This window comes from Methylobacterium sp. Leaf106 (genome assembly GCF_001422895.1).
Classification (GTDB): Bacteria; Pseudomonadota; Alphaproteobacteria; order Rhizobiales; family Beijerinckiaceae; genus Methylobacterium; species Methylobacterium bullatum.
In genome coordinates this window covers 1-204640 of record NZ_LMNB01000003.1, presented here as the reverse complement: position 1 = coordinate 204640, position 204640 = coordinate 1, and the positions used below count along the sequence as shown (strand labels likewise).

The window sequence follows — 204640 nt, the reverse complement described above, 5'->3', positions numbered from 1 at the left end:
CCCCTGTGGTTCGTCCTGCTCTCAGGGTTCGTGTTCTTCGCCTGGGGCGAGATCTACTCCCTCTTCCCCTCCACCTGCACCGACACCTTCGGCACCAAATTCGCCGCCACCAATGCCGGCCTGCTCTACACCGCCAAGGGCACCGCCGCGCTCCTGGTCCCGGTCGCCAACTACCTCCAGCAGGCCACAAACAGCTGGGACGGCGTCTTCCTCGTCGCCGCAGGCGCCAACATCCTGGCCTCGCTGCTGGCCATCGGCGTGCTCAAGCCCTGGCGCAAGCGCGTGGTGGCCCAGGCACTTGCCGTCTCCGACGAGGCGAAGCCCGCCCCCCGCGTGGTCGCCGCCTGATCCCAGGCTGAGCCACCGACCATGACAGAGTGCGGGGGCCGGACGCCAAGTCCTGGCCCCCGCACCCGTTTCAGCCCCCCGTGATCGCCTCCGCAGGAGATGTCCGATGCCGCCGACCTGGCACCCGATGCACACGGCTCCGCAGATCGTCGAGCGGATCTGGCTCAACCATCTGACACTCGGCCCGATCCTGGCCGAGGGCCGCCCCGGCCGCTGGTACGCCCCGAGCGCGGCCCGGCAAGTCTGGCGTTGGTACCGTCCGGTCGGACCGGACACTCTTAAACCCTTCGCCGGCTGGCTCCCCTACGCGGCGCTCGCGGCTGAGGAGGAAGACGCAGCCGCCCTGGATGCCACGCCTCACGGCCTCCCAGATTCACTTGCCATCGCAGGGTAGCGGAGCCGCACCGCCTACCTTGGGGGATAGACCGCACGGCTGCCGGACCCGGAATGACGGAGGTCGCCCTCGTTCCGCCCATCGAACGAGCCGACTCCCAACGCCGGTCATGCTAAGGCTGTCCCACCGATGAGCTGGGAGAGAGAGCTTGGCTGCCGACCCGCCGGTTCGCATTCTGCGGCCACGCGATCAGCTCGATTTTTACGACACGCGATCGGTCGTCCTCTCGTCGGCGGTGACACCGCTCCACGCCTGGAACGTCATCTCCTCAGAACCGCGACCGCTCATGGCGTTCGCCTTTCGCGTGAGGAATGCGATCGCGGCGCGCTTCGGCGTGAAGGCCATCGGCGGCTTTTCAGGAGCACGACGGCTGCCTGTCCGCGAGGGTGACACGCTGGATTTCTTCCTCGTGGAACACAGCGCGCCGGATATGCTGGTCCTCACCGAGCGGGACCGGCACCTGGACGTCATAATCTGTCTCGCGACGTCCGGTCATCGCCTCACGATCACGTCGTCGGTCGTCGTCCACAATGCCTTCGGTCGAGCCTACATGGTGCCGGTCGCGCCGATCCATCGCCTGATCCTCGCCGCCGACCTGCGGCGCTTGAGGACGTCGTCGTGGCAGGAAGCCTCGCGTTCCGGCCCGTAGATCCTTCACAGGGACGAGGCCAGTCGATCGCCGAGCGCCCTTACGGGCGGCCATGAGGATGGGCCGGCCCGGTCCCCTCCCAAACGAAAACGGCGCGCCTTGCGGTGCGCCGTTTTCCTCGATTTTGCGGCCCGTCCTGGGACGGGCCGCCGCGTATCCGCCTCAGACAGCGTTCGCCTGATGCAGCCGCTCGATCTGCTGCTGGGTGTAGCCGAGGTCGAGCAGGACCTCGTCGGTATGCTCGCCGAGAAGCGGCGAGGACTTGATCTCCACCGGCATGTCCGAGAACTTGATCGGGCTGCCGACGGTCAGGTAGGTGCCGAGCTTCGGGTGCTGGACCTCGACGATGGTGCCGCTGGCGCGGAGCGAGGGATCGACCGAGAGTTCCTTCATCGACAGCACCGGCGAGCACGGGATGTCGAACTTGCGCAGGATGTCGACGGCCTCGAACTTGGTCTTGTCGGCGAGCCATTCCTCGATCGTGCCGAAGATGTCCATGATCTTGTCCTGGCGGGCGCGCGCCGTATTGTAGGCCGGATCGTCGATCCACTCTTCCTTGCCGATCGCCTTGCAGATCGGGGCCCAGGCATGGCCCTGGATGGTGAAGTAGATGTAGGCGTTGGGGTCGGTCTCCCAGCCCTTGCACTTCAGCACCCAGCCCGGCTGGCCGCCGCCGCCCGCATTGCCGCCGCGCGGCACCACGTCGGTGAACTCGCCATGTGGGTACTGGGGGTACTCTTCGAGATAGCCGAGGGCGTCGAGGCGCTGCTGGTCGCGCAGCTTCACGCGGCAGAGGTTCAGCACCGAATCCTGCATCGACACGGCGACCTTCTGGCCCTTGCCGGTCTTATTCTTCTGGTGAAGCGCAGTGAGGATGCCGATGGCGAGATGCATGCCGGTGTTGGAATCACCGAGTGCCGCGGCGCTCACGGTCGGGGGGCCGTCCCAGAAGCCGGTGGTGGACGCCGCACCGCCGGCGCACTGAGCCACGTTCTCGTAGACCTTCAGGTCCTCGTAATGGTGGCCGTCCGAGAAGCCCTTCACCGAGGCGAGGATCATGCCCGGGTTGAGTTCCTGGATGCGCGCCCAGGAGAAGCCCATCCGGTCGAGGGCGCCGGGTCCGAAGTTTTCGACCATGACGTCGGATTGCTTGATGAGGTTCTCGAGGACTTCCTTGCCCTCGGGGGTCTTGGTGTCCAGCGTCAGCGAACGCTTGTTGGAGTTGAGCATGGTGAAGTAGAGCGCGTCGGCATCCTCCACGTGGCGAAGCTGGTTGCGCGTCACGTCGCCGGAACCGGGACGCTCGACCTTGATCACGTCGGCGCCGAACCAGGCGAGGAGCTGCGTGCAGGCGGGGCCAGCCTGGACGTGCGTGAAATCGATGATCTTGGTGCCTTCAAGCGGCTTGCTCATCTGGACGTTCTCCCTTTCGATCGTCTTGCAACGATAATGGATCGGATATTTCGAATGTCCGGTTCTGATCCGGAACTCATGTTGGCCTGTAGTCCGGCGAAATCTTGAGATCTGCGCGCCTCCACTCAAGCGGCGGCGCTTTCGAGCTCGCTCAGACGCTTGCGCATCTGGCGTTCGTCGTTCCAGCGCCGGGTCTCATCGCGGATGATGGCGAGGATACCGGTCACCGTGCCGTCGGGACCGTGAAGAAGACCGACCGTGAAGGCGATCGAGAGCGATCGGCCGTCCTTGTGAAGCGCCGGCACCCGCAGCACCTCGGTGCCGTAGCGGGTGATGCCGGTCCGCATCGTCTTGGCGTAACCATCCCAGTGACGCTGGCGCTGGCGTTCGGGGGTGATCAGGTCGAGGGATTGGCCGAGCGCCTCGGAGGACGAGAACCCGAAGATCCGCTCCGCCGCCGCGTTCCAGACCACGATGGCTCCCTCGGGATCGGAGACGACGATGGCATCTCCGGCGGCCTCCACCAGTTGCGAACAATCGATACCGGCGGGATTAGCTTGGTCCGACATAGCTTGGTCCGACTTGGCTTGCTTCGCGTCTTCGATCGAAACGGTGTTCATCGACTTCGCCGGCCGGCCTGGCCGTCAGGCGCGATGGAACGTTTCGCCGCGGCGACGCGGCGCGAAGACCGAAGACGTCGCAAGACCGGATTTAGCCAAAGACATGTTGCGGGTGCGAATGCTGCAATGCATCATTGTAATCGCTTCCTCCATGTCGCGGAAAGGTCAAACCCCGTCCGAGAGATGTTCCGCGCACTTGCTTTTTCTGTGCGTCTACTGTTGGTATTTGGTATGCCAATGATCGTTGGCTGTCAACACGGATGCAGGAGCGGCGGATGACATGGAACTTGTCCTCGCTCTCGGGGCGTTGCCTTCCCGCCATGCCTCGCATGCGCTGGCCAAACGAGCCTCGAGGAGACGTCCCGGATGGGCAGTGACGGCAGCATCACCATCAGGCAGATCGAGGGGTATCGGTTCGAGATCGATTTCGGGGAGGCCTTCCCGAACCTCGCCGTCGACGAGGCTCCGCCCTATGGCGGCGGGGAGGGGCCTTTTCCCGAGCAGATCCTGGTCGCGGGCGTCACCAACTGCCTCTGCGCCAGCCTGGTCTTCGCTCTGGGCAAGTTCAAACAGGATGCCCCGGGGCTCGCCGCACGATCCAGCTTTCGGGTGGAGCGCAACGCAGAGGGCCGCCTGAGGATCAGCGGGATCGAAGTCGGAATCTCGCTTGCCGCTCCTGCAGGTTCGATGCCCCGCCTCGGTCAGGTTCTCGAACAGTTCGAGCGCTTCTGCACCGTGTCCGAGAGCGTCAAAGCGGGGATTCCCGTCACCATTGCGGTGCGCGACTCGGACGGAACGCTGTTGAAATAACCGCTCACCAGGAAGGAAAAGCCATGGCACACGCGCGCGCGCAATCACCCGAAGACCTTGCCCGTCTCTTCAATGAGCGGGCCAATGCCGGCGACGTGGAGGGATTGGTCGCCCTCTACGAACAGGATGCCGTGCTCGCCGCCGGCAAGGTCGTGGCGACGGGGCAGCGGGAAATCCGCGCTTTCTATACGGACCTTCTTGCCCGTCGCTCCGAATTCCCGGCCGCGGCAGCGCTGCCCAGCATCCGCAACGGAGCGATCGCGATGACCTTCGCGCGCCTGCCGAACGGCACGATCTCGGTCGAGACGGCGCGGCTGCAAGACGATGGTGGCTGGCTGTGGATCATCGACCAGCTGAAGATCAAGCCGGTGGCCGAGGCCAAGGCGGAATAGTGCTCTGGAAACCGGCCGCCGGGAGATTCACCCCATGATCGATCCGCAACTCGCCGGGCGGCTCACCTTCGCGCATCGCTTTCCGAGCGTGGAACCGCTTCCCCCCGGTCGGCATCGGCTCGGCCTCTTCGACGAGCGCGATGCCATGCTGATCGTGCCGCCGGGGATCGATCCGCGCCGTCCGACGCCGCTGGTCGTGCTCTTCCATGGCGGAGGCGGGAGCGCCGAGAAAACCCTGCCCATGGTGGAAGAGCACGCGGCGGTGCGCGGCTTCCTGCTTCTCGCCCCGCAATCCCTGTTCCCGACCTGGGATCTCGTCATCGGCGGTCATGGGCCGGACCGCGAACGGCTCGACCTCGCTTTGACCGATGTGGCGTCTCGCTTCATGCTCGATCCGTTGCACATCGTCTTCGCCGGCCATTCGGACGGGGGCAGTTACGCCCTCTCCGCCGGCCTCGCCAATGGCCATGTGGTGACCCATCTCATCGTGTCGTCGGCGGGGTTCCTGTCGGTGCACCTGCAATCCGGGTCGCCGCGCATCTTCCTCTCGCATGGGACACGGGACGAGCAGATCCCCATCGATCGCAGCGCGAGGGTGCATACCGCCCGACTGAGGGAGGCCGGCTACGACGTGACGTCGGTGGAGTATGACGGCCCGCATGCCTACCAGCCGGCCATCGTGGCACAGGCCATGGATTTTGTGTTCCTGCCCCAGGATGGCGGTCCGTAGCAGGCGGACACTGGCAGGTGTCGATCAGAGCAGCGTCCGGTCCAGACGGATGATCCGGCACGGGTCGCCGCGCTTTGCCGCCGGAGCGCCGGGCGGGCGCACGAGGAGCGCCTCGGACTGGCCAAGCACCGAGAGCATCGAGGAATCCTGGCGCGTCTCGGCATGGACCGTGGGAAAGCCACCCGCATTGGCCTCCACCCTCGCGCGCATGTAATCCTGACGGATATCGTTGGCCGGCATGTCGGCGCCGAGGATCGCCGGCTCGCTGCGGTCGGCCCCGGCCTTGGGGTCGCCGAGAAGGGCGCGGATCGCCGGCACGACGAAGAGTAGGCCGCAGACCACGGCGGAGACTGGATTGCCCGGCAATCCGATGACCATCATCGGCCCGAGGCGCCCATGCATCAGCGGCTTGCCGGGGCGCAGGGCGACGCGCCAGAACCCGAGTTCGAGGCCCTCGCGATGCAGGGCCGCCTGGACGAGGTCGTGATCGCCCACGGAGGCGCCGCCGAGAGTCACGAGGAGATCGGCTTTCGCGTCCCGCGCCCGTCCGAGGGCCGCTTCGAGGGATGCGAGGCTGTCGCCGGCAATGCCGAGATCGATCGGTTCGGCACCCGCCTCGCGGGCGAGGCTCGCCACCGCCAACCCATTCGAGGCCACGATCTGGTCCCAGCGGGCCGGTTCGCCCGGTGCCACGAGTTCGTCGCCGGTGGCGAGGATCGCCACCCGCGGCCTGCGGCGAACCGACAGGGTCGCGTGGCCGCCGGCCGCCGCGAGGGCGAGGCGGCGGGCATCCAGGCTCTCACCCGCGCGCAGGAGGGGATCGCCGGCCCGGAAATCGAGGCCCGGAACGCGGATGTGGCGCTTGGCGGCCACCGTCTCCATCGCCGTGACCACGTCGTCGGAAACGTCGGCATTCTCTTGGATGAGGATGGTGTCGGCCCCCGCCGGCACCGGAGCCCCCGTGAGGATCCGCACCGTCTCGCCGGGGCCGATCGTGCCGGAAAAGCCATGGCCCGCCGCGCTCATGCCGATGAGCCTCAGCGTCGCCGGAACCGTGGCGACATCCTCGGCGCGCACGGCATAGCCATCCATCGCGGAAGCCGGGAAGGGAGGCTGCGTGCGCAGGGCGGCCACATTCTCGGCCAGCGTCCGGCCAAAAGCCTCGGCCACCGTGACCGTCTCGGCCGCCACCGGCTCGGCGGCACTCGCGAGGATGCGCGAGAGCGCCTCCTCCACCGGAATGAGCGTGCTCACGAGGCGTCCTCGGCCCGGTACGAGCCGGACTTTCCGCCATCCTTGGCGAGCAGGTGAATGCCTTCGATCCGCATGCCGCGATCGGCGGCCTTCACCATGTCGTAGATCGTCAGGCAGGCGACCGAGACGGCCGTGAGGGCCTCCATCTCGACCCCTGTCGGGCCGATCACCTTGACCTCAGCGGTGACGCGCAGGCCGGGCAGGGAATCGTCGGGCTCGCATTCCACCCGGACCTTGGAGATCAGCAGAGGGTGGCAGAGCGGGATGAGCTCATGCGTACGCTTCGACGCCATGATGCCGGCGAGCCGCGCCGTGCCGATCACGTCGCCCTTCTTGGCATCGCCTTCGCGGATCAGGCGCAGGGTCTCGGGTAGCATCACCACGACGCCCTGGGCGCGGGCCGTGCGGGTGGTGGCGGCCTTGCCGGAGACATCGACCATATTGGCGGCGCCCGCCGCATCGAGATGCGTGAGGGTGCTCATTTGCCGGCCTTACCGAACAGGAGGCGCTTCGTCGCCTTGGTCACGTCCGCCTCCCGCATCAGGCTCTCGCCGACAAGGATGGTGCGGAGACCGCCCTTCTCCAGGCGGATCACGTCGGCATGGCCGGTGATGCCGCTCTCGGCGACGGCGATACGGTCGGACGGCACGCCTCTGGCCACGCGGATCGCCGTATCGAACGAGACCTCGAAGGTCTTCAGGTCGCGGTTGTTGATGCCGAGAAGCCGGGTGCCCAGCGGAATGGCGCGGGTGAGTTCCTCCTCGTCATGGACCTCGACCAGCACATCCATGCCGAGATCGTGCGCGGTTTCGACGATGGCCAGCGCCTCGTCGTCGTCGAGGCACGCCATGATGGCCAGAACGCAATCGGCGCCCCAGGCGCGCGCCTCGAACACCTGGTACGGCTCGAACAGGAAGTCCTTGCGCAGCACCGGCAGCGAACAGGCGTCCCGTGCCTCGGTGAGGTATTCCGGCTTGCCCTGGAAGGAGGGCGTGTCGGTGAGCACCGACAGGCAGGTGGCGCCACCCGCCTCGTAGGCGGCGGCGAGGGTGGCGGGGTCGAAATCCTCGCGGATCAGGCCCTTGGACGGAGAGGCCTTCTTCACCTCGGCGATGAGGGCGGGACGCCCTTCCGCGATATGGGCGGCGATGGCATCGGCGAAGGGGCGGACGGGCGCAGCCTTCTCGATGCGCTTCTCGAGCTTGGCGAGGGGTACGCGCAGCTTGGCTTCGGCGATCTCTCGGCGCTTGTAGGACTCGATCCGCGAGAGCACGTCTCGCCGGTCGGTGGTGGCCGGTGCCGCAACCACGTCCGCCACGGGTTTCGCCTCGCTCATCGGGGCCTCTTTCATGTGTTGGAGACCGCGACGAGGCGCGCGAGGGTCGCCCTGGCCGCGCCATCGTCGATGGCGGATGCCGCACGCGCCACGCCTTCCGCCAGATTCTGAGCGGAACCGGCGACGACGAGGCCGGCCCCCGCATTGAGAACGGCGATGTCGCGATAGGCGTTGCGCTCGCCCGCGAGGACGGCGTTCAGCGCATGCGCGTTATGGTCGGGATCGCCCCCGCGCAGATCCTCGAGGGTCCAGAGCGGCAGGCCGACGTCGCGCGGATCGATGGTGAAACGGCCGATCCGCCCGTCCTCCAGGGTGACCACCGGCGTCGGGCCGGTGACGGTGATCTCGTCGAGCCCGTCCGACCCGTGCACCGTCCAGACCCGCGTGCTGCCCAGTTCGCCCAGCACACGCGTTAGGGGTTCGGCCCAGGCCTCAGTGGAAACGCCGAGGAGTTGGCGCTCGACACCGGCCGGATTGGAGAGCGGCCCCAATAGGTTAAAGATCGTCCGCGTCGGCAGTTCGGAGCGCACCGGCGCCACGTGGCGCATTGCGCCGTGATGGGTCTGGGCGAACATGAAGCAGAGGCCGGCCTGGGCGAGGCAGCGGGCCAGCCCGTCCGGGTCGAGGCCGATCCTGACCCCGAGGGAAACGAGGACATCGGCCGCACCCGAGCGCGAGGTGGCCGCGCGGTTGCCGTGCTTGGCCACGGGCACGCCGCAGGCCGCCGTGAGGATCGCGGCGAGAGTCGAGACGTTGTAGCTGCCCGAATGATCGCCACCGGTGCCGACGATATCGATGGCGCCGGGCACCGGGGCCACGCGCACCATCCGCGCCCGCATGGCCTCCACCGCGCCGACGATCTCATCCTCGGCTTCGCCGCGGACCTTCAGGGCGATGAGGAAGGCGCTGGCCTGGACCGGCGTCACCTCGCCCGAGAGCAGGTCGTCGAAGGCGGCGCGCGCCTCCGCCCGGTCGAGACTCGACCCGGCCGCGACTTTCGCGAGGAGCGGCTTGAAGGTGTCCATGGCTGTTCGACGCGTAAGTCAGTACTGACTGACGCGTCAATGCACGCCGGACCCTCGCTTGTCACGCCCCGCGTTCCAAGCGGCGGCGATGTCGAGGAAGTTGCGCATAATCTGCGAGCCGTGATGTGAGAGGACGCTCTCCGGGTGGAACTGCACGCCGTGGACCGGCAGTGTGGCGTGTTCGAGCGCCATGATGAGCCCGTCCGCTTCCGCCGTGACGATGAGGTCCTGCGGGCACCCGCCTCGCTCCACTACGAGGGAATGGTAGCGCGTGGCATCGAAGGGGCCGTTCAGCCCGCGAAAGACCCCCGTCGCCCTGTGGGTGATGCTCGAGACCTTGCCGTGCATGGGCTTTGGCGCCCGCACGACGTCGCCGCCGAAGGCCTGCCCGATCGCCTGGAGGCCGAGGCAGACTCCGAAGATCGGCACCTCGCCGGAGAGGTCGCGCACCACGTCGAGGCAGATGCCGGCCTCATTGGGCGTGCACGGCCCCGGAGACAGCACCAGCGCATCGGGGGCGCGCTCGCGGATCTCGTCGATGGTGATCCGGTCGTTGCGCACGACATCGATCGATCCGCAAAGCGGCCCGATGAGATGGACGAGATTCCAAGTGAAGGAATCGTAATTGTCGATGACGAGGACGTTGGCCATGATCGCGCTTCTCATGATCCCCCTCGTGTGACGAGGTGAGCCGAGAGGGTCAAGCGTTCTCGCGCCGCGCCCGCTCTCAGGTCCCCATCGTCGGATGCCGGACGGCGGTGCCGTCCCCCAGATGCGCGCGGATAAAGGCACCGGCGCTCGCAAGCGATCGCCGCCCCTCGGCGAGTTGCGGATAGAACATGTGCCAGGCATGGATCATGTGCGGCCAGACTTGGAGCGTCACGGCGACGTCCGCCGAGGCGGCCACCCCGGCGAGGCGAAGGGAATCGTCCAGCAGGGTCTCCGCGCTGCCGACCTGGATCAGCATCGGCGGCAGGCCGCCGAGGTCGGCGTGAAGCGGCGAGATCAGCGGGGTCGCAGCATTCTTTCCTGCGCAATAGGCCTCCGCGAGTTCCGTCAGGTATTCCCGCTGGATCAGGGGATCGATCGCCGCCTTGGTGTCCATGCTGGCACCGGTCATCTCCAGATCGACCCAGGGCGACGTGAGCCAAAGACAGCGCGGAAGCGGCAGGCCGGCATCACGCAGCGAGAGGGCCGTCGCGAGGGCAAGCCCGCCGCCAGCGCTCTCCCCGGACAGGACGATGTTTCCTGGGCTGACGCCCGAATCCAAGAGGAAGCGGTAGCCCGCCAGGGCGTCATCGAGGGCCGCGGGAAACGGATGTTCCGGCGCGAGCCGGTAATCCAGCGCCAACGTCCGTGATCCGGCAGCGCGGCCCGTCTCGGCCATCATGTGCCGGTGACTGTTGAGCGAGCCGGACACGTATCCGCCGCCATGCAGGAACAGGACGACGCGGGTCGGGTCCGCCCCTGGGCTCACGGTCCATTCGGCCGCCACCCCGCCGGCATCGACGGGCAAGACCCTCACATAGTCTGGGACAGGATAATGCGCGCCGAATCCATCGAGCCGCTCACGGCGCTCGGCGAGATTGGAAGACCGTGGACTGGCGGCGAGAAGATCCCTGACGGCATCGATCTCGGTCCCAGCCATCACGTTCCTCCGCCATCGCAACCCGTCGATATACGACCGATTCTATGTCTATCGGCAATCGCGGGCTAAGCGGAAGGACTGCCTCGTTGCGCGGAAGGACTATTGCCCCCGACGCGCCCGGCTGGCGAACATCACCGCATCCTCGGCCGCGCGGAACAAGGCTTTGGCCTTGTTCACGCATTCCTGTTGCTCGGAGGCCGGATCGGAATCGTAGACGATGCCGGCGCCAGCCTGAACATGCATCCGCCCGTCTTTCACGATAGCGGTGCGCAGCACGATGCAGGTATCCATCTCACCGCGCGCGCCGAAATAGCCGATGCAGCCGCCATAGGGGCCGCGCTTCTCGCGTTCGAGCTCATCGATGATCTCCATCGCCCGGACCTTGGGCGCACCGGAGACGGTGCCCGCGGGAAACCCGGCCGAGAGGGCATCGAGTGCGTCGTGGCTCGGATCGAGATCGCCCTCGACATTCGAGACGATGTGCATGACCTGGCTGTAATATTCGAGGAAGAACGACCCCGTCACGGTCACGCTGCCGATGCGCGAGACCCGGCCGACATCGTTGCGGCCGAGATCGAGCAACATCAGGTGTTCGGAGCGCTCCTTCGGATCGGCCAGCAGTTCCTCGGCCAGGGTCTTGTCCTCGGCCGGCGTGGCGCCGCGCCGGCGGGTGCCGGCGATGGGGCGGATCGTGACTCGGCCCTCGCGCACCCGAACCAGGATCTCGGGCGAGGAGCACACGACCTGGAAATCCTCGAAGTCGAGGTAGCACAGGAAGGGAGCCGGGTTGGTCCGCCGCAGGGAACGGTAGAGGGCGAAGGCCGGAAGCGTGAACGGCGCCTCGAAGCGCTGGGACAGCACGACCTGGAAGACATCACCGGCGACGATGTACTCTTTCGCCCGTGCGACCATGTCCAGATAAGCATCGGGCGTCGTGTTCGAGACCGGCTCGGGATGGGCGATGGAGCGGGGGTCGATCCGCGATTCCATCGGAAGCGGACCTTCCAGGACATCGGCCACGCGCTCCAGACGGGCGAGGGCGACCTCATAGGCCGCGCGCGCCGAAACCCCTGCGCTCGGGCGCACCGGGCCGACCACGGTGATGATGTCGCGCACGGCATCGAACACCACCATGACGCGCGGCCGGACGAGGATCGCGTCGGGAACGCCGAGGGGATCCGGGTTCAACTCCCCGAGCCGTTCCATGGCCCGGACCATGTCGTAGCCGAGATAGCCGAAGAGTCCCGCCGCCATGGGGGGAAGCTCGGTGCCGTCATCGGCTCCGATGGCGCTCTCGGCGATGAGGGACCGGAGGCTTGCCAGCGGCGAGGCGTCGTCGGGCTCGAACACCGACAGGTCGTTGCCCCGCGCGGTCTCCGGCCGGCCGTCGCGGCAGCGCCAGGCGAGGTCGGGGTCGAGGCCGATCATCGAATAGCGGCCGCGCACCGCACCGCCTTCGACGGATTCGAGCAGGAAGGCCGGCCCGGCATGAACCGCGCGCAGCTTGAGGAAAGCCGCGACCGGAGTCTCCAGATCGGCCACCAGGGTCAGGTTGAGGAGGGTCGGCCGCCCTGCCTCGTAGGCCTCCGCGAAGGCGGCGTAATCCGGCTCCTGAAACATGATCGGTTCAGTACTCGCCGCCGATCGCGCGCCGGAACGCCGTCTGGTTGACGGTGATCCCCACGCTCTTCTGAACGTCGGCGATGTACTCGCCGAGGATATCGTCGATGAGGGTCGCCTGGAACCGCTTCGAGATCGCCGCGTCGGAGGGGCTGTCGGACACGAAGGCGGGCATCGTCGCCGCAGTGACCTTGGCGACCACGCGCGACTCGCCGGATTCCACCGAGACGGCCTTGTCCACCGGGACGGCGAAGAGGCGGTTGACCACGTCGGCCGAGAGGCCGTCCTTCGCCTGGCTACGGGCGATGTCCGTGGAGGTCTGCACCTGCACGCCGACGTCCGTCGCCAGCGTGTCGATGGCCTCGCCCTTGTCCAAGCGCTCGGTGAGGCTGCGGGCCTTCTCCGACAGGCGCTTGGCCACCTCTGCGGCGCGCCATTGCGCAACGGCCTGGTCGCGCACCTGGTCGAGGGGCTTGTCGTGGGCGTGGTCGATGCCGGTGACGTCGACCCAGACGTAGCCGCCCGACTTCAGGCGAAGCGCCTCGGTGTCGCTCCCGATCTCGGAGCGGAACACGATCGGAAGCGTCGTGTCGCGATCCGGGATGGAATCGACGATCTTGCCCGACGGGTCGAGCCCCTGGGCGCTCACCGCCGGCACCGTGACGAGGGTGAGGCCCCGCTCCTTGGCGATCTCGGCCAGCGGCTTGCTGTTGGCGCGCTCGTCCTCGATCGCGTCGTGGTCCTTCTCGACGGCGGTCCTCGCGCGCTCGAGAGCGATCGTCTTGCGGATCTCCGGCGCCACGTCGGCGAGGGGCTTGCGTGTCTCGGGTTCGATGGCGGTGACGCGGAGAAGCACGGTGCCGAAGCGACCCTTGACCGGGGCGCTCACGGTGTTCTGAGCAAGCGAGAACGCGGCATCGGCGACGGCCGGGTCGAACAGGTCGGCCTTCGTCAGGTTGCCGAGGGATAGTTCCTTCGCATCGACGCCGCGCGCGACCGCGACGGCCTCGAACGGCTTCTCGCCGGATTCGATCTCCTTGCGCGCCGCCTCGGCGGAGGCCTCGTCGGGGAACACGATCTGCTGGATCGTGCGCCGCTCCGGCGTGCCGTATTGTGCCTTGGCGAGATCGTAGCGCTTCTGCACGTCCTCCTCAGTGACCGCGTCGGGCTTGGCCATCGCCTGTGGATCGAGAGCGAGGAGGGTCACGGCCCGGTAGTCCGGTGCGCGGAATGCGCTCTTGTTCTCGTCGTAGAAGGTCTTCACCTCCTCGTCGGTCGGTGCGGGAATGTCACCCGCCACGGACGGGGGCAGCATCAGGAAAGACGCCGCGCGGCGCTCGGTGGTGTAGCGATGCACGGCCTCGCGCAGGGCGGCGGGGACGTGGATGTCCGCGGCCACGGCCTCGGCGATCTGGAGCCGTCCGGCGGCGGCGCGCTGGTCACGCACGAACATCGCCTCGTTGATCCCGGCGCGCTGCAGCGTCTGGAAGAAGAGGGTCTGGTCGAAGGAGCCGTTGGCACCCTTGAAGGTCGGCTCTTCCTGAATCGCGCGCAGCACCGCCGAATCGGGGATCACGAGCCCGAGATCCTTGGCCTGCTGGTCGAGGGAGGCCTCGCTGATCAGCTGAGAGAGGACCTGCCGATCGAGACCGAGGCCTCTGGCCTGATCGGGTGTCAGGCTGCGCTGGAGCTGGCTCTGGTAGCGCTGCAGCTGCAGCTGGTAGGCCGACCGTACCGCCTCCGAGGTGATCTGCGTCTTGCCCACCGTGGCCACGGTCGTGGCGGAGTTCGAGCGGAAGAAATCTTCCACGCCGAAGATCGCGACGCCGGCGATGAGGAAGGTGAAGACCACCGTAAGAATGATCTTGCCGAGCCAATGCTGGCTCGCACTACGCATGTTCTGCAGCATCGGAAGGTTCGAAAATCCGTCGTGATGGCGCGCCGGGGCACGGCTCCAAGCCGCCCGCGATAGACCATCCGCTCGCCTCCGCAAAGGCCGGGGCGATCCGCGAGCGCATGTTTGCGCCGGCAAGTCGGCTCTGTTACGGCCCCGCTCACGATCCGGTGAAGCCGGACCAGGATGATCTGAACGCGAGGGATACGATGTCGAAGTCGGGACGGCGGCCGCTGATCGCCGGCAACTGGAAGATGAACGGCCTGCGCAGTTCGGTTCCGGTGGTCGAGGCCATCCGCGACGGGCTCTCGCCCGAACTCACATCCCGGATCGACGTCCTTGTCTGCCCCCCCTCGACGCTGATTTCCTCCTGTGTGGCGGCTGTCTACGGATCTGCCATCGCTATCGGTGGCCAGAACCTGCATGCCAAGGCCAGCGGCGCCTTCACCGGCAGCATTTCCGCCGAGATGCTGGCCGATCTCGGGGCGACCTACGTCATCGTCGGGCATTCGGAGCGCCGCGCCTATCACCACGAGACCGATGACGGCGTTCATGCCAAGGCTCTGGGCGCCCGTCGGGCCGGCCTCTGCGGCATCATCTGCGTCGGCGAGACGCAGGAAGAGCGCGAAGAGGGCCGCACCCTCGATATCGTCCGGGCGCAGCTCGCCATCGGTGTGCCGAAAGGTGCCAAGGCCTCCGATACGGTCATCGCCTACGAGCCGGTCTGGGCGATCGGCACCGGCCTGACCCCGACACCCGCCGACATCGCCGAGGTCCATGCCTCGCTTCGCGAAATGCTCGGCCAGCTCATCGGGGCGGAAGCGGCAAAGGTGCGCATCCTCTACGGAGGCTCGGTGAAGCCCGGCAACGCCCGCGAGTTGATGGCGGTGGAGAATGTGGACGGCGCGTTGGTGGGCGGTGCGAGTCTCGTCGCCTCCGACTTCCTGGGGATAGCCGCCGCTTATGCCTGAGGCGATTCTCCTCTTCTAAACTCCATGCAGGATTTGGCGCGGGACACCATCTCGTGTAGGAGCCTGCCCTTCGCAGACGTTCCTCGACGGGCCTCATCGGGCGCCGTATGCGGCCTTACGTGGTTCACGGACCAGGAACATCGGACTGAAACGACATGAATGCCGTCCTGATCTCCATTCACCTCATCGTGGTTCTCGCCCTCATCGCCGTGGTCCTGCTGCAGCGCTCTGAGGGTGGACTCGGGCTCGGCAGTGGCAGCAGCGGCGGCGGTGTTTCGGGCTTCATGACCGGACGCGGACAGGCCAACGCGCTAACGCGGGCCACGGCGATCCTGGCGGCCCTGTTCTTCACCACCAGCATGACGCTGGCGGTCATTTCCCATCGCAGCGCCGCGCCGAAGTCCATCCTCGACGGAGCCGCAACGACGCAGCCGGTGGCGCCCAACGGCAACCTGCTCGAGACCCTTCGTCCGGGGCAGGGCGCAGCCCAACCCGCCACACCCGAGGCGCCCCAGTCGCGCTGATCACAGACCGGCGAGGCGGGGCGGACCGCTCCTACCTCGCTTCGAACCGTCGCCGGACGGGCTTTTCCACAGTTCGCGTCGATTTCGCCCTGCCGCCATTGGCGGCGGGGTCGTTTGAAGTTTGGCGAATCACCCACCCTTGTTTATGAGCCGAAGCCCATGACGCGGTACGTATTCATCACCGGCGGCGTGGTCTCCTCGCTCGGCAAGGGCCTCGCTTCCGCGGCCCTCGCGGCCCTCCTGCAGGCGCGCGGCCATACGGTCCGTCTGCGCAAGCTCGACCCCTACCTGAACGTCGATCCGGGCACGATGAGCCCGACCCAGCACGGCGAAGTGTTCGTCACCGACGACGGTGCGGAGACGGACCTCGACCTCGGCCATTACGAGCGCTTCACGGGCCTCGCCGCCACCAAGGCCGACAACATCACCACCGGCCGGATCTATCTCGACATCATCACCAAGGAGCGGCGCGGCGACTATCTCGGCGCGACGATCCAGGTGATCCCGCACGTCACGAACGCCATCAAGGCGTTCGTGCTCGAGGGCAACGAGGCGTTCGATTTCGTCCTCGTGGAGATCGGCGGCACGGTGGGCGACATCGAGGGCCTGCCGTTCTTCGAGGCGATCCGCCAGCTCGGCCAGGAACTGCCGCGCGGCACCGTCGCCTTCGTCCACCTGACGCTATTGCCCTACATCCCCTCGGCCGGCGAGTTGAAGACCAAGCCGACGCAGCATTCCGTCAAGGAACTGCGCTCCATCGGCATCCAGCCCGACATCCTGCTCTGCCGCTGCGACCGACCGATTCCGGTGGAGGAGCGCCGCAAGCTCGGCCTGTTCTGCAACGTGCGCGAGACCGCCGTCATCGAAGCGCGCGACGTCGCCTCGATCTACGACGTGCCGCTCTCCTACCGCGAAGCCGGGCTGGACCGGGAAGTCCTGGCGCATTTCGGCATCGAGCCCAAGGGCGAGCCCGATCTCGTGCGCTGGACGACGATTTCCGAGCGTGTGCGCAATCCGGAAGGCGAGGTCTCCATCGCCATCGTGGGCAAGTATACGGGCCTCAAGGACGCCTACAAATCCCTGTCGGAGGCCCTCACCCATGGCGGTATCGCCAACCGGGTGAAGGTGAACCTCGAGTGGATCGAGGCCGAGGTGTTCGAGGGCGAGGATCCGGCGCCGTTCCTCGAGGGAATCAACGGCATCCTCGTGCCGGGCGGATTCGGCCAGCGCGGTGCCGAGGGCAAGATCCGCGCGGCCCGCTTCGCCCGCGAGCGCAAGATCCCGTATTTCGGCATCTGCTTCGGCATGCAGATGGCCGTGATCGAGGCGGCCCGCTCGCTGGCCGGCGTGGAGGATGCCAATTCCACTGAGTTCGGGGAAACCGAAGAACCGGTGGTCGGCCTGTTGACCGAATGGCTCAAGGGCAACGAACTGGAGCGGCGCGCCGCCCAGGGCGATCTCGGCGGCACCATGCGGCTCGGCGCCTACAAGGCGACCCTCGGCGCGGATACGAAGATCGCCGAGATCTACGGCGGCACCGAGATTTCCGAGCGTCACCGGCACCGCTACGAGGTCAACATGGCCTATCGCGAGCGGCTGGAAGCCAAGGGCCTGCGGTTCTCGGGGCTGTCACCGGACGGTCTGCTTCCCGAGACGGTGGAACATGCAGGCCACCCCTGGTTCATCGGCGTCCAGTTCCACCCGGAGCTGAAGTCGCGTCCGTTCGAGCCACATCCGCTGTTCAAGAGCTTCATCTCGGCCGCCATCGTGCAGAGCCGGCTGGTCTGAGGGAGGGGCGGGCGCCATGGTCTCGATCTCGGGTCTGCCCGCCTTCATCGCCTATGTGGCGGCGGCCTTCGGCCTCGTGGCGGTCTATCTCGCGGTCTACCTGTCGGCGACGTCCCATCGCGAGATCGCGCTGATCCGCGCCAACAACGCCTCGGCCGCCATCGCGCTGGGAGGAAGCCTCATCGGCTATACGCTGCCGCTCTCGGTGGCGATCTACAACGCGCAATCGATCCTCGACTGCATCGTCTGGGGCCTCGTCGCCCTCATCGTGCAGATCCTTGTCTACTTTGTCGTGCGGCTGATTTTACCGGACCTGTCACGTCGCATCGAAGCTGGTGAGATCGCCGCGTCCATCCTGCTCGCCGCGTCGTCCCTCGCAGGCGGCATCGTCAATGCGGCGTCCATGACCTACTGAGCGGGCGATCGGCGAATTTTTCCATTCCCGGTTTCAAACGGTCAAGCTCGATCCTACATTCGGGTCAGTGCGGCATCGTGCCGTGAGGGAGCAGGTCGTCGGAAGGCGGCCCACATTGGGATGCCATCCGAAACCAGATCACCGACACCCGTAAAGCCACCGCGCCTCATGCGCTCGCAGACGGTCACCCTCGTCATGCTGGCGGGAGCGGGCGCAGCCGCCTTCGGGCTGGCGCGTATCGATCCGTCGCAGAACGAGGAAGATGTACTCGTCTACGCGAATGCGGAAGCTTGTATTGCCGGACGCATTCGAACGGACGCGGATTGCCGCGACGAGTATCTGACCGCCCGCGCGAGCTATCCCGGAGCCGCACCGCTCTACGCGACGATGGTCGATTGCGAGGCGCATCACGGCGCGTCCCACTGCCTGCCAGGAGACGGCATCGTCCTGAGTGCGACCGGGCGCTTCGTCCCGAGGATGGCCGGCTACGTCATCGGCAAGCGGGCGGATCAGGGACTCACGCCCCAGCCGATCTTCGACCATGCTCCGAAGTCGGAGGCGTCCCATAGCGGAAGCGCCGGCCACTCGGGGGGCACCGGCTATTGCACGGGTTGGGGCGGACGGATCACCACGTCGTCGGGCGGTGCGTCCTCCAGCGCACGGGTCGCCTCCTCGGCGGTGCGCCGGGTCGCGTACGGTGGCTTTGGAAGCACGGGCCGTTCGTTCTCGTCGCACGGCTGGTCTAGCCATGGAAGCGGCGGCTGATGCGGCGCGTGCCCATCGGCGAGCGACCGGATTGGCGGGAGACCGCGCGCCGGCATGGTTTCACCTTCCACACCCTCGATGGCGCAGCGTATTGGTCCGAGAGCCACGCCTACGCTTTCACACTGGCCGAGATCGAAGACGATCTCGAAGCGCCGAGCACCGAGATCCACGCCCTGTGCCTCGCCTTCGTCGCCGATGCGGTGGAGGACGAGCGGATCCTGACCTCGCTCGACATTCCTCGCCACGCCTGGGACGCGATCCGCACGAGCTGGAAGCGGGGAGACCCCTCCCTCTACGGCCGCCTGGATTTCTCCTATGGCGGGGCATCCGCCGGGCCGGCAAAGCTCCTCGAATACAATGCCGATACGCCCACCGCCCTCTACGAGTCCGGCGTGTTTCAATGGCTCTGGCTGGAGGAAGGGCTGCGAACCGGCTCGCTGCCCGAGACGGCCGACCAGTTCAATTCCCTCCACGAGAAGCTGGTCGCCCGGTTCCGCGCGCTTCGCGGTGAAGGCTCAATGGCCTTCACCGCCTATGCCGATGCGCCCGAGGACAGGGGCACGGTGGCCTATCTCGAAGATTGCGCGCGCCAAGCGGGGCTCGCGACACGCTTCCTCGGCATTTCCGACATCGGACGGGACGAGGACGGACGCTTCGTCGACCGGGTCCATGCGCCGATCCCGAGGTTGTTCAAGCTCTACCCCTGGGAATGGGCGTTCACGGATACCTTCGGCGAGGGGCTCGATGCCACGACGACCCTCTTTCTCGAGCCACCCTGGAAGGCCGTCGTGTCGAACAAGGGCTTGCTGGCGCATCTCCATGCCCGCGAACCCGGTCACCCGAACCTGCTGCCGGCTTTCTTCGAGGACGACCCGCGAAAGGCTTCGCTCGGAACGTCCTTCGTCAAGAAACCGCTGGTCTCGCGGGAAGGTGCCAACATCCTCATGGTACGCGACGGTGCCGTCCTGGCGCAGGATCACGGCCCGTATGGCGGCGGCCGGCATATCCGACAGGCGCTGGCCGAGCTGCCGGATTTCGATGGCCGCCGCCCCGTGATCGGCTCGTGGATGGTGGGGGACGAAGCCGCGGGCCTCTGCATCCGAGAGAGCGCAGGGCCGATCACCGGCAATGCCGCCCTGTTCGTCCCCCATTTCATCGGGCCGGCCTGAAGAGCGGCATCCCGCCGCTTTCAAAACGGCGGCATTGGCCTATCCTGACCGGTGTGACCGAAATCCTGTTCTATCATCTCCAGCAGCAACCCCTCGAGAAGGTTCTGCCGACCCTCGTCGAGCGATCGTTGGCGCGCCAATGGCGCGCGGCGATCCAGGTGTCGGGGGAAGAGCGGCTCCAGGCGCTGGACGATCACCTCTGGACCTATAGCGACGACAGCTTCCTGCCGCACGGGACGGACCGTGACCCGCAGGCGGCGAGCCAGCCCGTCGTGCTGACCCTGCAGGACGGCAATCCCAACTCCGCCGCCATCCGCTTTCTCGTGGACGGTGCGCCGCTGCCGCCGGATGCCTCGGAGTACCAGCGCATCTGTATCCTGTTCGACGGCAACGATCAGGACGCCCTGCTCGGTGCGCGGGCGCAGTGGAAGCAGGCCAAGGAGGCGGGCCATACCATCGCCTACTGGCAGCAGGACGAATCCGGGCGCTGGCAGAAGAAGGCGTGACCGCTCTGGCCCATGACCTCAAAGGAAGCCGCATGATACGAGGTTCGATCGTCTCGACCCTGAGCCGTGGCGAGGGCGGCGCCAGGCTGCTCGCCCTCGCTCTGTCCGCAATCCTCCTCGTCACCACCCAGCCCGGCATGGCGCAATCGCCTCAGGGGGGCGACAGGCCGCAGGAAAGGCGTGCCGCCGAGCAGAAGGGCCCGGAAGGGCGCAAACTTCCATCCGACGTCACCACCGAACACAGCGTCACCCTGCCGGGTGGCCGTATCCTGCGCTTCACCGCCACGGCCGGCAGCCTGCCCCTCGTGGACGAGGGCGGAAAGCTCCAGGCGGAGATCGCCTTCATCGCCTATCGTCTCGCCGACAGGAGCGAGGCGGCCCGGCCCGTGACCTTCGCGATCAACGGCGGCCCCGGCGCGGCCTCGGCCTATCTCAATATCGGCGCGATCGGACCCTGGCGCCTGCCCCTCGACGGCACGAGTATAAGCCCGTCCACGCCCGTGAGCCTCGTCCCCAATGACGGCACATGGCTGGATTTCACCGACCTCGTCTTCCTCGATCCCGTGGGCACGGGATACAGCCGCGCGACGGATGGCGATGCCAAACGCTATTGGAGCGTCGATGCGGATGCGTCGGTCCTGTCCTCGGCCATTGCCCGCTGGCTGCGCACGAACGACCGGATCGCGGCGCCCAAATTCTTCGTCGGTGAGAGCTATGGCGGCTTTCGCGGGCCGCTCATCGCGGCAAAGCTGCAGGAGGAGATCGGTATCGGCCTCTCCGGCATGGTCCTCCTGTCGCCTGTGCTCGATTTCGCCTGGCTGCAATCGCCGCGCTCGACCCCCTGGGGCCACGTGACGAAGCTGCCCTCCTATGCCGCCGCCGCCATCGAGCGCGCGGGCGGCACGCCGAGCCGGAAGGCTCTGGCAGAGACTGAATCCTATGCCACCGGCGACTATCTCGCCGACCTGCTCAAGGGGCCGTCCGACCAGGCCGCCATCGCCCGGCTCGGCGACAGGGTGGGGGCCATCACGGGTCTCGATCCGGCCTTCGTCCGCCGTCAGGCCGGTCGCCTGAGCTCCAACAGCGTCCAGCGCGAGATCGGCGCGGATGAGGGCCGTGTCGCCAGCGCCTACGATACCGGCATCACCGGATGGGACCCCGACCCGGCCGCGACCTTCTCAGGCTTCGAGGACCCGCTGCTCACGGCCATGCAGGCCCCGCTGACCAGCGCCATGATCGAACTCTACGGCGCGAAGCTGAACTACCGCGTGCCCGATCTGCGCTACGAACTCCTCAATGGCGCTGTGAGCCGGAGCTGGGGCTGGGGCTCTGGACGCATGGCGCCGGAATCCCTCGGTGCGCTGCGCGGCGTCATGGCCCTCGACGGCAACCTGCGCGTCCTCGTGGCCCACGGTTACACCGATCTCGTGACCCCGTACTTCACCTCGAAGCTCCTGATCGACCAGCTACCGGCCTTCGGCGGCGAGAGGCGGATCGACCTCGCGGTCTATCCGGGCGGCCATATGTTCTATTCGCGGCCCGATTCTCGCGCGGCCTTCCACAAGGATGCCTCCGATCTCTACGCGGCTGCGCTGAAGGCGCGGTCCGGCACTTCGAAGGACGTGAAGTGACGAACGCCTCTCCACGATGGGGCACGGCCGCCGCATATCTCGCGAGCCTCGTCCTCCTCGGCGCCTGCACCACCGGCGAGCGCGAAGCGCCGGTTAGCGTGCCGGTCCCCGTCGCCGTGACGCCGGCCCCGTCGCCCGGCGTCACGGGGCCGGTGCTCAATGCCGATGGCACCTGCAGCCAGGCCGCGCCGGGTACCGCGACCGTGATCGAGCCCGGGATCGGCGAGTGCGATCTCGTCCGGCTGAAGGCGAAGCCCGCAACGGACGTGCTGGTCGGGGAGGGGCGTTCCGGCCGCGAGGTCCAGGTGCTCTACAGCGAGCCGGGAGCCAAGGAGCTGTACTTCTTCGTCAATGGCCGCCTCAACCGGATCGTGAAATCCTGATCCCAACGAGTCAGTATGCGGGCACCAGCCGATCCTCGGGCAGGGGGGCGACCATGTGGAACCGCAGCCCCTCGGCCTCGTAGGCGATGACGACTTCGGCATTGCATTGCTGCGCGAGCACGCGCTGCAGCAGCGTCGAGCCGAATCCCTTGCGCTCCGGCGGCTTCACGGGGGGACCACCCGTTTCCGTCCAGCTCAGGTCGAGCACACGCCCGGCCTCTCGCCGATCGACGCTCCAACGCACCACGATCCGCCCGGATGGCAGCGACAGCGCACCGTGCTTGGTGGCATTCGTGGTCAACTCGTGGATCGCCATGCCGGTGGGGACGGCGAGGTCCGCGGCCAGTTCGATCGCCGGTCCGTCGAGGATGATCCGGCTGGTCGTCGCATCGTTGTAATGACCGAGTTCGTTCTGCAGCAGCTCGCGCAGCGGGGCCGTCTGCCAGTAATCCTCGGTGAGCAGGTTGTGCGTCTTGCCCAGCGAGACGATCCGGTCCGAGAACGAATGATAGAACGTGTTCACATCCTTGGTGGAGCGCGCCGTCGCTCCGAGCAGTCCCTGGACGGTGGCGAGCGTGTTCTTGACGCGGTGGTGAAGCTCGCGGATCAGCAGGGCCTGCCGCTCGTGCGTCCGTTGGCGTTCCTCAAGATAGGCTTGCACTTCGCGCTGCCGCCGCCGGGCGCGGAGGGCGGAGCGCACCGCATTGGCCAACACCGCCGGGTGGAAGGGACGTTCCAGCACCGTCACGTTGCCCAGGAGATCGGTGAGCCGCACATCCGGCGAGCCGCCGCGAGAGCTGAGCAGCACGAAGGGAAAATCCGACCAGGGCGGCTGCCGTTCGACCCAGCGGGCGATGGCGTTGCGGTCCCAGCGCAGTAGCGCTTCCTCGGTCATCACCGCGCAGGCGGCGCCATCGAGGCCGGCCACCAGGGCGTCGAGGGTCGAGATCGACTCAGAGGCGATACCGACTTCCGCCAGGATCGCCGAGGCCACTGACGCATCACGTCCCAGGGGCGCGAGGATCAGGACGACCGGTTCAGGATGCGGCATCGCGTCCGGGCTCGTCCAGGGACTCTCCATCGGCCCCGACCCGTTCAACGAGGAGATTGTCGCCGTTCCCGTCATAGGTGGGCACGCCCGTCAGGACGCCGCGAAATTTCCGCAGGGGTTCGCCGACGCGCAATCCGCTGGCGTCGATCTTGAACTCGCGGATCGTGTCCTCGTGCGGACCGGTCCGCTTCTTGAGAACGGACAAGGCCCGGCGAACCCGGCCAGCGGCCTCGAAGAACCGCAGCATCACGACGGTGTCGCTGACATAGGTCAGGTCCACCGGCGATTCCATCTTCCCCACCATGCCGTGCTGGGCGAGGATCAGGATCGTCACCACGCCCTGCTGGTTCAGGTAGGTGACGAGCTCGTGCATCTGCATGACGAGGAAAGGCTGGCCCGCCATGGCGGTCATGTAGCCGGTCAGGCTGTCGATGATGACGATCCTGGCCGCATCGTGCTCCACGGCATCGCGGATACGTCCCGCGAAATCGCCGGGCGAGACGTCGGCGGGGTCGATCTGCTCGATCTGCAGCGATCCGGCCTCGATGAAATCCGCCAGGGGCATGCCCACGCTCCGGGCACGTCGCAACAGGATGCCGCGCGTCTCGTCGAAGCTGATGATCAGGCCGCGTTCGCCGCGCCGGAGGGCGGCCACCAGGTAGCTCATGGCGAGCGTGGATTTGCCGGCACCCGACGGACCGACAATGAGGCTCGTCGTTCCCCGGTCGAGGCCGCCGCCCAGAACCCGATCGAGCTCGGCGACGCCGCTTTCCACCGAGCCCGCCTCGAAGCTGCTGGGATGGTCACTCGCGATCAGGCGCGGATGCACCAGGATGCCGCCCTTGCGGATAGCGAAGTCGTGGTAGCCGCCCTGGTACTCCGTGCCCCGCATCTTGATGACGTGGACGCGCCGCCGCGGGGCACCATAGGCCGGCGTCAGCTGTTCGAGCCGGATCACCGCGTGGCTGATGGAATGCAGGTTGAGGTCGTCATGCTCGGCGCTGAGATCGTCGAGCATCAGCGCGGTGATGTCGTTGAGGAGGAAGTAGCTCTTCAGTGCGAGCACCTGGCGCCGGTAGCGCAGCGACCCTTGTGACAGCAACCTGATCTCCGACAGGCTGTCGAACACGACACGGCTCGGCTTCACGCGCTCCATCTCGCTCAGGGCCATGCGCACGGTTTCACCGAGCTCGAGGTCGGACGAATGGACGAGGCTCTGCTGCAGCTTCGAATCCAGGCTGAGTTCCGGCGGAACGAGTTCGTAGATCTCGATCCCCTCCAGCGACCAGCCATGCCGCTCAGAGACGGACATCAGCTCGCGGCGGCTCTCCGACAGGGTGATGTAGAGGCATGTCTCGCCCCGCGCGGCGCCGTCGAGAAGAAACTGGAGGCCGAGTGTCGTCTTGCCGCCACCGGGCCGTCCCTCGATGAGATGGGCACGCTGGGCCGCGTATCCCCCCGCCAGAATCACATCGAGCCCCGGAACTCCCGTGGGAATCGGTTGGGCATCGGGGGCGGGACTGGCTGACATCGTCGTGTCCGGTGGGTACGGCATGATCGCAGCATAAGTTTCCGCGCCGGCCCTGTCCCCGATAAATCGGCCACAGTGCGGATCCATCCCGTACGGGACGGATCGGATACCGCCTTTGCAGATTGCCGCGTACCGCATTATCAGACCGTGCCGTTGCGCTGCGAGGCGGCCTCCGATTCCGCTTCGCGCTCCTCCAACCCGCCCGACATTCCGGAGTTCGGATCCCTTATGCGCGAACCGAACGCGATCGATTTCTGGCGCGGCCTCGCCCTCGTGACGATCTACGTCAACCACATCCCGGGCAACACGTTCGAGCGCTACACCTACTCGCAATACGGCATTTCGGATGCGGCGGAGCTGTTCGTCTTCCTCGCCGGATGGTCGATCGGGATCGCCACGCGCGGGCGCGACGGACGACCCGAACCGCGCCTGAAAAGCGTCCTGAGACTGCTGTCACGCACGATCGAAGTCTATCGTGCCCAGATCACGACGATGGCCATCGCATTGGCCATGATTGCCGGGACGGCGTTGCTTCTGGACAATCCGCTTCTGCTTGAGTGGCACAACGCCGGCGGCTTCTTCGCCGATCCTATACAGACCACCGTCGGTTTCGTGCTGCTCACGCATCAGCTCGGCTTCTTCAACATCCTGCCGCTCTACGTGGTGCTTCTCGGCATCGCCCCCGTCTTCATCCTGGTGGCCCGGGTGAGCCGCGTCGCGGCGCTGGGGCTGTCCTTCTCGCTCTATGCCGCAAGCCTCGTCTTCGAATGGAACCTGCCATCCTGGCCGGGGGAGGGGGATTGGTTCTTCGATCCTCTGTGCTGGCAGCTCCTGCTCGTACTCGGATTCGTCGGCCAGGATCTGAACCGCGAATCCGACACGCTCCGGCGCTGGTCAAAGCGACTGATGCCCGTGGGCGTCGTCATCGTCGTGCTCGGCATCGTGCTATCGGTGTTCGATCTCAGGCCCGACCCGTTGCTCGTTCCCGATCCACGCCTCGTCTTCTCCTTCGACAAGACCTACCTGTCGCCCGCCCGGCTGATCCACTTCATCGGAGTGCTGCTGGCCTTCCAAGGGGTCTACGCGCTCATCGTCCCGCATGTCGGCGCGGTCGGTCGATATTTGACGGGACTCGGTCGTAATTCACTGGCAGTCTTCTCCATCGGCTCGCTCCTGAGCCTCGCCGCACAACTCGTGCGGTTCTGGACGGGGGGCGGCATCCTGATTGATGTCGGCGTCATGGGATTCGGCTTGTTCGCTCTGGGCTTCACTGCATGGTTCGTCGAATGGCGCTCGCGCAAACCTCGGCACTCCTGATCTCCCTCGGCCTCGCCTCGCTGGGAATGATCGTCGGATCATCGCAGGCCGGGGCGGAGGGCGGTGCGACGATCGTCTCACCGCCGACCGCAGCGGCGCCCGCTCCGGGCGGCGAGGCGTCGGAGGCCGTCGATGTGAGCCTGTCGCCCGAATGCCGGGTTCCCGGTTCCAAGCTCTACACCCTCGCCCGGTTGAACTCGGTCAAAGCGGCGCTCAAGGAGAAGCGTCCGGTCCGCGTTCTGGCCATCGGTTCGTCCTCGGCCGGTGCCGGGGCCTCGGCGACCTATCCGGTCAAGCTGGAGACGGCACTGGAACGCTCGCTTCCCAATGTGGATGTGGAAGTCGAGAGCCGGGGCATGCAGGGTGAGATAGCCTCCGGCGCGGCGGAGCGCCTGCGCAGTATGGTGGCAGAGGTGGAGCCCGATCTCGTGGTCTGGCAAGTCGGCACCCACGATGCACTCGCCCGCGTCGATCTCGATGCCTTCGCGAGCGCCCTCGACGAAACGGTTCAGTGGATCAAGTCGCACGATATCGACGTGGTGCTGGTCAATCCCGTCTACACGGCATCGCTGGCCCAGGACGAGTATTACAGCAGCATCGTCCGCAAGGTGCAGGAAGTGGCCCTGCGCGAAGGCGTTCCGCTGGTGCAGCGCTACGAGGCGATGCGCTACCTGTCCGGCAGTAGCGACAAGGGCGAAGCGCACATGCTGGGGCGCCAGTTCCGCCTCAACGACCTCGGCCTGCGCTGCATGGCCGAACACGTGACGCGGGCCATCACTCTCTCCCTGCTACAGCCCGACCCTGCGGCGACGGGGACGGCCAGCGCGCCGGCCCTGATCGTCGCGCCGCCGAAGGATGCGTCGGTCAAGCCGTCGCCCCCACGGAGCGGCGGTGCATCGGTGGAGGACAAGCCCTGACGCTCACGGCGATTCGCGCACTCTGTTTCCTTTGACGCCGCTGCAACGGGTGTCGCTTTGAACACCGATGCCGGAACGATGCGAAAAAAGCTCCGGTATTGCGTGACCTCGTCCGAAGACAGGCGTCCTGTTGCCGGAACGAGGCCAGGGCCTGACTTGAGATCTCGAAGGGGCGACGTGAGCTTAGCAACTGATGGGACGGAGGGTCGCACCTTCGGAGCGGTGATCGTCCGCTTCAAGACGTTCCGCGCAGGTGCCGCGGGAGCGGCACTCGACGTCTTCACCATCCGTATCGCTGCCGCCTTCTTCGCCTACGGGGCGCAAGTGCTGATGGCGCGCCTAATGGGGCGGACGGAATATGGGATATTCGCCTCGATCTGGGTCTGGATCGCCATCCTCGGGCATTCCTCGACACTGGGTTTCGCCCAGGGCGCCTGCCGTTTCCTGCCCGCCGACCAAGCACGGGCCGACCTTGCCCATGTCCGGGGGTTCCTCATCGGGGGCGCATGGGTGAGTGCCGCGTGCGCCTGCACCGTCGCATGCATCGGCCTCGCGCTAGTCTGGATGCAGGGTACCCTCCTCGGAGGACCGTATGCCGGACCACTGCTCGTCGCCGCGCTTGTCCTGCCGCTCTTCACCCTGCAAGACTATCTCGAGGGCGTCGCCCGCAGCCAGAACTGGGCGGTGGTCGCCATCGCGCCACCCTATCTCCTCCGCCAGTGCCTGATCATGGCCGCCATGGCGGGAGCCGTCGCCGCGGGAGCGCCGGCGCAGGCTTGGGTTGCCGTCGCCTGCACCTTGGTCGCCACCGGGATCGCCCTGGCGATCCAAGCGTGGCTCCTGATCCTGCGCCTTCGCGCCGTTCTGCCCTCGGAGACACCGCGATACCGTTGGCGGATCTGGCTCCGGGTATGCCTGCCAATCGCGGCGGGTGATCTTGCCCATTCCGCCTTCACCATGATCGACGTGGTCATCCTGAGTATGATGATGCCGCCGACGGCTGTGGCCCTCTACTTCGTCGCGACCCGGATCCAGCAATTCGTCCCCTTCGTGCATTATGCCGCATCCGCGGCCACCGCTCAGCGTTTCGCCGCCATCCATGCGTCCCGGGATGCTCCGGGCCTGAAACGCTTCGTCCGCATCCAGGCCCGGCTCACCTTCGCCGCCACCGTGACGGTCGGTCTCGTCATCGTGGCGGCGGGACAGTTCCTGCTCGCGATGTTCGGACCGGAATTCGGCGCGAGCTTCCCGCTCCTCGCCGTGCTTGTTGTGGGCAATGTCGGCGCAAGCCTGTTCGGGCCGGGGGAGGACCTGCTGACCATGATCGACGGCGAACGTCTGTGCGCCGCCATCACACTGGCAACGCTGGCCGTGGCAGCCCTTCTGTGTGTGGTCCTCGTCCCGTCGATGGGCGTGATGGGGGCCGCCATCGCAATGGCGCTGGCCAGCATCCTTCGCGGAGCCGGCATGGCGCTGGCGGCTTTTCTCGTACACGGCATCGTGACACCGGTTCTGTGGTTCCCAGGCCGCGTGGCTTCATGAAGACCGAGCATGGAGGGACGAACGGCCGACGCTCCGTCTCGATCGTCACCTATTCGGACTTGGCCGCCGATCCCGGTGCCTGGGACGCGCTGATGGGCCGGGCCCTCACGACGCATCCGCATTACAGCCGCCACGTCATCGCCGCCCACCACGCCGCGGGACTCGCCGATGCGGACCTCGCTTTCGTTGCCGTGCGGGGTCCGAGCGGCCTCGATGCGCTACTGCCGTTCGCATTCAAGCGCGATGTCTGCCGGCTCGGAGCGAGGGTGGCGCGCCCTTTCCTCTCACCCTTCATCACGCAGACGAGCCCGCTGGTCGCCGACGACCCGGACCTGCCGGAAATTCTCGACCTGCTGGTGGCGGGTCTGCGATCCGCCTCCGGCGGCCGCCTCTGGCGCTGGCCGCTGCTTCCCACCTCGACGAGGCTCGGTGCCGAACTGCTCGCGGCGATGGATCGGGCGGGCTGGCAGCACGGCATCGCACACAATTTCGAGCGACCGATCGTAGAGCGCCGCACCTCATATGACGCCTTCCTCGCAGGTCATCCGAACCGGTCGCGCATGAAGGATCTGAACCGTCGCGATCGGCGTCTATCGAAGCGTGGTACGCTCATCCTCGATGTCGCCACCGATGGCGCACACCTGCGCGATGCCGTCACCAGCTTCCTGAGTCTGGAACGGGCCGGATGGAAGGGCAGAGCCGGAACGGCGCTGACTTGTCAGCCCCAGCACGAGGCTTTCGCGCGAGCCCTCTTCGCCGACGGGAGCGGCCCGATCGGCCTACGCGCCGATATCCTTCGGCTCGACGGTCGCCCCCTCTCGATCAGCCTCGCCCTGCTGACAGGTGGCACGGTCACGCTTCTGAAGACGACCTATGACGAGACCGAGCGCTCCAGCGCTCCGGGGCTCCTGCTCGAGGCACGGATCATCGAAACGCTGCACGAGACGAGGTTCGCCCGGCGGCTCGATTCGGCAACGCTGGCCGGTTCCGTCCTGGAAGATGTCTTTCCGGACCGGGAGACGATCTGCGAGATCGTCGCCGCCCCGCGCAGGGCGTCCCGCTTGCTCCCCGTAGATCGACGGATTCGCCTCGCCATGATCGAACGCGATGCCAAGGCGCTGATCAAGCGGGTATTGGGCAGGCGCTGACGCGCGGGCGCAGCCGTGCTACTCGGCCCGTTCGGCACGCCAGACAGGAACCATCCGCATGCGTCGTCCGCTTCTTGCCCTCACCGGAGCCTTGTTGATCGCCATGACCGCTTCCGCATCCGCCGAGACCGTGACCACGCCTTCGGGCCTTCAATATCGCGACGAAGTCGTCGGCACCGGCACCTCGCCACAGACCGGCAAGAAGGTCAGCGTCCATTACACCGGCTGGCTCGACGATGGTGGCAAGCCCGGCAAGAAGTTCGACTCCTCCCGCGACCGGGGCCAGCCCTTCAGCTTCACCCTCGGTATCGGACAGGTCATCGGCGGCTGGGACCAGGGGGTCGCCACGATGAAGGTCGGCGGCAAGCGCACGCTCATCATCCCATCCGACCTCGGCTATGGCGCACGCGGCGCCGGTGGCCTGATCCCCCCGAACGCCACGCTCATCTTCGACGTCGAACTGCTCGGCGTGAACTGAAGGCCGGCTGGAGAACGGCGCGGCCCCGGTCCTAACCTTGAGGTACCGGGAGCCCTGAAAGACACTTCCGGTGCGGCTGCAGGCGTTGAAGAGCGTCGCCTGCAGCCCTCTTGGAACATAAGGAACAGGTCGCGAGACCGAGAAGCTCCCGAGCCGCGTAGGGTTCGGCGACGTCCCGGCCGCGGCGAAACCCCGTTCGATGGCTAGCCCGACGAGTTCAGCGCTGCTGGCTGCCAATTGGTGCTCCGGGACGCGGATCTTTTTTCCAGTCCGCACCGCATCGTCCTCGCGCGCATGCGCCCGATCCAATACCTCGGCCAGATGCCGGCCGGTGCCGGCGGCGGTCCAGGTCGCCCGGGGGTAGGATCCGTTTCAGCTCCCCGAGGAGCAGGTCGAGGGGGCGCTCATTGGCAGGAAGAGCGTTCTTCAGGCGGGTGACGAAGGGACGCGGGGACGGGCATTCTTCAACCCCTCATCGAGAAGGCGCCGGGCGCCGTACAGGTGCGAGAGGTCGAAGATCTCGATTTCGGCGCACCGCGGATAAGACAATCAAGAGATGCCGAGGGCGCGGATGAGAAGAAGGCTGATGGCGAGGAGGACGGCCAGAGAGCCGGTGACGGCAAGCGTCACCCGCCCGCCCATGCGGGCCAGGACCCGGACATCGACGCCCAGGCCCAGGGCGGCCATGGACATGATCGTCAAGAATCCAGCCAGTTGCCTCACCGGCCCGGAGGCCGCCTCAGGGATCAGGCCGAGGGAACGCAGGCTGGCCAGCCCGAGAAAACCCAGGATGAACCAGGGAACGAGCTTCGTGAAGCCGAGCCGCCCCGTCGATGCTTTCCGAACTCCGTCTTCCAAGGCAAGCCGATGGGCGATGAGCGAGAATGCGATGACGACGGGGCCGAGCATCAATACACGCACCAGCTTGACCAGCGTGCCGACCTGGGTGCTGAGCAGCCCCACCGGCACCGTGGCGGCGAGCACCTGCGGCACGGCATAGACGGTTAGGCCGGCCAGCACCCCGTACTGGTGATCCGATAGGCCAACGAGGGGGATGAAGAGGGGCAGGCCGAGCACCATCAACACGCCGAGCACGGCGGTGAAGGCGATGGAGCCGGCGACGTCCTTGCTATCGGCTCCGATCACCGGCGCCACGGCGGCGATGGCCGAATTTCCGCAGATGGCGTTGCCGCAGGCAACCAGGATCGCCATCCGGGCCGGCAGGCCGAGACCACGGCAGATCGCGTAACTCGAGACGATCGCCAGCAACACCGTGCCGACGATGCCGGTGAGAAGCGCGGGTCCTGAGGCGACGATGGCGCCGAGGCTGACCGACGCTCCCATCAACGTCACGGCCAGTTCGAGCAGTTGCTTCGCGCTGAAGGCAATCCCTGCCCGGAAGCGCTTTCCCGGCATCCAGACGGTGCGGATCGCAATGCCGAACAGGATCGCGATCACGAGCGCTTCGATATAGGGGTGCCCGGTGGCCCGCTCCTCCCAGGCTTGGATGGCTATGGCGATCCCGGTGACACCGAGGCAGAGGACGATGCCCGGCAGAAGCGACGATCGCCGATGCGACGTGGCCGCTCCCGTCGGGATTGTCAGATTCGAGGATGCCTTCACGCCCATTCCACCCGCTCGGAGTTGCCTCCAGGCTCCCCGAAAAAACTTCCACATGGCTCGACAAAAATAGAAAGTCACACTCCATACCGTGGGAATTTCAAAAGTCTTATCCATTGATCGCTGGCACGCAAAGCCCGATCTTACCGATCATGACTACGTGCTCCGACGTCACCGCCACCAGCTTCGATCCGTATGGCGAGCCGGTGGGAGAAGAGCGCACCACGCACATGGTGCAGGGCGATCGTCGGGCGCGCAATGCCGCTATCGCGATCTTCTGGACACTCGCCCTGACTTTGACTGCGGGGCGGGTTTATTTGAACGATCAGCCACTTGGCCATGCCTTGATACTTGCGAAAACGCAGATCGGGGCGTTCGTCACGGCCATACGTTGACGTGATGTCGATGGCTGTCGACCAATACGTGTCGGCGAGATAACGCGGCGATCGCTTTCTTGATCGGGGCATAAGATACAGCCACCGTTTTCATCATTTGGCCGGTATGGACGCAGGGCAACCGGGCAGAGCACAGCGCAAATTTACCGACCCGGACATCCGGATCCTGCCAGGCGCGAGGGCCTCGTGCAGGGCGACAACGGGCAGATTGCCGTCGATGACGCGAATGAGATCATCGTAGCGCATCGCCCTATTACGACGTCCGCCGACTCCCGCGCCCTGGTGCCGATCATCGACGACGTCCGCAGTCATTTCGGGCATCAGTCGTTCGAGGTCTCCGGCGATGCAGGCTTTACCAACCGAGGTAAACTTGGCTGCTCTGAGGGAGCGGCCGATTACCGCCTAGCTGGCTCCGGGTTGGGCGCGTCATAGAAAGGCGGATGCGGCCGGCCTTCTCACGCTGACGAAATACACCCCCGATGCGAGCGATGGCCGCGTGGATGAAACGGGCTGGCCGCCGGAGCCGCTACCGCCTGAGGAAGCATATCGTCGAGCCGGTGTTTGTGCAGATCAAGCAGGCCAGAGGCTTCCCGAAGCTCTTGCTCCTGGGCCTCCATGAGGTTCGGAACTTATAATACATTGTAAATAGAGGACGGAGCGCGGATTTCTCCGCGCGCCGTCCTTTCAAACGCAGCTTCATATCATTCGAATAGAGAGAAGTACTACCAAAACCGCAATGTTCTATTGCCCGTCGTAATAGCGGTTTTTCTCTAACACCATCACGAGCAGCCTGTCGTTCCGCCACACGTGTCGCATTTCAAGCAAGTTCCGTTACGCACGAGCGTGAAGTTCGCGCATTCGGGGCAGGATTCTCCGACATAGCCCTTCATCTTGGCCTCCGCCCGCCGATCCGAGACAGTCCGCTCGGCCTTGGCGAAGGGGAGGGCGGTTACGAGGCTTTCGGCTTGGCCCGCCAGCTCCGGTTCGGCCTTCAATGCCGTCGCTCCCCGCAGGGCATGAACGACGCCGCCGGCTGGGGAACTCGTTCCGGCGTTACCGGAGCCGATGCCCATCGTGCCGCCGCCGGGGCCGCCCTGGATGAGGGTAAGCCGGTCGGCCGATCCGCGCAGCAGGCCGCGCGAGACGACGCTGGACGCCACGGGATCCGGCTTGTCGCCGCCGCTGCGGCTCCCTTCGCCCTCACCCTTGCCCATCACCGTGTTGCCGATTTCCGAGGGGTCGACATGGGCGAGATCCATCCTGCCGAGATACGAGATCGCCAACTCGCGGAACACGTAGTCGAGGATCGAGGTAGCGTTCTTGATCGCGTCGTTGCCTTGGACAAATCCGGCCGGCTCGAACCGGGTGAAGGTGAAGGCGTCGACATACTCTTCCATCGGCACGCCGTATTGAAGGCCGATCGAAATCGCGATGGCGAAGTTGTTCATCAGCGAACGGAAGGCGGCGCCTTCCTTGTGCATGTCGATGAAGATCTCGCCGATGCGGCCATCCTCATATTCGCCGGTCCGCAGATAGACCTTGTGGCCGCCGACAACAGCCTTCTGAGTATAGCCCTTGCGCCGATCGGGTAGCTTCTCGCGCGAGCGGATACGCTCGACGCGCTCAATCACCCGTTCGACAATTTTTTCCGCGAGCTGCGCTGCCTTGGCGGTGGCCGGTTGCGCCACCAGAGCTTCGATGGCCTCCTCGGTATCCTCCTCCTCGTCGGCGATGAGCGCCGAGTTCAGGGGCTGAGAGAGCTTCGAGCCGTCGCGGTAGAGGGCGTTGGCCTTGAGGGCCAGCGTCCAAGACAGCTTGTAGGCGTTCTTGCAATCCTCGACCGTGGCGTCGTTGGGCATGTTGATGGTCTTAGAGATAGCCCCAGAGATGAAGGGCTGCGCCGCCGCCATCATGCGGATGTGGCTCTCCACCGAGAGGTAGCGCTTGCCGATGCGCCCGCACGGGTTGGCGCAATCGAAGACCGCGTAATGCTCCTGCTTGAGGAAGGGGGCTCCCTCGAGAGTCATCGCGCCGCAGATATGCGTGTTGGCTGCCTCGATGTCCTTCTTCGAATAGCCGAGGAAGGGCAGGATCTCGAAAGTCGGGTCGGCGAGCTTATCGGCAGGAACCTGAAGCACGTCCTTGAGGAAGTCGTCGCCGAGGGTCCAGCGGTTGAACACGAACTTGATGTCGAAGGCCGACTTCAGTCCCGCCTCGATGGCCGCGATCTTGTCGTCGGTGAAGCCTTTGGCGCGCAGGGAACCCGGGTTGATGGCGGGAGCCTGCCCCATCGAACCGTGGCCGACGGCATAGGCCTCGATCTCGGCAATCTCCGATTCGCGGTAGCCGAGGGAACGCAAGGCGTTCGGTACAGCACGGTTGATGATCTTGAAGTAACCGCCACCCGCGAGCTTCTTGAACTTCACCAGGGCGAAGTCCGGTTCGATACCGGTGGTGTCACAATCCATCACGAGGCCAATCGTGCCGGTGGGCGCGATGACGGTGGCCTGGGCGTTGCGGTAGCCGTGCTCCTCGCCCAGCGAGAGGGCGCGGTCCCACGCCACCTTGGCGCGTTCCGCCAGGTTCGTTTGAGGAATGTTGGCGATGTCGAGGGGGACGGGGGCGATCGAGAGGAACTCGTAGCCCGCAGCCTCGCCATGCGCCGCGCGGCGATGGTTACGGATGACCTTCAGCATGGCATCCGCGTTCTCGTCGTAGCCCGGGAATGGCCCGAGTTCGGCAGCCATTTCCGCCGAGGTTGCGTAGGCGACACCAGTCATGATGGCGGTCAGGGCACCGGCCAGAGCCCGACCCTTATGCGAATCGTAAGGCAGGCCCATGCTCATCAACAGGCCGCCGATATTGGCGTAGCCGAGACCGAGGGTGCGGTAGCGGTAGGAAAGCTCCGCGATCTCCTTCGACGGGAACTGCGCCATCATCACCGAAATCTCGAGGACCACGGTCCAGAGCCGGTTGAGGTGCTCGAAGGCGGCTACGTCGAACTCGCCGCTGGCCTGATCGTACATCGTCAGCAGGTTGGCGGAGGCGAGATTGCAGGCCGTGTCGTCGAGGAACATGTACTCGGAGCACGGGTTCGACGCACGGATCCGGCCAGCGGACGGGCAGGTGTGCCAATCGTTCATGGTCGTATTAAAATGCAGGCCCGGATCGGCGGATGCCCAAGCGGCTTCGCCGATCTTATCCCAGAGCTCGCGGGCCTGGACCGTCTTCACGGACTTGCCGGTGGTCCGAGCCGTCAGATGCCATTCCTCGTCACGCTCCACCGCGCGCAAAAAGTCGTCGGTAAGCGAGACGGAGTTGTTCGAGTTCTGGCCGGCAACCGTCAGATAGGCCTCGGAATCCCAATCGGTGTCGTAGACCGGGAAATCGATCTTGGTGAAACCCTGGCGGGCGAACTGGATGACGCGCTTGGTGTAGCCGTCCGGCACCATCTCCTTGCGGGCGGCCTTCACGGCCTTCTTGAGGACGGGATTGCGCTCGATGTCGAAACAGGCATCACCCTCGGCTTCGCACTGGGTGCAGGCCTTCATCACTGCCTGGAGGTGCTTGGAAACGATCTTGGAGCCTGTGACGAGGGCGGCGACCTTCTGCTCCTCCTTCACCTTCCAATCGATGTACTGCTCGATATCCGGGTGGTCGATGTCGACGATGACCATCTTGGCGGCGCGCCGGGTGGTGCCACCGGACTTGATCGCGCCGGCCGCCCGGTCGCCGATCTTCAGGAACGACATCAGGCCCGACGACTTGCCGCCCCCGCCGAGCTTTTCGTTCTCGCCGCGCAGCATGGAGAAGTTGGAGCCGGTGCCCGAGCCATACTTGAACAGGCGCGCCTCACGGACCCACAGGTCCATGATGCCGCCCTCGTTGACGAGGTCGTCCTGCACACCCTGGATGAAGCAGGCATGCGGCTGCGGGTGCTCGTAGGACGAGGCCGACTTCACCAGTTCGCCGGTGCGGTAATCGACATAGTGATGGCCCTGCGCCGGACCGTCGATGCCGTAGGCCCAGTGGAGACCGGTGTTGAACCATTGCGGCGAGTTCGGCGCGACCATCTGCTTGGCCAGCATGAAGCGAAGCTCGTCGAGGAACGCGGATGCGTCCTCCTCCGAGGTGAAGTAGCCGCCCTTCCAGCCCCAATAGGTCCAGCAGCCGGCGAGCCGGTCGAACACTTGGGTGGATGAGATCTCGGAGCCGGAGCGCTCCGCCTCCGGCAGTTCCGCCAGGGCGGCCTCGTCGGCCACAGAACGCCACAGGAAGGAGGGAACGTCGTTCTCCTCAACCTTCTTCAGGCGCGCCGGCACGCCGGCCTTACGGAAGTACTTCTGCGCCAGCACGTCGCTGGCGACCTGGCTCCAACTGTCAGGCACCGAGATGCCGTCGAGGCGGAAGACAATGGATCCGTCCGGGTTGCGGATCTCGCTCAACGCCTTGCGGAAGGCGATGGTCGCGTAGGGGGATTGCCCGGCCGTGGTGTAACGCCGCTCGAACCGCATGAACCCTGTATCCCTTGTCGAAGAGTCGACGATGCCGCCGCGCCCTGCGCAGCCGCCGATTCACTGAAGTCTGACGAAGGCAAGCGCTCGCGAACGCTCGCGATGCGCTGTCAGATGGCCGAAAATGCTTAGGGCTACCGGACCGAACCCGTCGTCCCGGCGACCCTCGAAAGCTATCTCGGACACGCCGTCCACGTCAACAACTTGTGTGTGCCGGCTACGTTCCGCGCTATATGTTGTGGTGCTACCGTAAAACCTGTGGATATCGCGGCGGCGGCGATAAGTGCTGTTTTCCATTGCGGGAATCCGGCTGGAAAATTTCTGCGTTCACAGGGCGGACGCCGCCTCGGCCATGTAAGCTTTTGGTTAAGGCGCGTTGGCTGTGTGATTCCCGCCGCACCGCCCCAGGAGCCTGATCGCTGATCGCGCGCCGATGGCTGTCCCCGGTCCGACTCGCGCTGGACTTCGTGCCGGCCCCTGACCATAGTCCGGCCATCGAAGGACGGGCGGTCGCGCCGGTCCGGTTCAGGCAAGTGCGATGGCTCTCAAGGACACGCTTCTGCGGATCTTCACATGGTGGAACGGGCAGACCATGTCGCTCGCCGTCATGACGGCCCGTCACGGCCAGCTGGTCGGCAAAGACGATTTCGGGAACACCTATTACAAGGCCATCGGACCGCTGATCGACCGCTCGGTCGGGCCGGAGCGCCGGTGGGTCGTCTATAACGGCTATGCCGATGCATCGAAGGTCCCGCCCGGCTGGCGCGGCTGGCTATGCCATAACGGTGACGTTCCCCCGAGTGAGGAGAGCTACACCCCGCGCGAGTGGCAGAAGCCGCATGTGGAGAATCTCACCGGAACCAGCGCGGCGTACCGTCCGAAGGGATCCCAACTCAATCCGGGCAACAAGGTCGTGACGGGTGGTGACTACGCGGCCTGGAGCCCGGAATAGCGCTTCGCCGAATGAGAGCGGCCGCCGACGCCGGATCCAGCACCCATGATCGGGCTGCCCTTTTTACACCATGCTTGGCCTGTCTATCGGTGCATGACATCGCGACCGCCCTGGCTTAGGGCAGACGCCTCTTAGTCCCGCGCCGGGTAAGCCGCATGCTCGTTCACCGCAATCTGCATCTCGCCATCAGAGCCGGCCTTCTGTTCGCGGGCACCGCGGCGCTCGGCCTGCCGATGACGGGCCATGCCCTCGCCGACAAGATCAAGAACCCGACCGCGGTGTTCTCCGGCCTCGACAAGATCACGGGGCGGATCGTGTCGTTCGAAGTCGCGGTGGACGAGACCGTTCAGTTCGGCGCCCTGCAGATGACCCCGCGCGTCTGCTACAGCCGGCCGCCCACCGAGAGCCCAAAGACCACGGCCTTCCTCGAAGTCGATGAGGTAACCCTCGACAACAAGTACCGCCGCATCTTCACCGGCTGGATGTTCGCGGCGAGCCCCGGGCTGCATGCGATCGAGCATCCGATCTACGACGTGTGGCTCGTGGATTGCAAAGGTGGCAACGACATCATCGCCGAGGCCCGCGAGCAGGAAGACGTGCCCGCCATGGCGTCGAAGCCGGAGAAGACCAAGCGCCAGCGGAACTCGGACCCGACGCGTACGGCCCAACAGGTTAACCCGAACGGGCAGGTCGATGTGGAGGCGCCGCGCGGAGTTCCGGTGCAGCCGAAGCAGAAGCCATCGCGGAAATTCTTCCCGACCAACGAAGGCCCGGCCCCCGCGCCGCCGCCTCAGCAGCCGCAATCGATCTTCGACGCCATCTTCCGGTAGGATCGGCCGGGCAACCGAGTTTTGCTTCATGCCCGATGCCGTCACCCTTCTGGCTTTCGCGGGCGTTTCCCTCGGGATGGTGCTGACGCCAGGGCCGAACATGGCCTATTTGGTCTCCCGCGCGATCTGCCAGGGCCGCGGGGCGGCGCTGGTCTCCCTCGGCGGGGTCGCGCTGGGCTTCGTCGTCTACATGCTCTGTGCCGCCTTCGGCATCACCGCTCTGATCCTGGCGATCCCCTACGCATACGACGCGCTAAGACTGACTGGCGCCCTCTATCTCGGTTACCTTGCCTGGCAGGCGCTGAAGCCTGGTGGCCGCTCACCGTTCGAGGTGAGACGGCTCGCCCCCGATAGCCGGAAGCGGCTCTTCGCCATGGGCTTCCTCACCAACCTCCTCAATCCGAAGATCGCGATGCTCTATCTCGCGCTCATGCCGCAATTCGTGACACCCACGGGCGGCTCGGTGCTGGGACAGACACTGATGCTGGGCTCCGTCCAGATCGCGATCAGCGTCGCGGTGAATGCGCTGATCGCGTTGGCGGCAGGATCGATCGCCGTCTTTCTGTCGCGCAATCCCGGATGGCTGAAAGCCCAGCGCTGGATCATGGGCGGCGTTCTCGGAAGTCTCGCCCTGCGCATGGCGCTCGACAGAACCCGCTGACGCGCACCGAGATTCATGTCTGCCGAGCGATCGAGGTGAGCACCTCCTCGCCACTCACGGCCCGCTCCTTCGGCCAGACATCCCAAACCGCTTCCTCAGCGATCGCCTCCGCGAGCCGTCGTTTGTAGACATGGCGCGGCACTTCCTCCGCTCCGAACTGGATCAGATGGTCCGTGACGAACTGCGTATCGGCGAGGCGATATCCACCCATCCGCAACCTCGCCATCAGATGGACAAGGGCAACCTTCGATGCATCGCGGGAGACGTGGAACATGCTCTCGCCGAAGAATGCCGCTCCGAGCGATACGCCGTAGAGTCCGCCGACGATCCGTCCCTCCGCATAGACTTCGATCGTATGGGCATGGCCGGCATCATAGAGGGCACGGTAGAGTTCTCGGATACGTGCGTTGATCCAGGTCTTCTCCCCGTCGCCTCGAGGAGCAGCGCAGCCGGCGATCACGCCATCGAAATCGAAATCTGTCCGAACCTCAAAACGGTTGGACCTTATTGTACGGGCGAGCCGACGGGAGACGTGGAAACGGTCGATCGGCAGAACTCCGCGTGCTTTCGGCTCGACCCAATAGATGGTCGGGTCATCGGCATCTTCCGCCATGGGAAAGATTCCGGCGGCATAGGCCTTCAGCAAGATCTGCGGAGTGATGTCCACGCGGTCGCCGTCGTGGTCGTGCTGCATGATGACCAATGTGACGCTTCGGACGTGCGAAAGCCAGAGGGCGGACGCATCACCCAGCGTCGCGCCCAACGAAAAACGGCGGAGCTTTCGCTCCGCCGTCTCGTCTTGTGACAAGGATCGATTTCAGAATTCGGGACCGCCCGAAGTCGTACCGAGATTGGGGTTGGAACGCTGGTTCTGCTCGGCATTGCCGCCCTTCGCGGAATCCTCGAACACCGCCTCGCGGTTCGAAATGAAGGGGCGGCTACGAACGCTGCCGGTATCCTCGACATCGACGCGACCTTCGGCATCACGATAAGTGCCGTCGGCTTGCGTGCCGGTCATCGGGACGATGCGGTCGGGCGCACCGATATATGCGGATGGTGACTGGGCGAAGGCGGCGGTGGCGCTCAGGGAGGCGGCCAACACGGCGATGGTCAGGGTGCGCATGAATATCTCGATTGTCATAAGGGTGATCGGCCTCTCGGTAGCTGCCTGCTGATGTCGGAAAAGGCGCTTGCCGGGCCGGGGTGGTCGGATAAGCTCTGTCGTCGCTAGGCGTTCCCCTTGTAGTGAGCCGGCAATGTGTCGCATCTCAATGGGGGTAAAAACAAACATCAAAAGCTCTGTGCTTTTAAATGGGCATTAAAAGCAGCAGATTCTTCTCTCATAGGGCACTTCGAATTATTCTTTTGGATGAGAATACCAATAAGTGTCGAGTACGGAGAGAAACGAAACATCCGCTCGTTGTAACAATTCGCACGGTTAAAAAGCTGTCTTTTCTGCTGGTCAAAACAAAGCAGCCTGCCTCTTGGGGCAGGCTGCTCTAAATCAAGCAACGGGAAAGCGCTGCGATTAGCGCGCCGGACCGCCGGAAGTGGAACCGGTATTGGCTCCCATGCCCTTGTTGGTCTGATCGGCATTGCCGCCTTTTGCCGAATCGACTGCGCCGGCTCCTGGGGACATCCCATTCTCGCCAACTGGACGGCTCGTGCTGCCGGTGGCCGGCGGCATATCCCGGGTGGACGGATTGTCGAGCGGACCACCCGTCGTCGTGCCGGCCTGTGGCACAGTCCGCTCCGGCTGCGAGACGTTGCCTGAGGGTGACTGCGCCAAGGCTGGGGAGGCTGCGAGGAGCAGGGCAGCGACGGTAAGCTTTGCAATGCGCATGACGTTCGTCCTTCCGGGTTCGTGCTCCCACTGCGCCGGGCGGTCACCCTCGATTGCGCGCAATGAGAAACTTCTTATCCAGAGAACGAGCTTTAAGCGGAGCAGTTCCTCTCAGCCGTTTGTCGGCGTCATTCAGGTCGTCGTCTCCGAGAGGCCACCGCCTTCGAGGAAGCTCTCCAGCCAATGAATATCGTAGGCCCCCGCGAGGACCTCCGGATTTCGCACCAGCGTTCGGAACAGCGGAAGCGTCGTGTCGACGCCGGCGACCACGAATTCGTCGAGGGCGCGACGCAGGCGCATGAGGCATTCATGTCGGGTACGCCCGTGAACGATGAGTTTCCCGATCAGCGAATCGTAGTTCGGCGGGATGCGATACCCTTGATAGGCGGCAGAATCGACGCGTACACCGAGCCCGCCGGGCGGATGGAAGTAGGTAATGAGCCCAGGCGATGGACGGAAGGTAGCCGGATGCTCGGCATTGATCCGGCACTCGATGGCATGACCCGTGACCTTGATGTCCTCCTGCGTTACCGAGAGGGGCAGGCCAGCGGCCACACGGATTTGCTCGGACACGAGATCGACCCCGGTGATCATCTCCGTTACCGGATGCTCCACCTGGATCCGGGTATTCATCTCGATGAAGTAGAACCGCCCGTCCTCGTAGAGAAACTCGACCGTTCCGGCGCCGATATATTGCAGCTCCTGCATCGCCCGAGCGCAGATACCGCCGATTTCAGCACGGGTCGCCTCGTCGATCACCGGCGATCCGCCTTCCTCCCAGACTTTCTGGTGACGTCGCTGGAGCGAGCAATCGCGCTCGGCTAGGTGGACTGCCTTGCCGCGACCATCGCCCAGAACCTGAACTTCGATGTGGCGCGGCTTCTCGAGATATTTTTCGAGATAGACGGCATCGTCACCGAACGCCGCTTTCGCTTCGGTGCGCGCCATGTCGAGGGCCTGTTCGAGATCGGCCTCCGTACGCGCCACCTTCATGCCGCGGCCACCGCCACCGGAGGCGGCCTTCACCAGAACAGGATATCCGATCTCCGCCGCGATTCGCTTGGCCTCGACCGGGTCGTCGACACCGCCCTCAGAGCCGGGCACACAAGGAATACCGAGCCGCTTGGCTGTCCGCTTGGCCTCGATCTTGTCGCCCATGATGCGGATATGCTCGGCCTTGGGACCGATGAAGCCGATATTGTGATGGGCCAGCACTTCGGCGAAGCGCGCATTCTCCGACAGAAATCCGTAGCCCGGATGCACCGCATCCGCGCCGGTGATCTCACAGGCGGCGATGATCGAGGGAATGTTGAGGTAGCTGTCCCTGGCCGAGGGCGGACCGATACAGACACTCTCGTCGGCGAGCCGCACATGCATGGCATCGGCATCCGCAGTCGAATGCACCGCCACGGTGGCGATCCCGAGTTCCTTGGCCGCGCGCAGGACGCGCAGGGCGATCTCGCCACGATTGGCGATCAGGATCTTTTCGAACATGGGGGGCGCTATCACTCGATGACGAGGAGAGGTTCGCCGAACTCGACCGGCTGACCATCCTCGAAGAAGATCGCGGTCACCGTTCCGGCGCGGGGCGCGACGATCTCGTTGAAGGTCTTCATCGCCTCGATCAGAAGCAGTTTCTCGCCTGCCGCCACCTGGGAGCCGATATCGACGAAGGCCTTTGCATCTGGCGAGGGCCGGCGATAGGCGGTGCCGACCATGGGGGAGGGCACGGCACCCGGATGACCGGCACCGGCCTTGGCGCGCTCGCCAGCGGCGCCGGAGCCCGGCACGGGCAGTGCCGCCGCAGCGGGTGCGGCCACCGCCACGGCAGGTGTAGGTGCCGCAACTTGGACATGCACGGGCTCAATCCGGCGGACCACGCGGATACGCAGGTCACCCTTCTCCACTTCGATTTCGGTCAGATCCGTCTCGGTCACGAGTTTGGCGAGTTCGCGAACGAGCTCGGGATCGAAAGGTTCGTTCTTAGGCATCGGCACCTTGGCCATTCCGGTCAGTCTTGAGAGTTGGCGTCCGACGAAGCGTCGGACAAGAGCGAGGGGAGAGAGGGCAGACGGGACTGGAGCAGCCGCACCAGGGCTTCCAGGCCCAGACCGTAACTGTGCGGACCGAAACCGCAGATAACTCCGGCACAGACCGGGGCAATGAGCGAGACATGCCGGAAGGCTTCCCGCGCATGCACGTTCGAGAGATGCACTTCGACCGCAATTGCGCCGCTACCGGCAATAGCATCGCGCAAGGCGACGGATGTATGGGTATAGGCAGCGGCGTTGATGAGCACGCCGGCGCCGGCAAGGCCCGCATCCTGCACGAAACCGACCAGTTCGCCCTCGTGATTGGTCTGACGCACGGTCAGCGCTACGCCGAGAGTGTCCGCGCGCGCACGAAGGTCACGCTCAATGTCATCGAGCGTCGCGGTCCCGTAGATGCCGGGCTCACGGCGACCGAGAAGGTTCAGGTTTGGTCCATGAAGGACGTGGATCGGGATCATGATATCGCGTTCGAAGCGCCGGCTGAGCCAAGCGGTCGGGGCAGTGGTCGTAGACGATCGTTCCGGATAACGACAGGCGCAGGCCGGAACAATCGCCGAGGAGCATAAGCCTTCAGCAACTCGCGTGGCCGCACTGGCGGATGTCACCGATGGTCTTGCGGATCGGGTCGACACCGACAGCGCCGGGGATGATCTCATCGCCGATGATAAAAGCGGGCGTACCGGAAAGGCCGAGCTTGTCACCGAGGCCGACATTCTCCGCCAGCGCTGCCTTCACCTCCGCTCCCTGTGCATCCTTCTGCAGCTTGGCGATATCGAGACCCATATCCTTGGCCAAGGCGATCGCACGCTCGCCGTTGACCCGGCCCTTGCTCTCCAGCAGCTTGACGTGGAACTCGAACAGTTTGTCACCCTTGAGCTGCTGCTTCGCCGCCAGCGAAATCTTGCTGGCTTCGAGAGATTCCGCGCCGAGGACGGGGAAATCCTTCAGAACCACGCGCAGCTTGGGATCGCCTTTCACGAGCGTCTGGATGTCGGCGAGTGCCTTGCGGCAATAACCACAATTGTAGTCGAAGAACTCCACAAGAGTGACGTCGCCGGTCGGGTTGCCGACCACGACGCCGTGAGGTGAGTTGACCAGAGCCTCACGGGATTCCTTCAGCGCGGCGGATTGTGCCAGCTTCTGTGTTTCCTGCTGGCGCCGCTCACCCTCGGCGATGGCCTCCTGCAGGACATCGGGATTCTTGACGAGGTAATCCTTGATGATCGCCTCAATCGCCTGGCGCTGCACATCAGTGAAGGCCGCAGCCGCGGTCGGGGCCGTTTGCGCGGGAGCCGCGGCCTGCGCGACAGCGCTCGAAACGCCGGAGGCGAGCGCGCCGACGAGGGCAACGGACGAAAGAAGGTGGCGAAGCAGGCGCATTGATCCTCGCGGGGTCGCGTCCCGTCGGCCGTGGTCAGGCGCGGGACAACCGGTCGTTAGCCACCGGGTTAGGCGTTTTCGCGGCGGCGGGTCAATTGTTCGCCCGCCCCGCCAGATCCCGCACGGTAGGCGCGGAAGGGATCGGTGGCCTGGAAGGGGAGGGCGCATAAGAGTAAATCAGCGCCATGACACCAGCCGACGATCGCCCTGACATCAGCATTTCCGCCAAGACCTCTCTCCGCGCGAGTCGCGTGGCGCCCTTCCTTGCCATGGACATCATGGCGGCCGCCGCGATCCGCGACAGGCAGGGCGACGGCGTGATCCATATGGAAATTGGGCAACCCTCTGCTCCTGCGCCGCGCCGCGTGATCGAGGCCGCGCAACGCGCTCTGGAAAGCGGCAGGCTGCCATATACCGATGCCTGCGGAATCCCGGCCCTCCGCGAGCGCATCGCCCGGTCTTATCGCGACACCTACGGCGTCGCTGTGGCCCCCGACCGGATCGTCGTCACCACCGGCTCCTCGGCCGGCTTCGTGCTGGCTTTTCTCAGCCTGTTCGATGCCGGAGCGCGCATAGCGGTGCCACAGCCAGGCTATCCCGCCTATCGCAGCATACTCCACGCATTGGACCTCGTTCCCGCACCCATGATCCTGCGGGAGGAGGACCGCTTCGCTCCGACCAGCGAGGCTTTGCGCGCCCTCCATCGCCGCGAGGCCCTCTCCGGGATACTGGTGATGAGCCCGGCCAATCCGTCAGGCACGGTCATCGAGCCTGCCCGTCTCGCGGAGCTCTGTGCCACGGCTCGAGATCTTGGGCTGCCCTTCATCTCCGACGAAATCTATCACGGACTCAGCTACGGAATTCCCGCCGAGACCGCGCTGAAATTCGATCCCAACGCCATCGTCATCAATTCGTTCTCGAAGACCTTTTGCATGACCGGCTGGCGCATCGGCTGGATGGTTGTCCCGCCCTGGCTGGTCAGGCCCGTCGAGCGTTTGGCGCAGAACCTCTACATCTCGGCCCCCTACCTCTCGCAGGTCGCCGCACTGGCGGCTTTCGACGCGACGGAGGAGGCAGAGACGATCCGTCTCGGCTACGCCGCGAACCGGGCGTTGCTACTCGACGCGTTTCCCTCCCTCGGCCTGGGGCGGACACATCCGGCCGATGGTGCCTTCTATCTCTACGCTGATGTCGCAGGCCTCACCGACAACGCATCATCCTTCTGCCGCCGGATGCTTGAGCAGGCGGGGGTAGCCGCGACCCCTGGGCTCGATTTCGACGCTGCCGAGGGAGGCCACCATGTGCGGTTCTCCTTCGCGGGATCCAAAGGGGATTGCGTGGAAGCCGTGCGGCGCCTGAAGTCGTGGCTTGGGTGATGTCTCGCCCATCGACAGAAAAATGGCCCCGGATCGCTCCGGGGTCCTCCGTTCTAGTCGCTCGGCTCCGCGCTCAGCGGAACAGGTTCAGGAACCCGCCCGGCTCGGCATAGATGCCCTGTGCCGCCGTGGATGTCTGGAAGGTGATCGAACCGATCACCGCATCGCCGCACCATTTCGAAATTTCGCCATTGGTCACCTGGCGGAAGTCACCACTGAAGGCGGCGCACTCGGCCTTGGTCAGATCGGTATCATGGTAGCGTACGTCGAGAACGATGTTCTTGTAGGTGTAGGACAGGCCGACGTTCCCATAGAAGTAGCTCGGCAGGTTGAATGAAGTGAACCGCCCGATATCCGCGTTGAATCCGGTAGCCGAGTTCTTTGCGGCGCCAAGAAAGAAGTAGCCGAGCTCGGACGACAGCGAGAACCCGCCCGCATAAGACTCCGGCAGGAACGGGAACAGCGATGCCGGCAATGTGTAAGCGGCCGTTCCGGACGCATAGGTACTGATCGCGTGCGTACCGAAGAAATTCGGTGAAAAGAACACGTTCGTGCCCAGCGTCAGCGGATCTGTCGCGGTGTAGAGCATCTTACCGGCGGCTTCGTAGAAGTCCGAGTTCTTCGTCGAAAACGCCGTGCCGCCCGGCAGGATGACCTGCTGCTCGTTGGGATAAAAATAGTACAGGATGCCGAGATCGAAGGCGAACTTTCCGAAGGTCGGGCGAATACCGGCGATCAGATCGAACTCCATGTCCGGCCGGGTCGGAAGGCGGGTCTGATAGGTGGCGAACCCCGCATAGGCGAAGTTGTCCAGGAACTGGGCTTCAAAAAACGTCTGATAGCTACCCTGCAGGTTCGATTGCGACACGCCGCGGAAGTTATAGTCCGTCTGATAGCGCGAGCCGAAAGAGAAGCCGATGAGTGGGTCGGCGGCCTTCGCCTCGACCGGTATGGCTTTGGGAACGGACAGATCGGCAGCAATCGCCGGTGAAAGAGGAGCGCCCGCAAGCGTACCGAACGCGAGCAATGATGTGTATAAACGGCGCATGGCCCGATCCTTTTATTGATGGCCAGAAAGGTTGTGACAACATAAACCCTCTTGCAAAGAGATTCCCCGGGCTTCCAGGCCGACTTGAAAACACTCCGGCCGTCTCGCGACGGTGAAGACAGCAGGATAACAACCGTCCTTTCCGACGTCGTATACTTTGTCTTCAAATTCTGCTCGACCGTAAGCGATCACGGCTTCTGAAAAAAAATTGCTTTGCTGAAAAAGCCCCAATCAATCACATATTATTATTTCAAAAATTGGTTTTTGTAATCACTGAAAGCATTCAGAACAATATTTATACTAACAATGCACAACAGTTATCATTCGGCCATGGAAATCTGCCCGCGGATGCGGTCTCTCGATCCGTCAAAGGTCGTTGCCTCGCCCACTGACCTCGAAGCGACAAACGAAACGGGCCGCATCCTGTCTGGATGCGGCCCGATCGAACGTTGGGATAGGCGTTATCGGGAGTTGGACTAATCGCCCGTGAGCGCGGCCTTTGTCCGCGACCACCATCCGGCGCGCTTCGGACGATCCGGATCGATTGGCGTTAGCACGACTGCTACCGGCTCGGGGGCCGGAGTTGCAGCCGGAACCGGCTCCGTCGCGGCAATGTCTGAATCCACCGTATCGCTGACCAACACCTCCGGAGCTGCCGCCTCAGCGGCAGGTATCGAAGGCTCTTCAGCGACCGGGAGGTCTACCGAAACGGGTGCGGGTGCCGTTTCCGACGCCTCCTGAGGCAGGCCGGTCGAAACCTGAGCAACCTCTTCGAAGGAGGCCGACACGGCCTGCTGCTCTTCGCCATTCTCGCGCGGGCGACCTTCTGTGCGGTCACGACCGCGTCCGCCTCGGCGTCCACGACGACGACGGCGACCGGCCCCCTCGTCGTCGGACGAGTCGGACCGAGGTGTTGCCTCGCCGTCCCGGACATCCGCTACGACGAGCTCATCGCCGTCATTCTCTCCAACCCGTCCATCCGAATCTTCGCCAGTTTGATCGTCGTTGTCCCGGCTCTCGCTGTCGGTCTCGTCGTCGCCGGACTGCTCGTCTTCGCCGGTCGCGTGATCCCCCGACGATTCGCCGGTCTCGTGACGCCCCCCACGCCGCCGACGGCGACGACGGCGACCTCCCGATCGGCCTTCACTATTGCTTTCGCCCGACTTCTCGCGCGATGCCTCCGGCTCGACCGGTTCGGCCTCAGCCTTGAGGATGGCCTCTTCCTCATCGTCGCCGTCGATATCGTCGTCGGCATCGAGCTGAGGCGAGATCGCCACGGCGCGGACCCCGGTCACGGGACCCTCGCTCCGGATCGCCAATTCACCCCGATCGAGCTGGAACGCCGATGTCGCGGCCAGCCGCTCGTCCGCGGCAATGGTCACGGTGACGCCAAAGCGGATTTCCAGTTCGCGCAGATGCGCACGCTTCTGGTTCAGGATGTAGAGCGCCGCCTCCGTGCGGGTGCGAAGGATGAGATTGTGGGTCGTGCTCTTGAGAAGCGACTCCTCGATGGCGCGCAGGATCTGAAGGGCCACCGAGGCAGTGGCGCGGACATATCCCGAGCCGCCGCAATGGACGCAGGGGAGCGACGAGCTCTCCAGCATGCCAGTGCGGATGCGCTGGCGGCTCATTTCGAGCAGACCGAAGGGCGAGATGCGGCCGACCTGAATGCGCGCGCGATCGTTTTTCAGGCAATCGTTGAGCTTCTTCTCGACCGCCCGGTTGTTACGCTTCTCTTCCATGTCGATGAAGTCGATCACGACGAGACCGGCGAGATCGCGCAGGCGAAGCTGGCGGGCGACCTCTTCGGCAGCCTCCAGATTGGTGCGGAGTGCCGTGTCCTCAATGTCGTGCTCGCGGGTCGAGCGGCCCGAATTGACATCGATGGAAACCAGGGCTTCGGTCGGGTTGATGACGAGGTAGCCGCCTGACTTCAGCGTCACATGCGTCGAGAACATCGCATCGAGCTGTTGCTCGACTCCGTGGCGCGCGAAAATCGGCGTCGGGTCGCGATAGGGCTGCACCACTTTGGACTGGCCCGGCATCAGCATGCGCATGAAGTCGCGGGCCTCGCGGTACGCCTCGTCGCCCGCCACGAGGATGTCGTCGATATCCTTGTTGTAGAGGTCGCGGATGGCGCGCTTGATGAGCGAACCTTCCTCGTAGACCAGGGCAGGCGCAGAAGAGGACAGCGTCAACTCACGCACGCTTTCCCAGAGGCGCATGAGATATTCGAAGTCGCGCTTGATCTCCGGCTTGGTCCGGGACGCACCGGCAGTGCGCAAGATCACGCCCATGCCTTCCGGAACCTCAAGATCCTGGGCGACTTCCTTGAGGCGCTTGCGGTCGGCCGCCGAGGTGATCTTACGCGAGATGCCGCCGCCACGGCCGGTATTGGGCATCAGCACCGAGTAGCGGCCGGCCAGCGACAGATACGTGGTCAGTGCCGCGCCCTTAGTACCACGCTCTTCCTTGACGACTTGTACCAGGATGATCTGGCGGCGCTTGATCACCTCCTGGATCTTGTAGTGGCGGCGATAGGTGCGGGGGCGCTCGGGGATCTCGGCCAAAGCGTCGCCGTTACCGCCGACCTGGGCGATTTTTTGCTCGCCATCCTCGCCATCATGCTCGTCGTCCGAATCCTCGTCGTCGGATTCGTCCTCCTCATCGTCCGAATCGTCGTCCTCGTCCGATTCATCTTCGTCGGTCTCTTCGTCCTCGTCGGTTTCGTCTTCGAGGACGGGGGCATCGGGATGCCCCTCGGCGACTGGTTCCGCCACGTCGACTTGGGCGGGCGCCGCTTCTTCGAGCACAGATGAGGTCGCCTCTACCGGTGCGGAGACTTCGCCTTCGAGGGAAGCGGGCGGCAGATCGGACGATTCATCCGAACCGGGCTCGATGACGACGGCCTCGGACGTGACGACATCCGCAGGGGCGGCCTCGTCATTCACGCTCACGTCGCCGCCGAGCTCGCCGGCGCTGTCTGATACGTTGGGATGCTCGCCGGATTCATTGTTCGGCGGTGCCGAGGCCTGAGGCAACTGCTCCTCGGCAAGACCTACCTCGGCGCTCTCCAAAACGTCTTCGGCACTCACTGTCTCGCTGGTCTTGGCGGACGCAGCCTCTGCACGGCGCCCACGCGAACGGCGGCGCGGCTTGCGCTCCTCGCGTTCGCGGTGCTCCTCGGCGTCCCGCGCCTCGTCTTCCAGCAACGCCTGACGATCGGCGAGGGGGATCTGATAATAGTCGGGATGTATCTCGCTGAAGGCGAGGAAACCGTGGCGGTTGCCGCCATACTCGATGAAGGCCGCTTGGAGCGAAGGCTCCACGCGCGTCACTTTGGCAAGGTAGATGTTGCCACGAAGCTGACGCCGATTGGCCGCCTCGAAGTCGAACTCCTCGACCCTAGACCCGTGGACCGTGACGACCCGGGTTTCCTCCGGGTGCATCGCATCGATGAGCATCTTGTTGTTGTTGGCCATGACGGACTTTCATGGCGATCGACGTCGTCCTTCTGCAGCCGAACTGTCCCGGCGAAGCGCTGCCCGATTCCGGCCCATCGGGCGTCGGGGGGAGCGCACGCCCAGGCCCGACGATGCGGGCCAGGGGGGCTTTGGGGAAGGGATTGCCGTCAACCGCCGCTAGGCGCCGGTGATCGGCGCGCGTGGGGTTGAACATGGCCAGGGCCGACGGCGAACCGGCGCCACGCGAAACGCGTACGCTTTGAACACGAGCAACGGCAACCGATGCTGTGCGTCCGTCCATCCGCTCCCTGACCTCACGAAGACTTTGAGACCGTGCAAATGCCGGCCGCTGATTTCCAGAACGGCGACTTGGCGAAACGATCGCCGCATGCACCGGTACCCACCCGAATTCAAAAACGCCGACGAACTTGACGCGGAGAGCCGACTGCGAGGCGACACGGCGACTGGCCAGGACGCTCTCGCGGGCCGCGAATGAGACCGCACGACACCCGGGGAGGGACAGTACCATTACAGATCGTCGCGGGCGCTTGGCAAGCAGCAAGAGCATAGCCGTCACAACTTTGACGCCTTGGCGCCCAGGCGGGCATCCGCTTCGGTCCTGTCGCCCCACAGCAACATCCAGGCCGCTTACGCCATGAGGCCGGAGAGGAACGGTTAACCATCCCGGCCGTATCCCTTATCGAACACTCGCGCTTCCCAAGGCCCCTTGGTTCCGGAAGTCTGTTGGTTCCAACGGCCCCCTGGTTTCAGGACAACGACTGCCGGATCGATGCCGCCTCTCGCTCGCCTGCTGCGCCACGTAATTGTCCTATCCGCCCTCGTGATGGCCGTTCCGGTCGTGGCCCAGGACGACATCCGGACGAATCCGACAGTATCCGGGCAACAATCGGCCGTCGCCATCGCGGCGGACCTCTCCACCGGTGCGGGCGGATCGACCAAGCTGACCCTCACATTGTCGAAATCCATCGAGGCGCGCACCTTTGTCATGGAGCGGCCCGACCGGGTCGTTATCGATCTTACGGAAGTGAACTTTCAACTCGCACCTGACACCGGACGACGCCGCGAAGGGTTGGTTTCTTCCTTCCGATACGGCCTGTTCGCTCCGGGTCGCTCGCGCATCGTCGTCGACCTTGCTCAGCCGGCCACCGTCGGGCGCATCGAAACGACGACGCGCATGCGAGACGGCGCCATCCTCCTCTCGATAGAGTTCCAGCGGGCCGACCGCGACACCTTCCGTCGCGCCGCTGTGGCAAACGACCCGTCGCCTCCGGCCCGCAAGGAAGCCATGGCAGAACCGAGTGATTCCCGGCCGTTGATCATGATCGATGCCGGGCATGGCGGCATCGATCCAGGCGCCATCGCTGCCTCGGGCATCTTCGAAAAGGACATCGTGTTTGGGTTCGCCCAGGCCCTCGTCGGCAAGCTCGAAGCGTCCGGCCGCTACAGGGTGCGGATGACCCGTGATCGCGACGTGTTCGTTCCTCTGGCCGAGCGCGTGCGAATCGCCCGCGAGGCCAGCGCCGATCTCTTCGTCTCGATCCATGCTGATTCCATCTCGTCGGCCCCGCAAGTGCGCGGCGCGACGATCTATACCGGCTCCGAAAAGGCCACGGACGCCGAATCGGCCAAGCTCGCAGAGCGTGAGAACAAGGCGGATTCGACCGCCGGCACAGATTCCGGCCAAGGTCCCGGCCACATCGCCGACATCCTCCAGGAACTCACTCTGCGCGAGACGCGTACCTTCTCGTCGGGCTTCGCCAAGGGTCTTATGTCCTATCTCAGCCCCGTCATGGAGCTGAGCAACAAACCGCATCGTGAAGCGGGTTTCGTGGTCCTGCGTTCGCCGGACGTGCCGTCAGTGCTGGTGGAGCTCGGCTACCTGTCGAGCAAGCGCGACCTCGACCTGCTGCAATCCGAAGCCTGGCGCGCCGACGTGACAGGCGGGATGGCGAAAGCCATCGACGCGTTTTTCGCCAACCGTACTTCCCTGACACGGCCGGTGCCGCCGCGCCGCTCTGCGGCAATCGCCCCAGTTTCACCATAGATACGGTGTGAAACCGGGGCTCACGGCGCCCCGGCTCGGAATAGGCCTCTCACGCCTTCCGAACGATCGCGGGTCGTCGCGTCATTCTTGCCTTTCCGGGACGATCGAGGTCTCGGTCATCCTCGCCTCTCGGCCGGACCGGCAGCGGCAGATCATCGACGGACGGGACCCGGATGCGCTTCATCCTTCGTTTCTTCGGCTTCCTGTTCAGCATCGGGGCGATGTTGTTCGTGCTGCTGTCGGCAGCCGGCGCGTATTTCTATTACACCTACAGTCAGGATCTGCCCGATCACGCCGCCCTCGCCAATTATGAGCCGCCGGTGATGAGCCGCGTCCACGCAGCGGATGGCAGCCTGCTCGCAGAATATGCCAACGAGCGCCGGCTCTACCTGCCGATCCAGGCGATGCCGAAGATCGTCGTGGCCGCCTTCCTCTCGGCCGAGGACAAGAACTTCTACAAGCATGGCGGCATCGACCCCGAGGGGGTCGTGCGGGCGATCTTGACCAACGCCAAGAGTGGCAAGAAGCAGGGCGCCTCGACCATCACCCAGCAGGTGGCGAAAAACTTCTTGCTCACCAACGAGCAGACCTTCGACCGCAAGATCAAGGAGGCGTTGATCGCCCTGCGGATCGAGTCGGCCTACTCCAAGGACAAGATCCTTGAGCTCTACCTCAACGAGATCTTCCTCGGCACCATCGTGCCTGGCCGCAACCTGCACGGGGTCGCCGCCGCCGCACTCGATTATTTCGGCAAGTCCGTCCACGAGTTGACGATCAACGAGGCTGCCTATCTGGCCGCGCTGCCGAAGGGCCCCAATAACTATCACCCCTATCGTCAGACCCAGAAGGCCCTCGACCGACGCAACGAGATCATCGGCCTTATGGCCGTGAACGGCTACATCACGAAGGAAGAAGGAGAAGCCGCGCGTAAGATGCCGCTCGGCGTCAACCCGCGCGTCGCCTTCGCCAACGCCGCCAATGCCAACTACTTCACGGAAGAGGTTCGCCGCGAGATCACGGAACGCTACGGCGAAAAGAAGCTCTATGAGGGTGGGCTCTCCGTGCGCGCCACCCTCGATCCGAAGATGCAGGCCTGGGCGCGCAAGGCGCTCGTGGATGGCCTTATCCGTTACGATCAATCTCACGGATGGCGGGGAGCTCAGGCGAAGGTCGATCTCGTCGGCCGCGATTGGGGTCTCGCCGTGGCCGAAGTGCCGGGCCTCGGCGACGTCCAGCCTTGGCGCCTCGCCGTCGTCCTGAGCACGACGGGAGGCGTGGCTCAGATCGGCTTGCAGCCCCGCCGCGAGGCATCCGGTCAAGTCTCGAAGGAGCGTGAGACCGGCACTATCGCCGCCGACGGCACCCGCTGGACCGGACGCTCGCCATCGGCAGCGCTCAATGCCGGCGATGTCATCTATGTCGAGGCCATCGACGGGGGACGCGGACAGTACCGGCTGCGCCAGCGTCCGGAGGTCTCCGGCGCCATCGTCGCCATGGATCCCTATACCGGACGCGTCCACGCCATGGTCGGGGGATTCTCCTATGACGAGAGCCAGTTCAATCGTGCGACGCAGGCCCAGCGTCAGCCGGGCTCGTCGTTCAAGCCGATCGTCTACTCGGCCGCCCTCGACAACGGTTACACGCCGTCTTCGATCGTACAGGACTCGCCGATCACCATTGAGGCCGGTCCCGGCCAGGAAGCGTGGTCTCCGTCGAACTACGACGGCAAGGCGGGCGGCCCGCATACGCTCCGCTACGGGATCGAGCATTCGAAGAACCTGATGACCGTGCGGCTGGCCAAGGATGTCGGCATGCCGCTCATCGCCGAATACGCCCGCCGCTTCGGTGTCTACGACGATATGCTCCCCGTCCTGCCGATGTCGCTCGGGGCGGGCGAAACGACCGTCATGCGCATGGTCACCGCCTATTCCATGCTGGCCAATGGCGGCCGCCGTATTCGTCCGACCCTCATCGACCGCATCCAGGATCGTGTCGGCGAAACCATCTACAAGCACGACAACCGAAAGTGTCTCGGCTGCGACGCTGAAAAGTGGTCCGGCCAGGACGAGCCGAAGCTGGTGGATGATTCGGAGCAGGTCCTCGATCCACTCACTGCCTACCAGATGGTCTCGATCATAGAGGGCGTCGTCCAGCGCGGCACCGCGACCTTGCTGAAGCAGATCGGCAAGCCGCTCGCCGGCAAGACCGGCACGACGAACGATGCCAAGGACGCGTGGTTCGTCGGCTTCTCGCCGGACCTCGCGGTCGGAGTCTATATCGGCTTCGACAAGCCGCGCTCGCTCGGCGACCGCGCCACCGGTGGCGGTCTCGCGGCGCCTGTGGCCCTCGACTTCCTGAAACAGGCCCTCAAGGACAAGCCGCCGACACCGTTCCGTGTGCCGCCCGGCATCAAGCTGATCCGCGTCAACGTCGCCTCCGGCATGCGCGCCGGCTCCGGCGAAGGCTCCGGTACGATTCTCGAGGCGTTCAAGCCGGGCACCGCCCCGCCCGACGCCTATGTCGCGGCGCCGGCCGCTCCCGCCGCCGTTCCGGCGGACGCCGACCGTGCGGCACAGGCTGGTGGATTGTACTGAGAGCGAGCTCCGCGGGGATCCCATCCCGGGTCATCGGGCGCTGCCTGCGCGCGATGACTCAAAAGCCGCAGGAAGCCGAAGCGATCATGGAGCCGGCAACGAGGAATTGAGAACCCGTCTCGGTCCGGCCTTGCGCCCCATCCGATCCGGCGGTTTTGCCGGGTGATGGGAACGCCTTACTCAAAAGGAAGCCCGCACGCCCCCGAAGAAGCTGCGACCGACGCCGGGGTAGAAGGCGGTCGGATTGCCGCCCATCGTCACTGCGTTGTTCACCACCGCCACGTCAGAGACGTAACGTGTATCGGCGAGATTGCGGGCGTCGAGGAACAGCGACACCCCATTCGAGAAGTCGATGCCGGTTTGGACGTTGATCAGCGTGTAGCCGGGCACCTGCAGGGTGTTGGCATGATCCGAGAAGGCGCCTTGCGGCACCCAATCCACCGAAGGGCTGAGGTGGAAGCCGCTCGGGTGGGTATAGGTGACGACGCTGCGCAGCACGTCCCGAGGGATGCCGGCGATTTGATTGTCGCCAAAGACCGGATCGCCGACGAACCGTAAATCGTTATGCGTCCAGATCTGCGACGCCGAGATTCGGTCGCCGACCCCGGTGAGGTCACGGATGATGTCGAGGGAAACGGCCGCCTCGACGCCCTGGTGGATCGTGCGCGGCGAATTGAAAGTCGCCGCAGGGATGTTGCGACCCGGATCGACAGAAAAGTTGATGAGCTCGTCCCGGACTTCCGAGCGATAGAGCGTCACGTCCCATGCGAGGCGGTCAAGGCGGCCACGTGTGCCAGCCTCGTAGGTCCAGGCCCGCTGGGCCTGAAGCGGCACGAATTGCGTCGTCGTCCCAATCGTCTGGGTCAGATCGGTGAAGTCCGGCACGTCGCGGGAGCGGGTGATGTCCGCGAAAACTTGGATGTCGGGCAGCGGCTGCCAGATCAGTCCGAGCTTCGGGTTGATCCCCTGATAGGTCCGGTTGTCGAATTTCACCGCCGGGTTTGGGCCGAAGCCGCCCTTGTCGCTATAGGTCCGGTTCGAGGAGAACGCCTTCGCCCCGGTCATCAGAGCGACATCCGGCAGGAACCAGAACCGGTTCTCGCCATAGGCCTCGTAGTTCGAGGAGCTCTGAAGCGCGTTCAGGGTCTGCGCGCCGCGCTGTCCGGCGACGTTTCGGAACTGCAGCGCCGAGTTCTGCCCGGCGAAGGCACGAAGGCCGAGGATCGTGTCGTTGCGGTATCCGCCGATGTCGAAGGTGCCGGTCCAATGCGGGGAGATGCCGTAGGTCCACCCGTCCTGGTCAATGACCTCAAAGATCGGGTGATAGAGCGATTTGTGGATCGCCCAGGTGTCGATATCGAGCTTGCCCACATCGAGGGCGAACGACGTGCGATTGGCCACCCGCTCCGTCTCGACTTTGCGCGACTGGTTGCCCGAAATGGCGCTCGGATTGGCCATGGTCGGGTTGTCGAGCGCGTCCCAGAGTCTGAGCGTTCCGGGCAGCTTCTGATCGGTGAGGTAGATGCCGACGTAGAACCGCGTCTCGACACCGGGTGCGAGCCGGTAGCCGACATTGGCGTTAAAATTCTGGGTCCGCTGGGTTTCGTGGTCGCGAAAACCATCGGAATTGGTCAGCGTGCCACTGATGAGGAAATCGGCTGGGCCGGAGATCCGCGAGAATTGGAAGTGCTCTCGGATAGTGCCGAAGCTGCCGCCATCGACGCGCAGGATGTTTGGCGCGAAGGCCGTCTGGGCAGTGGGCGTGACAAAGTTGATTGCGCCGCCCAGGGTCGTCGCACCGAAGGTGAGCGCGTTGCCACCCTTATAGACTTCGACAGAGCGCAGAGCGAGCGGATCAATCTGGTAGAAGTCACCGCTGCCGTCCGCCGAGTTCACCGGGATGCCATCCTGCAGCAGTTCCAATCCACGCAGATGGAAGCCGCGCGAAATGCCCGAGCCGCGCACCGACAGGCGCATTTCCTGACCGTAGCGCTGCTGCACGAACACGCCGGGCGTGTCCTTCAGGACGTCGCGTAGGGTATTGGCGTAGCGATTCTGGAAGTCCTTGGCATCGACGAAAGCCACGGAACCGACAGTAGCGTTCACCGCAGCCCGCTGTGCGGCAACGCTCGGCACGGTGAGTGAACCGGGCGTTGTCCCTTGAACGCTAAGCTCGGGCAGTTCTGCATTCGCCACGCCCTGAGCGAAGGCGGATGTGGAGGAGAAGAGGATGAGCGCGAACGCCCCCGGAAGACGTGACGACGGCATGGCAGGAAGCTCCGGATCCCACGCCATGAAACACTCCGCCCTATCGAGGCAGAGGAGCGGCGGGTCCTGAAAGAGAAAGGGAGTGCGCGCGATTGGCGAAACCGCCAAAGCGCGAAGCCGGTCCGGAATCGGACGCTCAGTGCTGGTGTTGTCCGGCCGCCGGTTCGCTTGCTGCAGGCGCGTTCGGTGCCCTGGCACCAATGGGCGCGACGGCGAAGGTGACCGGTACGGTGCCCGCGCGCTCGAACACCAAGTTCCCCAAGATCGTTTCGCCGACTTTTGGCGATGCCTTCAGCCCCTCGAACATCAGGTGATAGCTGCCGGGCTTTAACTCCACGGTCTCGCCGGGCTTCAGGAGAAGTCCGCCTTCCACCACGGCCATCTTCATCACCCCGCCATCCATCGTCATGGAATGGATCGACCCGGATGCAGCGATGGAGACGGAAGCGGAGATCAACTTATCCGCCAGTTTGCCGGTATTGCTGATTCGGACATATCCACCAGCGACGGTGGCGCCGCCGGGCGTGGCGCGCATCCACGGCGTATCGATGGTGAGGTCGCCGGCCTTGATCTGGCCCGAGGAGGATGACGCCGCGCGCGACGGTGCCAGGGCCTGAGCCGCGACGATGGTGACGCCCGGTGCGGGGGATTTCAGCGCATGGGCGTCCTGCCCCGGCGCGGGGATGTCTCTCCAGCGATAATTGCCATTCGTGCAATCCTGCTCGACCGGGAAGTACACGGTCTCGCCGGGTGCGAACGCATCGGAGATGCGGGCAAGGAAGGTGAACTCGTCGACCTGATCGTCCGGCAATTGGCCACCACTCCAGGTGATGGTCTTCACCCCTTTGGAAATGTCGCCGTGATAATAGGGATAGGCCTTGGCGTAGGGTCCTCTTTCCGTTGTCACACTCCAGCCCGGCTTCGGCATCGGCTTAGCGCCGATGACACCCTCAGGAATCGTGACGCTCACCCGATTGGTCGGTTCGCCGTTGCAGCCATGGGTGACTTGGACCACGCCGCGATAGCTCGCGTTCGGGCTTGCCTCCGTCCGCTCCATCGTGGCGTGAGAGAAGGCAGCGCCGGTAGGGAGGGTGACGAGGAGCCCCGCGGCAAGCTCCGACCACAAGATCCGTTTCATGATGAATGTCCGTGTCTGAAGGAATCGAAGTATCGAATCGCTTCAGGCCGCGGGTGGACCTCGCGGATGGGGGATAGAACCCGGTGGCCCGCGTGCACCGAGGTCGGCTACGTCGCGCCAGATCAGATGGATGACGGACGGGGCCGGCCAGACGATCGCGCTCGACGCGAGCACCGGTTGATCAGCTGACACCATCGCGACTGCCGACGTGCAGCAAAGCTTGTGGCCGATGTGGGACGAACCGTCCGGCTGCTGCGCGGCGAGTTCGCCATCCATCAGGCCAGAACAGATCGGATCGGCATGACCAGCCGCGGGGAGTGGCATCAGAGTCGCAAGGAAAACCTGCAGCACGAACGCATAGAGCGCGATCACCGCCGTGATCACGCGTCCGCCGCCCGCCGCTGAATCTCCCGACATCATACCTCCAGCGCTTACCCCAACGGACATGATCCCGCCATACCGTCGACGAGGCGTGGCGCCGTGATGTTGCATGTGCGCTGCAGTACAGGACAAGCGGAGATTTAATCTGACGGCGCCACATTCTAGCCCGGACCGCATGACTTCTTAACCGTGCCCCGACACGTTCGCGGCACAGGACTTTCGGTGGCCGTTCTCAATCACGGCCATGCCCCGACGGCCTCGTGCCGCTTCACAGGTCAGATCAGAGTTTCCGTCCGATGCTGAAACAGGCTTACCCCATCCGCTCATTGGGTCTCGTACTCCTTGCCGGCGTCGCCGCCTTCGCCCAAACCGCCTCGGCACGGGAGCAGGCCGGTTTCGCCCAGGCCGAGTGGGCGCAGGATTACGCTGCACCCTCGGCTATGCAGGTGCAGCGTTCCTCGACGCCGATCCTGTCGCCGCAGACGATTGCGGCCACGGAACAGATGGTCGAGCGCTACAAGGACATCGTGGCGCGCGGCGGCTGGAGACCGGTCTCAGGCGCCGATCGGCTACGCATCGGCAGCAAGGGACCGGCAGTGGCGGCTCTGCGCCAGCGCCTCACGGTGACGGGAGACCTCGACTCCGCCTCCGGCGGATCGAACGTGTACGATTCCTATGTGGCCGCCGGCGTGAAGCGGTTCCAGGCCCGACATGGCTTGAGCCAGACCGGCTCCATGAGCCCGGCCACCCAGCAGGCCATGAACGTGTCGGCCGACATTCGCCTGAAGCAACTCGAGGTGAATGCCGTCCGCCTGCGCTCGTATTCGGGCAACCTCGGCAACCGCTTCGTCATCACGAACATTCCCGCCGCCCTGGTCCAGACGGTGGAGAACGGCCAGGTCGTGACCCTGCACGCCGCCGGTGTCGGCAAGATCGATCGCCAGTCGCCGATCATGAACACCAAGGCGACGCAGATTAATTTCAACCCCTTCTGGACGGTGCCGGCTTCCATCGTGAAGAAGGACCTCATCCCCAAGATGCAGAAGGACCCGAACTACCTCACCGAGAACAAGATCCGCATCTTCACCGGTGAGACCGAGATCTCGCCGGCCTCGGTGAACTGGAATTCGGACGAGGGCACGCGCTACCGCTATCGTCAGGATTCGGGCGCCGACTTCAACTCGATGGGGATCGTGCGCATCAACATCCCGAACCCCCACGGCGTGTTCATGCACGATACGAACTCCAAGGGCGTGTACGGCGACGACTTTCGCTTCATTTCCTCGGGCTGCGTCCGCGTTCAGAACGTGCGCGAGTACATCACCTGGCTGCTCAAGGACACGCCCGGCTGGGGCCGCGACCAGGTCGAGCAGGCCATCGAGAGCGGCAAGCGCGTCGACGCAACCCTCAGCACCCCCGTGCCGGTTTACTGGACCTACATCACCGCTTGGGCGACGCCGGACGGCTCGGTGCAGTTCCGCGACGATATCTATAAGCGCGACGGTGTGAATGTTCCTTCGACCCTCTCGGCCCCGACCCCTGTGGCCAGCGCCGAGCAGGTGCCGAGCTTCGAGCCGGGCGACGAGGAAAACTGATTTCTCGGCGCGACAATCGCAGCCTGAATATGGGCGAGATCCGGCACCGGGTCTCGCCCGAATCGTTGTGGATGGAGCAAACCGATCATCCGAGCGTTGCGAGGCGTTCTTCGGCTCCTGCCGCGTACAGCGTGATTTCGGCCGCCACAAGGATGGCGCGGATGCCGTCGAAACGAGATCCCTTCAGCTACAGAACCGACCCGGCCGTCCCATCATTCGCGGATGACCGTCCGATCATTATTTTCGACGGGCATTGTGCGCTCTGCGTCGGCTGGATCCGGTTCGTCATGCAGCGTGATCACGCCAAACGATTCCGGTTCCTTTCGGCTCAGTCGGCACTAGGACGGGCGCTCTACGCACATTACGGCCTCGATACGGATCGATTGGAGACGAACATCCTGCTGTGCGAAGGGCGGGCTTGGTTCAAGCTGGAGGGATCGATACGGATTGCCAGCAGTCTCGGCTTCCCCTGGTCCTTGGCTGCGACGCTGCGGCTCATTCCGACGCGCGGGCAGACGGCATTGTACGATCTCATAGCCAACAGCCGCTTCGTGCTATTCGGGCGGAAAGACGTCTGTCATAGGCCCGCCCCTACCGACGCGGATCGCTTCCTGGCCTGAATGACCGGCACTGGCTTGGCCAGCGCCCAATCCGCCCTTGCTAGGAGCCGGCGCGGTTGCTTCCACACTCGACACATAATCTGCGACCCAAAGCTGCAGGCCGCGACGTGGCAGACCCTGCAACGCCTTGTGCTCCCTGTCATTCACCACCGTGAATACCGAATGCACCGAAATTTTTTTGGCCGAGACTACAAATTAGCTGTGCTTGGCCTCTCTCGCTGGCCCGTGTAGTAAATTGCACATCGAGCGTCCGCCTGCTTAACGCCAGCGGATAACGGACGCCTTCGCCCGTTCAACAATCGAGGCCTTCCATGAGCGCCGGTACCGCTGCCGACAAGCACTTCTCGAATTCCTTTTTCAATGCGTCCCTGGCCGACGCCGATCCGGAAGTGGCCAAGGCCGTCAGCCAGGAACTCGGCCGGCAGCAGCATGAGATCGAGCTGATCGCCTCCGAGAACATCGTCTCGAGGGCGGTGCTGGAGGCCCAGGGGTCGGTCCTCACCAACAAGTACGCGGAAGGCTATCCCGGCCGTCGCTACTACGGTGGCTGTCAGTTCGTCGACATCGCCGAGAACCTCGCCATCGAGCGCGCCAAGCGCCTGTTCGATTGTGGCTTCGCCAATGTGCAGCCGAATTCGGGCAGCCAGGCGAACCAGGGCGTGTTCATGGCTCTCATGCAGCCGGGCGATACCTTCCTTGGCCTCGATCTCGCCGCCGGCGGCCACCTCACCCACGGCGCGCCCCCGAACGTCTCGGGCAAGTGGTTCAAGCCGGTCTCCTACACCGTGCGCCGCGACGACCAGCGCATCGACATGGAGCAGGTCGAGGCCCTCGCACACGAGCACAAGCCCAAGGTGATCATCGCCGGCGGCTCGGGCTATCCGCGCCACTGGGACTTCGCCAAGTTCCGTGAGATCGCCGATGCCGTCGGCGCATATTTCTTCGTCGACATGGCCCATTTCGCAGGCCTCGTGGCAGCCGGCGTCCACCCGTCGCCGTTCCCGCACGCGCATGTGGCCACCACCACCACCCACAAGACTCTGCGTGGCCCGCGCGGTGGTATGATCCTGACGAACGACGAGGCGCTCGCCAAGAAGTTCAACTCGGCGATCTTCCCCGGCCTCCAGGGCGGTCCGCTCATGCACGTCATCGCCGGCAAGGCAGTTGCCTTCGGCGAGGCGCTCAAGCCCGAGTTCAAGATCTACGCCAAGCAGGTCATCGAGAACGCCAAGGCCCTCGCCGACACCCTGATCACGGGTGGCTACGACATCACCTCGGGCGGAACCGACAACCACCTGATGCTCGTCGACCTCCAGAAGAAGGGTCTGACGGGCAAGGCGGCGGAGGCGGCCCTCAGCCGCGCCGACATCACCTGCAACAAGAACGGCGTTCCGTTCGATCCGCAGAAGCCCACCATCACCTCGGGCATCCGCCTCGGCACCCCGGCCGGCACCTCGCGCGGCTTCGGCGTCGCCGAATTCAAGCAGATCGGCGGCTTCATCGTCGAAGTACTCGACGGTCTGGTGGCCAAGGGCGATGCCGGCGATCCGGCCATCGAGGCCGCGGTCAAGGACAAGGTCCACGCCCTGACCCACCGTTTCCCAATCTACGGCTGAGACGTTCGACGGCGGGTGCACCCGCCGTCACCGACATGATAGAGACGGCCGCGGATTCCCATATCCGCGGCCGTTCTCGTTTTCTCACCAACCATGCAGGTATCCGCCCGATGCGGTGTCCCTATTGCGGCGGGCCCGACACCCAGGTGAAGGATTCGCGACCCAGCGACGATTCTGCTGCGATCCGACGCCGTCGGGTCTGCCCGGATTGCGGAGGCCGCTTCACGACCTTCGAGCGCGTGCAGTTGCGCGAACTCACCGTGCTCAAGCGCTCGGGCAAGCGCGTCCCGTTCGATCGTGACAAGCTGCAGCGCTCCATCGGTGTGGCCCTGCGGAAGCGCCCTGTGGACCCGGAGCGGATCGAGCGGCTGGTCAGCGGCATCACCCGGCAGTTGGAAAGCGGCGGCGAGGCCGAAATCGCCAGCGAGGCGATCGGCGAACTGGTGATGGAGGGGCTCAAGGGTCTCGACGACGTGGCCTATGTCCGGTTCGCCTCGGTCTACAAAAATTTCCGCGAGGCCAGTGACTTCAAGGCGTTGCTCGGCACCCTGGGGGAGACCTCCGGCATTGCGCCGCTTCAAGACGAAGAGGCGAGCGATGAATCGCCTCTCAGTGAGGTTCTGCCGCCCAGCGCGAGTCCGCCGGCCAAACATCCGTTGAAGCGCGCAACGCGGGTGCGGTTATGAATTCCCCTGAGACGAACACTCACCAAGATCGTCGCTTCATGCGCCTCGCCCTGGCGATCGGCAGGCGAAATCTCGGGCGGACCTGGCCCAATCCGTCAGTCGGTGCGGTTGTGGTCGCAGGAGAGACGGGCAGAGAGCGCGTGATCGCACAGGGCGTAACGGCTCCAGGGGGGCGCCCGCATGCCGAGCCTCTCGTTCTCGCCATGGCCGGCGAGGGCGCGCGCGGGGCAACGCTTTACGTCACGCTCGAACCCTGCTCACATCATGGAGCCACCCCTCCTTGCGTCGACGCCATCATCGCGTCGGGGATCAGCCGCGTCGTCACGGCGATAGAAGATCCGGATTCCCGAGTGGCGGGCAGGGGCCATGCGCGCCTCGCCCAGGCGGGTATCGCCGTGACGCAGAATGTGCTCCGGGACGAGGCCGCGAGAGATCATCGCGGCCATTTCACCCGCGTCACGAAAGGGCGCCCTAGCCTGCATCTCAAGCTCGCCCGCACGCAGGACGGCTTCGCGTCTGGCGCGCCGGATGAGCGCCTGCGCATCACCGGTCCCATCGCCGATGGCGCGGTCCATCTGTGGCGCGCGCATGCCGACGCGATCCTGGTCGGGATTGGTACGGCACGGGCTGACGATCCGTCACTGACGGTGCGGCTGCCCGGCCTGTCGCAACGATCGCCGCTGCGCATTGTCCTCGATTCGACGCTGCGTCTGTCGCCGGCCTCGCACCTCGTGCGTAGTGCGCGCGACATCCCGACTCTGGTGATGACGACACGGTCGGCCCCGATTCATGCCAAGCGGATGCTTGCATCCTTCGGCGTCGAGACGATCCAGGTGACAGCGTGCTCGAGTGGCCGGATCGACCTGTCTGCAGCTCTCGCACGTCTGGCAGAGCACGGGCTGACTCGAATCTGTTGCGAAGGCGGTCCGCATCTTGCCGATTCCCTGGCAGCTGCCGATCTGGTCGACGTCTGCACCCTCGTTACCGGCCCGCGCGCTATCGGTGGAGGGGGCCTGCCGGCCGTTGGTGAGGCGTTGAAGGCCCGCCTGCTCGAGCCCAGCTTCAACGTCACCGAAACTCGCGCGTTCGGACCGGACCAGTCTGTCACCTACGAACGGAGCGTCTAGATGTTCACCGGCCTCGTCAGCGATGTAGGAACGGTCCTCAGCGTCGAGGGGGATGAGCGTCTGCGCCACATTCGCATCCGATCCTCGTACGATCCGGCGACCCTCGCTCTCGGTGCGTCGATCGCATGTTCCGGCCCCTGCCTCACCGTGGTGGCGATCGAGCCAGACCCCCAGGGTTGTATCTTTTCTGTCGATGCAGCTGCCGAAACTCTCGCGCGGACCACCGTCGTCGGCTGGGCTGAGGGCACGCGGCTCAACCTCGAACGTTCGCTGAAGATTGGCGATGAGCTCGGCGGCCATCTTGTCACCGGGCATGTGGACGGAGTGGCAGAGGTCGTCGCCCGCGAGAGCGTGACCGGTGGCACCGGCGATCCGCAATGGTCGCCGAGCGACCGTTTTCTTCTGCGCGGACCGTCGTCCGTGTCGCGCTTCATCGCGGAGAAGGGGTCGGTCTGCCTCGACGGCACGTCGCTGACCGTCAATTCCATCGATGGCGACCATTTCTCGGTCCTTCTCATCCCCCACACCCTGGAGGTGACGACCTGGGGTGAGCGCCAAATCGGCGACCGGCTGAATCTCGAGGTCGACCTCATCGCCCGCTACGCGGCCCGGCTGTTCGAGAAGCGTGCCTCATGATGCGCTATCTTGTGATACCGCACCCTTCGGTCTATCGCTCGCCGAGCGGCCGCCAAGTCGCCGACCCAAGCTCCTGATGCAGTCGGTCGCAAGATTTCGAACCGGGCCAACCCGGTCGTACTGGGTGGTGACGCCAACGATCCGCGCTCGAGGCTCACTCGTCACGTCGGTGCCGATGTCGCCCTCCGCCACTACAGACAAGGCCCACGATGGTTTCGCCTTCACCAGCCGCTCGCCCGGCCCCCCCCACCAACGTAAAGGGCGCGCGTGTCCTCGTGGTGGAAGCGCGCTACTACGACGACATATCCGATGAACTCCTCGCTGGCGCGCAGGGTGCGCTCGACGCGGCGGAAGCGGAGGGTGTCGTCGTGACAGTGCCGGGTGCTCTCGAGATTCCCGCAGCCATAGCGATCCTAGTGGAGGAGGCAGCTCGCGCGGGGCAGCCCTACGACGCCGCCGTCGCCCTTGGCTGCGTCATTCGTGGTGAAACCGGCCATTACGACATCGTGGCAACCGAGAGCGCGCGAGCACTCATGGATTTGTCGGTGATCGGGCGACTGCCCCTCGGCAACGGCATTCTGACGGTGGAAACGATGGAGCAGGCGCTCGCCCGTGCTCGCGTTTCCGACCTGAACAAGGGTGCGGGCGCCGCGGATGCGGCCTTGGCCGTGCTGGCGCTGAAACGCGCTGCAGCCGCCGCACCCGTGGGAGAGGATTGAGAAGCCCATGGCCAAGACGATCGAGCGCAGCGGCGCACGCCTCACCGTTGTGCAGGCGCTCTACGAGATGGAAATTTCCGATAAGGGCGTCATCGAAGCGCTCGCCGAGTTCGAAGCCTATTGGATCGGCCGTGACATCGATGGCATCGAGCAGCCGCCCGCGGAGATCGCTTTCTTCCGCGACCTCCTGCGTGGCGTCGTCGAGGAGCAGCGCGCCATCGATCCTCAGCTGGACAAAGCCCTGTCCAGCGGCTGGCCTCTGAAGCGCATCGAGGCGGTCTTGCGCGCCATCCTCCGTGCTGGAGCCTACGAAATCATGTTCCGCAAGGACGTGCCGGCACGTGCCGCGATCTCGGAATATATCGATGTGGCTCACAGCTTCTATGCCGGCGACGAGCCCGGCATGGTCAACGCCGTCCTCGACAAGGTCGCCCGCGAGGTTCGTGGATCGGAATTCGCCGGGCTTCCCGGTTCCGGGCGCGCTTGAAGACAAATCCCCCCGCCTCCCGCCCCACGGAAGATGGGCTGATCGCGCGCTACTTCGCGCCGTTGGCGGGGCATGGTGCCGATGGGTTGCGCGACGACGCCGCCACCCTGGCGCCGAGTCCCGGCTGCGATCTCGTCCTGACCGCCGACGCGATCGTCGAGGGCGTCCACTATCTGCCCGATGATCCCCCTGCCTCGATCGCACGCAAGGTGCTCGGGGTGAACCTGTCCGACATCGCGGCGAAGGGCGCGACGCCGCGCGGGTTCCTCCTGACCCTCGCCTTGCCCGACGATTGGACCGAAGACTGGCTTGCCGGCTTCGCCACTGGCCTGAGCGAGGCGGCAATGGCGTTCGGCTGCCCACTCCTCGGAGGCGATACCGTCCGCTCGGCCGGTCCCGCCCTCATCGGGGTCACCGCCATCGGCGAGGTATCGCACGGCGGTATGGTCCGGCGGATGACGGCCGAGATCGGCGACATCCTCTGCGTCAGTGGCACGATCGGTGATGCGGCGCTTGGCTTGCGGCTTCTCGACGGCTCCATGCCGAAATGGGGCGAGCACCTCGGATCGGCAGCGCGCGGCGTTCTCATCGACCGCTACCGCCATCCCAGGCCGCGTATTTCCCTCGCGCGGAGCTTACGCCGCCATGTGCGTGCTGCGATGGACGTGTCGGACGGACTCGCCGGCGATCTGACGAAGATGCTGGCGGGAGGTGGCCGCAGCGCCGAGATCATCCTCTCGGACGTACCGCTGTCCGATTCCGCACGGGAAGCGCTCGCTCTCGACCCTGGGCTCATCCACACCATCGTCACCGGTGGCGATGATTACGAGATCCTCTGCGCCGTGGCACCGAACCAAGTCGACGCCTTCATCGACGAGAGCCTTGCCGTCGGCATCCCGCTCGCACGGATAGGGACTGTCGTAGCCGGAGATCGGGCGCCCGTTTTCCGTCGGCCGGACGGCAGCGAACACGCCTTCACCACGCGGTCGTTCAGCCACTTCTGATCGCTCGGAGCCTGGCGGAAAGAGCGCCAATATCTGGCAAAACACCTGCGTCGTCGCGTCGACCTTGCCAGCATCCGGAAAAGAACGCCACACTCCGTCCCAAAGTGGCCGTCAGGCTACAAGTCCGCGCTGCTTTGATCCGGTCTGCCGGCGGAGTGGCAAACCGGGATCGAACGCATGACTTCAGGCTCCACACCGGCCCCGGCCACCTCCCTCGACGACGGCATCGTTGCCACCGCGGAGGCGTGTCTCGGCCAGGTGGGACAGGCGCGAGACGCCATTCACAAGGTCATCTTCGGCCAGGAGAAGGTCGTCGACCTTGCCCTCATCACCATCCTGGCCGGCGGCCACGGTCTCCTCGTCGGCCTTCCGGGCCTCGCCAAGACCAAGCTGGTGGAGACGCTCGGCACCGTGCTCGGGCTCGACGCCCGCCGGGTGCAGTTCACCCCCGACCTGATGCCCTCCGACATTCTCGGCACCGAGATCCTCGACGAGGACCAGGACCGCCGCCGCTCGTTCCGCTTCGTGCGCGGCCCGGTCTTCACGCAATTGCTGATGGCGGACGAGATCAACCGGGCCAGCCCGCGCACCCAATCCGCTCTGCTGCAGGCGATGCAGGAGAATTTCGTCTCGGTGGCGGGCGAGCGTCACGACCTGCCGCGCCCGTTCCACGTGCTGGCGACGCAGAACCCGATCGAGCAGGAGGGCACTTACCCGCTCCCGGAGGCGCAGCTCGACCGTTTCCTGCTCGAGATCGACGTCGGCTATCCCGATCGCACCGCCGAGCGCCGGATTCTCATCGAGACCACGGGCGTCGGCGACCACACCCCACAGGCGGTGATGTCCACGGAGGCGCTTCTCACGGCGCAGCGCCTCGTGCGCCGTCTGCCGGTGGGCGATGCGGTGGTGGATGCGATCCTCGATCTCGTCCGCTCCGCGCGGCCGGAAGGAGGGGACCCTTCCCTGAAGGGCAAGCTCCTGTGGGGGCCTGGCCCCCGCGCCAGTCAGGCGCTGACGCTGGCGGTGCGGGCCCGGGCCTTGATCGAAGGCCGCGTCGCCCCCTCAGTGGCCGATGTGAAGGTGCTGGCCGAGCCCGTGCTCAAGCACCGCATGGCCTTGAGCTTCGCTGCGCGCGCCGACGGTGAGACCGTGCCGGGGATCATCGCCCAGCTGGCCGCGAAGCTTTAACAGTATGATCGCCACCCGGATTCTCGACGCGGCCCAGCGCGCTCCTGGGCGACACGAGACCGAAGGCGCACTCTCTCTCGCCGAGCGGATGCCGCGTCTGATCCTCGAATCGCGCCGTGTCTCCTCGACGCTGGCGCATGGCCTGCACGGCAGACGGCGGGCGGGGCAGGGGGAGAGTTTCTGGCAGTTCCGGCCCTTCGTAGCGGGCGAAGCGGCGGCGCGGGTGGATTGGCGCCGCTCCGCCCGCGACGACCGGTTGTACGTGCGCGAGCGCGAATGGGAGGCGACCCACAACATCTGGTTCTGGATCGACCGGTCCGCCTCCATGGGATTCGCGTCGAGCCTCGGTCAGGGCCCGAAGGTCGAGCGCGCCCTCGTGCTCGGCCTCGCCGTTGCCGACGCCCTGGTCGAGGGGGGCGAGCGGGCGGGGCTTCTGGGTCTCACCAGGGCCACGGCCTCACGCCGCATCGTCGAGACCATGGCGCAGGCTCTGGTGGCCGACAAAGCCGGTCTTGAGCAGGACATGCCGCCGCGCGCCACGCCGGGCCGCTTCGACGAGGCGATCCTTGTCAGCGATTTTCTCTCGCCGCTGGAACAGCTTAGAGAGGCGGTGGGCTCCCTGGCGGGCTCCGGCACGAGAGGCCATCTCGTCATGGTGGTCGACCCGGTGGAGGAGACCTTTCCCTTCGCGGGCCAGGCCGTGCTGCACGACCCCGAGACCAAGATGAGCCTCGATATCGGCGACGCGGCGTCGTGGGGGGTGGCCTATCGCACCCGAATCGCCGCGCATTGGGACGGACTCGCCGAGATCGCCCGTGCCCAGGGCTGGACCCGGACGATCCATCGCACCGACCGGCCGGCGAGCGAGGCGGCCCTGCGTCTCCTCACGCTGGTCGCCGCCGCGCGCGGGACGGGGTGAGGAGCAGCACATGTTCGGATTGCCCCTGACCTTCGCCGCGCCGCTGGCGCTCGCGGCGCTTATCGCATTGCCGGCATTGTGGTATTTGCTGCGGGTGACGCCGCCTCGGCCGCAGCGGATCGAGTTTCCACCCCTGCGGATCATGGCCGACCTGCTGGCCAAGCGCGAGACGCCGGCGCGGACCCCTCCCTGGCTGCTGATCCTCCGGATGATCGCCGCGGCCTGCCTGATCCTTGCGGTCTCCGGGCCGGTCTGGAACCCGTCTGGCACCGGCGCGACCTCCGGGCGGACGCCGCTCATCGTCATGATCGATAACGGGTTTTCCGCCGCGCATGACTGGCGCGAGCGCATGCGCGCCGCCACCGACGAGATCGAAGCGGCCTCGCGGGACGGTCGCCCCGTGGCCGTGGTCGCCCTCGCCGACGCCGACGCCCCGGCGGCGTTGGAAGCGAAGACGCCCGCCGCCGCCCTGGACCGGCTCCGGGCCGTCGCGCCGCGCTCCCATCTACCGCAACGCGACGTCCATTTGACCGCCATCGGAGCCTTCCTCGACCGCCATCCGGCGGTCGCTGTGGTCTGGATCACCGATGGCGTTGCGGGTGCCGCATCCGATGCGTTCGGCAAGGGTTTGTCCGATGCGTTGAACAAAGCCGGCGCCCGTCTCACCATCCTGCGCGCCGACCGGCCACCGGCTCTGGCCCTCACCGCGGCCGAGAGCGGCGGCAAGCTCAGCGCCCATGTGCTGCGCGCTTCGGCCAATGGCCGCGATGCCGGCTTGGTCCGCGCCCTCGACCAGAAGGGCCTGCCCCTGGCCGAGCACGATTTCCGCTTCGCCGACGGGGCCACCGAAACCGAGGTCACGTTCGAGCTCCCCGTAGAGCTCCGCAACGGCATCAGCCGGCTGGAGATCGCCGCCGAGGGCTCGGCCGGCGCGGTGACGCTGATGGACGAGCGCGGCAAGCGCCGACGGGTCGGCCTAGTCTTCGGCGGCACCAACGATCAGGCCCAGCCGCTCCTGGCCCCGACCTACTATCTCTCCCGCGCGCTCACCCCCTTCGCCGACGTCCAGGAGGCACGCGGGGCCAAGGGGGTGGCCGAATCCGTCGGGCAGCTCCTCGACAATCAGGTCTCGGTGCTGGTCCTCGCCGATGTGGGCGCCCTCGACGAGGCGACCATGCGCCGGGTGGCGAGTTTCGTGAACGAGGGCGGCCTGCTGCTGCGCTTCGCCGGGCCGCGCTTGGCGGCCGGCAACGACACCCTGGTACCGGTGCGCCTGCGCCGGGGCGGCCGGACCCTGGGCGGCACCCTGTCCTGGGACAGCCCCAGGACGCTCGCGACCTTTGCCCCGGAGAGTCCGTTTGCCGGGCTGGTGCCACCGGCGGATATCGGCGTGCGCCGCCAGATCCTTGCGGAGCCGGATGGCGACCTGCCGGGGCGGACCTGGGCCTCGCTGCAGGACGGCACGCCCATCGTCACCGCCGAGAAGCGTGGCAAGGGGCAGATCGTGCTGTTCCACGTCACCGCAGACACGACCTGGTCGAACCTGCCGCTCTCCGGCCTGTTCATCGACATGCTGCGCCGCGTGGTCGCCCTGTCGGGCAGCGCGTCTCCGAATGGAGGGGAGGGGTCGGCGCGGCCCGCCGCCGCCGTTCTGGCGCCCCGCCTCACCCTCGATGGGTTCGGGGCGCTGGGCAGCCCGCCCGCCGGCGCCACGGCGGTGCCGGACGATTACGGCGAGCGCGCCAGCCTCGAACACCCGGCCGGGTTCTATGGCCCGGCCGATGGCGGAGTCGCCGTGAACGCGCTCCGGCCCGACGACCGGCTGAAACCCCTCGACCTGTCGGCCTTCACCGACGCCCGCACCGGTTCGCTCACCGGGGGAGACACCCTCGACTTGCGCGCCACGCTGTTTACCGTGGCGCTGATGCTGCTGATCCTCGACACCCTCGCCGGCCTCTGGCTCGGCGGTCTCTTCAACCGCTCGCGCGGGGGGCTGCTCGGACGCTTCGCCGGACGGGCGGCGGCACTGCTCATCGTGGCCGGCATCGGCATCATGGGTGCGCCGCGCGGCGCGCATGCTCAGGAGGGCGCGCGGCCGAACACGTTCGACTCCGCCCTCGCCACCCGTCTGGCCTACGTCGTCACCGGCGACGAGGCGACGGATACGGCCAGCCGCGCCGGGCTCAACGGCCTGACCCAGATGCTGGCCAGCCGGACCGCCCTGGAGCCTGGCGACCCGATCGGCATCGATCCGGGCAAGGACGAGCTCGCCTTCTATCCGATCATCTATTGGCCCATCGTCGCGAGCCGCCCCCAGCCGAGCGAGGCCGCGATCCGCCGGATCGACGCCTTCATGCGCAACGGCGGGACGGTCCTGTTCGACACCCGCGACGCGCTGACCGCCCGGCCGGGCGGCCCGCCGACACCGGAGGGGGCCTATCTGCGCAAGATGCTCTCCACCCTGGAAGTGCCCGAACTGGAGCCGGTTCCGGCGGACCACGTGCTCACCAAGGCCTTCTACCTCGTGGACAATTTCCCCGGCCGCTACGCCACCGGCCAGACCTGGGTCGAGACCCTGCCGCCCGCCGGAGACGGGGCCGAACGCCGCCCCGCGCGGGCCGGGGACGGCGTCTCCCCCATCGTCATCACGGGCAACGACCTCGCCGCCGCCTGGGCGGTGGGCAAGCGCGGCGAGGCGCTCTACCCCATCGTCGGCGGCGACCAGCGCCAGCGCGAGATGTCGTTCCGCGGCGGCATCAACCTCGTGATCTACACGCTGACAGGCAACTACAAGGCGGATCAGGTCCACGTCCCGGCCCTGCTGGAGCGGTTGGGACAGTGATGGCCTTTCAGACTGCGTATCGGGTCGGGCTCGTCCCTCCCCCCTTTGCGGGGGAGGGTGGTCGCGGAGCGATCGGGAGAAGGGGCGACCTCTCCGGAGATGGACCACACCTCACCCCAGCCCTCTCCTGTCAAATAACCATGAGCGATATCCGTCCCTCCGACCTCATCCTGAGGCCCGGGAGCGCAGCGGAGGCCTCGAAGGAGGCCTCCAGTCCACTCGGAGGGTACTGGAAGGCTCCTTCGAGGCCCGCCATGCGGGCACCTCAGGATGAGGTGGTTGGGTTGGAGACCGTGGGAAGCCGAAACTCGGAGGCCGCTAGCCCATGCTGAGCCTCAGTTTCACCCCGCTCATCCCGTGGCCGGTCATCGCGGGCTTGGGCGTTCTGGTGGCGATCTTCGTCGTTCTCGCCTTCGTGGCGCGGGGGCGCACGGCGGTCCTGCGGGCGCTGGCCCTCGGGCTCGTGCTGCTGGCCATCGCCAACCCGTCCCTGGTGCGCGAGGATCGCGAGCCGGTGAAGGACATCGCGGCCATCGTCGTCGACCGGTCCGGGTCGCAAAGTCTCGGTGACCGCCCGGCCATGACCGATACGGTCCGGGCCGAATTGCAGCGGCGCTTCGGCTCGCTCACCAACATCGAGCCGCGCTTCATCGACGTGCCCGACGCCAAGGACGGCGACGACGGCACCAAGCTGTTCACGGCCCTGTCCCAGGGCCTCGCCGACGTCCCGCCGGATCGGCTCGCCGGGGTGGTGATGCTGACGGACGGCGTGGTCCATGACATCCCGGCCAACGTCGCGGCGCTCGGCATCAAGGCGCCGCTCCATGTCCTCGTCACCGGACATCCCGACGAGCGCGACCGGCAGATCAAGCTGATCGAGGCGCCGCGCTTCGGCATCGTCGGGCGCGATCTCACCATCCGCGCCGAGGTGATGGAGCGGGGCGGCACCGGCAGCGCCACCGTCACCGTGCGACGCGACGGCGAGGAGATCGGACGCCGCACCTTCCCCACCGGTCAGCCCTTCTCACTGACCACCAAGATCGAGCATGGTGGCCCCAACGTCGTGGAAATCGAGGTCGAGCCGCTGCCGGGCGAGTTGACCACGATCAACAATCGCGCCGTCCTGCCCATCGAGGGCATCCGCGAGAAGCTGCGCGTGCTCCTCGTCTCGGGCGAGCCGCACCAGGGTGAGCGGACCTGGCGCAACCTGCTGAAATCGGACGCCAACGTCGATCTCGTCCATTTCACCATCCTGCGCCCACCGGAGAAGCAGGACGGCACGCCGATCTCCGAACTCTCGCTCATCGCCTTCCCGACGCGCGAATTGTTCGTCCAGAAGATCAAGGATTTCGATCTCATCATCTTCGACCGCTACGCCAACCAGAGCGTGCTGCCCTCGGCCTATTTCGACAACATCGTCCGCTATGTCCGCGATGGCGGCGCGCTGCTCATCGCGGCGGGGCCGGAATTCGCCTCCTCGGCGAGCCTCGCCCGTACCCGCCTCTCCCAGATCCTACCGGGCGAACCCAATGGCCGCGTGGTGGAGCAGCCCTACAAGGCGGCGCTGACGGGCACCGGCACCCGCCACCCCGTCACCCGCGCCCTGCCGGGCTCGGAGGCCTCTCCCCCGGCCTGGGGCGACTGGTTGCGCATCGTCTCCGCCCAGACCAAGCCCGGCATCCAGCCGATCCTGCAGGGCCCGAACGCCCTGCCGCTCCTCGCTCTCTCGCGGGAGGACAAGGGCCGTGTCGCCCTTCTGCTTTCCGACCACGCCTGGCTCTGGGCGCGCGGCTATCAGGAAGGCGGCCCCTATCTCGACCTGCTGCGCCGCCTCGGCCATTGGCTGATGAAGGAGCCGGCCCTCGAAGAGGAGGCCCTGCGGGCGCAGACGACGGGGCATGGCCGCGAAGTCCGCGTCGAGCGCCAGACCATGGCCGAGACCACCGAGCCCGTCACCGTAAAGGGGCCGACCGGACCCGAGCGGACGCTGACCCTCACGGCCGGGGAGCCCGGCCTGTTCAGCACGACCTTCGAGGCCACGGAACTCGGGCTCCACACCCTGCGCTCCGGCTCGCTCATCGCCTTCGTCAGCGTCGGACCGCCGAACCCGCGCGAGCTCACCGACGTGTTCAGCGATACCGAGCGTCTGAAGGCCCTGGCCGAAGGGACCGGCGGCTCGATCCGCCGCCTCGCCGATGCGGGCGGGAGCACCGTCGTGCCGCGCCTTCAGGCCGTGCGCAGCGGGCGTCTGGCCGGCGCCGACTGGATCGGCTTCCGCCCGAGCGACAGTGCCGTCATCCGCGGCGTCGAGGTCTACCCCCTGGCGCTCGGCCTATGGGCGCTGGTGGCTTTGGCCGGTGCGGTGCTGGCGATGTGGCTGGTTGAGGGCCGGCGCGGGCGGGTGGCGTAGGTCTCCGACCCTCCCCCCTCTGCGGGGGAGGGTGCCTGCGGAGCAGGCGGGAGAGGGGGCGACCTCTCCGAAGATGGCGTTCCCCTCATCCGACGCGCTTCGCGGGCCACCTTCTCCCGCAGAGGGGAGAAGGAGTGGCGTGCGTCTCACCCTCTGGGGAGGGTCAGCCTCGCGTCTCACCGCCGAGGGTTGCGGGCGGACGAACGGGCCTGACGGTCCCCGATACCGTCTCCAAGGCACCCGGACGGAGCTCGAGCCAGAGGAATCGCGCGGGATCCACCGGTCCAGGCGGCAGCAGGCGGCCCGGCGGCACGGGCGTGAAGCCGAAGCGGCGGTAATAGGGCGCGTCACCCACCAGAACCACGACGCCGTGGCCGCCTTCCCGCGCGGCGTCGAGGCTCGCCCGCATCAGCGATCCGCCGATGCCGCGTTGTCCGAAGCTCGGATCGACGGTGAGCGGTCCGAGCACGAGGAGCGGGCCGCCCGCCTCAGCCGGAGCGACTCGGACCGAGCCGACGAGATAGGTGCCGACCAGCGCGGTGAAGCAGAGATCGCCCAGGGGCACTGTGCCTTCGCGCAGGCGATAGGCGGTGCGGGCGAAACGTCCCGGCCCGAAGGCGCGGGCATGGAGGCGTTCGATGGAATCGGCATCGCCCGGCCGCTCGGGCCGGATGACGAGGGGCAGGCTCGTCATGTGGCGCGAGCGGAAAAGTCGATGCGCGGGTCGATCCAGGTGTAGATCAGGTCGGAGAGCAGGTTCACCGCGAGCCCCATCAGCGAGAAGATGTAGAGCGTGGCGAAGACGATGGGGTAATCGCGCCCCACGATGGCGGTGAAGGACAGGAGCCCGAGCCCGTCGAGGGAGAAGATCGTCTCGATGAGCAGGGAGCCGGCGAAGAAGGCCGAGATGAAGGCGCCGGGAAAGCCCGCCACGACGATCAGCATGGCGTTGCGGAAGACGTGCCCATAGAGCACCCGCCGCTCGGTGAGGCCCTTCATCCGCGCCGTCATCACGTATTGCTTGCGGATCTCGTCGAGGAACGAGTTCTTGGTGAGCAGGGTCGAGGTGGCGAAGGCGCCGAGCACCAGGGCGGTGAGCGGCAGCGTCATGTGCCAGGCGTAATCGACGATCTTGCCCCACAGGGTGAAGGTCTCCCAGCCCTCGCTGGTGAGGCCACGAATCGGGAAGACCTGCAGGAACGAGCCGCCGGCGAACAGGATGATGAGGGCGATGCCGAACAGGAAGCTCGGGATGGCATAGCCGACGATGACGATGCTGGAGGTCCACAGGTCGAAGCGCGAGCCGTCCTTCACCGCCTTGCGGATGCCGAGCGGGATCGAGATCGCGTAGGACAGCAGCGTCATCCACAGGCCGAGGGAGATCGAGACCGGCAGGCGCTCGCGGATCAGCTGCAGCACCGACACATCGCGAAAATAGCTCTTGCCGAAATCGAAGGTGGCGTAGTCCCACAGCATCTTGGCGAAGCGCTCGGGAGCCGGCTTGTCGAAGCCGAATTGCTGTTCGAGCTTCTTGATGAAGGCCGGGTCGAGCCCCTGCGCGCCGCGATAGCGCGAACTCGCCTCCGAGCCGCCGCCGGCCGAGCGCCCGCCGCCGCCGAGATCGCCGGCCCCGCCGGTGACGCGGGACAGGCTACCCTCGTTCTGGCCCTGCAGCTGCGCCAGCACGCGCTCCACCGGCCCGCCGGGGGCGAACTGCACGATGACGAAGGTGATAAGCATGATCCCGAAGATCGTCGGGACCATGAGGGCGATGCGGCGCAGGATGTAGGCGAGCACGTCTGGTCCTCAATTCCTGCCGATTCGCCGGGCCTTGTCGGCATCGTGCCACCAGATCGCCGGGGCGCCGAGATCGTAGGCCGGTCCGGGCGATGGGTGGCCGTAGACGTCCCAGAGGGCAAGGCGGTGATCGGCCTTGTACCACATCGGAATCCAGTAGCGGCCCGAGCGCAGCACCCGGTCGAGGGCGCGGGCGGCCACTGTGAGATCGGCGCGGGTGGACGCATCGAGCACCCGGCCGATCAGGGCGTCCACCGTGGCGTCGGAGATTCCGGCGAGGTTGTCCGAGCCCGGCGTTGCGGCGCTGGCCGAGCCGTAGACCTGCCTCAGTTCCGGCCCCGGCGTCGGCCCGCTGCCATAGCGGCGCGAGGTGATGTCGAAGTCGAAATCCTTCAGGCGGGACTGATACTGGGAGGTGTCCACCCGCCGGATGGTGGCCTTGATCCCGATCAGGCCGAGATTGCGGATGAAGGATTGGGTGTGCGGCTCGAGGGCCGGATCGGCGTCGAGGAACTCGATCTCCAGGGGCTTGCCCCCCGGCAGCGCGATGGCGCCGCCTTCCCGCGTGCAGCCCGCCTCGCGCAGGAGCGCCACGGCACGGCTGAGGAGCGCCCGGTCCTGGCCCGAGCCGTCCGACTGGGCCGGCTGCCACGCCTCGCCGAAGACCTCGTCGGGCAGGCCGGCCCGCATGGGGTCGAGCAGCGCGAGCTCCTCGGGCGAGGGTTTCCCGGTGGCCTTGAGATCGGAATTCTCGAAGAACGAGGCCGTGCGGATATAGGCGCCGAACATCAGGTTCTTGTTCGCCCAGGGGAAGTCGAAGCACAGGCCGATCGCCTCGCGGACCCGGCGGTCCTTGAAGGCCTCGCGGCGGGTGTTGATCCACCAGCCCTGCGTGCCGGAGGGGCGCGCATCGGGCACGACCTCCTTGCGCACGCGGCCCTCGCGGAAGGCGGGGAAATCGTAGCCCGTCGCCCAGACGCGGGCGGTGAATTCCTCGCGGAAGGTGAAGATGCCGCTCTTGAACGCCTCGAACGCCACCTGGCGATCGCGGAAATACTCGTAGCGGATCTGCTCGAAATTGTTCTGCCCAACCATCACCGGCAGGTCGGCGGCCCAGTAATCGGCCACCCGCTCCAGCTCGATGAAGCGGCCGGCTTCCAGGCGCCCGACCTTGTAGGGGCCGGACCCCATCGGCGGCTCCAGGGTGGAGGCTTCGAAATCCCGGCCTGCATAATAGGCCTTCGAGAAGATCGGTAGCGTCGCGACGAAGAGCGGTAGATCGCGGCTGCGGCCCTTCTCGAAGCGCACCACCAACGTCTCGTCACCCTCCGCCACGGCGTCGGCCATGTCGCGGATCACCTGGGAGATTTCGGGATGCCCCTTCTCCTTCAGCAGAGTCAGAGAGAAGGCGACATCGGCGGCGGTGAGGCGCGAGCCGTCATGGAACCGCGCCTGCGGGCGCAGGGCGAAACGGTAGGTCAGGCCGTCCTCGCTCGCCTCCACGCTGCGGGCGACGAGGCCGTAGAGCGAATCGGGCTCGTCCAGCGCCCGCACCATCAGCGAATCGAAGGTGAGGTTCATGCCGGCGGCGCCGTCGCCGCGCAGGACGTAGACGTTGAGGGTGTTGAACGTGTCGCCGGCCTGGTTGCCGAGGGTGGAGGAGAGCTGCGCCGAGAACCGGCCGCCGCGTGGGGCGGCCGGGTTCACATAGGCGAAATGCGGGAAGTCGGCCGGGTATTTCAGTTCCCCGAAACTCGACATGCCGTGGCTCGCCCCGGTGGGGGCGGCCCCCGCCCGCTTCGTCAGGGCGGTGGCGATGCCGAGGGCGCCGGCCCCGGCGACGAAGTCCCGGCGGCTCGGCGCGACCCTCACCGGGGCGCCCCGGTCTTGGCGGCCAGCGCCTCGTCGTACCACCACGTGGTCGGGAAGCCGGACGAGCCGTAGAGCGGGAGGGTGGCCGGGTGCCCGAATCGGTTCCAGCGCAGGGTCCGCGACACGTTCGAGGCCCATTGCGGCACAACGAAGTTGTGGGCGAGGAGCACCCGGTCGAGGGCATGGGTGGCGGCGAGCACGCCGGGCCGGTCCTTGGCGAAGATCACCGCCTCGATCAGCGTGTCGATGGCCGGGTCCTTGATCCCGATCAGGTTGCGCGAGCCCTGCTTGTCGGCCGCAGTCGAGCCCCAATATTCGCGCTGCTCGTTGCCGGGGGAGAGGGACTGCCCCCAGGAACTCGTGGTCACGTCGAAGTCGAAGGCGCGCAGCCGGTTCTGGTACTGCGCCTGGTCGATGACGCGGAGCGAGGTCTGGATGCCGATGAGCTTCAGCTGGGCCGAGAACGGCAGGACCACCCGCTCGAACACGCTCTGGAACTCCAGAAACTCGACGGTGAGCGGTTCGCCGGTCTTTACGTTGGTCATGCGCCCGTCGCGAAGCTCGTAGCCGGCCTCCTTGAGGAGGCGCACCGCCTCGCGCAGGTTGGCGCGCACGGCATCGGGCGTGCCGTTGACCGGGTTGGTGTAGGGGGTCGTGAAGACGGACGGCGGGACCTTGTCCTTCACGCCGTCGAGGATCGCCAGTTCCGCGCCCTGCGGCAGGCCGGAGGAGGCGAGTTCCGAGCCGAAGTAATAGGAATCGATCCGCTTGTAGAGGCCGAAGAACAGCGCCCGGTTCATCTCCTCGAAGTTCATGGCGAGGTTGAAGGCGCGGCGGACCCGCTCGTCGGCGAACTTGGCCTTGCGGGTGTTGAAGACGAACGCCTGCATGATGCCGTTGCCGCGGTCGGGGAATTCCTCCTTGATCAGGCGGCCCTCCTTCACGGCGGGGAAGTCGTCATAGGCGGTGGCCCAGTTGCGGGCGATATTCTCGGCGCGGAAGTCGAACAGGTCGCCCTTCAGCGCCTCGATCAGCACGGTGGCGTCACGAAAATACTCGTTGCGCATCGTGCCGAAATTGTTGCGGCCGACATTCACCGGCAGGTCGGCGCCCCAGTAATCGGGCACGCGCTCGTAGGTGACGCTGCGGCCGGCCTCGAACTTGGCGAGGCGATAGGGGCCGGAGCCGAGGGGGATCTCGAGGGTGGTCTGGGTGGCGTCGCGCTGGCGCCCTTCCGCGTCCTTGCCCGTCCACCAGTGCTTGGGCAGCACGCGGAGCTGGCCGAGCACCTGCGGCAGTTCGCGGTTGCCCTTCTCGGTGAAGGTGAAGGTGACCTCGCGCGGGCCGGTGACCTCGCCCTTCGCCACCGTCTGGTAATAGGCCGCGTAGAACGGGCTGTTGGCCTTCAACGTCTCGTAGGACCAGACCACATCCTCGGGCGTGATCGGCTTGCCGTCGTGCCAGCGGGCGTTCTCGCGCAGGCGGTAGGTCACGGAGGAGAGGTCGTCGGCGATGCGGACCCCTTCGGCGAGGAGCCCGTAGGAGGTGAACGGCTCGTCCAGCGACTCCGTCATCAGCGTATCGTAGATCTGCGCGACCCCACCTTCGAGATCGCCCTTCAGACCCGCCACGACGAGGTTGAAATTGTCGAAGCCGCCCTGGGCGCCGAGGCGCACGAGGCCGCCCTTCGGGGCCTTCGGGTCGGCATAGTCGAACTGCTTGAAATCGGCCGGGTATTTCGGCTCGCCCATGAGCGTGAAGGCATGGGCCCATGGGGCGCCGTCGGGGGCGGCCCTGGCACCACCGACGAAGGCGGCGACCGCGAGGGAGGCGGCGAGAAGGCGTCCGATCAGGGCTGTTCGCATCACGAGGCGGCTGTCTCCCGAATTCCGTTGCCCGTGCCGTCGAGGGCGCAGGCGCGATGTCCTTCTAGGACGTCGGGACGGGCCACGCCAAGCGGTCAAGTCCCCGGCGCGTCGGTTGAACGCGTGGGAGGATCGCCTCGTGAGGAACGGCGGAGTGCCTCGCGGTACTCCCGATCACGGTCGATCCCCCCCCCGGTGTACGACGCAGCAGCGGGAGTTTTTCGAGGGACACGAAGATCCCGTTCGAGTTGTTAGTCCGAGGCTTAACCTCATCCCGAGGTGCCGCGCAGCGGCCTCGAAGGAGGCCTCCAGCACCCACTGAGCAGACTGGAGAGCTCCTTCGAGGCCCTTCGCCGAGGCGAAGGGCTCCTGAGGATGAGGTGATCTGATTGGATGATGGACTTCAGCGGATGATCTGCTCCCGCATGAACATCCTCCGGACAAATCCGATCAACCGGATGTCAGACGATCTGGACGCTCTTCGGCGTGATTTCGGAGAGCTTGGTGGCGCCGACCTGGCGCATGATCGTCTCGAACTCGCGCTGCATCAGGGTGAGCACCATCTCGACGCCGGGCTGGCCGAAGGCGGCGAGGCCCCAGACATAGGGGCGGCCGACGCAGACGGCGGTGGCGCCGAGCGCCAGTGCCTTCAGCACGTCGGTGCCGCGACGGAAGCCGCCGTCGATGAGGACCGGGACCTTGCCGTTCACGGCGGCGACCACTTCCGGCAGGGCGCCGATGGTCGATTGCAGGCTCTCCTCGGCGCGGCCGCCGTGGTTGGAGACGATGATCGCGTCGACGCCGTGGGTCAGGGCGATCTTGGCGTCTTCCTGGGTCACGATGCCCTTGAGGACGAGCTTGCCCTTCACGATGCCGCGCAGGCGCTTCACGTAGTCCCAGGTCATGCCGGTGCCGTAGAGGTTGGTGACCTTCGACACGTCGATCTCGTCGAACATCGGCTTGCGGCTGACTTCGTTCTTGAAGCCGGGCGTGTGGCAATCGGTACAGGTGCGGGTGTCGGCGCGGCGCTCGCGGAACAGCGTCTCGGTGTTGCGGCCGCCCTGGCGATCGACGGTGAGCACGATGGCCGGGGCGCCGGCCGCCTCGGCCCGCTTCACGAGCTTCTCGGTCACGGACCAATCGTCGGTCGGGTACAGCATGTACCAGACGGGGGCGCCACGCTCCTTGATGACGGTCTCGATGGAGGTGCTGCCCACCGTGGACAGGATCATCTGGTGACCCTTCACCTTGCAGGCGCGGGCGGCGGCGGCCTCGGCCTCGGGGTGGAAGGCACCCACGCTGCTGACGGGAGCGAGCGCGATCGGGCTCGCCCAGGTCTCGCCGAAGATCTTCACGGTCGTATCGATCTTTCGCACGTCGATCAGGCGGCGGACGCGGATATGGATCTTGTCGAAATCGTCCCGGTTGGCCTTCAGCGTCTTGTCGGCATCGACGCCGCTGGCGAGGTAGCCGTAATGCGCCGGGGGCAATTCCTTCTTCGCCACGGGCTCGAAATCGAACACGTTGAGGGCCTGCGCCGGGGAGGCGATGAGGTCGCCGTTCATCACGGGGGCGGCGCGCAGGACGTCGTAGCTCTGGGCCACCGCTTCCGTGGTTCCGAGGGCGGCGATTCCCGCCAGGGCGCGTGCGGCGCTCGGCGCGAACAGGGGGCTGGACGAGAAGTAGGCCAACAGTTTCCGGCGGTGGATCGATGCGTGTTCACCCATGGCAGACTCTCCCTCGACACCGTTCGACATACGTCTCGCTCTCGCTTGCTTCGATTTGCCGAACCTTCCTGCACCAATTCTATTGTGCGATGCAATAACTGTTATAATTCTAAATCGTAGCGTGCATGCCTTCCGCCGCCAACGCGATGAGGTCGGCCGATGCGGTACTTCAACGGGATTCGGGCTCAAAATCGCAGATCGGCGGCGATATATGTCGATTTGCGTCCTGCGCCGCGCTTTCACGATGGCGCGATCCGCTGGATCTCAGAGCTGAGCAGGCGACGTGATTCGCGCGGCACTACCGCACCGCAATATGAAAAGGGCCGGTCGACGGGTCGTTCGGAACAGGAAAGGCGCGGACATGCCGCGCCTTTCCGTCGAGCCGATGAAAACGTGTCGGCAAAGCCGAATTTTACTGCGCCGGCTTGTCCTCGGCGGCGGCCTTCTCGACGGCGGGAAGCGGCGCCGGGGTGTCGGCGAGCGAGCGCAGATAGGCGATCACGTCGGCGCGCTCCTGCGGGGCCTGGATGCCGGCAAAGGCCATCTTGGTGCCCGGCACGTAGGTCTTCGGGTTGGCGAGGAAGTGATCGAGCTCGTCGTAGGTCCAGGTGCCGCCCTTCTCCTTCAGCGCGGCGGAATACTCGAACCCGCTCTCATGGGCGCGCTGGCGGTCGACCACACCCCAGAGATGCGGACCGACCTTGTTGGGGCCGCCCTTCTCGAAACTGTGGCAGGCGGCGCACTTCTTGGCGGCGCCGGTGCCCTTCTCGACGCTGGCGCTGGCGAGGCGGACCGGAAGCGGCTCGACCTTGGCCGCGGCGGCGGCGCCGCCGCCGGCCGCCTCGGGCTGAGGCTCGGGCAGGGCGTAGCCGGCACTTCCCGCCGGCTTGGCGCTGTAGATCAATTCGGCGACGAAACCGGAGCCCATGGCGAGAAGAAGAGTGCCGAGTACGGCGCCCGCGACCTTGTTCAGCTCGAAAGAGTCCATTCTCGACAACTCCGGGGGCGTCCGCCGGTTGCGGCGGCAGGCGTGGCCCGGTGAGCGGATGCCCCGGACTCTGGAAATGTTCGAGGGTGAATAGCGGTTAAGGGCCGACCTTGACAATGGCGGAGCGGGCGGCCGTGTAGTCGCATAGCGCCGGATGTCATTCTCCCGCAGCCGCGACCGTGCGCCGATGACAACGCGCACCGCCCCTGCTACTCCCCCGGCTCGCTGCGGAGATACGCCGGTCGATGTCGGATCCCCTCGTTCTCATTCCCGCCCGCATGGCCGCCACCCGGCTGCCGAACAAGCCGATGGCCGACATCGCCGGTGAGCCGATGATCGTCCATGTCTGGCGCCGCGCCGTGGAAGCCGGGATCGGACCGGTGGTCGTGGCCACGGATGCCGTCGAGATCGTCGAGGCGATCGAGCGGGTCGGCGGCCTCGCGACCCTCACCCGGGCCGATCATCCTTCCGGGTCGGACCGGCTGGCCGAGGCGCTCGACATCATCGATCCGCAGGGCAACCACGACGTGGTGGTCAACGTCCAGGGCGACCTGCCGACGATCGACCCGGCGATCATCGGCGCGGCGATCACGCCGCTGGCCGATCGCGCCGTGGACATCGCCACCCTCTGCGCGATCATCACCCGCGAGGAGGAGCGGCACGATCCCAACGTGGTGAAGCTCGTCGGCCACCATGTGGGGCCCAACCGCCTGCGCGCGCTCTATTTCACCAGGGCGCAGGCGCCCTGGGGGGAGGGGCCGCTGTTCCACCATATCGGCCTCTACGCCTATCGCCGCCGGGCGCTCACCCGCTTCATGGCCCTGCCGCCCGGCGAACTCGAGACCCGCGAGAAACTGGAACAGCTGCGGGCGCTGGAGGCGGGCATGCGCATCGACGCCACCATCGTCGACGACCTGCCGCTGGGCGTCGACACCCCCGCCGACCTCGAACGGGCGCGGGCGGTGCTCATGGCCCGGCGCCTCAACTGACGAACCGAGTTGTTTCTCCCATGTCCGACACGACCGAATCCCGCACCACGATCTCCTACCAGGGCGAGCCGGGCGCGAATTCGCACATCATCTGCGCCCAGGCCTATCCCGACTGGACCCCGCTGCCCTGCGCCTCGTTCGAGGAAGCCTTCGCGGCGGTGAACGACGGCCGGGCCGCCCTGGCGATGATCCCCATCGAGAACTCCATCGCCGGGCGTGTCGCCGACATCCATCACCTGATCCCGAGCTCGAACCTGCACATCGTGGCCGAGCACTTCCTGCCGATCCATTTTCAGCTGATGGCGCTTCCCGGCACGCCGATCGAGGCGATCCGGACGGTGCACAGCCACGTCCACGCGCTCGGCCAATGCCGCAAGATCATCCGGCGGCTCGGGCTCAAGGCCATCGTGGCCGGCGACACGGCGGGCGCGGCGCGGGAAGTCGCCGAAGCCGGCGATCCGAGCCGCGGCGCGCTGGCCCCGGCCATGGCGGCGGGCGTCTACGGTCTCGACATCCTCGCCCGCGACGTGGAGGACGAGAGCCACAACACCACGCGCTTCGTGGTGTTCTCGCCCGAGGCGGTGGAGATCCCGGCCGCCTCGGGGCCGACGGTGACGAGCTTCATCTTCCGCGTCCGCAACATCCCGGCTGCGCTCTACAAGGCGCTCGGGGGATTCGCCACCAACGGCGTCAACATGTCGAAGCTCGAGAGCTACATGGTCGAAGGCCAGTTCTCGGCGACGCAGTTCTATGCGGAAGTGGACGGCCACCCCGAGGATCCGGGCCTCGCGCGCGCGCTGGACGAGCTCGCCTATTTCTCGCGGGAACTGCGCATCATCGGCACCTACCCGGCCCATCCGTTCCGCGAGACCACGCGGCTGGCGGCGGAGTAGCGCGCGGAACCCGCGCCTATTCCCGCTTGATCACCCGGTCGACCACGAGATCCGACCAGAAGCCCGGCCGGAACTCGCGCTTCAGGGCTTCGGGGTCGTAGACCGTCTCGACCCAGGTGAGGAAATCCAGCCCCTTCGCTTCGCCCTCGCGCAGGTAGAGGTCGAAGAACGCATCGAGGATCCCGGTCTTGGCGAAGCGGAAATGGCCGTACCGCGCCGAGAGCTGACCCATCGCCTCCGAGACGGGCACGCCTTCGTGCAGGATGAGGAAGAGGGCGGCACCGAGTCCGGCCCGGTCCGCCCCGGACTTGCAATGCATCACGGCGGGATACTGGACCCCGTCGAAGAAGGCCTTCGCGCCGAGGATCGTCTCCTTCGACGGCGCTTCACGCGAGCGCAGGACGAACTCGACGAGGGTCAGCCCCTGCTGCGCGCAGGCCTCGCGCTGGAGCGGCCAGGAGCCGTGCTCGCGGCCGCCGCGCAGGGAGATCACCGTGCGCACGCCCTGCCGCCGGAACCAGGCGAGCTGGTGCGGCGTCGGCTGGGCCGAGCGCCAGACCTTGCCGGTGCCGATCTTGTGGCGGTTGAGATAGGCTAGCCGGAACACGCCGTGATCCACGAGCAGCATGTTGGCCCATGCCCGCATGCGCGCACCCCGGCCTGCGATCGGCTGCTCGAAGCGGGCGATCCGCGCCATGCGCCGGGCATAGCGGATCTCGGGCTTGATGAATCTGTTGAACACGGGTGGCGGCGGGAACCTGTCGAGAGGAGCGTCCGGCGGCTCTAACAGTCGGGGCAGCGTCGGGCAAACGGATGTCGCAGAATTGCGCCATTCACGCCTGACGAAGCACACTTTCCGGAACTCGGCATCCGGCTTGCCTTCATCATGCCCGTATCGTGCATTTCGATGCGAGATCGTTCCCGTTTCCACCAAGCGTAGGGACAGTCATGAAGACGAGCACCACCAGCATCCGCCGCGCCCGTCCGGGAGACGCCGATCGGTTGAGCGACGTCTTCGACGAAACCTGGCGGGAGGCCTATCGCGGCGTCATCCCCGGCATTTCCCTAGAACGGATGATCTCCCAGCGCTCGTCGCAATGGTGGGTCGGCGCGGCCCAGCGCAACCGCCCCCTGGTCGTGGTCGAGATCGGCGACGAGGTCGTCGGATACGCGATCTACGGGCAGGCGAGGGGCGGCGCCCTGAAGGCATCGGGGGAGGTGGACGAGCTCTACATCCTGCCGGCCTACCAGGGCCTTGGCCTCGGCCGGCGCCTGTTCCGCGCGGTCCGCAACGACCTCGCCGATCACGGCCTGACGCGGATCGGGGTCTGGACCCTGGCGGGCAACGAGCGCGCCTGCGACTTCTACGCCGGTCTGGGCGGTATCAAGGTGGCCGAGGCCGTCGACCGCATGGCCGGCGCCGTCCTCTCCAAGGTGGCCTATCGCTTCGAGTGAGGCCCGATCCCGTCATCAGGGAACCCGGAAGGCGGAGTGGTACGTTGATCCTGAGCCCGGACGTCGCCGTCCCCATATGGGGGAACGCGTCGCGACGTCCTCGCGCCGGATCCAGGGACCACGATGACCGCCAGCCAGCAGGATCTGCCACGCCGTGAGTGCACGGCGCAGGATTGGGACGACCGCGTCACGCGCCTCACCGAGAAACTGCCCGATCGGTTGCGGCGCGCCATCGAGTGGCTGCGCGAGCCCTCTCGCCGCTGGGTGAGGATCGGTGCGGCGATCCTGTTCATCCTGGGCGGCGTCTTCTCGATCCTGCCCGTGCTCGGGCTCTGGATGCTGCCCGTCGGGCTCGCCCTCCTCAGCCAGGACATCCCGGCCCTCAAGGTCCCGCTCGAACGCTCGGCCCGCTGGATCGAGGGCGTCTGGCGGCGCTGGTTCGGATCAGGCGATCAGAAATCCTGATCCGTGGCTCCGGCCCGACCGTATGGGCCGGGGCTTTCAGCGCGGAAAGGGCGTGTGGCGGTTACGATAAGCCGCAAAAGCCCCGCGCATCGGGCCAAGGTCGATTTCCTTTAACGCGGAAGGGATTTAAGAGACGCCGAAACAGCGCCTTGGATTGCTGCAGGCTCGAGCGAGGACCCCATGATCATCGACTCCATCTCGATCGGAAAGAACCCGCCGGACGACGTCAACGTCATCATCGAAGTGCCGATCGGCGGCGATCCGATCAAGTATGAGATGGACAAGGAATCCGGTGCCCTCGTGGTCGACCGGTTTCTTTATACCGCGATGCATTACCCGGGGAATTACGGTTTCATCCCCCACACCCTCTCGGGCGACGGCGATCCCTGCGACGTTCTCGTGGCGAATACCCGCGCCATCGCTCCCGGCGCGGTCATCAGCGTCCGCCCGGTGGGCGTCCTCGTGATGGAGGACAATGCCGGCGAGGACGAGAAGATCATCGCCGTGCCGTCCCGCCACCTCACCATGCGCTACGACCGGATCGAGAACTACACCGACCTGCCGGACATCACGATCCAGCAGATCCAGCACTTCTTCGAGCATTACAAGGATCTGGAGCCCGGCAAGTGGGTGAAGATCAAGCGCTGGGGCGACAAGGCCGAGGCCCAGCGCCTCATCAACGAGGGTATCGAGCGCGCCAAGGCCGAGAAGGCCTGAGAGCCTTCTTCGATCGGATCTTTCCGCAGCGTGTGATTCCAAGGCCGCCCGCCTGCGAAAGTCGGTCGTCCAGACCAACCACCTCATCCTGAGGTGCCCTTTGCTTGAGCAAAGGGCCTCGAAGGAGCTTCCAGTTGCCACGCGATCCCTGGAAGCCTCCTTCGAGGCCGCTACGCGGCGCCTCAGGATGAGGTAATGTCTTGGAAAGACAACCCGAACAGGCGGTGAGACCGTCTCACAACGCCTCGCCCCGCATCAGCCTGGGCGAGGCGCCCCGCGAGGCCGAGGCCTCGCCGATGAAGAGCGACTTCAATCCCGGCATCCGATCGACGAGGCCGAGCCCGAGATCACGCATCAGCCGAACCGGCAGGATGTCGTTGGAGAACAGGCGGTTGAGCCCGTCCGTGGCGGCCGCCATGGCGAAAGTGTCGAAGCGCCGGCTCCGCTCGTAGCGCTGCAGCACATCCTTCGCCCCCGGATCGAGCCCGAGGCGCAGGGCCTCCGTGATCTCTTCCGCCAGGGAGGAGGCATCGGCGAGGCCGAGATTCAGCCCCTGGCCGGCGATCGGGTGGATGACATGGGCCGCATCCCCCAGCAGGGCGAGCCGCTCGCCCCGGAAGCTCCGTGCCATGCCGAGGGAGAGCGGATGGGCACTCGGCCCGTCCTCGAGCACGAGACGGCCGAGATTGAGCCCGAAGCGCCGTTCGATTTCCCCGAGGGTTTCCTCAGCGCTGCCGCCGATCAGCGCCTCCACATCCGCTGCCCGCTCCGTCCAGACGATGGAGGAGCGGTGGCCGAGCGCGCCGCCATCCACCAGGGGCAGAATGGCGAAGGGACCGCTCGGCAGGAAATGCTCGAAGGCCCGGCCGCCATGGGGGCGCTCATGGCCGATCGTGGCGACGATGCCCGTCTGCGGATAGGACCGGCCGACCCATCCGATCCCGGCCGCCTCGCGCAGCCTCGACCGCGATCCGTCCGCGGCGACCAGTAACGTCGCGTCGGTCTCGCGCCTGTCGGACAACGCGAGGGCGATGCTCCGGCCGTTCGCCTGTGCGTGGCGGATGCCGACCGGCTCGAAGGCCACCCCGACGGCTTTCGATGCCGTCAGCAGGGCGTCGACGAGGTATTCTGCCTCGACCATATGGGCGAAGGGCTCACCGACGAGCGGCGATTCGCCGTCACCGTCCTGGCCGAAAGTCAGGAAGACCGGCCTCACCGGATCCGTCAGACGGCTGTCGCTGATCGCCATGTCGAGGATCGGTTCGGCCGCATGGGCGACGCCATCCCAGATTCCCAACCGCGTCAGCATGCGCCTTCCGCCGGCCGCCACGGCGAAGGCACGCCCGCGATGCCGCAGCGCGGCGCGGTCGAGCCCCGGATCGAAGACGGTGACGTCCAACGATTCTCGATGGGTTTGGCGCAAGGCCAGCGCCAGGCTGAGGCCGGGAATACCGCCGCCGGCGATGGCCACCTTGCGGGGCGCGCCACCTTGCATCGATCCGCTCATCCCCGTTCCGCCCATGCCCTTTGCCTCGTCCCCATTCCCACGGCCTGCGATGAGAGACACGTGGAGTGGCACCCCGCCGCGCCGGAGGCAACGCGCGACAGCGAAGCACGATGCGTCACCGGATCGGCCGGGGGGCGCTTTCGAAGAGTGAGCCGCTCATTCCCCGTGAGTTTTGCATTCCCGATGAGTCTTGTATTCCGGGCGAGCTGTGGCGATTCCCTCTGCCGTGACGCCGTGATGCACGGCCGCATCGATGTCCTCAGCCCGGTGAAAGGCCCGCATGACCGGATCCGTCGACGAACTCCTCGCCTGCCTCGACCTCGCGCGCCTCGACGACGACCTGTTCCGGGGCCAGAGCATCGAAACCGGATGGTTCCGGGTGTTCGGCGGCCAGGTGCTGGGGCAGGCCCTCGTCGCCGCATCGCGCACGGTGGGGGCGAGCCGGCCGCCGCATTCCCTCCATGCCTATTTCATCCTCGCCGGCGACCCGGCCGCGCCGATCGATTACGCGGTGGAACGCATCCGCGACGGGCGCAGCTTCGCCACGCGGCGGGTGGTGGCCCATCAGCATGGGCGGGCGATCTTCACCCTGTCGGCCTCCTTCCACAGCGACGAGGAGGGGCTCGTCCACCAGATCGCCATGCCGGACGTGCCGGGGCCCGAGGCGCTCCTCGATGCCCCCGCTTTGGCCGCCCAGGCAGGTCCGTCGATCCCGGCCACCATGCGCGCCTATCTCGGCCGAGCCACCCCGATCGCGCTGAGGCCGGTGGAGGTGCAGCGCTACATGTCGCGCGACCCGCGCGAGCCTCGCTTCCACGTCTGGCTCCGGGCCGGGGCGCGCCTGCCGGACGACCCGGCCATCCACCGCGCCGTCCTCGCCTATGCCTCCGACCTGATGCTGCTGGACGCGACGCTGATTCCCCACGGCAAGACGGTGTTCGATGCCGCGATCCAATCCGCGAGTCTCGATCACGCCCTCTGGTTCCACCGTCCCTTCCGCGCCGACGAATGGCTGCTCTATGCGCAGGAGAGCCCTGCCGCTTCGGGCGGGCGCGGTTTCGCCAGGGGATCGATCTTCACGAGGGAGGGAGAGCTCGTGGCATCCGTCGCTCAGGAAGGCCTGATCCGGCCGACCGCGAACGGCTCGTGATGCGCTGCGAGCTTTGCTTTACGGGCTTCCATTCTGCTCACGTTATCGTCTGAATGATCATTCTTTAGGCAATGATCGCGAAAAAATCGCACGATCACGCGTCAGTGATCGATCACTTTGTGTGCAGAACGAGGAATGAAGAAAAGTTCCCTTTGGCATAGTCCTTGAATGATGGGCGCCGATCGCTTGGCCATTCCGGCTGGTGCGAAATGCCGGATTACCGGGCCGCGACGCAGATCGAGCCGGTGACCGGGGGCATCCAGAACAAAAGGGGGCGCCGCCCATGAAGATCGTGATGGCTATCATCAAGCCGTTCAAGCTCGAGGAGGTCAGGGATGCGCTGACCGGAATCGGCGTCCACGGCCTCACGGTGACCGAAGTCAAAGGCTATGGCCGCCAGAAGGGCCACACCGAAATTTACCGCGGCGCCGAATATGCCGTGAGCTTCCTGCCGAAGCTGAAGATCGAGGTCGCCGTCGCGTCCGACCTCACCAGCAGCGTCATCGACGCCATCGCCGCCGCCGCCCGCACCGGCCAGATCGGCGACGGCAAGATCTTCGTCGTGCCCCTCGAGAAGGCCGTCCGCATCCGCACCGGCGAGACCGACGTCGACGCGCTCTGAGCCATCGCCCCGGCCGGACAACGCTCCGGCCCGCCTCCCCTCCTTTTCCTCACGTCACCATCGCACCGCGACCGGGAGTTCCGTTTCCATGAAACTTCGCAATGCCCTTGCGCTCGGGATGGGAGGCGCCGCGCTGGCCCTCCTGTTCGTCGAGCCATCCCTCGCACAGTCGCCGACCCCAGAAGTCGTCGCAGCGCCGGCCGCCGCCGCGCCCGTTCCCAACAAGGGCGATACCGCCTGGATGATGGTCTCGGCCGTCCTCGTGCTGCTGATGACCGTGCCCGGCCTCGCGCTGTTCTACGGTGGCCTCGTGCGCACCAAGAACATGCTGTCGGTGCTGACGCAGGTCTTCGCCATCGCCTCCATCGTCTGCCTTCTGTGGGTCGCCTTCGGCTACAGCATGGCCTTCACCAACGGCGGCGGTCTCAACGACTTCGTCGGCGGCTTCTCCAAGGTCTTCCTGAAGGGCGTCGACCCGTCCACCACCGTGGCGACCTTCTCGAACGGCGTCGTCATTCCCGAATACGTCTACATCTGCTTCCAGATGACGTTCGCGATGATCACGCCCGGCCTCATCGTCGGCGCCTTCGCCGAGCGCATGAAGTTCTCCGCCCTGCTCGTGTTCTCGGTGCTGTGGGTCACACTGATCTACTTCCCGATGGCGCACATGGTCTGGTACTGGGGTGGTCCCGATCTCGTCGGCGACGCCGCCAAGGCCCTGGCCGCAGCCACCGACGACGCCTCCAAGGCGACGGCGCAGGCCGCTCTCGACGCGGTCAACGCCGATGCGGGCATGATCTTCAAGTGGGGCGCCCTCGACTTCGCCGGCGGCACCGTCGTGCACATCAATGCGGGTATCGCCGGCTTCGTCGGCTGCCTGATGCTCGGCAAGCGTATCGGCTACGGCCGTGACCTCCTCGCCCCGCACTCGCTGACCATGACCACCATCGGCGCCTCGCTCCTCTGGGTCGGCTGGTTCGGCTTCAACGCCGGTTCGAACCTCGAAGCCAACGGCTCCGCGGGTCTGGCCATGATCAACACCTTCGTGGCCACCGCCGCAGCCGCCGTCTCCTGGCTGTTCGTGGAGTGGATGCTCAAGGGCAAGCCCTCGCTCCTGGGCATGCTGTCGGGCGCCATCGCCGGCCTCGTCGCCGTCACACCCGCCGCCGGCTTCGCCGGTCCGATGGGTTCGATCGTCCTCGGCCTCGTCGCCGGCGGTGCCTGCTTCATCATGTGCTCCACGGTGAAGAACGCCCTCGGCTACGACGACTCCCTCGACGTCTTCGGCGTCCACTGCATCGGCGGCATCCTCGGCGCCCTGGCCACCGGCATCCTGGTGAGCCCGGACTTCGGCGGCGTCGGCATCCCCGACTACACCAGCAAGCCCGGCGAACTCGCTGTCGGCGCCTACGACATGGCGGCGCAGCTCCTGGCCCAGGGTAAGGCCGTCGGCTTCACCATCCTGTGGTCCGGCATCGGCTCCGCCATCCTGTACAAGCTCGTCGACCTGACCATCGGTCTGCGCGTGACCCAGGACGAAGAGCGCGAAGGCCTCGACATCGCCGACCATGGCGAGCGCGCCTACAACTACTGATCCCGCCTAAACACCATCTCAACCGAACCGAGAGGCCCCGGTCGCCATGCGACCGGGGCCTTTCTCATGTCCGTGACAGCCGTCGAGAACCGCATCGACGCCCCCGACCGTGAGGCAGAGCCGGCTCCCGCCGCCGGACTGGGGCGAAAATGTGATGCGAATGCAACACCCCCATGGCAAGTCCGACGAACGGCCGTATTTGCCTATTTCCTGGGCAATTGCATCAAAGTTAGTTTTGCGAAGCTCGGCCGGATTTGGCAACTTGCAAATCACAGAATAACTGGGGCTGAACTCTGATGACACTGAAGCTAACCGCACTGGGGACTGCCGCTTCCCTCGCCGCGTTCCTGAGCGTTGGCAGCGTCAGCGCCGCCGACCTTGCCGCGCCGAAGACCATGCCGGTCGAGGCGAAGGCGCCCGATCCGCTGATCGGCTTCTCGTTCGGCTCGCGCTACCAGACGGACTACAACTTCCGCGGTGTGTCGCAGTCGAACCGCCAGGGCAGCTACCAGTCCTTCTTCGAGGCCCAGTATTTCGGCGGCTTCGCCTATACCGGCCTCGCCACCTACCAGACCCGCCTGCCCACGCAGCCGGACATGGAGTTCGATCTCGCCGCCGGTATCCGCCCGACCTTCGACAAGTTCGCCCTCGATCTCGGCGTGCTCTACTACTTCTACCCCAATGAGAAGCGCCTGTTGGGCCCGGGCGGCGCGTTCCTGACCACCGCCAACACCGACTTCATGGAATACGCCGCCAAGGGCACCTGGACCGCGACGGACTCGCTGACCCTCGGCCTCAACGTGTTCTACTCGCCGAACTTCCTCGGCCAGCACGCCAACGGTACCTACACCTCCGGCACCGCCGCCTATACCCTGCCGGCCAACTGGTTCTCGTTCCTGCCCGAGGCCTATTCCGGTGGCTTCTCGATCTCGTCCGAGCTCGGCTACTACTTCCTGACCGCCGCGAAGACCTCCGCCACCGGGCAGATCGCCTTCAACCTGCCGAGCTACCTCTACGGGAACGTCGGCCTGTCCTACACCTACAAGAACATCGTCCTCGATGTGCGCTACCACAACACCAACCTGAGCAAGACCGACTGCTTCAACTTCACCGGCGACTACCGCGGCTTCAACAACGGCGGGACCTCCAAGTGGTGCGGCGATGCCGTCATCGGCTCCATCACCTTCCAGACCTCGACTGCGGCTCCCGGCATCTACGCCGAGCCGGGCGGTCTCCTGAACCTCTTCCGCTAAGCGCCAAGCTCAGCGATGGACGAAGAAAGGCCCCGGAGCGATCCGGGGCCTTTCTTCGTTGGCGGCGCGGACCGGATTTGACGAGGCGAGTCGTGAATGCGTCCGAAAGCCCGGACATCTGTGTGGGCCGTGCTAACGATCTCTAAGCCTTAAACAGCCGTTAACTCGGTCGACATAGCGTTACCGGATCGTTTCTCCCTGCGTCTGGTCCCGTATGCGCTCGCTCCGCCGTTCCGCATCGCCCTACGACACTTTCGTCGACAGCTTCAGGCCATTCCTGGCGAAGCGGATGACGGAGATGGGCGGTCTTCTCCTGTTCGCGGGCGCGACCGCGCTCACGGTCGCCCTGGCGACGTGGTCCATCGACGATCCGAGTATCAACCACGCCACCGACCATGCCGCGCACAACGTGCTCGGCACCGGCGGCGCGGTGGTGTCGGATCTGGCGATGCAGCTCCTCGGCCTCGGTTCCCTGGCCTTCGCCCTGCCGCCCGCCTTCTGGGGCGTCCAACTCATGCGGTCCCGGGAACTGCCCCGGGGCGGCCTGCGGATCACCCTCTGGATCATCGGCTTCTTCGCCGCGAGCGCTGTGGCGAGCGCGCTGCCGCCCACCGCGCGCTGGCCTCTTCCCACCGGTCTCGGCGGGGTGGCCGGCGATGCCCTGATCCACACCGCTCGGCTCATCGTCGGCGCCATCGCGTCCCCGGCCACGGCCCTCGTCGGTTTCGCCTTCGCGGCGGTGGCGATCCTGTGCCTCACCGGCGCCTGCCGCGCCGGAGCCGAGCCGGAGGAGGAATCCTACGATCAGCCCGCTCCGTCCGCGTCCAGCCAGCGGCCGCAGCCCTCCGCCCGGCATGACGGCCGTTACGAGGAGGACGAGCCGAGCCTCGGCATCGTCTCCCTCGGCACCCTGGCGCATCTCCTGATGGGCGGCCGGACCGCCATCGCCAGACGGATCGCCGAGTGGCGTGCCGACCGGGCGGCGGCGGCCACCGAACTCGCTTATGCCGGCGCCTCACCGGCGCTCGCCGCGCGCCGCGCCTTCTCGGACGCGGACGACGCACCGTGGTCGACCCACGTGCCGCAGGACGCGGGACACCAGCCGAGAGGCGATGCCGCCTCGGCGCGTCGCGAACCGGTCTTCGAGCCGCAGCCCGTGGCGGAGCCCCGGCCGGTCACCCGCCGTCCCCTCCCTGAGCCGATCCTGCACGACGACGAGCCGGACGATGGCGGCGAGGAGTTCTACGCTCCCGAAGAACCGGTGGCATCGGCGCCGGCGCCGCGCTCCCGTGTCGCCCCGGTGGCACCGTCCCCCGCTCCGGCACCGATCCGGCGCGCATCTCCCGCGCCGGCCTATGGCGCGGAGAGCTATTCCCATCCCCCCCTCGACCTGCTCGGCGAGGCGCCGGGCTTGTCCCTGGCGAGCCAGGTCTCGACGGAAGCCTTGGAGCAGAATGCGACCCTGCTCGAGGCCACCCTCAGCGATTTCGGCGTGCGCGGCGACATCCTCGCCGTGCGCCCCGGCCCGGTGGTCACGCTCTACGAACTGGAGCCGGCTCCCGGCACCAAGTCGAGCCGCGTGATCTCCCTCTCGGACGACATCGCCCGCTCGATGTCGGCGGTCTCGGCCCGTGTGGCCGTCGTCCCCGGCCGCAACGCCATCGGCATCGAATTGCCCAATGCCAGGCGCGAGACCGTGTATCTGCGCGAACTCCTCGCTTCGGCGGATTTCGTCGAGACGAAGCAGAGCCTCGCTTTGTGCCTCGGCAAGAATATCGGCGGTGAGCCGATCATCGCCGATCTCGCCAAGATGCCTCACCTGCTCGTCGCCGGCACCACCGGCTCGGGCAAGTCGGTGGCGATCAACACGATGATCCTGTCNCTCTGCCGATTTCTGCATCAGCAAGCACAAGCTCGCCCTCTGCCTCGGCAAGAACATCGGCGGCGAGCCGATCATCGCCGATCTCGCCAAGATGCCTCACCTGCTCGTCGCCGGCACCACCGGCTCGGGCAAGTCGGTGGCGATCAACACGATGATCCTGTCGCTGCTCTACCGGATGAAGCCGGAAGAGTGCCGCCTGATCATGGTCGAYCCGAAGATGCTGGAACTCTCCGTCTATGACGGCATCCCGCACCTGCTCTCCCCCGTCGTCACCGATCCGAAGAAGGCGGTCATCGCCCTCAAATGGGCCGTGCGCGAGATGGAGGAGCGCTACAAGAAGATGTCCAAGATCGCGGTCCGCAATATCGACGGCTACAATGCCCGGATGGCGGAGGCGCGGGCCAAGGGCGAGATCATCACCCGCGAGATCCATACCGGCTTCAACCGCGAGACCGGTCAGGCCGTGTTCGAGGCGGAGGAGATGGACCTCTCGGCCCTGCCCTACATCGTGATCGTGGTCGACGAGATGGCCGACCTGATGATGGTGGCCGGCAAGGACATCGAAGGTGCGATCCAGCGTCTGGCGCAGATGGCGCGCGCGGCCGGCATCCACCTGATCATGGCGACGCAGCGTCCCTCGGTCGATGTCATCACCGGCACGATCAAGGCGAACTTCCCGACCCGGATCTCCTTCCAGGTCACGTCCAAGATCGACAGCCGCACGATCCTCGGCGAGATGGGCGCTGAGCAGCTGCTCGGCCAGGGCGACATGCTGTTCATGGCCGGCGGCGGGCGCACCACCCGCGTGCACGGCCCGTTCTGCTCGGATTCGGAAGTCGAGAGCGTGGTCGCCCATCTCAAGCGCCAGGGCCGGCCGTCCTATCTCGAAGCCGTCACCGTGGACGAGAACCCGCCCGAGGAGAAGCCGGCAAAGGCCTCCAAGGCCGACAAGGCGGCGGCCGCCGAGGCCGAAGAGATCGACGCGCCGATCTTCGATGCCGGGGCTTATGCGGGCGGCGGGATCGATGCGGGGGCCGACCTCTACGACCAGGCGGTGCAGGTGGTGATGCGGGACCGCAAGGCCTCGACCAGCTACATCCAGCGCCGCCTCCAGATCGGCTACAACCGCGCCGCCTCGATCATGGAGCGGATGGAGGTCGAGGGAATCGTGGGTCAGGCCAACCACGCCGGCAAGCGCGAGATCCTGATGGAGACCGCGCCGTCCAGCATGGGGGCGATCTCGATGTCCTCGCCGATGATGGACGACGACGACGAGTGAGCTCCCCCTCCCTCCCCCTTGTGGGGAGGGACCGAGGGTGGGGGTAGCTCGGGACCAAGCGAGCCGTTTCCGGCCCCTCACCTCCACCGCTTCCCCGTCCCATATTCGCCACAGGCTCGGGTTCTAAGCCGGAACCCCACCCGACTTCGGAGAACGCCCCAGGATGACCGGCCGACGCCACCTTCTCGCCGCCGGCTCGCTCCTCGTGCTGGCGGCCGGCCTCCAGCCCGCGCCGGCCACGGCGCAGGTCTCGTCCTTCCTCGACGGCCTGTTCGGCCGCAAGGAGCAGCCCGCGCCGGCCCCCGCTCCCGAGCCGGAAGCGCCCCCGGCCGCTCCCGCCGCGCCGAAGAAACCGGCGGCCCAGGCTCCCAAACCCGCCAAGGACGCCAAGGCGGGGTCGGACAAGGCGGCTCCCGGCGCGAAGCCCGCCGCGAAGGCCGCGCCCTCGGACGCGCCCGCCAAGGTCGCCGCCGTCGGTGCCCCCACAGCCGCATCGTCCATGCTGGATGCCGAGCCCGCCGCCGTGCTCGCCCAGGCCAACGCCTATTTCAACGGCATGACCACGCTCAGCGGCAACTTCGTCCAGATCGCCGGCGACGGGCGCCGCATCGGCGGCAAGCTGACCCTGGCCAAGCCCGGCCGCCTGCGCTTCGACTACGACCAGCCCTCCCCCATGGAGGTGGTGGCCGATGGCACGTCGGTGGCGGTGAAGGACCGCAAGCTGAAGACCCAGGACCTCTACTTCATCTCGCAGACGCCGCTGAAATTCTTGCTCCGCGACAAGATCGACCTCGCCCGCGATCTCACCGTGTCGGACATCTCCAACGATCCGGGCGGCATCCGCATCTCGCTCGAGGACCGGGCGACGCTGGGCGGCACCTCGAAGATCCAGCTGTTCTTCGACGCCGAGATGAAGACCCTCAGCCAGTGGCGGATCACCGATCCGCAGGGCTACCAGACCACGGTCCAGCTCTCGAACCTGCAGAAGGGCAAGGCCATCGACGGCAGCCAGTTCTTCATCAATTACGGGCGCAGCGAGGACAAGGCGATGGAGAAGCAGATCAAGGCGCAGTGATCGCGAGTGCCTCCCTTCTCCCCTTTGCGGGAGAAGGTGGCCCGCGTCAGCGGGTCGGATGAGGGGAGCGCCATTTCCGGAAAGGGGCGGCCCCTCTCCCCCCTGCTCCGCAGGCACCCTCCCCCGCACAGGGGGGAGGGTTTTTTCGCTCATCAAGCCCTGCCGATCTGTCACCGGCCTCGTTCCCCTGATCGGCTTCCCCTGACGCGGCGGGTATATGGAACGGGTGGTGTGCGGCCGGTGGCTGCTGGAGAGATCGATGACGGAAGAGCCGGACCAGACCAGTGCCGTCATCGAGGCGACACCGGGCGGCGCCGCGTTGCTGGCGTGGATGGGCGGGTCCCCGAATTTCGGCGATGCCGAACTCGTTGCCTTGACCCTCGACTGCTCCGGTCGAAATCTCCTTAAGCTCGACGTCGAGACGCGCGCGAGAGGACGGCGCGAATACGCCCGCGTCACCTTGGTCCTGACGGACATGATCGATGTCAGCCTGGCGGGATTCAGCCGTCAGAATGTGATTGGCGGTCTAAGGTTGCGATGGGCAACGGATCGCCCGGTTCACCCGACGCATAGCTGCACGGGGCTCGGCCTCGGCGATATCGAGATCGATCTCAAACCCTGCTTTGGTGCGTTCGGGGCGATTCGTGCGAGTCTCGACGCCATTGAGGTCGCTCCGAAGACTTACGACACCTGAAGCGCGACGGCCGGGGCGCCGCTCCGCCAGCGGTTCAACTCCGCGTCGATCGCATCCTGCGTGCCCCGCATGAACTCGCCCCCGCTCAATCCCGGCTTCAGGGTTTCGAGGTAGCTCACCACCACCGTTCCGGGAATGTGGCGCGAGCCGCCATGGGGCCAGTACAGGCCCGAATTCACCGCAACCGGCAGGACGGGCAGACCGAGCTTGGCATAGAGCAGCTCGACCCCGCGCTTGAACTGCACCGGCGCGTCGATGGTACTGCGGGTGCCTTCCGGGAACATCAGGATCGAGCGCCCCTCCGCGATGGCCATCCGGCTCTCGTCGATCATGGTGCGCAGGGCCTGGGTGCCGTTGGCCCGGTCGATGATGATCATCGGCGAGCGGCGCAGGAACCATCCGACGATGGGGATCGCCACGAGTTCGCGCTTGGCCACGATGGCGACGTTCGGGATCAGGATGAGGAAGGCCAGGGTCTCCCAGGCCGATTGGTGGTTGGCCACGATGAGGCACGGCTCTGCGGGGATGTGGGCGCGCCCCTCCTCCACATAGGACAGCCCGACGATGTGGCGCAGGCCGAACAGGATGCCGCGCGACCACAGCCGCGTCGCCGCCCGGATCGGTTTCGTCGGGCAGCCGAGAGCCGCGAGCACGACGAGGGGAAGCGCGAAACAGGCGGTCCAGGCGGCCCAGTAGACGTTGAAGAGCGCAGAGCGGGTGCGCGACACGACGGGCGATCCTTCCTGAAACGGCGACGGCGCGTCCTTCTCGCTGATGGAACGCGGCATTTGTGCGGCGACGGACGGGCCGATCCGGTCTATCGAAGCGGCCGATCCCGTCCCTATCACATCTGTGAGCTAGACCCGTTGCGCCTCTCCGTCACCACCTGGAACATCAATTCGGTGCGGTTGCGCATCGATCTCGTGCTGCGGTTCCTCGCGCAAGCGAAGCCCGACGTGCTCTGCCTGCAGGAGACCAAGTGCCCGGACGACGCGTTTCCGCTCAAGGCCCTGCGGGGTTCCGGCTACGAGCACGTCGTCTTCGCGGGCCAGAAGGGCTATAACGGCGTGGCCATCCTCTCGCGCTTTCCCCTGCTCACCCGCGACGTCATGGCCTTCTGCGGGAAGCCGGATGCCCGCCACATCTCGGCGGTGCTCGGGCCGGAGGCGGGCGCGGCGGCGGGCCTCGTGATCCACAATTTCTACGTCCCGGCCGGCGGCGACGTTCCGGATGTCGGGCTCAATCCGAAATTCGCGCACAAGCTCGATTTCCTGCGCGACCTGCGCGCCTGGGGCGCACGGCGCATGGCCGGCCCGGCGATCCTGGTGGGCGACCTCAACGTGGCGCCCCTCGAACACGACGTCTGGTCGCACAAGCAGTTGCTCTCCGTGGTCAGCCATACGCCGGTGGAGACGCAGGCCCTGGAAGAACTGCGCGGGGAAGCCGGCTGGATCGACGCCGCCCGCGTGCTCACCCCGGAGCCCGAGAAGATCTACACGTGGTGGAGCTACCGCTCGCCGGACTGGTCGGCCGCCAACAAGGGGCGGCGCCTCGACCATGCCTGGATCTCGCCCGACCTCATCGGCACCGCGCGCTCCGTGGACGTGTTCCGCGAGGCGCGGGGCTGGGAGCGACCCTCCGACCACGTACCGGTGACGCTGACCCTCGACCTGTGACGGGCGGGCGCATCCTATCCGTATGGCCGGCCGAGGAACGCAAGGCCCTGCCGATCATTGCACTTCGGACTGGCGGCCCCGGATGGGCGCCGCATCTTATTCACCGCTCCGGAGTGTGCTCCAAATGCGCAAGCTGATCCTCGCCTTCCTTCTCCCCAAGGTCGTCTCCTACCTCCGCCGCCGCTATTCCGGCCGCTCGGGTCGCCCGACTGCCTGAAGTTCGCTCCTCGCCCGTCCTCCCAGTGTGGGAGGACGGGCGGCACGCATATTCTCTTCGCGTTGCGGCCGGCCCCGCGCGCTGCTAAGTCTCCTCCTGCATCAAGAGTCGCGGCGACGCCCGACGCCAACCTGCTGATCCGAGCAAGGTGGAGCCCTCATCGACTGGAGGGGATGTGGCCGAACCGGCAACGAAACGGGTTTCGCCACGCGTCGCTTCGGCTCCCCTTTGGGACCGACGGAAGGCGCAGCGACGATGAAGTCCGAACCCCAGCAATTCGCCAGCGACAATTACGCCGGCATCTGTCCCGAGGCCTGGGCCGCCACCGAAGCGGCCAATGGCGGCTCGGTGCCCGCCTATGGCGAGGATGTCTGGACGAAGCGGGCGTCGGACGCGTTCCGCGATCTGTTCGACAAGCCGGATGCGGAGGTGTTCTTCGCCTTCAACGGTACCGCCGCGAACTCCCTGGCGCTGGCCTCCCTGTGCCAGTCCTATCACAGCGTCATCTGCTCGGCCTCGGCGCACGTGGAGACCGACGAGTGCGGCGCCCCGGAATTCTTCTCCAACGGCTCGAAACTGCTCGTGGCGGCGAGCCCGGACGGAAAGCTCACGCCCGCCCTCATCAGGGGGCTCGCGACGGGGCGCTCCGACATTCATTTCCCCAAACCCCGCGTCGTGACGATCACCCAGCCGACGGAGACCGGGCAGCTCTATACCCTCGACGAGATCCGGGCGGTTTCGGCCGCCTGCCGGGACCTCGGCCTGCGCCTCCACATGGACGGCGCGCGCTTCGCCAATGCCTGCGCCAGCCTCGGCTGTGAACCGGCGGAGATGACCTGGAAGGCGGGGGTCGACCTGCTTTGCTTCGGCGGCACCAAGAACGGCATGGCGGCGGGCGAGGCGATCCTGTTCTTCGATCCCGCCCTCGCCGAGGATTTCGGCTATCGCTGCAAGCAGGCGGGGCAGCTCGCCTCGAAGATGCGTTTTCTCACCGCGCCCTGGGTCGGAATGCTGGAGGGCGGTGCCTGGCTCCGCAACGCGGCCCATGCCAATGCCTGCGCGCGACGCCTCGCCGGGGCGGTGGCGGAGTGCCCGGGCTTTACCGCCATGTTTCCGGTGGAGGCCAACGCCGTGTTCCTGAAGGCATCGCCCGAGCGACTGGACGCCTTGCGGGACAGGGGCTGGCGTTTCTACACCTTCATCGGCGGTGGCGCCCGGTTCATGTTCGCCTGGGATTCCGAGCTCGAGCGGATCGACGCGCTCGTGCGGGACATCCGCGCGGTGAGCTCCGCTGTGCCGGATCGACTGTCCGCCTCCGGCTGATTCCGTCCGCCCATCGGGCTGCGCTCAAGCTTCTGAGTGTCGGGGCGGTCCGGCCGCAGAACCGGCGAACGCCGTTTTCGATACCGGCTCAGTCCGTTTTCTTCGTGTCGGGCATCCCGGCCACGAACTCCTTCACGGCGGCATCGTAGTGTTGCTTGACGAACTCCTTCGTCCCGGCGGGAACGACGGCCCAGATCACGGCGGCGACGAAGATCAGCGCCGCGACTGTGTAGGAAAAGCTCTCGAAGACACCAAGCCCCCCGAGCAGCAGGGGGATCAGGCTAAGTGCCAACGCGATAAAGGCCGAGCCAAACAAGTAATAACTTGAAACGAAAGCAATAACAGCAAATGCTATCGGTCTTCCGATCTTGATGATGATCCGGTTCATTCCACCCCCAGTCGTTTCGGAAAACCTGATTGCGCTTCTTAGTTGAGGCCGAGCCTTTATCACATTTAAGTTTGAATGCAAAAGACAGAAGATCGAATTTGTTGCAGTGTGACCTTTGCAGCGAAATGGAGCCCGGCTCGTCGACAGACAATACGATAAATCAAGACGTTAGACTTGGAATGGCCCGAGGCGGCCTTGCGTCGTTCCGGACGCTCCGCCGTGGCGGAGCGAAGGCCCGGCATCCGTCCGGGCAGGCGCCGGGACGGGGGTGGCACGAAGCCCGGATTCGTGTATGTGTCCCCTGGCCTCGACCCGGAAACGGGCACGGGGCTAAAACTGCTTGTGAACGCGACCGTGCTGGACGACATCCCGGCACAGGCCCCGTCGCAGGCTGAGGCGGTCTTTCTCGAAGAAAACCGTCTCGATCCGAAAACCCGTATCGAAAGGGAATGCGATGTCGATTTCGGCCGAGCGCAAGACTGCGCTCATCAAGGAATACGCGACCGGCGGCAAGGACACCGGTTCTCCGGAGGTCCAGGTGGCGATCCTCACCGAGCGGATCACCAACCTCACCGGCCACTTCAAGACCCACGGCAAGGACAATCACTCCCGCCGCGGCCTCCTGAAGATGGTCTCGCAGCGCCGCTCGCTGCTCGACTACGTCAAGCGCAAGGACGAGGCCCGCTACCGCAGCCTCATCGAGCGTCTCGGCATCCGCCGCTAAGGCGATTTTCGCGGTCCCGAGCCTGGCTCAGGGCCGCGTTTCATTGATATCCCGCGCTGCCGGAATGGGTCTGGCCGCGCGACCATCGGGCCGCTTCGAGGCGCACTCGTCGGGGACAGGATCGCCAGGAGTTCTTCGCCGGTCCGGCGCGGAACTCCTGGCCGTCTTGCCCCTGGCGGCGCCGGGCACGCCCGACCGCAGGAAGGCATGACATATGTTCGACGTACAACGTGAAGAGCTGATCTGGGGCGACCGCAAGCTCGTCCTCGAGACGGGCAAGGTCGCCCGCCAGGCCGACGGCGCCGTGATGGCGACGTATGGCGAGACCTCGGTGCTGGCCACCGTCGTGTCCGGCAAGGAGCCTAAGGCCGGAATCGACTTCCTGCCGCTCACCGTGAACTACCAGGAGCGCGCCTACGCCGCCGGCCGCATCCCCGGCGGATACTTCAAGCGCGAAGGCCGTCCCTCCGAGAAGGAGACGCTGGTCTCCCGCCTCATCGACCGCCCGATCCGCCCCCTCTTCGTCGAAGGCTGGCGCAACGACACCCAGGTCGTCGTCACCGTCCTGACCCACGACCTCGAGAACGATCCCGACATCCTCGCCATGGTGGCGGCCTCCGCCGCCCTCACCCTGTCGGGCGTGCCCTTCACCGGCCCGATCGGCGCGGCCCGCGTCGGCTACGTCAACGGCCAGTACATCCTGAACCCGCCGGTTCCCGAGCTCGAGAACTCGACCCTGGATCTCGTCGTCGCCGGCACGCAGGACGCCGTGCTGATGGTGGAATCCGAGGCCAAGGAACTCGACGAAGAGACCATGCTCGGCGCCGTGATGTTCGGCCACAAGCATTTCCAGCCGGTCATCGACGCCATCATCCGCCTCGCCGAGAAGGCCGCCAAGGAGCCCCGCAACTTCTCCGCGCCCGAGAACGGCGACGTGGAGAAGGCCGTGCTCGACGTCTGCGAAGCGGAACTCCGCGACGCCTACAAGAACACCGTCAAGCAGGAGCGCTACGCCGCCGTCGACGCCGTGAAGGCGAAGGTGATGGCCGCGCTCTGCCCCGCCGAGGGCGAGGCCAAGTTCCCGGCCGAGAAGGTCAAGGCCGCGTTCAAGGAAGCGCAGTCGAAGGTCGTGCGCTGGAACATCCTCGACACCGGCTCCCGCATCGACGGACGCGACGTCCGCACCGTGCGGCCGATCGTGTCCCAGGTCGGCGTGCTGCCGCGCGCCCACGGTTCGTCGCTCTTCACCCGCGGCGAGACCCAGGCCCTCGTGGTCGCCACCCTCGGCACCGGCGAGGACGAGCAGTTCATCGACGCGCTGGAAGGCACCTACAAGGAGACCTTCCTGCTGCACTACAACTTCCCTCCCTACTCGGTGGGCGAGACTGGCCGCATGGGCTCCCCGGGCCGTCGCGAGATCGGCCACGGCAAGCTCGCCTGGCGCGCCGTCCACCCCGTCCTGCCGCCGGCCCACGAGTTCCCGTACACGATCCGCGTCGTGTCCGAGATCACCGAGTCCAACGGCTCCTCCTCGATGGCCTCCGTCTGCGGCGCCTCGCTGTCGCTGATGGATGCCGGCGTACCCCTGCGCCGTCCGGTGGCGGGCATCGCCATGGGTCTCATCCTCGAGGGTGAGCGCTACGCCGTGCTGTCCGACATCCTCGGCGACGAGGATCACCTCGGCGACATGGACTTCAAGGTGGCGGGCACGGAAGCCGGCATCACCTCGCTGCAGATGGACATCAAGATCGCCGGCATCACCGAGGAGATCATGAAGGTCGCCCTGCATCAGGCGCAGGAAGGCCGCGTCCACATCCTCGGCGAGATGGCCAAGGCCCTCACCGATGCCCGTCCCGAGCTCGGCGAATACGCGCCCCGCATCGAGACCATGCAGATCCCCACCGACAAGATCCGGGAAGTGATCGGCACCGGCGGCAAGGTGATCCGCGAGATCGTCGAGAAGACCGGCGCCAAGATCAACATCGACGACACCGGCACGGTGAAGATCGCCTCCAGCGACGGCAAGGCCATCAAGGCCGCCTATAACTGGATCCGGTCGATCGTGGCGGAAGCCGAAGTCGGCATGATCTACGACGGCACCGTCGTGAAGTGCATGGAGTTCGGCGCCTTCGTGAACTTCTTCGGCGCCAAGGACGGCCTCGTCCACATCTCGGAACTCGCCGCCCAGCGCGTCGCCAAGGTGACGGACGTCGTCAAGGACGGCCAGAAGGTCAAGGTGAAGTTCCTCGGCGCGGACGATCGCGGCAAGATCCGCCTCTCCATGAAGGTCGTCGACCAGGAGACCGGCGAGGACCTCACCGAGAAGCTCAAGGCCGAGCGCAACGCCGAGCAGGACCGCGCCCGCGGACCCCGCCAGGACGCGTAAGCCCCCTCAGCCTTCGGGTTGATCGAGAATGAAGAGCGCGGTCCCGAGAGGGGCCGCGCTTTTTCGTTTGGGGCACGGATGCCTCGGGAAGCGCGCCCATGATCGAGATGGTCGTGCCCGGTGCTCGGTCCATCATCCGGTATCGTCAGAGGCGGATGGCCATGATCGTTCCGCTGCGCCCTGGGTGTGTATCGATGACATCGACCTCGACCGATGCATGAAAGTTCGGAGAGGAACGGGGCGGAGCGGAGACCTCGAAGGAGGGCTCCAGAACCCACCGCGATCTTCTGGAGCCCTCCTTCGAGGCCGCTACGCGGCGCCTCAGGATGAGGGGATTGGGTGGGACGTCAAGTGATGGCGATAGGGCCTGCCGCACATGGCCCATCCCACCAAACCACCTCATCCTGAGGTGACGGAGCGGAGCGCAGGCCTCGAAGGAGGCCTCCAGACATCATTGTGATCCCCGGAACCCTCCGTCGAGGCCGCGGCGCCGCACCTGAGGCGGAGGTGGTTTGGTGGCAGCCACGGGCCCTTGCCGGCTCCGGCAGGCTCCGTACCCTCCCCGGCCTCGGCGAATCGCCGACGACCACCGTCCCCAGGGAGGCCCCATGAGCGACGACCTCATCCTCTACACCCACCCGATGTCGCGCGGGCGGATCGTGCGCTGGATGCTGGAGGAGGTCGGGCGGCCCTACCGGGCAGAGATCCTCGATTTCACAGCGCTGAAGCAGCCGGCCTATCTCGGCATCAATCCCATGGGGAAGGTGCCGGCCCTGCGCCATGGCGAGAGCGTGGTCACCGAATGCGCCGCCATCCTCGCTTATCTCGCCGATGCGTTCCCCGACGCCGGTCTCGCACCGCCACCCGGCATCGCGGAGCGCGGAGCGTATTACCGCTGGCTGTTCTTCGCCGCCGGGCCGGTGGAGGCGGCCGTCCTGAACACGGCACTCGGGGTCGATGTGCCGCCCGAGCGCAAGGGCATGGCCGGCTACGGCAGCATGGCCGAGGTGCTCGATACCCTGGAAGGCGCGGTCTCGGGCACGGAGTATCTCGCGGGCGGCCGGTTCAGCGCCGCCGATCTCTATCTCGGCTCGCATCTCGGCTGGGGCATGCAGTTCGGCACGATTCCGCGCCGCCCCGCCTTCGAGGCCTATGTCGGCCGGCTCTATGGCCGGCCGGCGGCGTTGCGGGCGAGCGAGATCGACGACGGCCTTGTCGCCGCATCGAACCCCGCCGGCCATGTACGGGCGTGAGGCTCACGCGTCGTAGCGCAGGGCCTCCAGCAGGGGGCGGAGCTTGTGCTTGCGGCGATGGGTGGCGATGAGGTCCTCGATGCGGGCGGTCCAGTCGTCGATCCGTCCCGCCGCGTCGTAGGCTTGGGCCGCGCGCGCGAGGAAGGCCGCGGCGACATCGTAGCGGCCCGCTTGACCCTGATCGATGATCGCGACGGCCTTGCGCTCGGCGGTGCGGATCACCCAATCGGAATGGCGCCCATGCGCCGCCTCCAGCAGGCGCAAAGTCACCGGCTCGGGCGTGTCGTAGCCCGTCGCCTCGCCGATGGCGGCGACCGCCTCGTCGATCATCCCCTCGTCGAGGAGGATCTCGATCCGCTCGGGCGCGCGGTCGGCGGCGATCAGCCCGGCGAGGAGATCGGGCTTCAGCCGGTCCCAGCCCTCCCCCGCGACGGCGCGCGCGGCCTCGTAATCCTCGCGCGACAGCGAGCGCCGGAAGGCCGCGCGGGCGGCGCGGACGGCCAGCTCCGTGTGCCCTGCCTCGGCGGCGGCCTCGCGCAGCCAATGGCCCAGGGGAAGGACCGAGGCGCCGGGACGCCACGGTTCGTCGTCCCTGTCGCCGGCATCGCCCCCCGCGAGGCCGAGCCCGGCCTCGGCGACGTGGAACGCCTCATCGGACCGGCCCGCCTCCACGAGGGCCCGTGCGAGGTCGAGGGCCTCGTCCGGCAGGGTGAAGCGGGCGCTGCCATGCGCCACCGCCTCCGCGATCCGGCCGAGCTGCACGAGCATGGTGGCGACGCGCGCCTCGGCGCCGACGGCCCGGGCGAGGTTGAGATAGGCGTCGCCGTGGCCCCGCGCGTCGAGCACCCGCAGGCGGATGGCGGTGAGTTCGAGCTCGGTGAGGTCCTCGTCGTCCGCCGGCCACGGCCCGGTCCCGCCCTCCAAAATGGCGTTGAGCGCGGGATCGTCCCAGCCCTGCTCCAGGGCGCGGGCCGCGATGCCGAAGCCATCCTCGACGCCGTATTCGTAGAGCTCCGCGTCCCAGCCCTCCAGGGTGTCCACCAGCGCCTCCCGCTCGCCCCCGTCGAGGTCGGAGAGCAGAGCGGCCTCGGCCATCATCCGCCCGAGATCGTGGAACAGGAGGTAGAATTCCTCGTCCGTCTCGTAGCCGCCGCCGAGCCAGTCCTCGATCACGGGTTCGGCCACGGCCTCGAGGATGCGCAGGGCGCTGCGACCGTCGCCGGCCTCCATGTGCGGCACGGCCTTGTCCGCCAGGTGGCGCAGGGCGTCGGCATTGCCGCTGGGGCGATAGCCGTCCCAGAAGTCGCGGTTCCGGGAGGGGCCGGAGAGCACGGCGCGGGCGCGCGCGGCGATTGGGGCGGTGTCCACCGGCGCGCCGCCGGGGCGCAACGCGGTGGCGAGGTCCGCCTCGATCCAGCCGGTGAGGTCGGGATCCTCCTCCGCCCGCCGCAGGATCAGGTCGCGCAGGGCCTCGGCGCTCAAGGGGGCGAGAAGGGCCTCCAGGGTCGGACGGGCGGCGGCGGAGCCGGGATCGTCGGCGAGGGTGAGCAGCGCCGCCACCACGTGCTTGCAGGCGCCGCCCCATTCGTAGGGGCAGCTACAGGAAAAGGCCGTCGCCTTGCCCCGCGCGATGCGGATGCTCACCCGGAAGGGATCGATCTCGCTCCCCGCCACCGCGGCGGTGAGGGTGTCGCCGCGCATCACGAGGTCGGAGACCGCGCCCCGGCGCCGGTACTCTTCGCCGCGCGTGAACACTTCCGGGCCGGCGAGGCGGCGGATCTCGGCCATGGATATCGGTTTGCGTGTGCTCGTACCCATCCGGCCTCCGTTCTCTCGGAACACCCATCCTCCCGCCGCGTTCGCCCCGCGACGCAACACGAGGAGTAGACTCCACCATGGCAGATCCGATGATTCCGAGCATCTTCGAGGGCGAAGCGAACCTGTCCACCACCGAGCGGGCGGTATCCGTGGTGCTCGGCCTCGGCATCGCGGCCGCCGCCGCCCAGCCCCGGCCGAACAAGTGGCTGAGCCTCGCCGCCCTCGTGGTCGGTGCCGGCCTTGCCATTCGCGGTGCCACCGGCCATTGCCCGGTCAAGTCGGCCGGCTACATCTCCTGAACCCAAATCTCCTGAAGCCAAGACACGAAAAAGGGGCGCTCCGATGGGGCGCCCCTTTATGTCTTGCCAATCTCCGGCGCGGGTCACACGACCCGCACCCCATAAGCCTCAGAGGGTGGTGGTGCGGCGGCTGGCGATGAAGCCGTAGATGGCGAGCACCACGATGGCGCCGACCACCGCGCCGATGAAGCCCGCGCCCTGGTTCGGGGCGTACCAGCCGAGGGCCTGGCCGAGGAAGGTTGCGACGAAGGCGCCGACGATGCCGAGGATGGTGGTGAGGATGAAGCCCGCGGGCTCCTTGTCGCCCGGCATGATGAACTTGGCGACGACACCGGCGAGGAAGCCGATGATGATGGTCCAGATGATACCCATGAGCTGATTCCCGATACGCGGCGGCCGGGATTGTCCCCGCCGGACTTGGCCGTATTGGTCAAGCAACGCCGCACCGCGGGATGGGTTGCGCCCGGCGTGGCGAGAATGTCTCATTCCCCGAGGGGGCGCGTCCCCCTACCCCTTTACGGGCGACCCTCCCGCACGGCACAACGCGGGGGCACCCTCCCCCCATTGTCGAGTATCCCCGCATGACCACGATCACCCGTTTCGAATCCGGCGCCCGCATGAGCCAGGCGGTCACCTATGGCGACATGGTCTACCTCGCGGGTCAGGTGGCCGGCACGGTGGTGGGGGTCGGCGTCACCGCGCAGACGCAGGAGATCCTCGCCGAGATCGACCGGCTGCTCGCCCAGGCCGGCAGCGACAAGAGCCGCATCCTCTCGACCACGATCTATCTGGCCGACATCGCCACCTTCGCCGAGATGAACGCCGCCTGGGACGCCTGGGTCTCGAAGGAGAACCCGCCCGCCCGCGCCACGGTGGAGGCCAAGCTCGCCGCACCCGAATACCTCGTGGAGATCGTCGTCGTCGCGGCCAAACGCACCGCCTGACGCACCGACACGCGAGGAGCCAGCCGATGCGCCGGATCGTTTTCGTCATCCTCCTGATCGCGCTGGCGCTCAGCCTCGCCGGGTCGCTGTTCCTGGCCTTCGCCTTCCTCAACTCGGCGCAGGCTGAGGAGCAGAAAGGCCCCGAGCGCGTGGTCAACATCTACAATTGGTCGGACTATATCGACCCCAGGATGCTGGACGCCTTCACCAAGGAGACCGGCATCAAGGTCGTGTACGACACCTACGACAACAACGAGATCCTGGAGACGAAGCTGCTGGCCGGCCAGTCCGGCTACGATCTCGTAGTGCCCACCGGCCCGTTTCTGCAGCGGCTGATCAAGGCGGGCGTGTTCCGCCCCCTCGACAAGGCCAAGATCCCCAACCTCAAACACGCCTGGCCCGAGATCGCTCAGCGTCTTTCGGTCTACGATCCCGGCAACGCCTATGCGGTGGACTACATGTGGGGCACCACCGGCATCGGCGTGAATCTCGGCCCGGTGCGCGAGCGCCTCGGCCCCAACCAGCCCCTCAACACCTGGACCCTGGTGCTCAATCCCTCGCTGATGGCCAAGCTCAAGGATTGCGGGGTGATGATGCTCGACAGCCCCGAGGACCTGATCCCGAGCATGCTGCCGGCCTACGGCTTGAAGCCCGACACCAAGCGCTGGGACGACATCTCCCAGGTCACCGACGCCCTGTTCAAGGTGCGCGGCTCGGTGCGAAAATTCCACTCCTCGGAATACATCAACGGGCTCGCCAACGGCGATCTCTGCCTCGCGGTGGGCTATTCCGGCGACGTGATGCAGGCCAGGAAACGCGCCGAGGAATCGAAGAACGGCGTCGAGATCGCCTATTTCATCCCGAAGGAAGGCGCGCTGATGTGGTTCGACGCCCTCGCCATCCCCAAGGACGCCCCCCACCCGGAGGAGGCCCACCGCTTCATCGACTACCTGATGCGCCCCGAGGTCGCCGCCGCCAACACCAACTTCGTTTCCTACGCCAATGGCAACATCGCCGCCAAACCCCTGGTGAAGCCGGAGATTCTTTCGAATGCCGGCATCTACCCGGACGAGGCGACGATGCAGCGGTTGTTCACCAACCAGGCCTGGGATGACCGGACCCAGCGGTTCGTGACGCGGAATTGGACGCGGGTGCGGACGGGGCGGTGATGTCTCATTTATGACGTTGCTGTGTCCTTATGGCGTACAGCAATAAAGGCGTATCAGCCGCTCAGCTTAACCGCACGCTCGGCCTTGGTTCATGCCGGACTGCTTAGTTCTTGGCTCACCGCATCCGCGAAGCAATGTCCGATACCGTTTCGCCCGAACCCCTGATGGGCGTTGGCGGTGGTTTTGGGGAGGCCGACGAGACTTTCGTTGGCGGGAAGCCGGCGGCGCCAAGAAGGGCGGCGGCTTCAGCCACAATCTGCGATTGCTACCTCTGAAAGATTATTGTTATCGCGATTATCCATTTTATTTGTTCCATTCCATTTCAAATGTGTTCTGTCGCCCGCGTATTACATTTTTTTCATAGTCTTTCTGTATGCTGCTCGCTAAAGACTTCACCCATTCTGCGTCTTTTACTTTTCCACGATAATCGAAATCGGTGCCGAACCTTCGGCTTTCGACGTCGATATCGACAATAATATCCCCAATGAATCCACCAATGCATTCGCAAAACCGCTTTCGCAGTCCGGCGTCGCGCATGAATTTTTCTGGGTTGTTTATTATTTCATTGAATTTTTTGTCATCATTCAGAAGCTCTCTGAATATGTACATAATCATGTATCGTGTAAGTTTGTACTTAGCTATGAGGCCTTGTCTAAATAGGACAAGTTTATTGACAATCTCATTATCAATCAGCCTTAGCATTACGATACGGTCGGCGCTAACTTCAGGCCTTCCAAATAGCGCAGCGTGCCTATCCTCAAAAACTTCATACTTCCTATGTGTTCCCCACGGCTCCTTCTGATCGAAGGCCATCATATATAAGCCGGCTTCTTCATTGGGTATCGATTCACCCTCAGATGGTGTTTCCCCTCGCTTTATTTCATAGCTATAAACACCATCGTAGTGTTGGGCAAATTCAGTGCGAAGGCGGATCTGAATCTTATTGTTTGACTTAAAATCCCTTGATCTAACTCCATTTTGGTTGTTTGAATATTCTGTAATCAGAGTCGCCGTAGGCGAGCTCGGGTCCATTTCTATAAACTTCGTAAGCAACTTTAGGTCGTCGGTTATAGCTTCTTTGTTATTATAAAGCGAAGTGATGCTTTGGCAGCCATTGACGACGTAGTAGCCGCTAATTTCAATCTTGTCGGGCGCCTGCTTAACCGATTGAGCTATGACGGTTATGCCATTATGGAAAAGCGGGAACAATTTATGCTTATCACTGTCGTTAATTGTAGCAACCACGTCTTTATTTACACTAGTTCGTCCAAGCGGCCCGCGTACATTGTAAGCGAATAGGGATTGATCGCTAATTCCATCCATTAGAACTAATTCTCTAGCTCTAATCGGAGCAATAATAGCTCGCACATCGCCACCCGCGACATGCTCAGCTACGCCAATTCCGTAGACATCAAATGTTGCGGGCTTTTGTTTTGGAAGATTTCTTTCATCGGAAATATGATTGTCGATCAAGAATTGTCTACCAATGAATTTTATATCGTTCCCATAGTGTTTTAGGAAGGACGACCCATTGTGGTCAAGATCAATATTTGTAACAAACTCACCGCGCAGCTCATAAGTGCCAATTTTTGACAGTAAGTCAGAGCGCTTTATTAGCTGTACGATCTGGGCGTTACCAGCATTTTCCATAAGATGAGTAACTGCTTCGGCTGATTTGAACTGCTGCAAAGTGCCGAGAAATCCGCGCAGCGTTGCATCGCCTACCGTAGAATTCGTTTTATGGGATATTTTCGACTGAAATACAGTTATCGTTAGATTGCTATCATTGATAAAAATCCCATCCACGCCCTTATCACCGCCCTGATCGCAAACGGCGTCTTCAGCCTCTACTTGTTCGAGCCGGTAATACTGCTCTAGATACCAAATCAGAAATGCTGCGCTCGCAGAGCGAATTGGACTCAGGTACTCGGGGAAATTGTCGAGCAATTCGGGATAATCAACACTGATCGCCATTCTCTTGCTCGCAGATGCATCTCGGAAGTCCCCTATCGTGTCATGCGGGTACCTTGGCCGGCAAGGCGCCAGATCAGGCGTTAAATGCTCGCTGCAACGGCCGGTCCTGCTCATGGTGACCGCCTTTTGTGCGGAATGCATAATCGCCAATTTATTCAAAGTGTCTTGACAAAATTCCTATTTCATGCCTATATCCCCACACCTGCCGCCCAGCGAAGGGGGCCTGTCCGGTGACCGACCGGGTGGACCGGAGGGGCGGCGGGGCGGTGCCCGCGTCGGTGGTGTCGGTCACCATCGCCCCGGGCGGCGGCTCGCCAAGGCTGGAGGCTCGGATCGGGGCGAGGAACTGGGAGTTAAATGCCCCGGCATCGACCTCGGTCTGGGCTCCCATGACAAGGATTGCGACCCCTCCAATACGAGAGGGCGTGCGGGGCAAAGTCCGTTCGAACAGCCGGGATGGGATCGAACGACCACCACCAGAGCGCGACGCAACGCGAGGACCGCTGGAGACACCGCGACGAAAAAACAGGCCCCGGCGGGAACGCCGGAGCCTGACGGGACGCCGGGGGACCGGCAAACAATTCTAGCGCTCAATGGGTTTCGCGGCGTCCCGCGTCCCCCTTTTGGGGCTTCTTTTGGGCCATGCCCCCGGCGCTGTCGCGCGCGGGGGTGAAGGTGTGTGGAGAGCCGGTGGTGCACGTGTCCTTCTCCCCTCTGCGGGAGAAGGTGGCCCGCGAAGCGGGTCGGATGAGGGGAGCGCCCTATCCGGAAGCGTCGCCCCCTCTCCCGCCTGCTCCGCAGGCACCCTCCCCCGCAGAGGGGGGAGGGTTTGGAGTGGATCAATCCTTCAGGTCGGCCGGCACCTTGCCGCCGTTCTCCTCGAGCTTCTTGATGACCTGCTTGTGCAGCCAGACGTTCATCGTGGCCGAGTCTTCCTTGTCGCCGGTGTAGTGCAGCTCGTCGGCGAGCGACTTGCGGGCGCTGAGGCTCGAATCGATGTCGAGGAGCTTCATCAGGTCGACGATGGAGGTGCGCCAGTTGAGGGTCTGGGAGTTCTTCGCGGCCATGCCGTTCAGCACGGCTTCCACGTCCACCGGCTCGCCGGGCTTCGCCGCAGCGGCGCCGCTCGTGTCGGTCGTGGCCGTGCCGGCCGGTGCGTCGGCGGGGGCGGCCTCCGCGCTGGTGCTTCCGCCACCGAACGGGTGCAGGATCTTGCTGACGATGCTGCCGAGAAAGCTCATGGCGTTGTGTCCTTGTCGTTGGCCGGCCGCGACAATGTGCGGCCGGTCTCCTGCTCACAACGGAATCGGGCCGCGCCCGTTCCGGATCGGCGAAGGGGAATAAAGACCGCGCGGCGAAGCGTGAGCGGGGAACGCCCTCCCCGATTGCGGAACGCAAGCCGTTCTTTCGCTCACGGGTGTTTGAAGAATGCGCGGCCTGTGGCATGGCCGGGCTCGAGGCTCCTTGCCGGGCCACCCTTCGCTCCGGAATCCGGATCTCCCGATGCGCTCTCCCCTCCCCGTCCTCGCGACGCTCCTGACGGCCTTCGTCGGGCTCGTCCTCGCCGCCCCCGCCCAGGCGCAGACCGCGCCGATTCCCATGCGGATCGGCGTCATCCCGGTCATCGGCGCCTCGCCGATCTTCGTGGCCAACGGCGAAGGCTGGCTCAAGGAGGCGGGCCTCGCTCCCACCTTCACCACCTTCGAATCCGGCCCGAACATGATCCAGGCGCTGGCATCCGGCACCATCGACGTCTACGTCGCCGGGGTGGCGCCGCTCGCCGTGGCGCGGACCAAGAACATCGACGTCCGCGTGGTCGCCTCCACGGCGGTGGAGGAGATGGTGTTCGTGGCCGGGCCGAAGCTCGCCCCGTTCTTCGCCAGCGGCGCCAGCAAGGCCGAGGCCTTCGCGCAGTTCAAGGCCAAGGAAGGCCGCCCCGCCCGGCTCGCCACCCAGCCCCTGGGCTCGGTGCCCAACACCACCCTGCAGCATTGGCTGTGGCAGGTGGCCAAGGCCGACAAGGCCAATGCCGAGGTGGTGTCCATGGGCATCGACGCCACGCAGCAGGCGATCCTCGCCGGCGCCGTGGACGGCGCCTCGATCCGCGAGCCGGCCCTCACCATCGTCCAGGGCCGCAACCCCGCGATCACGCTGATCGCCAACGGGGCCGAGATGTTCCCTGACCAGCCGGGCACGGTGGTGGGCGTCTACGGCGCCTATGCCGACCGGAACCCCGGTGCCGTGGAATCCCTGGTGCGCTCCCTCATCCGCGCCGACACCCTGCTGAAATCCGACTCCGCCAAGGCCGCGCCCCACGTGCTCGCCGCCCTCGGCAAGGGCATCGTCGATCTCGCCACCATCCAGAAGGCCCTCACCTCCCCGGCGGCGAAGTTCACCGTCGATCCGCGCGCCATCATCGTCGCCACCAAGGCGATGCAGGCCTATCAGGTCTCCATCGGCGCCCTGGAGAAGGACGTGCCCCTCGATGGGCTGTTCGACGCCCGCTACTACGAGAAGGCCATCGCGCCCTGATCGGATGAAGTCCCTTCGCGCACCCGCCCTCGCGGCTCTCGGACTCGTCGCCTTCCTCCTGTTCTGGGAGGCGATGCCTCGGCTCGGGCTGATCAACCCGGCCTTCCTGCCGCCGCCGAGCACGATCCCCGCCGCCTTCCTCAACGAGATCCGCCTCGGGGTGTGGGGCGAGGCGGTGTGGTCGAGCCTGAGCCACTACCTCGTCGGCCTCGCCGTCGGCGCCGGGGCCGGCATTGCGCTGGGCATCGTCGTGGGGATGTTCCGCGGCTTCGAGGCGCTCACCGCCTGGGTCGTGCGCCTGCTGCGGCCCATTCCCGGCCTCGCCTGGGTGCCCTTCGCCATCATCTGGTTCGGGGTCCAGCCCTCGGCCGCCGTGTTCATCATCGCCATCGGCGTGTTCTGGATCGTGTTCTTTGCCACCCAGGGCGCGGTGCGCGGGGTCGACCGGGACCTCGTGGAGGTCGCCCAGGCCTTCGGCTTCCGCTCGCCCCTGGCGCGTCTCACCAAGATCCTGCTGCCGGCCGCCACGCCGGGCATCCTCGTCGGCCTGCGCACGGCGCTGGGCCAGGCCTGGATGGCTGTGGTCGCCGCCGAGATCTTCGGCGTGCCCGGCGTAGGCGCCCGCATGATGCAGGCCTCCAGCCTCCTCTCCACCGACATCGTGGTCGTCTACATGCTCACCATGGCCGGGCTCTACGGCCTGTTCGATACCGGCTTCGTCGCCCTCCAGGGCTGGCTCCTGCGGTGGCGCGCCTGATGGACCCGATCATCGACATACGCGGCCTCAGCCTCGCTTACGAGCGCGACGGCATCCGCAACGTCATCCTGTCGGAGCTCGACCTCTCCATCGCGCGCGGGGAGTTCGTGGTCATCGTGGGCGAATCCGGCGTCGGCAAATCCACGGTCCTGCGGGTGCTGATCGGCCTCGCCGAGCCCAGCGGTGGGACAGTACGCCTCGCCACTCGCGAGGGCTGCCGCACGCCGATGGCGCTGGTGTTCCAGGACGCCCGCCTGCTCCCCTGGCGCCGGGTGATCGCCAACGTCGCCTTCGGTCTCGAGGGCAGCGGCCTGTCGAAGGCTCAGCGCCTGGCCAAGGCGCAGGAGATGCTCGCTCTCGTCGGCCTCGGCGACCTCGGCCAGCGCTGGCCGCACCAGCTCTCGGGTGGGCAACGCCAGCGCGTCGCCATCGCGCGCGCGCTGGCCGTCGATCCGGACGTGCTCCTCATGGACGAACCCTTCTCGGCGCTGGACAGCTTCACCCGCGAGGGCCTGCAGGACGAGTTGCAGCGCATCCAGGCGACGACGGGCAAGACCATCCTGTTCGTCACCCACGATATCGACGAGGCCGTGACCCTCGCCGACCGCGTGGTGGTGCTCGCGGGCAGTCCCGGACGGGTCGCCGCCGACATGACGATCGACGTTCCCCGCCCGCGCCTGCGCCGGGATACGGCCCTCACCGACGCGGCCCGACAGCTCCGGGCGGAGCTGTCGGGGCGGTCGGCGGAATTGTGACCCTCTACGCAGGCGAGGCGTCGGCGAGGCGTTCTCCGGGGGGACGCGCCATTGCATCCCGCCGATAAAGACTGCATCGCTCCCCACCCGAGACCGCCTGGACGGTCGATCGGCAGAGAGACCCCACCATGACGCCCGACGAGATTGCAGACCTCAACCGCGCCCGCGCCAGCCTCTCGCGGCAGCGCAGCGCGCTCGCCAAGCGGATCGGCTCGAGCGAACTCGCCGCCGCCTCCGCGGCGGAGGATTTCATGCGCATCCTGCTGGCGATCGAGGCGGTCGACCGGGCGCTAACCAATGCCTGTCAGCCGTACATGCCGCCGATCTCCGACGCGGACGCCTGAGCCATGGCCGACACCAAGGACGCCAATGGCACGAAGCTGGCGGACGGCGATTCCGTCACCCTGGTCAAAGACCTCAAGGTGAAAGGAACCTCGACCACCTTGAAGCGGGGAACGCTTGTCAAGAACATTCGGCTCACGGACGATCCCGAGGAGATCGAGTGCAACGCCGAGAAGGTGAAGGGGCTCGTCCTGAAGACCCAGTTCCTCAAGAAGGCCTGAGATCAGTCGCCGGAGACGGCACTCGGTGCGCGGATCGGCGAGCGGCTCAGGCTGCGGATGGCACGGGAGGGGCGGCCGGACTTCTCGGCGATGGCGCGGTCCTGCTCCTCGATGAGGTGCCGGGCCGGCTCGTCGCCGTCGAGGCCTCCGAGGATCTCCATGGGAACCCGCCGGTTCGAAGCGCGGGACTCGTCCTCGTAGAGGACATCGAACAGGACGGAGCCACGCTCCTGCGGTTTCGACTTGGTACGCTTGGCCATGACGGATGCTCGGACGATGAAAACCGGGAGGGTGCCCGGTCGACGGCTCTCAAGGCAGATGTCTGGCAATCGACCCCGTGGTCCCGCCGACACCCTGCCTTCTTCGCCGTCGCCGATCGATCGGAAGGGTCGCGACCGGGCTCAGGCGCTACATGGTCCCGTCCCGACGTTAAGGCAACCTGTATCCCCTCCGGCATGGTGCGGCGCAAGGCAGCCTCCCGCATGGGCCGACCTAATGGACCGACCTGTGGCATGATGCGTGCGGATCGCCCGCTGTGACCCGCCCCGTCGGGCAGGGGGGCCGGGCGAGGCGAGGAGCCGATTGCACGATGACCGATCCGACACCGCTGACACGCTTCTCCGTCGCTCCCTTGAGCCGGATGACCCGCCAGCTCGCCAGTGTCGCAGGCGGACGGGCCGAGCCGGATCTGGTCATCACCGGCGCGCGCATCTTGTCCACCTATTCCGAGCGGATGCGGCCCGACAGCGAGGTCTGGATCACCGGCGGGCGCATCGCCGCCGTGAAGACGGCGGGAGCCTACAGGGGCGGAGCGCCACGCTATGAGGCCGGCGGCGGCATTCTGGCTCCCGGCCTGGTCGATCCCCATCTGCACATCGAGAGCAGCATGGTGACGGCCTGTGCCTATGCCGAGGCTGCGCTCCTCAATGGCACAACGACGATCGTCTGCGACAGCCACGAGATCGGCAACGTCCTCGACACGGACGGGATCGCCTGGATGCTGGAGGATGCCCGCGCGGCGCCGCTCAATATCTACCTGACGGTTCCGAGCACGGTTCCGGCCACCTCGCCGGAACTCGAGACCGCCGGCGGCGACCTCACGGCGGAGAAGATTGGCGCCCTGTTCGATGCGTGGCCGGAGGCGATCGGCCTCGGCGAGAAGATGGATTTCGTCGCCGTGGCCGAGGGCGACGAGCGGGCTCATGCCATCATCGCGGCTGCACTGCAGCGTGGGCGACCGGTCTCCGGTCACATCTACGGACGCGGCTTTGTCGGCGCCTATGCCGCCAGCGGCGTCACCGACACCCACGAGGCCATCGACCGGGACATTGCCGACGACTTGCTGGAAGCGGGATTGTGGATCTACCTGCGCGGAGGCCCGCCGACCACGCCCTGGCACAGCCTGCCCAAGGCCATCGGCACGATCATCGAACTGGGGGCCTCGGCCAAGCGGGTCTGCGTCTGTACCGACGACCGGGACGCCCAGGATCTCCTCGCCTACGGTCTCGATTGGGTGGTGCGAGAGGCCATCCGCATGGGTATTCCCCGCGAACAGGCGTGGTCGATGGGCTCGCTGCATCCGGCGACCCGGTATGGGCTCGATAGCGAGATCGGTGGCTTCGGTGGCGGTCGCCGGGCCGATCTCGTACTCCTCGACGACGATTTCATTCCGCAGACCACTTGGTACGGTGGCCGTTGCGTGGTCGAGAATCGCACGATCACGCCTCTCCTCGATGCGGCGCTCTCGCGTCCCTACCAATACCCTGCACCGGCCTATGCGACGATGCATCTGCCACTGCCCCTGCCAGGCCTGGTCCCGGTGCTCCCCAAAGGCCGCTGTGTCGTCAACGCCATCCGCACCACGCTTCCCGGAATCGAACTGACCCATGAGCGGTACGACCTGACGCCTGCTTCGGATTGGCCGACGACCCTGCGGGACAACGATCTGTGCTTCGTCACCGTCATCGAGCGCCATGGCGGAGCCGGCAACGTCGCGCACGGATTGCTGCGTGCCTTCGGGCTGAAGCTTGGCGCCGTCGCGAGCAGTGTCGGCCACGACTCGCACAACGTGATCGTCGCGGGGCTGAACGCGGAGGATATGCGCGTCGCCATTGATGCGTTGTCGGCGATCCAAGGGGGCGTCTGCGTCGTCGAGGATGGCCAGGTGACCGCCATGGTTCCGCTGCCAGTGGCGGGACTTCTCTCGGACAAGCGCGTCGGTATCGTCGCCGAGGAAGTCCGACTGCTGAAGAAGGCCTGGAAGCGGGCCGGGTGCACGATTCCCTATATGGGGTTCAACCTGATCCCCCTCTCGGTCATTCCGGAAATTCGGATCACCGACAAGGGCATCGTATTGGTCCCAGCCATGGAGATTGTGCCGCTATTCGAACCCGTAGAGGCCTAAAACTCCTATTGGGAACCGATGCACTTCAAAGATCGTTGATGAATCAGGTCTCAACAGCCTTTCCCATGTCGGCTTTTGCAAGCCGTAGTGTTATCGAACCGGTCAGCCGAATTGTCCGTTGAGGCGATTGGCTGGCCGTTTCGCGTTATCTTCCAAGGGCTATTGCTCCAATAGCGGGAGAGAACGCCTTTTTATGGAGTGAGTTGATGCGGAATCTTCTGACGCTCGTCGTCCTCGGCTTCGTCGGCTTCGTCCTCGTGGCTATGTTCGTCGCACCAACCCAGCCGGATCTGAAAACCTGGTACCTGAAGAATGCCTGCGAGCATCTCGATAAGGTTTCGGCGAAAATCTGCGATCCCATGCGTCAGACCGGCGGGCAAGCGCTTTAACGAGAGCTCTGTCTGGAGGCTTTCAAGCAGCCATGATGAACCCGCTTGGCGTCCGGTATCAAGGGTAAATCCCATGAACTGGGGGCATCTCATCACGAGATAGACCCTGCCAGGTATTAATATGATCCAACAAGGCCGGGGCGGAAACGCTGGTTCTGAGATCACCCGGATACGGGTCTGCATTCCCGCTCGATCCCGTACGAATGCTGAGCAGCAGAGACCCGCGTAGCGAAACAGCGCGGCGCCAAATGATGGCGCCGAGCTGTTTCGTTAAATTCATTCAAATCATGACGATGGCGTAACGCTCAATAACCGTAGCGCCAAGCACGGCGGCGGGCGTCCCAACGACGCTCGCGACGGATTTCCTGCCGGATGGCTTTGCGACGCAAATAGCGGGCGCTGTGACCATAGCCATAGCCGTAGCCATACTGCACATGTTCCACGGCGCCCGACGGAGCGATATCCACCTTGCCGAGCGATATGGGTGCAGCCTGGGATGCGGAGGCGAAGCCGGCGCAGGCTACGAATGCCGTGAGGGCGGCAATCCGGAATGATTTCATTGCGTCGTATTCCTTCGGTCTGGATTCATTGGTTCAGGGCCGGGACGGGCATAGAAGGTAAAAATCGTTAACGAAACCCAAACATGCCCGTATGACCCTCAAACCAGATAGAGAGTCGTCGACGCGCGAAACACTTTGGGGCAATGGGCCTCGTTCACGATTCGGAGAGCCTCATCCACCGTAATCCGGCGGTTCAAGGCGAGTTCTTCGAGGGTCATCCACGTTGATGTCATACGTTTTTTCCCTTGCTGTCGTTCACTCAACATGCAGAGGGCCGCATTGGTTCATCGACAGGTCTGGAAGGTCGCCACCGGATGAAGCGATGTGCGGGAAGCCGATGCATCATAACCGTCTGCCAGGAGATGCGTTACAAGGCGAAAACGACGAAGGCCGCCCGAAGGCGGCCTGTCGCAGTACTATAAGTCGGTTGGATGAATTGGAGCGGGCGAAGGGATTCGAACCCTCGACCCCAACCTTGGCAAGGTTGTGCTCTACCCCTGAGCTACACCCGCTCACTATGCCGTGCCGCTGAAGGAGAAGACCCGCCGGCGGCCCCGGACGGCGTCTCTAAACAACATTACGGCGGGCGTGGCAAGGGCTGTTTTGCGGTTCTTTTGCCGGCGGGCGACTTTCTCGCTTCCTCACCACGCGGCCGCCGGGGATCGCCCTTGGGCGATCTCGCCGAGGCGCTCGCACGTGGCCCGCGTGGTCCCTTCGGGCAGGGCGTCGAGCGCGAAGAAGTCGCATTGCGCGATCTCCCGGTCGGGAAACTTTGGTCCGAGGAGCGTGAAGGCTGGGGCGACGTAGACGACGATGTGGTCGCGGCCCGTGGCAGCGGTGCTGCGGAAAAATCCGTGCAGGCGCATCGTGTCCGCTTCCTCCACCACGATCTCGGCCTCCTCCCGTAACTCCCGGACCATGGCGTCGACGGCGTTCTCGCCGATCTCGACGCCACCGCCGGGCAAGTGCCATCCCGCCACATAGGTATGGCGCACGAGGCAGACGCGGCCCCGCGTGTCGAGGGCGACGCCACGCACGCCGAGGGTCATCCCCCGGGACGCGAGGGCGCCGAACTGGAACAGCCACTGGAAGAGCGGTCGGTCGAGGAGGGGTCTGATCATACGACGATGAGGCGGATGGCGCCGAAGCCTTCGATGGCCGCCTCCATTGCCTGTCCGCGCTCGACCGCGCCGACGCCCGAAGGCGTGCCCGTGAAGATCAGGTCGCCGGGATGGAGCTCGAAATAGGTGGACAAGAGCGCGATCTGGTCGGCAATGGACCAGATCATCTCCGACAGGTCGCCGGCTTGACGGGGAATGTCGTCCACTGAGAGCACGATGGCGCCGCGCATCGGATGCCCGTCACCTTCTACCCGGTGGAGCGGTCCGATGGGGGCCGAGGCATCGGCTGACTTTGCGACGTCCCACGGGCGGGCAAGGCGCTTTGCTTCGTCCTGAACATCGCGGCGGGTCATGTCGAGGCCGACGGCGTAGCCGTAGACGTGATCCAGCGCCTCAGTCGCGGGAATGTCCCGCCCGCCGCGTCCGAGAGCGGCCACGAGTTCCACCTCGAAATGGTAATTAGCGGTACGCGGCGGATAGGGATGATCCACCGCCTCCGAGCCCGGGACGATCTGAAGCGCGTCCGCCGGCTTCATGAAAAAGAACGGCGGCTCGCGCTCGGGATCCTTTCCCATTTCGCGGGCATGAGCGGCGTAGTTGCGCCCCACACAATAGACGCGGCGCACGGGGAAGAAGTCTTCGCTGCCGACGATAGGCAGGGCAATGCGGGGTGGGTTCGGGATCACGGACAGCATCGGTCTGGCGCCTCCTGATGGGTTTGCTCGGATCGGTTGCGGGGCAGCCCTGCGCCCTGCAAAGAGGGGTCACTATCATTATTATAGGAGGAGAGCCGCCCGCCGCCATCGTGCCGGTCCTGCCCTGACCCCTCGTGTTGCCCCTTCATCTCCTGCCCCGAGCTTTCCGTGAGCGCTTCCGCCGAATTCCTTTCTCGTCTCGCCGGTCGGTTGGGGGAGAAGCATGTCCTCACGGCGCCCGCTGACATCGCACCTCATCTCGTGGAATGGCGCGGCCTCTTCCGGGGGAGCGCAATCGCCGTCGTCCGTCCGGCCGATACCGGCGAGGTCGCCTTCGTCGTCGCGGCCTGCGCCGAAGCTGGAATCGCAATCGTTGCCCAGGGCGGCAATACCGGGCTGGTGGGGGGCGGCGTGCCACAGGGCGGGATCGTCCTGTCCCTGTGTCGTCTCTCCCGCATTCGCGCCATCGACCGCCTGAGCGCCAGCATTACCGTCGAAGCCGGCGCCCTGCTCGCCGAGGTTCAGGCGGCGGCCGACGTGGAGGAAATGCTGTTCCCCCTTTCACTGCCTTCGGAAGGGTCGTGCACGATCGGCGGGAACCTCGCCACCAATGCCGGCGGGACCGGAGTCCTCGCCTACGGCAACACGCGCGATCTCGTGCTCGGCCTCGAAGTGGTGCTGGCTGATGGCCGAGTCTGGAACGGTCTGAGCGCACTGCGTAAGGACAATGCGGGCTACGACCTGAAACACCTGTTCGTCGGATCGGAAGGGACGCTGGGAATCATCACCGCGGCGGTGCTGAAACTCTATCCCAAGCCCTCGTCGCGGGCGGTGGGTTTCGCTGGCTTGTCGTCCCCACACGCGGCTCTGACCCTGTTCGACAAGTTGAAGCGGACGGCCGGTCAGGATCTCACGGCATTCGAGTACATTCCGCGCTTCGGCCTCGACATCGTGCTGAAACATAGGCCTGAGTTTCTGCGCCCCCTGCCCGGCGACCATGCTGCCTACGCGCTCGTCGAGATGTCCACGACGCGCGCCGGGCCGGAGGCTTTGGGCGGCCTCGAGACGGCCCTCGCCGCTTCGATTGAGGATGGTCTTGTTGAAGATGCCGTCATCGGATTGAGCGAGACGCAGAACGCGAACTTATGGGCGCTTCGCGAAAACCTGTCCGACGTTCAGTCACTCGAAGGCGGTTCGATCAAGCACGACGTCTCGGTACCGCTCTCGCGTCTGGCCGACTTCCTGGATACGGCGATTGCAGCCTGCGAAGCCGAAATACCGGGCCTGCGCGTCTGCGCGTTCGGGCATTTCGGCGACGGTAACATCCACTTCAACCTCAGCCAGCCTCTCGGCATGGAGAAGGCCGCTTTCCTCAAGCACTGGGCTCGCTTCAATAGGATCGTTCACGACATTGTGCATCATATGGGCGGGTCCATCGCCGCCGAGCATGGCATCGGCCTGATCAAGCGCGACGAACTGGGCCTTTACGGCGATCCAGTGGGCCTGGACCTGATGCGTCGGTTCAAGCTCGCCCTCGATCCGCACGATCTCCTAAACCCTGGGAAGATCGTAGCAATGTCGGCAAATCCACCTCCGGCGCTTCCTCCCGAATAGGATTCGGGGCCATGACCTTGCCTTTCAGGAGCGAACCGAACGCTCATCCGCCTTCTACACAACCCCATTGTGCGACGCACAAGAAAGGATCACAATCCGTCTCGCGATGCGCCATAAATCGGGTTTGAATTCCGATTTAAAGCGTTGTCGCGGTGAGAGTGCTGCTTGAGTGCGCTGCAGCGTCTTATGGGGGCGTTAACGATCTAGGCCCCTTCATGAGAGGCGGATCGTACCCTCAATGACGGCCTGCCCAGCCTGGCGACAACCATTTTCCGGCTGTGCTCTTGAATTACAGGGACCGAAGGAGACCAGACGATGCCGACCTCGCAGGCGAGAGTTCCTACTGCCGAGGCAAGCCGCTACCTGAAGCAGCTTTGCCGCCATTGGAGTCATAAGTTCCCCGTGGAGGCCACGGATGCGGCCGGTACGGTGCCGTTCGGCGAGGATCGCATTTGCACGTTCCAGGCAGAAGCCGACGCCCTGCTGATGCGTGTGGCGACCCCCGACCCGGCCGGTCTGACCCGTCTCGAAAACGTGGTGGCCGACCACCTCATGCGTTTTGCCTTCCGCGAGAATCTCGGCGAAATCACCTGGTCGCGCGCGGCCTGACCGCCTCGCGCTTGAAACGCCGCCACGAATTCCGATCTTGCTGAGCGTCGTCCCCGCAGCCTATGCGGGGTGGGGCTGAGGAGACAGGGTGATGACGACGAGCACTGGGGCTGACACGATCGCCCTCCCCTTCGACGAGCGGATCGGCCGCCTCGCCGAGGTGGCGGTCCGAATTGGGCTCGGGCTGAAGCATGGCCAGGAATTGGTGATGACCGCGCCGCTCGAAGCCGCGCCCCTCGCCCGCGCGATTACCACCGAAGCCTACAAGGCCGGCGCGTCCCTGGTGACAACCTTTTATTCCGACGATACCGCAACCCTGGCTCGTTTCGCTCACGCGCCTGACGACGCGTTCGATACTGCGGCGGGCTGGCTCTACGGCGGTATGGCCGAAGCCTTCCGCAACGGGGCCGCGAGGCTGGCGATCGCCGGAGATGATCCATCCTTGCTGGCCGGCCAGGATTCGCAGAAGGTCGCCCGCGCCAATCGCTCGCGCTCGAAGGCCTATGTGCCGGCCCTTGAGCTTATCGCCAACTTCGCCACCAACTGGACGATCGTCTCGGCGGCGACCCGCCCGTGGGCGCGGACCGTCTTCCCGGATTGCCCGGAGGACGAGGCGCTGGCACGCCTGTGGGACGCGATTTTCGCCGCGTCCCGGGTCGACGGAGACGATCCGGTGGGCCAGTGGAAGGCGCATAACGATGCTCTCCACGCCCGCACTAAAATCCTCAATCAGCATCGCTTCGCGGCTGTGCGGTTTCAAGGGCCGGATACCGACCTCACCGTCGGCCTCGCTGACGATCACGAATGGTGCGGCGGTGCATCCGTCTCGCGCAGCGGCATCCTGTGCAATGCCAATATTCCCACCGAGGAGGTGTTCACCACGCCGCACAAGTTGCGGGTGGACGGCTATGTGGCAAGCACCAAGCCGCTGTCTTACCAGGGCACGTTGATCGACGGTATCCGGGTTCGGTTTGAAGAGGGGCGTATCGTCGAGGCGACGGCTCGCACGGGAAGCGACGTCCTCGCGCGGGTGCTCGAAACGGACGAGGGTTCCCGCCGTCTCGGCGAGGTCGCCCTGGTGCCGGCCTCGTCCGCCATTTCGGCGTCCGGACTGCTGTTCTACAACACCCTGTACGACGAGAACGCCGCAAGCCACATTGCTCTGGGGCAGGCGTACAGCAAATGTTTCCTCAATGGTGGAGAAGGCTTCAGTGAGGACGACCTCGCGGCACGTGGCGCAAACCGTAGCCTGATCCATATCGACTGGATGATCGGCTCTGCCGACATTGATGTCGACGGACTTACTGCCGAAGGGCGCGCGGTACCGGTGATGCGCGCGGGGGAATGGATCGGCTGAGGCACCGAAGGCGGGAAGTGGCCGTGGCTCAGAAGCCGGGACCCTTCGTGGCACCGAGAATCCGAGCGGGATGGGCCAGCGTCCCGCTCTGGAGTACGACCACGTAACCGTCGGCATTGCCCGAGCGAACGAGGGTGCGCGGGAGTTCGAAATGCGTGGCTTGGCCCGTCCAGGCTCCGACCCTGTGCATCCCGCGCACCACGTTGACGTAATCCACCACCTGCCCCTTGTTCTCGCCGTGCGCGACGGCGGTCCGGTGCCTGCGCAGGATTGGCAGCAGCCAGACCTCGCCGGTGCCGCGTCCGGCGCCGATATCGATGGCGATACGGTCCCCCTGGTCCGTTGCCTTCACCGATACGATGAGGCCGCTCGATTGTCGTGCCGCACGAAGGCTGCGGTCCAGGAATGCCCGGTCCGACCGGACCGGGGACGGCTCGCCGTTGATGATGGCCTGGGGCGTAAAGAGCTGGCGCTCACCGTGGCTGAGAGCATAGGCGCGCTGGCGCTCGGTGAACGCCGGAATCGCGAACTCGTCCTTCCAGCCGAGATAGTCCCAGTAGGTGACCGGCATTGTCAGGGCGATGACGTCGGGCTGCTGAGCGTACTCTCCCATCATCCGGGAGGCCTGCTGGCAGGCGCCGCAACCTTGGCTGGTGAAGAGTTCGATCACCGCGCGGGGCGGCTCGGCGCGAGCCGGACCCACCATGTGCGTCAGGACAATGGTCAGCGCGAGGAGGCTCGGCGCGGAGCGGCGCATGCGTGAAGCGGATCGGCCCATATACCTATGTGACAGCGCCTTAGCCTGGAACGGAAGACACGTTGTCTCGATGGGCCGTGGATGAGTCCGACTGTGTCGGCGGGGCAACCTTGGGTTTTGGCAGCATGTTCGGGCGCCAGCGCCTGTGCATCCAGAGCCACTGGCCGGGATTGTCCCGGATCCATTGCTCCACCACGCGGGTCATCGCCTGCATCGCGCCCTGGACGTCGATCTCGCCTTTGGCATCACGGGGCAGATCGAGGGGTGGGGTGAGTTCGAGATGAAAGCGGGCATTGTCCTTGCGCACCACGCGGACCCCGTGAACGGGGCATTCGTAATGCTTGGCGAGCTTGGCGAGCAAAGGGTTTACCAGAACGGGTCGGCCGAAGAACTCCACCACCACACCGCGGGTGAAATGCTGATCGATGAGTTGGCCGAGATGGCCGCCGCGTTCCACGACGCCCTGCATCGAAAATACGGCGCCTTGCCCCGCTGCCGCCAACCCGCCCATGGTCTCGCGGCGCACCTCGGCGACGAGGCGGGCTGAGGCGATGTCGTTGGGGGGGCGAAAGATCGCCGTAGCCTCAAGCCCGTAGCGAGCGGCGCAGATCGCTGGCAATTCCCAATTGGCGAGGTGGGCAGCGAAGATGAGCCCCGGCTTGCCGTCGTCGCGCAAGGCCTCGAAATGTTCGGCGCCGGCAACGGTCATCCGCTGACTCGCCGGATCGTTGGGGTCGATATCGAACAGGGTGGCGAGATGCGCGTATTCCGCCCCCGTCCGGCCGAGATTGTCCCAAGCCTGGGTCGCGAACGCCCTGATCGCGGCCTCATTCTTCTCGGGGTAAGCAGCACGCAGATTCGCCAATGCGATACGGTTCGCCGGCAGGAACGGCCCCACCCTTCGCGCAATCGCCCCGCCAGTCCGGCTCGCCCGCTCGGTCCCCAGCATCCGCGCCAGCCAGAACAGGCAGCGGACCAGCGGAATCATGGCAATCCCCGCCATCCGGGGCAGATGGCGGTTCAGGACGAGGGCAAGACGCAGCACGAGACTATCCGGGAGTGGCTATCATGCTCGTGTAGAACATTTTTTGGAGAAGTGGCAGCCTGAGGTGAATGCGAGTCATGCTTGCCCCAACGATAGGTCAGTCGATCGCCACCAGGATCTTACCGAACACCTTACGCGATTCCAGGCGTTCCAGCCCCTGTGAAAAGTCCCCGAGGGGGAGGACCGTGTCCACCACCGGCGTGATCCCGTCCGCCATCTTCGCCAGGGACTGGCGGATGTTGGCCATGGAGCACCCGAAGGAGCCGGTGATGCGGTACTGCTGCTGGAACAACTGCATCAGGTTCATAGTGGTGGAGACGCCGGAGGTGGAGCCGCAGGTGACGAGGCGGCCGCCTCGCTTGAGGCAAAGGAGCGAGCCGTTCCAAGTGTCAGGACCGACATGCTCGAACACCACATCGACGCCCTTTCGCTTAGTCAGGCGGCGAACCTCACCCTCGAAGCGTTCGTTCCGATAATTGATCACGTGATCGGCGCCGAGGGCTTTTGCCATCTCGCCTTTCCTGTCGTCGCCTACCGTCGTGAACACGGTGCAGCCGATAGCCTTGGCCATCTTGATCGCGGCGGTGCCGATGCCCGAGCCACCGGCATGGACGAGGATGCTCTCGCCGGGTTCGAGCTTGGCATTGTCGAACAGCATGTGCTGAACGGTGCCGAAGGCGATCGGCGCACAGGCTGCATCGGTGAAGCTTACCCCATCGGGCACCTTTACCACGAGCCGGGCCTGCATGGTGACGCGCTCGCGCGCGAACCCGTCGATATGGAAGCCCATGACGCCGGAGACGTCCTCACACAGGTTGTCGCGACCTTCCCGGCAGGCCTTGCAGCGGCCGCAGGTCTGCGCGCCGTACATCACCACGCGGTCGCCCTCGCGGAGATCCGTCACGCCCTCGCCGACGCAGACGATCTCGCCCGAGGCTTCGGCCCCCACCGTCAGAGGCATCTTGCGCTTGGCGAAGGCCATGCCGCGAAAGCCCCAGACATCGATGAAGTTCAAGCCCACGGCGCGCACGCGGATCTGAACCTCGCCCGGGCCGGGAGCGGCAGGCGGATCAACCTCGCCGAGGCGAAGGTCACGGTCACCGAAGAGTTGGAGGGCTTGCATCGGTCTCGTCTCTCGTCAGGCGCTTCGGACCCCGAGCCTCCTTCGCACCACCTCGTCCTGAGGCGCCCGCATCAGCAGGCCTCGAAGGGGGGCTCCAGGGCCCATGTGCCATCTGGAGCCCTCCTTAGAGGCCTCCGCAATAAATCCGCACCTCGGGGAAGAGGGATTGGAATGGATAGGCGGCCTTATCGACTGAAAGCCGTCCCGGCTCAATCCGGCGCAAGGTAGCGCCGCCGCGCCCAGCCGAGGATCGGGCCAGCCTTGACCCGGCACCATGTGAGGCCGCTCGGCGTCTCGTTGGTACAGCCGAAGCCGCTCAGGCGCGCCCCTTCCGGCGCTTGGCCAAGCACGGGCGCCGAGGCGTCCGGGGTCTCGCGGATGCTCAACCCGTCACCGCGCGGAAGACCGTCGACGCGGAAAGCGCCGGTCTCGGCGAAGGCGGGAACCGCTGTCAGAGCCAGCGCGAGGATGAGGCGGAAGCGCATAGGATCATCCGCCTCAGGCCCGGTGAACACCCATCATCGCCGTCAGCCCGCCATCGACCGGCAGAACCGCGCCGGTAATGTAGGCTGCGGCATCTCCCATAAGGAAGGCCACGAGCGCCGCTATTTCCTCAGGCTTGGCGAAGCGTCCCGAGGGAATCTGTTTCTCCATACCGTCACGATGCGCGGCGTAGGGAGCCATCATCTCGGTGTCGATGAAGCCCGGCGCAATGACGTTGACCGTCACCCCGCGCTTGGCCGATTCGATCGCCAACGTCCGGCAATAGGAGATCAGCGCACCCTTCGTCGCCGCATAGGCAGCATTGCCCGGGTTGGCCTGTAGGGCTGCCACCGAACCGACGGCGACGATGCGGCCGGAACGTCCTCGGATCATGCCGCGCACCAGTGCCTTCGTGATCCGGGTCAGCGACCAGAAGTTCACTTGCATCGCCGCCTCGGCCTTGTCCTGAGCCATCATCGCGGCCAGCACGTCGTAGGATTGGCCGGCATTATGGACGAGGCCGTAGAACGCTTCCCCTTCCTGGGCCTCGCAGAAAACCTCCAAGGCATCGCGGTCGGCGAGGTCGAGAGGGTGGGCGGTGATCGCCCGTCCGGGATTGGCCTGGCTGAGTTCGGCCACGAGGCGCTCCGCCGCATCGCCCGAGGAGCGATAGGTGAAAGCGATGTCGTAGCCGGCATATACCAGCGCCCGCACGATGGCCGAGCCGAGGCCGGAGGCACCCCCGGTGACGAGAACGCGCCGGGTGGTTTCCGTCGTCATACGGGCTCGTCCCCAAGGACGAGGCAGGTATTCTGCCCGCCAAAGCCGAAGGAATTGGACAGAACGCGGCTGACCCGGGCGTCGCGGGCCGTGGTCACCACGTCGAGGGAGAGGGCTGGGTCCGGCACCGCATAGTTGATCGTCGGCGGGATGCGGCCATGGGCGATGGTGAGGAGCGAGATCACCGCCTCGATGGCCCCCGCGGCGGTCAGCGTATGGCCGATCATCGACTTGTTCGACGAGATCGGCAGGGTGCGGATCCGCTCACCGAACACAGCGGCGCATCCCAATGCCTCCATCTTGTCGTTCTCCGGCGTCGATGTGCCGTGTGCATTGATCGTATCGATGGAATCCGGCTCGGTGCCGGCATCGTCCAGGGCAGCGCGGATGGCGGCGATGCCGGGCGCACCGTCTGGGCTCGACCGGGTGCGATGGAAGCCGTCGCCCTTCTCGCCGCAGCCCAGGACATAGCCGAGGATCGTCGCGCCCCGCGCCCGTGCGGATTCGGCATTCTCCAGGACCAGGGCGGCGGCCCCCTCCCCCATGACGAAACCGTCACGATTCTTGGAGAACGGCTTCGACGCCCCCTCCGGCGGATCGTTCTGGGTCGAAAGAGCAGAGAGCAGCGAGAATCGGATCAGTGATTCCGGGTTTACCGAACCGTCGGTGCCGATGCAGAGAGCCGCCTTCATCTCGCCCCGCCGGATCGCCTCGACACCGAGCTGGATCGCGGTGGCGCCGGAGGAACAGGCGGTGGAGAGCGAGATCGGCGATCCCTTGGTGCCGAACCGGTCGGCGATGTTGTCGGCTACGGTGGCGAAGATGAAGAGGTCGTGCCAAGCGTCGAACCGCCCGCTCGATGCCGCCCGCTGAAGGTCGGAATAGGTGATGTCGCCGTTCTGGCCGGACGCCTGTGCCAGGGACTGGCGCTGGGGCCATTCCATCTCCACCGGCGGTACGGCGATAAACAGTGCACCGGGGAAATCACCCTTCGCACCAATGCCGGACTGGGTGATCGCTTCCTCGGCCGCTTCCTCGGCGAAGCGCTGCGACAATGCGGGCGCCACGAGTGGGTCGGTGTCGAGGAAATCCACCGTCCCGGCGATACGGGTGCGCAGGCCATCGGTGGAAAAACGGGCGATGCTGTGGATGCCGGACCGGCCGGCGGTGAGCGCAGCCCAATTGTCGGCCTGTCCCTGCCCGAGGGACGTGACGATGCCGAGGCCCGTCACCGCGACCAATGGCCGGCCATGGCTGTCCCGGAAGCTTCGTGAATCGCGGGGAGAGAGGTTCGTCATAGCGCCGTCTTGCTATCGTTCCGACCGAACGGCCTTGAAGTTGCCCCGCCCCGAACATTCGGGCCGATCGATCACGGTTGAACCGGTCTTAGCGGAATTTCGGTGAGCTGACAGCCGTATCCCCGCGGGTCACGACATCGCGCTCAAGCGGACCAAGCCCTCACCGCGGCGATGGCCAACGGTGGTGATCGCGACCTCGCGTGCCCTGCCCTCCGAGATGAGCGCGGCGGCGAGTGCGGCCCCCAACGGCGCCGTGACTTCGAGCGAGTGGCCGGTGATGTCCCCGAGGGCCGTGACGGGCACACCGGGCGCAAGTTCGCCCAGTGCCGTGCTCTCCTCGGCTGTGATTCCCTCGACGCCGGTAGCGCCCGAAATTAGCAGGTCCGGCTTGGCGCCGGCCTTTTTCCACAAGGCGGAGAGGCTGAGTTCTACGCTGCCGGTCTCGCGCCTGGGACGATCGCTCTCCACCTGAAGCAGGCGGGCAAAGATCGTCGCCTTGCGCGCGGCGGCGGTTTCGGCGGCTTCCAGCACGAGGAAGGCGGCGGTACTCCCAAGGATGAAGCCGGCCTCGCCTTCACCCTGACGCTCGAAGACCGGCCGGAAGTTGCCTTTCCGCAGATATCTGCCCAGCTCGTGGACGACCAGGACGTCGGGACGTTCCGCGCTGTAGGAACCGCCCACCACCATCGTGTCGATCTGGCCTGAAGCGATACGGCTCTGAGCATTGCGCAAGGCGTCGACGCCCGAAGCCTCCTCACCCATGAACGTGCGCGAGGCGCCCGTGACCCCATGGACGATGGCGATGTTGCCGGCGAGCAGGTTCGAGAGCTGTGCCAGGAAGAGGGTCGGGCGCAGGTCGTTCTGCAGGTGCTCGTTGAGATAGGCGCCCGGATCGGCCGCGTCGCGCAGGCCGGTCAGGATAGCACCGTCCACCGCCGTATCGCGCTCGCCGCCGCCGCAGGCGACGACGAGGTGCATCGCTGCCTTGAAGGCGGCGTCCTGTTTCACCCCAGCCGAGTCGAGGGCAAGCCCGGCCGCGTAGACGCCCAGGCGCTGCCACGCCTCCATCTGCCGCTGGTCCGACTTCTTGGGGATCTGTCCGTCGAGGACCAGCGCCGGGGCGGGATGGACCGGATAGGGCGCAAAGCGCTCCGTATCCGTGGCCTTTGGACTGCCCGCTGCGAAGGCTTCGAGGTGGGCGGCGATCCCCTCGCCGGCGCAGGAGACGAGGCCGATACCAGTGACGACGACGTCGCGCTGACTCATGCTGGTCTTGCTCATGCCGGAACCGCCCCGCCGGGGGGCGCCCCCGATGCTATGGCGCGATCCATCAGGCCGATCCGCCGGGCGCGCTCGCGCATGGGAGCATCGAGCCCTTCGGGAAACGGCATCGTCCGGAACCGCAGCTCCGCATCGGCCAGCGGTTTGCCCTCGTGGCGGATCGAGGCCTTTGTCACCGCGTAGCCGGAGCCATCATGCTCCAGGCTCGCCTGTACGACGAGCGTCGCGCCGGGGCCGACGAAGGAGCGGAACCGCGCCTTGTCCACCGCCATCAGGAACGGCATCTGCACGAAATCGAGATGGGCGAGGAGCAGGTAACCGGACGCCTGTGCCATGGTCTCGGTGAGCAGCACCCCGGGCACCAGGGGATGGCCGGGAAAGTGACCCTCGAAGACCGGGCTCTCCATCGGCACGTGAGCCAGCGCCTCGATCCGGCCGGCGGCCTTGTCGAGACTCGTCACCGTGTCGATCATCTCGAAATATTCGAGGCGCATGGCGTCAAAGGCTCCGCTGGGGACTAGAGGCTCCGCTGGACACTCAAAGGCTCGGCCCGGCCGGGCTTGCCATTCAGGCCTTGGCGGCCTTCTCGGCCACCAGCGCGTCGATGCGGGCGCAGAGGTTCTTCAGCACGAAATACTCTTCGGCCGGTACCTTGCCCTCGTTGACCTCCTGGGTCCAACGCTCCAGCGGCAGCTTGATTCCAAAGGCCTTATCCACCGCGAAGGCGATGTCGAGGAAAGCGAGCGAATCGATGCCGAGATCCTCGATGGCGTGGCTCTCGGGCGAGATGGTGTCGCGCGGGATGTCGGCGGTGTCGGCGATGATGTCCGCGACGCGGTCGAACGTAGCGGTGGTCGGCTGGTCAGACATGCGTTCTCGCCGTTTTCTTCTCTATGGCGCGCCGTGGTGGATCCGGTATCGGATCCCGTGGCGGGCGCGGCCGGTCCGAGGCTGGCGCGTGAACCCGGCGCCCCCCGGGTCGCGCAGCATGCCCCCGAAGCGGCGTCGCGCCGCTTCCGATCGAAGGCGGTCCCTTACACGAGGGGGTGGTGGCGGGCAACCTTGGCAGAAGCTCAGGCCAGGCTCGCGTCTTCGTGCGGCTGCGGGCCTCGCCGGACCATTCCGCACTGCGATGCCTTGACCTACATGCGGACGCGCGCCTGTTCGACGTGGGTCCATCCGGCTCCTTGCCCGAAATTCCTTGAGCGTGCGGCGTGCCACGGGGCGGCAGAGGTGACGAGAATGGAACAATCTATTTCTGTCGATGCCGCGGAGCCGCCGACGGACCATCGCAGCCGCGCCCAAGGAGGGGCACGCATCGCCCTGGTCCTGGCGCTGTCCGCCCTCGGCCTGTGGGTTCTCCACCCCTTCCTTCCGGCCCTGGCCTGGGCCGTGATCCTCGCCATCGCGCTCTGGCCCCTCTACGCGAAGGCGGAGCGGCGCTGGCCGCCCGGGGGGCATAACATCCTGCTGCCGAGCCTGTTCACCCTGGCTGTGGCGCTGGTCTTCCTGGCGCCCCTGGTGATCCTCGGCGTCCAGGCGGCGCGGGAGGCCCATGATGCGATGGCCTGGGTGAAGTCGGTGGAGCAGAGCGGGATTCCAGCCCCCGAATTCCTGTCCCATCTGCCCTACGGCGCGGCCAGGGCCGGTGCCTGGTGGAACGAGAATCTCAGCCACCCGTCCGCCGGCTCCGAAATCCTGCACAAGCTCGACAACTCGACCACGATCGGCCTGACCAAGAGCCTCGGGGCTCAAGTGGTTCGCCGGGTTGTGCTATTCGGCTTCACCCTGCTGACGTTGTTTTTCCTGTTTCGCGACGGGCGGACTGTCATTAAGCAGTCGCTGACCGCGAGCGGCCGCCTGTTCGGCCCGCGTGGCGAGCGGGTGGCGCGCCAGATGGTGGCCTCCGTCCACGGCACCGTCGATGGGCTCGTCCTGGTCGGCCTCGGCGAAGGCGTAATCCTTGGAATCGTTTACTATTTTGCGGGCGTGCCGCATCCGGTCCTGCTCGGCGCGCTGACGGCGGTGGCGGCGATGATCCCCTTCGGGGCGCCGCTGGTCTTCGGCATCGCCGCGCTGATTCTTCTCGCCGGCGGGGCGGTGATCCCGGCGGTGATGGTGGTGGCGGCGGGCTTCGTCGTCACCTTCGTCGCCGACCATTTCGTGAGGCCGGTCCTGATCGGCGGCACCACCCGCCTGCCCTTCCTCTGGGTGCTGCTCGGCATCCTCGGCGGGGTCGAGACGTTCGGCCTGCTCGGGCTTTTCCTCGGCCCGGCGGTAATGGCGGCGCTGGTACTGCTGTGGCGGGAATTCACCGATGGAGACGTTGCGCAGGACGCATCCCGAGGCCCGCGCGGACCGTAATTCGAGCCCCGCCCGCAACCGCCATGGGACGGCCGAAACGACCGCCATGGGACGGTGTTTCGAGGAATTGCAAAGCCGGCTCAGATTCCGGTGGAATGTCCGAGCCGAAAGGCCCTCCCCTGACCGGGAAGGGCCTTCCTCGCATCGTAGGCTTACGCTGCGAGGGAGCGCAGGACGTAGGGAAGAATCCCGCCGTTGCGGAAATATTCCAGCTCGTCGAGCGTATCGATCCGGCAGGTGAGCGGCACCTCTGTCTTGGTGCCGTCGGCGGAGGTGATCTCGGCGATCATGGTCTGGCGCGGCTTGATGTCGCCCGAGAGGCCGAGAAGGCTGACGGTCTCGTCACCCTTGAGGCCGAGCGACGCCCAGGACGTCTCGCCCTGGAACACGAGCGGCACGATGCCCATGCCCACGAGGTTCGAGCGGTGGATGCGCTCGAAGCTCTCCGCCACCACGGCGCGGACGCCGAGGAGCTTCGTGCCCTTGGCCGCCCAATCGCGCGACGAGCCGGTGCCGTATTCCTTGCCGGCGAAGACGACGAGGGGCGTGCCCGATTCGGCGTATTTCTGGGCGGCGTCGTAGATGTACATGCGCTCGCCCGAGGGCTGGAACAGGGTCCAGCCACCCTCGACCACATTGCCGTTCTCGTCCCGGACCATCTGGTTCTTGATGCGGATGTTGGCGAAGGTGCCCCGCATCATGACCTGATGGTTGCCGCGGCGGGTGCCGTACTGGTTGAAGTCCTGCACCCGGACCTGATGCTCCTGCAGGTAGGCGCCGGCCGGCGAGGCCGCGCGGATGTTGCCCGCCGGAGAGATGTGGTCGGTGGTGATGGAATCCTGGAACAGGCCGAGGATGCGGGCATCGACGATGTCGGTGATCGGCGCCGGCGTCTTGGTCATGCCCTCGAAATAGGGCGGGTTCTGCACGTAGGTGGAGGTCGAATCCCACTTGAAGGTCTCGGCCTCGGTGACCTCCACGGCCTTCCAGTAATGGTCGCCGCTGAACACGTCGGCGTAGCGCGACTTGAACAGGGTGGAGGTGATGTTGGCCTCGATGAACTCGGCGACCTCTGCCGTGGAGGGCCAGATGTCGGCGAGATAGACCGGCTGACCGTCTGAGCCGATGCCCAGCGGCTCGGTGGTGATGTCGATCTGCATCGAGCCGGCGAGCGCGTAGGCGACGACCAGCGGCGGCGAGGCCAGGTAGTTGGCGCGCACGTCGGGGTTCACGCGGCCTTCGAAATTGCGGTTGCCGGAAAGCACGGCCGCCGCGACCACGTCGTTGTCGTTGATCGCTTTCGAGATCGGCGCCGGCAGCGGGCCGGAATTGCCGATGCAGGTGGTGCAGCCGAAGCCGACGAGGTTGAAGCCGAGGGCGTCGAGGGGAGCCTGCAGGCCCGCGCTCTCCAGATACTCGGCGACCACCTGCGAGCCCGGCGCCAGGGAGGTCTTCACCCAGGGCTTGGAACGCAGGCCCTTGGCGACGGCGTTGCGGGCCAGCAGCCCCGCGCCGATCATGACGCTCGGATTCGAGGTGTTGGTGCAACTCGTGATCGCCGCGATCACCACGTCACCGTGGCCGATATCGTAATTCGCGCCCTCGACGGGGTAGCGCTTGGCGATGTCGGCAGCCTTCTTGAACTCGGTCTCCATGGACTGGGCAAAGCCCGGCTTGGCGCCGTCCAGCAGCACCCGGTCCTGCGGCCGCTTGGGGCCGGCCAGCGACGGACGCACGTCACCCATGTCGAGGGCGAGGGAATCGGTGAAGACGGGGTCCGGGGTCTGCGCGTCGCGCCACATGCCCTGGGCCTTGGCATAGGCCTCCACCAGCGCGATCCGGTCGTCGGCGCGGCCGGTCACCTTGAGGAAGTCGATGGTCTTCTGGTCGATGGGGAAGAAGCCGCAGGTGGCGCCGTATTCGGGGGCCATGTTGGAGATCGTGGCGCGGTCGGCCACCGCCATGTCGTCGAGGCCGGGGCCGTAGAATTCCACGAACTTGCCGACCACGCCCTTCTTGCGCAGCATCTGGGTCACGGTGAGCACGAGATCGGTGGCGGTGGTGCCCTCGGGCAGCTTGCCCGACAGTTTGAAGCCGACGACTTCCGGGATCAGCATGGAGAGCGGCTGGCCGAGCATGGCAGCCTCGGCCTCGATGCCACCCACGCCCCAGCCGAGCACGGCCAGACCGTTGACCATGGTGGTGTGCGAATCGGTGCCGACGAGGCTGTCGGGATAGGCGAGCTCGGTACCGTCTTCGGTCTTGGTCCACACCGTCTGCGACAGGAACTCGAGGTTCACCTGGTGGCAGATGCCGGTGCCGGGGGGGACGACGGAGAAGTTGTCGAAGGCCGACTGGCCCCATTTCAGGAAGGTGTAGCGCTCGCCGTTGCGCTCGTATTCCAGCGCCACGTTGTCGGCCAGGGCCTTCGGGGTGCCGAACTCGTCTACGATGACCGAGTGGTCGATGACGAGGTCGACGGGCACCAGAGGGTTGATCTTCTGGGGATCGCCGCCCAGCGCCACCATGGCGTCGCGCATGGCCGCGAGATCCACCACGGCGGGCACACCGGTGAAATCCTGCATCAGCACGCGGGAGGGACGGAAGGCGATCTCGGTCTCGACCTTGCCGAGGTTGCCGAGCCACGCGACGGTGGCGGAGATGTCGTCCTTCTTCACCGAGCGGTCGTCCTCGAACCGCAGCAGGTTCTCGAGGATGACCTTCATCGAGAAGGGCAAAGCCGTCGCATCGGCGAGGCCGGCCTGCTCGGCATGGGGGATGGAGTAGTAGGTGTAGGATTTGTCGCCGACGGTGAGGGTCTGGCGGGAGTGAAAGCTGTCGAGTGATGCCACGGCTTGTTTCTTCCTCACGAGCGGTTGTCGAACACGCGCAGGCATGACCCGCGCCACGAAGTCGTGTTCGGCTGGAGCGCTTCTAAAAAAAGCGCGCGCCGCTCCGGGGGTGCCCGGACAGGATGTTGCGCGACGAGCGATTTGGACGCTCGGGACTCGCGCGGCGCAGCCTGGGCCCCGTATAGAACACTTCGAAACTGGCCGCTACGCCCTGCCGTGACACGAGCGCGGGAGTGTCGGGAGAACGTGGACGTTGGGGCACATGCGGGTTAAGCAGATCGAAGAGCCGGAGACCGCCATGATCGCCCTTCGCCTACCCCCGGATATAGAGGAGCGCCTGGAGGCACTCGCCCGCCGTACTGGCCGCAGCGCACACGACCATGCGAGCGATGCGATCTTGGATCATCTCGAGAACCTCGAGGATCTCGAATTGGCCGAGCGACGCCTCGAAGAGCATCGTCGTGGCGAGAGCGAAACGATCCCGCTGTCCGACCTGATGGCGCGTTATGGCGTGGACCATTGATTTCACGCGGACTGCAGAAAAGGATCTCGCCAAGCTCGATGATAGTGCAGCCAAGCGTATTCTGACCTTCCTGCGCCACAGAGTCTCGTCTCTGGACGACCCTCGAATGATCGGCGAAGCCCTGAAGGGCTCAAAACTCGGCGAATTCTGGAAGTATCGGGTCGGCGATTATCGCGTGATCGCGTCGATCGAAGACAGTGCCGTTCGCATCCTCGTGGTCAGGATTGGCAATCGTCGCGAGGTCTATCGGTAGGGGCATGGTGAAAAGACCCAACTCGTCTCACGACGGGGGCCTGAACCAAGGCCCTGCCGACGGATGGACTTATCCGTGCGGCTGACCGCCACGAACCTCGCCGCCCGCCGCTCCGGCCGCCGCATCTTCTCGGGTCTGTCCTTCGCGCTCGGCCCCGGCGAGGCCTTGATGGTGACGGGGCGCAACGGCGCGGGAAAATCCACCCTGCTCAGCCTTCTCGCCGGCCGGTTGAAGCCGGATGCCGGCACCATCGCGGTCGCCGACGTCGGCGAGGCGACGCTGGCCGAATGTCTCCACGTGGTCGGCCATCGCGACGGGTTGAAGAGCCCGCTGACGGCGGAGGAGAACCTCACCTTCGCCCGCGACCTCCTCGGCGCGCCCACCGCGAGCCCGGCCGAAGCGCTGAACGAACTCGGCCTCGGCCATGCCCTGCGGCTGCCGGTGGCCTACCTCTCCGCCGGCCAGCGCCGCCGCGTCGCCCTCGCCCGGCTTCTCGTCTGTCGGCGTCCGCTCTGGCTGCTCGACGAGCCGACCGCGGCCCTCGACACCGCCTCTCAGGCCGTGCTCGCCGGATTGATGGCGCGCCACCGGGCCGAGGGCGGCCTCATCGTGGCGGCCACCCACCAATCCCTCGGCCTGGAGGATGCCCGCGAATTGCGCATCGACGAGGCGTTGAAACCCGCACCCGCCTCGGCCGGCGCGAATGCGGCCGATTCGGAGGTGTGGTGGTGATCGGCGTGATGCGCGCCCTCATCGCCCGCGACCTGCAGCTCGCGGCCCGTGTCGGCGGCTCTGGCGCCCTGTCGCTGGTGTTCTTCCTGATGATCGTCGCCCTGGTGCCCTTCGCGCTCGGACCCGACCTCAACCTGCTCTCGCGGATCGGTCCGGCCATCCTCTGGCTCGCCGCCGTGCTCGCCACCCTGATCGGCCTCGACCGCCTGTTCCAGGCCGACGAGGAGGACGGCTCCCTCGACCTGATGACCGGTGCTCCGGCTCCGATGGAGATGGTGGTGCTCGCCAAGGTGATCGCCCATTGGCTCACCACCGGCCTGCCGTTGGCACTGGCCTCGCCGCTCTTCGGGCTGCTCGTGGCCCTCGACGGCACCGCCATGGGCGCCACCGCCCTCACCCTGCTGGTGGGGACGCCGGCCCTGACCTTCATCGGCGCGGTCGGTGCGGCGCTCACCGCATCGATCCGCCGGGGCGGCCTGATCCTCGCCGTCCTGGTGTTGCCGCTGATGATCCCGACGCTGATCTTCGGCGTCTCGGCGACCGAGGCGGCCTCCGGCGGCACGGTGCCCTTCACGACGCCCCTGCTGATCCTGTCGGCCCTCAGCCTGATCGCGGCGGTGATCGGCACCTTCGCGGCGGCCGCGGCCCTGCGCTGGTCGGAATGATCAACGCCCCTCGGCGACCAGGACGACGATCTCGTTGCGCCGCAGGAAAGGGATCGCGAAGGGCGGATCGTAGCTCAGCACGCTCGACGGACCCGTCGTCTCGCGGGCCATCTTCGCCAGGACCTGCCGGAGAACCGCCTCGCGTTTTTCGCGCGCCCTGGCGTCGAGTGTGCCGGAGAAGCGGAGCGCCGCGTAGGTCGCGGCGGGCAGCCGGGCGATACGGACCGCCGGGTCGGTGGGAACCGGCGGTCTGGCCTTCGCGATGGCGGCGGGCAGGAAGAAGCGCATGACGCGCAGATCGCCGCCCTGCTCCACCGGCACGGTCATGGCAATCAGGGTGCCCTGTTCCACCGGCACCGTCATCGCGATGCGGTCGCCTCCCCCATTGGCGCCGGTGATGTACCGGAACAGCCGCCGAAACGCTTCCTTATCGCCCGGTCCCGCCATGTCGGTCTCGACCGCGACACGCGGTTCATACCGGCGGATCTCGACGTTGCGGGGTAAGTGCTCCACCACCTCGTAGCGCGGCTGCTCGTAGGTGGCACGGATGCCGACCACGGACAGGACCGATTCCGCGAAGGTCAGGGCGTAGTAGAGGGCTTTGTCGAGCATGGCGCGGCGTCAACGCCCCATCGGCGACCCTGTTTCCTGGCTCGCCGCCAGTCGCCGCCATTCCGTCGGCGGCGGGCCGGTCCAGCCACGGAACGCGCGGGTGAAATGGGCGGCATCGGCATAGCCCAGATCGAGGGCGTGCGCGAAGAAATGATCGACGCGGCCGGACTGCGCGTAACGCCCGCATTGATGCTGCACCGCACCTTGGGCTAGGTCCACGGACCATGTGGACACGTCTTGCCCATCCCGGTCACTTCCTGCGCTGGACCGGCCCCGTGATGCCCTGGCTCGCGGGGCTCTCGGCCGTGCTGCTCGCAATCGGCCTGTATCTCACCTGGTTCGTGGTCCCGCCCGACTACCAGCAGGGCGAGACCGTGCGGATCATGTACATCCACGTGCCGGCGGCTTGGCTCGGCGTGTTCTTCTACGGGTCGATGGCGCTCTCCGCCATCGGCACCCTGGTCTGGCGCCACCCCCTCGCGGACGTGGCGCAGCGCGCCGCCGCGCCGATCGGGGCGGCCTTCACCCTGATCTGCCTCGTCACCGGCTCGCTCTGGGGCAAGCCGATGTGGGGGACCTACTGGGTCTGGGACGCGCGGCTGACCTCGATGCTGATCCTGTTCCTGATCTATTGCGGCATCATCGCCCTGTGGCGCACCATCGAGGATCCGAACCGGGCCGCGCGCGCCATCGCGATCCTGACGCTGGTAGGGGCCGTGAACCTACCGATCATCAAGTTCTCGGTGAACTGGTGGTCGACGCTGCATCAGCCGGCCTCGATCATGCGGATGGGCGGCTCCAGCATCGATCCCTCGATGCTCTACCCCCTGCTCGAGATGATCCTCGCCTTCACCCTGCTCGGGATCACGCTGCATCTCTACGCCATGCGCACGGAGATCCTGCGCCGCCGGGTCCGGGCGCTTACCATCCGCGAGGCCGAGCGCCTGGATGCCGATCCGCGTCCGGCCCGGCCCCTCGGCCAGGCGATCCGGGGAGTCTGACCGATGGCTTCCCTCGGGCCGCATGCCGGCTTCATCCTCGGCGCCTACGCCTTCACAGCCCTCGTCATCGGCGCCCTGGTCTGGCGCTCGCTCAGCGATCACCGGGCGCAGAAACAGGCGCTCGCGGCCCTCCAGGGCGATGCGGGAGAGCGGGCGTGAGCGCCGCATCCTCGTCGGCGCCGGTGCGCCGGTCGCTCCTCGTCATCGCGCCGCTGGTGATCTTCGCGGCGCTGGCCCTGGTGTTCTTCATCCGCCTTCGGTCCGGCGCCGACCCGGCCGCGATCCCCTCGGCGCTGATCGGGCGTCCGGTGCCGGCCTTCGCCCTGGGACCGTTGCCCAACCTCGTCGGCGGCGAAGGCCAGGCCATTCCCGGCCTGTCGAGCGCCGACCTCAAGGGCCGGGTGACGGTGGTCAATTTCTGGGCGTCGTGGTGCGCCCCGTGCCAGATCGAGCATCCGCAACTGATGCGGCTGGCGCGCGAGCCGGGCGTGAACCTCGTCGGCATCGACTACAAGGACGCGCCGGAGAACGGCCGCCGCTTCCTGTCGCGCAGCGGCGTCCCGTTCCGTGCGGTGGGGATGGATTCCACCGGCCGCACCGGCATCGATTTCGGCGTCTACGGCGTGCCGGAAACCTTCATCATCGGCCCCGACGGCGTGATCCGCGACAAGCTCGTGGGGATCGTCACGGCGGAGAACTATGCCGCGGTGCTGCAGAAGATCCGGGCGGCGGAGACGATGACGGCCGCGAAGCCCTGATTCGCCGACGCGCCTGACTAGACGTCGGGCTTCGCCTCGGCCTTGCGGTCGTAGCGCATGAGAAGCGGGGTCTGCGACAGGGCGAACAGGATGGTCAGGGGCATGATGCCGACCACCTTGAAATTGGCCCAGAAGGCGTAGGTCTGCGTCCGCCACACCACCTCGTTGATGGCGGCGAGCGCCAGGAAGAACAATCCCCAGCGGAAGGTGAGCTTGCGCCAGCCCTCCTCGGTCAGGTCGAAGACCGAATCGAGCACCACCGACAGCAGGGACTTCCCGAACAGCAGACCGCCGAGGAGGATGGTGCCGAACAGGGCGTTCACGATCGTCGGCTTGATCACGAAGAACGTCTTGTCGTGCAGCGCCAGCGCCATGCCGCCGAAGACCAGCACCACGATGCCGGAGACCAGCGGCATGATCGGCAGCCGCCGCAGCAGCGCGAAGTGGATGGCCAAGGCCACCGCCGTCGCCACCACGAACACCCCGATGGCCAGGAAGGTGCTGCTGTCCTCGCTCAAGCCGAACCGCGTGCCGAACGAGTTCAGCAGGAAGAACAGCACCAGCGGCCCCATTTCCAGGGCGAGCTTCGGCACCGGATCGAGATGGCGGCGCGGCGGCACGGATTCGATGGGCAGGGTCATGATCGTGAGCGGCTCGTGGTTCGGCACGCCCGGACGCAGAGCGGCGCCGGGCGGGACGCCGGATGTAGGACAGTCGCCCCGGCTTTCCTAGCGCGAGCGCTTTTCGCGCAGGTCTCCGGAGCGCCTGTCCATGAATCTAGTCCTTGTCCAACCCCGCGATGGCCCGCGCGAAATCCCGCGCGGCAAAGGGTTCGAGATCCTCGACGCCTTCTCCGACGCCGATGAAATGCACCGGCAGGCCGAACTTCGCGGCCAGCGCCACGAGGATGCCGCCTCGCGCGGTGCCGTCGAGCTTGGTCATGACGAGACCGGTGACGTTGGCCGCCTTCGAGAACAGCTCGACCTGGCTCAGCGCGTTCTGGCCCACGGTGGCGTCGAGGACGAGGAGGACGGCATGGGGCGCCTCGGCGTCGATCTTGCGGATGACGCGCAGGATCTTCTCGAGCTCCGCCATCAGCCCCGTCTTGTTCTGGAGCCGGCCGGCGGTGTCGATCAGGAGCACGTCGGTGCCCTCGGTCCTGGCCCGCTGGAAGGCCTCGAAGGCGAGGCCGGCGGCATCCGCCCCTTGGGCTCCCGCCACCACCGGAACCCCGGTGCGCGTACCCCAGACCTTGAGCTGCTCGATGGCCGCGGCGCGGAATGTGTCGCCCGCCGCGAGCATCAGGCTGTGCCCCTCCCCTTTCAGCTTCAGGGCGAGCTTGCCGATGGTGGTGGTCTTGCCCGCCCCGTTGACGCCGATCATCAGGATCACGAACGGCTTCTTCGTCGTGTCGATGCTGAGGGGAATGGCGACGGGTGTCAGCGCCCGCTCCACCTCGGCGGCGAGGATGGCCCGGACCTCATCCGGGGAAATGCCCTTCTCGTAGCGGCCCTTGCCCACGGCCTCCGAGATCCGCATGGCGGTGTCGATGCCGAAATCGGCCTGGATCAGGGCGTCTTCCAGCTCCTCCAGCGTGTCCGCGTCGAGCTTGCGCTTGGTGAAGAGGCCGGTCACCCGCTCGGACAAAGCCGACGAGGTGCGCTTCATGCCCCCGGTGAGGCGGCTCCACCAGCCGCGCTTCTCGGAGGCCGGTTCGGCTTCGGAGACCGGCTCGGGCGTGGGGGCCGGGACCGGGGCGGGCTTTGGTGCGAAGGCGACCGTCGTGGTGTCGGCCTTCTCCGCTCCGCGCGCGGGATCGTCGCCCGCGGTGCCTGCCGGCGGGCGCTCGTCGGCGCCCGCGATGGGCTGCAGGTCCGCCCCCTCGATCTCGTCGGGGATCGTGTTCTTGTCCGGGTCGGCGGGCGCGGGCTCGCTGGGGGGCAGCGGGATCGCCGAGATGTCGTCCGCACCCGTGGCGAAGTCGGGCTGGCCTTCCGATGCCGAGGCGGGAGACGCGATGGGAGGTGAAGCCGGCTCGATCGGCGTTTCGGGTTTCGGCTCGGACTTGGACTCGGACTTGGACTCGGATTTGGGATCGGGCGGCTGGACCGGCACCGGCTCGGGCGGCCAGGCCTCCTCCTTCTTCCCGAACATCCGCCGCAGCAACCAGCCCGGCCTCTTGTCTTCGCTCATTCCCACTTGCTCCCTCGACCCCGCATGAGTAGCGCAGGGCGATGCCGTCAGCCGATGCCCCAGTGGAACACCGCATAACAGACATAGGCGCGCGCCTCCTCTACCGCGATGCCCTTGTCCTCGTCATCGACAAGCCGGCTGGCTTGCCCGTCCATCCCGGCCCCAAGGGCGGCGAGACCCTGACCGACCACCTCGATGCCCTGCGCTTCGGCCTGCCGCGTCGTCCGGAGGCCGCCCATCGGCTCGACCGCGACACGTCCGGCTGCCTGGCTCTCGGCCGTCACGCCAAGGCTCTGGCCCGCCTGAACAAGCTGTTTTCCGCGAGCGGCACGGTGGGGAAGACCTACTGGGCCATCGTGGAGGGCGATCCCTCGGAAGACGAGGGCCGCATCGACCTCCCCCTCGCCCGCCGCTCGGACGACCCGCGCTCGTGGTGGATGAAGACGGACCCGGCCGGAGACCCCTCGCTGACCACATGGCGCGTCCTCGGCCGCTCGCCGGACCGGAGCCTCGCCTGGCTCGCCCTCAGCCCGGTCACCGGCCGCACGCATCAACTGCGCGTCCATTGCGCCGCCATGGGCTGGCCCATCCTCGGGGACACGATCTACGGCACCGCCCCCCGCTCGGGCGGGCCGGGGCTCCAGCTCCACGCCCGCGCGCTGACCCTGCCGCTCTACCCCAAGAAGCCGCCGATCGTGGTCGAGGCCCCGGCACCCGGGCACATGCGGGAGCGGATGGAGATGTGCGGGTATCGGGCCGGCGCATGACGCGCGCAATGGATTGGCTGAGCTAGAGGAGCACATCCCCTCTCCCCGCACGCGGGGAGAGGGCCGCGACGACCTCGTCGTCGTCGCGGCGAGGCGGCAGCCGAAGGTGAGGGGGCGCGTCCGGGTGAGCCCCTATCGGATGCGCCCCCTCACCCTCGCTTCGGCTTCGCCTCTCGCTCATCGCGGACACGACAAGGTGTCCGCGATCCTCTCCCCGCGCGCGGGGAGAGGCGGGCGCTGCCGGACCCTGCCGCTCTATTCGACAAGCCCGGCCCTTACGGTCGAGGCGCGGGCGCCGGGACATGACCCGCGAAATGGACTGGCTGGACGGCGGGCGCACATCCCCTCCCCCCGCGCGTGGCGAGGCGGCAGCCGAGGGTGAGGGGGCGCGTCCGGGTAAGCCACTGTCGGACGCGCCCCCTCACCCTCGCTTCGGCTTCGCCTCTCGCTCATCGCGGACACGACAAGGTGTCCGCGATCCTCTCCCCGCGTGCGGGGAGAGGCGGTCGCCGTCGCGCCGGATCACTCTGCCCCGATCAGCACCCGGCCGTCATGCCCCGCGATCGTCACGTCGCGCAGCTCGCCCGGAGGCGTGTCGACTGCCAGCCGGACCGGCGTGAACCCTTCCGTGCGTCCCATCCCGCCGCGCTCGGTGAGCACGCGGTGGGTCCGGCCGACCTCTCCCGCGAGATGCGCCGTCAAGGCTGCCGCTCCCGCGTCACGAAGGCGGGCGGCGCGCTCGCGGATCACGTCTCCGGCGACGGGAGGCATGCGCGCGGCGGGCGTGCCGGGGCGCGGGGAATAGGGAAACACGTGGAGATGCGTCAGCCCGCATTCGGCCACGAGATCGAGGGAGCGGGTGAACTGCGCCTCGGTCTCGGTGGGAAAGCCGGCGATGAGGTCGGCCCCGAAGACGGCGTCCGGCCGAAGACGGCGCACGGCCTCACAGAACCGGATCGCGTCGTCGCGGCCGTGCCGGCGCTTCATGCGCTTGAGAATGAGGTCGTCGCCGGCCTGCAGCGAGAGGTGGAAATGCGGCATCAGCCGGTTCTCGCCGGCAATCGCCTCCCAGAGAGCCGCGTCGGCCTCGATGGAATCGATGGAGGACAGGCGCAGGCGCGCGAGATCCGGCACGTGGCGCAGGATCGCCTGGACCAGCCGTCCCAGGCTGGATGACGGCGACAGATCCCGGCCGTAGGCGGTGAGGTCGACGCCGGTGAGCACGACCTCGCGCCCGCCATGGTCGACGATGCGGCGGACCTGATCGACCGCGTCGTCCGGCGTGACGGAGCGGGAATTCCCCCGGCCGAAGGGGATGATGCAGAAGGTGCAGCGATGGTCGCAGCCGTTCTGGACCGGTACGAAGGCGCGGGTATGCCCGGCCACCGAGGCGATCCGCGTCGGAGCGGCGTCGCGCGCGGCCATGATGTCGTCGATGGCGAGGCGCGGTCTGACATGCGTGGCGGGGAGCCAGGTCTCGGCCCTGGTCTTGGCGTCGTTGCCGACGATGCGCGCCACTTCCGGCATCGCCGAATAGGCGTTCGTTTCCACCTGAGCGCCGCAGCCGGTGACGACGATCTCGGCCCCCGGCCGCTCGCGGGCGAGCTTGCGGATCGCCTTGCGGGCCTGGCGCCCGGCCTCCGTCGTGACGGCGCAGGTATTGACGAGGACGAGGTCGCCGCCCGTCCCGGCCGCCTCGGCGTGGCGGCGCATCACCTCGGATTCCACCGTGTTGAGGCGGCAGCCGAAGGTCAGGGTCTCCACCGCCACTCAGTCCACCCGCGCGAAGAGCTCGGGGGACAGGAACCCCTCCCATTCGAGGGCCACGGGGCCGGTCATCAGCACGTGGTCGTCGGCGCGCCACTCGATGACGAGGTCGCCGCCGGGGAGGCTCACCGTGGCGTGGCGGCCGATCATGCGCAGGCGCGAGGCCGCCACCAGGGTAGCGCAGGCGGCGGTGCCGCAGGCCAGCGTCAACCCGGCGCCGCGCTCCCAGACCCGGAGCTTGATCGTCTCCGGTCCCGTCACCTGCGCCAGCGAGATGTTGGCGCGCTCGGGAAAGATCGGGTGGTTCTCCAGCATCGGGCCGAAGCGGCCGAGGTCGTAGCCGTCGGGATCGCTTTCGATGAAGAACACCGCATGGGGGTTGCCCATGTTCACCGCCCCCGGCGAATGCAGGACGGGCGCGTCGATGGGACCGATCTGCAGTTCGATCCGCCGCGTGTCGGGGAACGGCTCGGCCAGCGGAATCTCGTCCCACTTCAAGCGGGGGCGGCCCATGTCGACGGTGAAGGAGGTCTGCGCCTCGCGCTTCACGCCGACGAGCCCGGCCTTGGTCTCCAGGGTGAGGCGGCCGCTCTCGGCGGGGCGCGCCATGGCGGGGTCGTCCAGCATGGCGTAGGCGACGCAGCGGGTGCCGTTGCCGCAGGCGCCGGATTCCGACCCGTCGGTATTGTAGATCCGCAGATAAGCATCCGTGCCGGGCTTGCGCGGATCGTGGATGACCATGAGCTGGTCGAAGCCGGAGCGCGGGTGGCCGGCGATGGCGCGGGCCTCCTCGGCGCGCACGACCAGCTCCGTGCCGCGCAGGTCCAGCACCACGATGGCGTTGCCCGCCCCGTGCATCTTCAGGAACCGACGGTTCTCGAGCCTCGTCATGAGCGTCTTTGGTTTCGTTGTCCGAACGGGGCATCCCGCATGCGCGGCCCCCGCATATAGGCCAAAGCGCCGGGCCGCGCACGCGGGGTCCGCTCGGGGGAGCGTTGCACAAGGGACGCGCCCGTCACGTTCCTGCGCCCGATGCGGGTTGGCGCCTCGCAGGCGGGCGGCTTCCTCCCTATTTTAGGGCTTCGCGATTCAGCCGTACGATTCGTCGCGGCGTGCGATCTCCGGAGCGTTGCCTTGACCCGTCATCGTCTATTGCCGCTCGTCAGCCTCGCCGCCGCTTTGGCCGTCTCCTCCGCGCTCGCGCAGCAGCCGGCCTCGCCCGCGACCTCCTCTCCGCTGCCGACCACGACGGCGCCCGATCCGGTCAATCCCGACGCGCCGTCCCGTCCGGTGCCGACCCAGGCCCTCCCCGCCGCGCCGGCACTCACGCCGGGTCCCTCGCGCCCGACCCTGGTGGAGACCCCCGGCGACGCCAACGACGTGGACGAGGTCTCCCTGCCGCCCAAACCCGCCGCGATCCTGGCGGGGCGGGCGAGCTGGGAGGAGGCGGTGCCGGCCCTGAAGGCGGCCTTCGTGAAGATCGAGGAGGCGCTGGCCAAGGACGGGATCACCCCCGCCGGCCGGCCGCTCGCGGTCTTCGCCAAGACCGACGATGACGGGTTCCAGTTCGAGGCGATGATCCCCATCGCCTCGATGCCGAACCCGAAGCCCGCCGAGACCGGCGGCCTGCGCTTCGGCACGACCCCCAGCGGCAAGGCCCTGCGCTTCCCGCACAAGGGCTCCTACGACGAGATCGACGGCACCTACGAGACCCTCACCGCCTATCTCGACGCCAAGGACGTGGTGGTCCAGGACCGGTTCATCGAGGAATACGTCACCGACCTGAACGACAAGGCGGACGAGAAGCTCGACGTGAACATCTACGCCCTGCCGAAATAGGCGGATCGCCGCTCAGGCCGGCTCGCCCGGCCGAGCGGCTTCCCGGATCGCGCCGTACGGGCTCAGAGCAGGCTGAGCTGTGCCGAGACACGAGAGGTCGCCCCGCGCTCCAGCGCGAGCAGCCACTTCTTCGTGTCGAGGCCGCCGGCGAACCCCGTGAGGCTGCCCGCCGCGCCGATGACGCGGTGGCACGGAACCACGATGGGGAGCGGGTTGGCGCCGTTGGCGGCACCCACGGCCCGGCTGGCGGTGGGGCGGCCGATTCGCCTGGCCAGCGCGCCGTAGCTGATCGTCTCCCCCGGCGGGATGCCCATGAGCGCGGTCCAGACCTGCCTCTGGAACGGCGTGCCGCGCGGATCGAGTGCGAGATCGAATCGGGTCAGCCGGCCTTGGAAATAGGCGCTCAATTGCCGCCGGGCCTCGGCGAAGGCCGCGTCGTCCCGGTGCCAGTCCGCCCGGGGTGTCACCGCGCCCCTGCCGGTGGGAAAACCGATGCAGCGCAGGCGCTCGTCCGCTCCCGCGAGCAGGAGGGGACCGATGGGGCTGGGCAGGATCGTGTAGCGCGTCTCGGGCATGGCATCCGATGGGTGTTGACGCCTGAGGGTTGGCGGGAGCCTTGAACGTCTGCGATGGGTGGATTTTGCTTGGTCCGTTCTCAGGTGAGAACGCTTTGAAGCCGACCTCGCTCTCCCAAACATAAGGTTGAAGCAATAGGCGACGTGAGAGGATGGATGCTGCCGATCATTATTTGCTTCCTTCTAGCACCTTCCACCAGCAGCCAACGTGGCCGAAATTTGCCTTTTCTTGCTACGAAGATCGAACAACACGTAGACCTCATGCAAATCGCGGGCAACTCGGAGGGTCAACTCTCTCATCTCTTCCGTGGCTCCAATCAGGTCGGGCACCATGATGGTAGTCATACCTGCGGCAGCGGCTGAGCGGACGCCATTGTGCGAGTCTTCAAGTGCAAGGCAATGCATAGGAGCAACTCCAAGTCGCTCTGCTGCTGTAGTATATGGCGCGGGATGAGGTTTTCCATGATCGTAATCGCCGTAGGCGACGATCGCGTCAAAGCGCTCGGATAATCCTACCTTAGCGAGATGGTGATCAACAGTCATTCGGTCGGTCGATGTTGCGATAGCTCGCGGCAGTTTCAAACGGTCTAGAAGGTCGAGTAATTCAATCGCACCTGCCTTTAATCTCAAATCATTTTCAGCCAGCATCTTGAAATTTCTTGATGTTACTGCCCAGAAAGAGGCCGCTTCGAAATTAGGACCAAAATGCTCCGCCCATATGACGTTACAGTTCGCTACAGGAAGCCCAATCGTGTGATAAATGATCTCTGGAGTGAGTGAAGTACCTAGTTCATCGGCCGCCATTCTCATCGCTTCGAAATATAGCCGTTCAGTGTCGAATAGCAGGCCGTCCATATCGAAAATGACGGCAGCGATAGCTTGTGGGAAAGGCATTGAACATCTCGCTTAGTGCGTTGGCTTCTCGGCTTATAGCCCAGCTGCAGACATCCAGGAACTCGCCGCGTTCCGGCCAATCTACATACGTTCGTGTCGACGATCTCTTTCAACACAAAATATTGTATTGGCTTCGTTCAATACTTTAATGGTTTCAAATGGGAACTCAAAGCGTCCGCTCTCAAGGATTCTAAAAATTCGCTGCTGCGGCACGGTTGGGTCGCGAGCAGCCCCCTCTTGATGCGACCAAGCGTTCGGTCGCGCGCCCGCTCCCGCCCCGCTCGGGACGGGAGCCACCGAAGCCCCCTACTCCGCCGCCTCGCTATAGGCGTCCACCGGTGGGCAGGAGCAGACGAGGTTGCGGTCGCCATAGGCGTTGTCGACGCGGTTGATCGGCGGCCAGTACTTGTCCATCCGCAGGCTCCCCGAGGGGAAACACGCCGCCTCGCGGGAATAGGGCCGCTCCCACGGGCCGATCAGGTCCGCCACCGTGTGCGGCGCGTGTTTCAGCGGGTTGTTTGCCTTGTCCATCCGCCCCTCCTCGATGGCACGGATCTCTTCCCGGATCGCCAGCATGGCGTCGCAGAACCGGTCGATCTCACCCTTGGTCTCGGATTCGGTCGGTTCGATCATCAGGGTGCCGGCCACCGGCCAGCTCATGGTCGGCGGGTGGAAGCCGCAATCGATCAGCCGCTTGGCGATGTCCTCGACGCCGATCCCGGCCGATTTCTGGAACGGCCGCACGTCGATGATGCATTCATGCGCCACCCGGCCCTGCGCCCCGGCATAGAGCACCGGGTAGGCGCCCTTCAGGCGGCTCGCGATGTAATTGGCGTTGAGGATCGCGATGCGGGTGGCCTGGGTGAGGCCGCGCCCGCCCATCAGCAGGCAGTAGCTCCACGAGATCGGCAGGATCGAGGCCGAGCCGTAGGGGGCGGCAGAGACCGCACCCTCCTCACCGCTGCGCGGGTCGGAGGGCAGGAACGGGATGAGATGCGCCTTGACGCCGATCGGTCCCATGCCGGGGCCGCCGCCGCCATGGGGGATGCAGAAGGTCTTGTGCAGATTGAGGTGGCTGACATCGGCGCCGATGTCGCCGGGGCGGGCGAGGCCCACCATGGCGTTGAGGTTGGCCCCGTCGAGATAGACCTGGCCGCCATGGGCATGGACGATGTCGCAGATCTCGCGGACCCGCACCTCGAACACCCCGTGGGTCGACGGATAGGTGATCATGCAGGCGGCGAGGTTTTCGGAATGCAGCTCGGCCTTCCGGCGAAAATCCTCCACGTCGATGTTGCCGTGCTGGTCGGCGCCGACCACCACGACGCTCATGCCGCACATCTGCGCCGAGGCCGGGTTGGTGCCGTGCGCCGAGGACGGGATCAGGCAGACCTTGCGGTGCCCCTCCCCGCGCGAGAGGTGGTAGGCCCGGATGGCGAGCAAGCCGGCATATTCCCCCTGCGCGCCGGAATTCGGCTGCATCGAGATCGCGTCGTAGCCGGTGATGGCGCAGAGCTTGTCGGAGAAGTCGCGCAGGAGTTCCCGGTAGCCCTCCGCCTGATCCGCCGGGACGAAGGGGTGGATCTCCGAGAATTCCGGCCAGGAGATCGGCAGCATCTCGGCGGTGGCGTTGAGCTTCATCGTGCAGGAGCCGAGCGGGATCATCGCCCGGTCCAGCGCCAGGTCGCGGTCCGCGAGGCGGCGCATGTAGCGCGTCATCTCGCTCTCGGCCCGGTTCATGTGGAAGATCGGGTGGGTGAGATAGGCGGAGGTGCGCAGATTCGCCTTCGGCAGGCGCTGGTTGGGCCAGGCCTCGTCGTAGGTGAGATGCTCGCCGCCGAAGGCGCGCCACACCGCCTGGACGATGTCGGGCCGGGTGCGCTCGTCGACGGTGATGCCAATGCGGTCCGCGCCCACTGTCCGCAGGTTGACGCCGTTCTTCACCGCGTTCTGCAGGATCAGCCCCTGGAAGGCGCCGACCTCCACGGTGATCGTGTCGAAGAAACCCTTCGGCTCCACGGTGAAGCCGAGACTCTCCAGCCCTTCGGCGAGACGCACCGCGTCGCGATGGACCCTGGCGGCGATGGCCTTCAATCCGCGCGGGCCGTGGAACACCGCGTACATGCCGGCGATGACCGCCAGCAGCACCTGCGCGGTGCAGATGTTCGACGTCGCCTTCTCGCGGCGGATATGCTGCTCGCGGGTCTGCAGGGCGAGGCGATAGGCGCGGTTTCCCCGCGCATCGACGGAGACGCCCACGAGCCGGCCCGGCAGGGTGCGCTTGTGCGCCTCGCGCGTCGACAGGTAGGCGGCGTGCGGCCCGCCATAGCCCATGGGCACGCCGTAGCGCTGCATGGAGCCGATGGCGATGTCGGCACCCATCTCGCCCGGCGGCTTCAGCAGGGTCAGGGCCAGGGGATCGGCGGCCATCACGGCGACCGCGCCGGCTTCGTGCAGCCGGGCGATGACCTCCGAAAAGTCGTGGATGGCGCCGCAGACGCCGGGATACTGAAAGATGGCGCCGAAGACCTGCGCGGGGTCGAGGTCGGTGGCGGGATCGCCGACGACGATCTCCCAGCCCAGCGGCGCGGCGCGGGTCTTCAGCACGGCGATGGTCTGGGGCAGGCACTCGGCATCGACGAAGAACGCGGACTTGCCGTTGCCTTTGCCGTTGCCGGCGATGCGCGAGGCCATGCCCATGGCCTCCGCCGCCGCCGTGGCCTCGTCGAGGAGCGAGGCATTGGCGATGTCGAGGCCGGTGAGGTCGCAGACCAGGGTCTGGAAGTTCAGCAGCGCCTCGAGCCGGCCCTGGCTGATCTCCGGCTGGTAGGGCGAATAGGCCGTGTACCAGGCCGGGTTCTCGAAGATGTTGCGCTGGATCACCGGCGGCATCGTGGTGCCGTGATAGCCCTGGCCGATGAGCGAGACGAGAAGCCGGTTCTTGTCGGCGATGCCGCGCATGTGTTCGAGCACCCGGCGCTCGGTGAGCGACGTGCCGAAATCGATTCGCTCTTCCTGGCGGATGTCCGGCGGCAGGGTCTCGTCCACGAGGCCGTGAAGGCTCTCGGAGCCGATCACGGCCAGCATCGCCGCGATCTCGGCGGTGGTCGGACCGATATGGCGGCGGTTGGCGAAATCGTAAGGGTCGTAGCGATCGTTGGGCATGATGGGCCTCGGAGGTGCAATTGACGGCTGTGCGCGTCCCTCTCCCCTCTGCGGGAGAGGGTGGCCCGCGGATGCGGGTCGGGAGAGGGGAGCGCGTTGTCCGGAGAGGTCGTCCCCTCTCCCGCCTGCTCCGCAGGCACCCTCCCCCGCAGAGGGGGGAGGGTGGATTGAGCGCTACTTCGCGAACTCGGCGTAGGCGGCCTCGTCCATCAATCCGTCGAGGGAGGCGACGTCGTCGAGGCGGAGGCGGTAGAGCCAGCCCGCGCCCTGCGGGTCGGTGCCGATGCTGGCCGGGTCCGACACGGCGGCCTCGTTGATCTCGGTCACCTCGCCCGAGACCGGGGCGAACACGTCGGACGCGGCCTTGACCGATTCCACCACCGCCGCGGCCTCGCCCTTGACGAGCTTGGCGCCGACCTTGGGGAGTTCGACGAAGACGAGGTCTCCGAGCTGCTCCGCCGCATGGGTGGTGATGCCGATGGTGGCGACATCGCCCTCGATGGCCAGCCACTCGTGCTCGTCCGTGAATTTCAGCATGATGCGCTCCGTGAACAGGTGATGGGGGAAGACGGCCGGGGGCCGGGATTCAGCTGCGCTTGAAGCGCGCCGGCACGAAGGGAAGCGCCACGACCGAGACCGGCAGTCGCCGGCCGCGCACTTCCGCGAAGAGGCGTGTGCCCGGCGCCGCCAGGGCGGCCGGGACGTAGCCCATGGCGATGGGCGCCTTGAGGACGGGGCTGAAGCCGCCGGAGGTGACCATCCCGATTCCTGCTCCGGCCTCCTCGGAGAAGAGCAGGGCACCGCCTCGCACGGGCGTTGGTCCCTCGGGGCGCAAACCGACGCGCCGCCGTGCCGGGCCGTGCGCCACGGGATCGAGGATCAACGGGGCGCCGGGGAAGCCGCCGGCGCGAGCTCCGTCGAGACGCCTCACGGAAGGAATTGCCCAGGACAGTCCGGCCTCGACCGGATCAATGCCGGCATCGATATCGGCTCCGTGCAGGCACAGGCCGGCTTCCAGGCGCAGGGAATCGCGGGCGCCGAGCCCCACCGGCTCCACATCCTCGTCCTGCAGCAGGGCTTCGGCCACGGCATCCGCCGCCTCTTCGGGGAGAGAAATCTCGAACCCGTCCTCCCCGGTATAGCCGGAGCGGCTGACGAGGGCGGACGCGCCGAGGAGGTCCACCCACTTCACGTCGAGGAAGCGCATGGCGGCGGTCTCGGGGGCGAGCCGTGCCAGGGCCTTTTCCGCCAGCGGCCCCTGGAGGGCGAGGAGCGCGCGGGGCAGCACCGCGATCTCGCACAGGCCGGTGAGATGGGCGCGGAGATAGGCCTCGTCGGCGAGTTTGTTGGCGGCGTTGACGACCAGGATCAGGCTGTCGTCGAGGCGCGCGACCATGAGGTCGTCGAGGATGCCGCCGGTCTCGTCGGTGAGGAAGCCGTAGCGCTGCCGGCCCGGTGCCAGGCCCAGCACGTCGATAGGAAGGAGGGTTTCGAGGGCGCGGGCGAGGTCCGCCATGCCGCCCGGACCCGGATTCAGCCGGATCTGGCCCATATGCGACACGTCGAACAGGCCGGCCGCCCTGCGGGTGTGCAGATGTTCGGCGATCAGGCCGGCCGGATAATGGAGCGGCAGCGCATAGCCCGCAAAAGGCACCATGCGGGCGCCGTGGCGGAGGTGGAGCGCGTGAAGCGGTGTGCTGGAAGCGTCGAGCGGCATCTGGTCATCCCATGACAGAACGTCCCCGGACACTCGATCGAGTGGTCCGGTTGCCCCCATCTGTCACGGTTACCTGAGAGCTTCTCCCGACCCGCGAGGGACCAGGATTTCTCCTTCGGTGGACGCCCGCGAAGGCGCCTCTCTCCAGATTGTCAAAACGAAGCGGTGATTGTGCCTGAGAGTTTCCGGGGGTGGTTGCTCCGTCGGCGCCATGACCGGTTCGTACCGGCCTGGGCTCTCCCGCTGCGTCATTCGCTGACGGGTCGAACGTGTCATGTCGGCGGGGGTGGCGCAAGGCCGCGGGTTTCAAAGGCACGATTCTGTGTCGCACCCGGCAGGGCTTGGGCTCGGCGGAACCTGCGGGACTCGCCGGGGATTCGCCTGTCATGGCCATCGCATCCGGGCACGACCTCGCCGGCCCCCGCCCCCGGCAGACCAGGCGCTCCGTTGACCTCGCCGACGCGAGCCTCAGTGACAAGGCGCTGGAGATCCACCGCCGGCTCTGCCCCGTCTACGGCTGCCCGATTCCGTATTTCCACAGCCTCGACCCGCTGAGCGAGCTCGTCTCCTCGCTTCTCTCCCACCGGACCCGGAACGCCGATTCCGGTCGCGCCTTCAAGGCTTTACGAGCACGCTACCCGGATTGGTCCGACCTCGTGGACGCGCCCGTGGCGGAGATCGAGGCGACGATCTCCGGCGTGACCTGGCCGGAACTGAAGGCCCCCCGCATCCGCGCCGTCCTGGCGGCGGTGGCCGAGCGTCACGGCGCCCTCTCGCTCGATTTCCTGAAGGAGATGGAGGTCGACGCGGCGCGCTCGTGGCTCGAAGCGATTCCGGGCGTCGGCCCGAAGACCAGCGCGGCGGTGCTCTCGTTCAGCCTGCTGCGGATGCCGGCCCTGCCGGTGGACAGCCACCACCACCGGGTGGCGCAACGCACCGGCCTCATCGGCCCAAAAATCGATGTCGGTCCCTCGCATCCGATCCTGCGGGCGCAACTTCCGGCGGAGTGGAGCGCGCAGGATCTCTACGACAACCACGAGATCCTGATGCTCCACGGGCAGGCCGTGTGCCACCACCGCAATCCGGCGTGTGGGAGGTGCGTGCTGCTGGACATCTGCCCGACCGGGCAGACGCGGGAGCGGAGTTAGGCGGTAGCGGCGGCGCTACCGCTTGGCGGCTCCGTACACGGCGCTTCGCTCCCGCTTTCCCACCGCCACCACCGTCACGGTGACCGTGGTATCATCCACCCGGTAGACCATCCGATAACCCGCCGACCTCAGCTTGATCTTGTAGCAATCCTTCAGGTCGGCATCGCGAAGCTTGTCCGCTTCGACCCTCGGGTTGAGCAGACGCTCCGCCAGCTTCTTCTTGAACTGGCCCCGGAGCGTCTCGCCGAGCTTGTGCCATTCCTTGAGCGCGGACGGCAGAAACTGGATTTCAAAGGGCATCCAGGGTGACCCGCACGGGCACTTCGCCGGAGCGGGCTTTCACGATGGCCGCCAGCACGTCGTCGTCGATGGCGTCCATCATGGCCTCGAAGGTCTCCGGCGGGACCATGTAGCCCATGACGCGGTTGTGGTTCAGGATCGCCACCGGTGCTCCGTCGGCGCGGTTCATCACCGATGTCGGACTCTTCTTCAGCTCCGACACACTCACCGCCACATCGGCCATGACACTCTGCAGCTGAGCTTCCATTCGCCACCTCACCACCTGCCGCCTCGCTGGAATGTCCCAGGCGATCTAGCTTCGATACCAAATTGCGTACGAAAGTTCGACCATTTTTGGGTTCGGTGCGCCGAGTGCCGCCAAGCCGTGCACCTTGACCACCCATGGTGAGCCGTTCAGAACGCAAACGTCGGTGCCCTGATCCGAGCGTCGGCTTCTCCCTCGCCATCACGCCATAGGAACCACGCGCGATGACCGCGTTCACAGAGCTCGTGTTCTCGGGCGTCCAGCCCACGGGCAACCTGCATCTCGGCAACTACCTCGGTGCCATCAAGCGCTTCGTGGAGATGCAGGAGCGCGAGGCGCAGTGCCTCTACTGCGTCGTCGACATGCACGCGATCACCCTGTGGCAGGACCCCGCCGCCCTGAAGGGCCAGATCCGCGAAGTCACGGCCGCCTTCCTCGCCGCCGGCATCGATCCGACGCGCAGCATCGTCTTCAACCAGAGCCAGGTGCCGGCCCATGCCGAGCTCGCCTGGATCTTCAACTGCGTCGCCCGCCTCGGCTGGCTGAACCGCATGACCCAGTTCAAGGACAAGGCCGGCAAGGACCGGGAGAACGCGAGCGTCGGGCTCTACGCCTATCCGGTGCTGATGGCCGCCGACATCCTGGCCTACCGCGCCACCCACGTGCCGGTGGGCGAGGACCAGAAGCAGCATCTCGAACTGACCCGCGACATCGCCCAGAAATTCAACAACGACTTTTCGGAGTCGATCTCCGCCCACGGGCACGATGCGGGTGCGGGTTTCTTCCCGATCACCGAGCCGTTGATCGGCGGCCCGGCCGCCCGCGTCATGTCCCTGCGGGACGGCACCAAGAAGATGTCGAAGTCGGACCCCTCCGACAATTCGCGCATCAACCTCACCGACGAGGCGGACACCATCGCCACCAAGGTGCGCAAGGCCAAGACCGATCCGGAGCCCCTGCCCTCCGAGACGGCCGGTCTCGCCGCGCGGCCAGAGGCCGACAACCTCGTGGGCATCTTCGCGGCGCTGAAGGGCGTCACTCGCGACGAGGTGCTGGCCGATTACGGCGGCGCGCAGTTCTCCGCCTTCAAGGGGGCGCTCGTGGAGCTCGCGGTGGAGACGCTGGCGCCGATCGCCTCCGAGATGAAGCGCCTCGTGGCCGATACCGACTATATCGACTCCGTCCTCGCCGACGGCTCCGAGCGCGCCGAGGCCATCGCGGCCCCGACGCTGGATGCGGTGAAGGACATCGTCGGCTTCGTCCGCCGCGGGCCGCGGTTGCGGGCCGTTTCCTGAGCAACTCCGCGCGCGTCGGCGAGACGCGTGCGGATCGACGATGACTGATAGGACGCCGGGGCGATCATTCGCCCGTCCCCCAGGATAGGGGAAACCCACGATGGCCGATTGGAACCCAGCCCTCTACACCCGCTTCGAGGACCAGCGCACCCGTCCGGCGGCCGAGCTCCTGGCCCGCGTGCCGCTCGAAGCCCCCCGCCTCGTCTACGATCTCGGCTGCGGCCCCGGCAATTCCACAGCGCTCATCACCGCACGCTTTCCCGAAGCGGAGGTGATCGGCCTCGATACCTCACCGGCGATGCTGGAGCGGGCGAGGAGCCGCCTGCCCGGCCTTGCCTTCGCGCTGGCCGATGCGGCGACCTGGATCCCCGAGCGGGCGCCGGACCTGATCTACGCCAACGCCGTGCTGCAATGGCTGCCCGACCACCCGGTGCTCCTGCCCCGGCTCCTCGGCCTCCTGGCACCCGGCGGCGTGCTCGCCGTGCAGATGCCCGACAACCTCGCCGAGCCCTCGCACCGCCTGATGCGCGAGGTGGCGGGTGCCGGTCCCTGGGCCGGGGCCATCGGCGATCCAGCCGTGGCCGGGCGGCTCGGGCGGATGCTGGAGCCGGCCGGCTATTACGACCTGCTGGCGCCGCTCGCGGCCGAGGTCGATGTCTGGCGCACCGCCTATCACCACCCGATGGCGGATGCCGCCGCCATCGTCGAATGGGTCAGGGCGACCGGGCTCCGGCCCTTCCTCGACCCGCTGGACCCCGAGGACACAGCCGGGTTCCTCGCTGCCTATGCGACGGCGATCGATGAGGCTTATCCGCCGCGCAGCGACGGGCGACGCCTGCTCGCCTTCCCGCGGGTCTTCATCGTCGCCCGCCGGGAGGACTAAGCAGGTTCGCAAAAGTGGTCACCGGTTTTGCGTCCTAAAACCTGCGATACTTCAACGGCCTAAGCGAGGTGAAGTGTTGGCTTGCCGACGCGAACCTGCTTGGCGCACCGCCCCGGATGCGATGGCCGGGACGGTGCTCGGCCGGGCTTCAGCTCTCGCCGCGCGCCACCCGTGCCTCGTATTCCGGCAGGGCGAGCTGGCCTTCCTTTTCGACCCGCGCCTTGTCCTCGTCCGAGATCACGTCGCCGACCATGTCGAGACGCTTCCAAAGGGCGAGCGGCGTCTCCTTGTCGGGGCGCGGCACGTATTTGTTCTGGGACACCTTCTGGTACTTGTGGATGTAGCGCGGGCAATTGACCCAGGCCTTCGTCACCTCGATCTTCACGAGGTACTTGGCCTCGGTGTACTCGGCCATCAGCGGATCGTCGCGCAGCATCCGGGCGTGGCCCTGGACGCGGACACGGTGCGGGGTCTCGAAATCGATGAACAGCAGCCCGACCTTGGACTGACCCTCGATGTTGCCCATCGAGTACCACATGCCGTTCCCGTCCAGCCCGGGGAAGACCAGCGTGTTGGCGTCGAGCACCTTCACGAAGCCGGTGCTGCCGCCCTTGTACGAGACGGTGGGCATGCCGTCGGGATCGACCGTGGACAGGAAGAACATGTCTCGGCTGCCGATGAACGCCGCCTCGTCGGGGCCGATCTCGTCATGCACCCAGCCGGTGTCGAGGCGCTCGGCGAGCTTGACGGTGTTGTACTCTTCCTGAAGCGCGCGATGCTCGTCGTAATAGAGCGAAGCCATGGGTGTCCTCCAACCTTCGGCCGCTCTCAAATGGGCGACCGTTAGGGAGCATGATCGCCGGATTTTCCTGAGAGTACAACGGGGGCAGCTCGTCCTTCTCCCCTCCGCGGGAGACGATGGCCCGCGAGCCAAGTCGGATGAGGGGAGCGCCATCTCCGGAAGCGTCGTCCCCTCTCCCGGTCGCTCCGCGACCACCCTCCCCCGCAATGGGGGGAGGGTCGACCCAAACAAAAAGCCGGTCCCGCTCGCACGAGGCCGGCTTTCTCCGCGATGGGGGGCAGCCGAGCGAAGCCCGGCCGCCCATCACAAAAAATCAGTTCTTGGACTTGTCGACCAGGGCCTTCTCGGAGATCCACGGCATCATGCCACGGAGCTTCGAGCCGACTTCCTCGATCGGGTGACGGGCGAGCTTGGCGCGGGTGGCCTTGAACGAGGTCTGGCCGACCTTGTTCTCCAGCATCCAGTCGCGGGTGAACTTGCCCGACTGGATGTCGTCCAGCACGCGCTTCATCTCGGCCTTGGTCTCGCTCGTGACGATGCGCGGGCCGGTGACGTACTCGCCGTACTCGGCGGTGTTGGAGATCGAGTAGTTCATGTTGGCGATGCCGCCCTCGTAGATGAGGTCGACGATGAGCTTCACCTCGTGGAGGCACTCGAAATAGGCCATCTCGGGAGCGTAGCCGCCCTCGACCAGGGTCTCGAAGCCGGCCTTGATGAGCTCGACGAGGCCGCCGCACAGCACGGCCTGCTCGCCGAACAGGTCGGTCTCGCACTCTTCCTTGAAGGTGGTCTCGATGATGCCGGCGCGGCCGCCGCCATTGGCCGAAGCGTAGGACAGGCCGAGATCGTGCGCGTTGCCGGAAGCGTCCTGCGCGATGGCGATCAGGGTCGGCACGCCGCCGCCCTTGAGGTACTCGCCGCGCACGGTGTGGCCGGGGCCCTTGGGGGCGACCATGAGCACGTCGAGATCCTTGCGGGGCTCGATGAGGTTGAAGTGGACGTTGAGGCCGTGGGCGAACAGGAGGGCGGCGCCCTGCTTCATGTTCGGCTCGAGCGACTCCTTGTAGATGTCGCCCTGCAGTTCGTCCGGGGTCAGCATCATGACGACGTCGGCTTGGCGGGCGGCGTCGGCGACGTTCATCACCGTGAAGCCCTCGTGCTCCGCCTTCTTGGCGGTGGCCGAGCCTTCGCGGAGTGCGATGACGATGCCCTTCACGCCGGAATCGCGCAGGTTGAGGGCGTGGGCATGGCCCTGGCTGCCGTAGCCGACGATGACGACCTTCTTGCCCTTGATCAGGTTGAGGTCGGCGTCACGATCGTAATAGACCCGCATGGTTGAATGTCCTCTTCGCGTGGGGTGTCAGGGTCGGGCCTGGCCGTAGAGGGCCAGGAACTGGTCGACGGCGCGGGCCGCGTCGCGTCGGATCTCGGCGGCGTCGAGATCGAGCGCGTCGCCGAGGAGAAGTCTGATCTGGATGTCGCGCCCGACCAGACCGAAGAAGGTCCGGAAGGCGGTCTCGCTGTCCTCGAAGACGAGGAGCCCGGCCGCGCGGCCCGCGTCCAGCACGGGCTTGACCCGCCCGCCGATGGCCAGCCGCCCGTTCGCCAGCACGATGGCGCCGAGGTTGCCCTTGCGCGAGCCGGCATGGGCGATGGCGATGCGGTTCAGCACCACCGAGGTACGGCCCGCGATGACGTCGAGCCAGGTCACGGCGAAATCGAGCAGGCGCTCCCGCAGGGTCGCCGCATCGAGCACGCCCGCCGCGTCGCGCCCCGCATGGACGCGCGAGGCCTGCCAGCGCACCGTAGCGGTGAGGAGACCGTCACGGTCCCCGAACCATTTGTACAGGGTTTCCTTCGAGCAGCTCGCCCGGCGCGCTACCGCGTCCATGGTGAGCTGGTCGCCCTCCTCGACCAGGAGAGCGAGCACGGCATCGAGCACCGCCTGTTGGCGGGCCGAGGGGGCCTCCTGCCCCGTCTCGTCGCGTGCGACCGTCGCGCTCATGCTTCCAGACAACCAGTACCGTACCGTACGGTACGCGGCGGCATAGTCCGGTTTTGCGTCCCGAACAAGAGGCGGCGTGACCCTTGCCGCACCTTATTCGGGCAGTTTGAGGCCTTCTCGGGCGAACACGGCCTGCACGGCGGGCCGCGCCGCCATGGCGCGGGCATGCGCGGTCCAATGGGGAAAACGCTCCGCCATGTCGAAGCCGAGCGCCGGGCCGCGGCCCCAGGTCCAGAACAGCAGCAGGTAAGGATCGGCCACGCTGTAGGCTTCGCCGACGGCCCAGCCGCCATTGGAGAGGTTGACCTCGGTCATGGTGAAGAGGTCGCCGCAGGTCTCGACCCCCTTGGCCTGGATGCCCGGAAAGGCCGTCTCATCGCTCGTGTAGCGTTCGGCCCGGCGGATATGCGCGTAGGCGATGTGATGGCCGGTGGAGAGCCAGCCCAGCCATTCGTCGACCCGCGCCTGATCGCGGAGCGCCTGCGGCCACAGGCCGGCCTGCGGATGACTGCGCGCGATGTGGCGCAGGATGGCGGTGTTCTCGGTGAGCACCCACTCCTCCTCGACCAGCGCGGGTACGCGGCCGCGCTCGTTGACGGCGAGATACTCGGCCGCCCGCTGGTCGCCTTTGGCGAGGTCGAGCCGCACGGTCTCGTAGGGCGCTCCCGTTTCCTCGAGGGCGATGTGGGAGGCGAGCGAGCAGGCGCCGGGGGCGTAGTAGAGGGTGGTCATGAAGCTGAGCTTTCCTCGGTCTCACTATCGAATTGCAAGCCGATCAACGCTGCCACCTTAGCGCGGACTTCCGCGAGTATGGGTTCGGGGACTCTCCCGAGGGAGCGGAGGATGCGCGCTCTGCGGTCGATCGAGCGGACCTGATCGGCGAGGACTGCGCCGTCAGCGCCTAACCCCTCCGGCAAAAAGACTTTCGTCGGCCAGGGATCGCGATTGCGGGTGACCGGGCAGATGATGATCCGCCGGGTCAGCGTGTTCATCTCCAGGGTCGAGATAATGAGGACCGGTCGCTTTCCGCGTTGCTCGGTTCCGAGAACGGGGTCGAGATCGACGAGGATCAGGTCACCCGGCTCATGCGGCCGATCAGCGGGGATCGTCATCATTGATGATTTCGGAACCGACATCCGGTCCCCAATCGACGGTCGGAGGCTCGAAATCAGGCCCGAGTCTCCTCATCTCCGCAGCCATTTCCGCCATCGTGAAGACGGGGAACCCGTTGACGTAACGGCGGGCGGGCGGAGGCGCGAGGGGGGCAGGCACCGGATCGATGTCCACTTCCTGCCCCTCGACGAGACCGAGCTTCCGCACGTCCTCTCGGGTCACTGAGAGGACGAAATCGTCCCCACTCCGTTCCAGCCTCGCTCTCATCGCATCATCCCCGGCACATCCCCGGCACCTTATCACCGTCGGCGAAAAAGCCTCACATCGCTTCCGAACCACGCCCCATGGCCGCGATGCCCGTGCGGGAGATTTCCACGAGGCCGATCACCGTCATCAGGCCGATGAAGCGGTCGATCTCCTCGGTGGTCCCGGTGACCTCGAAAACGAAGGAGTTCAGGGTCGCGTCCAGGGTCTTGGCGCCGAAGGCGGCGGCGAGGGTCAGCGATTCGGTGCGGTGCTCACCGGTACCCGCCACCTTGACGAGGCAGAGCTCACGCTCGAGGGCCTTGCCCTGGAGCGTGAGGTCGACGACCCGGTGCACGGGCACGAGCCGGTCGAGCTGAGCCTTGATCTGCTGGATCACCGCATCGGTGCCGGCGGTGACGATGGTGATGCGCGAGATGTGGCGCGCCACCTCGGTCTCCGACACCGTCAGGCTCTCGATGTTGTAGCCGCGTCCCGAGAACATCCCCGCGATCCGCGCGAGGACGCCCGGCTCGTTGTCCACGATGACCGCGAGGGTGTGCCGGTTGATCGGCTCGACCCGACCGGCATCGGGGTAGTGCGTGTTCATGGCGTTCATGACGTCTCTCCTCCGTGCCGTCGGTCAGACCAGCATCTTGCCTTCCTCGGAGATCACGTCGCCGAGGTCCATTCCGGTCTCGCCGAGGTAGTCGGAGAGCAGCATCTCGTTGTGCGCCTTGCCCGACGGGATCATCGGGAAGCAGTTCTCTTTCTTGTCGACGATGCAATCGAAGATGACCGGGCCGTCATGGGCCAGCATCTCGGCGATCGCCCCGTCGAGCTCGCCCGGCTTGTCGCAGCGCATGCCCTTGGCGCCGTAGGCCTCCGCCAGCTTGACGAAGTCCGGCAGGCTTTCCGAATAGCTCTGCGAATAGCGCGAGCCGTGCAGCAGCTCCTGCCACTGCCGCACCATGCCCATATACTCGTTGTTCAGGATGAAGATCTTGACCGGCAGGCGATACTGCACGGCGGTCGACATCTCCTGGATGTTCATCAGGATCGAGGCCTCGCCGGCGATGTCGATGACGAGACCGTCCGGATTGGCCAACTGGGTGCCGATGGCCGCGGGCAGGCCGTAGCCCATGGTGCCGAGGCCGCCCGAGGTCATCCAGCGGTTCGGCTCGTCGAACTTGAAGTACTGCGCCGCCCACATCTGGTGCTGGCCGACCTCCGTGGTGATGAAGGTCTTCCGGTCCTTGCAGGCCTCATAGAGGCGCTGCACCGCGTATTGCGGCTTGATGATCGTGCCCGACGGCCAATAGGCGAGGCAGTCCCGCGCCTTCCAGGTGCGGATCTTGGCCATCCACTCGTCGAAGCGGCCCTGGTCGGGACGCTTGGGCAGGGCCTTCCAGGCCGCGAGCATGTCTTCGAGCACCGAGCCGCAATCGCCGACGATGCCGATATCGACCTTGACCACCTTGTTGATCGAGGAGGCGTCGACGTCGATGTGGATCTTCTTGGAGAAGGGCGAGAACGCGTCGAGACGGCCGGTGATGCGGTCGTCGAACCGCGCGCCGATACAGACCATCACGTCGCATTCGTGCATGGCGAGGTTGGCCTCGTAGGTCCCGTGCATGCCGAGCATGCCCAGGAACTGCGGGTTGGAGGCCGGGAAGGCGCCCAGACCCATCAGGGTCGAGGTGACGGGAAAGCCGGTGACCTCCGCCAACTGGCGCAGGAGCGCCGAGGCGTGCGGGCCGGAATTGATGACGCCGCCGCCGGTATAGAGGACCGGACGGCGGGCATTCGCCATCAGCTCGACGGCGGACTGGATCGCCTGCGCGTCGCCCTTGAAGGCGGGGCGGTAGGTCTTGTGGCCGTTATGGGTGGGGCGCTCGTAGATCCCGCTCGCGAACTGGATGTCTTTCGGCAGATCGACCACGACGGGCCCCGGCCGGCCGTTCGAGGCGACGAAGAAGGCCTCGTGCAGGATGCGCGGCAGGTCGTCGATCGATTTGACCAGGTAATTGTGCTTCGTGCAGTGGCGGGTGATGCCGACCGTGTCGCATTCCTGGAACGCATCGGTGCCGATCAGGTGCGTCGGGACCTGGCCGGTGATGCAGACGAGGGGGATCGAATCCAGCATCGCGTCGGTGAGGCCGGTGACGATGTTGGTGGCGCCGGGGCCGGACGTGACGAGGACGCAGCCGACCTTGCCCGACGAGCGGGCATAGCCCTCGGCCGCATGGACCGCGCCCTGCTCGTGCCGGACGAGGACGTGCTTCAGTTCTTCCTGGTGGAAGAGGGCATCGTAGATCGGCAGCACCGCACCGCCCGGATACCCGAACAGCGTATCGACACCCTGATCCCGGAACGCCCGGATGACCATTTCGGCCCCGGTCATGACCTCGCCGCTCATCGTCCTGCTCCTCAAAACCTGATTGAACCCAGTGTCAAACGTCTCGTCGCGGCAACAAAAAAGGGTCCCGAAGGACCCTGCATGCGCCACCATCCGGATCACGGCCCCTGTATCAGGGCCGCCCGGTCGGTGGCGCTTCCGTTACGATAAGGATGACCCGCATGGGAAAACCGAAACCTCGTCGTTCGTCGGTCTGACGAATCGTAAACTCGTGCCGGCCTGTTTAAACAGGTCCGAGGGTCCGGTCAACGCCGTTCGAGGCAAGATAATGCCTCGCACGGCCACAATGAGGTCACGCCGTCGATCCTCGTGATGACAGTCCACCCGGATTCAAACCCTGAGCGTTTGCTTGCCTATGGATCGCGCACTAGGTGCTGAGGCACTGAGGGTCGGGGGCTAGCGCACGAGACCCCGGACTACCTGAAGACGTTCGTGCCGCAGGCTGTTCATGGGCCTCAAGCTTCGCCTCGGCCGGTTCACATGGTCCGCCCGGACCTGGATCGTGCTCGGTGTTCTCGCGCCGATCGGCATGCTGATCACCTCCGGGGTGATGCTGCTCGACATGCGGCGCGACGCCTGGGACAAGGCCGAGCAGACCTCGCGAAACCTGCTTCGGGTCATCGAGCGCGACATCGCCCGCAATTTCGAGATCATCGACCTCTCGATTCAGGGCGTCGTCGACGGCCTGAACGTGCCGGGCGTACGAGACGTCAGCCCCGAATTGCGGCAGCTGATCCTCTTCGACCGCGCCGCCAGCGCCCGGGACATGGGGGTGATGCTCGTCCTCGACGAGAACGGAGACACCGTCATCGACGCCGCGTCGGTGACGCCACGCAAGCTCAACAATTCCGATCGCGACTACTTCAAGGCGCAGAAGGCCCGGGCCGATCTCGGCCTCTACATCAGTCCTCCCGTCGTCTCGCGCCTGTTGAGGACGCCGGTGCTGGTCCTGAGCCGCCGCATCAACAAGCCGGACGGATCCTTCGGCGGCATCGTGCTGGGCTCGCTGAGCCTGTCCTACTTCCACAGGCTGTTCGATCGCATCGGTCTCGGCCCGTATGGCGCGATCAACCTGTATCGTTCCGACGGCATGCGCATCGTCCGCCATCCTTATCTGGAGAGTGATATCGGCAGCTCCATCGCCGGGACCCCGACATTCGAACGGTTCCGGCGCGAGGGCAGCGGCAGCTTCGTGGGGACATCGCCCCGCGACGGCAGCGAGCGGCATTTCGCCTTCACCCGCATCGGCGACCTTCCCTTCATCCTCAACGTCACCCTGTCGGCTTACGAGATCGAGGCGGAGTGGCGCGGGAAGGCCCTCGTCATCAGCGTCATCGTCGTTCTGCTGTGCGGCCTGACCATCGGCCTCTCCCTCCTGTTCTGGCGGGAGCTGCGCCGCCGCGCCGCGATCCAGGCGGAACTGGAGCGCCTGTCTCGAACCGACATGCTCACCGGATTGCCCAACCGCCGCGCGTTCGAGGAGATGGTCGCCCGGCTGTGGACGAGCGCCAGCATTCAGGGAACGCCGCTCTCGCTCCTCGTGGTCGATGCGGACCACTTCAAGCGCTACAACGACCGCTATGGCCACGCCGTCGGTGACAGGGTGCTTCAGGGCATCGGCCGCTGCCTGTCCGCCAGCCTGCGTCGTGACGGGGACATCGTCTGCCGGGTCGGTGGCGAAGAGTTCGTCCTGCTGCTGCCGAATGCCGATGGGGCCGCCGCCCTCGGCGCGGCCGAGCGCGTTCATGCGCGGATGTCGACCCTGTCGGTTCCGTCGGCGGAGATCGAAGCGGGCGCGATCACCGTGAGCGTCGGCGTGGCCAGCGCCCTGCCCTCTGCGGGCGGCTCCACGGACCCGTTCGACCTCTACCGGCGGGCCGATGCCGCCCTCTATGCGGCCAAGGCCGCCGGCCGGAACCGGACCTGCTGCGCCGACCCGGAAAGTGCCGCGCATCCCCCGGCCGCGCCACATGGTATCGCTGACTGATCCGGCTCGGTAGGACCGGTGGCGGAGCGAAAACTCCGGTCCCTGAAAACCGAATCCGTTTGCGTGGTTCTCCGGCATCGTCCTATCTGGGGCGAACCTCCCATCATGCCTTCCGGGACCGATGCCCCCGACCGCGACGACGGCCTTCCTGATCCTCGACGTGGCTGGCACCGCCTGCGCCCTGGCCCGGACCTGCGTGAGCGAGGTGCTGCCGTTGCCCCGGCTGCACCGGCAATCCGCCACGGCGGGCATGCTCGCGGGCTTCCTCAACCTCGGCGGTGCCACGGTTCCGGTGATCGACCTCGCACGCCTCCTCGGGCTGAGCGAGGCGGCGGCCGATCCCGATGACGTGGATCGTCATCTCGTCCTCGATGCGGCCCGTTCCACCGCTTTCCTCGTCGACCGTGCCGAGGCCCTCGTCGTCGTTCCCGATTCCGAGATCCAGCCGGCGGACGAGACGCGCAGCCTCAACGGTTGTGTGATCGCCGGGTTCGAGCGGGGGCACGGCCGCGTCGACGTGCTGAGCTTGGCCCGCCTCCTCACGCAGGAGGAGCGCATCCGCCTCGATGCCCTCACCCGCGCGGCGGCCGAGCGGCTGTCCGGGCTCGACGCCGCGACCGCCTCATGAGCGGATCGGCCGCACGATGATCCGTCCGGCCAAGGCTGGCCCCGAACGCGATCCGACCTTCGCCGCCCTCAAGGCAAAGGTGATCGCCCGGACCGGGCACCATTATTACGCCGACAAGGACGACCTGCTCTTCGACCGTCTGCGCAAGCGCTTCAAGGCGTGCCGGCTCGCCGATTCCGCCGCCTATCTCGCCCATCTCGACGCCGAGGCCACCGGTCCGGCGGAATGGGCCGCCCTCGAGGCGGAGATCACCATCGGCGAGACGTTCTTCTTCCGTTACGCCGAGCAGTTCGCGGCCCTGCGCGGGACGATCCTGCCCGGCCTGATCGCGGCGCGCGCAGAGACGAAGTCCCTGCGGATCTGGAGCGCCGGATGCTCGACGGGGGCGGAGCCCTACTCCATCGCGATCCTGCTCCACGAGCTCCTCGGCGACGACCTGCCCCGATGGCGGATCGCCATCACCGGCACCGACATCAGCCACGAGGCTCTCGGGACGGCCCGCGCGGCGGTGTTCGGGCGCTGGGCCCTGCGCACCCTGCCGCCCGAGGAACACGCGCGCTACTTCGTCCTCGGCCCCTCGCTGCCGGGGATCGCCCGCGAGGGCAGTTTCACCCTGCGGCCGGAATTCCGGCGGATGGTGCGGTTCGAGCACCAGAACCTGATGAGTCTGCTCGACGGTACGGCGCCGTCGCATTTCGCCGGCTTCGACCTCATCCTCTGCCGCAACGTGCTGATCTATTTCCAGGCCGATGCCGTGGTCGGCATCGTGCGCGGCCTCGGCCATCGCCTCGTTCCGGACGGCTGGCTCCTGATCGGCCATGCCGAACCGAACCCGGCTTTCGCGGCCACCCTGCAGCCGGTGAACCTCCCCGGTACGGTGGCCTACCGCCTGCCGACGACCGCTTTCCCCGTCGAGCCACCGCCGCCACCCGAGACCGTGGCGGCCGCCTTCGCGAGACCGGTTCCCGAACCTCCGGCGCCCGAGGCCGACCCGCCTCCCGCCTTCGCCCCGATGCCCGCTCCCATCGCGGACCCGCCCCCGCCCCCGCCCTTGCCCTCGCTCGACGGGGCCGGGCCGGAGGATGTCGAGGCGGTGCTGGACGCGATCCGGGCGCTCGCCGATTCCGGGCAGATCGCGGAAGGGTGGCGCAGGGTTCAGGCGGCCCTCCTGACCACCCCCACCGATGCGCGGCTGCACTATTACGACGGTCTTCTCGCCTACGACCTCGGCCGAGAGGCGGAGGCCGAGCGGGCCCTGCGCGGGGCGCTCTATCTCGACCGCACCTTCGTGATGGCGCATTACCAGCTCGGCCTGCTGCTCGGCGCCCAGGGACGCGAGGCCGAGGCCCGCCGGGCGTTCGACAACGCCGTCCGCTTCGGCCGCGACCAGCCGCCCGACACCCTGCTCCGCGAAGGCGACGGGCTGAGCGCCGGACGATTGGTCGAAAGCGTGGAGGACGCCCGCCTGCGCATGAGGACATCCGTATCGTGATCGCACCGGCCGCAGGGGACACTTCAGACGATCCGCGCATCCGGAGGCTGCTCGACGAGCGCACGGCCGCGCTCGCCCGCCGGGGCGTCGACATCGCCCATCGGGCGACGACTCGCCCGTTCCTGGTCTGCGCCGCCGGGGACGACCGCTACGGGCTGCCCCTGGACTCCGTCGTCCAGGTGGTGCCGGCGCGGACCTACACGCCCGTTCCGGGGGCGCCCCCGGAACTCCTCGGCCTGATCGCCCTCTCCGGCCGCGTCGTCAGCGTGCTCAGCCTCGCGGGCGCCCTCTCGCGTCCGCTTCCCTCGCGGGCGGATTCTGCCCGGGCAGATTCTTCGCGGGCCGAGTCCTCGACGGCGACGGGCCACATCCTCGTCCTGCGCGGCGGCATCGCCCCCGTGGCCCTCGCCGTCGACCGGGTTCTCGCCGTCGCGGACGTGGATGGCGCGCTCACGACCGAACCGGTTCTCACGGGCGGCTTTGGTGCGGATGCGGTTTCGGGCTATGCACCGGCTCCCGGCCCGGAGGCCGCCCATCAGGGCGGAGAGGCCGGCTTCGTCGTCATCGATCTGCCGCGTCTCCTGCGGCGATACCTGCCTCAAGGCTGACGGCAAGGCTCCCCCGGAGCCTTTCCCGTCGAGCGGTTTCGGAGCGTCGCCCAGCGTGTCGATCTCGATCGGAAAACGGATCCTCATCGGCTTCGTCGCCATCACCCTGGTGATGGTGGGGCTCGGCGTCTACGCGCTGGGCCAGATCGGAGCCGTCCGCGACAACACCGCGACGATCGTCACGCGCGACCTGACCATCGCGCGCAAGCTCGACGATCTCGGCAACAAGTCGCGCGACCTCGGCAGCCTTCGCCGCAACGGCGTCATCGCGGCTTTGATGCGCAACCGTCCCGATGGCGAGATCGCCGCGAACGTCGATGCCTGGCGCCGCGTGGCGTCCGAGGCGGAAGCGATCCTGGTCGACACCATCCGCACCGCCGACGGCTATGGCGCCACGGCCCCCTCTCCCGAGCGCTCGGCGATCTGGAAGCGGCTCGGCGAGGCCGCCAGCGCCGCCGCGGCGGATTTCCGGAGGCTGCGCACCGCCAGCGAGGTGCAGCTCGCCGCCATCCTGGCCAAGGACGTCGAGGGGGTGGAAGCCCGCAACGACGATCTCAACCGCATCCAGGACGAGTTCCTGCGCGATCTCGACCGCACCCGCGACCTGCTCGACCAGGGAATCGATGCCGGCCAGCGCCGCTCCAGCGACATCTACGAGCGCAGCCTCGTCTCCATCGGCCTCATCCTCGCGCTCTGCGTCGTCCTGAGCATCCTGGTCACGGGCCTCATCAGCCGGGGCGTGGTCAAGCCCCTCGAAGAGGTCATGGCCTTCGCCGAGCATGTGGGGTCGGGCGACCTGACGCGGACGCTCGGGCGCACCGGCTCCGACGAAATCGGCCGCCTGGCATCGACCCTGAACACCATGGTCTCCGGCCTCGCCGACCTCGCCCGCACCAACCGGGCGGCCACCTCCGACCTCAATGCCGCCGCCGCCGAGATCCGCGCCTCCGCCCAGGAACAGGCGGCCAGCGTCGAGGAGCAGTTCGCGGCCGTGCAGGAGACCGCCGCCACGGTCGACGAGATCACCCATTCCGGCGCCCAGATCGGCAAGCGGGCGAGCGAGGTGATCGCCACCGCCCAATCCACCGCGCAGATCTCGCGGGCCGGCCTGCGGGCCGTGGCCGATACGGCCAAGGCCATGGACGCCATCCGCGAGCAGGCGGAGGCGGTGGCCGGCAACATCGTCTCTCTGAGCGAGAAGACCCAGGCGATCGGCGAGATCATCACCACCGTCAACGACATCTCGGAGCGCACCCACCTGCTGGCGCTCAACGCGGCGATCGAGGCGGCGGCGGCGGGCGAGAGCGGCCGGAGCTTCGCCGTCGTCGCCTCGGAGATGAAGCTGCTCGCCGATCAGGCCAAGGCGGCCACCGCGCAGGTGCGCACCATCCTCTCGGAGATCCAGCGGGGCATCAACACCTCGGTCATGCTCACCGAGGAGGCGGTCAAGCGCACCATGACCGGCAAGGCCCGCTCGGACACGACCCAGCGGACCATCGAGGAGATCACCGCCAAGGTCGAGGAGAGCGTCCAGACCTTCCAGCAGATCGTCGCCTCCACCAACCAACAGCAGCTCGGCATCGAGCAGGTGATGGGCGCCCTCCAGAACATCCGGCAGGCGAGCCAGCAGACCGCCGCCGGTACCCGCGAGGTCGAGGCGGCCTCCGCCAATCTCACCGAACTCGCCCAGGCGCTCCTGACACTCGCCGACCGATACCGGCACTGACGGGAGAGGCCGGGCGCAACCGACCGATGGATATCCGCCAGCAGCTCCTCGCGGCCTTCGAGGTCGAACATCGCGAGCATATCGATGCGATCCGCGCCGCCTTGGCACACGTCTCCTCGGCCGGTGCGGCCGGGAACGTCCCTCCCGACTGGAACGACGTCTTCCGCCGGGCGCACAGCCTGAAGGGGGCTTCGCGGGCGGTGGACCTGCCCAGGGTCGAGGCCGTGGCCCATCGCCTCGAGACCCTGTTCGAGCGGATCGTCGCGGGCGATGCCGCCCTCGACCGCGAGGCGACGGGGGCCGTCCACCTCGCGCTGGACCGGATCGAGGCCTATGTCGCGGCCCTCAAGGGCGAAGCGGACCCGGCCATGCCGGCCGATGCGCTCGCGTCCCTCGATCGCTGCCTTGCCGGCCCGTCCCCGGTTCCCGCCGAGCCGCCGCCGGCCCGGCCGGATTCGTCTGCGGGCGGTATCCCGGCGCCATCGCCGCCGCAGAAGCCTCCACCGATCCCGGCCGAACCCACCGCCGATGCGGGCGCGCTCCTGCGCGTGCCCGCCGACGCGGTGGAGGCGATGACGCGGGCCTCGCATGAACTGACCAGTGCGCTCGGCGCGGAATCCGTTGTGGCGGAGGGGCTGGCGAAGCTCCAGCGGGATGCCGCCGCCCTCGGCCGCCGGGCCGAGACTCTTCGCGGGGCCGAAACCCTTCGCGGCGGCGAAGCCCGTAGCGGCAAGGGCCGATCCGAGCCCGGAGCGGACGCGTCCGGCCTCGACGCCATCAGGGCGGAGTTGCGCGGTTTCGAGACGGCGCTCCTCGCCCTCGCCCGCGACGCCGCGCTGCTCGGCCGGATCCGCACCGGCGCCATCGCCGCGGCGGACGCCGCCGCCGCCCGGATCGGACGGGAGGCCGAGCGACTGGCCCTCGTGCCGGCGGAGACCGTGTTCGGCGCGTTCCCCCGGGCGCTGCGCGACATGGCGCGCGAGGCCGGCCGGGAGATCGACGTCGTGACGCGCGGTCTCGACCTTCCCGTCGACCGCGCCATGCTTCAATCGCTGAAGGACCCGGTCCTCCACGCCCTGCGCAATGCCCTGAGCCATGGCGCGGAGCCGCCCGAGCAGCGTGAACGCCGGGGCAAACCGCCCGAACTCTCGATCACCCTCGACGTCGCCGTGCGCGGCGGCCGCCTCGTCATCGGCATCCATGACGACGGGCGCGGGCCCGACCTGCGCGCCATCGAGGCGACGGCGCGGGCGCGCGGCCTGATCGGTGGCGTCGACGGCGATCCCGATTCCTTCCTCGCCCTGGTGTTCGAACCCGGCTTCTCCACCGCCTCCGCCATCGACACCCTGTCTGGGCGGGGCATCGGCCTGTCCGTCGTCGCCGACACGGTCCGGCGTCTCGGCGGCAGTGTCCGGCTCGAACCGCGTGTCCCGGCCGGGACGTCGCTGATCATGCATCTCCCGCTGTCGGCGGCGCGGCGGACCCTGCTGCTGGTGGATGTCGGCGCCGCGATCTTCGCCCTGCCGAGCGCCAGCGTGGAGCGCCTCCTGCGCCTCGACCGGTCGAGCCTCTCCTCTGTGATGGGCCGGACCATGGTCCGTCTGCCGAGGGAGGGCAGCGAGGATCTGTCCCTGCCCCTGGTGGATCTGGCGGGCATCATCGGGGTGGCGAGCGAGGACAACCGCCCGAGCGAGGGCCGCCCGGTGACGGCGGTGCTGATGCGCGCGGGCGGCCGGTCCTGGGCGATGCGGATCGATGCCCTGCGCGATGTCCGCAATCTTCTCGTCCTGCCGGCACCGCCCATCGGCGCCGATCCGCGCCTGATCTCGGGCACCGTAGTCCTGGGGGGCGACACGCCGGTCCTCGTCCTCGATCCCGACGGTCTGGCCGCCCGGGCGGGCGAGACGAGCCATGCGGCGCCGGAGCCCATCGACGAACCCTCCGGAACAGCCGCGCTCCCGCGACGTTCGACGATCCTGGTGGTCGACGATTCCATCACCACGCGAACCTTGGAGAAGGGCATCTTGGAATCGGCGGGCTACCGCGTCGTCGTCTGCGTCGACGGGCAGGACGCCCTCGACCGCCTGCGCGCCGGCATCGAACGGGTGGATCTGGTCGTGGCCGACGTGGAGATGCCGCGCCTCGACGGGTTCGGGCTGCTGAAGGCCTTGCGGGCGGACGAGGCCTTCGCCCGCCTTCCCCTGATCCTGATGACCTCACGGGGGGATGCCGACGATGTCGCACGGGGGCTCTCTCTCGGCGCCGACGCCTATCTGACGAAACAGACGTTCGACCAGCGCCAGCTTCTCGACACGATCGGGCAATTGTTGTGAGTGACGCCGAGCAGACACCCATCGAGACCCCTCCGGCGGCGAGGCGGGGCCCCCCCGTGCGCGTGATGCTGGTGGAGGATTCCCTCGTGGTCCGCGAGCTCCTGCGCCATATCGTCGGCCGCGACCCGCGCCTCGAAGTGGTGGCCGCCGTCGCGTCCGGCGAGGAGGCCCTCGCGGTGCTCCCCAATACCCGTCCCGACGTCATCTCGATGGATATCCGTCTCCCCGGCATCGATGGCCTGGAGACCACGCGCCGGATCATGGCCGAGCAGCCGACGCCCATCGTCGTCATCGCGGATTCGGTGGAGGATTCCTCCCTGCGCATCTCCATGAACGCGCTACGCGCCGGCGCACTCTCCGTGGTGGAAAAGCCGGTGGCGACGACGCATGCCGGCTACGCTGCCGTCTCTTCAGAAATCTGCACGCAGCTGCGCATCATGGCCGAGGTGCCGGTGATCCGGCGTCGGCCGATCGGGTCGGAATGGGCCGGGCGCCGCGGCGCGCCCCTGTCGCCGTCCGACCTCGCCGCGCCCCCGGCCGCCTCGAACGCCGCCAGCGTCCTGGCGATCGCCGCCTCCACCGGCGGCCCGCCTGCCCTCGCCCGCGTCATCGGCGGGTTGCCCGACGGGTTCCCGCTTCCCGTCCTCGTGGTCCAGCATATGGGGCCGGCCTTCATGGAGGGATTCGCCTCCTGGCTGAACGGCGTCGTCTCCCTCCCGGTCAGGCTCGCCGCCGATGGCGAGCGGGCCGAGGCCGGACATGTCTATGTGGCGCCGGGCGACCGGCACCTCGAATGGGCGCCCGGCGGGCACCTGCGCCTCCTCGATGCGGCGCCCGTCGGCGGCCAGCGCCCGGCCGCCACCGTCCTGTTCTCCTCGGTGGCCCGCCATGCCGGGGCGCGCGGCATCGGCGTCCTTCTCACCGGCATGGGCGAGGATGGCGCCACGGGCCTCCTCGCCATGCGCCAGGCCGGTGCCCAGACCGTGGCCGAACACGAGAGCACCGCCGTGGTGTTCGGCATGCCGGCGGCGGCGATCCGCCTCTCGGGAGCCTCCGCGATCCTCCCCCTCGACCAGGTCGCTCCCCATCTCGTCCGCCTCGCCCTGCCCGGCCTCGCGGCGAAGGACCCCTTCGCATGAGCGGGATCGGCAGTCCCGACGGTACCCTCCCCCGGCCCCGGATCCTGCTCGTCGAGGATTCCGAGACGCAGGCGCTGGAACTGCGCCTGCTCCTGGAGAGCCACGGTTTCTCGGTGGAGCGCTGCCCAACGGCGGAGATGGCCCTCGACCATCTCAACACCCGCCTGCCCGACCTCGTCGTGGCCGATCACCACCTGCCGGGCATGAACGGCGACGAGTTCACCCGCCAGCTTCGCCTGTCCCTGCGCACCCGCGCCTTGCCCCTGCTGATGCTCACCGGCGCCCGCGACGGCGAACGCCAGGGGCTGGAGAGCGGCGCCGACGCCTATGTGGCGAAATCCGCCGACCGGGACATCCTGATCCTGCGCATCCGCGCCCTCCTGCGCGAGCGCCAGGGGGGCGCTGCCTCCGGCGACGGTCCGGGCGTCTCGGCGTTTCGGCGCGGCCGCGTCCTCGTGGTCGACGGCAGCGCCACCTATCGGACCTTCCTTGCCGGCCTTCTCGCCCATGAGGGCCACGAGGTCCGTACCGCCGCAACCCACGACGCCGCCCTCGCCGCCCTCGACGAGGCCGATGCCGCCTTCGATTGCGTGACCATCGACCTCCTCGGCCCCGCCTATGACGGCCTCGCGTTGTGCAGGGCCATCGACCGGCGCCGGGCGGCGGGGATCGAGGCGCGGGAGGCGGGAGCGCCGACCTTCCACCTCGTCGGCATCGCCGGCAGCGCCCCGGCCAAGGATTTCCTGGTGGAAGCCTATGCGGCCGGGGCCGACGACGTGGTCTCGAAGGCCGACGGCGAAGTCCTCGTCATCCGCGTCAGGGGCCTCGTCCGGCGCAAGCTGCTGGAGGAGGACGACCGCCGCATCGCCGGCGAGTTCGGCGCCCGCGAGCGAGCGCTCGAACGCGCAAGGGCCGAGGCCGAGGCGGCAGAGGCGCGTGCCGCCCTGGCCGGTGCCCTCGAACAGGCCAACCGGGACCTCGCCACCGCCAACCGCAAGCTCACGGATGCCCAGGCCAAGCTGGTCCAGGCCGCCAAGATGGCGTCCCTCGGCGAACTCGTCGCCGGCATCGCCCACGAGATCAACAATCCCCTCGCCTTCATCCTGGCGCATCAGGGCACGGTCGAGCGCCTGCTCGGCGAGATCGCGGAATCCGAGGCGGAACTCGCCTCGCACCGGTCGCTCGCCAAGTGCCGCGACCGCGTGGGTTCCATGCGTATGGGCCTCACGCGCATCCAGGATCTCGTCCTGAACCTGCGCAAGTTCTCGCGCCTCGACGAAGGCGAGCGCACCCTCGTCAACGTTCCCGAATCGATCGAGACGGTGCTCGCCCTGATCCAGCACAAGCTCGGGACGCGGATCACCGTCGAACGCGACTTCTCGGGCCGGCCCGAGATCCACTGCACCCCCGCCCTTCTCAATCAGGTCGTCATGAACATCCTCGGCAATGCCGCCGATGCCATGCCGGAATCCGGCACCATCTCCATCGTCACCCAGGAATTGCCCGAGACGGACGTGATCCGTATCAGCGATACCGGGCCCGGCATTCCCGAAACCCTGCGGGAAAAGATATTCGAGCCCTTCTTCACCACGAAGCCCGTGGGCGCGGGAACGGGTCTCGGGCTGGCGATTGCATACAGCGTGGTACAGGCGCATAGCGGCTCGCTCAGCGTGGAGACGGCCGAAGGGGGGGGAGCCTGTTTCGTGATCGGCATTCCGCGGCAGGCAGCGTAGACATGGTCAAAGGCACGATCCTCGCCGTCGATGACGAGCCGGACATCCTGATCGCCCTCGAAGACCTGTTCGAGGACGATTACACGGTCATCACCACGACGAAGCCGTCCGAGGCCCTCGAGATCCTCAGGGCGAGCCCGGACATCGCCGTCATCCTCTCCGATCAGCGGATGCCCGGCATGACCGGCGACGTCATGCTGGCCGAGGCGCGGGCGTTCCACGATGCGCAGACGATCTTGCTCACCGGCTATGCGGATATGAGCGCCGTCGTCGCCGCGCTCAACCGGGGTGGCATCACCGGCTACGTCACCAAGCCGTGGGACCCCGTCCTGCTGCGTTCCACCGTCCGTCAGGCCTTCGAGCGCCACAGCCTCGCCCGCGAGCTCGCCACCGAGCGCGCTCTGCTGCTCGGGCTTCTCGACAATGCGGAAGACGCCATCGCGTTCAAGGACAAGGACGGGCGCTTCGTCCGCCTCAACGCGCGCAAGGCCGGACGACTCGGCCACACCGTCGCCGAGTGCCTCGGACGCACCAGGGAAGAGATCGAAGGCGGGCCGAGCGGTGAGAGCGCCGCGCGCGAAGCCGACCGCGCCGCGATCGCGAGCGGAAGCATCTCCGAGACGGTCTCCGCCGAGGGACCGGTTGGCGCCGAGCGCTGGAGCCACGTCACCCGCGTGCCGATTCGCGGTGCCGCCGGCGCCATCACCCACCTCGCCACCATCGAGCGGGACGTCACCGAGCAGAAGAACCTGGAGGCGCGCCTGCGCCAGTCGGACAAGATGCAGGCTCTGGGCACCCTCGCCGGCGGAATCGCCCACGACTTCAACAACCTTCTCACCGCGATCCTGGGCAGTCTCGAACTCGTCGGCCCCAAGATCGTCGATCAGCCGCGGGTCCAGCGCCTGGTCACCAACGCGACGCAGGCCGCGCAGCGCGGCGCGTCTTTGACGAAGCGCCTCCTCAGCTTCAGCCGGGCGCGCGATCTGCGCCCCCGGTCGGTCGACGTGAATGCCCTCGTCGCCGGGATGGACGTGCTGCTCGGCGGGAGCCTCGGCGGCCTCGTCAGCGTGACCACCGACCTCGACGCCGCCCATCCGGCGGCCCGGGTCGATCCCGACCAGCTGGAACTCGCCATCCTCAACCTCTGCATCAATGCGCGTGACGCTATGCCGGACGGCGGATCGATCGCCATCGCCACTGGCGCGGTGACGGTGACCGACGATCCCGACCTGACGGCCGGAGACTACGTCACCGTGACGATCACCGATTCGGGCATGGGCATCCCGCCCGAGATCCTGGCGCGGGTCTGCGAGCCGTTCTTCACCACCAAGTCGGTGGGCCAAGGCACGGGCCTAGGCCTCGCCATGGTGTTCGGTCTCACCCAGCAGTCGCAGGGCAAGCTGCGCATCACGAGCGAAGTCGAGAAGGGCACGACGGTCGAGGTGTTTCTCCCCCGCGCGGACCTCGCCGAGGAGAGACCGCCGCTCGCCGCCGCGACGGCGCCACGCGCCGTGAGCCCGGCGCGTATCCTCGTGGTGGACGACGATGCCGAAGTCCGGCACGTCACCGCCTCCTTCCTCAACACCTTCGGCTACACCGAGACAGAAGCGACGGACGGGGCGGCGGCGGTGGCCCTGTTGGAGCGCTCCTCCTTCGACCTCATCGTGGCGGACCTCGCCATGCCTGGAATGACGGGCGTCGAACTCGCCGAGATCGTGCGGCGGCGCTGGTCGACCGTCCCGATTCTCATCGTGACCGGCCATGCCGAGGCGATCCCGATCCCCGAGGACCTGCCGGTTCTGCGCAAGCCCTTCGAATCAGCCGATCTCGCCGCTCTGGTGTCGGGGATGCTCGTCTCCCCAGGCTGAGCCCCCGTGCCTCCGCCCGGGAGGTTTCGTGCGAGGACCGAGCCGATGGTCCGGGTGACGCGGGCAAGAAAAAAGGCGGCCCAGGGGCCGCCTTTCTGCCGTCGGATAGGGGGGAGCCGAGGCTTACGCCGCGTCGGAGACCTGCGACGGACCCGAATCCAGGCCACGGGCATCCACGTCGCGGTCGACGAACTCGATCACGGCGAGCGGCGCGTTGTCGCCGTAGCGGAAGCCGGCCTTCATGATGCGGCAATAACCACCCGGACGGGCGTTGTAGCGCGGGCCGAGGACGGCGAAGAGCTTGCGGACCATGGCCTCGTCGCGGATCTGCGACATGGCGAGGCGGCGCGTGTGCAGGCTGTCGATCTTACCCAGCGTGATGAGCTTCTCGATGACCGGACGCAGATCCTTGGCCTTCGGAAGCGTGGTAATGATCTGCTCGTGCTTGATCAGCGCGGCGGACATGTTGGCGAACATCGCCTTGCGGTGTTCGGTGGTGCGGTTGAAGCGACGACCGCGAAATCCATGACGCATCTGGCTGTTCCTTGCTTATCTGGCCGCCGTGCCACGGTACGGCCGAGCGCCCCATGATCGGGACTGTTCATTCCGCATGACCCCGCGGCGGGATTCTTTGGGAGTTCGCGTTTGCGCGAACCCCCGACGTGTCGGCCGAACAAACGGCGCCGGGATGCGCCCGTAAGGCTCAGCCCGAGGCGGCTTCGCCTCCGCCTCAGTAGTGCTCTTCGAAGCGCTTGGCGAGATCTTCGATGTTCTCCGGCGGCCAGCCGGGGATGTCCATGCCGAGGTGGAGACCCATCGCGGCCAGGACTTCCTTGATCTCGTTGAGCGACTTACGGCCGAAGTTCGGGGTGCGCAGCATCTCGCCCTCCGACTTCTGGATGAGGTCGCCGATATAGACGATGTTGTCGTTCTTCAGGCAGTTCGCCGAACGGACCGACAGTTCGAGCTCGTCGACCTTCTTGAGCAGGGCCGGATTGAAGGGGAGCTGCGGCGCGAGCGGCTGCGCCTCTTCCTTGCGGGGCTCCTCGAAGTTCACGAACACCTGGAGCTGGTCCTGGAGGATGCGCGCGGCGTAGGCCAGCGCGTCCTCCGGCGACACGGCGCCGTTGGTCTCGATCGTCATCGTCAGCTTGTCCTTGTCGAGATCCTGGCCCTCGCGGGTGGTCTCGATGCGGTAGGACACCTTGGTGACCGGCGAGAACAGGGCGTCCACCGGGATCAGGCCGATCGGCGCGTCCTCGGGGCGGTTGCGCTCGGCCGGGACGTAGCCCTTGCCGGTGGCGACGGTGAACTCCATCCGGATTTCGGCGCCGTCGTCGAGGGTGCAGATGACGAGTTCGGGATTGAGGATCTGGATATCGCCGACGGCGGCGATGTCGCCGGCGGTGACGGTGCCCGGACCGGTCTTGCGCAGGGTGAGGCGCTTGGGCGCTTCGGTCTGCGAGCGGATCGCGATGGTCTTGATGTTGAGGACGATGTCGGTGACGTCCTCACGCACGCCGGGGATCGACGAGAACTCGTGCAGCACGCCGTCGATCTGGACCGAGGTCACGGCCGCGCCCTGGAGCGACGACAGGAGAACTCGGCGCAGGGAGTTGCCGAGGGTGGTGCCGAAGCCGCGCTCGAGGGGCTCGGCGACGACGGTGGCGACCCGCTTGGGGTCATGCCCGGTCGAAACCTGCAGCTTGTTCGGCTTGATGAGCTCTTGCCAGTTCTTCTGTATGACCACGGTCCTACCTCTCGCACTTCCGACACGAGCCACTGCAGTGGTCGGTCCTTGAGCCCTTCCCGCGCATCGCCTTGCACGGCTCGGTCTCGAAAATCATGTGCCCGCGAAGTGGCGGGCGGTTAGTGGGCCGCGACCCAGAGTTCCGGGACGAAGCTGTAGGCCCCGCCCTCCCGCGCCACGTAGCCGAGCGCCGGAAATTCCAGATGGCCGCCGGTGACGAAGGTTCTCTCGCTCGAGACCTCATCCAGCATCCGCTTGCGCACCGCTCTCGCCCGATCCGGATCCACGTCGAAGACCATCGTGGCCTCCGGTCGCTTGAACTGGATCGCCGGCAGATGGACGATATCCGCCCACATCAGGAGGGACGCCGAGCCCGACACGATGCGAAAGCCGGTATGACCCGGCGTATGCCCCGGCAAGGGAACCGCCGTGATGCCCGGAAGGACCTCACCATCGGTCATCGTCCGCACGCGGCCGGCATAGGGGGCCACCGACTTCCGCGCGTTCTCGAAATACGGCCGGGCTCCCTCGGGAGCCCGTGAGATCGCGTCGTCCGCCAGCCAATGAGCGGTCTCGGCCTGATGCAGGACGAGTTCGGCATTGGGATAGGCTGCCGAACCGTCCTTATGGATCAAGCCACCGGCATGATCGGGATGGAGATGCGTGAGCAAAACCGTCTCGATATCGCTCGGGCTGACCCCCGTCGCAGCGAGTGCTGCCGGAATGTGACCGAGCGTGTCGCCACCGAAATGACCCATGCCCGAATCGATGAGGATCGGCTTCCGGCCGGGCGCCTCGATCAGGTAGGCGTTGAGCGTGATCCGAGGAGCCTGCGCACGAAAGCCGGCCGCCTGAAGCGAACCGGCCTCGTCCGACCCGATCCCGGTGACGAGATCGAGGGAGCCTTGAAGGTAACCGTCATTCAGAACGGTGACGGTCAGATCGCCAAGGCTCCAGCGTAGAACGCCGGGGAGCGCCTTCACGGCATCGGGCACACGTTTCTCCGCTTTCAAACCAGAGGGCCGAGCAACGAACCGATATCAGACGCGACGACGCTTGCGCGGACGGCAGCCGTTATGCGGGATCGACGTCACGTCGCGGATCGAGGTCACGGTGAAACCGGCGGCCTGCAGCGCGCGGAGCGCCGATTCACGGCCCGAACCGGGACCGGACACCTCGACCTCGAGGGTCCGCATGCCGTGCTCGGAAGCCTTGCGGGCCGCGTCCTCGGCGGCGACCTGGGCGGCGTAAGGGGTCGACTTGCGCGAGCCCTTGAAGCCCATGGCGCCGGCGGACGACCAGGAGATCGTGTTGCCCTGCGCATCGGTGATGGTGATCATCGTGTTGTTGAACGAGGCGTTCACATGGGCGACGCCCGACACGATGTTCTTGCGTTCGCGGCGGCGAATGCGGGTTGCTTCCTTGGCCATTGTCTCTCGTCTCGTCCTTCAGGCGCGCCCGTCATTCCAGGCGCTCGGGATTTTTGCGGTGTCGGCGGCGCGGTTCTGGACGGCCGTGCCGCCATACGGGCTGCCGATAGCGGGCCACCCGGCGCGACAGACGGGAGGCGGAGCGAAAAGCTGCCTCCCAATCTTATGAAATTACTTCTTCTTGCCGGCGATCGGCTTCGACTTGCCCTTGCGGGTGCGCGCATTGGTATGCGTACGCTGACCACGGACGGGCAGGTTGCGGCGGTGACGCAGGCCACGATAGCAGCCGAGATCCATCAGACGCTTGATGTTCATCGACACTTCACGGCGCAGATCGCCCTCGACGATGTAGTCGCGGTCGATCGTCTCGCGGATCGACAGCACTTCGGCGTCGGTCAGCTGGTTCACGCGGCGCTCGGCGGGGATGCCCACCTTGCCGGTGATCTCTTCGGCCTTCTTCGCGCCGATGCCGTGGATGTACTGGAGCGCGATGACGACGCGCTTGTTGGTCGGGATGTTGACGCCTGCGATACGGGCCAAGGTCTCACTCCATTGGGCGCTCGGACGCTGCGGTCCGGCCCTGCTGTGTCACGCGCGTCCGGTGGAGGCCGGCCCCTGCGCGCCGCCCATAACGACAAATTGGCCCGCAGTGCCTCTTGAACGAAGGCACTCCAGACCCATCACGCATGGACGAATAGGGGCCTGCTAGCGCGACCCGACGATATTGTCAACGACCACCGAGTCGACGATTTCAGGATGCGGTGGTGCTGGCCAGAGGTTCGAGGAGAGCCATCACCTCGTTCGTCACCTCGTCCACCGGCTTCATGCCGTCGACGGTCCGAAGCATGCCGAGGCTCGCATAATAGGCCGAGAGCGGCGCCGTCTGCGCGCGGAAGGCGGAAAGGCGCGTCTTGAACACTTCGGGCGTGTCGTCCTTGCGGACGGGTTCCCCGCGTGCTGCGGTCTCGGCGGCGCGCTTGGCGATGCGCCCGACGAGGATCTCCTCGTTCACCGCGAACTCGACCACCGTATCCAGTTGCAGGTTCTTCTCGGCCAGCATCCTGTCCAGGGCCGCGGCCTGCTCCACCGTGCGGGGGAAGCCGTCGAGGATGAAGCCGGGCCGGGCATCCGCCTCCTCGATCCGGTCGGCGACGATCCCGACCACGACGGAATCCGGAACCAGTCCACCGCTCTCCATGATCGACTTCGCTTCGAGACCGACGGGGGTACCGGCGGCCACGGCCGCGCGCAGCATGTCACCCGTGGAAAGCTGCGGAATGCCGAAACGCTCGACGATCCGGGCCGACTGGGTTCCCTTACCGGCTCCAGGTGGTCCGAGCAGAATGATCCGCATAGCGTCGTTGTCCTCGTCCGGTAGCCGCGTCGGGCGTTGGGGTTCTGGCGTTCAGGGCACGGAGAAGACGATGCCTGCCGGCATCGTCCTGGTCGTTCGGCGTCGTCCGGGGCGCCTCAGCGGCGCCGGGTGGCACCGCGCAGCTTCGCCTTCTTCACGAGGCCCTCATACTGGTGGGCCATCAGATGTCCATGCACCTGGGCCACCGTATCCATCGTCACCGAGACGACGATGAGAAGCGAGGTGCCGCCGAATCCGAGGCTCGCCGATGCGTAGGAGGCCAGGATCTCCGGCACAAGGCAGACGAAAGTCAAATACAGGGCGCCGATCAGCGTGATGCGCGTCAGCACCTTGTCGATGAAGGTGGCGGTGCGCTCGCCCGGACGGATGCCGGGAATGAAGCCGCCCTGCTTCTTCAGGTTGTCCGCCGTCTCCTGCGGATTGAAGACGACCGCCGTGTAGAAGAACGCGAAGAAGATGATCAGCGCCGCGTAGAGAACCATGTAGAGCGGCCGGCCATGGCCGAGATAGGTCGTGATCGTCGCCAGCACCCCGGTGCCGCCGTTATTGGCCGAGAAGCTCGCCACGGTGGCGGGCAACAGGAGCAGCGACGAGGCGAAGATCGGCGGGATGACGCCGGCGGTGTTCAGCTTCAGCGGCAGGAACGAAGTCTGACCCTCGTACATGCGGTTGCCGACCTGGCGCTTGGGGTAGTTGATGAGAAGCCGGCGCTGGGCCCGCTCCATGAACACGATGAAGTAGACGAGGACGATGGCCGCCAGGCCGACGCCCAGGATCACGGCGGCGGACAGCGCACCGGTCCGGCTCAGTTCGAGCGCACCCACGATGGCGGTGGGCAGATGGGCGACGATGCCGGCGAAGATGATGAGGGAGGAGCCGTTGCCGATGCCGCGCGACGTGATCTGCTCGCCGATCCACATCAGGAACAGGGTTCCGCCCGTGAGCGTGATGACGGTGGACAGGATGAAGAACGGACCGGGATCGATCGCGGCGCTCGAACTCTGGAGGCCGAAGGCGATGCCCCAGCTCTGCACCAGCGCCAGCACCACCGTGAGATAGCGGGTGTACTGGTTGATGACCTTCCGGCCGGATTCCCCCTCCTTCTTCAGCGTCTCCAGGCTCGGGATCACCGAGGTGAGAAGCTGAATGATGATGGAGGCCGAGATGTACGGCATGATGTTGAGGGCGAAGATCGCCATGCGCTCGACGGCACCGCCGGAGAACATGTTGAACAGCCCGAGGACGCCGCCGGCCTGCTGCTGGAAGTTCCGCGCGAACTGCTCGGGGTCGATGCCGGGAATCGGGATGTAGGTGCCGAGGCGGAACACCACGAGCGCACCCAGCGTGAACCAGATGCGCTTCTTGAGCTCGTCGGCCTTGGCGATGGCCCCGAAATTGAGGTTCGCGGCAAGCTGCTCGGCGGCTGAGGCCATGGCACCCGTTCCTGAGATAGATCCAGATTGGGGGTTGAAGCACCCCCGAACAAACTGAAACGGCGGCCACGCGCAGGTCGCACGGGCCGCCGCTCAGAGCTTCGACTTAAAGTCTGCCCCGACGCTACGCAACAGCGGCGTCGGAAGACTTATTCCGCGGCAGGCTTGCCGCGGGTGGAGATGCCGGCACCGTAAGCGACGTTGACCGTGCCGCCGATCTTCTCGACGGCCTCGACTGCCGACTTCGACGCGCGGGTAACCTCGAAGGAGAGCTTCGCGGTCAATTCGCCGACGCCGAGCAGCTTCACGCCGTCGCGGGGACGGGCGATGATTCCTGCGGTGACGAGGGACTCAACCGTGACGACCGCCGAAGCGTCGAGACGGCCGGCATCGACAGCCTGCTGGACGCGACCGAGGTTCACCTCGTTCAGGTCCGTGGAATACAGGTTGTTGAAGCCGCGCTTGGGCAGGCGACGGTGAAGCGGCATCTGGCCGCCCTCGAAGCCCTTGATCGAGACGCCGGTACGGGCCTTCTGACCCTTGACGCCGCGACCAGCGGTCTTGCCCTTGCCGGAGCCGATGCCCCGGCCGACGCGCATCCGGTTTTTGGTCGCGCCGTCGTTATCGTGGATTTCGTTCAGTTTCATGATGCCCTCCCTCAGGCCGCGTCGTCGAGGACGCGCACGAGGTGGTGCACCTTGCGGATCATTCCGCGCACGGAGGGAGTATCCTCCAGCGTGGCCACCCGGTGCAGCTTGTTGAGCTTGAGGCCGATCAGCGTCGCACGCTGGTCGCCCTCGCGGCGGATCGGCGAGCCGATCTGCTCGACGCGGAGAGTCTTCGTTGCCATTGCACCCTCCCCTTACGCGACTGCGGCTTCGGACAGGTCGGACGGATCGGCATCGCGACGGCGAGCCTGAAGCGTCGACACCTTGAGACCCCGACGGGCCGCGACGGCGCGCGGGCTGTCCTCGTTCTTCAGCGCCTCGAAGGTGGCGCGGACGAGGTTGTAGGGGTTCGACGAGCCGAGCGACTTGGCCACGACGTCCTGCATGCCCAGCGTCTCGAAGACGGCGCGCATCGGGCCGCCGGCGATGATGCCGGTACCCTGCGGAGCGGCGCGCAGGATGACCTTGCCGGCGCCGTGACGTCCGTAAACGTCGTGGTGGAGGGTGCGGCCCTCGCGCAGGGCGACACGGACGAGACCGCGCTTGGCGGCTTCCGTGGCCTTGCGGATGGCTTCCGGCACTTCGCGTGCCTTGCCGTGGCCGAAGCCGACGCGACCCTTCTGATCGCCAACGACGACGAGGGCGGCGAAACCGAAGCGACGGCCACCCTTCACCACCTTGGCGACGCGGTTGATGTGGACGAGCTTGTCCACGAATTCGCTGTCGCGCTCCTCGCGCTCATCGCGGCGGCCGCGGCCACCGCCTTCCCGTTCACGTGCCATGTTTGAATCCTGTCTCACTGACGCGGGCGGCGGAGCCCGCTCGCTTGATAGCTTGTCCGAGGGACGGCCTGTGCCGCCCCTCCCCGCCTGGTCTTAGAACTCGAGGCCACCCTCACGGGCGGCGTCGGCGAGCGCCTTGACGCGCCCGTGATAGATGTAGCCCGAACGGTCGAAGATCACCTTGGTGACTCCGGCGGCCTTGGCGCGCTCGGCAACGAGCTTGCCGACGGCCGCGGCCGCTGCCGTATCGGCACCGGTCTTCAGGCCCGAGCGGAGATCCTTGTCGAGGGTCGAAGCGGCGGCGAGGGTCTTGCCCTCGGCGTCGTCGATGACCTGAACGTAGATCTGCTTGGAGGAACGGAACACCGAGAGCCGGGGCCGTCCATTCGCCGCCGCCCGCAGCGCGCGGCGCACACGCGCCTTGCGGCGGTCGAGTGCATCGATTTTGCGTGACATGATGGCCGGCCCTTACTTCTTCTTGCCTTCCTTGCGGAAGATGAACTCACCCGCGTACCGCACGCCCTTGCCCTTGTAGGGCTCGGGACCGCGATAATCGCGAATCTCGGCTGCCACCTGTCCCACCACCTGCCGGTCGATACCGGAGATGACGATCTCGGTGGGCTTGGGCACCGCGATCGTGATCCCGACCGGGATCTCGTACTCGATGTCGTGGCTGTAGCCGAGGGAGAGCTTGAGGGCCTTGCCGGCCATGGCGGCACGATAGCCGACGCCGGTGATCTCGAGCTTCTTCTCGAACCCCTTGGAGACGCCCTCGACGAGGTTCGCCACCTGAGCCCGGGAGGTGCCCCACAGCGAGCGGGCCTCCTTGGTCTGGTTCTTGGGCAGCACCGAGACGGCGCCGTCCTCGAACTTCACGTCCACCACATTGGGGACGACATATTTGAGCTCACCCTTGGAGCCCTTCATCGTTACCGTCTGACCGGTCACCGTGGCCGTCACACCGGACGGGACGGGAACGGGCTTCTTGCCTACGCGAGACATTGCCTTTCCTCCAAGTCCGAGATCAGAACACCTTGCAGAGCACTTCGCCGCCGACGTTGCGCTCACGCGCCTCGTGGTCGGCCATGACGCCCTGCGGGGTGGACACGATGGTGACGCCGAGGCCATCGGCGACGCGGGGAAGTTCGGTCACGGCCGAATAGACACGGCGGCCGGGCTTCGAGACGCGCTGGATCGAGCGGATGACGGGCTGGCCGTCATAGTACTTGAGCTCGATCGAGAACTCGGTGCGGCCGTTGCCGAAATCGGTCGTGGCGTAATCGCGGATGTAGCCCTCGGCCTTGAGGACGTCGAGAACGCTCGCACGGAGACGCGAGCCGGGCGTCTGAACGACGTTGCGGCGGCGCATCTGACCGTTGCGGATGCGGGTGAGCATATCACCCACGGGATCGTTGACCATGGTGTCTGCTCCTTACCAGCTGGACTTGACCAGACCGGGGATGAGACCCCGATTGCCAAGTTCCCGAAGCGCCACGCGCGAGATGCCCATCTTGCGGTAGAAAGCGCGGGGACGTCCCGTGATGCCGCAACGGTTGCGGACCCGGGTCGCCGACGAGTTGCGGGGCAGTTCCGCGAGCTTGAGGCGCGCCTCGAAGCGCTCCTCCATCTCGAGGCCTTCGTTGTTGGCCGTGGCAAGGAGGGCCTTACGCTTGGCGGCGAACCGCTTCACGAGTTCCTTGCGGTGGTTGTTCTTCTCGACTGAGCTTTTCTTTGCCATGTCTCTCTCCAGTGTCCGCGTCTAAGCGCTTTTCAGCACTTACTGCCGGAACGGGAATCGGAATTGCGAGAGGAGCGCGCGTGCCTCGGCATCGGTGCGAGCCGACGTCTGGATCACGATGTCCATGCCCCAGGTGGCATCGGCCTTGTCGTAGGAGATCTCCGGGAACACCAGGTGCTCCTTGAGGCCCAACGCGTAGTTGCCGTTGCCGTCGAACGAACGGGGGTTCAGGCCGCGGAAGTCACGAACGCGCGGGAGCGCGATGGTGATCAGGCGGTCCATGAACTCGTACATCCGGTGCTTGCGCAGGGTGACCTTGCAGCCGATCGGCATGCCTTCGCGGACCTTGAAGGTCGCGATGGCCTTGCGGGCCTTGGTGATGACCGGCTTCTGGCCGGCGATCAGAGCAAGGTCGCCGGCGGCGACGGTGGCCTTCTTGGAATCGGCGGTGGACTCGCCGACGCCCATGTTGATCACGATCTTCTCGATGACCGGAACCTGCATGGGGTTCTTGTAGCCGAACTCTTCGATCAGCTTCTGGCGGACGACCTCATCGTAATGCTTGCGCAGACGAGGGGTGTACGCGTCGTTGTTCTTCTCAGCCATCGATCAGATCCCCCGAGCGCTTGGCGAACCGGACCTTGCGGCCGTCGTCGAGAATGCGGAAACCAACGCGCGTCGGCTGACCGTCCTTGGGGTCGGCGATCGCGATGTTGGACAGATGAATCGCGGCTTCCTTGGAGATGATGCCGCCTTCCTGGTTCTGCGTCTGCTTCTGGTGCTTCTTGACCAGATTGACCCCGCGCACGAGCGCACGGTCTTCCTTCGGCATCACCTGGATGACCTCGCCGGAACGACCCTTGTCGCGCCCGGTGAGAATGACGACCTTGTCGCCCTTCTTGACTTTGGCAGCCATCACAGCACCTCCGGAGCGAGCGAGATGATCTTCATGTGGTTCCGGGCGCGCAACTCGCGCGGCACGGGTCCGAAGATACGGGTGCCGATCGGCTCTTTCTGATTGTTGATCAGGACAGCGGCGTTCTTGTCGAACCGGATCACGGATCCGTCGGCGCGCTTCACTTCCTTGGCGGTGCGAACGACGACGGCTTTCATGACGTCGCCCTTCTTCACGCGGCCGCGGGGAATGGCCTCCTTCACCGAGACGACGATGATATCGCCGACACCGGCATACTTGCGCTTCGACCCGCCGAGAACCTTGATGCACATCACGCGACGCGCACCAGAATTGTCGGCGACGTCCAGATTCGTCTGCATCTGGATCACGAGAGTGACCTTTCCTTGTTTCAGACGGGTTTCCGCACACGGACGGTATTGTCCGGCGGACGACGTCTGATGGGGATCTGATGTCCCCGGCTCATATAGAAGGACCGCGCATTCGGCGTTTTTCGACGCCGGCGCGGTCGCCGCGGTCCAAGGGTGCGAACACCCTTTATGCATGTCGCGAAGGACGGCCTATTACTAGAGAGGAAAGCGCGGCGCAAGAGCAAAGACGCGCAGCTGCACCGCAGACGGCCATGCAGGCCGGGTCTTCGTCGAAAGGCCTGGCCGGTCGCTTCCGATACCGAGGGCCATTATGACGGGTGCCGTCGGTGGTGCGAGTGGACCGGAGGGACTGAATGCCTGTCGGAACCGAAAGATTGTTCGCGGTCGAAGCCGTCTGATTCGCGTACGCTCGATCGGTCGGATGGGGCGACCGACAGAGGGCGATGCTCTTCCATGGGTCGCTCGGTCGCGACAAGTAGGCACGAGACGCAAAAAAGCGGGCGCAGAAGCTGCGCCCGCTTTAACAAAACTGCATCGGTCTCACGCTTCGGCGGAAGGCGCTTCCACGGCGGCTGCGCCACCTTCGATGAGCTTCCAGGTCTTGGTCTTCGAGAACGGACGGCATTCCTCGATCGACACGGTCTGGCCGACCTTGGCAATGTTGGTCTCGTCGTGGGCGTGATAGTTCTTCGAACGACGGACGGTCTTCTTCATCACCGGATGGGTGAAGCGACGCTCCACCTTCACGACGATGGTCTTCTCGCCCTTGTCGCTGACGACGACGCCCTGCAATACGCGCTTCGGCATGGTGTACTCCTCAGGCCTGCGCGGACTTCAGCGTCTTCTGACGCTGGAGAGTGCGAACGCGGGCGATATCGCGGCGGACCTCACGGACGCGGGCGACGTTCTCGAGCTGGCCGGTGGCGCCTTGGAAGCGCAGGTTGAACTGCTCCTTCTTCAGGTTCAGCAGCTCATCGTTCAACTGATCGGGCGACAGGGCGGCCAGATCCGACTGTCTCTGTGACGACTTCATGATCCCCTCCCCTTAGTCAGCGATGCGCTGAACGACGCGCGTGCGGATCGGGAGCTTCGCCGCACCGAGGCGCAGGGCCTCTTTGGCGATGTCCTCGGCGACGCCGTCGACTTCGAACATGATACGTCCGGGATGCACGCGGGCAGCCCAGAACTCGGGTGCACCCTTACCGGAGCCCATGCGGACTTCGGTGGGCTTCGCCGTGACCGGAACGTCCGGGAAGATCCGGATCCAGACACGGCCCTGGCGCTTCATCTCACGGGTGATCGCGCGGCGGGCCGCCTCGATCTGACGTGCGGTGACGCGCTCGGGCTCGATGGCCTTCAGGCCAAACGTCCCGAAATTGAGGTCGAAGCCGCCCTTGGCCGCACCGTGGATGCGACCCTTGAACTGCTTACGGAACCTGGTCTTCTTGGGTTGCAACATGGCAGCCTCTCAACACCTTCTATGGCTAACGGGCGTACGCGATCACGCCTCAGGCGTGTTCGCGCCGGCCGCGCTCGCGGCCACCCTCGCCATCGCGCTCGCGACGTCCGCCCGAACGGCCGCCTTCTTCCTGAGCGCGCTTGTCCTGCGCCATCGGGTCGTGCTCGAGGATTTCGCCCTTGAACACCCACACCTTGATTCCGCACGTCCCGTAGGTCGTGAAGGCGGTCGCCACGCCGTAATCGACATCCGCGCGGAGGGTATGCAGCGGGACGCGACCTTCGCGGTACCATTCCTGACGAGCGATCTCAGCGCCGCCGAGGCGACCCGAGCAATTGATCCGGATGCCTTCGGCACCGAGACGCATGGCCGACTGCACGGCGCGCTTCATGGCACGACGGAAGGCGACACGGCGCTCGAGCTGCTGGGCGATCGAATCGGCCACCAGGGTGGCATCGATCTCGGGCTTGCGCACCTCGACGATGTTGATCGTCACGTCGGCCTTGGTCAGGGTGCCGACGAGCTTGCGCAGCTTCTCGATATCCGCGCCCTTCTTGCCGATCACCACGCCCGGACGGCCCGAGTGGATGGTGACGCGGCACTTCCGGTGCGGACGCTCGATGACGATCTTGGAGACGGCAGCCTGCTTCAGCTGCTTCATGAGGGCGGCGCGGATGGCGACGTCCTCGTGCATGAGTTTCGCGTATTCACCCTTCTGGGCGAACCAGCGGGAGTCCCAGGTCCGGTTGATACCGAGCCGCAGACCGATCGGATTGACTTTCTGGCCCATCAGGTCCTCCTCACGCCGCTTCGGCGGTCGGGACTTCGCGCACCACGATGGTGAGGTTCGCGAAGGGCTTCAGGATGCGGGCGCCGCGGCCACGTGCACGAGCATGGAAACGCTTGAGCACGAGTGCCTTGCCGACGAAGGCCTCGGAGACGACGAGATCGTCGACATCGAGGTCATGGTTGTTCTCGGCATTGGCGATGGCGCTCTCGAGGCACTTCTTGACCTCGCGGGCGATCCGCTTGCGGGAGAATTCCAGGTCGGCCAGAGCCGACTCGACCTTCTTACCGCGGATGAGTTGCGCAACGAGATTGAGCTTCTGAGGGCTCACGCGAAGCATGCGCGCGACGGCCTTCGCCTCGTTCTCGGGGAGCGCGCGGGGGGTGGCTTGCTTGCCCATCTCAGCGCCTCTTCGCCTTCTTGTCGGCTGCATGGCCGTGGAAGGTACGGGTCGGCGAGAACTCGCCGAACTTATGACCGACCATCTCCTCGGACACGTAGACCGGGATATGCTTCTGTCCGTTGTGCACACCGAAGGTGAGCCCGACGAACTGCGGCAGGATCGTGGAGCGACGGCTCCAGATCTTGATGACTTCGTTGCGGCTGGATCCGCGAGCGGTCTCAGCCTTCTTGAGGAGGTAGCCGTCGATGAACGGCCCCTTCCAGAGCGAGCGTGCCATGAGGGTTACTTCTTGCGGTTGTGACGGCTGGCGAGGATGAAGACATCGGTCCGCTTGTTCGAGCGGGTCTTCTTCCCCTTGGTGGGCACGCCCCAGGGCGTGACCGGGTTACGGCCGCCCGAGGTACGACCCTCACCGCCGCCGTGCGGGTGATCGACCGGGTTCATGGCAACGCCGCGAACGTGCGGGCGCTTGCCGAGCCAGCGATTGCGGCCGGCCTTGCCGAGCGAGATGTTCATGTGGTCCGGGTTCGACACCGCACCGACACTGGCGAAGCAATTGCCGTGGACCAGGCGCTGCTCACCCGAGTTCAGACGCAGGGTGACGTATCCCTGGTCGCGTCCGACGATCTGAGCGTAGTTTCCGGCGGAGCGGGCGATCGCGCCGCCCTTACCGATCTTCAGCTCGACATTGTGGACGATCGTGCCCACCGGCATGTTGCCGACCGGGCCGGCATTGCCCGGCTTGATGTCGACCTGCTCGGCGGCGATCACTTTGTCGCCCGGCGACAGACGCTGGGGAGCCAGGATGTAGCTCTGAACGCCGTCGGGGAACGTGATCAGCGCGATGAACGCCGTGCGGTTGGGATCGTACTCGATCCGCTCCACGGTGGCCGCCACGCCGAGCTGCTCGCGACGCTTGAAATCGACGTTGCGCAGGGTGCGCTTGTGTCCGCCGCCGCGGAAGCGGACGGTGATGCGACCGAGGTTGTTGCGGCCGCCGGACGACGACTTGCCCTCGGTGAGTTTCTTGACCGGCTTGCCCTTGTAGAGCTCACGGCGGTCGACGAGCACGAGCTGGCGAAGGCTCGGCGTGACCGGTTTGAATGTCTTCAAGGCCATCGGCTTGATCCTAACGCTTTTCGTGTCAGAGCCCGGTCGTGACGTCGATCGTTTCACCCTCGGCGAGGGTCACGATCGCTTTCTTCACGTCCGAACGCTGTCCGCGAAGCCCGCGGAAAATCTTCTTCTTGCCCTTGGTGACGAGCGTGTTCACGCCCGTGACCTTGACGTCGAACAGCTTCTCGACCGCCTCTTTGATCTGCGGCTTGGTAGCCTTCGGGGAAACCCGGAAGACGACCTTGTTCTGCTCGGTGAGGTTCGTCGCCTTCTCGGTGATGACCGGGGAGACGATGATGTCGTAGTGGCGCGGATCGGCACTCATTTGAATCGCGCCTCCAGCGCATCGATCGCTGCGCGCGTCAGCACGAGCTTGTCGCGACGCAGGATGTCGTAGACGTTGATGCCCTGGACCGGCAGGACGTCGATCTGCGGGATGTTGCGGGCGGCGCGACTGAAGTTCACGTCGACCTCGGCACCGCTGATGATCAGCGCGCTGGACAGGCCCATCTTCTCGAAGCGCTCGACCAGGTTACGGGTCTTGCCGTCGGCGAGCGTCACGTCGTCCACGATGATGAGGGTCTCGGCCTTCACCTTGGCGGACAGGGCGTGACGGAGAGCCAGGGCACGGACCTTCTTGGGCAGGTCGTGAGCATGGCTGCGGACGACCGGACCGAAGGCACGTCCACCGCCGCGGAACTGCGGAGCGGAGGCGGCGCCGTGACGAGCGTTACCGGTGCCCTTCTGCTTGTACAGCTTCTTGCGCGTACGGTTGACGTCCGAGCGGTTCTTGACCGCATGGGTGCCGGCCTGACGCTTGGCGAGCTGCCAGCGCACCATGCGCTGGAGAAGGTCGGCGCGGGGCTCGAGACCGAAGATGGTCTCGTCCAGGTCGATGGACCCGGCGCCGTCGCCGTCGAGAGTGGTGATATCGAGCTTCATCACGCGTTCTCCTCGGAAGCGGGAGCCTCGGGAGCCGGAGCTTCGGTGGCGGGAGCAGCGGAAGAACCGTTTTCACGGAACTTGCCCGGCTGCGGCACGTCGGCGGGGAGCTTGCGCTTCACCGCGTCGCGGATCTGGATCCAGCCGCCGGCGACACCGGGAACGGCGCCTTCGACGAGGATGAGGCCACGCTCGGGATCCGTGCGCACGACGCGCAGGTTCTGGGTCGTGACCCGGTCGACGCCCATGTGACCGGGCATCTTCTTGTTCTTGAAGGTCTTGCCCGGGTCCTGGCGGCCACCGGTCGAGCCGATCGAACGGTGCGAGATGGACACGCCGTGGGTGGCGCGCAGACCGCCGAAGTTCCAGCGCTTCATACCGCCGGCGAAGCCCTTACCCGTGGTCGTGCCCGTCACGTCGACGAACTGACCGGGGATGAAGTGGTCGGCGGTGATCTCGGCACCGACCGGGATCAGCGCGTCCTCGGACACGCGGAACTCGGCCAGCTTCTGCTTGGGCTCGACCTTGGCGACCGCGAACCGGCCGCGCTCGGCAGCCGACACGTTCTTCACCTTGGCCTTGCCGACGCCGACCTGAAGGGCGACGTAACCGTTCTTCTCGACGGTACGGTGGGCGACCACCTGGCATTGATCGATTTTAAGCACTGTCACGGGGACATGTTCGCCAGCATCCGTAAAGATGCGGGTCATGCCGACCTTCTGTGCAATGACGCCTGAGCGCATAGGTGTCTCCCTCGCGCGATTCTACGGTAAGCTCTAAATCCCCGCGGGACTTAGAGCTTGATCTCCACGTCCACGCCGGCGGCGAGGTCGAGCTTCATCAGCGCGTCCACGGTCTGCGGCGTCGGATCGACGATATCGAGCACGCGCTTGTGGGTGCGCATCTCGAACTGCTCGCGCGACTTCTTGTCGATGTGCGGCGAGCGGTTGACGGTGAACTTCTCGATATGCGTCGGAAGCGGGATCGGACCACGAATGGTCGCGCCGGTGCGCTTGGCCGTCGACACGATCTCGCGGGTCGAGGCATCGAGGATGCGATGATCGAACGCCTTGAGGCGAATGCGGATATTCTGACCGTTCATGACCTGAAACCTTGGCGGGACTTAAGAAGGGGCGGGCGCGAGGACCCGCCCCTCTGTCGATCCCAGCAGACTGAGCGTACCGAACTTAATCGTTGATGGCTGCGACGACGCCTGCACCGACGGTGCGACCGCCTTCACGGATGGCGAAGCGGAGCTTCTCTTCCATGGCGACGGGGACGATGAGGGTGACGTCCATGGTGACGCTGTCACCGGGCNCCGACGGTGCGACCGCCTTCACGGATGGCGAAGCGGAGCTTCTCTTCCATGGCGACGGGGACGATGAGGGTGACGTCCATGGTGACGCTGTCACCGGGCATCACCATCTCGGTGCCCTCGGGCAGTTCGCAGACACCGGTCACGTCGGTGGTGCGGAAGTAGAACTGGGGCCGGTAGTTGGTGAAGAACGGGGTGTGGCGACCGCCCTCCTCCTTGGTGAGGATGTAGGCTTCGGCCTTGAACTTGGTGTGGGGCTTGACCGAGCCGGGCTTGCACACGACCTGGCCGCGCTCGACGTCCTCGCGCTTGGTGCCGCGCAGGAGCACGCCGACATTGTCGCCGGCCTGGCCCTGGTCGAGCAGCTTGCGGAACATCTCGACGCCCGTGACCGTGGTGGTCTGGGTGTCGCGGATGCCGACGATCTCCACGGTCTCGCCGACCTTGACGATGCCGCGCTCGACGCGACCCGTCACCACGGTGCCRCGGCCCGAGATCGAGAACACGTCCTCGATCGGCATCAGGAACGGCTTGTCGATCGGACGCTCCGGCTGCGGGATGTAGGCGTCCACCGACTCCATMAGCTTCAGCACGGCGTCGTGGCCGACSGCCTTGTCGCCGTTGTCGAGGGCGACCTTGGCCGAACCCTTGGTGATCGGGATGTCGTCGCCGGGGAAGTCGTACTTGGAGAGGAGCTCGCGCACCTCCATCTCGACGAGCTCGAGGAGCTCCTCGTCGTCGACGAGGTCGACCTTGTTGAGGAACACCACCAGGGCCGGCACGCCGACCTGGCGGGCGAGCAGGATGTGCTCGCGGGTCTGGGGCATCGGGCCGTCGGCGGCCGACACGACCAGGATCGCGCCGTCCATCTGGGCGGCACCGGTGATCATGTTCTTCACGTAATCGGCGTGGCCGGGGCAATCGACGTGGGCGTAGTGACGGTTGGCSGTCTCGTACTCGACGTGGGCCGTCGAGATCGTGATGCCGCGCGCCTTCTCCTCGGGGGCCTTGTCGATCTGGTCGTAGGCCGTGAACGTCGCGCCACCCGACTCCGCCAGRACCTTCGTGATCGCCGCCGTCAGCGACGTCTTGCCGTGGTCGACGTGACCGATCGTGCCGATGTTGCAGTGCGGCTTGGTGCGGGCAAACTTCTCTTTGGCCATCGTAGCCTTCGTGATCGCCGCCGTCAGCGACGTCTTGCCGTGGTCGACGTGACCGATCGTGCCGATGTTGCAGTGCGGCTTGGTGCGGGCAAACTTCTCTTTGGCCATCGTCACATTCCTAAAACAAAGTCACATGAGCGGTCGCCCAGGGCGGCGCTCGAGGTGTCGAGCCGGGCGAAAGACGCCGCCCGGATAGAGGCTCGGCGTCAGATGATCAAGGGATGATGATTGTGGAGGCCGAATCGAGCCTGCGGCGTGGTCGTCCGGCCAAGGTCCGGCTCCCGTCTTCGATGCGGGGTCAAACCGTCCCGCAGGCCAGGAACTGCGCGCCGAGCGGCATCCGGCCGATGGCCTTCTCGACACCGGGCACCCATCCCCGCCGGAACGGGAAGGCCAGGAAGTGTCGGCTGCGAATGTCCCGCAGCCCTCGTTCCGCGAGGAGCGCCCGGGTCTCGCGGGCACCGAGCAGCACGGCGTCGTGATCGAAGGGACAGCGCGACACCGCGAGGCGCGTCAGCGGGTTCCACGGGTTGTGCTCGATGATCGCCACCAGGCCGCCCGGGCGGGTGACGCGCCGCATGTCGGCCAGCAGGCCGGAACGCTCCGCGACGGGGACGTGATGGAAGACGCAGACGGCCAGCGTCGCGTCGAATGCCCGATCTTCGAACGGCACTCTGCCGTCCTGCTGGAGGCGGTACAGGTTGCCGGGGTTCTCGCTCTCCGCACGGGCCACGGATTCGGGCGAGGGATCGGTGCCGGCCATCCCCGAGACGATGCCGGCAAGGCGGCGATGGAGGAGGCCGACGCCGCAGCCGACATCGAGGAGCGACGGGCGGGAGGTCCCGAAATGCCGGCCGAATACGTCCGCGAGCAGATCGGCTTTCGCATCCAGGAAGAAGCCGTGTTCGAGCCCGGAAAAGGCGATGGAATCCTGGACGACCGCGTCGTAGCTCGTGCGGTACGCGTCGAAGGCGCTGGTCATGCCGCAATCCTCGATGTCGCGGCCTGCTCGTCCTCCGGGAACCCCACCGCCCGGCCGACCACGTAGAGGGGGCGCTTCTTCACCTCGGTATGGATGCGTCCGACATAGAGGCCGACGATGCCGGTCATCAGCAGGTTCATGCCGGCCAGGAACGAGACGAGGACGACGATGGAGGCCCATCCACTGACCAGGGCCGGGTCGTAGAGGGCGCGCACGGCGATGTAGAATCCGTAAGCCAGCGCGAAGAGGGACACCCCCGTGCCGGCCCAGAGGGCGAAGCGGAGAGGGATGTCGGAGAAGCCGACGATGCCGTCGAAGGCGAGCCGCAGCATCTTCGACCAGCCGTATTTGGTCTGGCCCAGGGTCCGCGAGAGACGGTGGAACGGCACGGCGGTCTGGCGGAAGCCCATCCAGCTGAACATGCCGCGCACGAACCGGTCGCGTTCGGGCATGGCGAGGAAGGCGTCGAGGGCCTTGCGGTCGACGAGGCGGAAATCGCCCACGTCGGCCGGGATGTCGATGGCGGTGAGCGCCCGGATGAGGCGGTAGAACAGGCCGGCGGTCCAGCGCTTGAAGCGGCTCTCGCCCTCCCGGCTCAGGCGCCTCGCATAGACGATCTCGTAGCCCTCGCGCCATTTGGCGGCGAGCTCGAGGACGACCTCCGGCGGGTCCTGAAGGTCGGCATCCATCACCACGACGGCGGCGCCCGCGGCGCGCTCCATCCCGGCGGTGATGGCGACCTGATGACCGAAGTTCCGCGACAGGGCGAGATAGCGATAGCGCGGATCGTCCTTGGCGCGGCCGGCGGCGACGATGCCCGTCATGTCGGTGCTGCCGTCATCGACGATGATCACCTCCGCCGGCCCGTCGAGCTTGGCGAGGAGCTGGTCGAGGCGGTGCAGCAGCACCGGCAGCACGACCTCCTCGTTGAAGACGGGAACGACGAGGCTGTAGGTCGGCGTGCCGATCTGCGCCGAGGGAGATGTCACGGTCATGCGTGTCGCCGGCGGACGGAAGGTCCGGTCGGCGGAAGTCTAGCCCCGCATGATTAAGGCCATTCTAACCGGGCGGCGCGAGACGCCGCCTGCCCGCCTACGGATCGGTATCCACGGCCGTGGCGGCGGAACGTCGGTCGGTCGTTCCCTCGAGGAAGCGGTCGCCGAAGAGCCCGTTGAGGCCGACCACGATGAGGACGGCCACGAGATGCACGGCGAGATCCGTCGCGGTGGCGTCGTGAGGATGGAACGGCACCAGAAGCGCCGCCGCGGCCGCCGCGACCGCGAGCCCCCCCAAGGCCGCCGTGAGTCCGGGGTTCAACGGGCAGGCCCGGCGCAGCATCGTGACCAGCAGGACCGAGAGCGGCAGCGAGACGCCCATCAGAAAGACGAAGCAGCCGCGCATCTCTCCGGCTTCGGCGAGATTCGAAGCCGGAGCGAGCCAGGCGCGCAGGCAGCCGAGCCCGCTGACGCCGAGCCACAGGACGAGGGGCGGGATCGGCAGCAGGGCCCAGGCCCGGCTGCGGCCCGGCACGCTGCTCTGGAAGGCGGCGAAGGCCGCAGCCACGCTCGTCAGGATCGCGCCGAGCGCGGCATAGCGAAGGTCCGGAACGCCGAGACGCGCTTGCATGGCGGCGGCATCCGACAGGGGCAGAAGGACAATACCCAGGCCGAGCACGGCGGAGATCCAGGCGAAGGCCCGCCATCCCGGCCCGGGCAGCGGGCGGATCGGCGTGAGCGACCGGGCCAGCTCCTCGACGAGACGTTCGTGTCTGGCGGGATCAGACATCCGAACCCTCCTTGCTGGATGAGAGAGAGGCACGCAGGGCCTTGAGGGCTCGATGGAAATTGACCTTCAGCGCCGTCTTGGTCCTCCCGGTGAGAACGGACGCCTCGTCGAGCGAGAGCTCGCGCAGGGCGATGTGCTCGATCGCTTCGCGCTGCCCCGGGGGAAGATGAGCGACGGCCTGGACGACGGCCCGGCGACGGTCTCGGTCCTCCAGATCGTGCCCCGGCAGGGGGCCATCGTCGGCGCGTGTCTCGTAGGCGATCGCGTCGTCGACCTCGCGCGGCCGGCGGCTGCCCTGGCGCAGGGCATCGATGGCGCGCCGGTGGGCGATGGCACGGAGCCAGGGCAGGAAGGGCCGGGCGGGGTCGTAGCTCGCCCGCGCCCGGTGGATCGTCAGCAGGGTCTCCTGAACCACGTCGTCGACGCCCGTGCCCCGGACACCCTTGGACCTCGCCATCGCGGAAATCACGGGAACGCAGTCGCGCAGGAGCGCACGGTAGGCTGCGGCATCGCCGTTCTGAGCCGCCTGCATCGCGGCCGACAGCGAGGCCTCGCCGGACGATACCATCGATCGTGCGGGCATGGTCGCGATGCTTCCGGAATCCGCAGGCCGAGCCTGCAGGACGGACAGGCGGCCCGAATGCGCCGCCTGCGCCAGGCTCACGGACGAGACCCTAAGTCGTCGCCGCGGGCTTGGCCACACCGCCCTTCGCCCGCCAGTCCGCGCCCGTGGCATCGGCGGCAAGGGACGACGGACACGGTGTGGGCGAGAAAGCTCATGGGACGCGGTCCTTCGTCGTGGCACCGGGTTCTGCGGCGGCCATGCAAAGGATTTCGGTGATCGCCCTCCCCCGGTTACGCGTCCCGGACCGGAATCCGATCATTTGGCCGACGCACCTCCGAAATCCGACGGGAGCGATGGGTTTGTCAGGTCGAGGAAAGACGAGGGGACGACCGGTTCTTCGATGCCTGTCCGCCGATGCGTCTGTTCGACGAGACTGCTCCGATGCGAAAATACAAATGTCGATCTTTGCAAGAGTAGACAGGCCTCCGGCGCACCAAGGGTGCCCCTTGAATGGGTACTTCCCTGTCCGCTCCCCGACAGTCCTGTGGACCATTCAGATATACCAGGCTCTTCCCGAGTGAACCTGGAACTGACCGCCCACGCATTGGTTGAAGGCTGGGCCGTGGCTCGGTCCATGAAGCTATTGGAGCCACAGTGACACTCGGCGTCGACAGGTACGAACTCCGGCAGATCATCGCCGGCCTCAGCGAGGGCGTGATCCTGGTCGAGCCGGACCAGACCATCGCCTATGCCAACGAGGCGGCCCTGGCGATGCACGGGGCGGAATCCGTGAGCGAGCTCGGAGAGACCGTCGACATCTATCGCGAGCGCTTCTCCCTGCGCTACCGCAACAACCGCACGCCCAATCAATACCCGATCGAGCGCGTCGTTGCCGGTGAGACGTTCCACGACGTGGTCGTGGAGGTCACGCGCACCGACGAGCCGGACGTCACCTTCGTCCATTCCTTGCGCAGCCTCGTGGCCACCGATCGCGACGGCAATCCCAGTTGCCTCGCACTGATTCTCAAGGACGTCTCGGATCAGTTCGAGGCCGAGGACCGCTTCGAGAAGACGTTCAACGCGAATCCGGCCCCGGCGGTGATCTGCCGGCTCGCGGACCTGCGACACGTCAAGGTGAATCTCGGCTTCCTCGAGATGACGGGGTACACCCGCGATGCCGTCATCGGCCGCAGCGTCTACGAGGTCGATGTCCTGGCGGGCGCCCGCAGCCGGGATCTGGCCATCTCGCGCCTGAACGAAGGCGGCACCATCCCGCAGATGGAAGCCTGTCTCGACCTTCCCGATGGCGGCGTGCGCCACGTCATCGTCGCCGGCCAGCCGATGGAGTTCGGCGAAGAGCCGTGCATGCTCTTCACCTTCGCCGATCTCGAATTGCGTCGGAAGGCCGAGATGGCCTTGCGTCAGAGCGAGGAGCGCTTCGCGAAGGCCTTCAGCCTCACCCCCGTGCCGACGGTGCTCGCGCGGGCGAACTCTTTCGCCATCACCGGGGTGAACGAGGCCTTCACCCGGGTCTTCGGCCATTCCGCCGAGACTGTCGCCGGGCGCTCACCGGCGGAACTCGGGCTCTGGGTCCACGATGCGGCCCGCGAGAAGTTCGAGAGTGCCGTGGCCATGACCGGCTACGTCCTCGGGCTCGAAGTCTGCCTGCAGCACGAGGATGGGACCAGCCTCGATTGTCTCGTCTCCGCCGAGCGGGTCGAGATCGGGGACGACATCTACGCACTCCTCGTCCTGCAGGACATCACCGAGCGCAAGCGCGGCGAGCGTGACCTGTTCGAGGCCATCGAGACCGTCATGGCCGATACCTCCTGGTTCAGCCGGGGGCTCATCGACAAGCTCGCCAACCTGCGTCGGCCGGGTGGCGAGCACAAGGATTCCGTCTCGCCGAACATGACGGTCCGCGAGCGGCAGATTCTCGATCTCATCTGTTCGGGGCTCGGTGACGATGCCATCGCCAAGCGCCTGACCCTGTCGCGCAACACGGTCCGGAATCATGCCGCCGCCCTCTACCGGAAACTGGGCGTGCACAAGCGATCCGAGGCCATCGTCTGGGGGCGCAACAATGGCTTTCCTGCGGGCTCTGCCGGTTAAATAAAATCGCTCTACCAGTACGAATGCATCATTGATCGGTGGTCGGCAGGCGCCAACTGAGGTGCTGAGCCGCAAGACATGGTGTCAGGCCGATCAGGTATTCGAAGCGATTCATGAGCGTTTCCAAGTCCGCAAGCGCGGCTGAAACGCTCGAGGGCTCGGTATAAGAAGCCGTCGGCAAGCTGATCGGTGATCAAAACGCGGTGAGCGAAGGACGATCTCAGCAAAAACTACCGAGGTCCACAGTGAAACCCAAGAGCGTTTCCGAGACTTAGGGTGAGGCTGACGGCGCCGGACATCGTCCGGTCGAGATTTTACAGATACAGGAGTGAACATCATGGTCGATACCAATCGGATCACCGGGGCCGCGAAAGAACTCGGCGGCAAGATCCAGGGCGCGGTCGGCGACCTGACCGGTTCGAACCGCAACTCGGTCGAGGGCCGGGCTCGCGAAGTCCAGGGCACGGCCGAGAACCTCTATGGTCAGGCGAAGGACGCCGTTGGCGACGCCGCAGACTACGCCGCCGACGCTGCCCGCGATGTCGGCGGACGCATCCGCGACACCGTCGACGATGTCGCCGGGTCCGACGGACGCGAGATCAAGGCCCGCGCACGCCAGGCGCAGGACGCGGCGGGCGACACCTATGAGCGCGCGGAGCGATCCGTCCGCAATGCCGGCCGCGAGGATTACGACTACGCCGATGACGCCTACGAGAACGGTGGCCGGTATCTGCGCCAGGGTGGCCGCGAGGTGACCCATCAGGTCGCCGAGCACCCGGTGGCCGCCCTGCTCGTGGCTGGCCTCCTCGGCTACGGCATCGGTCTTCTCATCCACGGCCGCGACTGAACGTCCGCCGCGCCACCCCTCCCCCTTCATCTTCCCCCGCTCGGACTACCGAATTCTTCGGACTACCGACGACCCCGGAGCTCTGCCACGTGTCTTCTTCCTCCAGCATCCCGACGTCGCCGATCGTCGCCGGTGATACCCGCACCGTCCTGCTGAACCAGGTTTCGTGGGGCGCGATCTTCGCCGGCGCGGTCACCGCCCTGGTGACCCAGGTCGTCCTCAACATGGTCGGCNGATACCCGCACCGTCCTGCTGAACCAGGTTTCGTGGGGCGCGATCTTCGCCGGCGCGGTCACCGCCCTGGTGACCCAGGTCGTCCTCAACATGGTCGGCGTCGGCATCGGCCTGTCCAGCGTCGGAGCGAACGCCGCCGACAACCCGGCCGCCTCGACCCTGTCGCTCGGCGCCGGTGTCTGGTTCATCGTCTCGGGCATCGTKGCCGCTCTCGCGGGCGGCTTCATCGCCGGRCGCCTGTCGGGCAAGCCCGTGACGGGCGCGGCCGGCCTGCACGGCCTGGTCTCCTGGGCGGTGACCACCCTCGTCGTCCTGTATCTTCTCACCTCCGCGGCCGGCGGCCTCATCGGCGGCGCCTTCTCGGGCGTGACCAGCACGCTCGGCGGCGCCGGTTCGCTCGTCGGCGGTACCGTGCAGACCGCCGCGCAGGCCGCAGCCCCGTCGCTGTCCAAGATCACCAACCCGCTGGACGGCATCGAGCAGAGCGTCCGCCAGCAGGCGGCCGGCCAGGACCCGCAGGCCGCCAAGGATGCCGCCGTCGCCGCCATCCGCGCCCTGTTCACGGGTGATCCCGCCCAGAAGGCCCAGGCCGAGAACCGCGCCGCCGACGCGCTGGCCAAGGCCCAGGGCATCCCGGTCGACCAGGCCAAGACCCAGATCCAGGACTACAGGAAGCAGTACGAAGAGACCGTCGCCAGCGCCAAGCAGAAGGCCGAGGCCGCGGCCGTGGCCGCCAAGTCCGCCGCCACYCAGGGCGCYTTCTACGGCGCGCTCGCCCTGATCCTCGGCGCGCTCGCCGGCTTCTTCGGCGGCCGCCTCGGCGCTCCGACCCTCGCCACCCTCACCGACAGCTACGGCGCCCGCCGCGTCTGAGCCGGATCGCCGGCCGGTCACCGCGACCGGCCGGACCTTTCCTTTCGACGATCACCCCGAACCCAAGGAGCCATCCCATGAGCAGCACCACGGACAAGCTGAAGGGTCTCGCCAACGAAGCCGTCGGCAACCTCAAGG

The 204640-nt window shown here is 66.4% G+C and carries 199 protein-coding genes, 1 tRNA gene, 6 pseudogenes and 3 riboswitches; of the genes and pseudogenes, 96 read left to right on the top strand and 110 right to left on the bottom strand.

All coding sequences use genetic code 11. The features are described from left to right. The 3 genes and pseudogenes from ASF34_RS05540 to ASF34_RS05530 form a co-directional block, all read left to right on the top strand. Positions 1–348: pseudogene (locus ASF34_RS05540) on the top strand (oxalate/formate MFS antiporter); the annotation flags it as partial. 106 nt (positions 349–454) lie between these two features. After that, positions 455–742 (top strand): hypothetical protein, encoded by a 288-nt coding sequence (locus ASF34_RS05535; protein ID WP_056159447.1) that lies wholly within the window; start codon positions 455–457, stop codon positions 740–742. 148 nt (positions 743–890) lie between these two features. Next, entirely contained in the window at positions 891–1391 is a 501-nt protein-coding gene (locus ASF34_RS05530; RefSeq protein ID WP_056159444.1) for a DUF2867 domain-containing protein, read from the top strand. A 162-nt stretch (positions 1392–1553) separates the two neighbouring features. Here the strand turns inward: ASF34_RS05530 and frc are convergent, their stop codons facing one another. Together frc and ASF34_RS05520 are read right to left on the bottom strand one after the other, a co-directional pair. Continuing rightward, positions 1554–2804, bottom strand: coding sequence for a formyl-CoA transferase (frc, locus tag ASF34_RS05525; RefSeq protein WP_018044754.1), 1251 nt, complete (start codon positions 2802–2804; stop codon positions 1554–1556). Positions 2805–2929: 125 nt separating this feature from the next. After that, positions 2930–3373 (bottom strand): PAS domain-containing protein, encoded by a 444-nt coding sequence (locus ASF34_RS05520; RefSeq protein ID WP_056159505.1) that lies wholly within the window; start codon positions 3371–3373, stop codon positions 2930–2932. Between the two features lie 417 nt (positions 3374–3790). Here ASF34_RS05520 and ASF34_RS05515 point away from each other — a divergent pair, with 417 nt between their 5' ends. The 3 genes from ASF34_RS05515 to ASF34_RS05505 are packed head-to-tail and all read left to right on the top strand — an operon-like array spanning position 3791 to position 5356. Further along, on the top strand, positions 3791–4234 hold the full coding sequence (locus tag ASF34_RS05515; protein ID WP_056159441.1) for an OsmC family protein: 444 nt from the start codon (positions 3791–3793) through the stop codon (positions 4232–4234). A 23-nt stretch (positions 4235–4257) separates the two neighbouring features. Next, positions 4258–4626, top strand: a complete 369-nt coding sequence (locus tag ASF34_RS05510) for a hypothetical protein (protein ID WP_056159437.1) — start codon at positions 4258–4260, stop codon at positions 4624–4626. 34 nt (positions 4627–4660) lie between these two features. Next, entirely contained in the window at positions 4661–5356 is a 696-nt protein-coding gene (locus ASF34_RS05505; protein WP_056159434.1) for an alpha/beta hydrolase, read from the top strand. A gap of 24 nt (positions 5357–5380) precedes the next feature. On the opposite strand, the gene ASF34_RS05500 is transcribed toward ASF34_RS05505, so the two are convergent. The 8 genes from ASF34_RS05500 to ASF34_RS05465 form a co-directional block, all read right to left on the bottom strand. Further along, on the bottom strand, positions 5381–6610 hold the full coding sequence (locus ASF34_RS05500; protein ID WP_056159433.1) for a molybdopterin molybdotransferase MoeA: 1230 nt from the start codon (positions 6608–6610) through the stop codon (positions 5381–5383). Further along, a complete protein-coding gene (gene moaC / locus ASF34_RS05495) occupies positions 6607–7092 on the bottom strand; it encodes a cyclic pyranopterin monophosphate synthase MoaC (protein ID WP_056159431.1) in 486 nt (161 codons plus the stop codon). Before moaC ends, ASF34_RS05500 begins: the two co-directional genes overlap by 4 nt. Continuing rightward, the gene (trpC, locus tag ASF34_RS05490) at positions 7089–7946 is read right to left on the bottom strand and encodes an indole-3-glycerol phosphate synthase TrpC (protein ID WP_056159428.1); all 858 of its coding nucleotides are present in this window, start codon (positions 7944–7946) and stop codon (positions 7089–7091) included. Before trpC ends, moaC begins: the two co-directional genes overlap by 4 nt. An 11-nt stretch (positions 7947–7957) precedes the next feature. Beyond that, the gene (gene trpD, locus ASF34_RS05485; RefSeq protein WP_018044746.1) at positions 7958–8971 is read right to left on the bottom strand and encodes an anthranilate phosphoribosyltransferase; all 1014 of its coding nucleotides are present in this window, start codon (positions 8969–8971) and stop codon (positions 7958–7960) included. Positions 8972–9007: 36 nt separating this feature from the next. Continuing rightward, on the bottom strand, positions 9008–9622 hold the full coding sequence (locus tag ASF34_RS05480; RefSeq protein ID WP_018044745.1) for an anthranilate synthase component II: 615 nt from the start codon (positions 9620–9622) through the stop codon (positions 9008–9010). A gap of 76 nt (positions 9623–9698) precedes the next feature. Continuing rightward, positions 9699–10619, bottom strand: a complete 921-nt coding sequence (locus tag ASF34_RS05475) for an alpha/beta hydrolase (RefSeq protein ID WP_056159426.1) — start codon at positions 10617–10619, stop codon at positions 9699–9701. 99 nt (positions 10620–10718) lie between these two features. Continuing rightward, on the bottom strand, positions 10719–12239 hold the full coding sequence (gene trpE, locus ASF34_RS05470; protein WP_056159424.1) for an anthranilate synthase component I: 1521 nt from the start codon (positions 12237–12239) through the stop codon (positions 10719–10721). Positions 12240–12246: 7 nt separating this feature from the next. Next, a complete protein-coding gene (locus tag ASF34_RS05465) occupies positions 12247–14148 on the bottom strand; it encodes a peptidylprolyl isomerase (RefSeq protein WP_056159422.1) in 1902 nt (633 codons plus the stop codon). Positions 14149–14342: 194 nt separating this feature from the next. Between ASF34_RS05465 and tpiA the strand changes: the two genes are divergently transcribed. The 9 genes from tpiA (at position 14343) to ASF34_RS05420 (ending at position 22285) form a co-directional block, all read left to right on the top strand. Continuing rightward, complete coding sequence (gene tpiA, locus ASF34_RS05460; RefSeq protein ID WP_056146506.1) at positions 14343–15104, top strand: triose-phosphate isomerase; 762 nt, start codon at positions 14343–14345, stop codon at positions 15102–15104. A gap of 155 nt (positions 15105–15259) precedes the next feature. Continuing rightward, positions 15260–15628, top strand: coding sequence for a preprotein translocase subunit SecG (gene secG / locus ASF34_RS05455; protein WP_018044740.1), 369 nt, complete (start codon positions 15260–15262; stop codon positions 15626–15628). A gap of 159 nt (positions 15629–15787) precedes the next feature. Next, positions 15788–17416 carry a CTP synthase gene (locus ASF34_RS05450; RefSeq protein ID WP_018044739.1) on the top strand — a complete coding sequence of 543 codons (1629 nt, stop codon included), beginning with the start codon at positions 15788–15790 and terminating at the stop codon, positions 17414–17416. 16 nt (positions 17417–17432) lie between these two features. Beyond that, on the top strand, positions 17433–17831 hold the full coding sequence (locus ASF34_RS05445; RefSeq protein ID WP_018044738.1) for a DUF350 domain-containing protein: 399 nt from the start codon (positions 17433–17435) through the stop codon (positions 17829–17831). Positions 17832–17999: 168 nt separating this feature from the next. Further along, positions 18000–18596 (top strand): DUF1190 domain-containing protein, encoded by a 597-nt coding sequence (locus ASF34_RS05440; protein WP_056159419.1) that lies wholly within the window; start codon positions 18000–18002, stop codon positions 18594–18596. Then, positions 18596–19765, top strand: a complete 1170-nt coding sequence (locus ASF34_RS05435) for a glutathionylspermidine synthase family protein (RefSeq protein WP_056159416.1) — start codon at positions 18596–18598, stop codon at positions 19763–19765. The genes ASF34_RS05440 and ASF34_RS05435 overlap by 1 nt, the downstream gene beginning before the upstream one ends. Positions 19766–19818: 53 nt before the next feature. Then, complete coding sequence (locus tag ASF34_RS05430; protein WP_018044735.1) at positions 19819–20271, top strand: DNA polymerase III subunit chi; 453 nt, start codon at positions 19819–19821, stop codon at positions 20269–20271. 32 nt (positions 20272–20303) lie between these two features. Continuing rightward, a complete protein-coding gene (locus ASF34_RS05425) occupies positions 20304–21902 on the top strand; it encodes a S10 family peptidase (RefSeq protein ID WP_056159413.1) in 1599 nt (532 codons plus the stop codon). Further along, complete coding sequence (locus ASF34_RS05420; RefSeq protein WP_056159410.1) at positions 21899–22285, top strand: hypothetical protein; 387 nt, start codon at positions 21899–21901, stop codon at positions 22283–22285. Before ASF34_RS05425 ends, ASF34_RS05420 begins: the two co-directional genes overlap by 4 nt. A 10-nt stretch (positions 22286–22295) precedes the next feature. On the opposite strand, the gene ASF34_RS05415 is transcribed toward ASF34_RS05420, so the two are convergent. Next, a complete protein-coding gene (locus tag ASF34_RS05415) occupies positions 22296–23336 on the bottom strand; it encodes a sensor histidine kinase (RefSeq protein ID WP_056159406.1) in 1041 nt (346 codons plus the stop codon). Next, the gene (locus ASF34_RS05410; protein WP_026176094.1) at positions 23323–24867 is read right to left on the bottom strand and encodes an ATPase domain-containing protein; all 1545 of its coding nucleotides are present in this window, start codon (positions 24865–24867) and stop codon (positions 23323–23325) included. The genes ASF34_RS05415 and ASF34_RS05410 overlap by 14 nt, the downstream gene beginning before the upstream one ends. A gap of 228 nt (positions 24868–25095) precedes the next feature. On the opposite strand from ASF34_RS05410, the gene ASF34_RS05405 reads away from it, so the two are divergent. From ASF34_RS05405 to ASF34_RS05385, 5 genes are all read left to right on the top strand, one after another. Beyond that, positions 25096–26184 carry an OpgC family protein gene (locus ASF34_RS05405; protein ID WP_056159502.1) on the top strand — a complete coding sequence of 363 codons (1089 nt, stop codon included), beginning with the start codon at positions 25096–25098 and terminating at the stop codon, positions 26182–26184. Further along, positions 26154–27101: an SGNH/GDSL hydrolase family protein gene (locus ASF34_RS05400; protein WP_056159402.1), complete on the top strand. Its 948-nt coding sequence runs from the start codon at positions 26154–26156 to the stop codon at positions 27099–27101. The genes ASF34_RS05405 and ASF34_RS05400 overlap by 31 nt, the downstream gene beginning before the upstream one ends. Before the next feature lie 177 nt (positions 27102–27278). Further along, complete coding sequence (locus ASF34_RS05395) at positions 27279–28643, top strand: lipopolysaccharide biosynthesis protein (RefSeq protein ID WP_056159398.1); 1365 nt, start codon at positions 27279–27281, stop codon at positions 28641–28643. After that, the gene (locus ASF34_RS05390; protein ID WP_056159395.1) at positions 28640–29791 is read left to right on the top strand and encodes a GNAT family N-acetyltransferase; all 1152 of its coding nucleotides are present in this window, start codon (positions 28640–28642) and stop codon (positions 29789–29791) included. The genes ASF34_RS05395 and ASF34_RS05390 overlap by 4 nt, the downstream gene beginning before the upstream one ends. 58 nt (positions 29792–29849) lie before the next feature. Next, positions 29850–30269 carry an FKBP-type peptidyl-prolyl cis-trans isomerase gene (locus ASF34_RS05385; protein WP_056159392.1) on the top strand — a complete coding sequence of 140 codons (420 nt, stop codon included), beginning with the start codon at positions 29850–29852 and terminating at the stop codon, positions 30267–30269. A gap of 130 nt (positions 30270–30399) precedes the next feature. Here the strand turns inward: ASF34_RS05385 and ASF34_RS23320 are convergent. Next, positions 30400–30797 (bottom strand): annotated as a pseudogene (locus tag ASF34_RS23320) (3-keto-5-aminohexanoate cleavage protein); the annotation flags it as partial. A 21-nt stretch (positions 30798–30818) separates the two neighbouring features. Beyond that, entirely contained in the window at positions 30819–31898 is a 1080-nt protein-coding gene (locus ASF34_RS05380) for a YeiH family protein (protein ID WP_056159389.1), read from the bottom strand. 143 nt (positions 31899–32041) lie between these two features. Between ASF34_RS05380 and ASF34_RS05375 the strand changes: the two genes are divergently transcribed. Together ASF34_RS05375 and ASF34_RS23315 are read left to right on the top strand one after the other, a co-directional pair. Continuing rightward, positions 32042–32284, top strand: a complete 243-nt coding sequence (locus tag ASF34_RS05375) for a hypothetical protein (protein WP_056159386.1) — start codon at positions 32042–32044, stop codon at positions 32282–32284. Between the two features lie 67 nt (positions 32285–32351). Then, positions 32352–32919: pseudogene (locus tag ASF34_RS23315) on the top strand (IS5/IS1182 family transposase); the annotation flags it as partial. A 144-nt stretch (positions 32920–33063) separates the two neighbouring features. Here ASF34_RS23315 and ASF34_RS05365 read toward each other — a convergent pair. Then, positions 33064–36798, bottom strand: a complete 3735-nt coding sequence (locus ASF34_RS05365) for a vitamin B12-dependent ribonucleotide reductase (protein ID WP_056159380.1) — start codon at positions 36796–36798, stop codon at positions 33064–33066. Positions 36799–37336: 538 nt separating this feature from the next. Between ASF34_RS05365 and ASF34_RS05360 the strand changes: the two genes are divergently transcribed. The 3 genes from ASF34_RS05360 to ASF34_RS05350 all read left to right on the top strand — a co-directional run bounded on the left by ASF34_RS05360 (position 37337) and on the right by ASF34_RS05350 (position 39241). Next, entirely contained in the window at positions 37337–37750 is a 414-nt protein-coding gene (locus ASF34_RS05360; RefSeq protein ID WP_018044721.1) for an NADH:ubiquinone oxidoreductase subunit NDUFA12, read from the top strand. A gap of 155 nt (positions 37751–37905) precedes the next feature. After that, positions 37906–38580 (top strand): DUF2155 domain-containing protein, encoded by a 675-nt coding sequence (locus ASF34_RS05355; protein WP_056159377.1) that lies wholly within the window; start codon positions 37906–37908, stop codon positions 38578–38580. Positions 38581–38608: 28 nt separating this feature from the next. Continuing rightward, positions 38609–39241 (top strand): LysE family translocator, encoded by a 633-nt coding sequence (locus ASF34_RS05350; protein ID WP_056159374.1) that lies wholly within the window; start codon positions 38609–38611, stop codon positions 39239–39241. A gap of 13 nt (positions 39242–39254) precedes the next feature. Here ASF34_RS05350 and aat read toward each other — a convergent pair whose 3' ends face one another. From aat to ASF34_RS05320, 6 genes are all read right to left on the bottom strand, one after another. Next, entirely contained in the window at positions 39255–39935 is a 681-nt protein-coding gene (gene aat, locus ASF34_RS05345; protein ID WP_043764803.1) for a leucyl/phenylalanyl-tRNA--protein transferase, read from the bottom strand. A 123-nt stretch (positions 39936–40058) separates the two neighbouring features. Next, positions 40059–40364, bottom strand: a complete 306-nt coding sequence (locus tag ASF34_RS05340; RefSeq protein ID WP_198290830.1) for a hypothetical protein — start codon at positions 40362–40364, stop codon at positions 40059–40061. Between the two features lie 852 nt (positions 40365–41216). Then, the gene (accC, locus tag ASF34_RS05335) at positions 41217–42578 is read right to left on the bottom strand and encodes an acetyl-CoA carboxylase biotin carboxylase subunit (RefSeq protein WP_056145690.1); all 1362 of its coding nucleotides are present in this window, start codon (positions 42576–42578) and stop codon (positions 41217–41219) included. Positions 42579–42589: 11 nt separating this feature from the next. Continuing rightward, a complete protein-coding gene (gene accB / locus ASF34_RS05330) occupies positions 42590–43075 on the bottom strand; it encodes an acetyl-CoA carboxylase biotin carboxyl carrier protein (protein WP_056159494.1) in 486 nt (161 codons plus the stop codon). 20 nt (positions 43076–43095) lie between these two features. Beyond that, entirely contained in the window at positions 43096–43593 is a 498-nt protein-coding gene (gene aroQ / locus ASF34_RS05325) for a type II 3-dehydroquinate dehydratase (RefSeq protein WP_018044714.1), read from the bottom strand. Between the two features lie 112 nt (positions 43594–43705). Next, on the bottom strand, positions 43706–44515 hold the full coding sequence (locus ASF34_RS05320) for a DsbA family protein (RefSeq protein ID WP_056159370.1): 810 nt from the start codon (positions 44513–44515) through the stop codon (positions 43706–43708). A 185-nt stretch (positions 44516–44700) separates the two neighbouring features. On the opposite strand from ASF34_RS05320, the gene ASF34_RS05315 reads away from it, so the two are divergent. Then, complete coding sequence (locus ASF34_RS05315; RefSeq protein WP_056159366.1) at positions 44701–45891, top strand: pyridoxal phosphate-dependent aminotransferase; 1191 nt, start codon at positions 44701–44703, stop codon at positions 45889–45891. 73 nt (positions 45892–45964) lie between these two features. On the opposite strand, the gene ASF34_RS05310 is transcribed toward ASF34_RS05315, so the two are convergent. Together ASF34_RS05310 and ASF34_RS05305 are read right to left on the bottom strand one after the other, a co-directional pair. Beyond that, complete coding sequence (locus ASF34_RS05310) at positions 45965–46939, bottom strand: TorF family putative porin (RefSeq protein WP_244478900.1); 975 nt, start codon at positions 46937–46939, stop codon at positions 45965–45967. A gap of 476 nt (positions 46940–47415) precedes the next feature. Then, complete coding sequence (locus tag ASF34_RS05305; RefSeq protein WP_056159364.1) at positions 47416–50421, bottom strand: Rne/Rng family ribonuclease; 3006 nt, start codon at positions 50419–50421, stop codon at positions 47416–47418. Positions 50422–51193: 772 nt separating this feature from the next. Between ASF34_RS05305 and ASF34_RS05300 the strand changes: the two genes are divergently transcribed. Next, on the top strand, positions 51194–52468 hold the full coding sequence (locus ASF34_RS05300) for an N-acetylmuramoyl-L-alanine amidase (protein ID WP_018044709.1): 1275 nt from the start codon (positions 51194–51196) through the stop codon (positions 52466–52468). A gap of 173 nt (positions 52469–52641) precedes the next feature. After that, positions 52642–55062 (top strand): penicillin-binding protein 1A, encoded by a 2421-nt coding sequence (locus ASF34_RS05295; RefSeq protein WP_056159361.1) that lies wholly within the window; start codon positions 52642–52644, stop codon positions 55060–55062. Positions 55063–55242: 180 nt separating this feature from the next. On the opposite strand, the gene ASF34_RS05290 is transcribed toward ASF34_RS05295, so the two are convergent. The 3 genes from ASF34_RS05290 to ASF34_RS05280 all read right to left on the bottom strand — a co-directional run bounded on the left by ASF34_RS05290 (position 55243) and on the right by ASF34_RS05280 (position 58852). After that, entirely contained in the window at positions 55243–57330 is a 2088-nt protein-coding gene (locus ASF34_RS05290) for a TonB-dependent receptor family protein (RefSeq protein WP_156465631.1), read from the bottom strand. Positions 57331–57466: 136 nt separating this feature from the next. Beyond that, positions 57467–58468 (bottom strand): DUF1775 domain-containing protein, encoded by a 1002-nt coding sequence (locus tag ASF34_RS05285; RefSeq protein WP_056159358.1) that lies wholly within the window; start codon positions 58466–58468, stop codon positions 57467–57469. Between the two features lie 42 nt (positions 58469–58510). Next, complete coding sequence (locus ASF34_RS05280) at positions 58511–58852, bottom strand: hypothetical protein (RefSeq protein WP_244478899.1); 342 nt, start codon at positions 58850–58852, stop codon at positions 58511–58513. A gap of 293 nt (positions 58853–59145) precedes the next feature. On the opposite strand from ASF34_RS05280, the gene ASF34_RS05275 reads away from it, so the two are divergent. The 13 genes from ASF34_RS05275 (at position 59146) to ASF34_RS05215 (ending at position 74698) form a co-directional block, all read left to right on the top strand. Then, positions 59146–60444, top strand: a complete 1299-nt coding sequence (locus ASF34_RS05275) for a L,D-transpeptidase family protein (RefSeq protein ID WP_026176088.1) — start codon at positions 59146–59148, stop codon at positions 60442–60444. Between the two features lie 29 nt (positions 60445–60473). Continuing rightward, positions 60474–61064 carry a thiol-disulfide oxidoreductase DCC family protein gene (locus ASF34_RS05270; protein ID WP_338011523.1) on the top strand — a complete coding sequence of 197 codons (591 nt, stop codon included), beginning with the start codon at positions 60474–60476 and terminating at the stop codon, positions 61062–61064. Between the two features lie 311 nt (positions 61065–61375). Continuing rightward, entirely contained in the window at positions 61376–62680 is a 1305-nt protein-coding gene (gene glyA, locus ASF34_RS05265) for a serine hydroxymethyltransferase (RefSeq protein WP_018044703.1), read from the top strand. Positions 62681–62790: 110 nt separating this feature from the next. After that, a complete protein-coding gene (nrdR, locus tag ASF34_RS05260) occupies positions 62791–63366 on the top strand; it encodes a transcriptional regulator NrdR (protein ID WP_056159480.1) in 576 nt (191 codons plus the stop codon). A gap of 38 nt (positions 63367–63404) precedes the next feature. Then, on the top strand, positions 63405–64493 hold the full coding sequence (gene ribD / locus ASF34_RS05255) for a bifunctional diaminohydroxyphosphoribosylaminopyrimidine deaminase/5-amino-6-(5-phosphoribosylamino)uracil reductase RibD (RefSeq protein ID WP_082494074.1): 1089 nt from the start codon (positions 63405–63407) through the stop codon (positions 64491–64493). Beyond that, positions 64494–65129, top strand: a complete 636-nt coding sequence (locus tag ASF34_RS05250; RefSeq protein ID WP_056159352.1) for a riboflavin synthase — start codon at positions 64494–64496, stop codon at positions 65127–65129. Positions 65130–65338: 209 nt separating this feature from the next. Next, entirely contained in the window at positions 65339–65848 is a 510-nt protein-coding gene (gene ribH / locus ASF34_RS05245; protein ID WP_026176085.1) for a 6,7-dimethyl-8-ribityllumazine synthase, read from the top strand. Positions 65849–65855: 7 nt separating this feature from the next. Further along, complete coding sequence (gene nusB / locus ASF34_RS05240; protein WP_056159349.1) at positions 65856–66335, top strand: transcription antitermination factor NusB; 480 nt, start codon at positions 65856–65858, stop codon at positions 66333–66335. Then, a complete protein-coding gene (thiL, locus tag ASF34_RS05235) occupies positions 66332–67339 on the top strand; it encodes a thiamine-phosphate kinase (RefSeq protein WP_018044696.1) in 1008 nt (335 codons plus the stop codon). The genes nusB and thiL overlap by 4 nt, the downstream gene beginning before the upstream one ends. A 177-nt stretch (positions 67340–67516) precedes the next feature. After that, on the top strand, positions 67517–68527 hold the full coding sequence (locus tag ASF34_RS05230; protein WP_056159346.1) for an AAA family ATPase: 1011 nt from the start codon (positions 67517–67519) through the stop codon (positions 68525–68527). Between the two features lie 4 nt (positions 68528–68531). Then, positions 68532–69446 carry a DUF58 domain-containing protein gene (locus ASF34_RS05225; protein WP_056159343.1) on the top strand — a complete coding sequence of 305 codons (915 nt, stop codon included), beginning with the start codon at positions 68532–68534 and terminating at the stop codon, positions 69444–69446. 10 nt (positions 69447–69456) lie between these two features. Further along, positions 69457–72288, top strand: a complete 2832-nt coding sequence (locus ASF34_RS05220; protein WP_056159342.1) for a DUF4159 domain-containing protein — start codon at positions 69457–69459, stop codon at positions 72286–72288. Positions 72289–72613: 325 nt separating this feature from the next. Further along, entirely contained in the window at positions 72614–74698 is a 2085-nt protein-coding gene (locus ASF34_RS05215) for a hypothetical protein (protein ID WP_056159339.1), read from the top strand. Between the two features lie 163 nt (positions 74699–74861). Here ASF34_RS05215 and ASF34_RS05210 read toward each other — a convergent pair whose 3' ends face one another. The 6 genes and pseudogenes from ASF34_RS05210 to ASF34_RS05185 form a co-directional block, all read right to left on the bottom strand. Next, positions 74862–75392, bottom strand: a complete 531-nt coding sequence (locus tag ASF34_RS05210) for a GNAT family N-acetyltransferase (RefSeq protein ID WP_056159336.1) — start codon at positions 75390–75392, stop codon at positions 74862–74864. Further along, complete coding sequence (locus ASF34_RS05205) at positions 75389–76495, bottom strand: microcin C ABC transporter permease YejB (RefSeq protein ID WP_018044689.1); 1107 nt, start codon at positions 76493–76495, stop codon at positions 75389–75391. The genes ASF34_RS05210 and ASF34_RS05205 overlap by 4 nt, the downstream gene beginning before the upstream one ends. Positions 76496–76504: 9 nt before the next feature. Next, a complete protein-coding gene (locus ASF34_RS05200) occupies positions 76505–78367 on the bottom strand; it encodes an extracellular solute-binding protein (protein ID WP_056159333.1) in 1863 nt (620 codons plus the stop codon). Beyond that, positions 78364–80232, bottom strand: coding sequence for an extracellular solute-binding protein (locus ASF34_RS05195; protein WP_056159331.1), 1869 nt, complete (start codon positions 80230–80232; stop codon positions 78364–78366). The genes ASF34_RS05200 and ASF34_RS05195 overlap by 4 nt, the downstream gene beginning before the upstream one ends. A 461-nt stretch (positions 80233–80693) precedes the next feature. After that, a complete protein-coding gene (locus tag ASF34_RS05190) occupies positions 80694–81959 on the bottom strand; it encodes an alpha-hydroxy acid oxidase (RefSeq protein ID WP_018044686.1) in 1266 nt (421 codons plus the stop codon). Between the two features lie 418 nt (positions 81960–82377). After that, positions 82378–82947: pseudogene (locus tag ASF34_RS05185) on the bottom strand (c-type cytochrome); the annotation flags it as partial. A 245-nt stretch (positions 82948–83192) separates the two neighbouring features. On the opposite strand from ASF34_RS05185, the gene ASF34_RS05180 reads away from it, so the two are divergent. Together ASF34_RS05180 and ASF34_RS05175 are read left to right on the top strand one after the other, a co-directional pair. Then, complete coding sequence (locus ASF34_RS05180; protein WP_056159326.1) at positions 83193–83936, top strand: 3-deoxy-manno-octulosonate cytidylyltransferase; 744 nt, start codon at positions 83193–83195, stop codon at positions 83934–83936. Between the two features lie 20 nt (positions 83937–83956). After that, the gene (locus ASF34_RS05175; protein WP_056145752.1) at positions 83957–84829 is read left to right on the top strand and encodes a prephenate dehydratase; all 873 of its coding nucleotides are present in this window, start codon (positions 83957–83959) and stop codon (positions 84827–84829) included. A 16-nt stretch (positions 84830–84845) separates the two neighbouring features. Here the strand turns inward: ASF34_RS05175 and ASF34_RS05170 are convergent, their stop codons facing one another. Further along, the gene (locus tag ASF34_RS05170; protein ID WP_018044682.1) at positions 84846–85571 is read right to left on the bottom strand and encodes a fused DSP-PTPase phosphatase/NAD kinase-like protein; all 726 of its coding nucleotides are present in this window, start codon (positions 85569–85571) and stop codon (positions 84846–84848) included. A 206-nt stretch (positions 85572–85777) separates the two neighbouring features. Here ASF34_RS05170 and ASF34_RS05165 point away from each other — a divergent pair, with 206 nt between their 5' ends. From ASF34_RS05165 to ppa, 3 genes are all read left to right on the top strand, one after another. Beyond that, on the top strand, positions 85778–86284 hold the full coding sequence (locus tag ASF34_RS05165) for a GNAT family N-acetyltransferase (protein ID WP_018044681.1): 507 nt from the start codon (positions 85778–85780) through the stop codon (positions 86282–86284). A 123-nt stretch (positions 86285–86407) separates the two neighbouring features. After that, complete coding sequence (locus ASF34_RS05160) at positions 86408–86749, top strand: hypothetical protein (RefSeq protein WP_018044680.1); 342 nt, start codon at positions 86408–86410, stop codon at positions 86747–86749. 180 nt (positions 86750–86929) lie between these two features. Further along, the gene (gene ppa, locus ASF34_RS05155) at positions 86930–87466 is read left to right on the top strand and encodes an inorganic diphosphatase (RefSeq protein ID WP_018044679.1); all 537 of its coding nucleotides are present in this window, start codon (positions 86930–86932) and stop codon (positions 87464–87466) included. 235 nt (positions 87467–87701) lie between these two features. Here the strand turns inward: ppa and ASF34_RS05150 are convergent, their stop codons facing one another. Continuing rightward, the gene (locus tag ASF34_RS05150) at positions 87702–88973 is read right to left on the bottom strand and encodes an FAD-dependent monooxygenase (RefSeq protein WP_056159477.1); all 1272 of its coding nucleotides are present in this window, start codon (positions 88971–88973) and stop codon (positions 87702–87704) included. A 280-nt stretch (positions 88974–89253) separates the two neighbouring features. Between ASF34_RS05150 and tesB the strand changes: the two genes are divergently transcribed. From tesB to ASF34_RS05110, 8 genes and pseudogenes are all read left to right on the top strand, one after another. Beyond that, positions 89254–90123 carry an acyl-CoA thioesterase II gene (gene tesB, locus ASF34_RS05145; protein ID WP_056159324.1) on the top strand — a complete coding sequence of 290 codons (870 nt, stop codon included), beginning with the start codon at positions 89254–89256 and terminating at the stop codon, positions 90121–90123. A gap of 283 nt (positions 90124–90406) precedes the next feature. Next, positions 90407–90745 (top strand): P-II family nitrogen regulator, encoded by a 339-nt coding sequence (locus tag ASF34_RS05140; protein WP_018044676.1) that lies wholly within the window; start codon positions 90407–90409, stop codon positions 90743–90745. Between the two features lie 88 nt (positions 90746–90833). Continuing rightward, positions 90834–92339, top strand: a complete 1506-nt coding sequence (locus tag ASF34_RS05135) for an ammonium transporter (RefSeq protein ID WP_026176080.1) — start codon at positions 90834–90836, stop codon at positions 92337–92339. 296 nt (positions 92340–92635) lie between these two features. Continuing rightward, on the top strand, positions 92636–93592 hold the full coding sequence (locus tag ASF34_RS05130; RefSeq protein WP_156465629.1) for a TorF family putative porin: 957 nt from the start codon (positions 92636–92638) through the stop codon (positions 93590–93592). A 214-nt stretch (positions 93593–93806) separates the two neighbouring features. Further along, positions 93807–95473, top strand: a pseudogene (locus ASF34_RS05125) (DNA translocase FtsK 4TM domain-containing protein); the annotation flags it as partial. Position 95474: 1 nt separating this feature from the next. Next, positions 95475–96753, top strand: a 1279-nt coding sequence (locus ASF34_RS05120; protein ID WP_274533741.1) for a DNA translocase FtsK, incomplete at its 5' end; no start/stop codon positions are given. Between the two features lie 163 nt (positions 96754–96916). Further along, positions 96917–97828, top strand: coding sequence for a LolA family protein (locus tag ASF34_RS05115; RefSeq protein WP_056159321.1), 912 nt, complete (start codon positions 96917–96919; stop codon positions 97826–97828). Between the two features lie 217 nt (positions 97829–98045). After that, entirely contained in the window at positions 98046–98522 is a 477-nt protein-coding gene (locus tag ASF34_RS05110; protein WP_056159318.1) for a hypothetical protein, read from the top strand. Here the strand turns inward: ASF34_RS05110 and ASF34_RS05105 are convergent. Continuing rightward, positions 98510–99310, bottom strand: a complete 801-nt coding sequence (locus tag ASF34_RS05105; RefSeq protein WP_082473097.1) for a lysophospholipid acyltransferase family protein — start codon at positions 99308–99310, stop codon at positions 98510–98512. The genes ASF34_RS05110 and ASF34_RS05105 overlap by 13 nt on opposite strands. Positions 99311–99388: 78 nt before the next feature. Between ASF34_RS05105 and ASF34_RS05100 the strand changes: the two genes are divergently transcribed. Both ASF34_RS05100 and ASF34_RS05095 read left to right on the top strand, forming a co-directional pair. After that, on the top strand, positions 99389–100198 hold the full coding sequence (locus tag ASF34_RS05100) for an exodeoxyribonuclease III (protein ID WP_018044122.1): 810 nt from the start codon (positions 99389–99391) through the stop codon (positions 100196–100198). A gap of 310 nt (positions 100199–100508) precedes the next feature. Next, positions 100509–100620: riboswitch (SAM-I-IV-variant riboswitch) on the top strand. A 50-nt stretch (positions 100621–100670) separates the two neighbouring features. Beyond that, positions 100671–101738, top strand: coding sequence for a threonine aldolase family protein (locus ASF34_RS05095; protein WP_018044124.1), 1068 nt, complete (start codon positions 100671–100673; stop codon positions 101736–101738). Positions 101739–101826: 88 nt separating this feature from the next. Here ASF34_RS05095 and ASF34_RS05090 read toward each other — a convergent pair whose 3' ends face one another. After that, complete coding sequence (locus ASF34_RS05090) at positions 101827–102126, bottom strand: hypothetical protein (protein WP_018044125.1); 300 nt, start codon at positions 102124–102126, stop codon at positions 101827–101829. A 454-nt stretch (positions 102127–102580) separates the two neighbouring features. Between ASF34_RS05090 and rpsO the strand changes: the two genes are divergently transcribed. From rpsO to ASF34_RS05075, 3 genes are all read left to right on the top strand, one after another. Beyond that, entirely contained in the window at positions 102581–102850 is a 270-nt protein-coding gene (gene rpsO / locus ASF34_RS05085; RefSeq protein WP_018044126.1) for a 30S ribosomal protein S15, read from the top strand. 214 nt (positions 102851–103064) lie between these two features. Next, the gene (gene pnp / locus ASF34_RS05080; protein WP_018044127.1) at positions 103065–105236 is read left to right on the top strand and encodes a polyribonucleotide nucleotidyltransferase; all 2172 of its coding nucleotides are present in this window, start codon (positions 103065–103067) and stop codon (positions 105234–105236) included. A 608-nt stretch (positions 105237–105844) separates the two neighbouring features. Next, positions 105845–106489 carry a glutathione S-transferase family protein gene (locus ASF34_RS05075; protein ID WP_056159314.1) on the top strand — a complete coding sequence of 215 codons (645 nt, stop codon included), beginning with the start codon at positions 105845–105847 and terminating at the stop codon, positions 106487–106489. Between the two features lie 3 nt (positions 106490–106492). On the opposite strand, the gene ASF34_RS05070 is transcribed toward ASF34_RS05075, so the two are convergent. Next, complete coding sequence (locus ASF34_RS05070) at positions 106493–108277, bottom strand: SWIM zinc finger family protein (protein ID WP_056159312.1); 1785 nt, start codon at positions 108275–108277, stop codon at positions 106493–106495. A gap of 107 nt (positions 108278–108384) precedes the next feature. On the opposite strand from ASF34_RS05070, the gene ASF34_RS05065 reads away from it, so the two are divergent. After that, the gene (locus ASF34_RS05065) at positions 108385–108606 is read left to right on the top strand and encodes a YgaP family membrane protein (protein ID WP_018044130.1); all 222 of its coding nucleotides are present in this window, start codon (positions 108385–108387) and stop codon (positions 108604–108606) included. A gap of 108 nt (positions 108607–108714) precedes the next feature. On the opposite strand, the gene ASF34_RS05060 is transcribed toward ASF34_RS05065, so the two are convergent. Further along, positions 108715–108978: a GlsB/YeaQ/YmgE family stress response membrane protein gene (locus tag ASF34_RS05060; RefSeq protein ID WP_056159309.1), complete on the bottom strand. Its 264-nt coding sequence runs from the start codon at positions 108976–108978 to the stop codon at positions 108715–108717. A gap of 209 nt (positions 108979–109187) precedes the next feature. Between ASF34_RS05060 and ASF34_RS05055 the strand changes: the two genes are divergently transcribed. Together ASF34_RS05055 and ASF34_RS05050 are read left to right on the top strand one after the other, a co-directional pair. Next, positions 109188–109550, top strand: a complete 363-nt coding sequence (locus ASF34_RS05055) for a RidA family protein (protein WP_056159307.1) — start codon at positions 109188–109190, stop codon at positions 109548–109550. A gap of 26 nt (positions 109551–109576) precedes the next feature. After that, positions 109577–110719 (top strand): polyamine ABC transporter substrate-binding protein, encoded by a 1143-nt coding sequence (locus ASF34_RS05050; protein ID WP_156465627.1) that lies wholly within the window; start codon positions 109577–109579, stop codon positions 110717–110719. Between the two features lie 303 nt (positions 110720–111022). On the opposite strand, the gene ASF34_RS22055 is transcribed toward ASF34_RS05050, so the two are convergent. Together ASF34_RS22055 and ASF34_RS05040 are read right to left on the bottom strand one after the other, a co-directional pair. Then, entirely contained in the window at positions 111023–112693 is a 1671-nt protein-coding gene (locus tag ASF34_RS22055) for an AIPR family protein (RefSeq protein WP_162240027.1), read from the bottom strand. Positions 112694–113532: 839 nt separating this feature from the next. After that, positions 113533–113934, bottom strand: coding sequence for a DUF3597 domain-containing protein (locus ASF34_RS05040; RefSeq protein ID WP_018044134.1), 402 nt, complete (start codon positions 113932–113934; stop codon positions 113533–113535). Between the two features lie 262 nt (positions 113935–114196). On the opposite strand from ASF34_RS05040, the gene ASF34_RS05035 reads away from it, so the two are divergent. From ASF34_RS05035 to ASF34_RS05015, 5 genes are all read left to right on the top strand, one after another. After that, positions 114197–115225: an ABC transporter substrate-binding protein gene (locus ASF34_RS05035; RefSeq protein ID WP_056159301.1), complete on the top strand. Its 1029-nt coding sequence runs from the start codon at positions 114197–114199 to the stop codon at positions 115223–115225. Between the two features lie 4 nt (positions 115226–115229). Next, positions 115230–115982, top strand: a complete 753-nt coding sequence (locus ASF34_RS05030; RefSeq protein ID WP_056159300.1) for an ABC transporter permease — start codon at positions 115230–115232, stop codon at positions 115980–115982. Beyond that, a complete protein-coding gene (locus ASF34_RS05025) occupies positions 115982–116737 on the top strand; it encodes an ABC transporter ATP-binding protein (protein WP_056143091.1) in 756 nt (251 codons plus the stop codon). Before ASF34_RS05030 ends, ASF34_RS05025 begins: the two co-directional genes overlap by 1 nt. 128 nt (positions 116738–116865) lie before the next feature. After that, positions 116866–117081 (top strand): hypothetical protein, encoded by a 216-nt coding sequence (locus tag ASF34_RS05020; RefSeq protein ID WP_056159297.1) that lies wholly within the window; start codon positions 116866–116868, stop codon positions 117079–117081. 3 nt (positions 117082–117084) lie between these two features. Continuing rightward, positions 117085–117300, top strand: coding sequence for an alkylphosphonate utilization protein (locus ASF34_RS05015; protein ID WP_018044139.1), 216 nt, complete (start codon positions 117085–117087; stop codon positions 117298–117300). A 2-nt stretch (positions 117301–117302) separates the two neighbouring features. On the opposite strand, the gene ASF34_RS05010 is transcribed toward ASF34_RS05015, so the two are convergent. Next, positions 117303–117560, bottom strand: a complete 258-nt coding sequence (locus ASF34_RS05010) for a hypothetical protein (RefSeq protein ID WP_018044140.1) — start codon at positions 117558–117560, stop codon at positions 117303–117305. 329 nt (positions 117561–117889) lie between these two features. Here ASF34_RS05010 and ASF34_RS05005 point away from each other — a divergent pair, with 329 nt between their 5' ends. Beyond that, positions 117890–119704, top strand: coding sequence for an adenine deaminase (locus tag ASF34_RS05005; RefSeq protein WP_056159294.1), 1815 nt, complete (start codon positions 117890–117892; stop codon positions 119702–119704). A gap of 191 nt (positions 119705–119895) precedes the next feature. Here the strand turns inward: ASF34_RS05005 and ASF34_RS22655 are convergent, their stop codons facing one another. The 5 genes from ASF34_RS22655 to ASF34_RS04980 form a co-directional block, all read right to left on the bottom strand. Further along, positions 119896–120168, bottom strand: coding sequence for a hypothetical protein (locus tag ASF34_RS22655; RefSeq protein ID WP_156465626.1), 273 nt, complete (start codon positions 120166–120168; stop codon positions 119896–119898). Between the two features lie 230 nt (positions 120169–120398). Then, on the bottom strand, positions 120399–120653 hold the full coding sequence (locus ASF34_RS04995) for a hypothetical protein (RefSeq protein WP_018044143.1): 255 nt from the start codon (positions 120651–120653) through the stop codon (positions 120399–120401). A 437-nt stretch (positions 120654–121090) separates the two neighbouring features. Further along, positions 121091–121165, bottom strand: a tRNA-Gly gene (locus ASF34_RS04990). A gap of 129 nt (positions 121166–121294) precedes the next feature. Then, positions 121295–121774 (bottom strand): NUDIX domain-containing protein, encoded by a 480-nt coding sequence (locus ASF34_RS04985; RefSeq protein WP_200913207.1) that lies wholly within the window; start codon positions 121772–121774, stop codon positions 121295–121297. Then, positions 121771–122469 (bottom strand): fumarylacetoacetate hydrolase family protein, encoded by a 699-nt coding sequence (locus ASF34_RS04980; protein WP_018044146.1) that lies wholly within the window; start codon positions 122467–122469, stop codon positions 121771–121773. Before ASF34_RS04980 ends, ASF34_RS04985 begins: the two co-directional genes overlap by 4 nt. A gap of 168 nt (positions 122470–122637) precedes the next feature. Between ASF34_RS04980 and ASF34_RS04975 the strand changes: the two genes are divergently transcribed. From ASF34_RS04975 to ASF34_RS04965, 3 genes are all read left to right on the top strand, one after another. Further along, the gene (locus tag ASF34_RS04975) at positions 122638–124083 is read left to right on the top strand and encodes an FAD-binding oxidoreductase (RefSeq protein ID WP_082494072.1); all 1446 of its coding nucleotides are present in this window, start codon (positions 122638–122640) and stop codon (positions 124081–124083) included. A 315-nt stretch (positions 124084–124398) separates the two neighbouring features. Continuing rightward, positions 124399–124692, top strand: coding sequence for a DUF2218 domain-containing protein (locus ASF34_RS04970; protein WP_026175995.1), 294 nt, complete (start codon positions 124399–124401; stop codon positions 124690–124692). A 91-nt stretch (positions 124693–124783) separates the two neighbouring features. Then, the gene (locus ASF34_RS04965; RefSeq protein WP_056159288.1) at positions 124784–126049 is read left to right on the top strand and encodes an aminopeptidase; all 1266 of its coding nucleotides are present in this window, start codon (positions 124784–124786) and stop codon (positions 126047–126049) included. Between the two features lie 28 nt (positions 126050–126077). On the opposite strand, the gene ASF34_RS04960 is transcribed toward ASF34_RS04965, so the two are convergent. From ASF34_RS04960 to ASF34_RS04920, 9 genes are all read right to left on the bottom strand, one after another. Continuing rightward, positions 126078–126806, bottom strand: coding sequence for a DUF1223 domain-containing protein (locus ASF34_RS04960; protein WP_018044150.1), 729 nt, complete (start codon positions 126804–126806; stop codon positions 126078–126080). Positions 126807–126846: 40 nt separating this feature from the next. Next, on the bottom strand, positions 126847–127851 hold the full coding sequence (locus tag ASF34_RS04955) for a lipid A biosynthesis lauroyl acyltransferase (protein WP_056159285.1): 1005 nt from the start codon (positions 127849–127851) through the stop codon (positions 126847–126849). 97 nt (positions 127852–127948) lie between these two features. Beyond that, positions 127949–128974, bottom strand: coding sequence for a zinc-binding dehydrogenase (locus tag ASF34_RS04950; RefSeq protein WP_056159282.1), 1026 nt, complete (start codon positions 128972–128974; stop codon positions 127949–127951). Positions 128975–129183: 209 nt separating this feature from the next. Further along, a complete protein-coding gene (locus ASF34_RS04945; RefSeq protein WP_056159279.1) occupies positions 129184–129459 on the bottom strand; it encodes an SH3 domain-containing protein in 276 nt (91 codons plus the stop codon). Between the two features lie 13 nt (positions 129460–129472). After that, positions 129473–130237, bottom strand: coding sequence for an SDR family NAD(P)-dependent oxidoreductase (locus tag ASF34_RS04940; RefSeq protein WP_056159276.1), 765 nt, complete (start codon positions 130235–130237; stop codon positions 129473–129475). Next, a complete protein-coding gene (locus tag ASF34_RS04935; RefSeq protein WP_056159273.1) occupies positions 130234–131535 on the bottom strand; it encodes a beta-ketoacyl-ACP synthase in 1302 nt (433 codons plus the stop codon). The genes ASF34_RS04940 and ASF34_RS04935 overlap by 4 nt, the downstream gene beginning before the upstream one ends. 129 nt (positions 131536–131664) lie before the next feature. Then, a complete protein-coding gene (locus ASF34_RS04930; RefSeq protein ID WP_200913205.1) occupies positions 131665–132816 on the bottom strand; it encodes a beta-ketoacyl-ACP synthase in 1152 nt (383 codons plus the stop codon). Next, a complete protein-coding gene (locus tag ASF34_RS04925) occupies positions 132813–133310 on the bottom strand; it encodes a 3-hydroxyacyl-ACP dehydratase FabZ family protein (RefSeq protein ID WP_056142968.1) in 498 nt (165 codons plus the stop codon). Before ASF34_RS04925 ends, ASF34_RS04930 begins: the two co-directional genes overlap by 4 nt. A 73-nt stretch (positions 133311–133383) precedes the next feature. Next, positions 133384–133686, bottom strand: coding sequence for an acyl carrier protein (locus ASF34_RS04920; protein ID WP_018044158.1), 303 nt, complete (start codon positions 133684–133686; stop codon positions 133384–133386). Between the two features lie 372 nt (positions 133687–134058). Here ASF34_RS04920 and ASF34_RS04915 point away from each other — a divergent pair, with 372 nt between their 5' ends. Next, positions 134059–135180, top strand: coding sequence for an AI-2E family transporter (locus tag ASF34_RS04915; RefSeq protein ID WP_056159271.1), 1122 nt, complete (start codon positions 134059–134061; stop codon positions 135178–135180). Positions 135181–135332: 152 nt separating this feature from the next. Here ASF34_RS04915 and acnA read toward each other — a convergent pair whose 3' ends face one another. Continuing rightward, positions 135333–138032, bottom strand: a complete 2700-nt coding sequence (gene acnA / locus ASF34_RS04910; RefSeq protein WP_018044160.1) for an aconitate hydratase AcnA — start codon at positions 138030–138032, stop codon at positions 135333–135335. Positions 138033–138330: 298 nt separating this feature from the next. Here acnA and relB point away from each other — a divergent pair, with 298 nt between their 5' ends. From relB to ccmB, 4 genes are all read left to right on the top strand, one after another. After that, entirely contained in the window at positions 138331–138555 is a 225-nt protein-coding gene (gene relB, locus ASF34_RS22050; RefSeq protein WP_081612742.1) for a type II toxin-antitoxin system RelB family antitoxin, read from the top strand. Then, positions 138539–138808: a type II toxin-antitoxin system RelE family toxin gene (locus ASF34_RS04900; protein ID WP_026175998.1), complete on the top strand. Its 270-nt coding sequence runs from the start codon at positions 138539–138541 to the stop codon at positions 138806–138808. The genes relB and ASF34_RS04900 overlap by 17 nt, the downstream gene beginning before the upstream one ends. Before the next feature lie 75 nt (positions 138809–138883). Further along, positions 138884–139540 carry a heme ABC exporter ATP-binding protein CcmA gene (ccmA, locus tag ASF34_RS04895; RefSeq protein WP_026175999.1) on the top strand — a complete coding sequence of 219 codons (657 nt, stop codon included), beginning with the start codon at positions 138884–138886 and terminating at the stop codon, positions 139538–139540. Positions 139541–139548: 8 nt separating this feature from the next. Then, the gene (gene ccmB / locus ASF34_RS04890; protein ID WP_043764704.1) at positions 139549–140205 is read left to right on the top strand and encodes a heme exporter protein CcmB; all 657 of its coding nucleotides are present in this window, start codon (positions 139549–139551) and stop codon (positions 140203–140205) included. Here the strand turns inward: ccmB and ASF34_RS04885 are convergent, their stop codons facing one another. Beyond that, a complete protein-coding gene (locus ASF34_RS04885; RefSeq protein WP_056159269.1) occupies positions 140206–140817 on the bottom strand; it encodes an SOUL family heme-binding protein in 612 nt (203 codons plus the stop codon). Positions 140818–140826: 9 nt separating this feature from the next. Further along, on the bottom strand, positions 140827–141051 hold the full coding sequence (locus ASF34_RS22045) for a helix-turn-helix domain-containing protein (protein ID WP_244478898.1): 225 nt from the start codon (positions 141049–141051) through the stop codon (positions 140827–140829). On the opposite strand from ASF34_RS22045, the gene ASF34_RS04880 reads away from it, so the two are divergent. The 3 genes from ASF34_RS04880 to ASF34_RS04870 are packed head-to-tail and all read left to right on the top strand — an operon-like array spanning position 141042 to position 142576. Next, entirely contained in the window at positions 141042–141818 is a 777-nt protein-coding gene (locus ASF34_RS04880; RefSeq protein WP_018044167.1) for a heme ABC transporter permease, read from the top strand. The two genes, ASF34_RS22045 and ASF34_RS04880, sit on opposite strands and share 10 nt — an antisense overlap. Before the next feature lie 3 nt (positions 141819–141821). Then, positions 141822–141977 (top strand): heme exporter protein CcmD, encoded by a 156-nt coding sequence (gene ccmD / locus ASF34_RS04875; RefSeq protein WP_056159266.1) that lies wholly within the window; start codon positions 141822–141824, stop codon positions 141975–141977. Continuing rightward, positions 141974–142576 (top strand): DsbE family thiol:disulfide interchange protein, encoded by a 603-nt coding sequence (locus tag ASF34_RS04870; protein WP_018044169.1) that lies wholly within the window; start codon positions 141974–141976, stop codon positions 142574–142576. The genes ccmD and ASF34_RS04870 overlap by 4 nt, the downstream gene beginning before the upstream one ends. Before the next feature lie 17 nt (positions 142577–142593). On the opposite strand, the gene ASF34_RS04865 is transcribed toward ASF34_RS04870, so the two are convergent. Together ASF34_RS04865 and ftsY are read right to left on the bottom strand one after the other, a co-directional pair. Then, positions 142594–143211 carry a septation protein A gene (locus ASF34_RS04865; RefSeq protein ID WP_056159464.1) on the bottom strand — a complete coding sequence of 206 codons (618 nt, stop codon included), beginning with the start codon at positions 143209–143211 and terminating at the stop codon, positions 142594–142596. 142 nt (positions 143212–143353) lie between these two features. Beyond that, the gene (ftsY, locus tag ASF34_RS04860; protein WP_056159262.1) at positions 143354–144769 is read right to left on the bottom strand and encodes a signal recognition particle-docking protein FtsY; all 1416 of its coding nucleotides are present in this window, start codon (positions 144767–144769) and stop codon (positions 143354–143356) included. A gap of 62 nt (positions 144770–144831) precedes the next feature. On the opposite strand from ftsY, the gene ASF34_RS04855 reads away from it, so the two are divergent. Further along, positions 144832–145536 carry an RluA family pseudouridine synthase gene (locus tag ASF34_RS04855; protein ID WP_244478897.1) on the top strand — a complete coding sequence of 235 codons (705 nt, stop codon included), beginning with the start codon at positions 144832–144834 and terminating at the stop codon, positions 145534–145536. 522 nt (positions 145537–146058) lie between these two features. Here the strand turns inward: ASF34_RS04855 and mtaB are convergent. After that, positions 146059–147306 (bottom strand): tRNA (N(6)-L-threonylcarbamoyladenosine(37)-C(2))-methylthiotransferase MtaB, encoded by a 1248-nt coding sequence (gene mtaB, locus ASF34_RS04850; RefSeq protein WP_056159257.1) that lies wholly within the window; start codon positions 147304–147306, stop codon positions 146059–146061. Then, a complete protein-coding gene (gene dapF, locus ASF34_RS04845; RefSeq protein ID WP_056159254.1) occupies positions 147307–148194 on the bottom strand; it encodes a diaminopimelate epimerase in 888 nt (295 codons plus the stop codon). It abuts the gene before it with no gap. A gap of 243 nt (positions 148195–148437) precedes the next feature. On the opposite strand from dapF, the gene ASF34_RS04840 reads away from it, so the two are divergent. Continuing rightward, complete coding sequence (locus ASF34_RS04840; protein WP_056159250.1) at positions 148438–149142, top strand: GyrI-like domain-containing protein; 705 nt, start codon at positions 148438–148440, stop codon at positions 149140–149142. Between the two features lie 62 nt (positions 149143–149204). On the opposite strand, the gene ASF34_RS04835 is transcribed toward ASF34_RS04840, so the two are convergent. The 5 genes from ASF34_RS04835 to gcvT all read right to left on the bottom strand — a co-directional run bounded on the left by ASF34_RS04835 (position 149205) and on the right by gcvT (position 155493). Next, the gene (locus ASF34_RS04835) at positions 149205–149717 is read right to left on the bottom strand and encodes a methylated-DNA--[protein]-cysteine S-methyltransferase (protein WP_056159246.1); all 513 of its coding nucleotides are present in this window, start codon (positions 149715–149717) and stop codon (positions 149205–149207) included. A 183-nt stretch (positions 149718–149900) separates the two neighbouring features. Beyond that, positions 149901–150611 (bottom strand): HAD family hydrolase, encoded by a 711-nt coding sequence (locus tag ASF34_RS22035; RefSeq protein WP_082494069.1) that lies wholly within the window; start codon positions 150609–150611, stop codon positions 149901–149903. Between the two features lie 306 nt (positions 150612–150917). Next, positions 150918–153776 (bottom strand): aminomethyl-transferring glycine dehydrogenase, encoded by a 2859-nt coding sequence (gcvP, locus tag ASF34_RS04830; protein ID WP_056159243.1) that lies wholly within the window; start codon positions 153774–153776, stop codon positions 150918–150920. A 174-nt stretch (positions 153777–153950) separates the two neighbouring features. Next, the gene (gene gcvH, locus ASF34_RS04825; protein WP_056159241.1) at positions 153951–154313 is read right to left on the bottom strand and encodes a glycine cleavage system protein GcvH; all 363 of its coding nucleotides are present in this window, start codon (positions 154311–154313) and stop codon (positions 153951–153953) included. 49 nt (positions 154314–154362) lie between these two features. Continuing rightward, a complete protein-coding gene (gcvT, locus tag ASF34_RS04820; RefSeq protein ID WP_056159238.1) occupies positions 154363–155493 on the bottom strand; it encodes a glycine cleavage system aminomethyltransferase GcvT in 1131 nt (376 codons plus the stop codon). Between the two features lie 56 nt (positions 155494–155549). Further along, a riboswitch (glycine riboswitch) is annotated at positions 155550–155645 on the bottom strand. Position 155646: 1 nt separating this feature from the next. Beyond that, a riboswitch (glycine riboswitch) is annotated at positions 155647–155746 on the bottom strand. A 133-nt stretch (positions 155747–155879) separates the two neighbouring features. Here gcvT and ASF34_RS04815 point away from each other — a divergent pair. Then, entirely contained in the window at positions 155880–156641 is a 762-nt protein-coding gene (locus ASF34_RS04815) for an endonuclease III domain-containing protein (RefSeq protein WP_056159235.1), read from the top strand. 15 nt (positions 156642–156656) lie between these two features. Here ASF34_RS04815 and ASF34_RS04810 read toward each other — a convergent pair whose 3' ends face one another. Then, the gene (locus ASF34_RS04810; protein WP_056159232.1) at positions 156657–156941 is read right to left on the bottom strand and encodes a type II toxin-antitoxin system RelE family toxin; all 285 of its coding nucleotides are present in this window, start codon (positions 156939–156941) and stop codon (positions 156657–156659) included. Then, positions 156931–157188, bottom strand: coding sequence for a type II toxin-antitoxin system Phd/YefM family antitoxin (locus tag ASF34_RS04805; RefSeq protein ID WP_244478896.1), 258 nt, complete (start codon positions 157186–157188; stop codon positions 156931–156933). Before ASF34_RS04805 ends, ASF34_RS04810 begins: the two co-directional genes overlap by 11 nt. A 221-nt stretch (positions 157189–157409) precedes the next feature. Between ASF34_RS04805 and trpS the strand changes: the two genes are divergently transcribed. After that, the gene (gene trpS / locus ASF34_RS04800) at positions 157410–158480 is read left to right on the top strand and encodes a tryptophan--tRNA ligase (RefSeq protein WP_056159229.1); all 1071 of its coding nucleotides are present in this window, start codon (positions 157410–157412) and stop codon (positions 158478–158480) included. 100 nt (positions 158481–158580) lie between these two features. Beyond that, the gene (gene tam / locus ASF34_RS04795; RefSeq protein WP_056159226.1) at positions 158581–159363 is read left to right on the top strand and encodes a trans-aconitate 2-methyltransferase; all 783 of its coding nucleotides are present in this window, start codon (positions 158581–158583) and stop codon (positions 159361–159363) included. 148 nt (positions 159364–159511) lie between these two features. Here tam and ASF34_RS04790 read toward each other — a convergent pair whose 3' ends face one another. From ASF34_RS04790 to ASF34_RS04755, 7 genes are all read right to left on the bottom strand, one after another. Next, complete coding sequence (locus tag ASF34_RS04790; RefSeq protein ID WP_018044186.1) at positions 159512–160165, bottom strand: pyridoxamine 5'-phosphate oxidase family protein; 654 nt, start codon at positions 160163–160165, stop codon at positions 159512–159514. Positions 160166–160478: 313 nt separating this feature from the next. Then, a complete protein-coding gene (ilvC, locus tag ASF34_RS04785) occupies positions 160479–161498 on the bottom strand; it encodes a ketol-acid reductoisomerase (protein WP_018044187.1) in 1020 nt (339 codons plus the stop codon). Between the two features lie 27 nt (positions 161499–161525). After that, entirely contained in the window at positions 161526–162170 is a 645-nt protein-coding gene (locus tag ASF34_RS04780) for a TetR/AcrR family transcriptional regulator (RefSeq protein WP_056159224.1), read from the bottom strand. Positions 162171–162263: 93 nt separating this feature from the next. Next, complete coding sequence (locus ASF34_RS04775; RefSeq protein WP_056159221.1) at positions 162264–162902, bottom strand: glutathione S-transferase family protein; 639 nt, start codon at positions 162900–162902, stop codon at positions 162264–162266. After that, complete coding sequence (locus tag ASF34_RS04770; RefSeq protein ID WP_056159218.1) at positions 162899–163285, bottom strand: type II toxin-antitoxin system PemK/MazF family toxin; 387 nt, start codon at positions 163283–163285, stop codon at positions 162899–162901. The genes ASF34_RS04775 and ASF34_RS04770 overlap by 4 nt, the downstream gene beginning before the upstream one ends. 317 nt (positions 163286–163602) lie before the next feature. Further along, positions 163603–164145, bottom strand: a complete 543-nt coding sequence (gene ilvN, locus ASF34_RS04760) for an acetolactate synthase small subunit (RefSeq protein ID WP_018044192.1) — start codon at positions 164143–164145, stop codon at positions 163603–163605. Between the two features lie 24 nt (positions 164146–164169). Continuing rightward, a complete protein-coding gene (locus ASF34_RS04755; protein WP_018044193.1) occupies positions 164170–165945 on the bottom strand; it encodes an acetolactate synthase 3 large subunit in 1776 nt (591 codons plus the stop codon). A gap of 448 nt (positions 165946–166393) precedes the next feature. Between ASF34_RS04755 and ASF34_RS04750 the strand changes: the two genes are divergently transcribed. The 9 genes from ASF34_RS04750 (at position 166394) to ASF34_RS04710 (ending at position 179459) form a co-directional block, all read left to right on the top strand. Beyond that, the gene (locus ASF34_RS04750) at positions 166394–167932 is read left to right on the top strand and encodes a sensor domain-containing diguanylate cyclase (RefSeq protein WP_056159215.1); all 1539 of its coding nucleotides are present in this window, start codon (positions 166394–166396) and stop codon (positions 167930–167932) included. 121 nt (positions 167933–168053) lie between these two features. Further along, positions 168054–168560 (top strand): chemotaxis protein CheW, encoded by a 507-nt coding sequence (locus ASF34_RS04745; RefSeq protein WP_056159213.1) that lies wholly within the window; start codon positions 168054–168056, stop codon positions 168558–168560. Positions 168561–168576: 16 nt separating this feature from the next. Beyond that, positions 168577–170052: a CheR family methyltransferase gene (locus ASF34_RS04740; protein ID WP_056159210.1), complete on the top strand. Its 1476-nt coding sequence runs from the start codon at positions 168577–168579 to the stop codon at positions 170050–170052. Beyond that, on the top strand, positions 170049–170660 hold the full coding sequence (locus ASF34_RS04735; RefSeq protein ID WP_056159207.1) for a chemotaxis protein CheW: 612 nt from the start codon (positions 170049–170051) through the stop codon (positions 170658–170660). Before ASF34_RS04740 ends, ASF34_RS04735 begins: the two co-directional genes overlap by 4 nt. Before the next feature lie 55 nt (positions 170661–170715). Further along, on the top strand, positions 170716–172386 hold the full coding sequence (locus ASF34_RS04730; RefSeq protein WP_056159204.1) for a methyl-accepting chemotaxis protein: 1671 nt from the start codon (positions 170716–170718) through the stop codon (positions 172384–172386). 26 nt (positions 172387–172412) lie between these two features. Then, complete coding sequence (locus ASF34_RS04725) at positions 172413–174719, top strand: hybrid sensor histidine kinase/response regulator (protein WP_056159200.1); 2307 nt, start codon at positions 172413–172415, stop codon at positions 174717–174719. 65 nt (positions 174720–174784) lie between these two features. Beyond that, positions 174785–175858, top strand: a complete 1074-nt coding sequence (gene cheB / locus ASF34_RS04720) for a chemotaxis-specific protein-glutamate methyltransferase CheB (RefSeq protein WP_056159460.1) — start codon at positions 174785–174787, stop codon at positions 175856–175858. Continuing rightward, positions 175855–177591 carry a response regulator gene (locus ASF34_RS04715; RefSeq protein ID WP_018044201.1) on the top strand — a complete coding sequence of 579 codons (1737 nt, stop codon included), beginning with the start codon at positions 175855–175857 and terminating at the stop codon, positions 177589–177591. The genes cheB and ASF34_RS04715 overlap by 4 nt, the downstream gene beginning before the upstream one ends. Positions 177592–177593: 2 nt before the next feature. After that, positions 177594–179459: a response regulator gene (locus tag ASF34_RS04710; RefSeq protein WP_056159197.1), complete on the top strand. Its 1866-nt coding sequence runs from the start codon at positions 177594–177596 to the stop codon at positions 179457–179459. Between the two features lie 123 nt (positions 179460–179582). On the opposite strand, the gene rplQ is transcribed toward ASF34_RS04710, so the two are convergent. From rplQ to ASF34_RS04545, 34 genes and pseudogenes are all read right to left on the bottom strand, one after another. Further along, on the bottom strand, positions 179583–179993 hold the full coding sequence (gene rplQ, locus ASF34_RS04705) for a 50S ribosomal protein L17 (protein ID WP_018044203.1): 411 nt from the start codon (positions 179991–179993) through the stop codon (positions 179583–179585). Between the two features lie 196 nt (positions 179994–180189). Beyond that, positions 180190–181209, bottom strand: coding sequence for a DNA-directed RNA polymerase subunit alpha (locus tag ASF34_RS04700; RefSeq protein WP_018044204.1), 1020 nt, complete (start codon positions 181207–181209; stop codon positions 180190–180192). A gap of 119 nt (positions 181210–181328) precedes the next feature. Continuing rightward, on the bottom strand, positions 181329–182204 hold the full coding sequence (locus ASF34_RS04695; protein WP_056159195.1) for an MBL fold metallo-hydrolase: 876 nt from the start codon (positions 182202–182204) through the stop codon (positions 181329–181331). Between the two features lie 45 nt (positions 182205–182249). Further along, a complete protein-coding gene (gene rpsK / locus ASF34_RS04690; RefSeq protein WP_018044206.1) occupies positions 182250–182639 on the bottom strand; it encodes a 30S ribosomal protein S11 in 390 nt (129 codons plus the stop codon). A 171-nt stretch (positions 182640–182810) separates the two neighbouring features. Beyond that, positions 182811–183179 (bottom strand): 30S ribosomal protein S13, encoded by a 369-nt coding sequence (gene rpsM / locus ASF34_RS04685; RefSeq protein WP_018044207.1) that lies wholly within the window; start codon positions 183177–183179, stop codon positions 182811–182813. A gap of 211 nt (positions 183180–183390) precedes the next feature. Next, entirely contained in the window at positions 183391–183993 is a 603-nt protein-coding gene (locus tag ASF34_RS04680) for an adenylate kinase (protein ID WP_018044208.1), read from the bottom strand. 116 nt (positions 183994–184109) lie between these two features. Continuing rightward, positions 184110–185447: a preprotein translocase subunit SecY gene (secY, locus tag ASF34_RS04675; RefSeq protein ID WP_018044209.1), complete on the bottom strand. Its 1338-nt coding sequence runs from the start codon at positions 185445–185447 to the stop codon at positions 184110–184112. Between the two features lie 149 nt (positions 185448–185596). Further along, entirely contained in the window at positions 185597–186094 is a 498-nt protein-coding gene (gene rplO / locus ASF34_RS04670; protein WP_018044210.1) for a 50S ribosomal protein L15, read from the bottom strand. An 11-nt stretch (positions 186095–186105) separates the two neighbouring features. Beyond that, positions 186106–186297 (bottom strand): 50S ribosomal protein L30, encoded by a 192-nt coding sequence (rpmD, locus tag ASF34_RS04665; protein WP_018044211.1) that lies wholly within the window; start codon positions 186295–186297, stop codon positions 186106–186108. A 12-nt stretch (positions 186298–186309) separates the two neighbouring features. Beyond that, positions 186310–186897 (bottom strand): 30S ribosomal protein S5, encoded by a 588-nt coding sequence (gene rpsE, locus ASF34_RS04660; protein WP_018044212.1) that lies wholly within the window; start codon positions 186895–186897, stop codon positions 186310–186312. A gap of 93 nt (positions 186898–186990) precedes the next feature. Then, positions 186991–187353 (bottom strand): 50S ribosomal protein L18, encoded by a 363-nt coding sequence (gene rplR, locus ASF34_RS04655; protein ID WP_018044213.1) that lies wholly within the window; start codon positions 187351–187353, stop codon positions 186991–186993. 12 nt (positions 187354–187365) lie between these two features. Beyond that, positions 187366–187899, bottom strand: a complete 534-nt coding sequence (gene rplF, locus ASF34_RS04650; RefSeq protein WP_018044214.1) for a 50S ribosomal protein L6 — start codon at positions 187897–187899, stop codon at positions 187366–187368. Between the two features lie 22 nt (positions 187900–187921). Further along, positions 187922–188317: a 30S ribosomal protein S8 gene (gene rpsH / locus ASF34_RS04645; RefSeq protein ID WP_018044215.1), complete on the bottom strand. Its 396-nt coding sequence runs from the start codon at positions 188315–188317 to the stop codon at positions 187922–187924. A gap of 12 nt (positions 188318–188329) precedes the next feature. Then, positions 188330–188635 carry a 30S ribosomal protein S14 gene (gene rpsN / locus ASF34_RS04640; RefSeq protein WP_018044216.1) on the bottom strand — a complete coding sequence of 102 codons (306 nt, stop codon included), beginning with the start codon at positions 188633–188635 and terminating at the stop codon, positions 188330–188332. A gap of 39 nt (positions 188636–188674) precedes the next feature. Beyond that, positions 188675–189241, bottom strand: a complete 567-nt coding sequence (rplE, locus tag ASF34_RS04635) for a 50S ribosomal protein L5 (protein WP_018044217.1) — start codon at positions 189239–189241, stop codon at positions 188675–188677. Beyond that, positions 189234–189551, bottom strand: coding sequence for a 50S ribosomal protein L24 (gene rplX, locus ASF34_RS04630; protein ID WP_018044218.1), 318 nt, complete (start codon positions 189549–189551; stop codon positions 189234–189236). The genes rplE and rplX overlap by 8 nt, the downstream gene beginning before the upstream one ends. Then, the gene (gene rplN / locus ASF34_RS04625) at positions 189551–189919 is read right to left on the bottom strand and encodes a 50S ribosomal protein L14 (protein ID WP_018044219.1); all 369 of its coding nucleotides are present in this window, start codon (positions 189917–189919) and stop codon (positions 189551–189553) included. Before rplN ends, rplX begins: the two co-directional genes overlap by 1 nt. A 540-nt stretch (positions 189920–190459) precedes the next feature. Next, complete coding sequence (gene rpsQ, locus ASF34_RS04620; RefSeq protein WP_018044220.1) at positions 190460–190726, bottom strand: 30S ribosomal protein S17; 267 nt, start codon at positions 190724–190726, stop codon at positions 190460–190462. 10 nt (positions 190727–190736) lie between these two features. Continuing rightward, entirely contained in the window at positions 190737–190952 is a 216-nt protein-coding gene (gene rpmC / locus ASF34_RS04615; protein WP_018044221.1) for a 50S ribosomal protein L29, read from the bottom strand. Positions 190953–190964: 12 nt separating this feature from the next. Further along, complete coding sequence (gene rplP / locus ASF34_RS04610) at positions 190965–191378, bottom strand: 50S ribosomal protein L16 (protein ID WP_018044222.1); 414 nt, start codon at positions 191376–191378, stop codon at positions 190965–190967. Between the two features lie 49 nt (positions 191379–191427). After that, positions 191428–192168: a 30S ribosomal protein S3 gene (gene rpsC, locus ASF34_RS04605; protein ID WP_018044223.1), complete on the bottom strand. Its 741-nt coding sequence runs from the start codon at positions 192166–192168 to the stop codon at positions 191428–191430. A gap of 10 nt (positions 192169–192178) precedes the next feature. Next, the gene (rplV, locus tag ASF34_RS04600) at positions 192179–192565 is read right to left on the bottom strand and encodes a 50S ribosomal protein L22 (protein WP_018044224.1); all 387 of its coding nucleotides are present in this window, start codon (positions 192563–192565) and stop codon (positions 192179–192181) included. A gap of 1 nt (position 192566) precedes the next feature. Further along, positions 192567–192845 carry a 30S ribosomal protein S19 gene (gene rpsS / locus ASF34_RS04595; protein ID WP_018044225.1) on the bottom strand — a complete coding sequence of 93 codons (279 nt, stop codon included), beginning with the start codon at positions 192843–192845 and terminating at the stop codon, positions 192567–192569. 5 nt (positions 192846–192850) lie between these two features. After that, the gene (rplB, locus tag ASF34_RS04590) at positions 192851–193687 is read right to left on the bottom strand and encodes a 50S ribosomal protein L2 (protein ID WP_018044226.1); all 837 of its coding nucleotides are present in this window, start codon (positions 193685–193687) and stop codon (positions 192851–192853) included. Positions 193688–193712: 25 nt separating this feature from the next. After that, a complete protein-coding gene (locus ASF34_RS04585; protein WP_018044227.1) occupies positions 193713–194009 on the bottom strand; it encodes a 50S ribosomal protein L23 in 297 nt (98 codons plus the stop codon). Beyond that, positions 194006–194626, bottom strand: a complete 621-nt coding sequence (gene rplD, locus ASF34_RS04580; protein WP_056159192.1) for a 50S ribosomal protein L4 — start codon at positions 194624–194626, stop codon at positions 194006–194008. Before rplD ends, ASF34_RS04585 begins: the two co-directional genes overlap by 4 nt. Next, positions 194626–195369, bottom strand: coding sequence for a 50S ribosomal protein L3 (rplC, locus tag ASF34_RS04575; RefSeq protein ID WP_018044229.1), 744 nt, complete (start codon positions 195367–195369; stop codon positions 194626–194628). Before rplC ends, rplD begins: the two co-directional genes overlap by 1 nt. 50 nt (positions 195370–195419) lie before the next feature. Continuing rightward, on the bottom strand, positions 195420–195728 hold the full coding sequence (gene rpsJ, locus ASF34_RS04570; RefSeq protein WP_018044230.1) for a 30S ribosomal protein S10: 309 nt from the start codon (positions 195726–195728) through the stop codon (positions 195420–195422). Between the two features lie 85 nt (positions 195729–195813). After that, positions 195814–195943 (bottom strand): annotated as a pseudogene (gene tuf / locus ASF34_RS23730) (elongation factor Tu); the annotation flags it as partial. A 1-nt stretch (position 195944) separates the two neighbouring features. Next, positions 195945–197212, bottom strand: a 1268-nt coding sequence (gene tuf / locus ASF34_RS04565) for an elongation factor Tu (protein ID WP_274533740.1), incomplete at its 3' end; no start/stop codon positions are given. A 190-nt stretch (positions 197213–197402) separates the two neighbouring features. Then, positions 197403–198086: a class I SAM-dependent methyltransferase gene (locus ASF34_RS04560; RefSeq protein WP_018044249.1), complete on the bottom strand. Its 684-nt coding sequence runs from the start codon at positions 198084–198086 to the stop codon at positions 197403–197405. After that, a complete protein-coding gene (locus ASF34_RS04555) occupies positions 198083–199081 on the bottom strand; it encodes a glycosyltransferase family 2 protein (RefSeq protein ID WP_018044250.1) in 999 nt (332 codons plus the stop codon). Before ASF34_RS04555 ends, ASF34_RS04560 begins: the two co-directional genes overlap by 4 nt. A 97-nt stretch (positions 199082–199178) precedes the next feature. Beyond that, entirely contained in the window at positions 199179–199871 is a 693-nt protein-coding gene (locus tag ASF34_RS04550; RefSeq protein WP_056159189.1) for an NrsF family protein, read from the bottom strand. After that, the gene (locus ASF34_RS04545; protein ID WP_244478895.1) at positions 199864–200454 is read right to left on the bottom strand and encodes an RNA polymerase sigma factor; all 591 of its coding nucleotides are present in this window, start codon (positions 200452–200454) and stop codon (positions 199864–199866) included. Before ASF34_RS04545 ends, ASF34_RS04550 begins: the two co-directional genes overlap by 8 nt. A 636-nt stretch (positions 200455–201090) precedes the next feature. Between ASF34_RS04545 and ASF34_RS04540 the strand changes: the two genes are divergently transcribed. The 3 genes from ASF34_RS04540 to ASF34_RS04530 form a co-directional block, all read left to right on the top strand. Beyond that, entirely contained in the window at positions 201091–202548 is a 1458-nt protein-coding gene (locus ASF34_RS04540) for a helix-turn-helix transcriptional regulator (protein ID WP_056159186.1), read from the top strand. Between the two features lie 337 nt (positions 202549–202885). After that, on the top strand, positions 202886–203395 hold the full coding sequence (locus ASF34_RS04535) for a CsbD family protein (RefSeq protein ID WP_056159449.1): 510 nt from the start codon (positions 202886–202888) through the stop codon (positions 203393–203395). Positions 203396–203629: 234 nt separating this feature from the next. Further along, the coding region (locus tag ASF34_RS04530; RefSeq protein WP_244478894.1) for a PhnA-like protein at positions 203630–204502 on the top strand (873 nt) is incomplete at its 5' end. Positions 204503–204640: the final 138 nt, after the last annotated feature.

Bases quoted from the DNA above. Each gene is read 5' to 3' on its own strand.
- ASF34_RS05535 (WP_056159447.1), top strand. From the start codon at position 455: ATGCCGCCGACCTGGCACCCGATGCACACGGCTCCGCAGATCGTCGAG.
- frc (WP_018044754.1), bottom strand. From the start codon at position 2,804: ATGAGCAAGCCGCTTGAAGGCACCAAGATCATCGATTTCACGCACGTC.
- ASF34_RS05520 (WP_056159505.1), bottom strand. From the start codon at position 3,373: ATGTCGGACCAAGCTAATCCCGCCGGTATCGATTGTTCGCAACTGGTG.
- ASF34_RS05515 (WP_056159441.1), top strand. From the start codon at position 3,791: ATGGGCAGTGACGGCAGCATCACCATCAGGCAGATCGAGGGGTATCGG.
- ASF34_RS05510 (WP_056159437.1), top strand. From the start codon at position 4,258: ATGGCACACGCGCGCGCGCAATCACCCGAAGACCTTGCCCGTCTCTTC.
- ASF34_RS05505 (WP_056159434.1), top strand. From the start codon at position 4,661: ATGATCGATCCGCAACTCGCCGGGCGGCTCACCTTCGCGCATCGCTTT.
- moaC (WP_056159431.1), bottom strand. From the start codon at position 7,092: ATGAGCACCCTCACGCATCTCGATGCGGCGGGCGCCGCCAATATGGTC.
- trpC (WP_056159428.1), bottom strand. From the start codon at position 7,946: ATGAGCGAGGCGAAACCCGTGGCGGACGTGGTTGCGGCACCGGCCACC.
- trpD (WP_018044746.1), bottom strand. From the start codon at position 8,971: ATGGACACCTTCAAGCCGCTCCTCGCGAAAGTCGCGGCCGGGTCGAGT.
- ASF34_RS05480 (WP_018044745.1), bottom strand. From the start codon at position 9,622: ATGGCCAACGTCCTCGTCATCGACAATTACGATTCCTTCACTTGGAAT.
- ASF34_RS05475 (WP_056159426.1), bottom strand. From the start codon at position 10,619: ATGGCTGGGACCGAGATCGATGCCGTCAGGGATCTTCTCGCCGCCAGT.
- trpE (WP_056159424.1), bottom strand. From the start codon at position 12,239: ATGTTTCAGGAGCCGGATTACGCCGCCTTCGCGGAGGCCTACGAGGCA.
- ASF34_RS05465 (WP_056159422.1), bottom strand. From the start codon at position 14,148: ATGCTGCAGAACATGCGTAGTGCGAGCCAGCATTGGCTCGGCAAGATC.
- tpiA (WP_056146506.1), top strand. From the start codon at position 14,343: ATGTCGAAGTCGGGACGGCGGCCGCTGATCGCCGGCAACTGGAAGATG.
- secG (WP_018044740.1), top strand. From the start codon at position 15,260: ATGAATGCCGTCCTGATCTCCATTCACCTCATCGTGGTTCTCGCCCTC.
- ASF34_RS05450 (WP_018044739.1), top strand. From the start codon at position 15,788: ATGACGCGGTACGTATTCATCACCGGCGGCGTGGTCTCCTCGCTCGGC.
- ASF34_RS05445 (WP_018044738.1), top strand. From the start codon at position 17,433: ATGGTCTCGATCTCGGGTCTGCCCGCCTTCATCGCCTATGTGGCGGCG.
- ASF34_RS05440 (WP_056159419.1), top strand. From the start codon at position 18,000: ATGCGCTCGCAGACGGTCACCCTCGTCATGCTGGCGGGAGCGGGCGCA.
- ASF34_RS05435 (WP_056159416.1), top strand. From the start codon at position 18,596: ATGCGGCGCGTGCCCATCGGCGAGCGACCGGATTGGCGGGAGACCGCG.
- ASF34_RS05425 (WP_056159413.1), top strand. From the start codon at position 20,304: ATGATACGAGGTTCGATCGTCTCGACCCTGAGCCGTGGCGAGGGCGGC.
- ASF34_RS05415 (WP_056159406.1), bottom strand. From the start codon at position 23,336: ATGCCGCATCCTGAACCGGTCGTCCTGATCCTCGCGCCCCTGGGACGT.
- ASF34_RS05410 (WP_026176094.1), bottom strand. From the start codon at position 24,867: ATGTCAGCCAGTCCCGCCCCCGATGCCCAACCGATTCCCACGGGAGTT.
- ASF34_RS05405 (WP_056159502.1), top strand. From the start codon at position 25,096: ATGCGCGAACCGAACGCGATCGATTTCTGGCGCGGCCTCGCCCTCGTG.
- ASF34_RS05400 (WP_056159402.1), top strand. From the start codon at position 26,154: ATGGCGCTCGCGCAAACCTCGGCACTCCTGATCTCCCTCGGCCTCGCC.
- ASF34_RS05390 (WP_056159395.1), top strand. From the start codon at position 28,640: ATGAAGACCGAGCATGGAGGGACGAACGGCCGACGCTCCGTCTCGATC.
- ASF34_RS05385 (WP_056159392.1), top strand. From the start codon at position 29,850: ATGCGTCGTCCGCTTCTTGCCCTCACCGGAGCCTTGTTGATCGCCATG.
- ASF34_RS05380 (WP_056159389.1), bottom strand. From the start codon at position 31,898: ATGGGCGTGAAGGCATCCTCGAATCTGACAATCCCGACGGGAGCGGCC.
- ASF34_RS05375 (WP_056159386.1), top strand. From the start codon at position 32,042: ATGACTACGTGCTCCGACGTCACCGCCACCAGCTTCGATCCGTATGGC.
- ASF34_RS05365 (WP_056159380.1), bottom strand. From the start codon at position 36,798: ATGCGGTTCGAGCGGCGTTACACCACGGCCGGGCAATCCCCCTACGCG.
- ASF34_RS05360 (WP_018044721.1), top strand. From the start codon at position 37,337: ATGGCTCTCAAGGACACGCTTCTGCGGATCTTCACATGGTGGAACGGG.
- ASF34_RS05355 (WP_056159377.1), top strand. From the start codon at position 37,906: ATGCTCGTTCACCGCAATCTGCATCTCGCCATCAGAGCCGGCCTTCTG.
- ASF34_RS05350 (WP_056159374.1), top strand. From the start codon at position 38,609: ATGCCCGATGCCGTCACCCTTCTGGCTTTCGCGGGCGTTTCCCTCGGG.
- aat (WP_043764803.1), bottom strand. From the start codon at position 39,935: ATGCAGCACGACCACGACGGCGACCGCGTGGACATCACTCCGCAGATC.
- ASF34_RS05340 (WP_198290830.1), bottom strand. From the start codon at position 40,364: ATGCGCACCCTGACCATCGCCGTGTTGGCCGCCTCCCTGAGCGCCACC.
- accC (WP_056145690.1), bottom strand. From the start codon at position 42,578: ATGTTCGAAAAGATCCTGATCGCCAATCGTGGCGAGATCGCCCTGCGC.
- accB (WP_056159494.1), bottom strand. From the start codon at position 43,075: ATGCCTAAGAACGAACCTTTCGATCCCGAGCTCGTTCGCGAACTCGCC.
- aroQ (WP_018044714.1), bottom strand. From the start codon at position 43,593: ATGATCCCGATCCACGTCCTTCATGGACCAAACCTGAACCTTCTCGGT.
- ASF34_RS05320 (WP_056159370.1), bottom strand. From the start codon at position 44,515: ATGCGCCTGCTTCGCCACCTTCTTTCGTCCGTTGCCCTCGTCGGCGCG.
- ASF34_RS05315 (WP_056159366.1), top strand. From the start codon at position 44,701: ATGACACCAGCCGACGATCGCCCTGACATCAGCATTTCCGCCAAGACC.
- ASF34_RS05310 (WP_244478900.1), bottom strand. From the start codon at position 46,939: ATGCGCCGTTTATACACATCATTGCTCGCGTTCGGTACGCTTGCGGGC.
- ASF34_RS05305 (WP_056159364.1), bottom strand. From the start codon at position 50,421: ATGGCCAACAACAACAAGATGCTCATCGATGCGATGCACCCGGAGGAA.
- ASF34_RS05300 (WP_018044709.1), top strand. From the start codon at position 51,194: ATGCCGCCTCTCGCTCGCCTGCTGCGCCACGTAATTGTCCTATCCGCC.
- ASF34_RS05295 (WP_056159361.1), top strand. From the start codon at position 52,642: ATGCGCTTCATCCTTCGTTTCTTCGGCTTCCTGTTCAGCATCGGGGCG.
- ASF34_RS05290 (WP_156465631.1), bottom strand. From the start codon at position 57,330: ATGCCGTCGTCACGTCTTCCGGGGGCGTTCGCGCTCATCCTCTTCTCC.
- ASF34_RS05285 (WP_056159358.1), bottom strand. From the start codon at position 58,468: ATGAAACGGATCTTGTGGTCGGAGCTTGCCGCGGGGCTCCTCGTCACC.
- ASF34_RS05275 (WP_026176088.1), top strand. From the start codon at position 59,146: ATGCTGAAACAGGCTTACCCCATCCGCTCATTGGGTCTCGTACTCCTT.
- ASF34_RS05270 (WP_338011523.1), top strand. From the start codon at position 60,474: ATGGGCGAGATCCGGCACCGGGTCTCGCCCGAATCGTTGTGGATGGAG.
- glyA (WP_018044703.1), top strand. From the start codon at position 61,376: ATGAGCGCCGGTACCGCTGCCGACAAGCACTTCTCGAATTCCTTTTTC.
- nrdR (WP_056159480.1), top strand. From the start codon at position 62,791: ATGCGGTGTCCCTATTGCGGCGGGCCCGACACCCAGGTGAAGGATTCG.
- ribD (WP_082494074.1), top strand. From the start codon at position 63,405: ATGCGCCTCGCCCTGGCGATCGGCAGGCGAAATCTCGGGCGGACCTGG.
- ASF34_RS05250 (WP_056159352.1), top strand. From the start codon at position 64,494: ATGTTCACCGGCCTCGTCAGCGATGTAGGAACGGTCCTCAGCGTCGAG.
- ribH (WP_026176085.1), top strand. From the start codon at position 65,339: ATGGTTTCGCCTTCACCAGCCGCTCGCCCGGCCCCCCCCACCAACGTA.
- nusB (WP_056159349.1), top strand. From the start codon at position 65,856: ATGGCCAAGACGATCGAGCGCAGCGGCGCACGCCTCACCGTTGTGCAG.
- ASF34_RS05230 (WP_056159346.1), top strand. From the start codon at position 67,517: ATGACTTCAGGCTCCACACCGGCCCCGGCCACCTCCCTCGACGACGGC.
- ASF34_RS05225 (WP_056159343.1), top strand. From the start codon at position 68,532: ATGATCGCCACCCGGATTCTCGACGCGGCCCAGCGCGCTCCTGGGCGA.
- ASF34_RS05220 (WP_056159342.1), top strand. From the start codon at position 69,457: ATGTTCGGATTGCCCCTGACCTTCGCCGCGCCGCTGGCGCTCGCGGCG.
- ASF34_RS05215 (WP_056159339.1), top strand. From the start codon at position 72,614: ATGCTGAGCCTCAGTTTCACCCCGCTCATCCCGTGGCCGGTCATCGCG.
- ASF34_RS05210 (WP_056159336.1), bottom strand. From the start codon at position 75,392: ATGACGAGCCTGCCCCTCGTCATCCGGCCCGAGCGGCCGGGCGATGCC.
- ASF34_RS05195 (WP_056159331.1), bottom strand. From the start codon at position 80,232: ATGCGAACAGCCCTGATCGGACGCCTTCTCGCCGCCTCCCTCGCGGTC.
- ASF34_RS05190 (WP_018044686.1), bottom strand. From the start codon at position 81,959: ATGGGTGAACACGCATCGATCCACCGCCGGAAACTGTTGGCCTACTTC.
- ASF34_RS05180 (WP_056159326.1), top strand. From the start codon at position 83,193: ATGTCGGATCCCCTCGTTCTCATTCCCGCCCGCATGGCCGCCACCCGG.
- ASF34_RS05175 (WP_056145752.1), top strand. From the start codon at position 83,957: ATGTCCGACACGACCGAATCCCGCACCACGATCTCCTACCAGGGCGAG.
- ASF34_RS05165 (WP_018044681.1), top strand. From the start codon at position 85,778: ATGAAGACGAGCACCACCAGCATCCGCCGCGCCCGTCCGGGAGACGCC.
- ASF34_RS05160 (WP_018044680.1), top strand. From the start codon at position 86,408: ATGACCGCCAGCCAGCAGGATCTGCCACGCCGTGAGTGCACGGCGCAG.
- ppa (WP_018044679.1), top strand. From the start codon at position 86,930: ATGATCATCGACTCCATCTCGATCGGAAAGAACCCGCCGGACGACGTC.
- ASF34_RS05150 (WP_056159477.1), bottom strand. From the start codon at position 88,973: ATGAGCGGATCGATGCAAGGTGGCGCGCCCCGCAAGGTGGCCATCGCC.
- tesB (WP_056159324.1), top strand. From the start codon at position 89,254: ATGACCGGATCCGTCGACGAACTCCTCGCCTGCCTCGACCTCGCGCGC.
- ASF34_RS05140 (WP_018044676.1), top strand. From the start codon at position 90,407: ATGAAGATCGTGATGGCTATCATCAAGCCGTTCAAGCTCGAGGAGGTC.
- ASF34_RS05135 (WP_026176080.1), top strand. From the start codon at position 90,834: ATGAAACTTCGCAATGCCCTTGCGCTCGGGATGGGAGGCGCCGCGCTG.
- ASF34_RS05130 (WP_156465629.1), top strand. From the start codon at position 92,636: ATGACACTGAAGCTAACCGCACTGGGGACTGCCGCTTCCCTCGCCGCG.
- ASF34_RS05115 (WP_056159321.1), top strand. From the start codon at position 96,917: ATGACCGGCCGACGCCACCTTCTCGCCGCCGGCTCGCTCCTCGTGCTG.
- ASF34_RS05110 (WP_056159318.1), top strand. From the start codon at position 98,046: ATGGAACGGGTGGTGTGCGGCCGGTGGCTGCTGGAGAGATCGATGACG.
- ASF34_RS05105 (WP_082473097.1), bottom strand. From the start codon at position 99,310: ATGCCGCGTTCCATCAGCGAGAAGGACGCGCCGTCGCCGTTTCAGGAA.
- ASF34_RS05095 (WP_018044124.1), top strand. From the start codon at position 100,671: ATGAAGTCCGAACCCCAGCAATTCGCCAGCGACAATTACGCCGGCATC.
- ASF34_RS05090 (WP_018044125.1), bottom strand. From the start codon at position 102,126: ATGAACCGGATCATCATCAAGATCGGAAGACCGATAGCATTTGCTGTT.
- rpsO (WP_018044126.1), top strand. From the start codon at position 102,581: ATGTCGATTTCGGCCGAGCGCAAGACTGCGCTCATCAAGGAATACGCG.
- pnp (WP_018044127.1), top strand. From the start codon at position 103,065: ATGTTCGACGTACAACGTGAAGAGCTGATCTGGGGCGACCGCAAGCTC.
- ASF34_RS05075 (WP_056159314.1), top strand. From the start codon at position 105,845: ATGAGCGACGACCTCATCCTCTACACCCACCCGATGTCGCGCGGGCGG.
- ASF34_RS05070 (WP_056159312.1), bottom strand. From the start codon at position 108,277: ATGGCCGAGATCCGCCGCCTCGCCGGCCCGGAAGTGTTCACGCGCGGC.
- ASF34_RS05065 (WP_018044130.1), top strand. From the start codon at position 108,385: ATGGCAGATCCGATGATTCCGAGCATCTTCGAGGGCGAAGCGAACCTG.
- ASF34_RS05060 (WP_056159309.1), bottom strand. From the start codon at position 108,978: ATGGGTATCATCTGGACCATCATCATCGGCTTCCTCGCCGGTGTCGTC.
- ASF34_RS05055 (WP_056159307.1), top strand. From the start codon at position 109,188: ATGACCACGATCACCCGTTTCGAATCCGGCGCCCGCATGAGCCAGGCG.
- ASF34_RS05050 (WP_156465627.1), top strand. From the start codon at position 109,577: ATGCGCCGGATCGTTTTCGTCATCCTCCTGATCGCGCTGGCGCTCAGC.
- ASF34_RS22055 (WP_162240027.1), bottom strand. From the start codon at position 112,693: ATGGCGATCAGTGTTGATTATCCCGAATTGCTCGACAATTTCCCCGAG.
- ASF34_RS05040 (WP_018044134.1), bottom strand. From the start codon at position 113,934: ATGAGCTTTCTCGGCAGCATCGTCAGCAAGATCCTGCACCCGTTCGGT.
- ASF34_RS05035 (WP_056159301.1), top strand. From the start codon at position 114,197: ATGCGCTCTCCCCTCCCCGTCCTCGCGACGCTCCTGACGGCCTTCGTC.
- ASF34_RS05030 (WP_056159300.1), top strand. From the start codon at position 115,230: ATGAAGTCCCTTCGCGCACCCGCCCTCGCGGCTCTCGGACTCGTCGCC.
- ASF34_RS05025 (WP_056143091.1), top strand. From the start codon at position 115,982: ATGGACCCGATCATCGACATACGCGGCCTCAGCCTCGCTTACGAGCGC.
- ASF34_RS05020 (WP_056159297.1), top strand. From the start codon at position 116,866: ATGACGCCCGACGAGATTGCAGACCTCAACCGCGCCCGCGCCAGCCTC.
- ASF34_RS05015 (WP_018044139.1), top strand. From the start codon at position 117,085: ATGGCCGACACCAAGGACGCCAATGGCACGAAGCTGGCGGACGGCGAT.
- ASF34_RS05010 (WP_018044140.1), bottom strand. From the start codon at position 117,560: ATGGCCAAGCGTACCAAGTCGAAACCGCAGGAGCGTGGCTCCGTCCTG.
- ASF34_RS05005 (WP_056159294.1), top strand. From the start codon at position 117,890: ATGACCGATCCGACACCGCTGACACGCTTCTCCGTCGCTCCCTTGAGC.
- ASF34_RS22655 (WP_156465626.1), bottom strand. From the start codon at position 120,168: ATGGGATTTACCCTTGATACCGGACGCCAAGCGGGTTCATCATGGCTG.
- ASF34_RS04995 (WP_018044143.1), bottom strand. From the start codon at position 120,653: ATGAAATCATTCCGGATTGCCGCCCTCACGGCATTCGTAGCCTGCGCC.
- ASF34_RS04985 (WP_200913207.1), bottom strand. From the start codon at position 121,774: ATGATCAGACCCCTCCTCGACCGACCGCTCTTCCAGTGGCTGTTCCAG.
- ASF34_RS04980 (WP_018044146.1), bottom strand. From the start codon at position 122,469: ATGCTGTCCGTGATCCCGAACCCACCCCGCATTGCCCTGCCTATCGTC.
- ASF34_RS04970 (WP_026175995.1), top strand. From the start codon at position 124,399: ATGCCGACCTCGCAGGCGAGAGTTCCTACTGCCGAGGCAAGCCGCTAC.
- ASF34_RS04965 (WP_056159288.1), top strand. From the start codon at position 124,784: ATGACGACGAGCACTGGGGCTGACACGATCGCCCTCCCCTTCGACGAG.
- ASF34_RS04960 (WP_018044150.1), bottom strand. From the start codon at position 126,806: ATGCGCCGCTCCGCGCCGAGCCTCCTCGCGCTGACCATTGTCCTGACG.
- ASF34_RS04950 (WP_056159282.1), bottom strand. From the start codon at position 128,974: ATGCAAGCCCTCCAACTCTTCGGTGACCGTGACCTTCGCCTCGGCGAG.
- ASF34_RS04945 (WP_056159279.1), bottom strand. From the start codon at position 129,459: ATGCGCTTCCGCCTCATCCTCGCGCTGGCTCTGACAGCGGTTCCCGCC.
- ASF34_RS04940 (WP_056159276.1), bottom strand. From the start codon at position 130,237: ATGACGACGGAAACCACCCGGCGCGTTCTCGTCACCGGGGGTGCCTCC.
- ASF34_RS04935 (WP_056159273.1), bottom strand. From the start codon at position 131,535: ATGACGAACCTCTCTCCCCGCGATTCACGAAGCTTCCGGGACAGCCAT.
- ASF34_RS04930 (WP_200913205.1), bottom strand. From the start codon at position 132,816: ATGAGCAAGACCAGCATGAGTCAGCGCGACGTCGTCGTCACTGGTATC.
- ASF34_RS04925 (WP_056142968.1), bottom strand. From the start codon at position 133,310: ATGCGCCTCGAATATTTCGAGATGATCGACACGGTGACGAGTCTCGAC.
- ASF34_RS04920 (WP_018044158.1), bottom strand. From the start codon at position 133,686: ATGTCTGACCAGCCGACCACCGCTACGTTCGACCGCGTCGCGGACATC.
- ASF34_RS04915 (WP_056159271.1), top strand. From the start codon at position 134,059: ATGGAACAATCTATTTCTGTCGATGCCGCGGAGCCGCCGACGGACCAT.
- relB (WP_081612742.1), top strand. From the start codon at position 138,331: ATGATCGCCCTTCGCCTACCCCCGGATATAGAGGAGCGCCTGGAGGCA.
- ASF34_RS04900 (WP_026175998.1), top strand. From the start codon at position 138,539: ATGGCGTGGACCATTGATTTCACGCGGACTGCAGAAAAGGATCTCGCC.
- ccmB (WP_043764704.1), top strand. From the start codon at position 139,549: ATGCGCGCCCTCATCGCCCGCGACCTGCAGCTCGCGGCCCGTGTCGGC.
- ASF34_RS04885 (WP_056159269.1), bottom strand. From the start codon at position 140,817: ATGCTCGACAAAGCCCTCTACTACGCCCTGACCTTCGCGGAATCGGTC.
- ASF34_RS04880 (WP_018044167.1), top strand. From the start codon at position 141,042: ATGTGGACACGTCTTGCCCATCCCGGTCACTTCCTGCGCTGGACCGGC.
- ccmD (WP_056159266.1), top strand. From the start codon at position 141,822: ATGGCTTCCCTCGGGCCGCATGCCGGCTTCATCCTCGGCGCCTACGCC.
- ftsY (WP_056159262.1), bottom strand. From the start codon at position 144,769: ATGAGCGAAGACAAGAGGCCGGGCTGGTTGCTGCGGCGGATGTTCGGG.
- dapF (WP_056159254.1), bottom strand. From the start codon at position 148,194: ATGACGAGGCTCGAGAACCGTCGGTTCCTGAAGATGCACGGGGCGGGC.
- ASF34_RS04835 (WP_056159246.1), bottom strand. From the start codon at position 149,717: ATGCCCGAGACGCGCTACACGATCCTGCCCAGCCCCATCGGTCCCCTC.
- ASF34_RS22035 (WP_082494069.1), bottom strand. From the start codon at position 150,611: ATGCCTTTCCCACAAGCTATCGCTGCCGTCATTTTCGATATGGACGGC.
- gcvP (WP_056159243.1), bottom strand. From the start codon at position 153,776: ATGCCCAACGATCGCTACGACCCTTACGATTTCGCCAACCGCCGCCAT.
- gcvH (WP_056159241.1), bottom strand. From the start codon at position 154,313: ATGCTGAAATTCACGGACGAGCACGAGTGGCTGGCCATCGAGGGCGAT.
- gcvT (WP_056159238.1), bottom strand. From the start codon at position 155,493: ATGCCGCTCGACGCTTCCAGCACACCGCTTCACGCGCTCCACCTCCGC.
- ASF34_RS04815 (WP_056159235.1), top strand. From the start codon at position 155,880: ATGGCCATCGCATCCGGGCACGACCTCGCCGGCCCCCGCCCCCGGCAG.
- ASF34_RS04810 (WP_056159232.1), bottom strand. From the start codon at position 156,941: ATGCCCTTTGAAATCCAGTTTCTGCCGTCCGCGCTCAAGGAATGGCAC.
- ASF34_RS04805 (WP_244478896.1), bottom strand. From the start codon at position 157,188: ATGGAAGCTCAGCTGCAGAGTGTCATGGCCGATGTGGCGGTGAGTGTG.
- trpS (WP_056159229.1), top strand. From the start codon at position 157,410: ATGACCGCGTTCACAGAGCTCGTGTTCTCGGGCGTCCAGCCCACGGGC.
- tam (WP_056159226.1), top strand. From the start codon at position 158,581: ATGGCCGATTGGAACCCAGCCCTCTACACCCGCTTCGAGGACCAGCGC.
- ASF34_RS04790 (WP_018044186.1), bottom strand. From the start codon at position 160,165: ATGGCTTCGCTCTATTACGACGAGCATCGCGCGCTTCAGGAAGAGTAC.
- ilvC (WP_018044187.1), bottom strand. From the start codon at position 161,498: ATGCGGGTCTATTACGATCGTGACGCCGACCTCAACCTGATCAAGGGC.
- ASF34_RS04780 (WP_056159224.1), bottom strand. From the start codon at position 162,170: ATGAGCGCGACGGTCGCACGCGACGAGACGGGGCAGGAGGCCCCCTCG.
- ASF34_RS04775 (WP_056159221.1), bottom strand. From the start codon at position 162,902: ATGACCACCCTCTACTACGCCCCCGGCGCCTGCTCGCTCGCCTCCCAC.
- ASF34_RS04770 (WP_056159218.1), bottom strand. From the start codon at position 163,285: ATGATGACGATCCCCGCTGATCGGCCGCATGAGCCGGGTGACCTGATC.
- ilvN (WP_018044192.1), bottom strand. From the start codon at position 164,145: ATGAACGCCATGAACACGCACTACCCCGATGCCGGTCGGGTCGAGCCG.
- ASF34_RS04755 (WP_018044193.1), bottom strand. From the start codon at position 165,945: ATGAGCGGCGAGGTCATGACCGGGGCCGAAATGGTCATCCGGGCGTTC.
- ASF34_RS04750 (WP_056159215.1), top strand. From the start codon at position 166,394: ATGGGCCTCAAGCTTCGCCTCGGCCGGTTCACATGGTCCGCCCGGACC.
- ASF34_RS04745 (WP_056159213.1), top strand. From the start codon at position 168,054: ATGCCCCCGACCGCGACGACGGCCTTCCTGATCCTCGACGTGGCTGGC.
- ASF34_RS04740 (WP_056159210.1), top strand. From the start codon at position 168,577: ATGATCCGTCCGGCCAAGGCTGGCCCCGAACGCGATCCGACCTTCGCC.
- ASF34_RS04725 (WP_056159200.1), top strand. From the start codon at position 172,413: ATGGATATCCGCCAGCAGCTCCTCGCGGCCTTCGAGGTCGAACATCGC.
- cheB (WP_056159460.1), top strand. From the start codon at position 174,785: ATGCTGGTGGAGGATTCCCTCGTGGTCCGCGAGCTCCTGCGCCATATC.
- ASF34_RS04715 (WP_018044201.1), top strand. From the start codon at position 175,855: ATGAGCGGGATCGGCAGTCCCGACGGTACCCTCCCCCGGCCCCGGATC.
- ASF34_RS04710 (WP_056159197.1), top strand. From the start codon at position 177,594: ATGGTCAAAGGCACGATCCTCGCCGTCGATGACGAGCCGGACATCCTG.
- rplQ (WP_018044203.1), bottom strand. From the start codon at position 179,993: ATGCGTCATGGATTTCGCGGTCGTCGCTTCAACCGCACCACCGAACAC.
- rpsK (WP_018044206.1), bottom strand. From the start codon at position 182,639: ATGGCCAAGGAAGCAACCCGCATTCGCCGCCGCGAACGCAAGAACATC.
- ASF34_RS04680 (WP_018044208.1), bottom strand. From the start codon at position 183,993: ATGCGGATCATTCTGCTCGGACCACCTGGAGCCGGTAAGGGAACCCAG.
- secY (WP_018044209.1), bottom strand. From the start codon at position 185,447: ATGGCCTCAGCCGCCGAGCAGCTTGCCGCGAACCTCAATTTCGGGGCC.
- rplO (WP_018044210.1), bottom strand. From the start codon at position 186,094: ATGAAACTGAACGAAATCCACGATAACGACGGCGCGACCAAAAACCGG.
- rpmD (WP_018044211.1), bottom strand. From the start codon at position 186,297: ATGGCAACGAAGACTCTCCGCGTCGAGCAGATCGGCTCGCCGATCCGC.
- rpsE (WP_018044212.1), bottom strand. From the start codon at position 186,897: ATGGCACGTGAACGGGAAGGCGGTGGCCGCGGCCGCCGCGATGAGCGC.
- rplR (WP_018044213.1), bottom strand. From the start codon at position 187,353: ATGTCACGCAAAATCGATGCACTCGACCGCCGCAAGGCGCGTGTGCGC.
- rplF (WP_018044214.1), bottom strand. From the start codon at position 187,899: ATGTCTCGCGTAGGCAAGAAGCCCGTTCCCGTCCCGTCCGGTGTGACG.
- rpsH (WP_018044215.1), bottom strand. From the start codon at position 188,317: ATGGTCAACGATCCCGTGGGTGATATGCTCACCCGCATCCGCAACGGT.
- rpsN (WP_018044216.1), bottom strand. From the start codon at position 188,635: ATGGCAAAGAAAAGCTCAGTCGAGAAGAACAACCACCGCAAGGAACTC.
- rplE (WP_018044217.1), bottom strand. From the start codon at position 189,241: ATGGCTGAGAAGAACAACGACGCGTACACCCCTCGTCTGCGCAAGCAT.
- rplX (WP_018044218.1), bottom strand. From the start codon at position 189,551: ATGGCTGCCAAAGTCAAGAAGGGCGACAAGGTCGTCATTCTCACCGGG.
- rpsQ (WP_018044220.1), bottom strand. From the start codon at position 190,726: ATGCCGAAGCGCGTATTGCAGGGCGTCGTCGTCAGCGACAAGGGCGAG.
- rpmC (WP_018044221.1), bottom strand. From the start codon at position 190,952: ATGAAGTCGTCACAGAGACAGTCGGATCTGGCCGCCCTGTCGCCCGAT.
- rplP (WP_018044222.1), bottom strand. From the start codon at position 191,378: ATGTTGCAACCCAAGAAGACCAGGTTCCGTAAGCAGTTCAAGGGTCGC.
- rpsC (WP_018044223.1), bottom strand. From the start codon at position 192,168: ATGGGCCAGAAAGTCAATCCGATCGGTCTGCGGCTCGGTATCAACCGG.
- rplV (WP_018044224.1), bottom strand. From the start codon at position 192,565: ATGGGCAAGCAAGCCACCCCCCGCGCGCTCCCCGAGAACGAGGCGAAG.
- rpsS (WP_018044225.1), bottom strand. From the start codon at position 192,845: ATGGCACGCTCGCTCTGGAAGGGGCCGTTCATCGACGGCTACCTCCTC.
- rplB (WP_018044226.1), bottom strand. From the start codon at position 193,687: ATGGCCTTGAAGACATTCAAACCGGTCACGCCGAGCCTTCGCCAGCTC.
- ASF34_RS04585 (WP_018044227.1), bottom strand. From the start codon at position 194,009: ATGAGTGCCGATCCGCGCCACTACGACATCATCGTCTCCCCGGTCATC.
- rplD (WP_056159192.1), bottom strand. From the start codon at position 194,626: ATGAAGCTCGATATCACCACTCTCGACGGCGACGGCGCCGGGTCCATC.
- rplC (WP_018044229.1), bottom strand. From the start codon at position 195,369: ATGCGCTCAGGCGTCATTGCACAGAAGGTCGGCATGACCCGCATCTTT.
- rpsJ (WP_018044230.1), bottom strand. From the start codon at position 195,728: ATGAACGGTCAGAATATCCGCATTCGCCTCAAGGCGTTCGATCATCGC.
- ASF34_RS04560 (WP_018044249.1), bottom strand. From the start codon at position 198,086: ATGACCAGCGCCTTCGACGCGTACCGCACGAGCTACGACGCGGTCGTC.
- ASF34_RS04555 (WP_018044250.1), bottom strand. From the start codon at position 199,081: ATGACCGTGACATCTCCCTCGGCGCAGATCGGCACGCCGACCTACAGC.
- ASF34_RS04550 (WP_056159189.1), bottom strand. From the start codon at position 199,871: ATGTCTGATCCCGCCAGACACGAACGTCTCGTCGAGGAGCTGGCCCGG.
- ASF34_RS04545 (WP_244478895.1), bottom strand. From the start codon at position 200,454: ATGCCCGCACGATCGATGGTATCGTCCGGCGAGGCCTCGCTGTCGGCC.
- ASF34_RS04535 (WP_056159449.1), top strand. From the start codon at position 202,886: ATGGTCGATACCAATCGGATCACCGGGGCCGCGAAAGAACTCGGCGGC.